Consider the following 171949-nt stretch of genomic DNA (forward strand, 5'->3'; position numbering starts at 1 on the left):
ACCGGGCGCCACGGCGCATTCTACCGCGGGTTGTCCAACCCCCGGGCGTTTAAACTCACAAAGGGCGTGTTTATCTGCGGGTGGCGGCGCGCCACGTTTTTATAGACGTGCGGCGCTGCAGTCTTTTCTTCGCCTTTGTCATGTTCTATGTCTGCCGCCGAGCGCGGGGGCGCGTCTTGTCAACAGCAAAACCATCCGGTACGCCCCCCTCATGACAGTTACCGTCCGTTTCGCCCCGTCACCGACCGGCCGCATCCATATCGGCAATGCGCGCACCGCTTTGTTCAATTGGCTGTTCGCCATCAAGAACAAAGGCCGCTTCATCCAGCGCTTCGACGACACCGACGTTGCCCGTTCGACGCAGGAGTTTTCCGACGCTATCCTGTATGACCTGCATTGGCTGGGCATCTTCCCCGACGCCACGGAGTACCAGTCGCGGCGCGTGGAAATCTACGATTCCGCACTGGAGAGGCTGAAGGAGGCGCGCCTCGTCTATGCTTGCTATGAGACGCCCGAAGAGCTCGACCTGAGGCGCAAGGTGCGCCGCACGCGTGGCCTGCCGCCAGTCTATGGCCGCGAGGCGTTGACGCTGACAGCTGAGCAGGTGGCGGAATATGAGGCCGATGGGCGGCGGCCGCACTGGCGCTTTCTGCTGCCCAACTTCACCGGTGATCCGCTGCAGCCGGAGCGCACCGAAATCCACTGGAACGACCTGGTGCGCGGCGAAGAAACCGTCGACCTCGCCTCGCTTTCAGACCCGGTTCTGCGGCGTGAGGACGGCACCTACCTCTATACATTGCCTTCGGTTGTCGACGACATCGACATGGGCGTCAGCCATGTCATTCGCGGCGACGACCACGTCACCAATACCGGCGTTCAGATAGCCCTGTTCCGAGCGCTTGGCGCGGAGCCGCCGGCGTTCGGCCACCACAATCTCCTGACAACGGCATCAGGCGAGGGACTTTCGAAGCGCACCGGCGCGCTGTCCATCCAGAGCCTGCGTGAGAGCGGCATCGAGCCGATGGCGGTGGCTTCGCTGGCGGTGCTCGTCGGTACCTCGGAAAACGTCATAGCGGTGCCGGCGATGGCCGAGCTGGCCGAGCGCTTCGATCCGGCTGCAACATCGAAATCCGCCGCCAAATTCGACCCGGACGAGCTCTTCGTGCTTAACCGCACGCTGCTGCACCACATGCCGTTTTCAGAGGCACGCGACCGGCTGATCGTGCTCGGCATCTCCGGCGAACAGGCCGAGCCTTTCTGGCTGGCGGTGCGCGGCAATCTCGACAGGCTGGCCGATGCGGCGATCTGGTGGCGTACGCTTCGAGACGGTCCAGAGGAGCCGGCGGAGTTTTCCGACGAGGACCGCGACTTTCTTCGCCAGGCATTCGAGCTGCTGCCGGAAGAGCCTTGGAACGGCACTGTCTGGAAGGACTGGACGGGCAAGATCCGAGCGGCGAGCGGCCGCAAGGGCAAGGCCCTGTTCATGCCGCTCAGGCTGGCGCTTACGGGACAGTCTTCCGGTCCGGAGCTTGCAGATCTGTTGCCGCTGCTGGGTCGGGAAGGAACGTTGGCCCGACGACCCTGACCTTGCGCTGCTCCGGCGGCGGCAGCGACGTCGGCGAGGGCACAGGTTTGGCGGCAAGCCGTCTGATCGCCTCACGGTTGAGGCCGCCTTGCGAATTGGCCAAGGTCTCCGGGTCGGCGCCCGGATCAGGCTTGGCAACCGGCAGCGGAATGAACGGGGTGGTCTCCACGCTCGCCTTGGATTGTGCCGGGGTTGGCGGGTTGCCGGCGATGATCTGGAAATTCTGCACGGCATTGCAGCCGCAGGTCGGCGGCCGGGGCGTGTCGGATTGCTTGTAAAGGTAGGCCGTCGACAGTTCGATATAAGGCCTGCCGGTCACTGAAGACGTCATCGACGCCGAATCGTCGTTCATGCCGCGCGTGTAGAAAACCTGCATCTCGGTGCCGGGGCAGCTCGATTCGCAGTTCTTCTGGTCGCGCTCGAAATCGCCCAGCGAGGCAGCATTCGACATCGGGAAGAAATAGCCGTCGCAGGTCCGCACGCACATGGTGCGGAATTCGCGTCGCGGCTGGCCCAACTCGTCGGCGTTGTTGAGGATGCTGCGGATGTTGCGCGGCTGACTTAGCTCTTCAGCCTGGTCGAGCTCTTCGGGCTGGTCGGGCGCACCAGGTTCACTGCCCAGAAGCTGGTCGAGCAGGCTTCGGTTGCCGTTTTCACGGCTGGCTTCGCGGTCAGGTGTGGGCGTCGACGCCGCATCATCGCGGCAGCCATTGGCGTCAAGCGAGGCCAATATGCGCGCGCGATCGCGTCGCGAACCACCGCCGGCAAGCTCACTGCGCTTGGCCTGCAAGGCGTCGAGATTGGCAGCCATGCGATCGATGGTGGCGTCGAGTGCCGCGCATGCGTTGGCGTTGCGGCGAGACAGCGAGAAGCCGCAGCCGGCGCTGCTGGACTGGCTGACGGCTTTTGAAATCTGCTGGCGCTGCCGGACGATCGCGTCGTCGTATTTCCTGAGCAGGCCCGGCTTGCCGCCGCCACCACGAGAAGCGGCGCCAAGATCGGCTTCAAGCTGGCGGCAGAGGCGCGAAGCGGCCTGCGACTGAGTGACGGCAATGCCGCACAGTAGCAGGACGCCGAGCAGCGCGGCTGCCCGCGTCAGCTTGCAATGTGCGCCCGTCATCCCTCCGGACCTCCACCTGCCTGTCATTCAGAACTACCGCGCTCGCGGTTAACCGTTCGTTTAGCATACCGCCGATTCCGGCTTCGGCTCAAATCGGCGATGGCTTGCGCCTGTGCGCGATCACGACGAGGGCTGTCATGCCGACCACCCCCCACGGCCTTTTCGGACAGAGCCAGTACCGCGACATCCTGGCGTTGCACGAAAAAGGCGTATTCGCCGAGAAGAATGCCTGGATTCAGTAATGCCCGGAGGCTTGGGATGACCTCGATTACCCGTCGAGCCGCGGTGCAATTTGGTCTTTTATGCCTGGCGATGCCGGTCGCCATGGCGCAGGAAAAGCTCGTCACGCCGGATTGGGGCACCAGATTGGTCGAAGCCGCTCGTGAGCAGATCGGCGTCACCACGCTCTACGATCCGACCTATACGCGCCTGGCCTATCCGGGCGGGGACGTTGAGCCAGAGCGGGGTGTGTGCACGGATGTCGTGATCCGTGCCTATCGCCGCGCCTTCGATCTCGACCTGCAAGAATTGGTGCATGAGGATATGCGGGTCAATTTCGCCGCCTATCCGAAGGCTTGGGGCTTGAAGGCGCCCGACCGCAACATCGACCACCGCCGTGTGCCTAATCTTGCGGTCTATTTCGAGCGGCGCGGTGCTGCCTTGCCCGTCAGCCAAGACCCCGCCGATTATCGGCCTGGGGATCTCGTCGCCCAGATGCTGCCCAGCAATCTGTCGCATATTGCCATCGTGTCGTCCAATCACTCCACTGTGGTGCCGACAAGAAGGCTGGTTATTCACAACATCGGCGGCGGCGCCAGAGAAGAGGACACTTTGTTTGCCTTCAGGCAGACAGGGCATTTCCGGTTCAAGCCAGTCTGAGAAGGCCCATCGCTAGCCCAGATCGACGATGGCTTGCGCCTTATGCGCGGCTTCGACCACTGCCAGTGCCGTCATGTTGACGACGCCGCGCGAGGTGACCGACGGTGTCAATATGTGCGCTGGGCTGTCGGTGCCGAGCAGGATCGGGCCGACATGCAGCGCGTCCATCATCGTGCGCAGCGCGGTCAGCGTGATGTTCGCCGAATCGAGATTGGGAAACACCAGCAGATTGGCTTCGCCCTTCAGCCGCGAATGCGGATAGACGCGTTGGCGCAGCTGCTCCGATAGTGCCGAGTCGGCATGCATCTCGCCGTCGCATTGCAGGTCGGGCGCGATGCGCGCCAGGATCGCCGCCGCCTGCCGCATCTTCATGGCGCTTGGCGAATCGCGGGAGCCGAAATCAGAATGCGACAGCAGCGCTGCCTTGGGCTCAATGCCGAAACGCTGAATTTCCTCGGCCGCCAAAACGGTCATTTCCGCAATTTCTTCGGCGGTCGGATCGACGGAGACATGGGTGTCGGTGAGGAAAATGATGCCGCGCTGCGAGATCAGCATGGACAGCGTCGACAGGTCGCGATCCCTAATGCCGGGGCGCGGCCCGATGATCAGCGTTACGTTGCGCAAATGGCGCTCGAAACGGCCTTCGAGCCCGCAGACCATGGCGTCGGCGTCGCCGCGCTTCAGGGCAAGGGCCGCGATCACCGTATTGTCGGTGCGCACCATGGTGCGCGCGGCTTCCGTCGTCACCCCACGCCGGCCGGCAAGCTCGATCAAAAGGTCGACATAGTGGCGGTAACGCGGATCGTCTTCCGGGTTGATCAAGCCGAAATCGACGCCCGGCTTGATGCGCAGCCCGTATCGTTTCAACCGCACCTCGATGACATGCGGGCGGCCGATCAGGATCGGTTCGGCAATGCCTTCCTCGAGCACGACCTGGGCGGCGCGAAGCACGCGCTCGTCCTCGCCGTCGGCATAGATGACGCGTTTGGCGCTCGACGTCTTGGCCATCGAGAACACCGGCTTCATGACCAGGCCGGAGCGGAAGACGAAGCGGTTCAGCTTGTCGATATAAGCGGCGAAATCGGTGATCGGCCGGGTCGCGACGCCGGTCTCGCAAGCTGCCTTGGCGACAGCAGGGGCAATGCGCAGGATCAGCCGCGGATCGAAAGGCGAGGGGATCAGGAACTCCGGACCAAAGATCGGCGTCTCGCCGGAATAGGCACGCGCGGCAACGTCGGACGGCTCTTCGCGGGCGAGCGCTGCAATCGCTCGCACAGCAGCCATCTTCATCTCTTCGTTGATGGCGCTTGCGCCGCAATCCAGCGCGCCACGGAAGATGTAAGGAAAACAGAGTACGTTATTGACTTGATTGGGGAAATCGGAGCGGCCGGTGCAGATCATCGCGTCGGGCCGCGCCGCCCGTGCTGCTTCCGGCATGATTTCGGGATTGGGATTGGCCAGCGCCAGGATCAGCGGCTTTGGCGCCATGTGGTGGAGTAATTCCGGCTTCAGCACGCCGGCGGCAGACAGGCCGAGAAACACGTCGGCGCCGGGCAGAACGTCGGCCAGCGTACGCGCCTCGGTGTCCTTCACATAAGGGTCTTTCCAGCGGTCCATCTCCTCGACGCGGCCCTTATGGGCGACGCCGAACCGGTCCGTGACCCAGATGTTTTCGACCCGCGCGCCGAGCGAGACCAGCAGGTTGAGGCAGGCAAGCGCCGCAGCACCAGCGCCCGACGTGACGATCTTGATGTCCGAGATGGACTTGCCGGCGAATTCCAGCCCGTTGAGCACGGCGGCGGCGACGATGATGGCGGTGCCGTGCTGGTCGTCATGGAAGACTGGTATGCCCATGCGGGCTTTCAACTGCTCCTCGACTTCGAAGCATTCGGGCGCCTTGATGTCTTCCAGGTTGATGCCGCCGAAGGTTGGTTCCAGCGCCGAGATCGTTTCGACCATGCGCTCGATGCCCGGTGCGTCGATCTCGATGTCGAAGACATCGATGCCGGCGAACTTCTTGAACAGCACCGCCTTGCCTTCCATCACCGGCTTGGAGGCGAGCGGACCGATATTCCCGAGGCCCAGCACCGCCGAACCGTTGGTGACAACTCCGACCAGATTGGCGCGGGCTGTATAGTCGGCGGCGGTTGCCGGGTCGTCGCGGATTTCAAGGCAGGGGGCGGCGACGCCCGGCGAATAGGCAAGCGCCAGGTCGCGCTGATTGCCCAGCGGCTTCGTCGCCTGGATTTCAAGCTTTCCGGGACGGGGGTGCTTATGGAAATAGAGCGCCGCTTCGTCGAGGTCGGATCGGGCCGCCTTCTTGCTTTCGCCTGTCATGACGGCCGCCTCCTCAGTTCAGTCCGTTTGGTGTTTTGAGTCTCTTAGCATGCAGCCGAGGCTTTTCGAGAGGTGATATGTCGCAAGCGCGAGCTTGCGGCTTGCACCCTGCCCTCCTGTGCGGTCTGCCATTGAGATGTTGGGGCGATAGGCGGGGTGCTGCGGCGAGGTACGCCGCCCAGTTCGAATGTCTTGTGGCGCTCGTCGCTCACAGAGGCCCCGCGGCGAAACAAGTCGACATTGCAGTTCTCCAAAATCCGTGAGATTCTTCGAAAAGTCGCACGAAATAGCGTGCGAACAACAAAGCGCCCCGACGTTTTCGGCGGACATCCAAACGCATCACAGATCGTGCCCCTGATTGTCGGTCGGACTGCTTAACCTGCCAAGGGAGGACGACAATGACTGTACGGCCAGACCCGACTTTCCACGCGACTGCCAAGCTCGCAATGCAGGCGCCAGTCGAAAATTTTGCCTACACTTTGATGTTGAGTCCCGACTTCTCTCAGCCAGATGGACTAGCCATAATTGACGTAAACCCGAAGTCGAAGGACTACGGCAAGGTCGTCAATAGCGTGACAATGCCGAACAAGGGCGACGAGTTTCACCATTTCGGCTGGAACGCGTGCTCTTCGGCCCTTTCGCCGCTGAATGGTCACCCGTTTCTCGAGCGCCGCTTTCTGATCATTCCCGGTATTCGATCTTCGCGCATTTACGTCATAGACACCAAGGGCGGACCGACCAAGGCCAAGATCCACAAGGTCATCGAGCCAGAAGAAGTGTTTGCCAAGACGGGCTATTCCAGGCCTCATACGATTCACTGCGGTCCGGAAGGTATTTATGTCTCGACGCTTGGGGGCGGTGGCCCTGACGGCACCGACGGACCTCCCGGCATCTTCGTCATGGATTGCCAGACGTTCGACGTCATCGGGCGCTACGAGATCGATCGCGGGCCGCAGGACAAGCAGTATGATTTCTGGTGGAACCTGCCACGCGACTACATGGTGTCGAGCGAGTGGGCCCTTCCGCCCCAGTTCGAGCAGGGCATCGTGCCTGAAGACCTCTTGTCGAACAAATATGGACACCGGGTGCATTTCTGGAATTTGCGCGAACGCAGGAACGTGCAGACCATCGATCTGGGCGCCAACCACCAGATGGCGCTGGAAGTCCGCCCCGCCCATGACCCGGTCAAGGAATACGGTTTCCTTGGAGTGGTCGTCGACACGACAAACCTCGAGGGATCGATCTGGACCTGGTGGCGCGAGGGCGGCAAATTCCACTGCGAAAAGACGGCGACCATCCCGCCCGAGGCAGCCGCCAAGGATGACCTGCCGCCATTGCTTCAGGGCTTCGAGGCGGTGCCGCCGCTAGTAACGGACATCGACCTGTCGCTCGATGACCGATTCCTGTACGTATCCTGCTGGGGCACCGGCGAGATGCGCCAATACGATGTGACCGATCCGATGAAGCCTAAGCTTGCAGGGTCCATCCATATTGGCGGCATCACGCGCAAGACCAAGCATCCCGGCGGCGGCGACTACAGGGGCGGACCGCAAATGGTCGAGATCAGCCGCGACGGCAAACGCGTTTACTGGACCAACTCCCTGTATTCGACTTGGGACGACCAGTTCTATCGCGATGGTATTCCGGCAGCCATGGTCAAGGCCAATGTCGGCGAGAACGGTGGAATCACCCTGGACAAGGACTTTTATGTCGAGTTCCCCGAGGGGTATCGCTCGCACCAGATTCGTCTGGAAGGCGGCGATTGCTCGACGGATTCGTTCTGCTATCCGTCGGTGTAACCGACTGCCCGGGTCAATGAAGCGATGAGCGAGTGGACGACGGCCGGTCTCTGGCTGGCCGTCGTCGCCAGCGGCATTTATCACGGCATCAATCCTGGCATGGGCTGGCCGTTGGCCGTTTCGGCCGGCCTTTTGGACAGACGTGCCGGCGAATTGTTTCGGGCGCTCGGCCTTTTGGCAATAGGCCACTTTGTGGCGATGATCGGTATCCTGCTGCCCTTCGGCGCGATGCTGACGCTCATCGTCTGGGAACGACAGATTCGCATCGCGGCGGGGTTGATTGTGATCGCAGCCGGGATCTATCTCCTGATCAACCGGCGCCACCCGCGTGTTCTTGCCCGTATCCCGCCGGCGCAATTGGCCTTGTGGTCCTTCGCGGCCGCCACCGCGCATGGCGCCGGACTGATGCTGGTGCCGATTTATCTCGGCCTGTGCCAGGCAGGCGATCTCGATGTTGGACACCAGGCGGCTACCACGCTCATGGCCGGTAATCTGATCACCGCCACCGCCGTCTCCGTGGTCCATACGGCCGCGATGATTGTAAGTGGCGGTGTTATCGCCATTGCCGTCTATCGATGGCTCGGACCCAAGTTCATCTCACAAAGCTGGTTCAATCTCGACACTGTGTGGGCCGTGAGCCTGATCCTGGTGGGCGGAATTGGGATCGCGAGTATCGGATTCGCTCGCTAGGTTGCATCCATTGGCAAAGGAATTCTCCCTTCTGCGAATGTCAGGAAAGGTCAGATCGCATCATGCGGCGCTCGCACCCAACAACCGCAAAGGGTCGTTCTTCCGCCGTCCAGAGGGTAACCAAGCGTTTGGATTTCTACCACTAGAACGCGCTGACGTAGAGGCCGCCGTCGACCGGTATGTTCTGCCCGGTCAGGTAGCCGGCATGGACCGAGCACAGGAAGGCGCAGATCTGGCCGAACTCCTCCGGCGTGCCGAGCCGTTTGGCCGGAACATTGGCTGCTGCTTGCGCCTTGCGCGCGGCAGCGGCCGCCGGATCCTCGACACTGCCGGGTTCATGCGGGCCGCGCAGCCGGTCGGTGTCTAGTTTTCCCGGCAGCATGTTGTTGATCGTCACATTGCGGTCGATCACCGTCCGCGCGACGCCGGCGAGGAACGAGGTGAGGCCGGCGCGGGCGCCGGACGACAGGTCGAGGCCGGGGATAGGCACATAGACGGACAGTGAGGTGATGTTGACGATGCGGCCGAAGCCGCGCGCCGCCATGCCGTCGATCACGGCCTGAACCAGTTCGACAGGGGTTACCATGTTCTGGGTGACGCCCTCGAGGATCTTTTCGCGGTCGAGCGCACGGAAATCGCGAAACGGCAGACCGCCATTGTTGTTGACGAGGATGTCGGGATCGGGGCAGGCGGCAAGCAGCGCCTGCTGGACATCGGGCTTGGATATGTCGCCGACGATCTCGGTCACCTTGACGCCGAATTTCTCCCGCAGTTCAGCGGCGGTTTTGGCCAGCACGTCGGCGCTGCGGCCATTGACGACCAGATCGCAGCCTGCCTCCGCCAGTGCCATGGCGCAGCCCCGTCCCAAGCCTTTGCTCGAAGCACAGACGATGGCCTTCTTGCCGCGAATGCCGAGATCCATGGTGATTTTCTCCTCTGATTGCCGCGGTAACCTATCCGGATGGCTGGACCAATCGCAACCGTCATACGGTTGTTGCATGAATCGGGGCATAGCCTCACGCGAAAGCAACGGTGACAAATGATGTCCGGCGCAGAGCCCCGCACTTTCCGCAGCATGTTCATCTCCGACGTCCATCTCGGATCGAAAGCGGCGAAGGCCGAGTTCCTGATCGATTTCCTGCGCCGTCACGATGCCGATATCATCTATCTCGTCGGCGACATCGTCGACGGCTGGCGCTTGAGACGAAGCTGGCATTGGCCGCAGAGCCACAATGACGTCGTCCAGAAATTGCTGCGCAAGGCGCGCAAGGGCGCCAGCATCACCTACATCGCCGGCAATCACGACGAGTTCGCGCGCCAGTTCCAGGGCGTGCATTTCGGCGGCATTGTCGTCGCCGACCGCGCCATCCACGAGACTGCCGATGGCAAACGCCTTCTTGTCATTCATGGCGACCAGTTCGACACCGTCGTCCACAATGCGCGCTGGCTCGCCTATCTCGGCGATTACGCCTATGACGCGGCGATGCTGGTCAACCGCGTCATCACGCGCCTGCGCCAGGTGCTCGGCCTGCCTTACTGGTCGTTCTCGTCCTGGGCCAAGGTCAAGGTCAAGAAGGCGGTGAATTTCATCGGCTCGTTCCAGACCGTGCTGACCGAGGAGGCGCGCCGCTCGCACGTCGACGGCGTCATCTGCGGGCACATCCACCACGCCGCGATCGAAAGCTACGAGGACGTGCAGTACATCAACACCGGCGACTGGGTGGAGAGCTGCACGGCGGTGGTCGAGCATTTTGACGGCCGGATGGAGATCCTGCACTGGGCGCATGTCCTGCCGGAGACTCCGGTCGGCGGCGAGGTGCTCGTGCCGATCGACATCAAGGGCAGGGCAGTCCAGGCGGCTTGACCAAAACCCGGCCCCCCTCGCTTCAATCGGTTAGTCCAGCGGTTTCATCGACTTTTTCGCCGTGTTATGCAGCGGCAGGTGTGGTGGGCCGACCCGGCTGAATGCCGTGCCGACGGATCGCCTGTCAATGTCCTCGCTGCCGCCGCTTTCGCCCGAACAGCTCGTCAAGCCACGCCATTTCGAACTGCGCATGAGCTTGATCTTCTTCACGCTCTTCGTGCCGCTCGGAACGCATGTGCCGTATTTTCCCCTGTGGCTGCAGGCCAAGGGGTTCCACGCCGAGCAGATAGCCGTGATCCTCGCCGCGCCGATGTTCCTGCGTGTGGCAACGACGCCTTTTCTTACCGCGCTGGCAGACAAAGCGAGCGATCGCGCCAATGTCTATGTTGCGCTGGTCGCCGCATCGCTGATCCTGTCCGCCGGCTACCTCCTGCCGCCGACCTACGCAATGGTACTTGCCGTATCCCTGGCGCTGACGGTCGTTTGGACGCCGCATTCGCCGATTGCCGATTCACTCGCCCTTTCTGGTGTTCGCCGCTTCGGCTCGAACTACGCCGGCATGCGCAAATGGGGCTCGATCTCCTATCTCTGTGCCAATCTCGCCGGCGGTTTCATCTTGTCGGCGAGCGGTGCTCAGGCTGTCCCGGTGATCATCTTCGTGTCGTTATGCGCCGCGCTAGCCGCCGGGCTGATTGCGCCGCGCCTCGGCCGCCCGCGCCGCGCCTCGCCGCTTTCGGCTGCCGACATCCAGCAATCGGCATCAAAACTCCTCAACCCGTATTTTCTTTATTTTTCGACCGGGGTCGGCGTCATCACCGCCAGCCACGCGTTTCTCTACGGCTTCGTGTCGATCTACTGGAAGTCGATCGGCATCAGCGATTCGGTTGTTGGGCTGCTCTGGGGGTGGGGCGTCGTCGCCGAGATATGCATGTTCGTCGTCTTCACTCGGGCTTTCGCCTCCTTCTCGATCGTGTCGATCATGCTGATTGCCGGGACAGGCGCTATCGTGCGCTGGATCGCCTTCCCTTTGATCTGGCCGCTTGGACTTGGCGTTGGCGGGTTTTTCGCGATCCAGACGCTGCACGCGGTTTCGGTGGCGCTGGTGCTGATCGGCCTGCAAAAGATGATCGGTGAGACGGTCGTGGAAGAACGCACCGGGGCGGCGCAAGGCATCGCCTATTTTTCCAACGGCTTCTTCATGGCGGTGGCGACGCTCATTTCCGGTCCTCTTTACGACCGCTTCGGCGCGAACGGCTTCTTTGCCATGATCCCGATCACCCTGACGGGCCTGGCGCTGATCGGACTTGCGGCGCGTTCAGCCCCACAGCGCCGGCTCGGGCGGTGACACCAGCGACCCTTGATAGACGAGACCGGGAATGCGGTCGCGGGCTAGCAGCAACGGACCGTCGAGATCGACGAAATCGGCATCCTGCGCCAACAGAACGGCCGGCGCCATCGCAAGCGATGTGCCGACCATGCAGCCGACCATAACGCCAAGACCCAGTTCGCGGGCGCGGTCGCGAAGCACGAGTGCTGCGGTCAGGCCGCCGGATTTGTCGAGCTTGATGTTGATGGCGTCGTAGAGGCCGACAAGCGCTCCAATATCCTTCGCCTCGTGCACGCTTTCGTCGGCGCAGATCGGCACCGGATGCGCGATGTGGCGAAGAATACCGTCATGTCCCGCCGGCAGCGGCTGTTCGATCAAGGCGATACCTTGCGCAGCGGCAAAGGCGAGGTTTTCTACGATGTTGTCGTTCGTCCAGCCTTCGTTGGCATCAAGAATGATTCGGCTGTCGGGTGCCGCCGCCGTCACTGCGCGGATGCGGGCGATGTCGTTGTCGCCGCCGATCTTGACCTTGAGCAGCGGGCGCTGGGCGTTGGCGCGGGCCTGCGCCGCCACCGCTTCCGGCTCGGCGAGCGACAATGTGTACGCCGTCTCAAGCGGTCGTAACGGAACGGTTCGTATCGTATGCGCCACCGGTGTTCCGCTGATCTTCGCTTCCAGGTCCCAGAGCGCGCAGTCGATGGCGTTGCGTGCCGCGCCGGCAGGCATGGCACCGAGCAGGGCGATGCGGCTGATGCCGTGCGCGATCTCACTGCGCATCGCCTCTATCGCGCCACGCACACCCTCCATGGTCTCGCCATAGCGCTTGTAAGGAACGCATTCGCCGCGTCCTGTACGGCCGTTTTCGGTGATGGCGCAGGAAATCACCTCCGCTTCGGTCTTCGAGCCGCGCGAAATGGTAAAGGTTCCGGCTATCGGAAAGCGCTCGGCCTCGACCGAAATGACACGCGCCATATTTTTCTGCTCCGGCTGTGCACAAGGAGGATGTCGGCAAATCGACAGCTCGGCCCCGTCAGGCTAAACAGGACGCCATGTTGACCATCCGCAAACGCGACGCAAGCGGCCCTGCCAAGGAGCCCGACCACCAGCCGCGCATCGCGATCGGCGAGGAGGGCGGCGTTCTCGGCTGCGCTTTCTCGGGAAGCTGGACGACACGCACCGTGGCGTTGGTCGATGCCGAGATGCGCAAGATCGAGAAGCGCGGCGGCTTCAAGACGCTGGCGCTCGATCTGTCGCAGATCGAGAAGATGGACACTGCCGGCGCCTGGCTGATCGATCGCCTGGTGAGCAGCTTCGAAAAGAAGGGCGTCGAGATCAAGATGCAGGGGCAAAGCGAGATTGCCTCGATCCTGCTTGGCGCCGTCGGCGATGCGGTTCGACGCGAGCCCGGATCCGGTCTGGCAAAGCCGCCCAACTTCATCATTCGGGGGCTCGAGGCGGTAGGCCGTCGCGTCTATGAGATGCGCGACGATTTCCTGGCCGCAATGAACATCCTCGGCGCTACGATACGCGGCTCTCAGATGAAGCTTGGCCGTGGCCATGCCGTCAATATGGCGGCGATCTTCAACCAGATCGATCGCATGGGCGTCGGCGCCATACCGGTGGTGGTGCTGATGTCGGCCATCGTCGGTGCGATCGTTGCCCAGCAAGGCGCCTATCAGCTCAGTTATTTCGGCGCCGACATCTTCGTCGTCGACCTGGTCGGCGTGCTGATCCTGCGCGAGCTCGGCGTTTTGATGACGGCGATCATGATCGCCGGCCGCTCCGGTAGCGCGATCACCGCCGAGATCGGCTCGATGAAGATGCGCGAGGAGGTCGATGCGCTGAAGGTGATCGGTCTTAATCCAATCGGCGTGCTGGTGTTTCCGCGGCTGGTCGCGCTGGTCGTCGCGCTGCCTTGCCTGACGATCATCGCCAACTTTGCAGCACTGGGCGGCGGCATTTTGGCTGCGTGGCTCTACTCTGATATTGCACCGGCAGCGTTCATCGACCGGCTGCGTGTCGCAATCGACCTCAGCACCATCTTTGCGGGCCTGATCAAGGCGCCGTTCATGGCCATGATCATCGGCATAATCGCCTCGGTCGAGGGCATGAAGGTTGGCGGCAGCGCCGAATCGCTCGGCCAGCATGTGACCGCCTCAGTGGTGAAGTCGATCTTCGTGGTCATTATCCTCGACGGGCTTTTCGCCATGTTCTATGCAGCGATCGAGTTCTGAGATGGCGCTGCCGGGCACAAACACGACCAAGGTGGCGACGAAGGTCAAAGAAGACGAGATCGTGCTGTCGGCACACGACATCACCGTATCGTTCGCCGACCAGGTCGTTCTCGACAAATTGTCGCTCGATATCTGGCGCGGGGAGATTCTCGGCTTTGTTGGTGCCTCCGGTGCGGGCAAATCTGTTCTCTTGCGCACCATCCTTGGCTTGACGCGCAAGCAATCGGGCACAATCAAACTGTTCGGCGTCGACGTCGAGAAGGCAACCGAAAGGGAGCGCCTTCGAATCGACATGCGGCTTGGCGTGCTGTTCCAGCATGGCGCCCTTTTTTCGGCGCTGACGGTCCTCGAAAACGTCCAGGTGCCGATGCGTGAATATCTCGATTTGCCGAAGAAGCTGATGGACGAACTTGCCATGCTCAAGGTCGAGTTGGTCGGACTGCCGCCGGAGGCGGCGCAGAAATTCCCCTCCGAGCTCTCCGGCGGTATGATCAAGCGTGCCGCCTTGGCGCGCGCCCTGGCGCTCGATCCGGACATCGTTTTCCTCGACGAGCCGACGTCCGGCCTCGATCCAATTAGTGCGGCTGAATTCGACGAATTGGTCGTCAAGCTGCGCGATACGATGGATTTGACCGTGTATATGGTCACGCATGATCTCGACACGCTGTTTACCGCGTGCGATCGCGTGGCGGTGCTTGGCAACAAGAAGGTGCTGGTCGAGGGCACGATCGACGACATGCTCAGGAGCGAGGAACCCTGGGTAAAATCCTATTTCCGCGGAAAACGCGCCCGGCAACTTGATCTTGCGGCGCGCGCATAGCCATAAGTGAGCAATGGAAACCAGGGCCAACTACGTCATTGTCGGCATTTTCACGCTGGCCGCGATCCTCGCGGCTTTCGCTTTCGTCTATTGGACGGCGGCTATCGGCGAAAGGGGCGAGACGGCGGTGCTGCGCGTGCGCATTCCAGGCTCCGCTTCGGGGCTCGGCCGTGGCAGTTTCGTGCTGTTCAATGGCGTCAAAGTCGGCGACGTGCGCCGTGTCTATATTGACGTCGACAATCCGACTGCTGCTATCGCCGACACCGAAATAGACCGGAATACGCCTATCACCAAGTCGACGCAGGCCGATATCGGGCTTGCCGGCCTCACCGGCCAGGCCAACATCGAGCTCAAGGGCGCCGACCCCAAGGAGCCAAAACTCCTCGACGAGGCGGAAAAGGAAGGCCGCGTCGCCGAGATCGTTGCCAACCCGTCGGCCGTCACCAACCTGTTGCAGACGGCGCAGAACATCTTCACCCGGGCCGACAAGGTCCTTTCGGAGCTCGAAGGCTTCACCAAGGATGTTCGCGGGCCGCTGACGCAGACCGTCAACAATGTCCAGACCTTCTCCGATGCACTGGCCAGGAATGCGGACGGCGTCGACAAGTTCCTGGCCAGCGTCAGCTCGCTGGCGGACGAATTAAAAGGTGTTTCGGGCAAGCTCGACGGCACCCTGAAGGCGGCGGAAGGGCTACTCAACGCCGTCAACAAGGACCAGATCAAGAGCATCGTCGCCAATGTCGACACGGTCACCGCCAATCTCAAGGAAACCAGCAAGCAGTTCGACACGGTCATCAAGAACGTCGACACCGCGGTCGGCTCGATCAACGACTTCGCCCAGAAGACGCAAGGCACGCTGGCCAAGGTCGACGGCGTTCTCGACGGCATCGATCCGGCTGAGGTGCGCACCGCGCTGGCCAATATCCAGAAGGCCAGCGAAAACGCCAACGAGGCTGCCGCCGACATCGCCAAGGTGACCAACAAGTTCGCCAACCGAGCCGATGACATCGATGAAACCATCAAAGACGCGCATCAACTCGCAGGACGCCTCAACGATGCCTCGGTGCGAGTCGACGGTATCCTTGCCAAGGTCGACAAACTGCTTGGCTCCGGCCAGGCCGACGGCGTCATGGCCGACGCCAGAGCGACGCTGAAATCGTTCAAGCAGGTCGCCGACACGCTGAACGCCCGTCTCGGTACCATTACCGACAATTTGGCGCGGTTCTCGGGACAAGGGCTGCAAAACGTCGAAGCGCTGGTCCAGGACAGCCGCCGTTCGATCAACCGCATCGAAGAGGCGGTAACCGATCTCAGCCGCAACCCACAAAGGATCTTGTCCGGCGGCGAGGGCGAGGTCCGACAGTTCGACGGCAGGGTGCGCCGTTGACTTCGATCCCCGACCACCGCAAGAACATAGCTGGCAGATGCGCATTGTTTCCACGATCCGGGGGGGATCGCGTTTGAAGTCGATCAGTTCAGGCAGCATCACATCGGGCGGGTCTAAGGTCGGGGCGATGTTGCTGGCGCTTTCGCTTGCAAGCTGCGCAGCCTTGCCGGGCGGCAGACCGGCGCCGCTGGATACGTTCGAGCTTTCGGCGCCGTCGCTGCAAGCGCGTGCCCGCAGCCGGCGCCAGATACTCATCGCCCAGCCTTCGGCGCTCAAGGCGCTGGATAGCCAGAACATCGTCATCAAGCCATCACCGCGATCGATCCAGTATCTCAAGGGCGCGCAATGGGCCGACCGGCTGCCGATGATCGTACAGGCGCGGCTGGCAGAGACGTTCCAGCGCTCGGGCAGCTTCACCGGCGTCGGCAAGCCAGGCGAGGGGCTGGCGATCGACTATCAGGTGATCGTCGAGATCCGCTCGTTCGAGGTGCGTGTCGATGGCGGCGAACATGCCGAGGTCGAGCTGTTCGTGCGCCTGTTGAACGACCGCAACGGTGAAGTGCGCGCTTCGAAGACGTTTAGCGCCATCGCGCCCGTTTCGGGCAATGGCAACCAGGCCTATGTCGGCGCGCTCGATGCCGCGTTCGGCGATGCGGCCGGGCAAATCGTCCGCTGGACCGACACTGTGATCTGACGCGGCCGGAACTGCTGGCACGGCACTCTACAGCGCCAATGGAATTCAGTACGGCATGAAAAAGGCGGGAAATCCCGCCTTTTCGTTTATTCTCTATCGCCCGCTCTAGTGAAGGCGGCCGCTGGCGTGTGCCAGCATCGTGTAGACCTTGCCGGTATCCGAGGTCAGGTAGGTCTGTGCCATGATGTTGTCGCGGTCGTTGCGCGACACGTCCTTGAGCAGCTTTTCGAAATCGTCGCAGTAACGATCGACAGCAGCTCGGAACTCCGCCTCCGACTGATATTTGCGGCGGATCTCGTCGAACGTCTGCTGGCCCTTCAGCGTGTAAAGTCGGCGCGTGAAGACGTCGCGCTCGCCGCGCCGGTAGCGGTTCCACAGCTCGATCGAGGCATCGTGATCGATGGCGCGCGCGATATCGACCGAGAGTGAGTTCAGCGATTCCACGACATGAAGCGGCGAACGCGCAGCGGGAGCAGGGCGCGGCGCTTCGGCGGGCGCCGCCGGCTTGGCGTCGTCTTCGCGCGATGCACCGGTCAGGAGGTCGCGCACCCAGCCGCCTTGCGGCGTGCGGCCGTTGGGGTCGCGCTGGCGTGGCGCTTGGTCTGCGGGACGTTCGAGGTCGAGCGTGCCGCGCAGCGCCGCCTCGCCCGAAGGCGCCTGCGGGGGACGGCGCTGTTCTGGAGCCGGAGCCGGGCGACGTGGCGGCTCAGCGGCGCGTGCGGCAGGCGCTTGCGGCGCCGGACGCAGGTTGCGCTGTTCCGAACTGTCGGCGCTACGGCCAGATTTCGCAACGATTTCAGAAAGTTCCTTCAGCGCGTTGATCTGCTCTGAAACGGCACGGCGGATAGCCGTGGTCGATTCCTTTGCTTCTTCCGGCATCTCGATGACGCCTTTCTTGAGCTCGGCGCGGGTGAGGTCGAGCTCGCTCTTGATCGAGCCGGCGGTACGCCGCATCTCTTCGGTCGCATCGGCAAAGCGCTTGGTGGCCGAATCGACCACTTCGGAAATCGCGGTACGGATCTTGTCGGCGGATTCCAGCGTCTTGCCTTCGGCGTTCTGCAGCGTTTGGCCGACCAGATTCTCGAACGAGCGCATGACCCTTTCGAGATCTTCCGATTTCTTGACAAGGCCGACGGCGAGGTCCTCCAGCGACGATTGCCTTTCGAGCGTGTGCTCGAGATTGCTCTGGGCCGAGCTCAACAGGTCCGAGGCACTGGAAAGCAACCGGCTGTGCTCGTCGAACTTGGTGGCGATAGAAGCAACCTCGCGCAAGGTCGAGGACGACAGCTCGGTGAGCCGCGTCGTGTTCGAATCGACCAGGCGCGCCGAACTGGCGAAGGTCTGCGCGGTCTTTTCCGTGGTCGCTGCGAAGCTTTGCGTGCTCCCGGTCAGGCGTTCTTCAACCTGGCCGAGATTGCCCGCCGCCTGCTCGATCAATTGACCGAGCTGCGAGCTGGAGGTGGTCATGCGGCCGATGAGGTCGGCAACGCTGTCGGCAAGCGTCGAGCGCGCGCCTTCGACGGCCGACAGGGTTTCGGCCGTGCGGCTGGCGAGGGCGTCGACGAGGGCGGCGTTTTGAGTGCGCAGCTTCTCGGTCGCACGTTCTGTGACCTCTTCCATGCTCTTTTGCAGCTCGGAGCCGCCCTGGGCAAAGCGCTCGACCAGAGGCCGTGCCGTCTCGTCCAGGATTTTCGATATTTCAGCCGAACGTGCCGCAAGCATCGTATTGAGCTCGCGAGTATTGGCACCGATGGTCTTTGCAGCGTCATTGGTGCTCTGGCCGATATGCTGGCCGACCGCGGTGAAGGTTTCGGCGATCGTGTTGGCACGCGAGACCAACTGCGCCTCGGCGTTCGCAACCTGCTCGTTGAGCTTTTGGCCCATTGTCTCGGCGGAGTAGGCGAGGCGGTTCTCGACGCCGGCGACCTGCTCCTCGACGCGGGCCGCTGTGGCAGCCGCACTCGATGCCAGGCGTTGGTCGGCGCCGGCAAGCACCTGCTCGATTTCACGCGCATGGACGGCGAGTTCCTGGCCAGTCTGCCTGGCGCGCTCGGCAACCCGCTGCTCGGTGCTGGTGAAGGCGCCGACAATGGTGTCGGCATGTTCGCCGATGGCGGTGCTGCTGTCGGCGATACGGGATACCAGGCGATGATCCGCCTCCTCGAAGATGCGGCCGATCTCAGCCGCACGGGCCGAAAGTGCTTCGGAGCCTTCGGCAATGCGCGAAATAAGTTGCTGGTCGGCGGCATCGAAAATGCGACCCAGATCCGACGCGCGTGCCGCGAGCGCTTCGGCGGATTCGCCGATGCGCACGCCCAGCCGCTCGTCGGCCGTTTCGAAATTGCGCAGGATGTCGCCGGCACGTGCCGCCAGCGACTGGGCCGTTTCGATGGCGCGAGAGACCAGCCTGTGGTCCGCCGCGTCGAAGGTGCCGGCAATCTCACTTGCTCTGGCTGCCAGCTGATCGGCCGTTTCCTGGGCGCGCGCGAGCAGGGTGTTCGACGTGTCGTCGACGCGGGCAATCAGTGCGCTCGACGTATCCTCGGCGCGCGCGGCAAGGCGACGATCCGCCTCTTCAAAGGTGCGGGCGATGTCCTCCGCCCTGGCGAGCAGGGCAGCGGAGGTCTGCTCGGCGCGCTCAGCGATCTTGCGGTCGGCATCGCTGAATGCCGCGCCCGCCTGCTCATGCAGCGCGCTCGTGACTTCCAGGACCTTCTCACGCAGCGCCCCGGCGACGAAGACCGCGCTTTTTTCGAGCACACTGCGAACGTTGTCGACACCCGTCGACAGCGCCCGCTCCATGGTGCTGGCGCGCTCCTCGATGATGCCTGTCTGCCGGCTGAACGCCTGCTCGATCTTTTCTACGTCGGCAGCGATTGCATCGGAGATGTCGGTGCTCCTGGCAGCGATCTGGTCGATATGGCCGGACAGCGAACGGTCGACATCCTTGCGCGTTTCGGCGAGCCTGGAGAGATCGTCCTGCAATGCGCGGGTCAGCATGTCGCGGCCCTCGCTCAGCTTGCCGACATGACCGGCGACGATCTCGTCGACCTCGCTGCGGCTCATTGCAAGCCTCTCCAGGTCGGCTTCCAACGCTCGCCTGAGGATGTCGCGGCCTTCCGCCAGTTTCTCGACCTGGCCGGCAACCAGCCCATCGATGCTCGAACGGCTTTCGGCCAGCTTGGCGAGATCGTCCTCGAGCGCCTTCGACAGGGTCGAGCGGTCCTGGACGAGCTTCTCTGCGTGGGTTGCGACAAGGCTGTTGACGTTGCCGAGATCGGCTTCCAACGCACGCGAAAACTGCGCGCGATTATCGGTCAATAGCTGCGACTGATCGGCGATGGCGCCCCTGATCGTGTTGAGATCGGCCTCCAAGGCGCGCTTGAGGATATCGCGGCCTTCGGCCAGTTTCTCGACCTGGCCGGAAACCAGTCCGTCGATGCTCGAGCGGCTTTCGGCCAGCTTGGCAAGATCGTCTTCCAAGGCGCGCTTGAGGATGTCGCGACCCTCGGCCAGCTTCTCGACCTGGCCGGCGACCAGCCCGTCGATGCTCGAACGGCTCTCTGCCAGCCTGGCAAGATCGTCCTCGAGCGCTTTCGAGAGGGCCGAACGCTCTTCGGTAAGCTTGTTCATATGTTCGGAGACGACGCCCCGCACGGTCTCGAGATCGGTCTCCAGTGCCCGCGACAGCTGACCACGGTCTTCCGCCAGCTTTTCGGACTGGCTGGCGATGACGCCCTTGACAGTGCTCAGATCGGCTTCGAGCGCTCGCTTGAGGATGTCGCGGCCCTCCGCCAGTTTCTCGACCTGGCCGGCAACCATCACATCGATGCTCGAGCGGCTTTCGGCCAACTTGGCGAGATCGTCCTCGAGCGCCTTCGAAAGCGTCGAACGGTCTTCGGCAAGCTTGTTCATGTGATCGGAGACAACGCCCCGCACAGCCTCCAGGTCGCTCTCCAGCGCCCGTGACAACTGGCCACGGTCTTCCGCCAGCTTTTCAGACTGGCTGGCGATGACGCCCTTGATAGCGTTCAGGTCCGATTCAAGCGCGCGCTTGAGGATATCGCGGCCTTCCGCCAGCTTCTCGACCTGGCCGGCAACCAGCCCATCGATGCTCGACCGGCTTTCGGCCAGCTTGGCAAGATCGTCCTCAAGCGTCTTCGAAAGCAGGCTGCGGTCATCGGCGAGCCTGCCGGAATGATCAGCGATCAGACTCCTGATGTCGGAGAGGTCGTTATCGAGTGACTGGGAAAGACCGCTGCGGTCTTGCGCCAATTTCGCCGAATGCGCCTCGATGAGGCCATTGATGCCGGCGATGTCGGCTTCCAGCGCACTGGCGAGTATGGCGCGACCCTCGGCGATCTTTTCGACCTGACCGGCGACGAGGCCGTCGATGGCGGCGCGGCTCTCTGCCAACTTGCCGAGGTCGGCCTCGAGCGCGCGCGAAAGGATGCTGCGGCCTTCGGCGAGCTTGCCGACGTGCCCGGCAACCATTTCATCAATTATCGTACGAGCTTGCACGAGTTTTCCGGAGTCTTCGTTCAGGGCCTGGGCCAGCCTGTTGCGACCCTCTTCAAGGCTTTCGAGATGGCTGCCCAGTGAAGCGTCGATCGCTGCGCGCGATTCGTTGACCTTGCGCAGATCCTCCTCAAGGGCGCGCGAGATAAGGCTGCGGCCTTCGGCAAGCTTCTGCACCTGGTTGGCCACCGCTGCGTCGATTTCGGCGCGACCCTCGGCGAACTTCGCCAAATCGGCCTGCATTGCCGCCGCCATCCGGTCGCGGCTTTCGGAAAGCTTGCGGCTATGGTTTTCGACGGCTTCCTCTATGCCGGCGCGAGCATCGGCAAGCCGCTCGATGTCCGTGTCGAACGAACGCGATACGACATGGCGTGCCGCTTCCATGCGCCCGGCGAAATCGCCGGCGCGGGCTTCAAGCATGGTCGAGGTCGATGAAATGATGTCGGCCATGTCGGCACCGATCTGGGTCTTGCCCTGATCGATCATTGCCGACAGCGTCTCCTTGCTATCCTGGAAGGTGTGGGCGATTTCGCGCGCGCGCTCGACCAGCGTCTCGTTGATCTGGCGTGCGCGAGCCTCCAGCGCGGCGTTGAGCTTCTGCGTGCCGGTGTCGAGCGCCTCGGCGCGGGTCTGGAACTCGCTGATCAGCGCCTGGCCACGTTCGGCAAGCGTCCGCTCGATGCCGTTGAGGCTGGCTTCGAATTCCGAATTGAGTGTGCGGGCGGCGCCGCCGAGCAGCGACACCATGCCGCTCGTGCGGTCGTCGAGCAGGTCGGTCAGCGACCGCGTCAGGCCATCGGTGGTGTCCGTCAGCTTGGCGATGCGGGTGTCGAGCAGGCTGGCGAAGGCCTCGCCCGACGTCGACAGGCGATCGGTGATCGATTCGAGCCGGCCTTCCACCGAATCGAAGATCGACATCGAGCTTCCGTTGATCCTGTCGATCAGCGTGTCGCCGGATTCGTTGATCGTCATCGACAGCTTGGTCGAGGCGTTGAGAATGCTGTCGCGAATGATATCGCTGGCGGCGTTGATCTCGTCTTTCAGTGTCTCGTGGGCGCCGGTGATCGAGGCGCGCACGCGCTCGGCATGGGTGACGACTGCTTCGCGCTCGCTGCCCAGCCCATCGACCAGCGAGCGGATGCGGGACTCGTTCTCTGAATAGGAGCGCTCGATCTGGTTCACCTCGCTGTGAACCAGCGTTTCGAGCTCGACGGCACGCGCAAGCGTGCGTTCGATGCCTTCGCCCATGGCTGCCACCTCGCGGCGAACCGCTTGGCCGATCATCATGACGCGATCCTGGGCAAGATTTTCCGGCTCGGCCAGACGGAAGGCCACCTCGGTCATCGACTGCGCGGCAAGGCGCATCTCCTGAGCGCGGCGGATCATCACTGCGAATGCCCAGAACAGGATGACAGGCACGATTGCCGCGACCGCCAGGCCGATCAGCTCGGGACGGGCGAAAAACTGATCGAAGGTGCGGATGTTCCAGATGCCAGGTCCGAACAACAGGTTCGCAAGGCCGCCAGCGCCGGCGATCCAGGCCAGCGAAACGAAAGCCACGACCCAATAGATCGTGTTCGAGGCGCGCCGATTGAGGGTGTGCAGGAGCGTTTTATAGTCTTTTTGACGATCGTCGTTGGCCGGCGAGAAAGCTGCCGGCTGCGAGCCATTGCGCGTTGCGACAGGACGCAACTCAGCCGGCTTGGCCTTTGGCGCGGAATTTGCGTTCTGGCTTTGATTGGCGGCTTGTGCCGCGCTCTGGGTCTGGTCCGGGGCAGGCGGTTCGTTCTGGCTGCGACCTTCGCGCGCCAGCTCGTCGGCGGCTTGCGATATTTGCGCTTCCAGATCTTCCATGGATGCCGCCATGTCGAAGTCGCCGCCGGCATCGCCGCTCAGGTCGATATCGAGTGCCTTTTCGAGTTCTCTGGCTACGTCGCTGTCGAGCGTTCTTGTCGTCGTTGGTTTCTTCGCCATGCCTTCGCTACCCTGTACAAGCTGCGGCGGGACTTATGGTTCTGCTTATTGATTCTGCCTAGCGTGTCCCGCGCAGGAGGCTGAAAATGGACCCTGTCGTATCGTAATGACACAGCCGGGTAAAGAAAACATGCATTCCGCCCGATACGTAAAACTTTAAATATAAGGTTAACACAGCCGTGATTCCGGCGCCGTTATCGCGACATTTTTCGGGGCCAATCATTAACCCGTTGTCCACCGGATACGCCTAGTTTTTGCGGCGGTCGAAGAACGGAGTCTCAAAGTGATACGTGGCGAAAACGGCATTGCCTTCTCGATGCCCGGCGGCGATGTGTCGGGGACAGCCGGGGCGCGGCCGATCGACCTGGCGCATCTTGCGCGCCAGACGATGGGCGATCGGAGCCTCGAGCAGGAGGTGCTGGCTCTGTTCGTGCAGCAGGCGCTGTCGGTGCGCGACAAGATCGTCGATGCGGATGTCGGGCAGCGGCTGCTATTGGCACACGGGCTCAAAGGCTCGGCGCGCGGGGTCGGCGCCTTCGCCATCGCCGATTGCGCCAGTGCGATCGAATGCCGGCCCGAAGACGCCGGCACGCTGAAGCGGCTTGGCTCGCTGATCGAAGAAGTGCGCGACTTCGTCGCCGCCATCAGCCGATAGCACTTATTCCCGAAACGCCACACAGCGGCGCTTTGGCGCCGCAGTTGACTTGTCCGGCAGAGTGATTATGTCGGCTCAGACTCCCTTCAGGTGACAAATGACCAAGCTGACCTTCATCGCCCATGACGGCACGCGTTTTGACGTGGATGCCGAAAACGGCTCGACCGTCATGGAAAATGCGATCCGCAATGCGGTGCCGGGAATAGAAGCGGAATGCGGCGGCGCCTGCGCCTGCGCGACCTGCCATGTTTATGTCGACGAAGCCTGGACGGCGGAGGTCGGCGAGCCGGAAGCCATGGAAGAGGACATGCTGGATTTCGCCTACGACGTCCAGCCGAATTCGCGGCTGTCATGCCAGATCAAGGTGCGCGACGCCCTCGACGGGCTGGTCGTGCGCGTGCCGGCCCGCCAGGGCTGAAGCCGATTTTTGCCGCTGCCGCTTGGCAGCGGACCAATGGTCATGCAGTGTCGCGCCGTTTCCCATAAAGGCGCATGCTTCATGACCGCTATCATCAAGACAGACGTACTCATTGTCGGGGCAGGGCCTGTCGGTCTGTTTGCGGTATTCGAGCTCGGCCTCTTCGACATGAAGTGCCATCTGATCGACATACTCGACCGGCCCGGCGGGCAGTGCGCCGAACTCTACCCGGAAAAGCCGATCTACGACATTCCGGGCTGGCCCTCAATCTCGGCGCAAGGTCTGGTCGACAAGCTGCTTGAGCAGATCGCGCCGTTCAAGCCCGAATTCACCTATAACCGCATGGTTTCGGGCCTGGAAAGACTGGAGGACGGCAGCTTCCGCGTCACTACCGACGAAAACGAGGTGTTCGAAGCCAAAATCGTCGTGATCGCCGCTGGCGGCGGCTCTTTCCAGCCGAAGCGGCCGCCGATCCCGGGCATCGAACCCTATGAAGGCAAGAGCGTGTTCTACTCGGTGCGCCGGATGGAGGACTTTCGCGGCCATGACCTCGTCATCGTCGGCGGCGGCGATTCGGCGCTCGACTGGACGCTGAATCTGCAGCCGGTGGCCAAGAGCGTGACACTGGTGCACCGGCGGCCCGAATTCCGTGCAGCGCCCGACAGCGTCAACAAGATGTATGCCATGCAGGAGATGAAGCAGCTGGAATTCCAGGTTGGACAGGTGACTGGCCTGACCGGCGCCGACGGCCAGCTCGCCTCCGCCATCATCAAGGGACCGGAGGGCGATATCGAAGTACCGTGTACGCGGATGCTGCCATTCTTCGGCCTGACGATGAAGCTCGGCCCAATCGCCGAATGGGGCCTCAATCTCCACGAGAACCTGATCCCGGTCGACACCGAAAAATTCCAGACGTCGGTGCCTGGCATCTTCGCCGTAGGCGACATCAACTGGTATCCCGGCAAGTTGAAGCTGATCCTGTCAGGCTTCCATGAGGTCGCTTTGATGGCGCAAGCAGCCAAGCGCATCGTCAGCCCCGGCGAGCGCATTGTGTTCCAGTATACGACCTCGTCGACCAGCTTGCAGAAGAAGCTCGGCGTGGTCGACTGAACCTCGCTGTATTTTCGTGGGGCCGGTCTACTCCGCCAACGCTGGGGCCACAGCCTCGGCGTGGCCGCGAAGCGTTTTTTCCGGCATCAACCAGAGCGTGATGAACGACAACAGCAAGGTTGCGGCCGCTGCAAGAAAGATCATCACGAACGGCATGGCCGAGGCAACATGGCCGGCCGGCTGCGTGCCTTCGCTGGCCAGCGGCAGGCCGTAGCCAAGGGCGACGGCACCAAGCATGGCGACGCCAAGCGCACTGCCCAGCGAGCGGAGGAAGGTGAGAACGCCGGTCGCCACGCCAAGGTGCATACGATCGACGGCGTTCTGGACCGAGACAGTGGCAACCGGAAAGGTCGTGCCTGTGCCCAGGCCTACGCAGGTCGTCAACACCTCGACGAGCAACAGTGAGGCATGCCCGGCGACCAGGCTGAGCACGCCGAGGCACAGGATCGAGAAAACCGTTCCGATCATGGCAATGCGTTTATAGTGGAAAAAGCGCGGGATCATTCGCGCGCTGAAGGTCGCACCGGCCACCGTGCCGAGCATCAGCCCAAGCAACGCGGTGCCCGATTCGCTGACCGACAGGCCGACGACCGATTGCAGGTAGACCGGCAGATAGACCGACAAGCCGACATTGGCGGCCTGCAGCAGGAACATCGACAGCGTCCCGGCGAGAACGATCGGATTGCCGAGCACTTCGAGCGAGATCAGCGGTTCGGCCGCACGCAGCAGCCTCAGCGCGAACGCGCTCCAGAACACCGCTGAGCAGAAGAGCAGTCCAAGGATTTCAGGCGACAGCCAGGGATACTCGCTGCCGCCCCAGTTCAAGGCAAGCAGCAGCAGCGAGGTGGCCGCGACCAGAAGCAGCGCGCCGAGGCCGTCGATGCGGTGATGTTTTGCGGCGATCGGCAGCTTCTTGAGCGGGTTGTTGATGATCGCCATCGCCAGCAGGCCGAGCGGAATGTTGATCCAGAAGATCAGCGACCAATGCAGATGTTCGGCGAAGGTGCCGCCGAGCAGCGGCCCGGCGATGCTGGCGACGGCCCAGGTGCCCGAGATCCAGGCGGCGTAGCGAGCCCGCTCGCGCGGCGGCACGAGGTCGCCGATCACGGTCTGCGTCAGGGCGAACAGCCCGCCGCCGCCGGCGCCCTGGATCGCCCGGCCGACAACCAGGACCAGCATGTTGGGGGCGGTGGCGCTGACCAGCGAGCCGGCGAGAAAGATCAGGATTGCAGCATAGACGGTCGGCCGGCGACCATAAATGTCGGAGATCTTGCCGTAGAGCGGCGCCACGGCGGTCGCGGTCAGAAGATAGCCGGTCACGATCCACGGCAGATACTCGGCATGCCCGAGCAGACGTGCCATCGTCGGCATCGCCGGCGCGACGATGGTCTGGTCGAGCGCTGCCAGCAGCATCGACAAAAGCACGCCGCCGATGATGGCGTTTTTCTCGGTTTCGGTCAGCGGCGTGCTGGTTTCCACCATCGCTTGCTTGTCGATAGCCTGGTCCATATCCATTCATCCCATTACGCTTGGGTGCACGTCCGCGAGGCGCTGGACTGCGTCGAGTGTACAGATTGGCCGTGTTCTCGTGCCTTTGAGATGAGCCCTGCGAACTCGATATATGTCGTTCGCTATAGGCCGATTTCGACAGCGGCTCGAAAGTTTTTCGAAGCTGGCACCATGTTTCGGCAAAATTGGCTTTGTCCGACGACGCGGAGTTCAGCCGGGAGCGAGTCGGCCGTTCTCAATGCGCTCGATGCGGTAATTCAAGAGCCGCAGGATGCGGCTTTGGAAATTGACGCTTTCCACACGATCGAAGCGCATCTGCTCCTGGTCGTGCTTGGCGAGCATGGCCGCCGTTATTTTTGCGGCCTTGGCCTTGGCCAGTTCGCAGGTCTTTTCCGGGTAGCTCGCCTTCAAGGCGTCTTCGAGTTCGCGGCCATGGTTCTTGGCAATCTCGACGTGGCGTTCCTCATGGCGCTTGATGTCGGCGGACAACGTATCCCAGAACAGCCTGACGCCTGCATCGGCTTTGCGCGGGCGGCGCCACTGCGGAAGGATCACCTTGACCTTGACGGTGACGACAGCGTCGGCAATCCAGCACGAGCCCGGCTTTTGCGCATAGCTGACGCGGGTGGTGAACGCCATCTGGGTAGCGCCTGGATGCCGCGACCCGGTGCTTTTCACCTGAGGCCCGAGTTTCGACAGCTGGGTCTCGATGTCGTCGAGCGTCCTGCCGCCGATCGGGAAATAACTATATGTCTTGACGAGAGTTGCAGCGCTGGCCGGGAATGCGGTCAGGGCGAGCATCAGGGCGCAAAGGAAGGATCGTTTCATCGTGTTGCCTCTTTGCCCACCTTGCTTTACCGCCGTCTCCGGCGCAACGGAATTGATCCCCGGCCACGCCGCGGGATCGGACATGGTTGATGGGCAATGATGACAGGGCGATGGCAGTTAGCCCACGGACGCCATCTCGACATTGGTGGCAAGGCCGTGGTCGTCGGCATCCTCAACATCACGCCGGACAGTTTTTCCGACGGCGGCCTGTTCGATGCGCCTGAAAGAGCAGTTGACCAGGCGCGCCGCATGGTCGGGGAGGGGGCCTCCGTCATCGACATCGGCGGAGAATCGACACGTCCCGGGGCGTCTGCGATCTCCGCAAAGGAAGAGCAGGCTCGCATATTGCCGGTCATCGAGGCGCTCGCGACGTCTGGCGGAACGCTGATCTCGGTCGATACCTATCGCGAGGATACGGCCCGGCTCGCCGTCCAGGCCGGCGCACATATCGTCAATGACGTCTGGGGCCTGCAGCGCGAACCGGGCATTGCCCGCGTCGCGGCCGAAACCGGCGCCGGGCTTGTCATCATGCACACGGGACGGGATCGACAGAAACTGCCCGACGTGATTGCCGATCAGCTCTTCTTCCTCAGGAAGTCGCTGGAAGTTGCGCGACGGAGCGGTGTTGCCGACGACCATATCGTGCTCGACCCGGGCTTCGGCTTCGCCAAGGAGACGGCCGCCGAAAATCTTGACCTGATGGCACGGTTTTCCGAGCTTCGTGCGCTGGGTTTTCCACTGATGGCCGGCACATCGCGAAAGCGCTTTATCGGCACCGTCATCGGCCGCGATGCAGCCGCAAGGGGCGCCGGAACCGCGGCCACCAGCGTCATCCTGAGGCTCAAAGGCGCGCATCTTTTTCGCGTCCACGATGTCGCAATCAACGTGGATGTGTTGGCCATTGCCGATGCTATGCTGGCGCGTGAGATCGGGGAAAGCTGAGCCATGTATGTCATCCGCATGAAAAACTGCGCCTTCTTCGCTCGGCACGGTGTGCTGGACGAAGAAGAGACGCTCGGCCAGCGCTTTTATGTCGATGCGGCACTCACGGTGGATCCCGGGCGGGCGCTGGTCGAGGATTCCATCGAGGACACCGTCAATTACGGCATCGCTTTTGCGGTCATCGAGAAGATCATTACAGGCGAGCGGCGCTTTCTGATCGAAGCGCTGGCGCTCGAAGTGGCGAGGGCGCTGACGGCGCGGTTTCCGCAGATAAAAAAGGCCGAGATCACCGTGCGCAAGCCGAATGCCCCGGTGCCGGGTGTGCTCGATCATGTCGAGGTGACCGTTGTCTGGCCAGAATAATACCGTCTATCTCAGTCTCGGCGGCAATCTCGGTGACCCGGCGAGGTCGATGGCTGCGGCACTGGGCATTCTGGATGCCGACGAGAGCACGCGCGTCGTTGCCGTTTCGTCGCTCTACCGCACGCCGCCCTGGGGCAAGCTCGATCAGCCGGATTTCCTCAATGCGGCGGCCGAAATCTCGACCGCGCTCGCACCGCGAGAGTTGCTGGACCTCTGCCTTGATGCCGAGCGAAAACTGAAGCGAGTGCGCGAGGAGCGCTGGGGGCCGCGCCTGATCGATATCGACATTCTGGTGTTCGGCGACCGCGTTATCCACGAGACCGGGCTGGAGGTGCCGCATCCGCGCATGCTGGAGCGCGCCTTCGTGCTGGCACCGCTGGCAGAAATTGCGCCGGAGCTCGTGGTCGACAGCAAGAGCGTGTCGGAGCGGCTGGCCGCCGTCGACACATCGGGCATTGAACGGCTGCCGTCAGGCCGGGATTGGTGGAAGGCCTGAGGCTGCCGCCACCGGTGCCCGAAATCAGCCGGAAAACCCACCTCCGTCTAGGAACATTTGTTCGTCCGGTGTCGTCTCGCGGCCAAGCATCCTGTTTCGGTGCGGAAAACGGCCGAAGCGCTGGATGATGTCGCGATGCTCGATCGCATATTTCAGGTAGGACGGAGCCTTGGCGGCGGTAAGCTCCACCGATTTGAGCTGATCGGCGAGGTCCTCCGAATGCTCATAGGGCAGATAGAGAAAAACGCGGAGCTCTTCGTCGAGCGCCAGGTCATGGCCGGCAGCGATCGCCTTCCCGGCGAAATGCCGCGCCAGCGGGTCCGTGGCGTACATGTGGCCGGTGCCGCGAAAGCAGTTTCGCGGAAACTGGTCGAGGAGGATCATCAGTGCCAGAGACCCTTCGGCGTGTTCGGACCAGCCGTCGCATTCGCGGCCGGCGGCGGCGAAGTGCAGATCGAAAAACCGGGTGCGGAAGTCGGCATCAAAGGCGTCGTTTTTCTCGAACCATGCCTCCTCCCCGGCGTCGCGCCAGAATCTGGTGACGGAGAGAGCGCGCTCGTCCAGTTCGTTCATCATTCGCGTCATTCCAAGGTTTAATCGGCCGGTTCGGATTTCTGCAGCACGCCGGCGGTCTCTTCGTTGAGCGCCTGGCCCGCGCGCCGTGGCGTGCTGAGCGGCGTCGGAATGGGGGTGCCAATATTGCCTTTGAGAAAGCGTCGCCCGGCGCGGATGCCTTCGGCCAGCTGAAGTTCGAAACGGGCAGCGTCGCGGCGACGGACATCCTCGATGACCTCGGCGACCTCTTCTGGGTCGACGCCAAGGGCTTCCAGTGTCGAGCCGCCGAAGACAAGCGCCGATTCGAAGGTCTCGCGGAGCTGATAGTCGACGCCGGCACGAATGAGCTGCAACGCCGTACCGCGGTCGAAAGCCCGTGCCAGCACCGTCAGCAAGGGAAACTCCGCCTTGATCAGTTCGGCGATGCGCACGGCGGCATCGGGCTTGTCGACGCAGATCAGCACTGCGCGTGCCCGCCCGGCTCCCGCGGCACGCAGGATGTCCAGCCGCGTGCCGTCGCCATAATAGACCTTGAAGCCGAAATCGGCTGCCGCCTGGATCATTTCGACCTCATTGTCGATGATCGATACGTCGATGCCGCGCAACAAAAGCGGCTGGCTGGCGATCTGGCCGAACCGGCCAAAGCCGATGATCAGCACGCTGCCGGTCAGGCCGTTGGCGACATCGACGCCTTCAAGCGACTGCTCGTCGCGCGGCGTCAGATACCGCAGGGCTATGATTGCCAATGGCGTCAGCACCATGGAAATGATGACGATAGCCGTCAGCATCGCATTGGCCTGGCTATCGATGATCCCGACTGCCGCCGCTGCGGAATAGAGGACGAAGGCGAATTCGCCGCCTTGCGCCATGAAGACCGCGCGCTCGAGCGCTTCCCGGTGGCCGGTTTTTAGAATGCGGGCGACGATATAGATGCCGATCGCCTTCATCATCATGTAGGCGGCGACATAGATGGCAATGAGCTGCCAGTTGACGACGACCACATGCAGGTCAAGTGACATGCCGACGGCGAGGAAGAACAGCCCGAGCAGAATGCCGCGGAACGGTTCGATATCGGCCTCCAGCTGGTGGCGGAAGGTCGATTCCGACAAGAGTACGCCGGCCAGGAAGGCGCCCATCGCCATCGACAGGCCGGAAAGCTGCATGGCGAGCGCCGATCCGAGAACGACCAGAAGGGCGGCTGCGGTCATCACCTCGCGGGCGCGCGCATCCGCCAGGATACGGAAGAACGGATTGAGCAGATAGCGTCCTGCAAGCACCAGCCCGACGATCGCGGCAAGGCCGATACCGACCTCCGTCAACCGATCCGACAGGCTCATATCGGCGCCGCCCGGCGCGAGGAAGGCGATCAGCGCCAGCAGCGGCACGATGGCCAGGTCTTCCAAAAGCAGGACCGAAACGATGCGCTGGCCCTTTGGCGTGGCCAGTTCGCCGCGTTCTTCCAGCAATTGCATGACGATGGCCGTCGAGGTGAGCACGAAACCGGCGCCGGCGACGAAGGATTGCGCGATCGGAAAACCTCCCGCCAGCCCGACGCCGGTCAGCAGGACCGCGCAGACGCCGACCTGCAGCGCGCCAAGCCCGAAGATCTCGCGGCGCAGGCCCCACAGGCGTGACGGCTGCATCTCCAGTCCGATGATGAACAGGAACATGACGACGCCGAGTTCGGCGACATGAAGAATGGCTTCCGATTCGGAAAAGATGCGCAGCCCAAACGGGCCGATCACGACGCCGGCCGTCAAATAGCCGAGGATGGAGCCAAGTCCCATGCGCCTGAAGATCGGCACCGCAACGACGCCGGCGGCAAGCAGCGCCACCACCTGGATCAGATCGCTGTTCGATGCCTCTGCCGCCATGCCTGCCGTTCCGCTCTCTTGCAACAAGCGGCCAAGATAGGGGCTTCGGGGCGGATCGAACAGTGCGAATCCGGTGCGTCGTGGAAGCGATATTGCACTGCACAGGATAATGGGCCTCCGGGCGTTGCTTGTTCCAGCGATCCGGCTAAGGACGCCCGGCTTCGGCCAGTGGAGGGTGAGCGACGATCACGTCGCGGCCCTTTTTGAGGAGATGACTGACATGAAGACGTTTTTGCTGGTTGCCGTTGGTATCGCGGCACTTGCCGGCTCCGCCTGTTCCAAGGCACCGGAGTGCACGACCGAGATGCTGACCAAGAAGGCTCAGGACATGACTGCAGCGCTTCAGGCTGCGATTACCAAGGATCCGGCCAAGGCTGCCGATCTCACAGCCAAGGTCCAGGCGGTCACAACCAAGTATCCGGGTGGCACAACAGCGGCTGACGCCTGCAAGGCTTATGACGAGCTGACTGCGGCGATCAAAGGCTGAGCGCCCATTGCATGTCAAAGAGGGCGGCGCCGTTTGGCTGCCGCCTTTTTCATGCCCGAGACTCAGTTCGGAGCGATGGAGCCAACTTCTACCCCATCGACCCGCTTCAACTTCATCCCGATGACCGGGACTAGTTGCTGGTCGACGCGCACGGCAACGGTCACCGTCATCGAATTGTCGTCTGGGACAAGCGCCTGCATTACGCCGCGCAACTGATTGCGATTGATGGTGAAAACCACCTTGTGCGCATCGACGACATTGCCACCGATAATGTCGAGGCCGGACCCGGCGGCGCCGCCCATGAAGCTGCCCTTGTAGCCCTGGCGGCCCTTGTGCTCGATCGTTGCCGACATCTGCTGTGTGAACATGCCGACCCGGCAGCCGCCGTCGAGCGACATGCCGACTTTGCCGTCAGGCGTCGAGCCGGTGAAGCTGCAGGTGAATTTCGTGCCCTTGTATTTGCCGGCGACGATTTCTCCGGGGCCGACCCATTTGCCTTCGACCGATCGAAAGAACTGCTTGTCCGGTTCCGCCCCCGTAGCCTTTCCGGCAATGCCGACGGTTGCGACAAGCGCGAGCGCCACGGGTAGCCCGCTGGACAGAATAACGCTTTTCATCGACGACACCCGGCAACAAAGAGACTGGTTTGGACGCTTCCGACCATGAACAAGATTGGTTAATGCTTTGTCACCCCAAGGCAATAGTCACGTTCGGGAAACGGATGTTTCTTTTTCTTTTTTTGCTGCAAAGGACGTCAGCGCGGAGAGGAAATCGCCTAATCCAGGCCGCCTGACCGCGTAAAAGGGCAGGGGCCTTGCGGTTTCCATCGCTGCAATGCCGATGCGCGCCGTCATCATGCCGTTGACGACGCCTTCGCCGAGCTTTGCCGACAGCCGGGCCGCAAGGCCGTGGCCGACGATCTGTTGGACGAAACTGTCGCCGACGGCGATCGACCCGGTGACCGCGAGATGGGCGAGAACGCTGCGCGCCAGGCGAAAGAAGCCGAGCGTGCCCGGGCGGCCGCCATAGAGCTCCGACAGCCGCCGAATCAGCCGGCCGGCTTCGAATACGACATAGGCGACGTCGACCAGCGCGCGCGGGCTGACCGCGGTCACCAGGGACACACGCTTTGCCGCCTCGAGGATCATCACCTTCGCGCGGGCGTCGAGCGGGCCGAGGATCTCGGTCTCGGCCAGGCGCACCAGATTGCCGCCGTCAATGATCTCGCCGCGCAATTCGGCCAGCGAGCGCCTGCCGGCCGCGGTTTCGGGTTTGGCCGAGACAAAGACCGACAACTCGTCGACCACGGCTCGGGCGGTCTTCGGATCGTCACGGGCAATCGCATCGAGCGCCCGCTTCTGCAACTTTTCGACCTCGGCAAGCCGGGCAATCGCCATGAACTCGCGCACGAGGATGATCAGAAGCGCCAGGATGGCGATCGCGGCCATGCCGGCGGCCAGCCAGCCCAGCCACTCGGCGCGCTCGAACAGGTCGCGAATCAGCTGGTCGGTCCAGAGGCCGACGGCGAGCGAAACCAGAACGCCCAGCGCGCCGAAGAACAGGCTGCCAAGCAGCGAACGTTTTCGCGGCGCAATCGCCGGCGGCGGCTCGGCAGCGACGATATCAGGCTCGTCGAAGACGTCGATCTCCGCCGGTGTGACCACGGCCAGATCCGCCCTGACGGTACGCGGCTTTCGCGCCGGCGCGGCCTCGGACCCAGCATGGCGAGCCGTGGAATCTTCCTTCTGCTGGGGCTCCGGCTCGATGCGAAAGGCCGCCGGTCTGCGGGGCGCACTCATGCGAGATGATCTCCGATCAGGAACTGCAGCGCGCGGTCGAGCCGGATATGTGGCAGCGACAGCGTGACGCCCTCGGCGGTGCGCTCGAGTTTCGGCGGGCGAAAGCGCACGAAGCGGATCGTGGGGTCGTCATTGTTCTGCCGGCGGATCGATTCGGAAACGTCGAACAACGCATCAATTTTCTCCGGCAAGTCACCGGGAAATATGGCTGTTTCGGTCTTTCCGTCAAAGGTTTCGCCGTTGATTTTTTCGCCACGCAATGGCATGCCGATAATGACCGGCAAAGTCTCGCGGCCCTGCTTGACCGTGCCTTCACGGGTCGCGCGCATGGCCGCCATGGCGACGACGTCGACGTCGGCGCCGGTGAAATTCGCCCGCGCCACGGCGCGGTCGGCTAGCCGCCGCACGATGGCCTGCAGGCGGTCGTGGCTTTCGTGGTGCAGGTGGTCGGCCTTGGTCGCGGCCACCAATATGCGGTCGATGCGCCTCGAAAACAGGTCGGTCAGGAAGTTGCCCCGGCCGGGCCGGAAACAGGACAGGATTTCGGTGACCGCGCGTTCCAGATCGGCCATCGCGCCGGGGCCGGCATTCAATGCCTGCAATGCGTCGATGAGCACGATCTGGCGGTCGAGACGCGTGATGTGTTCGCGAAAGAACGGTTTAACGACATGCGTCTTGTAAGCCTCGTAGCGCCGTTCCATCATAGCCTGCAGCGATCCCGAGCGGGAGCGCCGGCCGCCCAGATTCGGCAGCGGCGCGAAGGTGAGAGCGGGCGAGCCTTCAAGATCGCCGGGCATCAGAAAGCGGCCGGGCGGCAAGGTCGAAAGCGCCCGCTCGTCGAGCTTGCAGGCCTTGAGATAGGCGGCGAAGCTCTCGGCGAGACGGCGCGCCGTCATCTCGTCGGCGTCGGCGTTGGGGTCGACCGGATTGGAGAGCGCCCGCCATTCCCGCGAAAGATCGACACGCACCGGCAACACGGCCATCTCGAAGGCCTCACGCGAAAAATCGGCGTAGGACTTGCCGAGCAGCGGCAGGTCGAGCAGCCATTCGCCGGGATAATCGACGATGTCGACCGACAATTTGCCGGCGGAAAACATGCGGCTCCAGCCAGAGGCCGATTCGTATTCGATGGTGAGCCTCAGTTCGGAAATCGCACGCGTCGAATCCGGCCAGACGCGCTCGTCGACAAGAGCCGCGATGTGATCCTCGTACTGGAAGCGTGGTACGGCGTCGTCCGGCTGCTCTTCGAGAAAAGCCCGGGCGATGCGCCCCGATTTTTGTGCCTCAAACAGCGGCAAGCGTCCACCATGGACCAGATTGTGTACAAGGGCCGAGATGAACACCGTCTTGCCGGCGCGGGACAGCCCGGTCACGCCAAGCCGCAGCGACGGAGCGAAAAGCCCGGCAGCGCGGCCTGACAACGTATCCAAGGCAATCTTGGCCTCGTCGGTAAAAGTCGTCAGCGATGATGCCAAATCTGTTCTCGCGGGCCGGTCAGGCTCCGATATAGGCTTTGATGCGCGGCTTTGAAATGGCCTCAGATATCCGCAGGCGTCAGGAAGGCTTCGAGATAGCCGGTGCCTGGCGCAGCCTCGGCAAGTCCGCCGTTGAACCGGACCACGGCAAGTGCGGAGGTCGGGAAGCCGTGGTTCAGCATGGCCCGCGCGGTCTCGTTGCCGTCGCCCGACAGCGCCATGGCGAGATCCTCAATCATCGGATTGTGGCCGATGGCGAGCAAGGCATCCAGCCCGCCATTCTGCCGGATGGCAGTGAGGTATGCGGCGGCATCGTCGCTGTAGAGGGTGTCACAGAACAGCACCCGGCCCGTGTCGGTATGGCCAGCCAAGCTTTCCAGCGTCTGACGGGCGCGCTTGGCGCTTGAGCACAGGGTGAGGGCCGGTGCGTATTTGCGGGAACGCATCAGCACGCCCATCGCTTCGGCATCGGCGAAGCCGGATGCATCGAGCGGGCGGTCGAAGTCAGTCACGCCAGGCAGCGCCCAGCCGGCCTTCGCATGCCTCAGCAGGTAAAGTCTGGTCACGGAACCCCCGATATGTCGGGTACCGACCGGTCAAATGCGGCCGCAGGAATTAGCCATCAGAAGCGCTTCGCGCGCAATGCCGATGCCCCCTCAAGCATAATGAATCATGCGCGAATTCGGGCGTGCCGTTCATGCGAATGATGTCGCCAATGTCGGTTTGTCCCACATAAACAAATGCGTGAAACTGTCGTCGATTGCGCTTGTGCAGTTTTCGGTCCGCGAATATATAGGCGCCAAATTTGGGGTTTGTTGGGTGAGTCGAATGAACGACATCGTTACCGCCGATTACGTACCCTCCGAAGACGAGCCGTTCATGAACGAGCGGCAGAAATCCTACTTTCGCATGAAGCTCGTCACCTGGAAGAACGACATCTTGCGCGAAGCGCGCGAAACTCTCGAAATCCTGCAGCAGGAAAACGCTAACCACCCCGACCTCGCCGATCGCGCCTCCTCCGAAACCGACCGCGCCATCGAACTTCGCGCCCGCGATCGCCAGCGAAAACTGATCTCCAAGATCGATTCCGCCCTCCAGCGCCTTGACGAAGGCACTTACGGTTATTGCGAGGAGACGGGCGAGCCGATCGCGCTGAAGCGGCTCGACGCGCGCCCGATCGCCACCTTGTCGATCGAGGCACAGGAGCGCCACGAGCGGCGCGAGAAGGTCTACCGCGACGACTGAGCCGGCGGGAAAAACACGGCATCGGTAAAGCGTTCGAAATGGCCGGTTTCCGGCCATTTTCATTGGCCGTTCGCTATCGCCCTATCTTTTCTGATTGGACAACTCGCCGAGGAGCTTCGTCATCTCGTCGTCGAGAGAGGGCGATACCTTCGCCACCGGCTTGCTCGCCGTTTGGCTGAAGCGTGGCTCGTCGAGGGAAACCTCCAGCTCCTTCATTAGCGCATCGTCGATCGACTCATGCTGTGCCGGCGGCTCGTATCTTGCCGGGGAGTCCTGTCTTGCCGGCTGCGGCGCATGCCGCGAGGCATTGGCATTGACGGATCCATAACTTGGCAACGGTGTGACGTTCGATGCCGGTTTCGGCGCCGGCATAGGCGCCGGCATTGTTGCTGGCATCGTCGCCGTCTGGCGAGCTCGGACAGGGGGTGCGGCCGCGCTTGCCGGCTGCGGCGGCGCTTGCCTCGCGGGCGCGGCTGTGGTCTGAGCTGGCCTTGCTGCCGGCTGGTGGCTGCTGTCTCCGGTCAAGGCCGGGCGGCGCAGCGCCGAGAGTCTGATGTCGCGCTCGACGACGACGTCGGTCGGACCACCGATCAAGAGCAGGTGCTCGATATCGTCGCGGCGCACCAGCACCAGCCGCCGGTGACTGTCGACCGCTGTGGCATCCATGACAGCCAGCCGCGTCTTGCGGTTCCTGCCGCCGGCGACGAATGTTCCGAATGTCAGGCTGCGGACCAGCCTGATGATAAGAAGAATGATGAGCAGCAGGACAAGTACTGCAAACGTCCATAGGATTGCTGCGGCATAACCAGGACCCGCCACGCCATCCAGCCATTGCAGCATTGGTTCCCCCAAAATCAGCTTTCGAAGAGAGGCGACACTAGACTGTTGCGGCAGGCCACCGCAAGTTGCCTTTCACGCTTCGTGAACAGCTCGAAACCGGGAGCCTTTTTAGCGGACATCTGCCGCCGGGCCTTTTCCCGACCCTGAGAATATGATTCAACCGACACCGGAATTCACGAGCAGGGGGCACATGGCCAAGGAAGCGCGCGGCGATTTCTATCCGGTACCTATCGTCGACCAGAACACGCGACCGGGCGCGGTCACCCGGCTCATCGTTTTCATCGTCGTCCTGACAGGGGCAGCGATCGTCTTCGGCCTTTTCCGAGAGCGACTTGGCGATCCATTCCTCCTCGGCATGCTTGGCGTGCTGGCGATGATCGGCGTCGGCTTTCTATTCGCCACTGCGATCGGCTTCGTGCATATCACGCCGCGCTCGACAAGTGACGAACTGTCGAAAGCTTTCGTCGATTCGATGTCACAAGGTCTCCTGGTCACCGACACCAAAGGCCGTATCATCTACGCCAACCGGACCTATGCCGATATGACGGGTGCCGAGTCGGCCGCCGACATCAAGACGGTCGAAGGTTTGCTTTCAGACGTTCCCGAGGCCTCGGTGACCATATACCGGCTGGCGTCGGGCCTGCGCGACGGCCAGCCGGGCGACGGCGAGTTTCGGCTTGCGCAGTCCATTCGGCCAGGCGCCGAACCGGGCGCGCGCTGGTACCGCGTCCGGGCCCGCGCGTTCAGCGTTCCAGGCCAGCGGCTGCCGATGCTTGCCTGGCAGCTTGCCGATATCTCGCAGGAACGGGCCGAGCAGGAGCGGTTCTTTCTCGACCTGCAAAAGGCGATCGATCACCTCGATCACGCGCCGGCCGGTTTCTTTTCGGCCGACCAGGAAGGCCGCGTCACCTATATCAACGCGACCCTTGCGGAGTGGCTGGGCATCGACCTGGCCAGCTTCACTCCCGGCGCCATCACGCTGCCGGAGATCGTCGCCGGCGACGGCATGGCGCTGGTCCGTTCGGTCAAGGCCGACGCTGGTACCACGCGCAATGCCGTTATCGACCTCGATCTGACGACGATGACCGGCGAGGCGCTGCCGGTGCGCTTCATGCATCGTGTCTCGGCCAGCCGAGAGGGGCTCAACGGCCCGACTCGCACCATCGTGCTCAACCGGACGCAAGGCGAGGACGCTTCGGCCGACCTCCGTGCATCGGAAATACGCTTCACGCGGTTCTTCAACTCGACGCCGATGGCGATAGCCGGCGTCGACCATGCCGGCCGCATCCTGCGCACCAATGCGCCGTTCCTGTCGCTGTTTTCCTCGGTCGTCGACCGCGACGCGGTCGATCGGCGTGTGCGGCTGGATACGGTGATCCACGAGCGCGACCGGCCGGCTTTCGCCGCGGCCTTTGAAAAGGCACGCCAGCAACAGGCTGACATCGAGCCGATCGATACGGTGCTGCCCGGCAATGAGGAGCGCCACATACGCTTCTACGTCAATGCGGTCGCTGACGGCACCGGCGGCGAGGGCGCCGAGGAATCGGCCATCGTCTATGCCGTCGAGACCACCGAGCAAAAGGCCCTCGAGGGCCAGATGGCGCAGAGCCAGAAAATGCAGGCGGTCGGCCAACTCGCCGGCGGCATCGCGCATGACTTCAACAATGTGCTGACCGCCATCATCATGGCCTCGGACCTGCTGCTGACCAACCACCGGCCGTCCGATCCGTCATTCCCGGACATCATGAACATCAAGCAGAACGCCAACCGGGCGGCCTCGCTGGTGCGGCAGTTGCTGGCCTTCTCGCGCAAGCAGACGCTGCGGCCGGAGGTGCTCAACCTGACCGACGTGCTCGCCGATCTAAGGATGCTGCTTGCCCGGCTGGTCGGCAACGACATCAAGCTCAAGATCGACCATGGCCGCGACCTGTGGCCGGTCAGGGTCGATATCGGGCAATTCGAGCAAGTGGTGGTCAATCTGGCGGTCAATGCACGCGACGCGATGCCGGCCGGCGGCGAACTCACCGTACGTACCCGCAACGTCAGCGCCGGGGAATGCAAGACCTTTTCCTATCGCGAACTTACTCCGGCCGACTATGTGCTGGTCGAGGTCGAGGACAGCGGCAGCGGCATCGCGCCTGATGTGCTGAAAAAGATCTTCGAGCCCTTCTTCACGACAAAGGAGGTTGGCAAGGGAACTGGCCTCGGCCTGTCCATGGTCTATGGCATCATCAAGCAGACAGGCGGCTTCATCTTCTGCGATTCCGAAGTCGGCAAGGGATCCGTGTTCCGCATCTTCCTGCCGCGGCACATTGCGGAGGCAAGGAAGGCGGGCGAGCCTGGAGAGGCGCCGGCCGCACCTGCCAAGATCGCCGACTCAGCCAAGGACCTGTCGGGCTCGGCCACGGTGCTGCTGGTTGAGGACGAGGACGCCGTGCGCATGGGCGGCATGCGGGCGCTGAAATCGCGCGGCTACACTGTCCACGAGGCGTCGTCCGGCGTCGAGGCGCTTGAGGTCTATGAAGCGCTCGGCGGCAAGGTCGACGTCGTGGTGTCGGACGTGGTGATGCCGGAAATGGACGGCCCGACGCTGCTTGGCGAATTGCGCAAACGGCAGCCCGACATCAAGTTCATCTTCGTGTCCGGCTATGCCGAAGACGCGTTCGCCAAGAACTTGCCGGCCGACGCGCATTTCGGCTTCTTGCCGAAGCCGTTTTCGCTCAAGCAATTGGCCACGATCGTAAAGGACATGCTGGAATCCTGACCCTTCCAACGCTCCGCTTGCGCAATGTCGTGAGACTGCCATGATTGCAGGCGAAACGGGCGACGGGTTTTGGAAAGCATGCCGTGACGCCACACAACGAAGCTAGCAAAGGCGACTACGCAAGCACGGTGCTGCTGCCGGGCGACCCGCAGCGCGCTGAATGGATGGCGGAGACCTTTCTGGAAGCGCCGCATTGCGTCAACCGCCGCCGCGGCGCGCTTGGCTTTACCGGGCTGTTTCGCGGCAAACCTGTCAGCATCCAATCCACCGGCATCGGCGTCTCTTCGTTCCTGGTCTATGTGTATGAGCTGCTGGACTTCTATGGTGCGAAAACACTGATCCGCACTGGTACCTGCGGTGGCCTGACCGCCGAGATGGCGCTGCGCAGCCTGGTGATCGCGCAATCGGTGCGTGGCGAAAATGCGGAGAGCGGCCAGGTTTTTGGGCTCTATCGTGCCGATGCCGGCCCCGATCCGGCATTGTTGACCCAGGCATTGGCCCGAGCTTCAGAACTCGGCATCGACCATCGGGCCGGGCTGACCATTTGCAGCGATATTTTCTATCATCCGCTGGGGCGCGAACGCTTTGCCGAAGCACAGGCACAGGGCGCGCTCGCCGTGGACATGGAAACCAGCGCACTCTACCGCATTGCGGCCGATTTCGGCGCTCGGGCGCTGTCGATCCTGACCGTCGTCGACAACGTGGCAACCGGCGAGCAGACCGACTATTCCGAACGCCAGGGGCTTTTCACCGATATGACCCGGCTGGCGCTCGATCTGGCGGCGGAGAGCTAGGCGGCTTTTGTGCTTCGGAGTACGGAACCTCGCCAGATTCCGTACTTTTTTCAACGCTTCGTGCAGGTCGAGGCGGTAAAGGCGCCGTCTGGCTGCTTCATGATGATGTCGAAGGACGGGGTGGTTCCGCTTTCCAGCGTCGCCTGCGTAAGCGAGATCGAGTTGCCGCCACTGGTATAGCCACCCAGCGGACCTAGCCAGGTGATCACGCCGTCTGCATCCATCTGGTAATTGTAGCTCTGCGGCGCGATGCCGAAGCTCACAGGACCGCTATAGACGTTTCCCTTGATGGTGATGTCGCCGAGGCTGAGGAACATGCCAAGCAGATAAACTTCGCAATGATAGGAGCCGTCCGGCAGCTTCCCGTCGCTGAAGCCGGCGCGCGCTACGGTCGTCGCCGCCAGCAGAAGCATGGCGGTGAAAATGCAAGAAGCTCTGAAAGCCATTTGATCGCTCGTTAAGGGGGTTCAAACTTGCCCATTTCGCTGCGGCGCTGCAATCCTCGCCAGCGCTCAGATGATGCTGCTCAAAATTCAGGCATTGGCCTATATGTGAGTAAAACTTAGGCTGATATGGGTGATCCTTTCTCGTTTCGAACATAGCAGGCGAGGTTCATCTCCTGCAGCTAATACATTAACCGACTGACAGAGCTGGGAAATCTCAAATCCTCCGACCTTGCTCCGGTGATTGGCACAGCCGTTGCATGGTCTGTTCCGATGCAGTTAACCAGCTTGGGAGTTCAAAAGTATGAGGGGCAGTTTCTCGACAATAGCAAAAATGTTTTCGGCCGGCGTGGTCACCGCCGGCCTGCTGATGAGCGTTCCCGCCAAGGCGGCCGACGACACCATCAAGGTCGGCATCCTCCATTCGCTGTCGGGAACCATGGCGATCTCGGAGACAACGCTGAAGGACGCCATGCTGATGCTCATCGAAGAGCAGAATGCCAAGGGCGGCCTGCTCGGCAAGAAGCTCGAGGCGGTGGTCGTCGATCCGGCTTCCAACTGGCCGCTGTTCGCCGAAAAGGCGCGCGAGCTGATCTCGAAGGACAAGGTCGCCGCGGTGTTCGGCTGCTGGACCTCGGTGTCGCGCAAATCGGTGCTGCCGGTGTTCAGCGAGCTCGACAACATCCTGTTCTACCCGGTCCAGTATGAGGGTGAGGAAAGCGAGCGCAACGTGTTCTACACCGGTGCGGCGCCGAACCAGCAGGCCATTCCGGCCGTCGATTATCTGATGAGCGAGGATGGCGGTTCGGTGAAGCGCTGGGTGCTCGAAGGCACCGACTACGTCTACCCGCGCACCACCAACAAGATCCTCGAGGCCTATCTGAAGGCGAAGGGCGTTGCCGCCGAAGACATCATGGTCAACTACACGCCGTTCGGCTTCTCCGACTGGCAGACCGAAGTTTCGGCGATCAAGAAGTTCGGCTCGGCCGGCAAGAAGACCGCCGTCGTCTCGACCGTCAATGGCGACGCCAACGTGCCGTTCTACAAGGAGCTCGGCAACCAGGGCATCAAGGCCGAGGACATCCCGGTCATGGCCTTCTCGGTTGGCGAGGAAGAGCTTGCCGGTCTGGACACTGCGCCGCTGGTCGGCCATCTCGCCGCCTGGAACTATTTCGAAAGCGTCGATACGCCCGAGAACGCGAAGTTCATCGCCGACTGGCACAAGTTCATCAAGAACGACAAGCGCACCACCAACGATCCGATGGAAGCCCACTATATCGGCTTCAACATGTGGGTGAAGGCGGTCGAGAAGGCCGGCACCACCGATCCGGACAAGGTCATCGACGCCATGGTCGGCGTCTCGGTGCCGAACCTGACCGGCGGTTATTCAACCATGATGCCGAACCATCACATCACCAAGCCGGTGCTGATCGGCGAAATCCAGGCCGACGGCCAGTTCGAAACCGTCTCGCAGACGCCGGGCCTGGTGATGGGCGACGAGTGGTCTGACTACCTGCCTGACTCCAAGGACCTGATCTCCGATTGGCGCGCGCCTCTGTCCTGCGGCAACTTCAATGTCGCCACAGGCAAATGCGGCGGCAAGGGAACCAACTGATCCTCCCGGTCTGTCCTCCCAGACCGCAAAAGCCTCCGGGCGGGCTCGTCCTCCAGCCTGCCCGGAGGCGACATTCAACCTCCAAGAGCCACCAGAAACCAATGATCCTGATCCGCGCGATTGGCCTGATGCTGCTCCTCCTTCTGGGAATGCTGCTGCCGTCGAACGCTAGCGAATCCGATCTGCGCGCGGTCGTCGCCAAACTCGCCACCGCCTCCAATTTTTCAGCGATCGAAGCCGTCGTGCGCGAGCTTGCGGCAACCGGCGACACAGCCGTCGAACGGCCGCTTGCCGCGCTTGCGGAGGGCAGCCTTTACGTCCGCAAGGCCGATTCAGTAGTCTTTGTCGGCAAGGAGAGCGGCGACAGTATCGAACTGCTCGATGCGCTCACCGGCGAAAAGTCTGGCGAAGCAGCCAAGGCCGACATCACAAAGATCAAGGTCAACAACACGCTGCGCCGCGTCATCCGCGACGCGCTGGGCACGCTGACGCTGGGCTCCAAGGAACCGACGGTGCGCATTGCCGCCGCCGACACCATGTTCAAGACGCCGGACGCGGCAAACATCGAGCCGCTCGACACCGCGATCGCCAATGAGAGCGCGGCAGGCGTCAAGGCGCTGCTCGAACAGGCCCGTGCCGCATCGGTTCTCGTTTCCGACAGGCCGGAGGCCGACAAACTGGCGGCGATAGCGCTCATCGGTGCGCGCGGCGACCGGGATGCGGTGTCGCTGCTCACGTCGGTGGAGACCAGTTCCGAAGGTGCTGTGAAGGACGCGGCGACGGCGGCGATATCCAACATCAATTCGACGCTGGCGCTGTGGGATGCCGGCCAGAATATCTGGTACGGCATATCGCTCGGATCGGTGCTGCTGCTGGCGGCGATCGGCCTTGCCATCACTTTCGGCGTCATGGGCGTCATCAACATGGCGCATGGCGAGATGGTCATGCTGGGCGCCTACACGACCTTCGTCGTGCAGGCGGTTATCCGCAATTCCTTTCCCGGCCTGTTCGACTGGTCGCTGGTCATCGCACTGCCGCTGGCCTTCCTGGTGGCGGCGCTCGTCGGCCTTGTCATCGAGCGCGGGCTGATCCGCTTCCTCTATGGCCGGCCGCTGGAGACCCTGCTGGCGACATGGGGTGTCTCGCTGATCCTGCAGCAGGCGGTGCGCACCATCTTCGGGCCGACCAACCAGGAGGTCGGCAACCCATCCTGGATGTCAGGTTCGTTCGCGATCGGCCAGCTTTCGGTCACCTGGAACCGGCTCTGGATCCTGGCTTTTGCGCTCGGCGTCTTCGCTGTGCTGCTTTACGTGATGAAACGCACGCCCTGGGGGCTGCAGATGCGTGCCGTCACCGCCAATCGCCGCATGGCCGCCTCTATGGGCATCAGGACGCCGTGGGTCGATGCCCTGACCTTTGCATTGGGGTCCGGCATTGCCGGCATCGCCGGTGTCGCGCTCAGCCAGATCGACAATGTCTCGCCCAATCTCGGCCGCGGCTACATCATCGACAGCTTCATGGTCGTCGTCTTCGGCGGCGTCGGCAATCTCTGGGGCACGCTGGTCGGCGCCTTCTCGCTCGGCATTGTCAACAAATTCCTCGAACCCTATGCCGGAGCGGTGCTCGGCAAGATCGTCGTCCTGGTGCTGATCATCCTGTTCATCCAGAAACGCCCGCGCGGTCTGTTCGCGCTCAAGGGCAGGTCGGTGGAAGCATGATCACGCGACGCTTCTTTGCCGCCGGCGCCGACCGCCGCGTCGCCATCACCATCTTCATCCTGCTGGCGGTTGCAATCGTCGTGCCGCTGCTCAATCTTGCGGTCTCCCCGACAAGTGCGTTTTACGTGCCGTCCTATATCGTCGCGCTCACCGGCAAATATCTCTGCTATGCACTGCTCGCCTTGGCCCTCGATCTCGTCTGGGGCTATTGCGGCATCCTCTCGCTCGGCCACGGCGCCTTCTTCGCGCTCGGCGGCTATGCGATGGGCATGTATCTGATGCGCCAGATCGGCTCACGCGGCGTCTACGGCAATCCGCTGCTGCCGGACTTCATGGTGTTCCTGAACTACAAGGAACTGCCGTGGTTCTGGTACGGTTTCGACCATTTCTGGTTTGCCGCGATCATGGTGCTTGCGGTACCCGGCCTGCTCGCCTTCGTCTTCGGCTGGTTTGCCTTCCGCAGCCGCGTCACCGGCGTCTACCTGTCGATCATCACCCAGGCGATGACCTATGCGCTGCTGCTTGCCTTTTTCCGAAACGACATGGGTTTCGGCGGCAATAACGGCCTGACCGACTTCAAGGATATTCTAGGCGTCAACGTGCAGGCCGACATGACACGCTCGGCGCTGTTCGCGGCTAGCGCCGTCATGCTGGCGCTCGCCGTCTTCGTCACCTGGGCAATCGTCGGTTCCAAATACGGCAAGCTTTTGATGGCGGTGCGCGACGCCGAAAGCCGCACGCGGTTTCTCGGCTGGCGGGCGGAGAACGTCAAACTGTTTGCCTTTACCGTGTCGGCGGTGATGGCCGGCATCGCCGGTGCGCTCTACGTACCGCAGGTCGGCATCATCAACCCTGGCGAATTCGAGCCGTCCAATTCGATCGAGGTGGTGGTGTGGGCGGCCGTCGGCGGGCGCGGCACCATCGTCGGGCCGATCATCGGCGCGCTTTTGGTCAATGCCGGTAAATCCTGGTTCACCGGCGTGCTGCCGGAATTCTGGTTGTTTGCGCTGGGCGGACTGTTTGTCGCCGTCACGCTGTTCCTGCCCAAGGGCATCATCGGCATGTGGGACTCCTGGCGCGGCAACGCCAAGGCGTTGCGGGCGGCCTCGGTTGCCGAGGAAGCCGGGATCGATCCCGATGCGCCGATGCCGCCGAAAACCGACCGTTCGGCGGCGAGAAGGCCGGGCGACTGGTCGGCCTCCAGCGCCGAACCGCAGCCGGCGGAGTGATGGTCTGATGTCGAAGAGCAACACCATCCTCTATCTCGACGGCGTCTCGGTTTCCTTTGATGGGTTTCGCGCCATCAACAACCTTTCGCTGGTGCTCGACAAAGGCGAGATGCGGGCGATCATCGGCCCCAACGGCGCCGGAAAGACGACGATGATGGACATCGTCACCGGCAAGACGCGGCCCGATGCGGGCGAGGTTTTCTTCAACGGTGAGGTCGACCTGACCAAACACGACGAGGCCGAAATCGCCATGATGGGCATCGGCCGTAAATTCCAGAAGCCGACCGTCTTCGAAAGCCACACGATCGAGGACAATCTGATGCTGGCGCTGAAAGGCCCGCGCTCGATCTTCCCGGCACTGTTCCATCGTCGCTCGGCCGCGGAAGTGCGGCAGATCGACGACATCCTCGGCATCATCCGGCTTGGCGACAAGCGCGACGAACTCGCCGCCAATCTGAGCCACGGCCAAAAGCAATGGCTCGAGATCGGCATGCTTCTGGCGCAGGATCCGCTGCTGCTGCTGGTCGACGAACCGGTTGCCGGCATGACCGACGCCGAGACCGAGGAAACCGCGCGGCTGCTCAGGGATATCGCGCGCGACCATTCGGTCATCGTCGTCGAGCACGACATGCATTTCGTGCGCGAGCTCGGCGTCAAGGTTACCTGCCTGCACGAAGGCTCGGTGCTTTCCGAGGGCAGCCTCGACTTCGTTTCGGCCGACGAGCGCGTCGTCGAAGTCTACCTGGGGAGATGATCATGGTCTGGCGCGTTCCGTTCCATCATTTCGACCTTTCGTTCTTCACGCGTTGGAGAAAGCGCTGACCATGCTCGAAGTCTCCAATGCCACGCTGCATTACGGCGCCGCTCAGGCGCTGCGCGGTGTCTCGCTGACAGCCGCCGCCGGCAAGATCACCTGCGTGCTCGGCCGCAACGGCGTCGGCAAGACCAGTTTGATGAGATCGATCGTCGGCCATCACCGGCTGACGAGCGGAAGCGTTGCCTTCGAGGGGAAGGCGCTCGACCGGAGCGCGGCGTATGATCGCGCCCGGTCGGGCATCGCATTCGTGCCGCAGGGCAGGGAGATATTTCCGCTGCTTACGGTGCGGGAAAACCTCGAATCGGGTTTTGCGCCGTTGAAGCGCGCCGATCGCAACATTCCCGGTCACGTCTTCGAATTGTTTCCGGTGCTGAAGCAGATGCTCGCGCGCCGAGGCGGTGATCTTTCCGGTGGCCAGCAGCAGCAGCTTGCCATCGGTAGGGCACTGGTGATGCGGCCTAAACTGCTGGTGCTCGACGAGCCGACCGAAGGCATCCAGCCGTCGATCATCAAGGACATCGGCCGCGCCATTCGCTATCTGCGCGACCAGGCCGGCATCGCCGTGCTCCTGGTCGAACAGTATCTCGATTTCTGCCGGGAATTGGCCGACGAGGTCAACATCATGGACCGTGGCCAGATCGTTCATACTGGCCCGGCCGAGGATCTCGACCGGGCGGACGTCCGCAAATTCCTGACCGTCTGAATTCTTATTGATTCTATTACTTTGCAACTCTGGCGCGCTGCAGATTGCGTGCTAGATTTTGCTTGGCCTTGGTGAGTCGGCCGCTTTCCGTACCAGTTTCAACTTGGCAGATCAGGGGAAGGCGCGGATGCGTCGGCACGCTTGCGCGCAAGCCCTTCCCTTCGAGCGATCTGTTGTCGTCCAACATTTCGGGTGCTTGGGAGCCAGGGCCAGTCAATGGAGTGCTATGTCGAGGACTACCAGAAACGACGGCTCACGAGCGCGTCGACATCCTGACAGCCATCAACATTCTGAAATCGCAGGGGTATGACCACGACGAACTCATCGCGGAGATCACCAAGGTCTTCTATGTCGATCTCGATGCCTTTAACGAGATCGTCAGGGTTGATCGGCGTCCGGACGAACGCGCCGCATAGCCGGTAGTTTAGGACCAAGCCACGCGGACCACCGACAGCGGGGCGTCAGCCTGCGACCCGCTTCATCAGCGCGATGGCGCCGAATGGAGCGCGGACCTTGCCCTCTGTGATGAAGTAGACGAACACATCGCGTGGCTTGACCGGCGCGTCGGTTGAAGGATCGGCACGCGACAGGTCGGCCGGCACCTTGCCTTCCGCCCAGGTTTTTGCGCGCGCCGCCCATTCGTCGAGCGCCTTTGGCGTGTAGCAATCGGGATTGTCGTCGCTGCCGGTCTGCAGCCGCGCATAGATGAAATCGCCGGTAACGTCGGCAATCCCAGGATATTTGGCGTGGTCGGCATAGACGATGGCGGCCTTGTGCTTTCGCGCCAAGGCGGCGAACTCCGGCACGACGAAGCTGTCGTTACGCACCTCGACCGCGTGGCGCAGCGCAACGCCGTCCTGCTTTTCCGGCAACAGCTTGAGGAAGGCCTCGAAATCGTCCGGGTCGAATTTCTTGGTCGGCGCGAACTGCCACAGGATCGGCCCGAGCTTGTCGCCAAGTGCCGCGACGCCCGACCCGAGGAAGCGCATGATCGATTCCCCGGCCTCGCCGAGCACGCGGCGGTTGGTGACGAAGCGGTTGCCCTTCAGCGAATAGACGAAACCATCCGGCGCCTCGTTGGCCCATTTGACGAAGGTCGGCTCCTTGAAGCTCGAATAATAGGTGCCGTTGACCTCTATAGTGGGCACCTGCCGGCTGGCATAATGCAGTTGCTTGGCCTTCGACAATTTGTCCGGGTAGAAGGACGTGTCCCACGGCTCGAAGGTCCAGCCGCCCATGCCGGCGCGGATTGTTCCTGATTGAGTCATGGTCGTCCTCCCGGTTTGCAGAAAAGGATCACGCGATGGCGGTCGTCTCGACGGCTTTCGCCATGTCGACGACCGTCCATCCTGGCCGATATGGATTGGGCCGGCGACCCGTTTCGCGAAAGCCGTAGGCCTTATACAACGAAACGTTCCGTTCCATTCTGGCATTGGTGTAGAGTCGGATCTCAGGCAAGCTCCACAAGCGCGTCTGTTGCTCGGCCCAGTCGAGCAGCCCGATGCCGAAACCCTTGCCCTGAAAGGCTGGCGCAACGGCAACGCTGAAGATCATTGTATGGTCCGCATGTCGTTCGAGAACGATCAAGCCGGCCGGCTGTCCGTTCTGCTCCAAAAGCCAGACCTCGCCGCGTTGGATGCGCGGCGCATAGTCCTCGGTGACTGGGATCGGCGGCGCTCCGAACAGGGCAGTGTAGGGCGCGTAGGCGTCGGTGGTGAGCGAAATCACCGTGGGGAGATCATCGGCCCGAGCGGCTCTCATCATCAAAACTGGCCCGCGCCGGCAGCGGCCGCAATCACCTTGTCCATGCCGTCGGCGATCGCAGCGACGGCATTGCGACTGGCGTCGCCCAAGCCGTGGCGCTCAGCGAGCCAGTGCGCGTCATTGTAGGAGAGCCAGACCTCGCCTTGCTCGTCCTCCCAAGCCAGTGCCTTGACCGGCAGATCGATGCCGGCAAGCTGCCGGTCCTGCATCAGTGGCGTACCGCCTTTCGGATTGCCGAAAATCAGGAGCTGGGTTGGACGCAGTGATGTTTCGACGCTGCGCGCACCAGCGGCGTGATCAATGCGGGCGAAGACCAGCAATCCTGCACGTTCGACAGTTTCGACCAGGCGATCGATGGTTTCGGTCACGCCGAAGCGGCTTTGGACCGTGATGAGACCGTTCTTTGCCATCACTCCGCCGCTTCGCGCTTGCCTCCGGGGCGCCGCTCCAGCAATTCCCTCAGGAACTGCCCGGTATAGCTGCGTTTTTCGCGGACGATGTCCTCCGGCGTGCCGGACGCCACCAGCTCGCCGCCGCCGTCACCACCTTCGGGGCCAAGATCGAGAACCCAGTCAGCGGTCTTGATCACCTCTAGATTGTGCTCGATGACGACGACCGTGTTGCCCTGGTCGACCAGCTCGTGCAGCACTTCAAGCAACTTGGCGACGTCGTGGAAATGCAGGCCGGTGGTTGGCTCATCGAGAATGTAGAGCGTCTTGCCGGTCGCCTTGCGCGACAGTTCCTTGGCAAGCTTGATGCGCTGCGCCTCGCCGCCCGACAAGGTCGTTGCCTGCTGGCCAACATGGATGTAGCCGAGGCCGACCCGTTTCAGCGTCTCCAGCTTGTCGCGCACGCCTGGCACGGCGGCGAAGAAATCGACGCCTTCCTCGACCGTCATGTCGAGAACGTCGGCGATCGACTTGCCCTTGAAAAGGACGTCCAGTGTTTCGCGGTTGTAACGCTTGCCGTGGCAGACGTCGCAGGTGACGTAGACGTCGGGCAGGAAGTGCATCTCGATTTTGATGACGCCGTCGCCCTGGCAGGCCTCGCAGCGGCCGCCCTTGACGTTGAACGAGAAGCGGCCCGGCTGGTAGCCGCGCGCCTTGGCCTCCGGCAAGCCGGCGAACCAGTCGCGGATCGGCGTGAAGGCGCCGGTATAGGTGGCGGGGTTGGAGCGCGGGGTGCGCCCGATCGGCGACTGGTCGATGTCGATGACCTTGTCGAGGAATTCCAGCCCCTCGATGCGGTCGTGCTCGGCCGGATGCTCGCGCGAGCCCATGATGCGGCGCGACGCCGCCTTGAACAGGGTCTCGATCAGGAAGGTCGACTTGCCGCCGCCGGACACGCCGGTGACGGCGGTAAACGTGCCGAGCGGGATTTCGGCGGTGACGTTCTTCAGATTGTTGCCGCGCGCGCCGACGACCTTCAGCCGGCGGTTCTTCTTGGCCTCGCGCCGCACTGCCGGCGTCGCCACTTCGAGCTCGCCCGACAGATATTTGCCGGTGATCGAAGCGGGCGTCGCCATGATCTGCTGCGGCGTGCCCTGAGCGATGATGTGGCCGCCATGAATGCCGGCGGCCGGGCCGATATCGACGACATAGTCGGCGTGCAGGATGGCGTCCTCGTCATGCTCGACGACAATCACTGTGTTGCCGATGTCGCGCAGATGCTTCAGCGTATCGAGCAGGCGGGCATTGTCGCGCTGGTGCAGACCGATCGACGGCTCGTCCAGCACGTAAAGTACGCCGGTCAGGCCGGAGCCGATCTGCGAGGCAAGACGGATGCGCTGGCTCTCGCCGCCTGACAGCGTGCCGGAGTTGCGCGACAGCGTCAGATAATCGAGCCCGACATCGTTGAGGAAGCGCAGCCGCTCGCGGATTTCCTTGAGCACGCGCACCGCAATCTCGTTCTGCTTGTCGTTGAGCGAAGCGGGCAGATCGGTGAACCACTGGTCGGCCTTGCGGATCGACAGCTCGGTGACCTCGCCAATGTGCTTGCCGGCGATCTTGACCGCGAGCGCCTCGGGCTTCAGCCGATAGCCGCGGCAGGCCGGGCAGGGCGTGGCCGACATGAAGCGCTCGATCTCCTCGCGCATCCAGGCGGATTCGGTTTCCTTCCAGCGGCGCTCGAGGTTGGGGATGACGCCCTCGAAGGTCTTGGTCGTCTTGTAGGAGCGCAGGCCGTCATCGTAGTGGAAGGTGATTTCGCGCTCGCCGGTGCCGTGCAGGATGGCTTGCTTTGCCTCTTCGCTCAGATCCTTGAACTTGTCGCCGAGCTTGAAGCCGTAGGCAACGCCCAGCGCTTCCAGCGTTTGCGCATAATAGGGCGACGTCGATTTCGCCCAAGGGCTGACGGCGCCGGCGCGCAGCGAGACATTCTCGTCGGGCACGACCAGGCTGGCATCGATCGCGCGTTGGCTGCCGAGCCCATCGCAGGTCGGGCAGGCGCCGAACGGATTATTGAAGGAGAACAGCCTGGGCTCGATCTCGGGAATGGTGAAACCGGATACCGGGCAGGCGAACTTTTCCGAGAACAGCATGCGTTCATGCGTCTCGTTCTTCGATTTGTTGACCGAATCCTCGCCGGTCTGGCTGGCATCGAGCGGCCTGTCGGCAAATTCCGCTACCGCCAGTCCGTCTGCAAGTTTCAGCGCGGTCTCGATGGAATCGGCGAGCCGCGTCGCCAGATCGCCGCGCACGACGATGCGGTCGACGACAACGTCGATGTCATGCTTGTACTTCTTGTCCAGCGCCGGCACGTCGGCGATCTCGTAGAAGACGCCATCGACCTTGACGCGCTGAAAACCCTTCTTCTGCAGCTCCAGCAGTTCCTTGCGGTACTCGCCTTTGCGGCCGCGCACCATCGGCGCCAGGATGAACAGCCGGGTGCCTTCCTCGACTGCAAGCACCCGGTCGACCATCTGCGAGACCGTCTGGCTCTCGATCGGCAGGCCGGTGGCCGGCGAATAAGGTACACCGACGCGGGCGAACAAAAGCCGCATATAATCGTAGATCTCGGTGACGGTGCCGACAGTCGAACGTGGGTTCTTCGAGGTGGTCTTCTGCTCGATGGAGATGGCTGGCGACAGGCCGTCGATCTGGTCGACGTCCGGCTTCTGCATCATTTCGAGGAATTGTCGTGCATAGGCCGAAAGGCTCTCGACATAGCGGCGCTGGCCCTCGGCATAGATCGTGTCGAAGGCAAGCGACGACTTGCCTGACCCCGACAGCCCGGTCATGACGATCAGGCTGTCACGCGGCAGGTCGAGATCGACATTCTTCAGATTGTGTTCGCGTGCCCCGCGAATGGAGAGATATTTATGGTCGGCCATCGCCGGTCGCCGCCTCAGAATCTGGAATTCGTGGGATGGGCGGGTTTTCCCGACCATCCCCTATGTAGGTAATTTCGCCGCCTTTTCGAGAGACGCCACAACTCTCGACCAAAGCGTTTAACCGCCTTTCGCGCGAACGGGCAAGCGGAAAGAACAAAGGCCGAACACGCTCCTGACAAAAGCTGCCCGTGCGGCTGGGTTCACCCGGGGTTCACAAAGCGTCTCGCGATCACATTTTTCGGTAATCGGCCATTCAAGGTTGACGTCCATCTGTCACGGGGGCAGACTCCAAACGTCAACGAAGCCGGCCGTCTTTCGATGGCCTCGCGGCCTGGGGCTAGCCTGCGAGACGCCGCGGGTTATGCGATGAGCGCTTCGACGACAGTCGCAACGAACAGAAGGAGAGCAGAGGCATGACTCCACCGGACAGTTCCTTGAGGCTCCACGTGTCGCTGGAGCCGCGGCAGGTATAAGTGGCTAGGCCAGGCGTTTTGCGCTACCTGCCAACGTTGACCTGCCGATCCCCACAACAATCAGAGACTGCTAGTCGGATCGTCGGCTGAACGCCGCGAAGCATCCGAAATAAAAAGCCGGCAGTACACTCCCGGCAATTTGGATTTTAGATCCAAGAAGCCCCGTCAATTGCACAAGCAATGACGGGGCTGTTCGTTTGAAGCGCACATTGTGGTGCATACCAGGCGAACTTACCGGCTGGGGGGTCTGATTCCGCCGGTAGCGACATCGATGGTTATGCTGCCGGAAATCCGAACGTCGGTATCGCCGATCTTGAACGTGCCGTTGCCGCTGCTTGGAACCGCGTCGTCGGGCTCAGGCTGCGGCCCTGGCTCGGCGATGCGATAGTCGCTGGTCACGCCGGGCAGGGCGCCCTTTTGCGAAGACGTCGAATTATCTTGGGCAAATGCCATGTCCACCAGCATGTTCGTGCCGGCCACAGTAGCGATAGCAAGGCACAACAGGCTGGATGAACGGCTGGCGGTCATCGCCGCACTATAGTGCATAGTGCCGTGATGGCGGCAAGACCAGATCGATGGCGCTGAAATTGCGGGCGCTCAACCGCCTCGGTTGCGTCCGCCGGCCCGGCTCGTTCATGCGGCCTGCTTGCGAGTGTCGAAAACATGGTCGACGAGTCCCCAATCCTTGGCCTCCTGGGCGGTCATGAAAAAGTCGCGGTCGAGCGTGCGTTCCACTTCTTCGTAGGTGCGGCCGCAATGGTGGGCGTAGAGATCGGTCATGCGCCGCTTGGTGCGAAGGATGCCCTCGGCATGGCGCTGGATATCGGAGGCTTGGCCCTGGAAACCGCCGAGAGGCTGATGCAGCACGATGCTGGTGTTGGGTAGCGCGATACGCCGCCCTGGCGTGCCCGCCATCAGGAGAAACGAGGCCATCGAGGCGGCGAAGCCCATACAAACGGTGGAGACCGGGCAGCTGATATACTGCATCGTATCGTAGATGGCGAAACCGCTGGTCACCACGCCACCCGGCGAGTTGATGTAGAGCGAGACCTCCTTGTCGGGATTGTCGGATTCCAGCGACAGAAGCTGGGCGCAGACCAGCGCCGAGGTGCCGTCGTCGATCGGCCCGTTGATGAAGACGATGCGCTCGCGCAGCAGCCGCGAAAATATGTCGAAGGCACGTTCGCCGCGGCTCGACTGCTCGATCACCATCGGCACCAAATTGGCAAGGCCGCTCATCGTTATCTCCTTTGACTGTCGTCGTTCAGGCCGCGCGCATAAAGAGGCGCGGGGTGTTTGCGGCGTTCTGCTTGTACTTGGGAGTGCGCGCTTCAAACGAAAGTCGGCAACCGGCGCCTGCGATCGCGATCTCCGGCACTGCTGCCCGAGCAAAACCATCATGGACGATGCGCAGATGCGTGCCGCCGGAAACGGTGCGGTCGAGCGTAAAGGTGACGATGCTGTCCACTGGGCTATCGTTCATTGGGCTGCCCACCGGGCTGTCGGGCGGCACCTGCGTATCGCCGGGCGCCGGCCGCTCCCGCCAGGAATAGCGCAGCAGCCGTCCGGGATCCGCGTCGAGGATTTCGCACTCGATCGGCGCAGCCGGCGCTTTAAAGGCAAAGCGGTTGCCGACCTTTGGTTCAATGTCGTTTGGCATCATCCAGGCCGCGAGCAGGTCCGGCACTGTCAGCGCCCGCCACACTTTTTCCGGCGGCTCGGCCAACTCGCACTCGAACTCGATCTTGTCTGCCGCCATTTCCGCGCGTTCTTTGCCTCGGCTGGTCATTGGTCCATGTCCTTCAAAACCGTCTTGAGCCTTTCGATGCGCTCTGGCCAGAACGCGCGGTAGCGTTCGATCCAGCCGAGCAGCGGCGCAAGCCCGTTCGGATCGGCGCGATAATAGGCATTGCGGCCGGCCCGGCGTTCGACCACGAGGCCGGCACCTCGCAGCACCGCGAGATGCTGCGATACCGCCGGCTGCGAAACCGGCATGCCATTACGGAGTTCCGATACCGTCATCTCGCCGTCGGCGAGCCGCTCATAGACGGCGCGACGCGTTGGATCGGCCAGTGCCCGAAAAATCTCTGCTTCGATCATTCCAAAAGCATAAGTCGATACTTATCGGTTTGGCAAGTCGCGTTTTTAAGACAGGCAGTGTTTTTTGCGACGAGCGAGATTTTACAAACGCGTCGGAAGCCAGCGTCTCACCATGTCTGGAGATCCGTTAAACGTTGCCTCAAAAACTGGTGACGCGAGCACGGCATGAATATGAAGCAGTTCGGAGCCGACGTTTCGGAAGCCATGTTGCCTGTGCGCGGCAACAACAAGCGACTGTCCGGCAGTCAAGACGAGATGCTCGTCATCGATCCACATCTCGGCCCTGCCGGCGATGACGGTAAGCACTTCCTCGACCGGGTGCCAATGTGTCGGGGCGCCAACCGCAGGTTCGACCCATTGTTCAAATATGCAAAGTTGAGTTGCGCCGTTGCAGGCCGAGACATGCATGCGGGTCTTTACTCCCGTCCGCCATTCTTCTTGCGGCTGATCGTCATGCTCGACCATCTTCATTGAGTTCGCCTCGATCTCCGGGTTCGTGGAAGTTCGACGCCAAGACACTACCTGTTACTGACATCTATTGACAGTGCAGGACCTTTAACCTAGAACGAAAAGAGAACAAAAAACCTTGTGGGAAAAGGCAGCCACAGCAGGCAGGGATTATCCATAGTCTGTAAGGTGCAGCGACAGAAAATCTGGTTTCGGATGAGCGCGGAGAAGTATCATGGCGGGTAGCGTCAACAAGGTCATTCTGGTGGGCAACCTCGGTGCGGACCCTGAAATCCGCCGCCTGAATTCGGGTGACCCGGTCGTCAATATCCGCATCGCGACGTCGGAAAGCTGGCGCGACAAAACATCTGGAGAGCGCAAGGAAAAGACCGAGTGGCACAATGTCGTGATTTTCAACGACCAGATCGCCAAGGTGGCCGAGCAGTATCTGAAGAAAGGCATGAAGGTCTATGTCGAGGGCCAGCTGCAGACGCGCAAATGGCAGGACCAGACCGGCAATGACCGCTATACGACTGAGGTTGTGTTGCAGAAATTCCGCGGCGAGCTGCAGATGCTCGACGCACGGGGCGAGGGCGGCGGCCAGGTCGGCAACTATGCCGGTGGTGGTGCGAGCCGCGGTTCCGATTTCGGCCAGTCAGGCCCGGGCGAAAGTTTCAATCGCGGTGGCGCCAACAAGGGCGGCGGCGGCGGTTCATCGCGCGAGCTGGACGACGAAATCCCGTTCTGATTTCTCGGGGCGGACTGCCCTTGCGGCGAAAAGCGCCAGCACCTTGGCCACGAAATGGCGTCCCGAAAATCGGTCTTGGATTTTCGGGACGTTATGCGTTTGAGCGGTGAAAGGACGTATCAAGTGAAAGCAAGGGTCAAATGGGTGGAGGAGCGCACTTTTGTTGGCGAGTCCGCCAGTGGGCACAAGCTGGTGCTAGGCACGGCGTTCGGGCCGGAGGGCAAGACGCCGGGGCCGAGCCCAATGGAACTGGTGCTGATCGGCACCGGAGGCTGCTCGGCCTATGACGTGGTCCATATCCTCGAAAAGGGGCGCGAGGCGGTCGAAGATTGCGTGGTCGAACTCGATGCCGACCGTGCAGAAGCCGATCCCAGGGTGTTCACCCGCATTCACATGCATTTTGTCGTCAAGGGCCGGGCGCTGTCACACGACAAGGTGAAGCGGGCGATCGGGCTTTCGATCGAGAAATACTGCTCGGCCTCGGCAATGATGGCCAAGACTGCCGAGATTACCCATGACTTCGAAGTCATTGAAACGACAGCGAAGTAGGGCAGTTCCTAGGTCGCCATCAGCGCCTTGATGCCGTCGGCGACGAACTGTATGGCGAGCGCCGCCAGGATGACGCCGAGCAGCCGTGTCAGGATCGAACGGCCGGTTTGGCCGAGAATACGGTCGATGCGCTCTGACAGCACGAACACCAGGTAGGTGATGACGAGGCAGATGGCGATGATGCCGACAAGGGCTGTCTGCGCGCCAAAACCCTGAAACGAGCTTGAGAGCAGGACGGTCGCCGAAATCGCGCCGGGACCCGCAATCAGCGGGATCGCCAGCGGAAAGGCGGCGATGTTGTGGATCATGTCCCTGGTGATGGCGACGTCGCCGATCTTCTCCTTACGGTCCTGCCGGCGCTCGAACACCATTTCGAAGGCGATGAAGAACAGCAGAAAGCCGCCGGCGACGCGGAAGGCCGGCAGGGTGATGCCGAAGACCGACAGGATCGACGCGCCGGCGATTGCGAACAATGCCATCACCAGGAAAGCGATGATCGAGGCGCGCACGGAGACCTGGTTGCGCTCCTCGCGGTTCATGCCGCGGGTCACGGCAAGGAAGAGCGGCGCGAGGCCGGGCGGATCGATCGTCACCAGTATGGTGACGAAGGCGTTGAACAGGCTGTCGAAGCTCGGCATGCTGACCCTCCCCGCCGGCAACGCCGGTTAGCGGGATTGGTAGAGCAAAGCGAAGCCAGTGGAAACCGTGCGGATCAGGGGCTGGCGGTGCGGCGCGCCAGAAACTCGACTTCGAGACGCCAGGTGGCGCCGTCGTCATACGAACGCTCGCCCAGCCAGCGGAAGGAATCTCCGGTGATCCGGGAAAAGCTCCAGCGTACCGAAGGGCCGGTGCCGTCTGCGCCTAATTGGACGATCGTGTCGCCTTCGACGCGGCCCAGCTGGCGGCTGTAATACTGGTTGCGCGGGTCGCTCCAGAAGATGTGCCAGGCGTCGACGCCTGGGTCATAGACGCGCAACGTCGTGCCATAGAAGGTCCATTTGCCGAGCGAAGGGGAGGAACCAGCGTCACGAGCTGGCAGGATCCATACGTCCTGGATCGCGCGGCCTTCAAGCACCCAGCCGAAATGCACCTCGCCGCGCCCGGTCAGCACCTGACCGTCTTCGAGATGGCGCGTGGCGTCGAACGTCCAGGCGCCGACGAAGCGGCCGTAAAGGTTCAGTTTCTCGGCAAGGGCCGGTGTGGGCCCATCGCTGTGCAGGGCCTTGGCAAAGGAATTGGACATGGCTTCGCTCTCATCTTGTCAGGAGACCGACAAGCATAGAGGCCGGCAGGGGTTCTGCGCTTGGGAAAAATTGCTATGTTTGGGCGATGACGACGAGCGCGCATAGGCTGGCGTCGGGCCGAGGCTGGCAGGTGTCGGATGTCATCTGCACCGCCAGCGCCGCTGACAGGCCATTCGAGGAGGAGCATCGGGATTTCTGCGTTGCTGCCGTAACCAGCGGCACCTTCCGCTATCGTGCCCGCCAGGGCACGGCGATGCTGGCGCCGGGCGCGCTCCTGCTCGGCAATCCCGGCACATGCTACGAGTGCGGGCACGAGCATGGCGCCGGCGACCGCTGCCTCTCCTTCCATTTCGGACCGGCCTGCATGGAGCGGATCGTCGCCGACGTGCCGGGCGCCAAGACGTTCGATTTCAGCACGCCGCACCTGCCGCCCTTGCCGGCGCTGGTGCCGCTGCTCGCCGAAGCGGAGGCGGCGCGCGAGATGGCCGACACCGGCGCGTTCGAGGAACTCGCCCTGCGCATTGCCGGTGCCGCGGTAACAGCGGCTTGCAGCGCAACGGATCGGGGACGGACGCCGAGCCGCCGTGACCAGAAGCGTGTTGCCGAAGCGGTGCGGCGCATTGAAGTCGATGCCGACCGGCCGATCTCGCTTGCCGAACTCGCCGACGAGACCGCCACAAGCCCTTACCATTTCCTGCGCACCTTCCGGCACGTTGCCGGTATGACGCCCTACCAATTCCTGCTGAGAACGCGGCTGCACAGGGCAGCCGTGCGGCTGCGGACGTCAGATAACACAATTTCGGCGATCGCCTTTGCGGCGGGATTCAACGATCTATCAACCTTCAACCGCCGTTTCCGGCGGCTGATGGGCGAGGCGCCGGGTACTTATCGCGCCCGCCGGCGACGCCGGTGAACGGGTGCCACGGCCATATCGTCGCAATTGGTGTATCCTTTTGAATTTGCCGCTAAAAACCACATTGGAAAACTGCCGCGATTGTTGGAGTTTCGGGCCGGCTTCCTATATAAGCACCAAGTGATTCCTGATTAGATTGTGATCCGATTTGACTGACCAAAAGACACCGCGCGGCGCCGACGGCGGCCCCACCGGCATCGAGCCGATATCCATCATCGAGGAGATGCAGCGCTCTTATCTCGATTACGCCATGAGCGTGATCGTCAGTCGCGCGCTGCCGGACGTGCGCGACGGCCTCAAGCCGGTGCATCGCCGCATCCTCTACGCCGCCTATGAGAGCGGCTATCACTGGAATCGTAAATATGTGAAATCGGCACGCCCGGTCGCCGACGTGATGGGTAAATACCATCCGCACGGCGACGCCTCTATCTACGACGCTTTGGTGCGCATGGCGCAGGACTGGTCGCTGCGCGTGCCGCTGATTGACGGGCAGGGCAATTTCGGCTCGATCGACGGCGATCCGCCCGCGGCGATGCGCTACACGGAATCGCGGCTGACCAAGGTCGCGCATGAGTTGCTGGAAGACATCGACAAGGACACCGTCGATTTCCAGGACACTTACGATGCGTCGGGCAGCGAACCGAAAGTCCTGCCGGCGCGCTTTCCGAACCTGCTGGTCAACGGCTCCGGCGGCATCGCCGTCGGCATGGCCACCAACATCCCGCCGCACAATCTGGGCGAGGTCTGCAACGGCGCCATTGCCCTCATCGACAATCCAGCGATCGACCTTCCGGCGCTGATGGAGATCATTCCGGGACCGGATTTCCCGACCGGCGGCATCGTGCTTGGCCGTTCCGGCATCTACAGCGCCTATTCGACCGGCCGCGGCTCCATCGTCATGCGCGGCCGCGTCAACGTCGAGGCGCGCGGCAACGACCGTGAATCGATCGTCATCACCGAGGTTCCCTATCAGGTGAACAAAGCGTCGATGATCGAGAAGATGGCCGAACTGGTGCGCGACAAGCGCATCGAGGGCATTTCCGACATTCGCGACGAGAGCGACCGCCAGGGTTACCGCGTCGTCATCGAACTGAAGCGCGACGCCGTCGCCGACGTCATCCTCAACCAGCTTTACCGCTTCACTCCGCTGCAGACGTCCTTCGGTGCCAATATGGTGGCGCTGAACGGCGGCAAGCCGGAATTGCTGACGCTGACCGATATGCTGAAGGCGTTCGTCGCCTTCCGCGAGGAGGTGATCAGCCGGCGCACGAAATTCCTGCTGCGCAAGGCGCGCGACCGCGCCCATGTGCTGGTCGGCCTTGCCATCGCTGTTGCCAATATCGATGAAGTCATCAAGCTGATCCGCAGCGCTCCGGACCCGCAGACGGCGCGCGAGCAGTTGATGGAGCGGCGCTGGCCTTCGGGCGACGTGGAATCGCTGATTCTTCTGATCGACGACCCGCGCCATCGCATCAACGAGGACGGTACCTACAATCTCTCCGAGGAGCAGGCGCGCGCCATCCTCGAACTGCGCCTGCAGCGCCTGACCGCGCTCGGCCGCGACGAGATCGCCGACGAGCTGAACACGATCGGCGACGAGATCAAGGACTACCTGGACATCCTGTCGTCCCGCGCCCGCGTCCAGCAGATCGTCAAGGACGAGCTCATCGCCGTGCGCGACGAGTTCGGCACGCCGCGCCGCACCGAGCTCGCCGAGGGCGGGGCGGACATGGAAGACGAGGACCTGATCCAGCGCGAGGACATGGTCGTCACGGTCAGCCATTCCGGCTATATCAAGCGCGTGCCGCTGTCGCTCTACCGGGCGCAGCGCCGCGGCGGCAAGGGCCGCTCCGGCATGTCGACCAAGGAAGAGGATTTCGTCACCCGGCTGTTCGTCGCCAACACGCACACGCCGGTGCTGTTCTTCTCTTCGCGTGGCATCGTCTACAAGGAAAAGGTCTGGCGCCTGCCGATCGGCAACCCGCAATCGCGCGGCAAGGCGCTGATCAATATGCTGCCGCTCGAACAGGGCGAGCGCATCACCACGATCATGCCGCTGCCGGAGGATGAGACGAGTTGGGGCGAGCTCGACGTCATGTTTGCCACCACGCGTGGCACCGTGCGTCGCAACAAGCTGTCGGACTTCGTCCAGGTCAACCGCAACGGCAAGATCGCCATGAAGCTGGACGAGGAAGGCGACGAGATCCTCGGCGTCGAGACCTGCACCGATAATGACGACGTGCTTTTGACGGCAAGTTCCGGCCAGTGCATCCGCTTCCCGGTCAGCGACGTACGCGTCTTCCAGAGCCGCAATTCGGTGGGCGTGCGCGGCATCGCCATGGCCGATGGCGACCGGGTGATCTCGATGGCGGTGATCGAGCACGTCGATGCGCCTCCGGCGGAGCGTGCCGCCTATCTCAAGCGGGTGGTGGCTGAACGCCGGCTCGCCGCCGACATCGCCGCCGGTGAGGAGGAAGAAATCCAGCTTACCAACGAAGAGGTCGGCGAAGAGGCGGAGCTTTCGGACGAGCGCTACGAATTCCTCAAGGCACACGAGCAGTTCGTGCTGACGGTGACGGAATATGGCTACGGCAAGCGTTCGTCGTCGTACGATTTCCGCCTGACCGGTCGCGGCGGCAAGGGTATCCGCGCCACCGACGTTTCGAAAACGGCCGAAATCGGCCGTCTGGTGGCGACCTTCCCGGTCGGCAATGATGATCAGATCATGCTGGTTTCGGATGGCGGCACCGTCATCCGCGTCCCGGTCAACGGCATTCGCTTCGCCAGCCGCGCCACCAAAGGCGTTACGATCTTTAATACCGCAGAGGGCGAGAAGGTCGTTTCGGTGGAGCGGATTTCGGAGCCGCAGGCGGACGAAGAGATCGAAGAGGGTGTCGAGGCTGAAAGCGGCGCTGCTACCGAAGGTGGGGAGCCTGACAACAACAACGTCGAGTGAGTTGCCACGACGCCGCCAGCCCGATAGGTCGGTCCGGTGTTGTCAACAAACACTCTAGAAATGCCGATAAGGCCTACGGATGCCGAAGCCTTCGAACTGCTTGGTATTGGCCTTGGCGCGGACGCGCTGTGCTTCCTGATGTAACCCGAATACGGTAGCGATCAGCATGGCGACGGTCATTGCGGTGGCAAGCATGTAGATCAGCATGTGCGTGTTCTCCTGCGCCTAACAACGATCAGGTGGGTGTTTGGTTTCATCTTTTGCAGCTGCAACTTAGTGAACACTGCGTGAAGCCGTTGTGAGCGGCACATTCATCTGTCGTTCACGTCGGCCAAAAGGTTCATGGGGCGGGCCTGTCGATCGGATTTGCCTTTAGGGGAGAGGCTCGCTAGAAGCACCTGCCATGACCGAACGCATCGCCCTTTATGCCGGCTCTTTCGACCCGCTGACCAACGGCCATCTCGACGTGCTGAAGGCATCGCTGGCCGTGGCGGATACAATCTTTGCGGCGATCGGCACCCATCCCGGCAAGAAGCCGTTGTTTTCCTTCGAGGAACGGGTTGGCCTGATCGAAACGGCCGCGAAGGCGGAATTCGGCAGCGACGGTGCGCGTATCAAAGTGGTCGCCTTCGACGGACTGGTCATCGATGCGGCCAGGAAGCATGGCGCCTCGATCATGATCCGCGGCCTGCGCGACGGCACCGATCTTGACTATGAGATGCAGATGGCCGGCATGAACGAGACCATGGCGCCGGAGCTGCAGACGGTGTTCCTGCCCGCCAGCCCCTCGGTGCGCACCATTACCGCCACACTTGTGCGCCAGATAGCTTCGATGGGAGGCGACATCCGCCCCTTCGTGCCGGCGGCCGTGGCCGGCGCGCTCGCCGCCAAATTCGCGAAATAAATGCATGTCACCCAAAAGTGGAACCCGGCTTTGGGTAACGACATGCATGAACGAAGATATTCGGAGAAAGATCCCATGCAGCTGAAAAAGCTTGCCTTCTTGCTTGCCGTGTTTGCCGGTCTTGTGACCGCATCCGTGTCGGCCTTTGCCGCTGATCCGGAAAACACCATGATCGTAACGCTGAAAGACGGCGAGGTGACCATCGCGCTGAGGCCCGACCTTGCGCCGAAACACGTCGCGCAGATCAAAAAGCTGGTGCGCCAGGGCGCCTACGACAACGTCGCCTTTCACCGCGTCATCGACGGCTTCATGGCGCAGACCGGCGACGTCAAGTTCGGCAACATGAAGAGCGGCTTCAATGCCGACGCTGTCGGCACCGGCGGCTCCGATCTTCCTGACCTGCCGGCCGAATTCTCCAGTACCGAGCACTACCAGCGCGGCGTGGTCGGCATGGCCCGCTCCGATGATCCGAATTCCGCCAATTCGCAATTCTTCATCATGTTCGCGCCGGCACCGCCGCTCGATGGCCAGTACACCATCGTTGGCAATGTCGTCAGCGGCATGGAGCTGGTGGACCACATCAAGAAAGGCGACGAGGCGCAGAACGGGACGGTGACCGATCCCGATCGCATGATCAAGGTGCGCATCGCCGCCGACGGCAAGTAAACCCAAGTTTCAAAAGGATATTTCTGACATGGCCGAAATCAAGGACCGCGAGAACGCGCTTATCATGGACACGACCAAGGGCAAGGTCGTCATCGAATTGTTTCCAGATCTGGCGCCCGGCCATGTCGGCCGTATCAAGGAGCTAGCACGCGAAGGCGCCTATGACGGCGTGGTCTTCCACCGCGTCATCGACGGCTTCATGGCGCAGACCGGCGACGTGAAGTTCGGCAATTCCAACAAGCCGTCTTTCGCGCCGTCGCGCGCCGGCACTGGCGGTTCCGACAAGCCCGATCTGAAGGCCGAGTTCTCCAACGCCAACCATGGCCGCGGCACCTGTTCGATGGCGCGCTCGCAAAACCCGAACTCGGCCAATTCGCAGTTCTTCATCTGCTTCGACGACGCCGCCTTCCTCAACCGCCAGTACACTGTATGGGGCCAGGTCATCGAAGGCATGGACAATGTCGACAAGATCAAGCGCGGCGAACCGGTGCAGGACCCCGACAAGATCGTATCGCTCAAGGTTGCGGCCGACGTAAAATGACCGGCCGGGCTGTCGCGGCCATCGCATTTGTGCTCGTCGCGGCGGCCACTCCGGCGCTGGCGACGGAATCGATCGTCTGCAGCGCCGACGGCGGCGCGGCATCGATTGATGTTTTGATGGGACACACGGCCGTCATTGCGGTGGCGCGTGTGTGGCTGGATGCCGGCGGCAAGACATGGACCACGGACGGACAGCCAGGCTCAACGAAAGTCATCGTTGGACAGGCATTCGAAGACGACGAGCGCATGCTGATCGATCTCACTGATGAGGGCCTCAGCTCGATCGTCGCCAAATTGCGGCTGGTCAAGGCCAGTGAGCAGTCCAGTTTCGCGATGGGCGGCACGCTGAGCATTGACGGTGTCGGTGCCTGGGCGGTGACCTGCCCGGAACCTTGAGGCGGGGTTTTCTTGCGCGTCGACCTTTTCGACTTCGATCTGCCGGAAGAACGCATCGCGCTTCGCCCAGCCGAGCCGCGCGACAGCGCCAGGATGCTGGTGGTCAGGCCGGGTGAGGGGCTCGAAGACCTGACGGTGCGCGACCTGCCGGCCCTGCTCAAGGCCGGTGATGTGCTGGTCTTCAACGACACCAAGGTCATTCCGGCACAATTGAAGGGCATCAGGCGGCGCGGCGAAGCAGCAGCGCAGGTCGAAGCCACGCTGCATATGCGGACGGCGCCCGACCGCTGGCTCGCCTTCATGCGTCCGGGCAAGCGCATTGCAGCCGGCGACCGCATCCATTTCGGTCATGATGCCAATTCCTGCTTTCTCGGCCAACTCGATGCAACCGTGATCGAGAAGGGGGAAGGCGGCGAGGTGCTGCTCAGCTTCGACCTGTCAGGGCCGTTCCTCGACGAAGCGCTGCACGCTGTCGGCCACATCCCGCTGCCGCCCTACATCGCCTCCAAGCGTGACGACGACGAACGCGACCGAAGCGATTACCAGACCATTTATGCCAGGGAGGAGGGCGCGGTCGCCGCGCCGACGGCAGGGCTGCATTTCACGCCGGAGCTGTTTGCGACGCTCGATGCCAAGGGCATAGAGCGCCGTTTCGTCACGCTGCATGTCGGCGCCGGTACGTTCCTGCCGGTGAAGGCGGACGACACCGCCGACCACAAGATGCACGCCGAGACCGGTTCGGTCAGCGCGGAAACCGCCGAGGCGCTGAATGCGGCGAAAGCAAAAGGAGGGCGCATTATCGGTGTCGGCACGACATCGCTGCGGTTGCTGGAGAGCGCGGCTGGCGAGGAGGGCAGGCTGGCCGCATGGTCAGGCCCGACCGACATCTTCATCACCCCCGGCTATCGCTTCAAGACCGCCGACATGCTGATGACCAATTTCCATCTGCCGCGTTCGACGCTGTTCATGCTGGTCTCGGCCTTCTGCGGTTTGCAGACGATGCGGGCGGCCTATGCGCATGCCATCGAGAATCGCTACAGGTTTTATTCCTATGGAGACGCAAGTCTTCTGTTCAGGGAGGATAGTAATGGACGATGACCTGGAAACCTTCGACCGCGAAGCATTGATCGGCGAGGTCAGGAAATTACGCGCCGGCATCCGCCAACACCGCGACGCCACCGGCCATGATCTGTGCTGGCATCATCCCGACCTGTGGTCGCTTTTGCCCGAAAAGACCGAGCCGGCGATTGCCGTGCCGCCGTGGCCGAAATTCATGCGCGGCTGCATCCGCTACCGTCAATCGCTCGATAAGCAAGCTCCGGACGCGCTGGTATTCGACAAGGAGTTCGATGGCTAGGGAATTCAATGACTGACGCATTCACCTTCAAGGTGCTGGCGACCGACGGCAGGGCGCGGCGTGGTGCAATCACCATGCCGCGCGGGGAAATCCGCACGCCTGCCTTCATGCCGGTCGGTACCGGCGGCACGGTGAAGGCCATGTATATGGATCAGGTGCGCGGCGTCGGCTCGGACATCATCCTTGGTAATACCTACCACCTGATGCTGAGACCTGGCGCCGAGCGCGTGGCGCGGCTCGGCGGCCTGCATGAGTTCGCCCGCTGGCCGCATCCGATCCTGACCGACAGCGGCGGCTTCCAGGTGATGTCGCTATCGAAGCTGAGGAAACTGACCGAGAACGGCGTGACCTTCCGTTCGCATATCGACGGCGGCGCCTTCGAGATGTCGCCGGAGCGTTCGATTGAGATCCAGGGGCTGCTCGATTCTGACATCCAGATGCAGCTCGACGAATGCACGGCTCTGCCGGCCAAGCAGAACGAGATCGAGCGTGCCATGGAGTTGTCGTTGCGCTGGGCCGAGCGTTGCAAGACGGCATTCGGCGAGCAGCCCGGCAAGGCGATGTTCGGCATTGTGCAAGGCGGCGACGTGCCGGATCTGCGGCTGCGCTCGGCGCAGGCGCTGAAGGCAATGGAGCTGAAGGGCTACGCGATCGGCGGGCTGGCTGTCGGCGAGCCGCAAGGGGTGATGCTGGAGATGCTCGACATCACTTGCCCGGAGCTGCCGGCTGACCGGCCGCGCTACCTGATGGGCGTCGGCACCCCGGACGACATTTTGAAGTCGGTGGCGCGCGGCATCGACATGTTCGACTGCGTGATGCCGACGCGGGCAGGGCGCCACGGCCTTGCATATACACGGCGCGGCAAGGTCAATCTGCGCAACGCCCGCCATGCCGACGATCCGCGTCCGCTCGATGAGGAAAGCGACTGCCCGGCCGCACGCGACTATTCGCGCGCCTATCTGCACCATCTGGTGCGCTCGCAAGAGGCGCTTGGGGCGATGCTCCTGACCTGGAACAATCTGTCCTATTACCAGCAGCTGATGCGCGACATTCGTGAAGCGATCGAAGCTGGCAGGTTGGAAGCACGCTCAGCTGAGATTTCCGAAGGCTGGAGGCGGGGCGATCTCCCAGTGAGGTGATCGAAGGCTCAAGTGCTGAGCGACACGGACGCGCGCAGGCTGCAGCCGGTGATCCGAAAGCTGCCGTCGGGCTGCTGCTCGAGCGTATAGACCGCTTCATAGTCCTTGCCGTCCGGTCCGACGATCAGCACCTGCTGGATGATCGAGGTCGGGCTCGTCTCACGAACCTTGCCGAAAGAGTAGGTCTGCGGCTGGCGCACCGGCGGATAGCCGTTGGTCACCATGTTCATGAAGGTATCGACGGTCGGAAAGAGGCGCTTCACATTCGGTGCGGCAAAGCTGTAGGCCGTCATTCCGTCATTGGCGATGAAGGCCCTCAACTGACCATCGATGACCGTCTGCGCCGCTTTGACTTCGGCGTCGCCAGCAAAGGCCTGGGATGCGAAAATGAATGGAACGACTGCGAATGCGAAAAACGCGCGGCGCATGGCCTGTCTCCGTTGTCCCCGAGAAATCGCTGCCTGAAGGTACATGATACCATACGCTTTGCCATGCTTCAGGGTTTCAGCCGAGCGTAAACATTCGGCGTAGCAGTGCGCGTCCGAGCCGAGAAAGCATTGTCGAGGCGAGACAGCCTGAGCGATTGGCGATGCTTGAAAGCCGGGCGGCAGTCTGCCACAAGGGCCGCTCGATTAGAGCGTGCGATGTTGGACAGGACCAGGCAATGAAGGCATTTTTCGTGCAGATAAAGTGCGATCTGGGCAAGGCCTACGACGTTGCCAGCGCCCTGGCCGATGCCGAGATTGCTTCGGAAATCTACTCGACAGCCGGCAACTACGACCTGCTCGCCAAATTCTATGTCGACGACGAGGAAGACATCGGCCACTTCGTCAACGAGAAAGTGCAGATTCTCCCGGGCATCAAGGATACGTTTACGGTCGTCACCTTTCGCGCGTTTTGATCTCCATCCGACATTTGCCCGGACACCAGGCAAAGCCTGATCAAGGCCCTATTGGTGCTGCCTTAATTTTAGGCAACCGCGATATACTGATCGCCGGCGCCCGCCAAATCGCCGATTGCGCTTGATTTTCTCCAGCGAGGCCAGTGAAATGGCGTCACAGGGGAGTATGCGATTGGCAGCGTTCGACGAAATGCTTCCGGAAGTTTCCGGGCTGAGAAAACCGTATTCGGCTTACGATCGCTGGCTGAAGGAACAGGACCCGGCCAGACTTACCGAGAAGATGCAGGACGCCGAACGCGTCTTTCGCAAGACAGGCATCACTTTCGCCGTCTATGGCGAGCAGGAAGCATCGGAGCGGCTGATACCCTTCGACATCGTTCCGCGCATCATTTCGGGCAATGAATGGCGACGGCTGACGCAAGGCATCGAGCAGCGCGTCCAGGCGCTGAACGCCTTTCTCGACGACATCTACCATCGCCAGGAGATCTTGCGCGCCGGCCGGGTGCCGAAGGAGTTGATCGCCAGGAACGAGGCGTTCCTGCCCGAGATGATCGGGGTGCGGCCGCCGGCCGGCGTCTATACCCACATCATCGGCGTCGACATCGTACGCATTAGCGAGAACGAGTTCTACGTACTGGAGGACAATGCGCGCACGCCGTCCGGCGTCTCCTACATGCTGGAGAACCGCGAGACGATGATGCAGCTGTTTCCCGAGTTGTTCCAGCAGATCAAGGTGCGGCCGGTGGAGAATTATCCGCAGCTCCTGCGCCAGTCGCTGGCGGCGGTACGGCCGCAAAGCACCAAGGGCACGCCGACGATTGCCGTGCTGACGCCGGGCAGCTTCAACTCGGCCTATTTCGAACATGCCTTCCTTGCCGACCAGATGGGCGTGCAACTCGTCGAAGGGCAGGATCTGCGCGTCGTCGATGGCCATGTCGCGATGCGCACGACCGAGGGGTACAAGCAGATCGACGTGCTTTACCGGCGTGTCGACGACTCGTTCCTCGATCCGATGACCTTCCGCCCCGACTCGGCACTTGGCGTGCCGGGCATTATGGACGTCTACCGCGCCGGCAATATCACGATCGCCAATGCGCCGGGAACCGGCATCGCTGACGACAAGGCGATCTATTCGTACATGCCCGAGATCGTCGAATTCTACACCGGCCGCAAGGCGATGCTCGGCAACATCCCGACCTGGCGCTGCTCGGAGCCGGACAGCCTGAAATACGTGCTCGAGCACATCGATGAACTGGTCATCAAGGAGGTCCACGGGTCCGGCGGCTACGGCATGCTGGTCGGTCCGGCGGCGACCAAGAAGGAATGCGAGGATTTTTCGAAAAAGCTCGCGGCAAAACCATCGAACTACATTGCTCAGCCGACGCTGGCGCTGTCGACCTGTCCGATCCTGACGGACAAGGGGCTGTCGCCGCGCCATGTCGATCTGCGCCCCTATGTGCTGGTTTCCGACCGTATCCAGATCGTGCCCGGCGGGCTGACCCGAGTAGCGCTCAAGGAAGGCTCGCTGGTCGTCAATTCCTCGCAAGGCGGGGGCACAAAGGATACGTGGGTGTTGGATGATTAGAGTGGAAGTAGTGAGTAGTGAATAGTGAATAGATAAGGATATATGTTGTTGATGTTGGTGAAATGCCCTGAAGTGAAGCACGCGGCATCGTGGCTTAGGTTCTGGATAGTCACCATTCACCGTCCACCGTCCACCGTTCGCCACAGGACCGCCTGACATGCTTCTCGGCCGCACCGCCAACGGGCTCTATTGGATGAACCGCTATATCGAGCGGGCGGAAAACATGGCGCGGCTGGTGGACGCCGGCTTGCGCATGGCGCTAACCCGTACTCAGAACGCTTCGGAGGAGTGGAATTCGGTGCTGCTCAGCGCCGGTTCGGACGCCAGCTTCACGCAGAAATATTCCGACTACACCGCCGCCAATGTCGCCGACTATCTGCTGCGCGACACATCGAACCCGTCGAGCACGATGTCGTCTATCGAAACGGCCCGTAACAATGCCCGCATGGTGCGTACCGCGTTGACGCGTGAAACCTGGGAAAGCATCAACGAAGCCTGGATGTCGCTGAAGCGGATGCTGGCCAAGCCGATCGACGAGCGCGACCTGCCCAACGCGCTCGACGCAATCAAACGCGAGACGGCGCTGATCCGCGGCTCGTTCTACGGCACGATGCTGCGCAATGAGATTTTCGATTTTTCGCAGCTCGGCACTTATGTCGAACGCGCCGACAACACCGCGCGCATCCTGGATGTGAAATACTACGTGCTGTTGCCGTCGATTTCCTGGGTCGGCTCGACGCTCGACAACTACCAGTGGGAATCGATCCTGCGCTCTGTATCGGCGCACCGCTCCTACCGCTGGGTTTATGACGCCGACTACAAGCCGAGCAACATCGCCGACTATCTGATCCTCAACGTCCGCATGCCGCGCTCGCTGACCTTTTGCTACCGCTTCCTGACGGAGCATCTCAAATTCCTGGGTGACGACTATGGTGAGCGCCACGCCTGCCATGCGACGGCTGCCAAGACCCAGGCCATGCTGACGGCCGGCTCGATCAAGGATATTTTCGACGCCGGTCTGCATGAATTCCTGGCCAATTTCATCCGCGACAACACCAGGCTCGGCGACGAGATCGCGCAGGATTACAGGTTCTATTGAGCATGACCCCAAAAAGCGGAGACCGGTTTTCGGAAAAGCTCATGCTCCAGGGACGAGTGCGATGCGGCTGAAGATCACCCACCGGACCGAATACCGCTACGATGCGCCGGTGCATTATTTGTTGCAGCGTTTGCGGCTGCTCCCGGTGAACGGGCGGACCCAGACGGTACTGTCCTGGGCGCTGAAGATCGAAGGCGCACGCGAGGAAGTGCGCTTCACCGACCATTTCGGCAATGATACCCGGCTGTTGAGCGTCGAGGGTGAGCGCGACTTCATCACCGTCGAAGCAGCCGGCGAAGTGGTGACGCGCGACACCGCCGGCGTCTGCGGGCCGCACCAGGGTTTCGTGCCGCTCTGGCTGTTCGGCCACGAAACGCCGCTGACGACGATCGGCAGCGGCATTCGCGAGCTTGCTGCCTCGGTCGGCAAGGGCACCGACATCGAAAGGCTGCACCGGTTGATGGCGATGATCGGCGAGCGCGTCGCTCATACGCCGGGCACCACCAACGCGACGACGCCGGCCGAAGAGGCCCTGGCGCTCAAGACCGGCGTTTGCCAGGACCACAGCCACATCTTCGTTGCGGCGGCGCGCGCCATGGATTTTCCGGCGCGCTATGTCAGTGGCTACCTGATGATGAATGCAGCGATCGAGCAGGCGGCAAGCCACGCCTGGGCCGAGGCGCATGTCTCGGGCCTCGGCTGGGTCGCCTTCGACGTCGCCAACGGCATTTCTCCCGACGAGCGTTATGTAAAGGTGGCGACTGGCCGCGATTATCGCGACGCCACACCGGTGTCGGGAATTCGGCTGGGACAGGCGGAAGAACAGCTTGCCGTCACCGTCACCGTGGAGCAGTAATCTCCGCCAAGATTGTTGCCAAAGAGATTCGATGACCTATTGCGTCGGCCTGAAGATCGATCGCGGGCTCGTGTTCATGTCGGACACGCGCACCAACGCCGGCATGGATTCGATCTCGACCTTCAGGAAGATGCATGTCTGGGAAGAGCCGGGCGAGCGCGTCATCGTTTTGATGTCGGCCGGCAATCTGGCGACGACGCAGGCCGTAGTCAGCCTGCTCGACGAACGCACCAAGGCAGTGGCGGAGCGCCGTGCCACGCTGCTCGAAACGCCTTCCATGTACCAGACAGTGCGGCTGGTCGGAGACACCGTCAAGGAGGTCATCGCCAGTTCGTCGCCGGCGGGCGAAAAGGCGGATTCCTATTTCAACGCCTCCTTCATCCTCGGCGGTCAGATCAAGGGCAGCGCGCCGCGCCTGTTCATGATCTATCCGGAAGGCAATTTCATCGAATCCACCGACGACACGCCGTTCTTCCAGATCGGTGAGACCAAATACGGCAAGCCGATCATCATCCGCGCTTATGAAAGGACGATGAGTTTCGCCGAGACGGTGAAGTTGCTGCTCGTGTCGTTCGACTCGACGCTGAAGTCGAACCTGTCGGTCGGCCTGCCGCTCGACCTGCTGTTCTATGAAAAGGACACCTTCAAGGTCGGCCTCAAAAAGCGAATAACCCAGGATGATCAATATTATCGCACGATCTCGGATAGCTGGTCGAACGCGCTGAAGACTGCCTTTGCCAGCTTGCCTGATTTTCCCGAATGAAAACCTTCGTTTTTCGTGCTCTTTGATGGCGGCTCGACGAGGCGCTACGGAGGCGAAGATGAATAGCAACGAATTCCGCGAATGGTCGCTGCGAGCGGCCGAATGGGGCGCCGACTACAGAGACAGCCTTCGCGAAAGACCGGTGCGGCCGTTTGTCGAGCTGGGCGAAATCTTCAGAAGCATCGATGTCGCGCCGCCGGAAAACGGCGAAACGATGCAGGCAATCTTCGCCGATTTCGAGCAAAAGATTCTGCCGGGCATGACGCATTGGCAGCATCCGCGTTTCTTCGCCTATTTCCCGGCCAATGCGGCACCGGCCTCGGTCGTGGCCGAGTATCTGGTTTCCGCCATGGCTGCGCAATGCATGCTTTGGCAGACCTCGCCGGCGGCAACCGAACTCGAGACGCGTGTCGTCGACTGGATGCGGCAGGCGCTTGGTCTGCCGGAGGGATTTTCCGGCGTCATGCAGGATTCGGCTTCATCGGCGACGCTTGCCGCCGTGCTGACCATGCGCGAGCGCGCGCTCGACTGGCAAGGTAACAAGAACGGCTTGCAAGGCCAGCCGGTCGTGCGGGTCTATTCTTCCGGCCAAGTCCATACTTCCATCGACCGGGCGATCTGGGTGTCGGGCATCGGCGAGGCGAACCTCGTGCGCATTCCGGTCGCCGGACGCTTCCGCGCCATGCAGACGGCGGCTCTGGAAGCCGCGATCGTCACCGACCGCGAAAACGGCATGCTGCCGGCGGGGATCATCGCCAGCGTCGGTGGCACAAGTACCGGCGGCACCGACGATGTGGCGGCTGTTGCCGCGGTGGCTAAGCGGCACGGGCTCTACCTGCATGTCGATGCCGCATGGGCTGGCTCCGCCATGATCTGCCCCGAGTTCCGGCATTTCTGGGCAGGCGCCGAACATGCGGATTCCATTGTCTTCAACCCGCATAAATGGCTGGGCGCACAGTTCGATTGCTCGATGCAGTTCATCCGTCAGCCGGAAGACCTCGTGCGCACGCTGGCGATCCAGCCCGAATTCCTCAAGACGCATGGCCGCGACGGAGTCATCAACTACTCCGAATGGTCGGTGCCGCTTGGCCGGAGGTTCCGCGCGCTGAAACTTTGGTTCCTGTTGCGTGCACATGGCTTGGAAAATCTGCGGACCATGGTCCGCAACCATGTCGCCTGGAGCGAGAGCCTCGCCGCAAGGCTGGCAAGGGAACCGGATTTCGAGATCGTCACGGAACCGATGCTGTCGCTGTTCTCGTTCCGGCATCTCGCGGCTGCGGGCGCCGACTCTGACGAGCACAATTTGCGGTTGGTCAGCGCGATCAACGATGACGGCCGCATCTACCTGACGCAAACCCGGGTGGACGGGAAGGTGGCGATCCGCTTTCAGGTCGGGCAGTTCGAAACGACAGCGGCGGATGTCGATACTGCTTTCGAGGTCATTACTGAAATTGCGCGTGGCCTGGGTTGACCGGCATCATCGAGGTTGCGCCGGGGCTTTCTTGCAGCCACCTGATCTTCCTGTTCATGGCTTTCGTTTTCCGTTATAGACAAGTAAAACGAAAACGAGAGGTTGCTAGATGTATCTGTCGCCGCGTCATTCCGAAATCATCCAGATGGCCAAGGACCATGGCCGCGTACTGGTCGAGGAGTTGGCGACGCATTTCAACGTGACGCCGCAGACGATCCGCAAGGATCTCAACGATCTCTGCGACCAGCGGCTTTTGTCTCGCATTCATGGCGGGGCATTGTTCCCGTCCGGCATCGAGAACATGGAGTATGAGGCTCGGCGCAAGATCGCCGCCGAGGAGAAGGAGGCGATCGGCCGCGCAGCAGCCCGGCTGATCCCCGACAACGCGTCTCTTTTCATCAATATCGGAACAACGACGGAAGCTGTCAGCAAGTCGCTGCTCGATCACAGCGGCTTGATGGTCATCACCAATAACATCAATGTTGCCAATAGGATGCGCGTTTATCCTTCGATCGAGGTGGTGATCGCCGGCGGTGTCGTACGCGGTTCCGACGGCGGTGTGGTCGGCGAGGCAGCGGTCGATTTCATCCGGCAGTTCAAGGTCGATTTTGCGGTGATCGGCGCCTCGGCCATCGATCACGACGGCGCACTGCTCGACTTCGATTTTCGCGAGGTGAAAGTCGCGCAGGCGATCATCGCCAACGCGCGGCATGTGATCCTCGTGTCGGACCAGACCAAGTTCGAGCGCACCGCGCCCGTCCGCATCGGCCATCTGTCGCAGGTCAACACCTTTATCACCGATCGTTGCGACATCCCATCGGTGCGTAAGATCTGCCAGGAGGCAGAAGTTCAGCTGATCGAAACGTCGCTCTCCTAGAGATGCCGTTGCGGCATCCTGTCGCCAATCATATTTCGTTTGACATTCGTTATCATTTCGAAATAATTCCCGTACGGTTTCGCAAGAACCCAAAAATGCTGCAATGCGAAATCGAGGGAGGACTGTTTGGGCGCATCACCGATCCATGACATTTTCGTCATCGGTGGCGGCATCAATGGCTGCGGCATCGCCCGCGATGCCGTGGGGCGTGGGTTTTCGGTATTTCTTGCCGAGATGAACGATCTGGCCAGCGGAACCTCTTCGGGCTCGACCAAACTGATCCATGGCGGCTTGCGCTATCTCGAATTCTACGAGTTCCGCCTGGTGCGCGAAGCGCTGATGGAACGCGAGGTCCTGTGGAGGAACGCGCCGCATATCATCTGGCCGATGCGCTTCGTGCTGCCATACGCCAAGGGGCTGCGTCCGGCCTGGCTGATCCGGCTCGGGCTTTTCCTCTACGATCATATTGGCGGGCGCAAATTGCTGCCGCCGACGAAAACGCTGGACATGGCCAAGGATCCGGCCGGCAAGCCGCTGAAGCCGCTGTTTCGAAAGGCGTTCGAATATTCGGACGGTTGGGTCAACGATGCCCGGCTGGTTGTGTTGAACGCCCGCGACGCTGCCGAGCGCGGCGCAACCATTCGAACCCGAACAAAGGTCGTCAGCGCACGCCGCGAAGGCAATCTCTGGACGGTCAGGCTTGAAAACGTGCGGACCGGCGATACCGAGGAGGTCAAGGCGCGGCTGCTGGTCAATGCCGCCGGCCCGTGGGTCGATCAGGTGCTGTCGGCCACCGTCGGCTTGAACGACGTGCACAATGTCCGCCTCGTGCAAGGCAGCCACATCGTCGTTGGCAAGAAATTCGACGACCCACGCGCCTATTTCTTTCAGAACAAGGACGGGCGCATCATTTTCGCCATCCCCTATGAAGACGAGTTCACGCTCATCGGCACCACCGACCGGGACTATCCCGGCGATCCGCACGACGTCAGGATCAGTGATGCCGAGATCGACTATCTCTGCGCTGCGGCAAGCGAATATTTCGCGCAGCCGGTCAAGCCGTCGGATATCGTCTGGACCTATTCCGCGGTGCGCCCGCTCTACGACGATGGTGCCTCAAAGGCGCAGGAAGCCACCCGCGACTATGTGCTGAAGGCCGATGGAGGCGAGGGTGCCGCCCCGATCGTCAATGCCTTTGGCGGCAAGATCACCACCTACCGCCGATTGTCGGAATCGATGCTCGAGAAGATCGAGGGTTTTCTCGGCAAGCGCGGCAAGCCATGGACGGCAAGCGCGCCGCTGCCCGGCGGTGACTTTCCTGTTACCGGCTTCGATGCCGAAGTGGCGAAACTGAAAACGGCGTACCCGTTCCTCGACGCGCGGCTGGCCCGCCGGTTGACCCGGCTCTACGGCACCCGCGCAAGGAAGCTGCTGGGCCTCGCCAAATCGAACGTCGATCTTGGCCGCAACTTCGGCGCCGATCTCTACGAAGCCGAGGTGCGCTACCTCGCCGAAAACGAATGGGCGATGACTGCCGAGGATGTATTGTGGCGCCGGACCAAGCGCGGCCTGCGTCTCAGCCGTGAGCAGGCGGCAGTGCTCGACGAGTTCATGCGCGGAATAAGCCGGCAGCACGTAGCGGCTGCCGAATAGGGACGGCCGACTGATGCAGAAAGCCTGGGAGGAGGCATCATGCTTGAACTGAGAAACGTGACGAAGACGGTGGGTGCGGCGGAACATATCCGCGATGTCTCGCTGACGCTTCAGCACGGCTCGCTCAACGTCCTGCTCGGGCCGACGCTCTCCGGCAAGACCAGCCTGATGCGGTTGATGGCGGGCCTCGACGTGCCGACCTCGGGCTCGGTCTGGTTCGATGGCAAGGATGTCACCGGCATGCCGGTGCAAAAGCGCAACGTCGCCATGGTCTACCAGCAATTCATCAATTATCCGGCGATGACGGTCTACGAAAACATCGCCTCACCGCTGCGGGTAGCTGGCACGGATCAGGCAACCATCGACAGGGAGGTGCGCAATGCCGCCGCCCTTCTCAAGCTCACGCCCTATCTCGACCGGACGCCTCTCAGTCTGTCGGGCGGCCAGCAGCAGCGCACCGCGCTGGCCCGCGCCATCGTCAAGAATGCCAGCCTCGTGCTGCTCGACGAGCCGCTCGCCAATCTCGACTACAAGCTGCGTGAAGAATTACGCGCGGAACTGCCGAAAGTCTTCGCGGCCGCCGGCACAATCTTTGTTTATGCCACGACCGAGCCGCACGAGGCCTTGCTGCTCGGCGGCAACACGGCAACGCTTTCCGAGGGCAGCATCACCCAGTTCGGGCCGACCATCGAAGTGTTCCGCAAACCGGTCGATCTGGTGACGGCGAGGACCTTCGCCGATCCGCCGCTCAACACCATTGTGCTTGCCAAGAAGGGCCTGGATTTCCTGCTCGAGGGCGGTGTGAAATTGCCAGTGCCGGCCGAACTCTTCAGCATTGCCGATGCGATCTATACGATCGGCTTCCAGCCGCATCATCTGTCCCTCGATCGGCCCAACGCCGCCGCAGTGCCGGTGCGCGCAAAGGTGACGATCACTGAGATCACCGGATCGGAAAGCTTCATCCATCTCGATTTTGCCGATGCGCGCTGGGTCATGCTGACCCACGGCATTCGCGACTTCGAGCCGGACGAGGAGGTCGAGGTGTTTATCGACCCGCGCCACATCATGGTCTTCGACGAGCACGGCCGCGCCGTGGCCGCGCCGAAGCTGGCGGCTTAGGAGGAAGCGATGGCGCGCATCGATGTCAATCATATCCGCCACTCCTATCTGCAGAACCCGCGCACGGATGCCGATTTCGCGTTGAAGGAAGTGCAACACACCTTCGAGGATGGCGGCGCTTATGCGCTGCTCGGCCCGTCCGGCTGCGGTAAGACTACGCTGCTCAACATCATTTCGGGATTGCTGCATCCCTCACACGGCCAGTTGCTGTTCAACGGCAGGAACGTGACCAACCTGTCGACCCAAGAGCGCAACATCGCCCAGGTCTTCCAGTTCCCGGTGATCTACGACACGATGACGGTCTACGACAATCTGGCGTTCCCGCTGCGCAATCGCGGCGTGCCGGAGGCCGACGTCGACCGTAAGGTGCGCGAAACGCTGGAGATGACCGGGCTGGCCGATATGGCCAAACGAAAGGCCCGCGGACTGACAGCCGATCAGAAGCAGAAGATCTCGCTCGGGCGCGGGCTGGTGCGCTCCGACGTAAATGCCATCCTGTTCGACGAGCCTTTGACCGTCATCGACCCGCATATGAAATGGGTGCTGCGCTCCCAGTTGAAGCAGCTTCACCGCCGCTTCGGCTACACCATGGTCTATGTCACGCACGACCAGACCGAGGCCTTGACCTTCGCCGACAGGGTGGTCGTCATGTATGACGGCGAAATCGTGCAGATCGGCACACCGGCAGAGCTGTTCGAGCGCCCGCGCCACACCTTTGTCGGCTATTTCATCGGCTCGCCCGGCATGAACGTCATGCCGGTGGCGATCGACGGCAAGACTGCGCGGCTGGGCTCGCAGCAGATCGAACTGCCGGGCGTGCCTAAGGCCGGTGGCGGCGCCATCGAGCTCGGCATCCGTCCCGAATATGTGCGCCTGGGCAGCCAGGGCATGGCCGTCCGGATCAGCAAGGTCGAGGACGTCGGCCGCCACAAGGTGGTCCGTGCCAATCTCGAAGGGCGCGAGATCGCCGCCGTCATCGGCGAGGACGAGACAGTTCCGGCTGATCCGAAGGTGCGGTTCGACCCAGCCGGCATCAACATCTATGCCGATTCCTGGCGCGTCGAGATGGGGGCCTGAAGTGGAAAAGACCTGGAACAACAGAGCCTGGTTCCTGGTGCTGCCGGTGTTGCTGCTGGTGGCGTTCTCGGCGGTCATACCGCTGATGACGGTCGTCAATTATTCGGTGCAGGACACTTTCGGCAATAACGTCTTCTTCTGGGCCGGCACGGAATGGTTCGAGGAACTGCTTTCCTCGAGCCGCTTCTGGCAGGCGATGATCCGCAACCTTGTCTTCTCCTTTATCATCCTGGCGATCGAAGTGCCGCTCGGCATCTTCATTGCGCTCAATATGCCGAAGAAGGGTTGGGGCGTGCCTGTGTGCCTTGTTTTGATGGCGTTGCCGCTGCTGATCCCGTGGAACGTCGTCGGCACCATCTGGCAGGTGTTCGGGCGCAACGACATTGGCCTGCTCGGCTATTACGTCAACGCGCTCGGCATCGACTATAATTATGTGCAAGACCCATATGACGCCTGGGTCACGGTCATCATCATGGACGTCTGGCATTGGACCAGCCTCGTCGTCCTGCTCTGCTATGCCGGCCTGGTCTCGATCCCGGATGCCTTTTATCAGGCAGCCAAGATCGACGGTGCCTCGCGCTGGGCGGTGTTCCGCTACATCCAGCTGCCGAAGATGAACCGCGTGCTGCTGATCGCCGTGCTGCTGCGCTTCATGGATAGCTTCATGATCTACACGGAGCCGTTCGTGGTCACCGGTGGCGGCCCCGGCAACTCGACGACCTTTCTTTCGATTGATCTCGTCAAGACCGCGCTCGGCCAGTTCGACCTCGGCCCGGCGGCGGCGATGTCGCTGGTCTACTTCCTTATCGTCCTGCTGTTGTCGTGGGTGTTCTACACCGTGATGACCAATTACGACGCGGAGCGTTGAGATGAGCCGCACCGAAGAGAGAGCCGATAGGGTGAGCGAGACGACAGCTTCGGAAGGGCTCGCCAGCACGCTACGACAGGACGAGATCGCACGGCTGATGCGCCGTCGCGGCGAGGAGTCGCGCTGGTGGTGGATCGTGCCGACGCTCTACATCGTCGTTCTGCTTTTGCCGATCTACTGGCTCATCAATATGAGCTTCAAGACCAATGGCGAGATCGTCTCGTCGCTGACTCTCTACCCGCACGCGCCGACATTGGCGAATTACCGCACCATCTTCACCGACGCGTCCTGGTATTCGGGCTACATCAACTCGATCACCTATGTGGTTATGAACATGGTGATTTCGGTGGCTGCGGCACTGCCTGCTGCCTATGCTTTTTCGCGCTATCGCTTCCTCGGCGACAAGCATCTGTTCTTCTGGCTGCTGACCAACCGCATGGCGCCGCCGGCGGTGTTCGCGCTGCCATTCTTCCAGCTTTATTCGGCCTTCGGCCTTATCGACACCCATATCGCCGTGGCTCTGGCGCATTGCCTGTTCAACGTGCCGCTGGCGGTGTGGATCCTCGAAGGCTTCATGTCGGGCGTGCCCAAGGAGATCGACGAGACCGCCTATATCGACGGCTATTCGTTCCCGCGCTTCTTCATCAAGATCTTCATGCCGCTGATTGCGAGCGGCATCGGCGTGGCGTGCTTCTTCTGCTTCATGTTCTCGTGGGTGGAGCTCTTGATCGCCCGCACGCTGACGACCACGGATGCCAAGCCGATCGCCGCGACCATGACCCGCACCGTTTCGGCCGCCGGTATGGATTGGGGGTTGCTTGCCGCCGCCGGCGTGCTGACGCTGATTCCCGGCGCGCTCGTCATCTGGTTTGTGCGCAACTACATCGCCAAGGGCTTTGCCCTGGGGAGGGTATGATGGAGCAGGTCGACAGAAGCCCATGGTGGTGGGCCGTGCTGTTTCTCGCCCTGGTCGTAGTGGCCTGGGTGGCACTTCAAATCGATTTCGTGGCAATAACGGTAGGCTTCAGCGATCCGGCCAATATCCGCCTGTGGGGATTTAACCTCTCGTCCAACCTCGACTTTTCGTGGATGGCCTGGACGTGGCCGACCGCGGCCTTCTTTGGAACCATCTTTCTGCTGCTTTGCGGCATGGCGGTGTGGGAATACGTCTCGCCGGGCGGCAATCCGCGCGTCGGCGTGCTGCGCTTCGAAACGACGCGCGGCGACCGCCTGTTCCTGTCGCTGCTGGGCAGCGCCTTTATCCATCTCGCTTGGCTGGGTCTAGTCGGACCCAATCTGTGGTGGGCTCTCGCTCTCTCCGTGGTCTTCGCCGTCGGCGTGTTCCGCTACGTATAGAGGGGGAAACTGTTGGAACGGCGGCGTGCCGGCCGCCGATCCAGATCGCACTTTGAACTTTAACAGTGGAGGAAATACATGCGACGGCAATTCTTGACATCAACAACTGCGCTTGTCCTGTTGCTCGGGGCAAGCAATGCCTATGCCGGAATGGACGAGGCCAAGGCCTTCCTGGACAAGGAAATCGGCGACCTCTCGACGCTCGACCGCGCCGGCCAGGAAGCCGAAATGCAATGGTTCATCGATGCCGCGAAACCTTTCGCCGGCATGGATATCAAGGTGGTTTCCGAAACCATCGCCACGCATCAGTATGAATCGCAGGTGCTGGCGCCGGCCTTTACCGCCATCACCGGCATCAAGGTCACGCATGACGTCATCCAGGAAGGCGACGTCGTCGAGAAGATCCAGACCCAGATGCAGACCGGCCAGAACCTCTATGACGGCTGGGTCAACGATTCCGATCTGATCGGCACGCACTGGCGCTACCAGCAGGTGCGCAACCTGACCGACTGGATGGCAGGCGACGGCAAGGATGTCACCAACCCGAATCTCGACCTGAAGGATTTCATCGGCACCTCGTTCACCACCGCGCCCGACAAGAAGCTCTACCAGCTTCCCGACCAGCAGTTCGCGAACCTCTACTGGTTCCGTTACGACTGGTTCAATGACGAGAAGAACAAGGCGGACTTCAAGGCCAAATACGGCTACGACCTCGGCGTGCCGGTCAATTGGTCGGCCTATGAGGACATCGCCGAGTTCTTCACCGGCCGCGAGATCGACGGCAAGAAGGTCTACGGCCATATGGACTATGGCAAGAAGGACCCGTCGCTCGGCTGGCGGTTCACCGACGCATGGCTGTCGATGGCCGGCAATGGCGACAAGGGCATTCCGAACGGTCTGCCCGTCGACGAATGGGGCATCAAGGTCGACGAGAATTCGCGACCGGTCGGTTCCTGCACGGCGCGCGGCGGCGACACCAATGGTCCGGCTTCCGTCTATGCCATCCAGAAGTACCTCGATTGGCTGAAGGCCTATGCACCGGCGGAAGCCCAGGGCATGACCTTCTCCGAGTCAGGGCCGGTGCCGGCGCAGGGCGCGGTTGCCCAGCAGATCTTCTGGTATACCGCGTTCACCGCCAGCATGGTCGACGCCAGCGCCAAGGCGGTGCTGAACGACGACGGCACGCCGAAGTGGCGCATGGCGCCGTCGCCGCATGGCGTCTACTGGAAGGACGGCATGAAGCTTGGCTATCAGGACGTCGGTTCCTGGACGCTGATGAAGTCGACGCCGACCGACCGCGCCAAGGCCGCCTGGCTCTACGCGCAGTTCGTCACCTCGAAGACGGTCGACGTGAAGAAGAGCCATGTCGGCCTGACCTTCATCCGCGAGAGCACGATCCACGACAAGAGCTTCACCGAGCGTGCTCCGAAGCTCGGCGGCTTGATCGAGTTCTACCGCTCGCCGGCACGCGTCCAATGGTCGCCGACCGGCACCAACGTGCCGGATTATCCGAAGCTGGCACAACTTTGGTGGCAAGCTATCGGCGACGCTTCATCGGGCGCCAAGAGCGCGCAGGAAGCGATGGACTCGCTCTGCGCCGAGCAGGAAAAGGTGATGAGCCGCATCGAGAAGTCGGGCGTCCAGGGCGATATCGGCCCGAAGATGGCCGAAGAGCATGACCTCGCCTATTGGAACGCCGACGCGGTCAAGAAGGGCAATCTCGCTCCTCAGCTCAAGATCGAGAACGAGAAGGAAAAACCGGTCACCATCAACTATGACGAGCTGGTGAAGAGCTGGCAGCAATAGGGCCGTTTGATGCGGGCGTTCGCGCCCGCATCGCGATACTCAGGGGAGGCGGCATGTTGCCGTCTCCCCTGTTTGCGTGAACGGCTCCGCGCCATCTGGCGCCGAGACATCGCAGCACCTTGAATTCGCTTCGACGGGAGAGAGAATGACCGGATACATCCTTGCAATCGACCAAGGCACGACATCGAGCCGGGCGATCCTGTTCGACGACAAGATGAAGGTCGTCGGCAGCGGGCAAAAGGAATTCACCCAATATTATCCGGCCTCCGGCTGGGTCGAGCACGATCCCGAGGAAATCTGGTCGAGCGTCGTGGAAACGGTGAGGGCCGCGCTGAAGACAGCCGGCCGCAACGCAGCGGACGTCGCCGCGATCGGTATCACCAACCAGCGCGAAACCGTCGTCATCTGGGACAAGGAGACCGGCGAGCCGATCCACAACGCGATTGTCTGGCAGGACCGCCGCACCGCGCCGCTATGCCAGAAACTGAAGAAGCTGGGGCTGGAGAAGAAATTCACGAAAAAGACCGGCCTGCTGCTCGATCCCTATTTCTCCGGCACCAAGATCGCCTGGATGCTGGACAAGGTGAAGGGCGCCAGAAAACGCGCCGAGAAGGGCGAACTGCTGGCCGGCACTATCGACAGTTTTCTGATTTGGCGCCTGACTGGCGGCAAGGTCCACGCCACTGACGCCACCAATGCCTCGCGCACGCTGGTCTACAACATCGAACAAAACGCCTGGGATGACGAGTTGCTGGCCATTCTTGGTATACCTGCAAGAATGATGCCGCAGGTGAAAGACTGTGCCGATGATTTTGGAATAACCGACAAAAGCCTGTTTGGTGCAGAGATCAGAATCCTCGGTGTGGCCGGCGACCAGCATGCGGCGGCGATCGGCCAGGCCTGTTTCGAGCCGGGCATGATGAAATCCACCTACGGAACCGGTTGCTTCGCGTTGCTCAACACCGGCAGCGATCTGGTGCGTTCGAAGAACCGGCTTTTGACCACCATCGCCTACAGGCTGAACGGCAACACCACCTATGCCTTGGAGGGCTCTATCTTTATCGCCGGCGCTGCCGTGCAGTGGCTGCGGGACGGCATCAAGGTGATCGGCAAGGCCGAGCAGAGCGGCAAATTGGCGGCGGAGGCCGATCCGACGCAGAACGTCTATCTGGTGCCGGCTTTCGTCGGGCTCGGCGCACCGCACTGGGATGCCGAGGCGCGCGGCGCCATCTTCGGGCTGACCCGCAATTCCGGGCCGGCGGAATTTGCCCGCGCGGCACTGGAATCCGTTGCGTTCCAAACGCGCGACCTGCTTGACGCTATGCGCAAGGACTGGAAGGGCGCCTCGGCCAAGACCGTGCTCAGGGTCGATGGCGGCATGGTGGCGTCGGACTGGACCATGCAGCGGCTGGCCGACATTCTCGATGCGCCGGTCGACCGGCCGACAATTCTCGAGACGACCGCGCTTGGTGCGGCATGGCTGGCCGGCTCGAAGGCCGGTGTCTGGCCGAAGGCGCGGGAATTCGCCAGGAGTTGGGCGCTCGAGCGCCGGTTCAAGCCGGAGATGGATGCTTCGACACGTGCCGCCAAGCTGGCAGGTTGGCGCCACGCTGTGCGCAGGACGCTAAGCGTGCAATAAGCAGGGATGGCACCGGCTTCGCACCCATGAAAAACCCGCGCCGTTGCGGGCGCGGGCTTACAGTCTCTAATCACGACTCAGTAAGGCGATCGGCACTGCCGGCGCGGACCGTAATTGGGCTGGTAGGTGTTGTCAGAGGCACGATAGCTCCGATAATGGTCATAGCACCACTGCACATGGGCATCGCCGCGATAGACACGATTCTGGTTGTTGATGATAGCGCCGGTAATCAGCGCACCGGTGGCGAAAGCGGCCAGCGGGAACCAGTAGTCGCCATGGCGGCGATAGCCGCGACGATATTCGCGATAGCCGCGATGGCCACGCCAATACATGCCGTCGTCACGCGCAAAACTGCGCCGGGAGAAATCGCGACGCGAGAAATCGCGATTGAAATTCCGGTGCCTCCGCCACGGCTCGTACTGGACGGTCTGGACATTCGAGGTGAGCCCTTGGGCAGGGGGCGCATAGCTGGGCTGAGCGTTGACTGGCACGATCTCCGCGGCAGCGAATGAGATCGAAAGGGTGGTCGCCAGCAGGCTCGACATGATCCTATTCATGATCTTCTCCTTGAAACGCGTGTCCCTTGTCGCGGAAAAACGGGCAGGCTGCGCAAATTGTTCCGCTAAGAATCCCAAGTTGCTGATCTGCAAAGGTTCTCTCGATTCGCTGCTTGCGCTTGTCCCGCCAAGCGCGAGCTTCGCCCTTGCGCGAGACGGAGGCAATTCCGTCAACGCCGAAGCGCACCGCACGGCATGATGACGCGGCAGGAAGGTCCGGTCTGGGAGCCGTCTTTTTCCGGTTGACCGGCAGAGGCACTCTCCCTATGTTCCGCGCAATTTCGAGGGCGGCCTTTCTGAGCCCGCGGGAGCGCGTAGCTCAGCCGGTAGAGCAACTGACTTTTAATCAGTAGGTCATGGGTTCGAATCCCATCGCGCTCACCAAATCCAGAGTTTTTCAACAGGTTGCGAGAGGTGAGGGCGGGTTTTTGTGTCCGCGGAAGTTGGTGTCCGCACTATGTCCGAACAGATGCGCCAAATGAAAGGCCAGACTATGACGCCCATCAACATTGCCTTGAATGACATAGCGCTAAATCAACTGACCGCTCGACACCGCGAGGTCATGTTGGATGTCATCCTGGTCTGGGCCAAGTTAGACGGCGCAATGGGCCTGATGGTCGCGAAGATACTCAATATGCACCCGGTGGACGGTGCCGACTTTGTTCAGCAGCTCTCTACACCAAAGCGGTTTAATGAGATTTATCGAAAGCTAAGATCACAACCAGGCGGCGAGGCCGCGGCGCGTAGCATGAAGAAACACAAGCGGCAGTATGAATTGCGGTCAAAGGTGCGAAATCGAATCGCTCATTCGAATTGTGCAGGTCACCTTAACAGCAGACCGAACTGGATTGTGTTTCTGCGCTACGAAAGGGAAGGTGACGGCTTGGCCGTTGAAGTCACCTCGATCGAGGAAATGCAAGACGCTATCCGCTGGGGAAGGGCAATGACAGACTTGGCCCTCAAAGTGTCGGAAGTCAGTTCAGAGCCCGTTGTGTAAACGGGTGAGCAAACAGGCTAAGTCAGAAGCCCGCCACCGTGAGGCAGCGGGCCAAATTCGCCAAATCGGGGCAGTAGAGAGGAGGAAACGGACGAAGCTTGCAGTCTGAGTCTATATTAGCAAAATCTTGATTAAGGCACCGGCCGCCCCAGACTCCCGTACATGGCGCGGGGCATTGGCATCGGTGACGTGGTTGCGATCACGGCCACGGTACGCAGGCGGGTCACCGACGACCGTATCAGCGTCTCAATCCCCTCCTACAACTTCCCGCATTCGATCGTGGACAGCAAATCCAAGGTCAAGCGGGGTCAGCAGATCGAGCTGATGGGCGAGGTCACGCGCATAGACGAGGAAGGCGGCAAGGTGACAATCGACCTGGGACCGCTGGTGACGGTCGATCTCGGGAAGGTCAAGCCGGTCGAGAAGTACAGGCCGCCCAAGCGCAAAAAGCCGTTGCGTGACATGGTGGATTAAGGTCACTGCACTGGCCGGCGAGCTTGCGTTTTCCTCAACAAGGGACAAAGCTCGCGCGCTCAATGCGGGGAGATTTGAGATGTGCCGGCTAACGCTTCTACTTTCGGGAATAATCCTGATGATGACCGCTTTGCCAGCCGGAAGCGGCCTCATGGATGAAGGCACGTGTAAACGAGGCGCGACGATGTACGGCTTCGATCTCGCCGATCACATCAATGCCGTAAGCGAGCGCTTGGTGGCCTGCGTCAACTTTATCAACGACCGGGAGGTCGAGAACCACAACAATCAGCAGAAATTGCTCCGGGAACTGGCGCAGCAAATCGCTTCGCTGGAGGCCAGAGTTAGTGAACTGGAACGGCGGTAGACAATGACCGAACTCGATGACCAATTTGCCGACGTGCTGGAAAAAATCCCCCTTATGACAGACACGGAATTAGTTTCGACATACGGCGGCCTTGCGAAGAAATTCCCGGTTCTTTTGGATCCCCCTAATTCTTGGGCTGATAGGGTCCTAGAGACATACCGAGAAGAAATTCGTCGGCGAGGGTTGAATACTCGCTGACCTTGCGTCCTTCTAGAGGTGCTTCGCTTCCTCACGGGCCGCGCCGCACTTCCAGTCAGGGAAAGAGCCGATCGTGTATCGACGAGCGAGTCCGGTAGTTCAGGATGAAGGCACGGGCACCGGCCTTGCTGACGCGGATGCCAAAGCCCTTCACGTCGTCATCATAGGTGATTTTGTGTACGGCCCGGAGACATGGGTAACAGTTTGTACCTACGACATGGGTGACAGCCTCGTGCCGAACGCATGCAGTGGCGTTAGCCGCCCGCGCCATCGTCCATCATCGTGCCGGTGAGCGCCTCATAGGCTCTGCTGCACACCTGAGAACTCGGACAATCCTTCACGATAAGCACTGGCGCCACGGTAAGAACCGCCGCGGCAAGGATTTGCAGGAAAAGACCGACGGCGCTTACTTTCCTGCCGAACGCGCCGGCCAGGAAAAAGTAGAGACCCTGGGCCATGCAGGCTGCCGTCAGAATGCCCAGAAGCGTGCTGGTCGCTCTTGCGAAGGGCGTTATGTAGCCGTCGGGAAAACCCGACATGCCGAGATCCATCGACCATTGCAGCGCCAGCATGACACTCAGAGCTGACCAGACAAGGGCCGTCATACGAGTGAACAGCATCTGCTTTGGTTTGTTGCTCGGATCGGCCATCGGATCACGTCGGAATTGCTTGCCGGGACATGCGCAAGTTCTGGGTCAAATCAGTGAGACGTTGCCTCCGGCATGGCGTTCGAGCCGGGCGGCGAGGTCGAGCTCCAGCAGCACCATGAACACTTGGGCGGGATGCAGGCCGGTGTGGCGGATGATCTCGTCCACTGATACCGGCGTCGGGCCGAGCGCTTCGACGACGCGGTCGCGATCGTCTTCGCGCGGCGGCGGTGTTGCCGAAAAGTCGGGCGGCTCTTCAAGCGGCGATGTCCTTGGCGACCAGCCGCCGACCAGCGGCGCTATCGCACCGGTGATATCGGCGGCCTCGGTCACAAGGGTGGCGCCGTCCTTGAGCAGGCCATTGGCGCCGGCGGCGCGCGGATCGAGCGGTGAACCGGGAACGGCGAAAACCAGCCGCCCCATCTCGCCGGCGAGGCGGGCGCTGATCAGCGAGCCGGAGCGCTGTGCGGCCTCGACCACCACCAATCCCAATGCAGCACCGGCGACGAGACGGTTGCGGCGCGGAAAGTCCTGTGCGCGCGGCTGCCAGCCAAACGGCATTTCGGAAATGATGGCGCCGCCATGCTCGGCGATCTCGTCGCACAGGTCGGCATTTTCGGGCGGGTAGGGCAAATCGAGGCCGCCGGCGAGCACGCCGATCGTGCCGGTCGAAAGGCTGCCCTGGTGCGCGGCCGTATCGATGCCGCGCGCCAGGCCGGAAACAATGCCATAGCCGTCGCGGCCGAGATCCGCCGCCAGCATCCGCGCCATCTTGATGCCTGCCAGCGATGCGTTGCGAGCGCCGACGATAGCGACCGCTGGCAAGCGGAACACCGCGCTGTTGCCCCTGACCGCGAGCAGCGGCGGCGGATGATCCATGCTTTTCATCAGCGGCGGATAATCCGCCTCGCCGATGCCGACGAAGCGGGCCCCGGCCCGCCGGGCCGTCTCCAGCTCCGCCTCGACCTCGGCAATGGACGGGATGCGGACGATTTTTTTGGCGCCACCCGAAATCATCAGCTCGGGCAGCATCGATAATGCTGCTTCGGCCGAACCGAACCGGTTGATCAGGTCGCGAAAGGAAGCCGGGCCGACATTCGGCGTGCGGATCAGACGAAGCCAGCTCAGCCGCTGCCGGTCGCTGAGGCGCGGCCCGGCGTCGGGCTCGCTCACTCCTTGGCCCCGATCTTACCCTCGGTGCCGGCAAGCAGCCGCGCAATGTTGGCGCGGTGCTTTACGATGACGATGAGGCTCATCGCCGCGAAAAGCCCGGCAATCTGCTGGGTGCTCAGGAAATACAGGGCAACGGGCACGACGACCGCTGCCGTCAGTGCCGCAAGCGAGGAGAAGCGGAACAGGAAGGCCACCGCCAGCCAGACGACGGCGAAGATCAGCGCCACTTGCCAGGCAAGGCCGATCAGCACGCCGAGGTAAGTGGCGACACCCTTGCCCCCCTTGAAGCCGAGCCAGACCGGAAAAAGATGACCTGAAAACGCGCCGAATCCGGCCCAAAGTCCGAGTTCGGGCGCAAAGCGGCCTGCGATCAACACCGCCGCGGTGCCCTTCAGCGCATCGAGCAGCAGCGTGGCCGCGGCCAAGCCCTTGTTGCCGGTGCGCAGCACATTGGTGGCGCCGATGTTGCCGGAGCCGATGTTGCGCACGTCGCCGAGGCCGGCGGCACGGGTGATCAGCAGGCCAAACGGGATCGAGCCGAGAAGATAGCCGAACACCAATGCCAAGACGGGACTGTAAACCATTGTTCCCCCGAACTTTCCTTGGCTGAGCGAATTTGAAGACGTGACACCCGCTTCGTCCTAGGCCGAAAACACTGTGCGGCCCGCCACCATCGTTTGCAAGACCTTGCCTTGCAGTCGCGCGCCTTCGAAACAGGTGTTTTTCGAGCGTGAGCGGATGCCGCTCTCGCTAACGACCCATGGCTCGTCCAGATCGACGAGCGCAAGGTCGGCCAATGCCCCCGGTTTCAGCGTGCCGCCGGGCAGGCTGAACAACCTTGCCGGCGCGGTCGATAGTGTCTCGATCAGCCGCAGCAGCATCACGTCGCCATTGTGATAGAGCCGCAGCGCTGCGCCTAACAGCGTTTCCAGCCCGATGGCGCCGGCCGCAGCATCGGCAAAGGGCAGGCGCTTGGTGTCGACGTCCTGCGGGTCGTGCGAGGAGACGATGAGGTCGATGGTGCCGTCCTTGATCGCTTCGATCATCGCCAGCCGGTCTTCCTCGGCGCGCAGCGGCGGCGTCAGCCGGAAGAAGGTGCGGTACTCGCCGACATCGTTCTCGTTGAGCGATAGATTGTGGATCGACACGCCTGATGTGACATTGGCGCCGTCGGCCTTGGCTCGCGTCACAGCAGCCGCCGCCATCGCCGTCGAGATCTTGGCCGCGTGATAGGCGCCGCCGGTCAGCCGCGCCAGCGCCAGATCGCGCTCCAGGGGGATGGATTCGGCCTCGCGCGGAATACCGGCAAGGCCGAGCCAACTTGCATATAGGCCTTCATTCATCACGCCTGACGAGGCGAGATCGGCATCCTGGGTTTCGTGGGCGATCACGCCACCGAAATCGCGCGCATAGGTCAGCGCCCGGCGCATCACCAGCGCGCTGGCAATAGAATGCCTGCCGTCGGTGAAGGCGACCGCGCCGGCCTCGCGCAGCAGGCCGAATTCGGTCATCTCGCGGCCTTCCAGCCCCTTGGTGATCGCCGCTGCCGGAAAGATGTTGACGATGGCTGTATCCTTGGCGGTGCGCAGCACGAATTCGACCAGCGCCACATTGTCGATCACCGGGTCGGTATCGGGCATCATCACAATCGAGGTTACGCCGCCGGCCGCTGCCGCCACGCTGGCCGAGGCGATGGTCTCCCGGTGTTCGCCGCCCGGTTCGCCGATGAAGACACGCGCATCGATCAGGCCGGGGATGATCGCCTTGCCGGCGCACTCGATGATCGTGGCGGCTTCGGGCGCGCCCTGGTTCAAGGCCGCCTTGCCAGCGGCAACAATTTTGCGCCCTTCGACGATGACGGTGCCGATCTCGTCGATGCCGCGCGATGGGTCGACGATGCGGGCGCGGCTGAAGACCGTTATGCTCATCGGCCCCGACCCTCGTCGTTTCGACGCGGGTCGAGCAGCGCTTCCATCACCGCCATGCGTACGGCGACGCCCATCTCAACCTGTTCCTGGATGACGCTTTGCGGGCCGTCGGCGATCTCCGAGGCGATCTCGACGCCGCGGTTCATCGGGCCGGGATGCATAACCAGCGCACCGTCCTTGGCCGCCTTCAGCTTCTCGGCGTCGAGGCCGAAATAGCGGAAATATTCGCGTACCGACGGTACGAAGGCGCCTTCCATGCGTTCGCGCTGCAGGCGCAGCATCATTACCACGTCGGCGTCCTTCAGACCCTCGGCCATGGAACGGGTGACGATGACGCCCATCTTCTCGATGCCGGCGGGCAAAAGCGTCGAAGGGGCGACGACCCTCACCTGGGCACCAAGCGCGTTGAGCAGGATGATATTGGAGCGGGCCACGCGCGAATGCAGGATGTCGCCGCAGATCGCCACGATCAGCTTCGACAGCGGACCCTTGGCGCGGCGGATGGTCAGTGCGTCGAGCAGCGCCTGGGTAGGGTGCTCATGGGCGCCGTCGCCGGCATTGACCACCGAGCAGCCGACTTTTTGGGCAAGAAGTGCTGCCGCGCCGGCCGATTGATGGCGGATGATCAATATGTCGGGACGCATGGCATTCAGCGTCATCGCAGTATCGATCAGCGTCTCGCCCTTTTTCACCGAAGAGCTCGCTACGGACATGTTCATGACGTCGGCGCCGAGCCGTTTGCCGGCCAGCTCGAACGACGATTGCGTACGGGTCGAGGCTTCGTAGAACAGATTGATCTGGGTGCGGCCGCGCAGCGTCGATGTCTTCTTGTCCGATTGCCGCGAGATGGCAACGGCCCGGTCCGCCCGGTCGAGCAGAAGCTCTATGTCGGCGGGGGAAAGATCGCGGATGCCCAGAAGATGGCGGTGGGGATAAAGTGGCAGGGACGATGCGTCGGTCATCTCAAGTCGCTGCTATAGGGGGGAGGCTCCGCGGCTGCAAGCATCGGCTTGGGATTGGATCGGTTCTCCCCGGTATTTTCGTCGCGCGCCGCTGGCCATAGGCTATAAACCGCCTTGGCTTTGGATTCGCAGCCTTCAGGTGATAAGGACGAAGCGTGACTGACGACGTGACCAACCAGCCGCCGCCGCTGGCCGGCGGCAACGCCTGGCGGGGCGATCCGTTGCTGATCCAGCTTGCCGAGCGCTTTTCCGATCCGGTGCGTAAGGACCTCGACGGGCTTGGCCGTTTCGTTCTGACACATGAGGCGCAGGAGCTGGCTCGTCTTGCCAATGTCGAGACGCCGAAGCTCAGGACCCATGATCGCCAGGGCCGGCGCATCGACCAGGTCGAGTTCCATCCCGCCTATCACGCGCTCATGCGCCGCTCTGTTGCCAACGGGCTGCATTCGTCGGTCTGGGAGAATGGCGACGCCGAGATCGGCCGTCGCCACCAGGTGCGTGCCGCGCGCTTTTATCTCACGGCTGAGCTCGAGACCGGGCATCTCTGCCCGATCACCATGACCAGCGCTTCGCTGGCAGCGCTGATGGCCAGCCCGAAGCTGTTTCGCGAATGGGCGCCGCGGGTGACGACGCGCAAGTACGATCAAAGCCAAAAGCCGCCGGTCGAAAAAGCAGGGCTGACACTCGGCATGGGCATGACCGAGAAGCAAGGCGGCACCGATGTCCGCGCCAACGTCACCAGGGCCGAGCGCGCCGGCAGCGGGTTTTATCGCCTGACCGGCCACAAATGGTTCATGTCGGCGCCGATGTCGGATGCCTTCCTGGTGCTCGGACAAGTGCCGGAGGGACTGTCGTGCTTTCTCGTGCCCCGCTTGCTCGGCGACGGATCCGGTAACGGCTTCCGTTTTCAACGGCTGAAGGACAAGCTCGGCAACCGCTCCAATGCCTCGTCGGAGGTGGAATTCGTCAGTGCCATCGGCGAGATGGTCGGCGAGCCCGGCGCCGGCGTGAAGACGATCATGGATATGGTGACCCTGACGCGGCTCGACTGCGCTGTCGCCTCGTCGGCGATCATGCGGGCCGGACTGGCCGAGGCTGTCCACCACACGCGCCACCGCAAGGTGTTTGGAACCAATCTGATCGAGCAGCCGCTGATGCAGCGTGTGCTGGGCGATATGGCGCTCGACGTTGCCGCCGCTACCGCGCTGTCGTTCCGGCTGGCGCGCTCCTTCGACGAGGCGGCCGGCGACCGCGGCGAGGCGGCCTTCGCCCGCGCCATGACGCCTGTCGTCAAATACTGGGTTTGCAAGATTGCGCCGCCGCTGCTCTATGAAGCGATGGAGTGCCTCGGCGGCAATGGCTATGTCGAGGAGGGGCCGCTCGCCCGCTACTATCGCGAAGCTCCGGTCAACGCGATCTGGGAAGGTTCAGGCAACGTCATGGCGCTCGACGTGTTGCGCGTGCTCGGCCGCGCGCCAGGCCTGTTCGACGACGTGCTGGCCGGCATCGACCGCGATCTAGGCGCCGGCGGACGCGGCACCGTCGGCGTGCTCAAGGCGGCAATGCAGGTCGCAGCAACCGACGAGGGCTCGGCGCGGCTCTTGACCGAGCAATTGGCATTGTCGGCGGCGGCGGCAGAGCTTCGCAGGCTGGGGGCAGGGCGGATCGCCGACGCCTTCGTCGAAACGCGCCTCGCCGGCCAGTGGCGCAATACCTATGGCATGATCGATTCGCGCCATGATGCCCGCATGATCATCGATACGCTCTACCCGCCGATCAACTAGGTGCCGTCGCCAAATTCGCTGCCGCTCTCGCGCCCCTGTGGATGGCCGTTAACCTTAACGAATGGTTTCCATTGCGGCGGCCGGTGGCAAAGCCCAATGTTATGGTTAAGGCAAGGACTGTTCAGCTTGAGCGGCTTTGCCCTGCGAAGCGGGAGCGTCATGCGGCATATTCTGAGCTCTTTTCTGGCATTGCATTGGGCGGCCGTTTTCGCCCTGCTGGCGTTCATCTGCATCGACGGGAATCGAGGCGTGGCGACGGCCCTTGGCGTACTGGGCGTTCCCGTCCAGAACACTCGATTTGCCGATCTCGAAAACGCCGTCGTCGTGGCACCGCTCGCCGTGGCACTGCTTGTCGTCGCGGTGTTGTTCTGCTGGGCTTTTGTTGAAGCACTGACCAGCCACGCGACCAACCCGGATCCTGCCGACAGCGTCGTGCGGATCGCCTTCATCTCCGCCTTGGGCGTGCTGTCGCTGATAGTCATCGGCGGCGCCGCGCAAGGCATCAATGGGCTGTTCATGGTTGTCGCGGTGCAATTGGCGGCACTTCTGGCGTCCTATGTCGCGATGCTCGCCGAGAGGCGGTCGGCCGTTGCCGCTGCAGTTCCAGGGACCGGCGACATCCGAGCGGCCGCGCATGTCATGGCCAAGGCAGCGGCGCATAATTCCTCGCTTGCCCGCATTTCCGGCCGGCTGGATTCGAGGGACGACCGCTGATGCGCACCTTGTTCGCGCTTTGGGCGGCTCCGCTCCTCTTGTTTTGGGGCTGGTTCTTTCTGTCGCTCAACGACATCAATTTCGGCTACGTCATGCTGAGCCGTCAATTGCACGATCTCGTCTTCCAGCTCTATGGACAGATGCTCGGCGTCGATCCGGCACTCATTCCGGGCATGGTGGCGAAAGCTTGCGTGTTCGATGGGCTGCTGCTGACGGGGTTCTGGGCATTTCGCCGCCGCAAGGCGATTGGTGGCTGGATCACGGCGATGCGCAACCGCTATTTCGACCAGGCATCGACGCCGAGCACCTGAAGCCGGTCGAGAACGCCTTGGAGGATAAAAGCGGCCGCCGCAGAATCGATCTTGCCGGCGCGTTTCTTGCGGGAAAAATCCATCTCGATCAGTGTCCGCTCGGCCGCCACCGTCGACAGTCTTTCGTCCCAAAAGACGAAGGGCAGATCGGTCAATCCAGCCATATTGCGTACGAAAGCGCGGGATTTTTGGGCGCGCGGGCCTTCCGAGCCGTCCATGTTGATGGGGAGGCCGATCACCACGGCGCCGGCGTTTTCCTTCTGTAGCAGAGCGAGCAGCACTGCGGCATCGAGCGAGAATTTCCTGCGCATGATGACAGCGCGCGGGTGGGCGAAGGACAAGCCGCGATCGGAAACCGCCACGCCGATCGTCTTGTCGCCGAGGTCGAGACCGGCCAGGGTCTTGCCGCCGCCGAGCCGGGCCGGCAACTCCTCGATGCTGATGATGCCCAACGGCTTTTCCTTTGACCGCGACGCCGCACGTCTTATACGCGCAAGCGTGCGTCGTACTTTAATTTCGCCGTCGGCGTTCTATCCTCTACCGAAGCAAAAATCGAGGAAAGCATTGATGAAACTGACCTGGTACGGACATTCGGCATTCCGAATCGAAATCGAAGGCGCGAAAATCCTCATCGACCCCTATCTGGTCGGTAATCCGTCGTGGACGGGTGGGTGGGAAGGGCCGGCCGAAGGGGTCACGCACGTGTTGCTCACCCATGGCCACAGCGACCACATCAGCGGCGCCATCGAAGTGCTCAAGAAGAGCGCTGCGATGCTGGTCGCCAATTTCGAGATTTGCATGTACCTGGTCGGCAAGGGCGTCGGTAACAAGCAGATCAATCCCGGCAACATCGGCGGTACGGTCGATTGCGGCGGCTTCACCACCACCTTCGTTCAGGCTCTGCATTCATCGTCGTTTCCGGGCGAGGGCGGCCAGAATACCTATCTCGGCAATCCGGGCGGGCTGGTCCTGCACTTCCCCGAAGACAAGACGCTGTACCATATGGGCGACACCGACATCTTTTCCGACATGGCGCTGATCAACGAGTTGCATGAACCGAAGATCGGCATCGTGCCGATCGGCGACCGCTTCACCATGGGTGGCGCGGTGGCAGCCCTTGCCTGCCAGCGTTTCTTCAAGTTCGAGACGGTCGTTCCCGCTCACTTCGGCACATTTCCGATGATAGATCAGACCGCCGACAAATTCGTGGCCGGACTGGACGGATCGGGTGTGAAAGTGGCGTTGCCGAAGATCGGCGAGACGATTACGCGGTAGAGAAAGCCGATCGGCACGATACGATGCGCTTGAGAAACTCTCTTTGCATTTCCATGCTGGTTGCCGCGTCGCCGGCGCTGGCCGCCGAGGATTTCATCAACGGGGTCTATCTGCAATCGGAGGATCTCTGCGCGCAGGCCAAAAAGGATACGCTGCAGACGGTGATCGAGGGCGGCAATATCGTGCTGCCGGCAAATGGCCTGGAAAGCATCGAATATAATTGTGAATTCCTGCAGATCACCAAAGCGACACGCTCACCAAGCTGGGCGGTGACCGCTATATGCCAGGAGCCGGGCTACGTCTTTCCCGATGTTCTCTCACTGACACAGATGAGCCCGAAGCAGATCGACCTGGTATCGGTTCGGCCTGCCGCCGACGAAGGCGAGCAGAGCGGTAACGGCGGCAGTTATTTCCTCTGCGACGGCGTCACGATGCCATAGGGCCGTTGTCGGCACGATGCATGTTGCGCGGCACGCGCTGCGCCGCTATAGCGCTGGTTTTCCCCGAGGCACAAACATGTCCGTTGATATAAAAAACGTGAAGCGCGTCGCGCACCTTGCCCGTATTGCGGTGAGCGAGGAGGATGCAGAGCGTATGACCGGCGAATTGAACGCCATTTTGGGCTTTGTCGAGCAGTTGAACGAAGTCGACGTTTCCGGCGTCGAGCCGATGACCTCGGTCACGCCGATGGCGATGAAAAAGCGCCAGGACCTCGTCACCGACGGCGGCAAGGCAGCTGACATCGTCGCCAACGCGCCAGCGACCGAAGAGAATTTCTTCCTTGTGCCGAAGGTCGTGGAGTAGCAGGCCGATGGCAATCGACATCGCCGCTGAGACGCCGCTGCAGGACGATGTGCGTGGGCTGGTCGAGGAGCTGAACGCCACATTGCTGGAGCTGACGCCGCCGGAGCATTGCTATCATTTGACCGTCGAGCAGATGGCGGATCGCGACACGACCGTTTTCATCGCCCGCGATAACGGCCTTGCCATCGCTTGCGGCGCACTGAAGCGCCACGATGCTGTGGTCGGCGAGGTCAAGCGAATGTATACGCGACCTTCGCATCGCGGCCGCAAGATCGGCGCGAAGATTGTCGAGCGTATCGAGGCGCTGGCGCGCCAAGAAGGGCTTAAGCAGCTGGTGCTGGAGACGGGGGACCGTCATCCCGCCGCCTGGACCGTCTACGAACGCGCCGGTTTTTCCCGCTGCGGCCCGGTGCTGAATTATCCCGATTCCGAGTGGTCGGTATTTTACGAAAAGAGCCTTGCCTGATGACCGACCTGACCCAACTGACGATTTCGCAGGCCCGCGCCAAATTGCGTTCCAGGGAGATCACCGCCACCGAAGTCACCGAGGCCTATCTATCGGCGATCGAGCGAGCCAATCCGGCGCTCAATGCCTATGTCGTGGTCACCGACGACAAGGCCCGCGACATGGCCAAGGCCTCCGACGCGAAATTAGCCAAGGGCGAGGGCGGGTCGCTCGAGGGTATCCCGCTCGGCATCAAGGATTTGTTCGGCACCGAAGGCGTCCACACCCAGGCCTGCAGCCATGTGCTGGACGGCTTCATGCCGCGCTACGAATCGACGGTCACGGCCAATCTGTGGGCGGATGGCGCCGTCATGCTCGGCAAGCTCAACATGGACGAGTTCGCCATGGGCTCGTCCAACGAGACCTCGTATTATGGGCCGGTCATCAACCCGTGGCGGCGTTCGCGCCTCGACACGGTGGTGATGCCGACGACACATCAGGGCGAGGGTGGCTTCGTTTCGGCGGGCCGCACCAGGACCGCGCGCACGTTGGACAATGCCCAACTGGTGCCGGGCGGTTCGTCCGGTGGATCGGCATCAGCCGTCTCGGCCTTCCTGTGCGCAGGCGCCACCGCCACCGACACCGGCGGCTCGATCCGCCAGCCCGCCGCCTTCACTGGCACAGTCGGCATCAAGCCGACCTATGGCCGCTGCTCGCGCTGGGGGATCGTAGCTTTTGCCTCGTCGCTCGACCAGGCCGGGCCGATCGCGCGCGACGTCCGCGATGCCGCGATCCTGTTGAAGTCGATGGCTTCGGTCGACCCGAAGGACACGACGTCCGTCGACCTGCCGGTGCCGGACTACGAGGCGGCGATCGGCCGCCCGATCAAGGGCATGAAGGTCGGCATCCCCAAGGAATATAGAGTCGACGGCATGCCCGCGGAGATCGAGGCGCTGTGGCAGAAAGGCATTGCCTGGCTGCGGGATGCCGGCGCCGAGATCGTCGATATCTCGCTGCCGCACACCAAATACGCGCTGCCGGCCTATTACATCGTGGCGCCTGCCGAAGCCTCGTCCAACCTCGCCCGTTACGACGGGGTCCGCTATGGGTTGCGCGTGCCCGGCAAGGACATTGTCGACATGTATGAAAAGACCCGCGCCGCCGGCTTCGGGCGCGAGGTCAAGCGCCGCATCATGATCGGCACCTATGTGCTTTCCGCCGGCTACTACGATGCCTACTATCTACAGGCGCAGAAGGTTCGAACCCTGATCAAGCGCGACTTCGAAAATGTGTTCGCCGCAGGCGTCGACGTCATCCTGACGCCGGCAACGCCTTCCGCCGCCTTCGGCATCGCCGACGAGGACATGGCCGCCGACCCGGTCAAGATGTATCTCAACGACATTTTTACGGTGACGGTGAACATGGCCGGCCTGCCCGGCATAGCGGTTCCGGCTGGGCTCGACGCCAAGGGGCTGCCGCTCGGCCTGCAGCTGATCGGCCGGCCCTTCGACGAGGAAACGCTGTTCCAGACTGCCCATGTCATCGAACAGGCGGCCGGCACATTTCAGCCGGAAAAATGGTGGTAGGATCGTTTCTCATCTGAGGGGGTGAGGGATGTTCTTCTATGTCTCCAAGATTCTCTGGTTCTTCGTTCAGCCGTTGAATCTCGCGATCTTCCTGCTGCTGGCGGGGCTGGTCGCGGCGATGTTCGGCCGGCGGCGATTGGCGGCCGTCGGCAGCACTCTTGCCTTCCTCATCCTTGTTGTTGCGACATGGAGCCCGCTCGGCCCCATGATGCTAAATCCGCTGGAGGAGCGCTTCCCCAGGCCGCCGCTGCCGGAAAAGGTTGACGGTATCATAGTGCTTGGCGGCAGTCTGGATGGCGCCGTCAATCTGGTGCGTGGCGGCTATGAAATGAACTCCAGTGGCGACCGGATGGTCGAGGCGGCCGTGCTGGCGCGGCGGTTTCCGACAGCGAAAGTCGTTATCTCCGGTGGCAGCATCGAAACCTTCCGCGGCGGCGAAGGCGATGCAGATACCGCACCGCGTCTTTTTGCCGCTTTCGGCGTGGCGGCCGATCGGTTGATCCTCGAGAACAAATCCCGCAACACCTACGAGAATGCTGTCTTTACCAGGGAACTGGTGATGCCGAAACCAGGCGAGACCTGGTTGCTGGTGACCTCGGCCTTCCACATGCCACGCGCCAAGGCGCTGTTCGACAAAGCCGGCTTTTCGACCATTCCGTGGCCAGTCGACTATCGCACCTCCGGTAGGGAAGGCATCGCCACCTTCCCCTATCCCGGCGACTGGCTGGAGGTCACCACTGTTGCGATCCGCGAATGGATAGGGCTCACCGCCTACTGGCTGTCGGGCCGCATCGATCGGCCTTTTCCCGGGCCGGGCGGCTGACCGAGCACCGCCTGCCGCGCCGCCGAGAAAAATTGGCGGCGCACCAGCACCGCCAGCAGCAGCAGCGTCGATAGCACGAAAACGGTGGGATCGACGAACCAGCCAAGATAGCCAATCGAGAAGAACACGCCGCGTAGGCCCGAATTGAAATGCTTCCCGGCCAGCATGTTCATGCGCGCCGCACGCCAGACTGCCGTTTCGGTGACCGGATTGCGCGACGCCTCGCCATGCGGGATCGGCACGGCGCCGATCAGGATCGAGCAATAGTTGAACAGCCGGTAAGCCCAGCCGAACTTGAAAAAGGAAAAGGCCAGGATCAGCACCAGGCCGAACACCTTCGTCTGGAACGCCGCGCGTGAGGGCGTAGCGCCAAACGGCAGGTCACCCAGCACGGTCAGAACCTGGTCGGAGGCGCCGAGCAAAGCAAAACAGCCGCCGATCGCAATCAGCGAACTCGAGGCAAAGAAGGCGGTTCCCTGCTGCAGGCCGCTCATGATGGCGGTGTCGACGATGCGGATCTCGCGCTCGGCCATGGTCCGCATCCAGGCCTCGCGCTGCGCGTTCATCGCCCTCGTCAGCGACATGCGGCTGACCAGCATTCCGTCGGCGGCGAGCGTATGCAGCACCCACGCGGCAAGGAAGAACCCCAGCGCCGCAAGGTCGGCCATCGATAGATGAAAGGAATCGCTCATGCGGTGCTTTTACCACAGGCGGAGGGGACGCTTCGATGGCCGAAGCTGGAATGTCGCTGCCGGAGCAAACAAGGTCGGCAGGCGCAGCGCCGCAATCGTCAAAACAGCGGAAAACACCATGGGAATTCCTATATGTAGACCTCAACAAGGTCCCAGGAGAAAACGCCCACGTGTTCCTTTCGGTTTTCGACCTGTTCAAGATCGGCATCGGCCCATCGAGTTCGCACACGATGGGGCCGATGACGGCTGCGCGGCGGTTTCTCGACGAGATTGCGGGAGACGACTGGCCGCGCCCGGCCGGCGCCAAGGTCGACCGGATCGCGGCCAGCCTGCATGGCTCGCTCGCCTATACCGGCATCGGCCATGGCTCCGATCGTGCCGTGGTGCTCGGCCTCGCCGGCCAGACGCCGCAGACGGTGGATCCCGACCAGGCGGACGGCATCGTCGCTCGCATCGCCGCCGAGAAGCGGATCTCGCCGCCCGGCCATCCGTCCTATCGTTTCGACCCGGCAATGGATCTGGTGCTGGATCGCAAGACGCCGCTGCCGGGTCACGCCAATGGCATGGCCTTCTCTGCCTATGATGCCGGCGACCGGTTGCTGCTGAGGCGCGTCTATTATTCGATCGGCGGCGGCTTCGTAATGTCCGAGGAGGAACTGCAGCGGATGAAAGCAAGGGGCTCGGCGACAACCGAAGGCAAGAAGGTTCCGTATCCGTTCAAGAACGCCGTCGAAATGCTGTCCATGGCAGCGAAAAGCGGGCTTTCCATTGCCGAGATGAAGCGCGTCAATGAGGAGACGCAGATGTCGCGCGAGGAGCTCGACGCCGGCCTCGACGGCATCTGGAGCGCCATGAAGGGCTGCATCGAGCGCGGCCTGTCGCAAGACGGCATCATGCCGGGCGGACTCAAGGTGCGCCGCCGTGCCCGGATGCTGCACGACAAGCTGCAGGAGCAATGGCAGCAGAACCGGCCCAACCCGCTGCTCGCCAACGACTGGCTGTCGATCTATGCGATGGCGGTCAATGAGGAGAACGCCGCCGGCGGCCGTGTCGTCACCGCGCCAACCAATGGGGCGGCCGGCACTCTGCCCGCAGTGCTGCGCTACTGGTTGCATTTCCATCCAGAAGCCGACCAGCCCAGCATACGCGATTTCCTGCTGACGGCGGCGGCCGTCGGCGGCATCATCAAAACCAATGCTTCGATCTCGGGGGCGGAAGTCGGCTGCCAGGGCGAGGTCGGTTCGGCTTCGGCAATGGCTGCGGCGGGATTGTGCGCCGTCATGGGCGGCACGCCCGAGCAGGTCGAGAACGCTGCCGAGATCGCGTTGGAACATCATCTCGGCATGACCTGCGATCCAGTCGGCGGGCTGGTGCAGGTGCCGTGTATCGAGCGCAACGCGCTTGGTGCCGTCAAGGCGGTGACCGCCGCTTCGCTGGCCATCAAGGGCGACGGCGTTCATTTCGTGCCGCTCGATGCCGCGATCGAGACGATGCGCCAGACCGGCCTCGACATGAACGAAAAGTACAAGGAAACCAGCCTCGGCGGATTGGCAGTCAATGTCGTGGAGTGCTGACCGCCAATCTGGTGGCCTGGACCACCACTGTGGAGAAGTCGATCAGGCCGTTGACGCGTTCGCGTGCTGGACTAAACCTTAAACGATGTCTCTCAATCTCATAAAGCTTTGCGTCGGCTGTGACAGCGTCGAGGATCTGGAAGAGTGGATTGCTTTCCGTCTCGACGAGCGGCGCCGCGCCGGCGAACCGGCCGAGCACTACCACACCACCCGCATGGTGCCGACACGCGGCGTCGAGATTACCGACGGCGGCTCGCTCTACTGGGTGATCAAGGGCAATGTCCAATGCCGCCAGCTGATCACCGAAATCCGCCCCTTCACCGATGACGAGGGCATCGGCCGTTGCCATCTGATCCTCGATCCCGAGGTCGTGCGCACTGTCTGGCAACCGCGCCGTGCATTCCAGGGATGGCGCTACTTGAAGCAGGCGGACGCGCCGGCCGATCTCGGAAAGGGCAAGGCCGGGCTGATCGAGATGCCGCCAAAGCTCAGGCGAGAGCTTGCCGATCTCGGCCTGCTCTGACGCCGAGAAGGTCGCCTCATCTGGGCTTGCAAGCCGGGGAACAACGCCACATCTTGAATGTCATGAGCGACAAGAAGCAGCCCGTGCCTGCAAGGGCCAATCCTGCACCGGTCGAGTCTCAATCGAGCACCGGCGAGATCGACGCGTTTCTCCGTCAGGCAAGGACGCTCGCTGCATCCGCCACCGGTTCAGGCAGGCTGATCCTGTCCCTCGACGCGACGATGAGCCGCCAGCCGACCTGGGATCTCGCCTGTGCGCTGCAGGCCGAGATGTTCGACGCCGTCGGCAAGGCCGGGGCGCTCAAGGTTCAACTTGTCTATTTTCGCGGCCTTGGCGAGTGCCGCTCCTCCGCATTCGTCACCGATACCGAAGCTCTGAAGCAGCTGATGACGCGCATCGACTGCCGCAGCGGCCATACCCAGATCGGCAAGGTGCTCGCCCATGCCCTGAAACAGACGGCGGCGGCCAAGGTCAACGCGCTGGTCTATATCGGCGACGCGATGGAAGAAAACATAGATGATCTGGCCGAAAAGGCCGGCAGCCTCGGTCTGCACGGCGTTCCTGTCTTCGTCTTTCAGGAGGGCCATGATGCCGCCGCGGAAAAGGCGTTCAAGGAGATTGCGCGGCTGTCGAAAGGGGCCTGGTTCCGCTTCGATCGGCGGGCTGCCGCAACCTTGGCCGGCCTGCTTTCGTCCGTCGCCGTGTTTGCGACCGGCGGGCTGAAAGCACTAGAGGCCCGGGGCAGACCGGAAGACCGGCTGATGATCGAGCATATGCGGGGCGGCGGAAACTGATGAGCGCAATTATCGCTTTTGTAGCGTTGCTTCTAGTGCTTCTCGGCATGCTCACCATCTTCCTGCGCGCCGATGCGGCGAAGCTTGCAGGCGGCATGAGAACGCTTGGACCTGTACTGCTCGGGCTGGTCGGCGTCGCCGTGCTGCTGGTCGGGCGCGAGGGCATCGGCGGCTTGATCCTGTCGGTTGCGCTCGCCTGGTACGGCTCCATGCGCATGAATCGGCCGGCGGCAAAACTGGCACAAGGCAAGCGTTCGACAGTTCGTACCGCGGCGCTTGAAATGGAACTCGATCACGATACCGGCGGCCTCGAAGGCCTCGTGCTGGCCGGGCGCCATGAAGGCAAGATGCTTGGCTCGATGGGGCGTGCCGAGTTGCAGCAACTCTATCGCGAACTCTCCGGCGATCCGGAGAGCCGCCAATTGCTAGAGACGTATCTTGACGGCAGATTTCCCATCTGGCGCAAAGACGCTGATGCGAATGACGGCGAAGGGCTGGGTGTTGCGCCAGGTTCTGGCGCCATGACTAAGGAGGAGGCCTACAAGATCCTTGGTCTTGAAGCGGGGGCTGCCGCGGCGGATGTCCGCAAGGCGCACCGCCGCCTGATGCAGCGCCTGCACCCCGATATCGGTGGCACGTCTTTCCTGGCGGCGCGGATCAATGAAGCCAAGGACGTCTTGCTCTCCAATCACAACTAGTCTCCTTCGACGCAGAACTTTCGGGAAAGATATCGTTTCGCGCGCCGCTTACTGCTGGACGGCGTAGCACTCGATCTTCTTCTTTTTCAAAGCGTTGCAGGCCTTCCAGGCAGCGGTCTTCGAACCGAAACCACCGAACCGGGCGCGGTAGTAGGTGACGCCGTCCTTGTCGAAGGCGACGGTGAAACCGGAGGCATCGGCCAGAACGGAGGGTGCCTGCTTCGTCGCCTTGTCGAGGTAAGCCTTCGCTTCGGCCTGTTTTGGCGAAGAGGCGACCTGGATTGCCCAGCCGGATGGCACCGATGCCGTGCTGACCGGATCGACCTCTGCCGCCGGTTCGGCATAGGCTGCGGCGACCCGGGCTGTCGCCACGTCGTCCACCGTCGCCACGGCCGTCGTCTTGACCCTCTTGGCCTGAACGACCGGAGTGGTTTCTTCAACGACGGGCGCATTTTCCTCGACAAGGGAGGCAACGGCATCGTCGTTCGGCTTACTGTCCGGTGTCGGCGCGTCATGCTTCGGTAGAAATACCTTGGCCAAGGCTGAAATCGGATTGCCACCGCCAGCCTTGGCAATCAGCACGCCGCCGCCGCTCGACGACGCTTTCGGCATGTAGGCATTGATCAACCCGGCCATCTGGCTGTCGCGGCTGCCGCCGGATCTGCCGCCCATGACCACCGCTACGATCCGCCGATCGCCATCCGAGACCGAGGACACCAGATTGTAACCGGAGGCGCGGGTGTACCCGGTCTTAATGCCGTCGACGCCCTTGATGCGTCCGAGCAGACGGTTGTGGCCGTTGATGCGCTGCCGCCCATAAAGAAAGGAGCGCTGCGAGAAATAGCCGTAATATTGCGGAAAATGCTCTCTCAGGGCGATGCCGAGCATCGCCATGTCGCGCGCGGTTGTGAACTGGCCGGGATCAGGCAAGCCGTTGGCGTTGCGGAAAACGGTTCCCCTCATTCCCAGCGCCCGCGCCTTGGCGGTCATCATGCGGGCGAAATTGGCTTCATTGCCGCCGAGCATCTCGCCAAGCGCTGTTGCGGAATCGTTTGCCGATTTGGTCACCATCGACAGGATCGCGGTCTCGACCGTGACCGAGCCGCCCCGCTTGACGGCGAGCTTCGTCGGCGGCTCGGCAGCGGCATTGGCCGAGAACACGACCGGGGAATTCTTGCTGATCCTGCCCTTCGCCAATGCCTCGAACGTCAGATAAAGCGTCATCATCTTGGTAAGCGAGGCCGGATAGCGCCGGCCATCGGCATCGGACGAATAAAGTACCTTGCCGGTCTTGGCATCGATGACGATGGCCGCCGACTTGGCCGCCATGGATGAAGCCGCGTCCGCGACGACGAAGCTCATCGCCATAGCGAGGATCATGATCGTTTTGAGGGGGGACGCGGATTTGGAAACGAAGCCCGACAACGCCTTACGCACTGATAGTTCCTTTGAATTTCCGTTGCCTTGGAGGCGGCAAAGGGGTCCTGCCTCACCTTCGGCCACGCTAACGCGGGCAGCGTTACCAATCCGTTTATGGTAACCGCCGCGTTCACCATTTTCTGCGGGATTGAGCTTCTCTTTATTCGAATCTTAGCGATTGCCGGCAGCTCACGATGCGCATTGCCGCGGGAATCTTGACTTTTTGTGCACTGCACAATATATTTACACGCATTGCACAACGCGGCCCGGACAAGGCGCGTCTATCGTCCAAGGCAACCGTTCAAGGGAAAGCGTGAAATGACCCAGACCTATGAAGATTTCAGCAAATACGGCAAGGAATTTGCGGACACCGGATTGAAGAGCTTCGCCTCGCTGTCCAAGGGTGCACAGGCTATCGCCGCCGAGGCGGGCGAGTACACCAAGAAAAGCTTCGAAGCCGGTAGCGCCGTCGTCGAAAAGCTCTTTTCCGCCAAGTCGCTGGACAAGGCGATTGAGATCCAGTCCGACTATGCCAAGCAGTCCTATGAGAGCTTCGTCACCGAGGCCACCAAGCTTGGCGATCTCTATGTCGAACTCGCCAAGGAAGCTTACAAGCCGTTCGAATCGATCGTCGCCAAGGCGAAGTAAATTCGACGAACATTCCGAGCCGGCCCCTGGGCTTGCAAAGACAGACCCGGTCGCGAACGCGCGGCCGGGTTTTTTAATGCCAGCTCGAAATCGGGGGCCTACGGTCTTCACGATTTGAAAAATCGGTCAAGTTTGGCCACCTAGCCATATTGTCAGCTAAACAGAAGGGCTTAAAATCGTCCATCGAACACCTACATGTCGAGCATGCATGAGGATTCGAAAGAGGCAGGACTACGTGACTACAGGTTTGACTGCCACGAGCTACGTGGTGCGAATGCAGAACGGCAGCAACGGCAATGAGGCCGGTCGCGGCACGGCCGTCATCACGCGCACAAAAACCAAGACCAAGAAGCCCAGTCTGTATCGGGTCCTCATTCTTAACGACGACTACACACCCATGGAATTCGTGGTCCACGTGCTGGAGCGCTTTTTCCAGAAGGACCGCGAAGCCGCCACACGCATAATGCTTCATGTTCACAATCATGGGGTGGGCGAGTGCGGGGTCTATACATTCGAGGTGGCCGAGACCAAAGTGTCTCAGGTCATGGATTTCGCCCGACAGAATCAGCATCCGCTGCAATGCGTGATGGAGAAGAAGTGAGGTAACATGCCGGCTTTCTCCCAAGGCCTGGAAAAGGCGCTTCACCAAGCGCTGACGCTCGCCAATGAGCGGCACCATGAATATGCAACCCTTGAACATTTGCTGCTCGCCCTGATCGACGACACCGAGGCGGCGGCCGTCATGCGTGCCTGCAACGTCGATCTCGACGAGTTGAAGCATACGGTTCTCACCTATATCGACACCGAGCTCGACAATCTCGTCACCGGCTACGATGAAGATTCCAAGCCGACTGCCGGTTTCCAGCGCGTCATCCAGCGCGCGGTGATCCATGTGCAGTCGTCAGGCCGCGAGGAAGTATCCGGCGCCAACGTGCTCGTCGCCATCTTCGCTGAGCGTGAAAGCCACGCCGCTTACTTCCTGCAGGAACAGCAGATGACCCGCTACGACGCGGTCAACTACATCTCGCATGGCATCGCCAAGCGCCCCGGCGCTTCCGAGACGCGTACCCCGCGCGGCGCCGACGACGAGCAAGGCAGCCAGAGCGGAGCCGAGCCGCAAGACGAAGGCGGCAAGAAGAAGCAGCAGCAGGACGCGCTGACTGCCTATTGCGTCAACCTGAACAACAAGGCCAAGGCCGGCAAGATCGATCCATTGATCGGTCGCGAGAGCGAGATCAACCGGACCATCCAGGTGCTGTGCCGCCGCTCCAAGAACAACCCCCTCTATGTCGGTGATCCCGGCGTCGGCAAGACGGCCATCGCCGAAGGCCTCGCCAAGCGCATCGTCGAGGGCGACGTTCCCGAAGTGCTGCACAATGCCACCATCTTCGCGCTCGACATGGGCACGCTGTTGGCCGGCACCCGCTATCGCGGCGATTTCGAGGAGCGGCTGAAGCAGGTCGTCAAGGAGCTCGAGGATTATCCCGGCGCCGTGCTGTTCATCGATGAAATCCACACCGTGATCGGGGCAGGGGCCACCTCCGGCGGCGCCATGGATGCATCGAACCTGTTAAAACCCGCACTGTCGTCCGGCGCCATCCGCTGCATCGGCTCGACCACCTACAAGGAGTTCCGCCAGTTCTTCGAGAAGGACCGCGCGCTGGTGCGGCGCTTCCAGAAGATCGACGTCAACGAGCCGACGGTCGAGGACGCCATCGAGATCATGAAGGGCCTCAAGCCTTATTTCGAGGAGTTCCACAAGGTCCGCTACACGAGCGAGGCGATCAAGGCTTCGGTCGAACTCTCGGCGCGTTACATCAACGACCGCAAGCTGCCGGACAAGGCGATCGACGTGATCGACGAGACAGGTGCCTCGCAAATGCTGGTGCCGGAAGCCAAGCGCAAGAAGACCATCGGCATCAAGGAGATCGAAGCGACGATCGCCACCATGGCGCGCATCCCGCCGAAGACGGTTTCCGCCGACGACGAGAAGGTGCTGCAAGGCCTCGACATCGAGTTGAAGCGCGTCGTTTACGGCCAGGACACCGCGATCACAGCGCTGACCTCGGCCATCAAGCTGGCGCGGGCCGGCCTGCGGGAACCGGAAAAGCCGATCGGCTCGTACCTGTTCTCGGGCCCGACCGGTGTCGGCAAGACGGAAGTGGCCAAGCAGCTCGCCGCCTCGCTCGGCGTGGAGCTGATCCGCTTCGACATGTCGGAATATATGGAACGCCACACCGTTTCGCGGTTGATCGGCGCGCCTCCCGGCTATGTCGGCTTCGACCAGGGCGGCCTTCTGACCGACGGCGTCGACCAGCATCCGCATTGCGTGCTGTTGCTGGACGAAGTCGAGAAGGCGCATCCGGACCTGTTCAACATCCTGTTGCAGGTCATGGACCACGGCAAGCTGACCGACCATAACGGCAAGCAGATCGACTTCCGCAATGTCATCCTGATCATGACCACCAATGCGGGCGCATCCGATGCGCAGCGCGCGGCGATCGGTTTCGGTTCGACCAAGCGCGAAGGCGACGATGTCGAGGCGATCAACCGGCTGTTCACGCCGGAGTTCCGCAATCGTCTCGATGCGATCATTCCGTTCGGCTCGCTGCCGGTGCCGGTCATCCATCAGGTGGTGCAAAAGTTCGTCATGCAGCTGGAAGCGCAGCTTTCCGAGCGTGGCGTGACCTTCGATTTGTCGCAGGATGCAATCGCATGGCTGGCCGACAAGGGCTATGACGAGCGCATGGGCGCCCGGCCGCTTGGCCGTGTCATCCAGGAGCACATCAAGAAGCCGCTGGCCGACGAGGTGCTGTTCGGCAAGCTCAAGAAGGGCGGCACGGTGCGTGTCACCGTCGAGAAGAAGGAAACCGGCGAGACCGGCCTGAAGCTCGAATCGCTCGCCGACGAGGCGCCGGTGAAGCCGAAGAAGGAAGAGCCGGACGACGTGCCGAAGGCCAAGAAGGCGGTGGCAAAGAAGCCCGCCGCGAAAAAGGCGGTGGCGCAGAAGCCGGAGCCCAAAGGTAAGGACGGCGGCAAGCGCAGTCTCGTGCCGCAACTGCCGCGTAAGAACTGACGAACCAGCCAGTAAAAAAGCCCCGGAAACGGGGCTTTTTTTGTGACACCCTCCGGTTAAGCACCCGGCGCCCGCCGGAGCGGTTTGCGCCGGTTCAGCTTGCCAGCGCCATCCGTATCTTGCCGGCGTTCTGGGCCAGGACTTCAGGCTTTTCCATCTGTCCGCTGTGCGGTTTCAGGGGAATGCCCTCGAAGCGCGGAATGACATGGACGTGAAGGTGAAAGACAGTCTGCCCCGAAGCTGGTTCGTTGAACTGCATAACCGTGACGCCATCTGCATCGAAGGCCTTCTTTACGGCCCGCGCAACTTTCTGGACGTGAGCGAAGAGCGGGCCAAGCACCGCCGGATCCGCGTCAAGCAGGTTGCGCGACGGCGCTTTCGGCACCACCAGCGTGTGACCCTGTCCTTGCGGCATCACATCCATGAAGGCAATGACCGCTTCATCCTCGTAGACGCGGTGCGAGGGGATTTCTCCGCGCAGGATTTTGGCGAAGATGTTGCTGCTGTCGTAGGTTGCTTCGGCCATGGCGCGCGCTCCGGTTCTTGGCTCGCTGTCTCGTGTAGCGAAGCTGTTCCGGGCGGGCAAGACGATCGATCGACATCGGCCATGCGGGCCCGCGCGGCTGAGCGATTGGGGCCCGCTACCCTACTCCGCCATGTCCTTGCGGAACGGGGTGTGCTCTTCCAGATATTCGCTCATCCGCTCGACTTCGCGCCGCTCGCGCTGGAGGTAGTCGGCCACTGCATTGCGCAGACCTGGATGGGCGATATAGTGCGCCGAATGCATCGTCACGGGCCGGTAGCCGCGCGCCAGCTTGTGCTCGCCCTGAGCACCGGCTTCAACCACCTTCAGCTTGCGCGAGATGGCGAAATCGATTGCCTGATGGTAGCAGACTTCGAAATGCAGGAATGGGTGGTCCTCGATGCAGCCCCAGTTGCGGCCGTAGAGCGCGTCTGAGCCGATGAAGTTGATGGCGCCCGCTATGTAGCGTCCGTTGCGTTTGGCCATGACCAGCAGGATGTCGTCGGCCATGCGCTCGCCGATTAGAGAGAAGAAATCGCGGTTGAGGTAGGGCCGGCCCCACTTCCTGCTGCCGGTATCCATGTAGAACGCGAAAAAGTCGTCCCAGGCCTTTTCGGTCAGATCCTTGCCGGTCAGCCAGTCGATCGAGATGCCGTCGGCGAGCGCCTCGCGCCGCTCTTTCTTCATTGCCTTGCGCTTGCGCGACGCTAACGTCGCGAGAAAATCGTCATAGCTCGAAAAACCTTCGTTGAAGAAGTGAAACTGCTGGTCGGTGCGATGCAGGAAACCGGCCGCCGCCAATATCTGGACATCGTCCTCCGGCGCGAAGGTGACATGGGCGGAAGACACGCCGAGCTTATCCGTCACCGCCTTCAGGCCGGCCGCAAGACCGGCCTTGACGGTGGGACTGTCCTCGCCCTTGCCGACCAGCAGGCGAGGGCCGGTGACGGGCGTGAACGGCACCGCGCATTGCAGCTTCGGGTAGTAGCGCCCGCCGGCACGTTCGAATGCGTCCGACCAGCCATGGTCGAATACATATTCGCCCTGGCTGTGCGACTTCAGATAGCAGGGGACCGCCCCGAGCAGCTTGCCTCGGGCGGTTTCCAGCCTCAGGTGATGGCCTTGCCAGCCGGTACGCCGAACAGCGCAGCCGGAATCTTCCAGCGCGCTCAAAAAAGCTAATGAAACAAGGGGGTTGTAGCCGTTTTCGGCATCGCCGCGCGTAGTGCCGCCGAGGTTGTCCCATTCAGCGCTGGTAAAGGCCCCGATGCCCGCCGCGATGCGGATCGACAGCTCCGCGTTCGCCGTTTGTCTTTCGCAGTCGTCCCCTTGATCCATGGGGCTTACTTAAGCTCGCTGCTGACCCATACAAGCCCGCTCAAGCAAGCCGTACCAGATCTGGCTCGAATCCTTCGAACGTCATCTGGTCGGCATATTTGAAGGTCAGCTCGACGGCAGGCTGGTCGTGCACGGTCCAGGTGATCACCGGCATACCGAGTTTTTCTCGCACGAAGGAGACGAACCGGTTCGGCAGGTCGCCGGCGGCGTAGGAGGTGAAGGCGATGTCATGCGCCAGCATGGCGAAATGCGCCTCGATCAGGTGGTTGTCGTTGCCGTAGGCGGTCAACCCGCCGGGTATGCCGGGGGCATATTTCGGGAACTCACGGATCAGCCAATGGTCGAACGACATGATCGCAGTCTTGCCCTTGTATTGCTTGAGCATCTTGCCGACGCTTTCGACCAGGCCTTCGTCGTGCCCGGCAGCTCCTTTCAGTTCGACAACCATCGGCACACGGCCGTCGACCAGATCAAGCGCCTGCTGCAGCGTCGGCAAATGGTCAGCGGTGCCGCCGACCTTCAGCGCGGTGATCTCGGCAGCCGTACGCTGCCAGACGAAGCCGTTTTCGCCGGTTAGCCGCCGCAGATCGCCATCGTGGATGATGACGGGGACGCCGTCGGATGACAGGTGCACGTCGCATTCGATCGCGTAGCCGCGCTCGGCCGCCGCGGCGAAGGCGGAAAGGGTGTTCTCCCAGCGCGTCTTGTTCATGTCGTGGAGGCCGCGATGGGCGACGGGCCGGGCGGTCAGCCAGGAAAGATCGGTCATGGTTGCAGTCCCGGTCATTCGATTTCGAAGATCGCTTCGATTTCCACTGCGGCATTAAGCGGCAGGGAGGCGGTGCCGACGGCGGAGCGAGCGTGCTTGCCGCGATCGCCGAGCACCGCGGCGAGAAAATCCGAGGCACCGTTGGCAACCAGATGCTGTTCGACAAAATCCGGTGCCGAGGCGACGAAGACGGTGATCTTCACCAAGCGACGGATTTTCTCGAGATCGCCAAGTGCTGCCTGGGCCTGCGCCAATATGTTGATCGCACAGTATTTTGCGGCTTCCTTGCCGGTCGCGGTGTCGACATCGCGGCCAAGTAGTCCGCTCGCCTGGAGCTTGCCGTCCTTGAGCGGCAACTGCCCGGCGGTGAACAGCAGATTGCCGGTCCTGCAATACGGCACATAATTGGCGGCGGGCGCGGCGGCGGCCGGTAGCGTCACGCCGAGACCGCTTAGCCGCTTTTCGATTGTTTCGCTCATGCTATTTCCCTAATTGCTTGAAGGTGCCGCGCAGGCCGGGCCGAAATTGCTATTTTTGCCTCGCTTCCGCCACGACTTTTTTTAAGCTGGACCATCTTTCCATGCGGCCTGCCATTAGCCGCGATGATCGGAGCACCCCATGCGCGCAACGCGCCTCGTATTCAACGCCGTTCTCTTGACAGCGGCTTCCTGGGCGGCTCCCGCTTTTGCGGTGCCGGCGCTGCAGGCGCATCGCGCGGTTTACGACATTTCACTCGACAAAGCCTCCGACCGCTCCGGCATCACCGGCATCACCGGCCGCATGGTCTACGAGTTCAACGGCTCGCCTTGCGAGGGCTATACGGTAAAGTTCCGTTTGGTGACCCAGATCGTAACCAGCGACAACACCAGGCTGACCGACCAGCAGATGACCACCTTCGAGGACGCCGAGGGCAAGACCTTCTCCTTCGTGAACAAATCCTTTGTCGACCAGAACCTCGACAAGGAGGTCAAGGGTACCGCAACGAAGGAGGCCAACGGTCTCAAGGTCGATATCGACAAGCCCGAGAAGAACAGCCTGGAACTCGCGCCGACCCAGTTCCCGACCCAGCAAATGGTCGAAATGATCGGCAAGGCGGAAAAGGGTGAGCGCTTCTACGAAACCAACCTGTTCGACGGCTCTGAGGATGCCAACAAGGTGGTGACCACCACCGTCGTCGTCGGCAAGCAAGCCGATGCCGACAACGCCGATCCGGAAGCGCCGGCGCTGGCCAAGCTCGCCACCGACAAATACTGGCCGGTCGACATCGCCTATTTCGATGATGCCGACAAAGGCGGCGAGGAGGTGCCGGAATACCGGATCAGCTTCAAGCTGCACAAGAACGGCATCACGCGCGATCTCGTCATGGACTATGGCGAGTTCTCGATGACCGGCAAACTGGTCAATCTGTCGCTGTTCGATCAGCCAAAGACCTGCCCGTCGAAATAGGCTGGAACCAACGACAAGCCGCCGGCCGCTATCCGGGATAGTAGCGCTTGATCTTGCGGGCGTGTCGTATCGACTTGAGCATGCCGCAATTGCCCATCATCGTCTAACGACGGTAAGCGCCGTGGGGGAGCAGGTTGAGCAGGATCGACGTTTTTGTGGCGCCGCGGCCCAATGCGACGCTGATCAAGGCCATGACGTTCGTCAACCGAATTGTCATGCTGCACGGCATTCCAGGCTTTCGCGACCTGTTGCCGTTCAACTGTCTGGCCGGTTTGCGCGGCGTCGCCAATGTCCGCCACATCTATTTTCCAGAGGATGACCGGCAAAGGCTGAAGGCTTGTTGCGGTGCGGGCAAGGCGACGTTCATCACGCCCAACCATCCCGAATTCTTTACCGACTGGATGATCGACAAGGAGGTCGTCTCGCGGGTAAGCCCGCTGACGGCATCCTGGGCCACGCACGGCGTCGTCAACGGGCTTGGCCGGCTGATGCAGAAATTCTGGTTGGCCAACAATCTGATCGCGCAAATCCCGGGCAACAGCGCGGCCGCCAAGGAACATTCGGTGGCCTGGGCGCTGAAGGGGCACGGCGTGCTCCTGCATCCCGAAGGCGGTGTCGGCTGGCATGCCAACATCGTTGCCCCGCTGCTGCCAGGCGCGGTCGAGATGGGATACGAGGCGCTGAAGCGCGGCCGCCTGACGGATCCGGATTTCAAGGTTTGGATCGCGCCCGTGGTCTGGAAGCTTGCTTTCACGGGGAATGTCGAGGCAGCGCTGACAAAGGAATGCGCCTATGTCGAGAACAGCCTGAAGATCGAACGCCGTGCCGCCGATTCGCTGCCGGAGCGCATCCATCATATCTATGCGACGTTGCTGTCGCGCGATGAGGCTGCATATGGCCTGCGGTCCGATGAGCGGGTTTCGTATGACGCACGTCAAAAGGACCTGCTCGCGGAACTCGGCCGTCGCCTTGCTGAACTTGTCTCGGTCGACGCCGACACGCTCGACACTGCCGAGCTTTTGCGGCGCTCGCGGCGCTGGCTGCGGGAGAACATGGACGGCACCGAAAACCAGACGCAGGTCCGAATGCTGGCAGATACGATCCAGCGCCTGCAGCGTGTCGGGCCGTGGGCCTCAGCCAATCCGCGCATCACGCAGGAGGAGATCGCCGAACATTTGAAGCGGATCCGCAACGACTATTGCAAGGGTACGCTGCGCGATACGATCAACCGTTTCGTGCCGCAGCCGGCAGGCCCACGCCGCGCCTATGTCCGGGTACCGGAGCCGCTAGGGTTGCACGCTTATCAAGGTTCCGTCGAGGAGGCACGCGCCGAACTGCACGACCGGATGCAGGAGACCGTCACCAGGACGATGACGCAACTCGAGGCCGGCGGCGCCTTCATTTTCTATGCCAATCCCTTCTATCATCGTTAGCGGCGTGTGGTCGGCGCAAGATGAAGGAGTGCGGCAAACCTCATGGCGGTCTATGTCGATGCGGCGATCTGGAAATGGGTCGGCCACCGCTGGTGTCATCTGCTGGCAGACGATACCGACGAGCTGCATCGCTTCGCCGCGCAGCTCGGCATCAAGCACTCGTCCTATCAAGGGCCGCCCAAGACATCGGCGCCGCATTATGACATAACCGGGTTGGAGCGCGACCGCGCGGTGCGGCTCGGCGCCATCGAATGCACCCGCGAGGAGATCGTCGCTGTTTTCCGGCGGGTGCGGGTGCCGAAGGGGAAGATGGGACAATGACACCGGTGCGCTGATCGCCGCACGCTGAGCCGCAAGACGCCACAGCGCTTGCGTTTGTCGCGCTTCCCCTCTATATGCGCGCTCATTCCACACACGGACTTTGGTGTCTGCCCGGGAGAAATCCGGCTGAAACCTCCGGTGGCGTTCGAGGACAAAGTCCAAAAATGCCTGTGTCCGTGGAGGCTAACCGGAAAGGAAATAAGAATGGCTCTGCCTGATTTCAGCATGCGCCAGCTATTGGAAGCTGGCATTCACTTCGGCCACCAGACCCACCGCTGGAACCCGAAAATGGCGCCCTATATCTACGGCGCCCGCAACAACATCCACATCATCGACCTCTCGCAGACGGTGCCCCTGCTGCACCAGGCGCTGAAGCAGGTTTCCGACACTGTTGCCAAGGGCGGCCGCGTGCTGTTCGTCGGCACCAAGCGCCAGGCCTCCGACATTGTCGCCGATGCCGCGCAGCGCTCGGCCCAGTACTATGTCAATTCGCGCTGGCTCGGCGGCATGCTGACCAACTGGAAGACGATCTCGAATTCCATCCAGCGCCTGCGCAAGCTCGACGAGATGCTGGCCGGCGAGGCACAGGGCCTAACCAAGAAGGAGCGCCTCAACCTCGATCGCGAGCGTGAAAAGCTCGACAAGGCGCTGGGCGGCATCAAGGATATGGGTTCGACGCCCGATTTGATGTTCGTGATCGACACCAACAAGGAAGCGATCGCCATTCTCGAGGCCAAGCGTCTCGGCATCCCGGTCGTTGCCATCATCGATTCCAACTGCGACCCGGACAAGATCGACTTCCCGATCCCCGGCAATGACGACGCGGCCCGCGCCATCCAGCTGTATTGCGATCTGATCGCCAAGGCAGCTATCGACGGCATCGCCCGTCAGCAGGGCGCGCTCGGTGTCGATATCGGCGCATCGGTCGAGGCTCCGGTCGAGCCGGCGCTCGAGCAGACCCCGGCCGCCGAGAGCCCGGCAGCCCAGACCCCGGAAGCATAGTAGCGAAGGCCGGCTGCGGCCTTCATCTTTCCAATATGTTGGCGCGGTAAGCGCTACCGGCACCAGGCGCATCATCGAAGATCGATGGTGCGTCAGTGCATTTAGACAAAGAGGCGACAATGAGCATTTCGGCTGCACAGGTCAAAGAACTCCGCGACTTGACCGGCGCGGGCATGATGGACTGCAAGGCGGCGTTGAACGAGACCAACGGCAATATGGAAGAAGCCATCGACTGGCTGCGCAAGAAGGGCATTTCCAAGGCCGACAAGAAGGCTGGCCGTACCGCTGCCGAAGGCCTGATCGGCGTCGATTCCGGCGTCCGCGAGGCAGCGATCGTCGAGGTCAATTCCGAGACGGACTTCGTTGCCCGCAATGCTGCGTTCCAGGAGATCGTCGCCAATGCCGCGAAGGTCGCGCTTGCCTATGGCGGCAAGACCGAGGCCGTTGCCGCTGCTCCCTATCCGGGCTCGGGCAAGTCGGTCGCCGAGACCATCAAGGACGCCGTCGGCACCATCGGCGAGAATCTGGGCTTCCGCCGCTCGGCCAAGCTCACCGTCGAGCACGGCGCTGTCGCAACCTACGTTCACAATGCGGTCGCCGACGGCCTCGGCAAGCTCGGCGTGCTGGTGGCCATCGAGACGACAGGCAACGCGCATGCCGCGAACGCCTTCGCCCGTCAGGTTGCCATGCATGTCGCTGCCACCAATCCGATGGCCTTGACCACTGAAGAGCTCGATCCGGCCGCGGTGGAGCGCGAGAAGGCGATCTTCGCCGACCAGGCACGCCAGTCCGGCAAGCCAGAAGCGATTATCGAGAAGATGGTCGAGGGCCGTTTGCGCAAGTTCTACGAAGAGGTCGTGCTGCTCAAGCAGGCTTTCGTGCTCAATCCCGACATCACCGTCGAGAAGGCGCTGAAGGATGCCGAAAGCGAGATCGGCGCGCCAGCCAAAATCGCTGCCTATCTGCGCTTCGCGCTCGGTGAGGGCATCGAGAAGGAAGAGACCGATTTCGCGGCGGAAGTCGCGGCAGCGGTCAAGAAGTAAACTATTCGTTTAAAAGGCTTTTTCGGCCGGGTGTCCGCGAGGATGCCCGGCCGATTTCTTGCGCGGTGTAGGATCAACTCAAGGACGACCTCGGCGCGCTCGATTTCGACATTGCGCAGGACGTTCGGGCACGGCTCGATGCGGTGAGCCGGTCATTCACACCCTTTTTCGTATTCGTTCTTCGGCTCGGAAATACAGGGTGGCCTTACCGGAGGTCAGACAGTCGGTGACGAGCCGGCTGGCTACATGCCGAACCTGTTCATGCAAGGTGCTTTTGCCGTGTAAGCTGAGCTGGAAGAGAGTTTTCCGGCTCGGGCGCCGCGTGACATCGTGGCGCCCTTCGTGTATCGGAACGCCCAGTGTTTCGGGGCGCACCGAAACGCGTCACACGCACGATGACGAGGACCAGATGACGGTGAAGCCCCTCTACCGACGTGTCTTGCTGAAAGCATCGGGCGAAGCGTTGATGGGCGAGCAGCATTTCGGCATCGACGTATCGGTGGTCGACCGCATCGCCGCCGACATCGCCGAGGCCCGCGCATTGGGCATCGAAGTCGGTGTCGTCATAGGGGGCGGCAACATCTTCCGTGGCGTCGCAGTCGCGTCAAAAGGCGGAGACCGCGTCACCGGCGACCATATGGGCATGCTTGCCACCGTCATCAATTCGCTGGCGCTGCGCACCTCGCTCAACAAGATCGGCGTCGACGCCGTGGTGCTGTCGGCGATCGCCATGCCCGAGCTTTGCGAAAGTTTTTCGCAGCGTCAGGCGACCGCCTACATGAACCAGGGCAAGGTCGTTATCTTCGCCGGCGGCACCGGCAATCCGTTCTTCACCACCGATTCGGCTGCAGCCCTTCGCGCCGCCGAGATCGGAGCCGATGCTCTGTTCAAGGGCACCCAGGTCGATGGTGTCTATTCGGCTGATCCTAAGAAGGACCCGCACGCGACACGTTTCGAGCGGATCAGCCATGACGAAGTCATCAAACGCGGGCTTTCGATCATGGATACGGCGGCGATTGCACTTGCGCGCGAAAACAACATTCCGATAATCGTCTATTCGATCCACGAGAAGGGTGGTTTCGGCGATATCCTGAGGGGTGGCGGCCGTTGCACGGTCGTCGCAGACGATTGACCGGACCATGAACCCGAAAGGGATCGGTTGCGGATGAGGCTCGAACAGGGCTTACCCTAAGCAGTGAACCCGGGTTAACGGGTCGAGGAGACGATGATGAGTGGCGAATACGACGATCTCAAACGGCGCATGGACGGGGCGATCGCCGCGTTCAAGCATGATCTGGCTTCGCTGCGCACCGGCCGCGCGTCGAGCAACCTGCTCGATGCCGTCCAGGTGCAGGCCTATGGCACCACCATGCCGATCAACCAGGTGGCAACAGTGTCGGTTCCGGAACCTCGCATGATTTCGGTTTCGGTGTGGGACAAGTCGATGGTCAGCGCGGTCGACCGTGCCATCCGTGAAGCCAATCTCGGGTTCAATCCTATCGTCGACGGTACCAATCTCAGGATTCCGCTGCCCGAGCTCAACGAACAGCGCCGCAAGGAGCTGGTCAAGATCTCGCACGGTTATGCCGAGAATGCCCGCGTCGCCGCACGACACGTTCGCCGGGACGGCATGGACTTTCTGAAAAAGGCGGAAAAGGACGGCGACATCAGTGAGGACGACCATCGCAAACGGGCCGACCAGGTTCAGAAACTGACCGACGAGACAATCAGCACCATCGACCACCTGCTTTCCGACAAGGAAGCGGAAATCATGCAGGTCTAGGGTCTGGCCACGGCTGGCCCGGAAGTGAGAACATGGCAACGCCCGCGCATGTCGCGATCATCATGGACGGAAACGGACGCTGGGCCAAGGCGCGCGGCTTGCCTCGGCTGGCTGGTCACCGCGCCGGCGTCGAGGCGCTGCGCAAGACAGTGCGCGCCGCCCCCGGCCTCGGCATCTCCTTCCTGACCGTCTACGCTTTTTCGTCGGAAAACTGGTCACGACCGAAATCCGAAGTCAGCGACCTCATGGGCCTGCTGAAGCTTTTCATCCGACGTGACCTCGCCGAGCTGCACCAGAGTGGGGTGCGGATCAGGGTCATCGGTGACAGGGCAGGGCTGCAGCCCGACATAAGGGGGCTGCTCGAGGAAGCCGAAACGCTCACCCTTAGCAACGAGGCGCTGACGCTGGTCATTGCCTTCAATTACGGCGGCCGCGACGAGATCGTGCGCACGGCGCGCAAGCTCGCCACAGCGGTGGCGCGCGGTGAGATCGACAGCGAGGCGATCACGGCCGAGTCCTTTGCCAGCTCGCTCGATACAGAGGGCATTCCGGATCCGGAACTGGTCATCCGCACCAGCGGCGAGCTTCGGTTGTCGAATTTCCTGTTATGGCAGGCTGCCTATAGTGAACTCGTTTTTCTGCCTTGCTACTGGCCCGACTTCAGTCGCGAGCACCTGTCCGATGCACTGCGCGATTTCGCCGGCCGCGAGCGCCGTTTCGGCGGACTTGCCGCCCAAGATGTCGCCTCAGGCTGAGGAATGAGCAACCTCCAGCTCCGGGTCATTTCGGCCGTCGTGCTTGCCATCGTCACGCTTGGCCTGACCTGGCTCGGCGGACTGCCCTTCCGGTTGCTTTGCGCTGCCATGGCGGCGGTGATCTTCTACGAGTGGACGCGGATGAGCCGCCCCGTTGCCCCGGCAGGTGCTGGTGCTATGGCAGGTCTCGGCTTTCTGCCCGAGGCGCTGATCGTGGTCTTTATTGGTGCCCTCGTCGCCGGCCTGCCTGCGTCTTTGCTGCTGCCGCTCGTCGCTGCTCTGGTTGCTGTCACTGCCATCGCGGCGACGATGCGCAAGGCAGGACCGTGGGAAGCATGCGGCCTTGCCTATGCGGCCGTGTCGGGCTTGTCGCTGGCCTTCTTGCGTGATGGCGACCATTCAGGGCTGCTGGCCATTCTGTTCCTATTCGCCGTGGTTTGGGCGACCGATATTTTTGCTTATTTCGTCGGCCGCTCCGTCGGTGGCCCAAGGCTGGCGCCGTCGATCTCGCCCGGCAAGACGCGGAGCGGGGCGCTCGGTGGGGTGGTCGGCGGCGTAGTGGCCGGTCTGCTTCTGGCCGCAGTAGCCGGAACGGGCAACCTCGCCGTGCTTGGCGTGGTCGCACTGGTGCTTTCGATCGTCGCGCAGGCCGGCGACCTGTTCGAATCATGGGTCAAACGACGCCACGGCCGTAAAGATTCCGGCACGCTGATACCCGGCCATGGCGGCATCATGGATCGGGTCGATGGGCTTGTCGCGGCGGCTTTCGCCCTATACGTCATCGGCTGGATTTCCGCGACCGCCGACCATCCGGCACAGGGGCTGTTTCCGGTTTGAACGGCATCGTCGGTGAGCCGGCGCGGGGCTGCGTCATGGATTCGCCTGGATTGATGTCACAGTCGCGGCGTGATCTGCGCCGTGGATGAATTTGAGGGCATGAATTGAACGAGATTCTTCACGCGGTTTTCAGCACGGACGGCCTTGTCCTCGGCACGCTGGTGCCTTTTCTGTTCGTGCTGACCGTGGTCGTGTTCGTCCACGAAATGGGCCATTACCTCGTCGGCCGCTGGTGCGGTATCGGCGCAAAAGCCTTTTCGATCGGTTTCGGCCCTGAGATCATCGGCTTCAACGACAGCCGCGGCACGCGCTGGAAGCTTTGCGCCATACCGCTCGGCGGCTACGTCAAGTTCGTCGGCGATATGAACGCGACGTCGAGCCAGCCCAGCTCGGAGGAGGTCGAGGCGCTGAGCGACGACGAACGCAAGGTTGCCTTCCACACGCAGCCGATCTGGAAGCGGGCGGCGACCGTCGTGGCGGGGCCGCTGTTCAACTTCCTGCTGACGATCGCCGTCTTTGCCGTGCTGTTTTCCATATATGGTCGGCCGGTTTACGAGCCGATGGTGGCTGAAGTCACCGCAGGCAGTCCGGCAGCGGCGGCCGGCATCATGTCCGGTGACCGATTCGTCAGCGTCGACGGCAGCAAGGTCGAGACCTTTGCCGACGTCCAGCGTCTGGTTTCGGGCCGCGCCGGCGACAGCATCACCTTCGTTATGTTACGCGGCGGCAAGGAAATCACCGTCACGGCGACGCCGCGCTTGATGGAACAACAAGACGCATTGGGCAACAAAGCCCAGGTGGCCGTGATCGGCGTCGTCAACAACAAGGAACTCGGCCAGCCGCGGCTGATCACCTACAGCCCGGCCGGGGCAGTCGGGGCGGCCGTCCAGGAAACCGGACACGTCATCCAGCGCACCGGCCAGTTCCTGCAGCGTTTCGTTGTTGGCCGCGAGGACAAGTGCCAGCTGGGCGGGCCTATCAAGATCGCCAAGATGTCGGGCCAGGCGGCAAAGCTCGGCTTCGAATTGCTCGTCCAGCTTGTTGCATATCTGTCAGTCGGGATAGGAATTCTCAATCTTCTGCCGATTCCCCCCCTCGACGGAGGGCATCTTCTGTTCTACGGCGTGGAAGCTGTCATCCGACGGCCGGTGTCCGAACGGATGATGGAAATGGCTTATCGGAGCGGCCTCATCCTGGTGCTCGGCTTCATGGGTTTTGTTTTCTGGAACGATCTGTTTGGGTGCTGAAATCATGAAGAAATTTGGCTTCAGCGCGACCAATGTTGAGACGCCGTTTACCATGCGTGGGGATATGCGTGACGCGAAAGCCACGCCACAGGGTTAAGTAAATACAAATTAACCAGAAGCCTTGCGTGTAGGGAAAATCCGGTTAATACGGTAGGGGAAATTACCGCACGTCCGGTTTTCTCGCCGTGGGGACTTCGAGAAAAGGTACAAAAGCCCGATGAAGGCAGCATCCAAGTTTCTGAGCGCCGCGTCCGCGGTGGCTATGTCCGCTGCTCTGGTTGTACCAGGCGCGCTCGCAGTGCAGTTCGTTGCCACATCGGCCGCCGAGGCGGCTGTCGTCTCCAGAGTCGAAGTCACCGGCAATCAGCGTGTCGACGCGGACACCATCCGCAATTACGTGACAATCAAGCCCGGCAAGGCGTTTTCCAGCTCCGACATCGACGATGCGGTCAAGGCGCTGTTTGGCACCGGGCTGTTTTCGGACGTGCAGATCAACCAGGTCGGATCGACGCTGGTCATCAAGGTTTCCGAATACCAGGTCGTCAACCAGGTGCTGTTCCAGGGCAACAAGAAGCTCAAGGACAACGCGCTTGCAGCCGCGGTGCAATTGAAGCCGCGCGGCACCTTCTCGCAACAACAGCTCGACGCCGATGTCGAGGCGGTCAAGGCCGCCTACCGGCGTATCGGCCGCGACGATGCCGCCGTGACCACCCAGATCATGGATCTCGGCGACAACCGGGTAAACGTGGTCTTCAACATCAACGAAGGCGGCCGCACCCAGATTGCGGCGATCAATTTCGTCGGCAACAGCGCCTATTCGAGCCGCCGTCTGTCGGACATCATCTCCACCAAGCGCTCGTCCTTCCTGTCGTTCGTGCTGCGCGACGATGTTTATGACGAGGACAAGCTGCGCGCCGACCAGGAGCTGCTGCGCCGCTTCTATTATAATCACGGCTATGCCGACTTCCAGGTCGTCTCGGCTGTCGGCGAACTCGACGACACAACCAACAAATACACCGTTACCATCACGGTGCAGGAGGGCGAGCGGTATACGTTTGGGGACGTCAGCGTCGAAAGCACGATCCCCGAGGTCGACAGCAAGTCGCTTGAATCGGTGGTCGAGACCCACAAGGGCGATGTCTATAACGCCAAGGATGTCGAGGACACGATCATCGCGCTGACCGAAAAGGTCGCCGGTTCTGGTTATGCCTTTGCCCAGGTGACGCCGCGCGGTGACCGCAACTTCGAAAACCACACCATCTCTGTCGTTTATACGATCGACCAGGGCACCAAGGCCTATATCGAGCGCATCGAGATCCGCGGCAACGATCGGACGCGCGACTACGTCATTCGCCGCGAGTTCGATGTCAGCGAAGGCGACGCTTTCAATCAGGTTCTCATCCAGCGCGCGAAGAGGCGGCTGGAAGCGCTTGATTATTTCGAGAAAGTCGAGATTTCCACCGTTCCGGGCTCTGAGCCTGATCAAGTCGTACTGGTGGTCGACGTGGTCGAGAAATCGACCGGTGAGTTCTCGGTCGGTGCCGGTTATTCGACTGGTGGCGAGACGGCTGGTCCGTCCGTCGAAGGTTCAATCAGTGAGCGCAACTTCCTCGGCCGCGGCCAATTCATCAAGGTGGCGGCTGGCGGCGGCAAGAACTCGCGCGACTACAGCTTCTCGTTTACCGAACCGTACTTCCTTGGTCGCCGTATCGCTGCCGGATTCGACATCTACAAGCAGACTCGAAACTATGACCATTACGATAGCGACACGACGGGCGCGACAGTGCGCTTCGGTCTGCCGATTACCGACAACATCTCGACTCAGCTCGCGTATAATATCGCTCAGGAGAAGTATGAGTTCGACGAGAACTGCGACCCTGCCACCTGCGATGTCTCCCAGGCGATTATAAACGGTGTCGAAGAGAGTCCGTGGCTCAAATCGTCGGTTAGTCTCGGCCTAGTTTACAATACTATTGACGACATGAAGAATCCCCATGAAGGCATTTTTGCCAACGTCGGCACGGAAGTGGCTGGCGTGGGCGGCGACGCCAAGTTCATCAAGGTGACAGCGCGCGGCAGCATTTATCAGACGTTGTCCGAACAATTGGATCTGGTAGGCCTCATTTCTGGCGGTGCCGGCCATGTCCAGGGATATGGCAGCGGCGACCTGCGTGTCTTCGACCATTTCCAGAGCAGCGATCGCATGATCCGCGGTTTCGAATATGGCGGCATCGGTCCGGTTGCCTCGGACAACAGCAATGACCATCTCGGCGGCACCACTTACTTCAATGCCTCGGCGGAAGCGCAGTTCCCGCTGCCGGTCATCCCGGAAAGCTTCGGTTTGCGCGGCGCGGTATTCGCCGATGCGGCAACGCTCTACGGCAGCAAGATTGCCTCCAACCTCGTCAATCAGTCGACGACCGGCATGGAATGGCGCGCTTCTGTCGGCGTCGGCTTGATGTGGGCATCGCCTTTCGGCCCGATTCGCATCGACTATGCGATCCCGGTCAAGAAGGAAAAGACCGACGACGTGCAGGAATTCAACTTCGGCATATCGACCCGCTTCTGATGTGCGGGTAACGATGCTTCCGGCTCGTTTGGATCGGGATGTCAGTGATCCGACACTACAGCGCAGTGCGTCCTATCGGACGCTCAAAGAACGTTGTAGCAACTTGATTTGCGCATGATCCTTTCCGAGGATCGATTTCCGATTTCGGGGTCATGCGCTAGCTGGATATTGCTTCTGGAATGACCGATCCGGTGTTCTTCGCGCCCTCACGCCGGTATACGGCCGGCGAAGTCGCGAATCTGACCGGCTCGATGCTTGTCGATTCCGCTCTCTCCGATGTTTCGATCGACGCTCTGGCTCCCGCCAACGAAGGCGGCGAGAACGCCCTTGTCTTCGTCGATGGCAGGCGCAATTTCGCCCTGATGCAGTCACTGCGGGCGGCAGCGGTTCTCTGCCCTGCCGAATTTGCCGCCAAGGCGCCGGCGGGCATCGCGGTTCTGGTGCATCCGCGCCCGCAGCAGGCTTTCGCAATGGTCGGGCGCCTGCTTTTCCCGGCGGCTGCAACGCCTGGGCCGATGACCGGCGAAACCGGTATCTCGCCGCACGCCCATATCGATGCGACCGCCCATGTCGAGCCCGGTGCGATCATCGAAGCGGGCGCGGTCATCGGACCGCGCGCTGCCATCGGCAGCGGAACCGTCATTGCCCCTCATGCGGTTATCGGTCCTTCCTCCCAGATTGGCCGCGACGGCTATGTCGGTCCAGGCGCCAGCGTGCAATATGCATTGATCGGCAATCGCGTCATCATTCATGGCGGCGCCAGGATCGGCCAGGATGGCTTCGGCTTCGTGGCCGGCGCCAAGGGTCCGGAGCGGGTTCCGCAGATCGGCCGCGTCATCATCCAGGACGACGTCGAGATCGGGTCGAATACGACCGTCGATCGCGGCGCCATGTCCGACACGATCATCGGCCAGGGTACCAAGATCGACAATCTGGTGCAGATCGCGCACAACGTTCGCATCGGCCGCAATTGCATAATAGCCGGGCTTTCGGGTATTTCCGGTTCTGTGACGGTAGGCGACAACGTCACCATGGGTGGCGGCGTCGGCCTTGCGGATCATTTGACCATAGGGTCCGGCGCCAAGCTTGCGGCAAGAAGCGGGTTTATGAGCAATGTGCCTGCCGGTGAGATTTGGGGAGGATATCCGGCGCAGCCGATGGCGGAAGCTATGCGCGAGATAGCGGCCTTGCGCAGACTTGCACGGACGCGCAAACAGGGTGAGGGGGGAAATGGCTGACATCGCAGCGGCGACGCTCGAAGCGGTTGACATAATGCGGCTGATGAAGCTCCTGCCGCACCGCTATCCGTTCTTGATGATCGACCGTATTGTCGACATAGATGGCGACGAATCCGCAATCGGCATCAAGAACGTCACCATAAACGAGCCGCATTTCCAAGGTCATTTCCCCGACCAGCCGGTCATGCCCGGCGTACTGATCATCGAGGCGATGGCGCAGACGGCCGGCGCCATCTGCATCCGCAGCCTTGGTACGGAAAAGCCGTCGCTGGTTTATTTCCTGACCATCGACAATGCCAAGTTCCGCAAGCCGGTCGTTCCAGGTGACCAGCTGAAAATTCATGTGAAGAAAATCAAGAAACGCGGCAATCTTCTCAAATTCGCTTGCGAGGCCCTCGTCGATGGCGCCAAGGCGGCGGAAGCCGAGATCTCGGCGATGATGGTCGCAAGCGGCTGACAAACGAATGCTAATGAAAATCCAGACAGTCATCCATCCATCGTCGGTCATCGAGGCAGGCGCCCAAATCGGCGAAGGCGCCCGCATCGGGCCCTTCTGTCACGTCGGCCCTGATGCCGTGATCGGCGACCGCGTCGAACTGGTCAGCCATGTCTCGGTGATTGGCGCGACCACCATCGGTGCATCGACCAAGGTTTATCCGATGGCGATACTGGGCGGACCACCGCAGAACACCAAGCACAAGGGCGGCCGTACCACGCTGGTGATCGGCGAGAACTGCACGATCCGCGAAGGCGTCACCATGCATGTCGGCACCGATTCCAGCCGCGGCGAAACGACGATCGGCGACAACGGCAATTTCCTTGCCTATGCCCACATTGCCCATGACTGCGTGGTCGGCAAGAACGCCACCTTCGCCAATCAAGCGACGTTAGGCGGGCATTGCGAAGTCGGTGACAATGTCTACATCGGCGGCCTTACCGCGGTTCATCAGTTTGTCCGCATCGGCGATAACGCCTTTCTCGGCGGCTGCTCGGCGATCGTCGGCGACGTCATTCCCTACGCCATCGCCGTTGGCAACCGTGCCAGCCTTCGCGGCCTCAACATCATTGGGCTGAAGCGCGCCGGCCTGCCACGTTCGGAGATCCATTTGCTGCGCAAAGCCTATAAGACGATCTTCGATCGCTCCCGGACCGTCGGCGAAAACATCGAATTCGCCAAGGCGGAGTTCGCCTCGTCGCCGACTGCCATGAAGATCGTCGATTTCATCGCCGGTCGCGGCAAGCGGCACTATGCCGTGCCGTCGCTCAAGGGTGGCGACGGCGACGATACCGATGATGAAGACTGAGAGCAGATGACGAAGATTGAGGCTGCCGGAAAGGGCCTTGATCTCGCGCCAGATGCCAAGGTCGGCATCATCGCCGGCGGCGGCAGCCTCCCGGTCGAAATTGCCCGAGCGCTCGCCCGGCAAGGCAAATTGCCCTTCATCGTGATGGCGGCGGGCGAGGTCGATCGCATAGCCGATTTCGAGGCCTATGAGCAGGCAACCTTGAGGCTGGAAGACGTCGGCTCGCTGTTGCCGATCCTCAAGCGGCATCACGTTACGCATCTGGTGACCGCGGGTCATATCACGCGCCGCCCCAGGCTGAGCGCCATGCGCCTCAATTTGGGCCTGCTCGCCTGGCTGCCCAGCCTCTTCGTCGGTGTAACTCGGGGAGATGATACGGTGCTGAAATTGTTCGTGCGCAGGATCGAGCGCAGCGGCATCAAAGTCGTCGGCGCTCACGAGATCGTGCCGGAGCTGGTCGCCGCCGAAGGACTGCTGACCAAGGCGGCGCCACGCAAAGCCGACTGGCGCGACATCGAGGCGGCGCACGCGGCGGCAAAAGCCATCGGCGCGCTGGATATCGGCCAAGCGGCTGTTGCGGTCGGCGGCCGCGCCATTGCGCTGGAAGGCGTCGAAGGGACTGACGGGCTGCTCGAGCGGACAAGGGAGTTGCGCGGGCACGGCAGGCTGGCGGGCAGGACGCGCGGTGTCCTGGTCAAATGCGCTAAGCCCGGTCAGGAACTGCGTGCCGACCTGCCCTCCATTGGCCCGCTGACCGTCGAGGCGGCGCATGCCGCCGGACTGGCCGGCATTGCCGTAGAAGCCGGCCGCTCGCTGGTGCTCGAAGGTCCCGCCACCATCGGGCGTGCCAATGCGCTCGGCCTGTTCGTGATCGGGCTGCCTGCTGCGGAGCCGGCGCATGGCGAATGAGCGGCCGTTGAAGATAGCCATCGTCGCCGGCGAGGAGTCCGGTGACCTGCTTGGCGCCGATCTTGTGCAGGCGTTAAAGCGCATGACCGGGCGCGACGTTCGGCTTGTCGGCATCGGCGGCCGCCATTTGCAGGCGCTCGGCCTGGCGCCATTGTTCGACGGCAGCGAGATCGCGCTGATGGGACTTAGCGCCATCCTGCGCGACCTGCCGCGCCTGATGCGGCGGATCGGCCAGACGGCAAACGCGATTTCCGGTGAAAAGCCCGATTGCCTTATCACCATCGACAGTCCGGATTTCTCGCTGCGCGTCGCCAAAAAGGTGCGTGCCGCCGATCCGACTATCCCGATCGTCCACTATGTCTGCCCGAGCGTGTGGGCTTGGCGGCCGGGCAGGGCGGCGGCGATGAAACCGTATGTCGATCACATTCTTTGCATTCTGCCGTTCGAGGTGAAGGAACTCGCTCGCCTGGGCGGGCCGCCCGGGACCTATGTCGGGCATCGCCTTGCACACGATCCGGGCATAATCAGTGCCACCAGGGCGCAGGCGCAGCCGCGTGACCTGTCCGCAGATCACGTCAAAACGTTGCTTATATTGCCCGGTTCGCGTCGCGGCGAGGTGCGACGCCTGGTCGGGCCGTTCGGCGAGACAGTGTCGATCCTGCGGGTGCGGGGGCACCGCTTGCGCCTGCTGTTGCCGACGGTCCCGCACGTCGCCGACCTCGTCAGGACCTCGGTTGCGAGCTGGGACGAGAAGCCGGAGATCATCCTTGATGCCGAACGCAAATGGCAGGCCTTCGGCAAGGCGGATGCGGCGCTGATCGCGTCGGGGACGGTATCGCTGGAACTTGCACTGGCAGGTGTGCCGATGATCTCCTGCTACCGGCTCGATCCGGTCATGCGCATGGCGCAGCCGCTGATCAAAGTATGGAGCGCAGCCTTGCCCAATCTCATTGCCGACCGGCCGGTTGTGCCGGAACACTACAATCAATATGTGCGGCCGCATTATCTGGCGCGGCAACTGGAAGCGCTGTTCTCCGATACCGCCTACCGCACTTGGCAGAAGCAGGGTTTTGCCGACATTGCCGGGCGTATGGCAACCGCCAAGCCGTCAGGCGAGATTGCTGCGGAGGTGGTGATGGGTATGGTGAGGAATGGGTGAATAATGAATAGCGAGTAGGAAATGGTGCTGGCGGTAACGGCCAGCTGCTTCAGCTATTACTCGCTACTCGCTACCTTCACCGCTTCGCGATCGGCACGTAATCCCGTTCCGGCGCGCCGGTATAGAGCTGGCGCGGGCGACCGATCTTCTGGTGCGGATCCTCGATCATCTCCTTCCACTGCGCGATCCAGCCGACGGTGCGGGCGACCGCGAACAGTACGGTGAACATGGTGGTGGGGAAGCCCAGCGCCTTAAGAGTGATGCCGGAATAAAAATCGACGTTGGGGTAGAGCTTCTTCTCGATGAAATAGGAATCGGTCAGCGCGATCTTTTCCAACTCCATGGCGATGTCGAGCAGCGGATCGTCCTTGATGCCGAGCTCGCCCAGGACTTCGTGCGCGGTTTTCTGCATGATCTTGGCGCGCGGATCGTAGTTCTTGTAAACGCGGTGGCCAAAGCCCATCAATCGGAACGGATCGTTCTTATCCTTGGCGCGCGCAATGAATTCCGGGATGTGATCGACATGGCCGATCTCGCCCAGCATGTTCAGGGCTGCCTCGTTGGCGCCGCCATGTGCAGGACCCCACAGGCAGGCGATGCCGGCAGCGATACAGGCAAAGGGATTGGCGCCCGACGAGCCGGCCAGGCGGACGGTCGAAGTCGAGGCGTTCTGTTCGTGATCGGCGTGCAGGATGAAGATGCGCTCCATCGCGCGCGCCAGCACCGGATTGATCTTGTATTCCTCGCAAGGCACGGCGAAGCACATATGCAGGAAGTTGGCTGCGAAATTCAGCTCGTTCTTCGGATAAATGAACGGCTGGCCGATGTGGTATTTGTACGCCATCGCCGCGATTGTCGGCATCTTGGCGATCAGCCGCATTGAGGCGACCATGCGTTGATACGGATCCGAGATGTCAGTGGAATCGTGATAGAAGGCCGACAGCGCGCCGACCACGCCGCACATCACCGCCATCGGATGCGCATCACGGCGGAAGCCGGTGAAAAAGCGCGACATCTGCTCATGCACCATGGTGTGGCGCGTCACCCGGTAGTCGAAATCGTCCTTCTGCGCCTTGGTCGGCAGTTCACCATAGAGCAAGAGATAGCAGACTTCGAGGAAGTCGCCGTGCTCGGCCAATTGGTCGATCGGGTAGCCGCGGTGCAAAAGAATGCCGGCATCGCCATCGATGAAGGTGATTTCCGATTCGCAGCTCGCCGTCGACGTAAAGCCGGGATCGTAGGTAAAGACGCCGGCGGTGTTGTAGAGCGAACCGATGTCGATGACGTCAGGTCCTACCGAACCACTTCGGATCTTGAATTCATGGGTTTTGCCGCCGAGCTCCAGCTTTGCCGTCGATGCCTGGGTTTTGCCGCCAAATTCCATTTTCGTCGCAGGTTCGGTCATAGCAAACTCCTTTTTGTTTCCTCAGGCCGGCAAAGGCAAAATATCTGAACCCAACACGTCAAAAGCATCGGACTATGCACATTTTGCGCCCGCAATTGTATCTGCGCGCCAGATTAGGCCAAGGCCCAATGTTGCACTGCGAAACACACCTTTCAATGCCAATCTTCTTGGGCCAGTTCGCTAATCGATTTGATCAGCGATCCGCGCCAGGCTTTCCTCGCGGCCCAGCACGGCAAGCACATCAAAGACACCTGGCGAGGTACTTTTGCCGGTGAGCGCGGCGCGCAAAGGTTGGGCCACAGCGCCGAGTTTATGGCCGCCGGCCTGCGCGTAGTCGCGGATCGCGGCTTCAGCCGAGGCGGCAGACCAGTCCGAAACCGTGGCCAGTGCGGCATGAGCGCCCCGCAGGATCGCGCGCGCCTCACCGCTGAGCAGCGCCGCCGCCTTCTCGTCGACCGGCAGCGGCCGCTCGACGAACAGGAATGCAGCCCCTTCAACAAGTTCGACCAGCGTCTTGGCGCGCTCCTTCAGGCCGGGCAAAGCGGCCAGCAGTTGCGCCTTGCGTCTGTCGTCGAGGCGGGCGGCGATTGCCGGGCCGCCTTCGAGATAGGGCAGAGTGGCGATGAAGATGTCGAGCAGCGCCGCGTCGTTCATCCGGCGCATATGCACGCCGTTGAGCGCCTCGAGTTTGGCGAAGTCGAAACGGGCGGCGCCCTTGTTGACATCGCCAATGTCGAACCATGCGATCATGTCGGCGATCGACATGATCTCATCGTCGCCGTGGCTCCAGCCAAGCCTCGCCAGATAGTTGAGCAGCGCCTCCGGCAGGTAGCCCATGGCGCGATAGGCCTCGACGCCAAGCGCGCCGTGCCGCTTCGACAGCTTGGCGCCGTCGGCACCGTGGATCAGCGGGATATGCGACATCGACGGCACCTCCCAGTCCATGGCCTGGTAGATTACGGTCTGGCGTGCGGCGTTGGTCAAATGATCGTCGCCGCGGATGATGTGGGTGATGCCCATGTCGTGATCGTCGACAACGACGGCATGCATGTAGGTCGGATTGCCGTCCGAGCGCAGAATAATGAAATCGTCGAGATCCTTGTTGGGAAAACGCACGTCGCCCTGGACGCGGTCATGCACCACCGTCTCGCCGTCTGTCGGCGCCTTGATGCGGATCGCCCCCTTGGCGCCGGGCGGCGCCTCCGACGGGTCGCGGTCGCGCCAGCGTCCGTCATAGCGGGGAGGCAGCCCCTTGGCCCGTGCGTTCTCGCGCATTGCTTCCAGCTCGGCAGGCGTCGCATAACAATAATAGGCCTTGCCCATGCGAACGAGCTCCTCGGCCACCTCGCGATGGCGCGGCGCACGCTCGAACTGCGACACCGGCTCGCCGTCCCATGTCAGGCCAAGCCAGGAAAGCCCGTCGAGAATGGCCGCGGTTGCCGCATCGGTGGAGCGCTCGCGGTCGGTGTCTTCGATGCGCAGCAGCATCGTGCCGCCTGTGTGCTTGGCATACAGCCAGTTGAACAGCGCCGTGCGCGCGCCGCCAATATGCAGATAACCGGTGGGCGAGGGGGCAAAACGGGTGACGACCTTATCGGGCATGGAACTCTCAGGCGGGCCAAGGAAGTGGGTTTGCGGACTTTCGCGCGTTGCGCGTTCATGTAGCATAGGAGGTCGAGGGCGCAAGGGGCAGACCCGATGGCTGTGCGAGGCCGTGGTGCGGGCGAGGGCGAGGACGCTGGCAGCGGCGTCAGCGAACGCTTGCTGTTCGCCGCTCCCCTGCCTGTCCTGCCGGCACCGGCATTGCTGCCCGCTCCGCGCTTCGATGCTCCGTCGCTGCCGGCCAGCGACCTAGCAACGGTTCCGGTGCCTGCGTCCGAGCCCATCGTGCGCCTACGCCGGCGTTTCCGCCTCCCGTCACCGTCCCGCATCCGCAACAGCGTAACCTCGGCAGCCGGCCTGGAACTCGACCGTGGCGTCGCCTTCCTGCTGGTGCCGGTGTTCCTCGCATGCGGGGTGGTCGTATATTTCGCGCTGTCGGCGGAGCCAGCCTTTCCGCAGCCGATCGCAATCGTGCTCCTCGCGGCCCTTTGTGCCGTCATGTCGCGGTCATGGCCCAGAACCCGCCTGTGCTTCATGGTGGCGCTGCTCTGCGCGCTTGGCGTGCTTGCCGCCAAGTTCGAGACCTGGCGTGTCGGGACGCATGTGCTCGGTTCTGAAATCTCGACGCGGCTGACGGGTCGCGTCGTATCGTACGAACCCATGGCTAGCGGCCGCATCAGGCTGACGATCGATGTGATCTCAACCGCCAGGCCGACGCTGCGCTACATGCCGGAACGGGTCCGCATTTCGGCGATGAAGATACCGGCTGAGCTGGCCGCTGGTTCCGAGATCGCCGGCTATGTGCGGTTGCTGCCGCCGACCGGCCCGGTGCGGCCCGACAGCTATGATTTCTCCTTCGACAGCTATTTCGCGGGCATCGGCGGCAGCGGCTTCTTTCTCGGGAATCCGAAAGTCGTGGCGTCGGGCAGCATGCCGCTTGCCGCGCGGCTTTCTTCCGCGATCGAAGACGCGCGCGAATCCATCGCCGACCATATCCGCAGCCGCATCGGCGGCGCCGAGGGCGAGATTGCTGCTGCGCTGATCGTTGGCGTGCGCGCCGGCATTCCCGAGGAGATCAACGAAGCGATGCGGCGTACAGGCATCTACCACATCATCTCCATCTCGGGGCTGCATATGGCGTTGGTCGCCGGCACCATCATGGCGCTGCTGCGCGGTGCCTTTGCGCTGTTTCCCGACTTCTCATCGCGACGGCCGGTCAAAAAATATGCCGCCGCCGCCGCGCTTTTTTCGATTGCGGCGTACCTCGTCTTTTCCGGCATTGTGGTGGCGGCCGAACGCAGCTTCATCATGCTGGCGGTGATGCTCATCGCCGTGCTGTTCGACCGGGCCGCGCTCACCATGCGCAATCTGGCGATCTCGGCCATCGCGGTCATCGTAGTGTCGCCGCACGAGGTGGTCGGTCCGAGCTTCCAGATGTCCTTCGCCGCGACGGCGGCCCTTGTCGGCGCCTATGCCGGCTGGTCCGATTACCGCACCGGCAGGGCCACCACGCCGCCGCCCCGGCGATCGCCGCTACGCTTGGCCACTCGAAAGGTCCTGCTGGGCATGGGCGGCCTGGCGATGACCTCGATCATTGCAGGGAGCGCCACGGCGCTTTTCGCCATATGGCATTTCCAGCGCGTAGCGCCGCTCAGCCTGTTCGCCAATCTGGCCATCATGCCTATCGTCTCACTGGTCGTCATGCCCTTTGCCGTGCTCAGCGCGCTGGCGATGCCGTTCGGCGCGGATGGGCCTTTCCTCTACGTGATGGGCAACGGGCTGACGGCGATGATCGCCCTGTCCGGGTGGATCTCCGAGCGCTCGCCGATCGATGCGGTCGGACTGATTTCGCTGAGATCTGTCCTTTTGGTGACGATCGCCCTCGTCATTGCCAGCATGGCGACGACCTGGTTGCGGCTCGCGGCAATTCCTTTTGCGCTCGCTGGCTTGCTAACGACAACGCAGACGCGCGTACCCGACGTATTGATCTCGGAGGACGCACGGCTGGTCGCGCTGCCGATCGGCAGCGGTGAGCTCGCGGTCAACCGGGCACGCCCGAATGAGTTCACCATCGACAACTGGAAACGCGCGCTCACATCAGAGGCTATCGTCGCGCCGGAAACACCTGGAAAGAACGATCCGCAATTCGACATTGCCGATCCGGCCGACCTACCGCCGGGCATGCCGTTCATTTGCACGGACGGTCTCTGCCTCGCCAGGCATCCATCCGGCGCGATCATTGCGCAAGCCAAGGACCGCGATACCGCACGGCCAGCCTGCGCCTTCGCCAGCTTGATCGTCATCGACGACGCCACCGCCCATAATCCCTGCTACTACGACCGGCTGGTCCTCGTCGTCACCAAACGGCAACTGGCGCGCGCGGGAAGTGCGGCCGTCTATTTCGATCCACAAGCGGCAACACGCGCCGAAATCCGCTTCGCCGTCGAAAAATCATACCGGCCCTGGCACGTGCAGCGGAAATTTTCACGCGCGGCGCGCGGCCTGCCGCCATACCGCAGGGCCGACAATCCAAAAGCCGGCACCAAGGGCGCAACTCAGTAGCGGCGGATCAGCCCAACGAGCTTGCCCTGCACCTTGACCCTGTCTGGTCCGAAGATGCGCGTCTCGTAGGCCGGATTGGCGGCCTCCAGGGCGATCGAGGCGCCCTTGCGGCGGAACCGCTTCAGCGTCGCTTCCTCCTCGTCGACCAAGGCCACCACGATCTCACCGGGGCTCGCCGTATCGGCGTTGCGGATGATCACCGTGTCGCCGTCGAAAATGCCAGCCTCGATCATCGAATCGCCTTTGACCTCGAGCGCATAATGCTCGCCGCCCATGATCATATCCGGCGGCACCGAAATCGAATGCGTCTGGTGCTGGATAGCATCGATCGGCACACCAGCGGCGATGCGGCCCATTACCGGGATCGAAACGGCGGCGACGACATCATCGTCATTGCCGGCTGCAGGGACGCGCGACGATGTCGGCTTGCCCTGCCGAGGGGCACCTTGCCCAAGACTGCCCTGGATGACACTCGGCGAGAACTTGCGTGCCGCATTGAGGCCGGGGGCGATCGAGTCAGGCAGGCGTAGTACCTCCAGCGCACGGGCCCGGTTGGGCAAACGGCGAATGAAGCCGCGCTCCTCCAGCGCCGTAATCAGTCGGTGGATTCCGGATTTGGAAGCCAGGTCGAGCGCTTCCTTCATCTCGTCGAAGGAAGGTGGGATACCGCTTTCCTTCAACCTTTCGTGGATGAACATAAGCAGTTCGTGTTGTTTGCGTGTCAGCATAGCGACCCCCAACAGAATCAGAAAACAAACCCAGAACAGACACTATCTGTTCCAGTTGTGTTCCGCAACTGTTTAAAGTTTAATGAATACGTTAAGGCTCGGGAAACAAACGACGTCCCCTACCGGCGTACCGTATTTTCGCCGCCGCGAGCCTCATCGCCTTGATTCTGCTTTCGTTTGCGCCCTTCTGGCGTCCCGGAAGGGCGCATTGGCATCGGCCGTCCGCCGGCAAAGGGCACGGAAGTGAACCCCTATCGAATGTGCGGTTTGGTCAATGCACCGTGAACGAAACGAACTCAAAGCGCCAACCTCGGGGTTAAGTCCCGGTTTCCACCGCCTGCTGCTTCTCGCCGGTGGAGCCTTGCTACGCGCTACCCGGTAATGGAAGAACAGTTGATGCGTGTCCGGCGTTGCGTTGGATTTTGGGGGAGCAGGCAAATCATGACGGGAATTCCCGATCTCGTGGCCGTAAAGGCGATGGATGCCGCGGATCCGCTGGGCGCGATACGTGACCGCTTTGTGCTGCCGCAAGGAGTGATCTATCTCGACGGCAATTCGCTAGGAGCTGCTTCACGTGCCGCTTTCGATGAACTGTACAAGGCCGCGACCGAAGAATGGTCGCATGATCTCATCCGCGCATGGAACACGGCCGGCTGGTTCAACATGCCGCTTGAACTTGGCGACCAGCTCGGGCGCCTGATCGGCGCCGCGGCCGGCCAGACGGTGGTCTGCGACACGACGTCGGTCAACATCTACAAGCTGTTGCACGCAGCCATGGCCATGCGACCGGAGCGGCAGGCCATCGTCGCCGAGGGCGATAGTTTTCCGACAGACCTCTACATGGCGGAGGGTGTGGTTTCGACGCGAAAAGATGCGCTGCTGCACCTCTCGGGGGTCGACGCGCCGACCATTGAGGAGCTGATCGACGAACGCACCGCCGTGGTGCTGGTCAACCACGTCAACTACAAATCGGGCGAACTGCGCGACATGCCGGCGCTGACGCGCAGGGCCCAGGAAGCCGGGGCGATGATCGTCTGGGATCTCTGCCACACCGCCGGCGCGATGCCAGTCGAACTCGACAAAGCCAACGCCGATTTTGCCGTTGGCTGCACCTATAAATATCTGAATGGCGGCCCGGGCGCGCCTGCCTTCATCTATGCGGCTGAGCGGCATCTTTCCGATATCCAGCAGCCGCTCACCGGCTGGTGGGGCCATGCACGGCCCTTCGCCTTCGAGCCAGGCTATGCGGCCGGCACCGGCATCCGCCGGTTTCTGTGCGGCACCCAGCCGATCCTTTCGATGCGCACGCTGAAGGGCGCGCTCGACGTCTGGGACGATGTCGACATGACTGCGGTGCGCAAGAAGAGCATCGCACTGGCCGATCTGTTCATCGAGCTTGTCGAGGCAAAGTGCGGCGCTTACGGGCTAACGCTCGAAAGCACGCGCGACGGGGAAAAACGCGGCAGCCAGATTTCATTCATGCATGAGCATGGCTACCAGATCATGCGCGCGCTGATCGAACGTGGTGTGATCGGCGATTTTCGCGCGCCATCGACCATGCGCTTCGGCTTCACCCCGCTCTATGTCGGCTATGCCGATGTCTGGCAGGCCGTCGAAGTGCTTGAGGACATCCTGCGCACCGGTGCGTGGAAGGATGCGCGCTTCGCCATCAAGGCGGCTGTCACTTGAGATTCATGCGAGAGCTGGAATCGTGAGGCTGGCGACGACGCGCCGCGCGATGCTCGCGGCTAGGTTGCAAGGCCATATTGCAAGGGAGGGCGCCGGGTGTTCGAACGTCACATTGCCGATTGGGACAACGCCTATGCCAACGGCGCCAACATAGCCGGCAGCGATCGCTGGCCGGCGGCCTGGGTCGAGCCCGCGCAGGTTTTCCGCGAGGCGCTTTCGACCGAGGGCAGGGCGCGGCTCGACCTGGCCTATGGCGATAACCCACGCAACCGGTTCGATCTTTTCCTGCCGGCCACCAAGCCGAAGGGGGTCGTGGTGTTCGTCCATGGCGGCTACTGGATGGCATTCGACAAGAGTTTCTGGTCACATCTTGCCGCGGGCGCTGTTGATCGCGGCTATGCAGTTGCCATGCCGTCCTACACGCTCTGTCCGCAGATACGCATTGGCAGCATCGTCAAGGAAGTCGGCGCGGCGATAGGCAAGGCGGCGGCGATGGTCGCAGGGCCGCTGATGCTGACCGGGCACTCGGCCGGCGGCCATCTTGTTAGCCGGATGGTTACCAGGACGACGCCGCTGGCGCCCGAAGTGGTCCGGCGCGTTCGTCACGTGGTGTCGATCTCGGGGGTGCATGATTTGCGCCCGATCATGCGCACCGGCATGAACGAGACGCTGGCGATCGATGAGGCCGAGGCGCAGGCCGAAAGTCCGGTGCTGCTGCGCCCGATGGAAAAGGCCCGCCTGACCTGCTGGGCCGGCGGCGGCGAGCGCGCCGAATTCCTGCGCCAGAGCGCGTTGCTGGCCAACATCTGGATCGGCCTGGGTGCCGCGACCAGCTCCGTAGTCGAGCCCGACCGGCATCATTTCAACATCATCGACGGTTTGGCCGATCCAGACCATCCGCTGACCCGGACCTTGATTTCGGAGTGAGGCAGGTTCAGCGTAGCATCAGCACGTCGCAGGGGGAGCCCGCCGCCGCAGCAGGCGCGAACGGCGCGCGGACGATCAGCCCGTTGGCATCGGCCAGCATTTTCAGCATCGAGGAGTCCTGGATGCCGAACGGCGTCGCCACGAGCGCACCAGCGTCGTCTGTGACAACAGCCCGCACATAATCTTGCCTGAGATCGTTGGCCGGCATGGCAGCACCGAGCCGTGCCCGACGGATATCCTGCTGAAAGGCGCGGCCGCCGAGCCGTGCCAGCAGCGGCTTCAGGAAGAGCTGAGCGCAGACCAGGCTCGCCACGGGGTTGCCGGGCAGGCCGATGCAGCGAACGTCGCCCAGCCGCCCGAACATCAGCGGCTTGCCCGGTCGCATGGCGATCTTCCAGAAATCGAGCGTCATGCCTTGCCCGGTCAGCACGTCATGGACGAAGTCGTGGTCGCCGACCGAGGCACCGCCCAGCGTGACGATGACGTTCGCGCCAGCCTTCACGGCCTTTTCAACCAATGCCGCGATCGCCTCCCTGCGGTCCGGCGCGATACCGAGGTCGAGCGCCCGCGCATCGACCGACTGTGCGGCGGCAGCGACACCATAGGCGTTAGAGGAGATGATCTGGTCGGGGCCAAGCTCGCTGCCCGGCGGCAGCAATTCGTCGCCGGTGGCGATGATGGCGACCAGCGGCCGTTTGACCACGCCGACCTCGGGGTGATTGGCCGATGCCGCCAGCGACAAGGCGGCCGAATCGAGCAGGCGGCCTTTGGGCAGCAGGACATCGCCCTTGGCGAAATCGAGCCCAAGGCGGCGGATGTTGCGCCCCTGCACCGTCGGCTCTGTCACTTCGACGCTGCCGCCGCCGAGGTCGCGGACGTTCTCCTGGATGACGATAGTGTCGGTGCCTTCGGGAAGCGGCGCGCCGGTAAAGATGCGCACGGCCTGCCGCTGCTGCACCGTTCCGGCAAAGCCGCGTCCGGCCGGCGCTATGCCGATCACCGAAAGCCTTGCGGGTAGGGACGCGATGTCAGCCGCCCGCACGGCATAGCCGTCCATGGCGGAGGCGTTGAACGGCGGCTGGGTGCGGAGCGCCACAACCGGCTCCGCCAGCACGCGGTCGGCGGCATCCAGCAGCGCGACACGTTCGCCCGGCAGCGCAACTGCTCCGTCCAGCAGGCGCTCGAGCGCCTCGGCAACTGGGACCAGCGCCATTAGCGGCCTGCCTCGGTGGCCCCGGTGATCTTGTAGTCGCCGGATTTACCGCCGGTCTTTTCAACCAGCCTGATGCCGGAGATGACCATGGCGCGGTCGACCGCCTTGGCCATGTCGTAGATGGTCAGGCAAGCGACCGAGACGGCACTCAAGGCCTCCATTTCAACGCCGGTCTTGCCAGTGACGCGGGTCAATGCCGTCACCTTCAGGCCGGGCAGTGCGACGTCCGGCTCGATATCGACAGATATCCTGGTCAGCAGCAGCGGATGGCAAAGCGGGATCAGCTCATGCGTCTTCTTGGCCGCCATGATGCCGGCAATGCGCGCGGTGCCCAGCACGTCGCCCTTCTTGGCGTCGCCGGCGAGGATCACGTCCAGCGTCTCGGGCCGCATCGCGACAAAACCTTCCGCGACTGCCGTGCGCACCGTCTCAGCCTTGTCGCCGACATCGACCATGTTGGCTTCGCCCTGCGCGCCAAGATGGGTGAGGGCGGGCGCCATCTCAGACCGCCTCTGCCGGCGCCTTGCCCGTCAACAGCAGGCGCGTTGCCGCAGCCACGTCCTGCTGACGCATCAGGCTCTCGCCGACCAGAAAAGTGGCGATGCCGCTCCGCTCCAGCCGGAGGCAATCGTCATGCGAAAAGATACCGCTCTCGCTGACCAGAAGGCGGTCGGCCGGCACAATCGCTGCCAGCCGTTCCGAGGTCTCCAGGGTAGTTTCGAAGGTCCGGAGATTGCGGTTGTTGATACCGATCAGCCGCGACGACAGCTGCAGCGCGCGTTCCATTTCAGCCTCGTCATGCACTTCGACCAGCGCGTCCATGCCGAGCCCGAAAGCTGTCGCTTCGAGTTCTCTTGCCAACGCGTCGTCGACGCTGGCCATAATGATCAGGATGGCATCGGCGCCCCATGCCCTGGCCTCGTAGACCTGATAGGGGTCGAACAGGAAATCCTTGCGTAAGGTAGGCAACTCGACGGCAGCGCGCGCAGCGGTGAGGAATTCGGGCGCGCCTTGGAAAGAGGGTGTGTCGGTCAGCACCGAAAGGCAGGCGGCACCGGCTTTCGCATAGGCCCTGGCCAGCGCCGGCGGATCGAAATCGGCGCGGATCAGGCCTTTGGATGGGCTAGCTTTCTTGATTTCGGCAATCAGCGCAAACCCGCCGGATTTGCGCGTTGCTTCAAGGGCGGAAAGAAATCCGCGCGGCGCGTCGGCATCCGTCGCCCGTGCCTTGATCTCGACCAATGGCACGCGTGCCTTGGCCGCCGCGATCTCGTCGCGCTTGTAAGCCTCGATCTTGCGCAGGATGTCGGACATGGTTTTAACCGTTCGAAATCTCGACCAGCCTGTCGAGCACTTTCAGCGCGCGGCCGCTGTCGATGGCCTGCGCCGCCGTTACCATGCCGTCGGCAAGCGTCGTCGCCTTGCCGGCTACCACCAGCCCGGCGCCGGCATTCATCAGCACCGTATCGCGAAAGGCGCCAGCGGCGCCGCCCAGCATGTCGCGCAGTGCCTGGGCGTTGTGGGCGGCGTCGCCGCCGCGCAACTCGTGCTTGGTGTGACGCGTCAGCCCGACTGCTTCCGGGGTCAGCACAAAGCTGCGTATCTCGCCGCCGGCCAATTCGGCGACCTGCGTTTCGCCGGTGGTGGTGATCTCGTCATAGCCGTCGCCATGGACGACCCAGGCGTGGTCGGCGCCAAGCTCCTTCAACGTTTCTGCCACCGGCATGATCCATTCGGGCAGGAACACGCCGATCATCTGCCGTCTGACACTGGCCGGATTGGAAAGCGGGCCCAGCAGGTTGAAGATGGTGCGGGTGCCGAGCTCGACCCGGGTCGGGCCGACATGCTTCATCGCCGGGTGATGCGCCGGAGCGAACATGAAGCCAACGCCGGCCTCGTGAATACAGCGGCCGACCGTCTCCGGAGGGATGTCGATCTTGACGCCCAATGCGATCAGCACATCGGCGGCGCCGGTCAGCGAGGACAGTCCGCGATTGCCGTGCTTGGCGACGGGCACGCCGCTGCCGGCGATGACGAAGGCGGATGCGGTCGAAATGTTGACGCTGTGCGAATTGTCGCCGCCGGTGCCGACAATGTCGATGGCGCCCTCGGGGGCTTCGACGCGCAGCATCTTGGCGCGCATGGTGGCGACAGCGCCGGCGATCTCGCTGACGGTCTCGCCGCGCACGCGCAATGCCATCAGGAAGCCGCCTATCTGGCCCGGAGTAGCATCGCCCGACATGATAATGTCGAAGGCCTCGCGCGCCTCCTCGAAAGAAAGAGCGCTGCCGGCGGCGACCTTGGCGATGTGGATCTTCAGTGCGCTCATCTGGCCAGGGCTTGGGTTACGGCAGTCTGATCAATGCGGACGTCATATTGCGTCTGCAACTGCGCTACTAACTGGTCGAGCAGGTCGTCGGACATGCCGGATGTGAAGGATTTCTGTGCGTCCTGGGGTACTGAGCTGGCGTCGGCCCCGGCGGGCTCGAATACCTCGGCAACCTTGAACAGGATCTGTCCGTCGCCGGTGGGCGAGGGGATCAGCCCGGTGCCGCCTTCGCCGACGCCGAACATCGCGGCGGCCCCTTCCTTGCCGAAATCGACGTCGTCAGCATCGCGCTTGACGCCGCGTTTGGTCTGTTTTTCGAGCTTGAGCTCACCGGCGATCACCTCGAGCGTGGCGCCGGCCTTGAGACGCTTCTCGAGCTCTTGTGCTTTTGCGGTGAGCCGTTTGGTGGTCTCCGCCGCGGTCCAGTCGGCCACGACCTTCTGGCGGACTTCGTCCAACGTGCGGTCACGGGCCGGCGTGATCGCGCTCACGTCGTAGAAGACGAAGCCGTTATCGGCGGTGGTGAGACCTTCATTGTCGGTTCCGGGTTCGGATTCGAACACCGCCTTGATGAGCGCCGGCGATTCCGGCAGGTCTTTGACGATGCTTCCATCCGGCCGTTGGCCGGTGCGGTCGATGGCGTCGATGGTGACGACCTTCAGCTTCAATTTGGCGGCTGCCTCGGCGAGCGAACTGCCCGAGGCGCGCGTATCCTCGTAATTGTCGTGCACGTCCAGCAAGATGCGGCTTGCCTCGCCCAGTGCCAGGTCCTTGCGGATCTGCTCGGATACTTCGGCCAGCGGCTTCACCACTTCCGGCTTGATCTCGGTGACGCGCAGCAGAACGGGACCAAATGCGCCTTGTACGACCGGGCTGACCTCATTGACGTTGAGCTTGAAGGCAGCGTCGGCGACCGCCTTGTCAGCGATCTTGTCCTTGGCCAGCGTGCCGAGCAGCGTGTCGGCCGGGGTCTTGCCCTCGGCGGCGACGATCTTGTCGAAGGTCGCGCCGGTCCTGAGCGAATCGAGCGCCGCCTTTGCGGCATCAGGCGTCTTGAATACAAGCTGCTCGATGGTGCGCATCTCCGGCGTGGTGTAGCGCGCCTTGTTCTTGTTGTAGTCGTCGCTGACCTGTTGGTCGGTCACCGCGCTCAAATCCATGATGTCTTCCGGCTCGAGCCTGACATAGGAGAACTTGCGGTATTCGGGAGCGGCGTAGGTTTTCTTGTTTTCCTCGAAATAGGCCGAAAGCACGCTGTCGGACGGCGCTTCTATCGGCTCGACAAGCGATTTCGGCAAGGTCAGGTAGTCGATGGTGCGATCTTCGCCGCGATAGAGCGCGACCGCCTTGAAGAATGTATCAGGGGCCTTGAGGCCGTCCGAAACCGCCTCGACGATCTGCTGGCGGACCGCGACCTGGGCGCGGTTCTTCAAATAGTCTTCCGGCCGCATGCCGATCTGCCGAAGCAGGTACTCGAACGTTCTCCTGTCGAAGGTTCCGGCAGGCCCTTTGAACGCCGGGTCTTCACGCGTCAGTTCGGCGAGCCGGTCCTTGGACAGGCCGAGGCCGAGCTTGCGGGCCTGCTCGTCGAGGACGGCACCCGATACGAGTTGCGCCAGCACCTGGTTGTCGATGCCGAGCGCCGTCGCCTGCTCACGGCTGATGCGCTGGCCGAATTGCTGCGACATGACGCTGAGCTGGCGATCGTAGGCGAGGCGGTATTCGTTGATAGAGACCTTGGTGCCTCCGGCCGTGATCACGGCGTCATGGCCGGCAAGACCGCCCATCAGCCGTCCCGAGATACCCCAGACGGCGAAGCTCAACACCAACAATGACAGCAGCAGTTTCGCGACCCAGGTCCCCGCCGCACTTCTCAACATACCAAGCATGAGTACTTCCGATTTTTGCGCATTTCGCATGCGCCGAGTCTGAAACAAGCGCAATAGCGCCCTTCCTGCTCACTGTCGATTGCTTTGTGGCCTGATTTTGATAGTGAGGGCCAGCTGGAAATTGCCCGGAGAAACAATCCCATGACGCCTGGAATCCGCCCGCTCGTCGCCGGCAACTGGAAAATGAACGGTACCAGCGCCTCGCTCAACGAGCTCAGGATGATCGGCAACGGCTTCATGAGCGGGCTCGACGCCGAGACCGAAGCGGTGCTCTGCGTGCCGGCGACCTTACTTGCGCACGCCGCCGAGATTCTGTCGCGCACACCGGTGCGGGCCGGCGGAGAGGATTGCCACACCGAGGAAAGCGGCGCCTATACCGGCTGCATTTCGGCCGAGATGCTGAAGGATGCTGGAGCCAGCCATGTCATTGTCGGCCATTCCGAATGCCGCGCCGATCGCAAGGAGGACGATGCCTTAGTGCAGGCCAAGGCCTCCGCCGCATGGCGTGCCGGGCTGGTGGCCATCATCTGCATTGGTGAGACAAGAGCCGAACGCGAAGCAGGAGCCACGCTCGACGTGCTGTCGCGCCAGGTCGCTGGCTCGGTCCCGCCAAACGCCACGGCTTCCAACACCGTCATTGCCTATGAGCCGGTATGGGCGATCGGCACCGGCTTGACCCCGACCGCCGCCGACGTCGCCGAGGCACATGCGCATATCCGCGAAGAACTGGCCCGGAAGCTCGGCAATACGGCGGCCAAGATGCGCATTCTCTACGGCGGCTCGGTCAAGCCGTCCAACGCCGTCGAGTTGCTAGGCGTCAGGAATGTCGATGGCGCGCTGGTCGGCGGCGCCAGCCTAAAGGCGGCGGACTTCCTCGGCATCGCGGAAGCCTATCGAAACATCGCTTGATACAAGGCTGCTTGCTGCATTTGAGCGGACGGCCGGCGCCGAAATCGTTGCAAAGGACGCATTGCTTCCCATATTCCGGCCACGGGCTTGGAAATGCCGTCAAAGCATTGTATTGAGCCGCCTCCAAATCAGCGGCCGCACCAGGCCTTGCCAGGATAAATTATGGAAACCGTACTGATCGTCGTCCACCTCATGGTCGTGCTCGCGCTTGTCGGCGTGGTGCTGCTGCAGCGCTCCGAAGGCGGCGGCCTCGGCATCGGCGGCGGATCGGGCTTCATGACCGCGCGTGGCGCCGCCAATGCGCTGACGCGGGCGACGGCGATCCTGGCCGCAGCTTTCTTCGTCACTTCGCTGACACTGTCGATCGTAGCGCGCTATGGCGAGAAGCCGATCGACATTCTCGATCGCGTGCCGGCGACCTCGGACGGGGCAGGCAAGGGCGTACTCAACCAATTGCCCGGAACCACGACGCCGACGCCGCCTTCGGGCACCACGGCGCCGACCCCGCCGTCCGGCAATGGCGCGGCAACGACGCCGCCGGCAACCGCTCCGGCGACGCCGCCAGCGACAAACGGCGCCACCGCGCCGGCCACGCCGCAGGTCCCCAACCAGTAATCGGGCATCTTATGCCGCGATCTGTTGTCGTTTGAACACAGTCGCGGCAAATGCCGCACGATCACGAAGATTCGACCGCACCGCGCGCTTGAGGCGCTTCCGGCTAATCGATTATAGGTTGCACGCGGCATTCTCGGCGTCCTTGGGGGGCGCCGGGCGATGCCGTGGGCAACAAGCATTGAACGATCGGATCTTCCCCATGCAGCTTCGCAGCTTCATTTTTGCCGGCCTTTGTGCCGTGCTCAGCCTAGGTGCGCCCGCTTACGCGGCCATGCCGACGGCAAACTCGGCCCATAAAGCCGCAGCAACAACCGACGTCGTCAACGTCGCTGCCAAAAGCGATGCGGCGCAATTGAAGCTTCTCAAGAAGAAGAAAGATCCGACGCCGGACGACCTTGCGCAGATCCGCAAGATCGAAGCCAAGATCGCAGCCGACAAGGAAGCCGCTCGCGCCAAAGCACTCGAAGCCAGGAAGCTGGCGATGCGGGAGGCGGCGAAAGCCAAAGCCGATGCGGAACGGCAGGCATTCCTTGCCAAGAAGAGCCAGCCGCTCGCGGCGGCGAAGGTGGCTGACGCTACGCCAGCCAAGAAGAAGAAGACCCTCAACATCATCGAACCGATTGCGCCGATCCAGTCGGCCGAGCCGATCCCGGCCGAGGCCATGAACGTTGCCCTGACCGGCAACAATGGCGAGTTGCGCAGCGAACCGGTGGGGCAGAAGCCGCAGAGCGTCGGGCTGTTCGCGGGACTGTTCGGCGGCACAACTTCGTCGTCAATGTCGCTGCTTCCGGAAACACGCGCGCTCGACGCCGCACTCGAAAGGAAGCAGGCCAAGCGGCAGTTCAAGGTCAAGCCGGAATTCGTGCCGCAGGAGGTCGAATTCACTGGCTACAACCCGGGCACCATCGTCATCGATACCAGCGCTCGCCGTCTCTACCTCGTCGAATCATCGTCAACCGCCCGCCGTTATGCCATCGCGGTCGGCCGGGAAGGCCTGCAGTTCAAGGGTACGGTTGCCGTCGGCGACAAGCAGGAATGGCCGCGCTGGATTCCGACGCTGGATATGCAAAAGCGCGAACCCAAGCACTATGGCCAATACAAGGACGGTATGCCCGGCGGCGGCGACAATCCGCTCGGTGCGCGCGCCATCTATCTTTACGACGGCAAGAAGGATACCCACCTGCGCATTCACGGCACCATCGCGCCGCAGTCGATCGGAACCAGCGCCTCCAATGGCTGCTTCCGCATGATCAACGAGCACGTCATGGACCTTTACCGCCGGGTGAAAGTAGGCACCAAAGTCGTCATCATCTGACGCTTTGACAGATCGTGCCAAAAGGGCCGGCCTCGCCGGCCCTTTTGTTTTGATACGCCAACGACCAGAGCGCCTTCTTGGGAAAAAGCCTTCGCGGCGGTTTTTTCTCTGGCGGAATCAATTCGGCCGCGTTAAGCGATGACTCCCATGGCGCGATATGTATTCATCACAGGCGGCGTGGTTTCCTCACTTGGAAAAGGCATTGCTGCGGCGGCCCTTGGGGCTCTCTTGCAGGCGCGGGGCTATCGCGCACGCATCAAAAAGCTCGATCCCTATCTCAATGTCGATCCCGGCACGATGTCGCCCTATCAGCACGGCGAAGTCTTCGTGACCGATGACGGGGCCGAGACCGATCTCGATCTTGGCCATTATGAGCGCTTCACCGGCCGCTCGGCCAACCAGCAAGACAACATCACCACCGGCCGGATCTATAAGAACATCATCGAGCGCGAGCGGCGCGGCGACTATCTCGGCGCCACCGTGCAGGTCATTCCGCACGTCACCGACGAGATCAAGAACTTCATCCTCAACGGCAATGACGATTACGATTTCGTGCTGTGCGAGATCGGCGGCACCGTCGGCGACATCGAAGCGATGCCGTTCCTGGAGGCGATCCGCCAGCTCGGCAACGACCTGCCGCGCAACAACGCCGTCTACGTCCACCTGACCTTAATGCCTTACATTCCGACGGCAGGCGAACTGAAGACCAAGCCGACGCAGCATTCGGTCAAGGAGTTGCGCGGCATCGGCATTGCACCCGACATACTGCTGGTCCGCGCCGACCGGCCGATCCCCAAGGAAGAGCGCAGAAAGCTGTCGCTGTTCTGCAATGTCCGCGAAAGCGCCGTCATCCAGGCGCTCGACGTCCCGCACATCTACGACGTGCCGATGGCCTATCACAATGAAGGGCTGGATTCGGAAGTGCTGGCCGCCTTCGGCATCGATCCGGCGCCGAAGCCGCGCATGGAACGGTGGCAAGCGGTGTCCAACCGCATCCACAATCCGGAAGGCGAAGTGACCATTGCCGTCGTCGGCAAATATACGGGCCTCAAGGACGCCTACAAATCGCTGATCGAGGCGCTGTCGCATGGCGGCCTTGCCAACCGGGTGAAGGTCAAGCTCGACTGGATCGAAAGCGAGATATTCGAGAAGGAAGACCCGGCGCCGTGGCTGGAGAAGGTCCATGGCATTCTCGTCCCCGGCGGTTTTGGCGAGCGCGGCTCGGAGGGCAAGATCCTGGCGGCGAAGTTCGCGCGCGAGCGCAAGGTGCCGTATTTCGGCATCTGCTTCGGCATGCAGATGGCCTGCATCGAGGCGGCGCGTTCGCTGGCCGGCGTCGAGCACGCATCATCGACCGAGTTCGGCCCGACCGAGGAGCCGGTCGTCGGCTTGATGACCGAATGGCTGAAGGGCAACATGCTGGAAAAGCGCAGGGAAACCGGCGACCTTGGCGGTACCATGCGGCTCGGTGCCTACCAGGCCGACCTCGCCAAGGGATCGAAGATCGCTGAGATCTATGGCGATACCCAGATTTCCGAACGCCATCGTCACCGCTACGAGGTCAATGTCGACTACAAGGAGCGGCTCGAGAATTGCGGCCTGGTGTTTGCCGGCATGTCGCCGGACGGCGTGCTGCCGGAAACGGTCGAATATCCAGACCACCCCTGGTTCATCGGCGTGCAGTACCATCCCGAGCTGAAAAGCCGGCCGCTCGATCCACACCCGCTGTTTGCCAGCTTCATCGAGGCGGCGGTAGAGCAGTCGCGGCTGGTCTAGACTAGCCGCCCATGCAAACTTACGTCGCGCTGCTCTACAGCATTGTCCTGGGCGAGGGGCGGCGGGTTGTCATGTCCGATCTGAAGGCGATGGCCGAAGGCCTGGGCCTGAATAACCCGCGCACGCTGGTGGCGACTGGCAATCTTGTTTTCGAGGCGCAAGAAACAGAACTTGCGGCGTTGGAGCAGCGGCTGGAGGCGGCGTTCGCAAAGACTTTCGGCCGCCACGTCGACATCGTCGTGCGCCGCGCCGACGGCTGGCTGAAGCTGGCGGCCGGCAATCCGTTCCCAGCCGAATCGGCTGAGGCCGCGGACCAGGTGGCGGTGCGCGTGATGCGGGCGCCCGTTCGCGACGAGGCCGCCGCGGCGCTTGAGGCCTATGCCGGCGAGGGCGAGAAGCTGCGGATTGTCGGCGGCGACATCTGGATCGTCTTTTCGCGCGAGACGCCGAGTTCGCGGCTGCTTGCAGCGGTCAGTCAGAAACGCCTGGGCATCGGCACCTCGCGCAACTGGAACACCGTACGCCGCCTGGCCGAGATGGTCGCAGAATGAACGGGGCGGCTTGCGCCGCCCCGAATCGCTCAAGCCTTGGCTATCCTGGCTCCGGCACCGAGTGCCATCGTGCGCAGCACGTAATAGATGACGCCGGCAATTGCCACGCCGAAGAACCAGCCATAGACGCCCCACCATGACGGCAGCAGACTGGTGAAGTTGGGCAGGATCGAGGAGAAGACCGCGCCGATGCCGGCGGCGATGAAGGCATTGACATGCCAGCCGCCCTGGAAGCGGAATTCGCCATTCTCCCTGTAGAGCGCCTCGACATCGACCTCGCCCTTCCGGATCAGGTAATAGTCGACCATCATCACGCCGAAGATCGGCCCCATCGTCGCGCCGATGATGTTGACGAACGAGGCAGCACTGCCTTCCCAGGGCGCGAAAGGATAAAGCACAAGCGCTATCAACGCCGCGATGTAACCGCCCTTCTTGAAGTCGATCTGGCGTGGAAAAACGTTGGAGAAGTCAAAGGCCGGCGACACGAAGTTCGCCACCACATTGATGCCGAGCGTCGCCACCGCAAAAGTCAGCGCTGCGAGCGCCGCCAGGAACCAGCTGTCGAACTTCGCCGAGATCTGGTCGGGATGCAGCAGCACTTCGCCATAAACGTCGAAGGCAGCGATCGTGGTGACGCCGGCGACAAGCGAGAACAGGATGAGATTGACCGGCAGGCCCCAGATGTTGCCCTTGCGCAGCGATGCCTTGTCCGGCGCATAGCGGGCGAAATCGCAGAAGTTGAGATAGAGCGCGGAGAAATAGGTCACCCAGATAGCCGCCACCGCAAACAGTGAGGTCCAGGAGCCCGGCGTGCCCGGCACGCCCGCGTCCTTCGTCTTTTCCAGCAGCACATCCATCGGTATGTCGCTGGTGAAGGCGAAGGTGCCTGCCTTGATGCAAAGATAGATGGCCAGGATCAACATCATCACCCACACCGCCGGTCCGGCCCAATCCTGGAAGCGGCGCACCGTTTCCATGCCCTTCTGGATGATCAGGAGCTGCAGCGCCCAGATGACGGCGAAGCAGATCACCTCGAGCCCGGAGTGGCCGAGGAAATGTGTGCTCTGGTTGAAGTCGGCGAACCATTGCGAGCGGATCAGCAGAGCTACGATCGCGCCTGAGGCCGCCGCCGTCTGCGCGCCGTACCAAAAGCAGGCGACTATGGCGCGCACCAGCGCCGGTATGTTGGCGCCCCAGATGCCGAAGGAGGCACGCGCCAGGACAGGGTAGGGCACCCCGGTCTTCACGCCGGCATAGCCGACCATGTTCATCAACGCATAGATGATCAGCGAACCGATACCGATGGCGATGATGAAGTTGACGAAGCCGCCGCAAAACAGGAACAGGCTGGCCGCCAGATAGTAGCCCCACAGGCTGTGGACATCCGACGTCCAGACGTTGAAGATCGAGAACGGTCCCCAGTTTCGAACCTTCGCCGGGGCGAGATCCTCATTGTACAGGTCCGGTGATGCGCCTTGTATGGTCATTGCTATGTCCTCCCCTTGCAACCGCACGCGCCTCCACACATGGCACGCAGGTTAAGCCTGACGCAGGGGAACCGGCAAGCAGACGATTTGCCGGCTTTGGCCTTAAAGACATTCAATGAGAAACGCGCTTATCGACCGGACGATGCCGTGGCTGCGACGTTGATCTTCGCCCTTGATTCGGTCTCTGCCTGCTTGTCGGCCGGTCGAGTACCGGAGACCGCCGACGTCTCGAAACTGGCCTTGAGCCAGGCTATTGCGCCGGTCACATCGTCGAGGGCATAGTTTGCGGCCGTCGGCCCGTTCGGCTTCACGCGGATGGAGATGCCGCCAATTTCATTGATCGCCTCGAAACCGTGTTCGTCCGATGTATCGTCTCCGAGGAATATCGGCCGCCGGCCGACAAAGGGCGGAATGGCCATGAAACGCCGGATGGCAGCACCTTTGACGGCTTCCAAAGGCATGAGCTCGACGCCGGCGTTTCCCGGAAGCACCCGATAACCCTTCGGAAGCCGGGCCAATGCCTGTTCGACGAGCTGGATTGCGGGTGCAAGCAGTTGCGGTGCTGCTCTTGTATGAACGGCAAGGACCGGCCCCTTGCGCTCGACATAGACCTTGCCGCTGCCCAGTTCGGCCTCGATCTCGTCGGCAAGGGCGGCGATGTCGGCCGGCGTGTCGGCGGCATCGATGGGACCCGTCGGAGTCAGCCGGTGCTCTAGCCCATACAGTCCGGCGATCCGCAGCTTCAGCGGATGGAACAGCTTGTCCACGGCGGGAATCGATCGGCCGGTGATGAAAGCGACCGCACCATCCAGCCGCCGCTCGATGCGTCCAAGCAGATTGCGCAATTCCTCGCCGACGAACACCGCGTCGGGATGGGCAGCGTGTTCCAGCAAGGTTCCGTCGATGTCGAGGAAGAGCGCCCATTGCCCTTCCGACAGGTTCAACGCCGGCGGTTGTTCAAAGCTTTTCACGATGCTGCCTTCCGTGCCCGCTCGAACATCGAGATGACGTTGTTGGTGTTCGATGGCGGGCGCTCGCCGGTTCCGGTCACCCTGTCGAGATCGCCGCGTTTGCGCAGGCGCGCGGCGTCCAGCAGCATGCTGCCGGCCCAGCGGTAGACATTGTTGTCGCGGACCATCTCACGCATCGGCCGCAAACGTTCGCGCTGCTCTTCCGGCGTCATCGTCAGCGCCTGCAACAGCGCCTCGCTCATCATGGCCGCATCGTAGGGGTTAACGATCAGTGCTTCCAGCAGTTCGCGCGAGGCACCGGCGAAGGTGCTGAGCAAAAGCACGCCCTGTTCGTCGTCGCGCGCTGCAACGAATTCCTTGGCGACAAGGTTCATGCCGTCATGCAGGCTGGTGACCATGCAGATGTCGGCGGCGCGATAGACCTCGTAGACCTGCTCCTGCCGATGATGTTCGGCAACCATCAGGATAGGACTGTATGTCTCGCTGCCATAGCGTCGGTTGAGCTCGTCGGCATAGCGGCGGCATTCGTCGTGGAGTTGCTGGTAGGCGGGCAATGTCCCCCGGCTCGGCGCCGCGATCTGCAGGAAAACCACCTTGCCTATCCATTCGGGATATTTCGTGAACAATTCGTCCAAGGCATGGAAGCGATCGAGAATGCCTTTCGTGTAGTCGAGGCGCTCGACTCCGATGCACAGTTTGGTATCCGCTGACAGGCCGAATCTGTCGCGGACACGGGCGCGGCACTCCTCGACAGACGGCAAACTTGCCAGCAATTGGGCCGGCCATTCTATGGAAATGGGATAGGCGTGGACCAAGGTCGTCTGTCCGCCATAGGAGATTGCCGCGTCTGCCCGTTCTATCCGGCTCTCCAGAAAGCGATCGACACTTTCGGTGAAGTTGTTGGCATGGAATTGGGTATGAAAGCCGATGATCGAACTGCCGAGCAGTCCCTCCAGGATCCGCTCACGCCACGGACAGATGCTGAACACTTCCGAATTGGGCCAGGGAATATGCCAGAAGGTGATGACTATCGCGTCCGGCAGGCGCTGGCGAATCATGCGCGGCAGCAGCGCAAAATGGTAGTCCTGCACCAGCACGATCGGCCGTTCGTTGCGGGCTTCGGCAACCACCGTATCGGCGAACTTGCGGTTGACGGCCTCGTAGGCGTCCCAGTCCGCGGCGCGAAACACGGGGCGGGTGAAGGCGATATGGCAAAGCGGCCATAGCCCCTCATTGGCGAAACCCAGATAATAGCCCTGATATTCCTCCTCCGTCAGCCAAACCCTGCGCAGCGTGTAGGACGGATTGCCTGGCGGCACCTGCACCCGGTCGTCCTTGTCGACGGTGAGGCGGTCTGCCGTGCCGCCGCCATAGGCGATCCAGGTGCCGGCACAGGCGCGGGTGATGGGCTCGAGTGCCGAAACCAGCCCGCTGGCCGGCACTAAAAGTTGCACGCCGTCATCCTTGATGTTGTGGATGTAGGGTTCGCGGTTGGACACCACGATGACCTGTGCGTCCGGCAGGTCGTCGGCCAGGATCTTGCGCAAGGTGTCGGGCGACCATGTGACCAGTGCCGCATCGGCCGATTGGCCATTCTTTTCGAACTCGCGCAGCACCTTGCGTGCCGCTTCCGACGCGACATCCTCGCTCGGCGTGTATGCGGCCGCCGTTGCGCGGCCGCGGCGCTGGCGGGATATCGATAGGAGAATGGCAAAAGCGGAAAAGCCAAAACTTGCAATCAGCAAAACCCAGAGCAGGTTTACAGTATAATCTGACATGGAATGTGATCTCGCCTCCGGCCGGCCGATAGCCGTTTCTATTTTTTTCTGGTTCGCTGCCGTGTGCCGACGACAGCATCCCCCGCTGCCCATTTTTGCAACGCACAAAGAGGCTATCGGTTCCGGACGATTGTAATGCCGGGCGTCATTTCGATGCGCCGCAGCGCGGCGGGTATCAAGTGCGCACGATGAGCGGCACCATCCCCTCATACCGATCGGCGAGAAAGGCGACGACCCGGTCGCCGACACGCTGGAATGTGAGGTCGACCACCGTCGAGCCGACACCCAGATGCCGCAATGTCAGCGTGTCGATGCCGATCGGCAGCCTTGGGCGGGTGACCCGGATTTCGCTCTTCCAGCCGTCGATTTCGAGGCCAAGGCAGGCCTGCATCAGCATGAAGGCCGATCCCGCCGACCAGGCCTGCGGCAGGCACGCGACGGGATAGGCGATCGGCGCTTCGCCCGGCGACCGGGTAAAGCCGCAGAACAGTTCCGGCAGCCGCATGTTGAAATGGACAGCCGATTCGAACGTGCCGCTCATCAGCCGGACCACGCTGTCGCGCACGCCGTAACGTGCCAGGCCGGCACCGCACATGGCGGTGTCGTGCGGCCAGATCGAACCATTGTGGTAGGACATGGGATTGAAGAATATCGCATCGTCGGCCAGCGTCCTCACTCCCCAACCAGAGTGGAACGACGCGGAGAGCAGCTGATCGGCGACCATCTGCGCCCGTTCCGGCTCGGGCAGCCCGACATAGAGAAGATGGCCGGCATTCGACGTCCGTACCTTGCAGAGCTCGCCTGCACCATCGATCGCTAGTGCATAGAAATTGAGATCGTCCATCCAGAAATGGCGTTCCACCGCGGCGCGCATGGTTTCGGCGCGTTCCTCCCAATGATCGGCCTTGTCGTCCTCGCCGCGGCGGCGGGCGAGCGCTGCCAGCCCACGGAACGCAGCAAAGACGTAGCCTTGCACCTCGACCAGGGCGATCGGCCCCTTGGGCATGCGGCCATCGGCATGGAAGACGGAATCGAAACTGTCCTTCCAGCCCTGGTTGGCGAGGCCGGTCTCGGCGCCGCGCTGGTAGGTAACGAAGCCGGTCGCGCGGCTTGTCTCCTCCGTCCATTCGGCCGCTGCACAGAGCGATGGCCACAGGCTGTCGACGAACGCCATGTCGCCGGTACGATCCGCATAGGCGCAAGCGAGATGAATGTAGAGCGGCGTGGTATCGACACCGCCGTAATAGCGGCCGAACGGGAGCTCCCGCAGCGCCGCCATCTCGCCCTTGCGGGTCTCGTGCATGATCTTGCCCGGTTGCGAATCGCTGAACGGCGACGTTTCGGTTGCCTGATGCTGGGCGAGAAAGGCGAGTACGCCGCGCGCCAGCCCAGGATTCAACCACAGCATCTGCAGTGCGGAGATCACCCCGTCACGGCCAAACGCCGTCGAGAACCAGGGTATGCCGGCATAGGGGTAAGGTCCGGTCGCAAGCTCGGTGGTCAGCAACGCCACGTCCGCGCGCGCGCGTTCGATCCAGTCGTTGAAGACGCGGCCGGAGCTGTGCACCGTCGCACCGTGGCGGCGTTTGGCGCGCATGCCGAAGCGAGCGCGGGCGGCGGCAGCCCGAAAACGGTCGCGGTCGGGTGTCTCCGCCACCTCCGGGCCGACCTCGATATAGAGGACCTCGCTGCTGCGCTTCGTCACCGCAACCAAGAAATCCGCACGGCTGGCGGTCAAATTGTCCGGCGCCTGCGAGAACGAGATCGCCGACAGGCGTACGAGCTGGTCCAGCCCGTCATATCGAAGCACCACGGATGTCGGACTGGTCTCGGCGGCGTGGGCTATTCCGCGCTTGAGCCGGGTCGAACCGCGCACCTCGAACATGTCGCGGAAATCTGCTGCGAAATGCAAGGAAACCCGAATGGCCGACGATTCCTGGCTGTAGTTCGAAAGGGTGATGCGCTCGAATAGCCGGTCCTGCCAAAGCAGCCTGACGCGTTCTATGTGGATCGCCCCCTGCGGAATGTCGCGGCCACCGACACTCTGGATCGGCAGATTGGTCAGGTTCGAGGTGAAAAGCACATTGTCCTGGCTGAGCGATGCGCCCAGCAGCGACATTTGCCGGCCACCGATCGTCAGCCGGAATTCCGAAAGCACACGCGTGTCGTCTCGGAAAAAGCCGTCGCCGGCGCCGCGGATGTCGCCATAAGCGTCGGCCACCGCGAAGCAGTCGCCTTGCTTGAGGGCGAACAGTCGGTGCGGCTCCCGGGGCGCAACCTCGTCGAGCGAGGCAAGGGCTACAGCGGGATCAAGCTTACGCTCGTCGAGTTGATTCATACGTCACAAGCTCTGTCGTTTCGTTTCCAACGTCCACAATGACGCCGATCAGGACGCTCTCGCTTCACCGGGAGTGCCGATCAGGCGCGCATAGGCAGTCACATAGTCGTGGGCCATTCTCGTGGCAGAAAAACGGTTTTCGAATACGGCTCTCACCTGTCGCCTGTCGAGGCGCAGCAATTCCGGTATCGAGGCGACAGCAGCATCGACTGAATCGACAAGGAAACCGGTGACGCCGTGGTCGATGATCTCCGGCAGGGCACCGCATTTCCAGGCGATCACCGGCGTGCCGCAGGCCATAGCCTCTATCGCGGCAAGACCGAACGGCTCCGGCCAATCGATCGGAAACAGCAGGCCGGCCGCCTTGCCGAGGAATTCCGCTTTTCTGTCCTCTTCGATCTCGCCGATGTAGTCGACACGGTCGCCGTCGATCAGCGGCTCGACCGTGCCGTGGAAAAAAGCGCGGTCGTCGTCGCCGATCTTTGCCGCAACCTTCAGTTTCAACCCGGAGCGCAAGGCGATCTCAATGGCACGGTCCGGGCGCTTGTCGCGCGACAGCCGGCCCAGAAAGGCCAGATACGGCTCGTCCGCATCCGTCTCGAAAGTCGGCTCGTAGATATTGATCGGCAGCCCGTGATGGATGGTCGCCAGCCAATTGGCCATGGGTAGCCCGGTTCTCTGGCTGCGCGAAATCGAGATCATCGGAAAGCGCGGAAAACGTTCGTAGGCCGGGGCCAGGTCGACATAGTCGAGCCTGCCATGCGGTGTCGTCACCGTCCGGTCAGGCATGTGTTCGAAGAAAGGAAAATGCAGGAAGTGGCTGAGATGGAAATGGATGATGTCGAACTGTTGCGCCCGGTTCCTCACCTCGGCGAGCATCGCGAGATGCGCCGCGGTTTCGGATTTGTGCGGGCGCGGATCGAGACGGAGCGCGCGCTCGCGACACGCCACCAATTTTGCCGAGGTCTTGGTATCGCCGCTGGCGAACAGGGTCACGTCATGGCCAAGCTCGACCAATCCTTCGGTCAGATAGGAGACGATGCGCTCCGTCCCTCCATAGAACCGGGGTGGCACGGATTCATGGAGCGGCGCCACATGGGCTATTCTCATGTCTTGGCATTTCCCTCAAAAAAGACTGCTCGTGGCATCGAAATGCATCAGCCGCGCTAACGTTCCCGTACCATAGCAAGATGTCATCCAATTGGGGCAAGATGTCATCCGATAGGGGCTGCGGGGCGTTTCCACCGCTGCTCGTCTGGTCCGCCAACATTTTCCAAGCCAAGCCCTCTTTGCCGGGAACCAAAGCCCGGTTCGCGAGTTTAGTGGGGTTCGATCGCACGCATCCGGTCGACGGGGAGGAAATGATGGACCGCTTGCAATTCTTTTCACCCGTGCGGATTTTGCGCGGACAGGGACAGCCCGTGGAGGAGATCGACAGCGTTGCCGAAGCAATGGCATTCTTGCGAAAATGGCCGGCCGGGCGGCGCGGGCCGGTTTACCAGTGCGCCGTGAATTGCTGCGCTGCGGCCATGGCCGGCCGGATGTCGGCCGAGGAAGCGCGAAAGGCTTTTACCGGCTTCGCACGGATCACCCGCCTGCTCGAGGGCGATCGGCCGTTGCCGATGAGCGGCGAGGATCGGCATCGCGATCACGCGTTGAGGCGATAGGCGCCAACTGCCGCTGATCGTCAGAGCACGGCATTCAGCCGGAGCGCTCGATCGGCGACCGATGCGCTTTGCGAACAGACGCGTTCATGGCCTGCAAATGCACAGGCCAGCTTCTGTCGACGAGCATCGCGACAGCCAGCGCAAGACCAAGCAATCCTGCGAGGCCGGTGAGGGGCGCGGTCGCCGATTTCGGTTGGAGCGTCAAGCTACTACTCCCGTTGTTATGAGGGATTGATTGCCGTTGGCGGCCGCCAGGTCGCCGGCATGGTCAAGTAGAGTGGCCACCGCCGCTGGTACCGCCTGTTCCGCTGGTTGCGGTTGTCGTGGCCGCCACCGCCATGATCGAGAACCGGAGTAAATTCCGAAAATTTTGCATAGATATCTCGCTTTCTGACGCCTCGCTTCTCGGGCTAGCGCCCAAAGCTTCCCCGCTGTCGAGTGGGTGTTTGCAACAGGGCCGCATACGGAGCGCTTACGCCTCAGCGGTCGTGCTCAGGGGCGGCATAGAAAGTTGGACGAAGGGCAGACAATGGTGCCGCATTGCGGTATTTCGACCGGAAAAGGCCAGAGATGCACTTTTGGGGGAATGGATAATGTCGAAACGGCTTAGATTGGTCCTGGGGACTGCCGGCGCAATCGCCGTCGCCATCGTCTGGGGGATCGTCGCGACGTTGATGGGGGTGCCATCGATTCTGATCACCGTAGGAGCGGTCGCTATCGGCGCAGGCATCTACAGCTATCAAAGCCGGAGCTGATCCGGTATCCGGCGACGGCAGCTTAGCCGAAAAATCGCACAGTCGCGGACTGCCTGCGGCAATGTTCAGTGTACGAATATTACCAACGGCAGCGTTCTGTGGAACGAGTGGCCTCTCGAAGCTATTGTGTGACGGTCCGAGACCCCCGCCTCGGGCTATCGGGTCACCCAGCCGAGTGGTCCGCTGCTACCCAATGGCAGCGGACCTTTCACCCGGAAGACGGACATTGTGCCGAATCGAGGGAGAACGATGGTCGTTGACGAGATTGCAGCGCGGCGCCTGAAAATTCTGATCGAGCAATATATCGAGACCAGGAAGAGGCGCCACGATGAGGTTTCCACCGCAGCGGCTGAGATGGCGATCACGGCTGTCATGCCGAATTGCCCGGTCTCCGGAAAAGCCCTGGACGACATGATTGCGGCATGTGCGTTCGAGCATGGGCTGGGGGTGCTGTTCGATCGACCTGACGCATGAAGGCCTGAATGCCATGAATCCCGATGTCAAAATCGTACAGTGCTGTCCTGTACGAATCCAACGCTGTTTCTGAGACCGCTCGCGACGACATAACCAACCAGCCGGAGCAGGCATGCGAGATATTTTTTCATTTCCGAAACAATGACGGCCGTTTGACGGAAAATTTCGAAGGGAGTTGGATGGCCTGTCTGCCGCCCAGGACAACGCCATGGCTTCGGCCAAGGAAATCCTGGTCGAGGGTCTGCTCAGCGGCAGCCCAGTCCTGACAGGCCTTTCCTTCGAAATCTGCGACGAGAACCGGAAGCTGCTTTTCCGATTTCCCTTCTCGGAAGCTGCCGAAAAGGCTGGCGCTCGACCTTAATTGGCCAAAAAGCCCGGCAATGCGGGCGAGCTTTGATCGAGCCTGGCTGAAAAACCGCATCTCGCGGCAAGACGGTCGTTGGTGCAAATCAGCACCATAGGCAAATTAGTAGCATAGCTGCCGGCACAAAGCAAGAACAAACATGGCTTGCCTTGCCGAAAGGGCGTACGTTTCAGGAACTCGAGGGCAGGGCCCGGGTAGGGGGCGCCAAGCGACATTGCGGTTTCCAACCGATGTGTCGATCTGTCGGGCTGGTGTTCGTCAACTTCCCGAAACGTCTTCGCAGGATGCTGTGATCGGGAGTTCCTTTCTCCCGCGGTTACGTTTACAGGACGTTCTGGACAGTGTCGTTTGCGCGCCAGCAACTGGTCCGGGGCCAAGGCCCAGCGCACAGTCGTCCTCCGTCAAGGAAACCAGTCCGGCGCCGCTTTTGGAGAACAATGATTTGTGGTGGTCAAATAAGCAAAAGAGATTCAAGGGAACGTGGGACGACCGACTGGACGGCCTGTTCTCAGCAGAGGTCGACTACGCCGGGAAGTCCATTCTCGATGTTGGCTGCAACATGGGTGTTGTCGCCTATGAGATATCCAAGCTAGGACCGACTTCGATCCATGGGATCGACATTCTCAAGCCGCATATCGAGACGGCCAGGATGATCTTCCTGGGTTGTCCGGTTCAAAGCCGGTTCGATTGTCTCGATCTTGGCAGCCGGAAGCTGCAAAATGTTCTCCAACCGCAGTATGACATCGTCATGCTGCTGGCGGTCTACCATCACATGCAGTGGAGCCTCGGCGCGGACAAGGCGCGACGCGTGCTGTGCGATATCGCCAGGCGTGCTCAAACGATCGTTGCCCGCGTTCCTCCTGGCAAGGATAGAGAGATGATCGCGGTGCTTTCGGATGTGGGCTTTTCAATCAAAAGCAATCACACCTCGCCTCTTGGAAGCCATCTCATGGTCCTCGCGAAACACTGACCGGGCAGAGCGCGGCCGACGGCGAATGGCGCAAGAGCCGCGTGGCTGGGTCCGCTATGCTCGTATGCAAGGAACCGACGGTCGTAAGCCGATGACGTGCAAGGATCCGGTTCGGCATTGACTGCGGTCGGGAACGAAGCCACAGACAGGTGATCGAAACCGTTTCGCGCTTCAAGACAACACAAAGACCGGACGGGATCGCAACGGGCGGCGACGAGATGATTGCAAAGAAACGAGTGTCAACGGGCCCAGCATATCCGCTGATCAAGCGTCTGATTGGCGAAAATCTGCCGCCGCACAAGATGCTGTATGTGACAGGTTTGCTGTGCTCGATCGCTGCTGCTGCGGCGACCGGGGCAGCGGCCTGGATCATGAAAGTCATGATCAACACCATCTATGTCGAGCGAGACGCTGCCGCTGTATCGGGTATCAGCGTCGTCATCATCGGCATTTTCCTGGTCAAGGGCATAGCTGCCTACTGCCAGACCATCACCACGGGGAAGATTCGCCGGGCTATCGTTTCAGACCTTCAAAACCGTCAATTTTCCCGAATGCTGTATTTCGAGATCAGCCGTTTCGCGAACCAGCATCCGGCAAAATTTGTCTCCAAGATCATGTTCAACGCGCGCGCCGGGGCGACCGTTATTCTCACCCTCACGAGCAGCGCCGTCTCTGATCTGCTGACCCTGATTGCCTTGGCCAGCGTCATGGTCAAGCAGGACCCGGTAATGTCGCTGATATCCGTGGCGGTTCTGCCGATGCTGTTCCTGTCGGTCGGCGCGATAACCAGGAAGCTCAAGGCGCTGGCGAGGGGCGAGACGGAATTGGCCGCACAGGTCCAGTCGATCGGCACGGAAGCCGTCGAAGGCATCCGCACCATCAAATCCTTCCAGCTCGAGGACAAGGCGGTTGCCAGCTTTGCAAAGGCCGTCCGCAAGATGGAAAGACGTGGCATCCAGATCAACCGGACGTCAGCATTGATGAGCCCATTGATGGAGACCGGCGGCGGCGTGATCATCGGGCTTTTCGTTATGTACGCCAGCTGGCAGACCCTCGGCAACGGCAAGACGCCCGGCGAATTCATGGCCTTCATTACCGCGTTCCTGCTTGCCTATGAGCCTGCCAAGCGGTTGGCCCGGGTCAATGTCGACATCCAGAAGCAAATGGTCGCCGTCGAGCAGATGTATGATTTGATCGACACGCCCGAGCAGCGGCGCCTCGCAATCGCGGGCGAGCGCCTGGCCGACGTCGATGGTGGTATCCGGTTTGAAGATGTGGCCTTTTCCTATGACGGCAACAGCCCCGCGCTCGAGGGTGTTTCCTTCGACGTGCGACCTCGTGAGAAGCTGGCGATCGTCGGCCGCTCCGGCGCCGGCAAGACCACCATCGTCAATCTGATCCTGCGCCTGATGGAGCCGGACAAGGGCAGGATCCTGATCGACGGAAAGGACATTTCGAAGATCAGCCTGGCCGACGTTCGCGACAATATCGCACTGGTGTCACAGGACGTCTTCCTGTTCGAAGGCTCGATCCGCGACAACATTCGCGACGGCCGCCCGAACGCCACGGATCAGGAAATCGAGTCCGCTGCGAACCTCGCTCGGGTCACCAGCTTTGCTTCGGCGCTCGAAAACGGGCTCGACACGCTTGTCGGGCCGAGCGGCACCAATCTGTCGGGCGGGCAGAAACAGCGCGTCGCCATCGCACGCGCCCTGCTCAAGAACGCTGCGGTAATCGTCTATGATGAAGCGACATCGGCGCTTGACGGTGAAAACGAACGGGCAGTCATGGAGGCAGCCTTCGACAACACATTTCAGCGCACAGTGATCTGCATTGCCCACAGGCTGTCTACAATCAAGGCGGCCGATCGTATTCTCGTGTTTGACGCCGGACAGCTTGTCGATGCTGGAACGCATGACCAGCTTGCCAAGCACAGCGAGATATATCGTTCGATATTCCACCTGGAGACGCCCGATCCGATGGTCGAAAGCGGCAAAAAGCTGCGGCAGAGCGTATTGCGCTGAAGGCCGATGACCAGCTTTTATCACGGTTCCTATGTCCGGTATGTGATTGGTGGACTGGGCCTTCAGGTGCGCCGGTACAAAAAGGCGGTGCGCAGGTTGTTTTCGGGTCCCAAGCAGCCGCAGTCCATTCTTGAGCTGCAAGCCAAGGTTGAGGCCCTGATCGTTCGCAGGGACTGGAAAGGCCTTGAAGCCGGTACCAATGAGATAGCTGTCGCGGCCGATCATAATCGCGACCCGGAGCTGATGCAGAAGGCGGGCCAGGCATTCGAACGGCTTGGCAACTTTGCGCGGGCAGCTGAGCTTCGGCTTTCCGCTCGCCGGCTGCGGAAAGGGAAAAGCGCGAACGAGTGGACCGGCGAGAATCTCGGATCGGATACACTGCTGATCGACCTTGTGGAGGATGACCCGCGCAGCCTTGGCCGGGTTATCCGCCACGCGCGACTGGCCGGCGCTGCCGCTGCCTATGCGCAAAGCGCAACAATCCGGGTCGAGCCGCGCCTGGTACCAATTCTGCAGCGAACGTTCCCGAAGACGACCGTGGTCCCGGCGCAGCGGGATGTGGTCGCCAACAAACGTGCGACTTTCGAAGATCTCGCCTGGGTGTTCGGACGCGATGCCGAAAAGCTTGCTGCCGACTTTGTGCCGCTGCGGGCAGATCCTGAACACGTCGAGACATTCCGTAAGCGCTATCGCTCGATGACGGATCTGCCGCTGGTCGGCCTCTCCTGGGGCAGCAAATCCCACACCAAGGACGTGCCTGATTTTCCTGAATGGGCACGGTTCATCGCCCAGACACAAGCGACCTTCGTTTCGCTCCAGTACGGACAGATCAAGCCGGCGTTGCGGCGCCTTCGCAACGGCAATGACGCGCGTCTGATCTTTGACGACGGCGTCGACCAGATGGTCGACATGGACGGTTTCGCGGCACAGGTCGCCGCACTCGATGCTGTCGTGACGATCAGCAATACGGCAGCCCATCTTGCCGGAGCCCTTGGCGTGCCGACTGTTTTCCTGATCGACGATAATTTTCAGACGGCATGGCCGGTGACCGGCGACCGGACACCCTGGTATCCGAAGGGCATTGTCATTCGCAAGGAGGGGCGCCCTTGGTCGCTGGTGCTCGACGAGGCCGGCCGGCGGCTCTCATCGATCCTGACGACGCTTTCCGACGCTCCCCGAGGACGATAGAACATCGCCGTGCAGAACAGACGAACCATCCTTCAGAAAGCAAAAACCGCCGATCTGCGCCCGCAGGGCGCCGTCGGCAAGCGGCTGCAGAAGGTTCTCGAGCGGGCAAAGGAACTTCTTAGACGTCCCTCGCGCCACGCCGACGAAAGTGCCGAAAGGCATATGAGGCTGATGGAGGAAAGCGTGCAGCGTGGTGACTGGCAAACTGCTCGCGACCATGCACTGGCGCTTGGCGCGCTTGGTGAGCAGCTTGGCGATCTCGGCCTGATCAAGAAAGCGGGGCGCGGACTGAGGCGTCTCGACGGAGGAAATCGCATCTGGCAGTTGATGGCGGCGAGCAAGCAGCGCGGCAGACCCGATTGGGATGGCAGTGATCTTGCGGGTCGCACGCTTCTCGTCGATCGTCGCGAAGGCGACCTGGCAATCTTTTTCCAGTTCGCGTCGCTGCTTGGTCCAGTCGTCGCGGCTGCCGGTCGATGCATCGTCTTCGTCGAGCCGCGACTGGCACCGCTTTATCGCAGAACATATCCTGCGCTCGATGTCAGGATTGAAGGGGAAGAGGACATGGCGGCGGTGGACGACGACGTCGTTGCCGGTTTCGAGACACTCGCAAAGCATTTCTGGCCGGACGACCCGGCGGCACGCGCGCCCTTCGTTCCGCTGGAGCCGGACCGCCGACTGGTTGCCGAGCTGCGCGGCACCTATCTCGATGGCGGCCCAGGTCCCCTGATCGGATTTGCCTGGGGAAGCCTCAACAAGAGCAAGGATCTGCCGGCCCTGGACGACTGGCGGACGCTGTTCGCCAGCCTGCCGGGGCGCCTCGTCAGCTTGCAATATGGCGATGTCGGGCCGGCCCTCTCCGAGTTCGAGCGCCAGGCGCCGGGCCGCATCATCCATGACGCTTCCGTCGATCAGTTGACGGACATGGACCGCTTTGCCGCCCAAATCGCGGCGCTCGACGCAGTGGTGACGATCAGCAATACCGGTGCCAACCTGGCGGGAGCGCTCGGCGTGCCGACGATTGTCATGCTCGACGACGGGTTTCGACTGTCCTGGCCTGCCTTCGGCGAGACCGTCGCCGCATATCCGAGCGTTCGACTGGTCCGAAAAGGCGGCCGAGCCTGGGCGTCGGCAGTGCAGGAAGCAGGCGGACGCGTCATGCAGATCATCGGCGGAGCTGGCGATGGAAGGTAGCCTACTTCTCGGCCGGTTGCGCCGCGCTGTCGCGCTTGCAGGCTACAAATACAAGGTCTGGTTCCGACGTCACCGGCGGCAGCTCTTCCTTCGCTGGCGTGACGGCGACATTGCCGATCAGATGGCGGATTATCGGCGAAGCGTCGAGTCCCGCGATTGGCCGGCGGCACTGCCGAAAGCCCTGGCTCTTGGATCCATTGCGAAGTCGAGGGGCGAGGTCCACCTGATCGACGAGCTCAGCAAGGCGCTGATGCGGATGGGCGCCTATGGCGCAGCCGCCGAACTCAGGATTGCACGACGCCACATCGTCAACGGCCGCGTCGATGGCGAGTGGCTGGGCCAGGATATTTCTGGCCAGACACTGCTGATCGATCTGATGGAAACCGAAAAGCAGGGTCTGGCCACCGCGATCCATCATGCGAGCTCCGTCGGCTGTGCCCTGGCGCGCGCCGCCCGTTCGATCGTCCTCGTCGAGCGCCGCCTGGTACCGCTCTTTCAGCGCACTTTTCCGACTGCCGATGTGCGGCCGGTCGGCGCTGGCGGCAAGGCCGTCTATGCCGAGGCGCAGGCCTTCGCCGGCGTCCAGCATCTGACTGCCGTTTTCGAAACCGACGAGGCGACGATCCGCGAGCATTTCGTGCCCCTTAAGCCGGATCCGGCCCGGGTCGCTGAACTTCGCGCCCGCTACCGGAAGGAAGGACGACCGCTGGTCGGTATCGCATGGGGCAGCTCCAATCCCGGCAAGGACCTGCCGCCGTTGTCCGCCTGGTGTAACCTGATCGGCCGACCGGACCTCCGGTTCGTCTCGCTGCAATACGGTCAGATCGACACCGACCTGAAAGTTCTGACCAACGGTGAGCCGGAGCGCATTCTTCATGACAGATCGGTGGATCAGCTCGTCGACATGGACCTTTTCGCCGCGCAGGTTGCCGCGATGGACGCCGTGGTGACCATCAGCAATACCGGAGCGCATCTGGCCGGCGCGCTCGGCATCCCCTCGGTTTTCATTCTGGGCGACGGCTTCAAGCGGTCCTGGCCGGTCGAGGGCGACCGCACGCCCTACTATCCATCGGCCGTGCTGGTCTCGAAACGGGAACGCCCCTGGTCCGTGGTGATGAGCGAGGCCGAGGCCATCCTGGCGCCATGGATCACAAAAGTGAGTGGCTAGTGCATGTCGTCCGAAAGCGCGTCACTGAATACGCATCGACGCGATCCGCATTAAGCGTTCGGCCGACGGATCGCTGAATGGAGCGCCCGTGTCGAACACTCGTCGCAACAGGCCAAAAAACATAAGGCATTCCGAACCGGGATATAGTAAAGGCCAATTCGCCCCGCAGAGGATCGCAATTCTTGCCGGCATTTCTGCCTTGTGTTCGAATCAGCCGTAGGCTTAGGCGCCCAGTAATGGGGTTGGTCTGGCCGGCAGCGGTTCGGGCGCCAGCTCTGATAATCTAAAGGAGGTCTCCCCCATGTCCTTTCTAAAATTTTTCCAGGCCAAAGCGCCGGCTCTTCCTCTTATCGTATCCTTTCCAAAATCAGGGCGCACGTGGCTGCGTGTCATGCTGGACGATCTCGGGGTTGAAGTTCAATACATTCACGACGGAACCGACCACAAGTTACTTCGACCAAAATCGAGCCTCAAGGAGAATAAATCTCGATACAAGAAGAGAAGAACAATAATGCTTGTTCGCGACCCAAGAGATACGGTGGTCTCAGGGTACTTTCAGGTTCAGAAGCGCCACATGCTTCCAGCCGGATCGTTCAGTGATTTTATCAGAAGCGACAATCATGGGATTGAAAAGATCATCAGGTTCAATCTGCAATGGTTCGCAGCCATGCCCCGGATGCGCGAAATCCGGTATCTTCAATATGAAGATATGCATCGGGATACGGCCGGTGTCCTTCGCGCGATCCTTAGATTCCTGAACCAGCAGGCTGACGATCAGACGCTTGTCGACGTGGCGAACAACCGAACCTTCGACAAGATGAAAGTGAGTGAATCGACCGGTGATCTGTCCGATCGATACGGCAAGATATTACAGCCGCGCGATGCGAATGATCCCGAAAGCTTCAAGGTGCGCAAAGGTAAGATAGGCGGTTACGGCGAATATCTTTCCGAGAACGACGTGGCCTATTGTAACGAGCAGTTGGCCAAGTTCGAATATTGGGAGAAGCTGGACAAGGTCTTTAGCACGAACGGCTTGTGCTATGCTCGCGTCGATAACCGCGCCCGGGTCGCCTTGGGTTAGGGGGCATTGCCGACATGGTGATGCGGACCGGATTCATTTGCGGCTGCGGCCATAGCGGGACGACGTTGATTGCAACGATCCTTGCGTCGCATCCTGACGTCTACCTGCCGCTCCAGGAAACCAACATTTTCTTCAAGTGGACGCCACTGGCCGTGTTCCGCTTCTGGAAACTGAAGCGGGCGGCGCGCGAGGCTGGAAAGAACGTGCTGCTTGAAAAGACACCGCGGCATATCCGCCGTGTGGCCCGCATCCGCCGGCTCGTACCCGGCGCGCGTTTCATCATGCCGGTGCGAGATGGGCGCGACGTCGTGGCGTCGCTGACCAAACGACTTGACGACCCAAAGGAGGCTCTCGACCGCTGGATCAACGATAATGCGCTGGTTCTCGCGGAACAGGGAAAGCCGGATGTGCTGATCTATCGCTATGAGGATCTGGTCGAGAATCCGGCCAAAGTCGTCGAGCAGATATGCGGCTTTCTTGATGTGACCTTCAGCCCGGATCTCCTCGACTACCACAAGAACCCGCAGCAATGGTTCAAGCCGACCGACGCCAGCGTCGAGACGCCACACGAGGTGCTCCGGAACCAACAGGTCAATCAGCCAATCTATGACGGGAGCGGGAGATGGCGCTCCGAACTTGGAAACGCCGAGTTACAGGACCTGGTACAAGGACGAGGTGCCCAGCTCATGAAAGCGTTCGGTTATGCATGATGTTGGTTCGGCATCTGCTGGAGTGCCGTCTACCAATCAATTTTGTCGATCAAACCCGTTTGGAATAGGCTGTGAGCGCCTTCGTACAGCATTGACTGTTCGCTCATCGCGCTGAGAGCGGCTTTACTGCTCGATACCTCATGATACTGGCGATATTTGGAAGCGCCGTTCCAATACTGACCTTCCGCCACCGCGACCTGCGCCTTGTCGTTGAAATCGGCGAAGAACTTGAAATGAAGCAGGCCGGCCAATCCCTTTATATAGTTTCGCCAGTAGGGCAGCGGTGCGTGAATCGACGTAAAAATCGTCTGGCGATCAACATATATCAGAGGAAACTTGGTCAACTTGTGCTGCCTGGCGAAAAGCCGGGTCCTCGGGCCGCCTGTGATCTTGAGATGCCGAGGGCTCCTCGTCACCTCATAGCCGCTGCCGTCGAAATGGTCCGCAACCTGCCATGGCGGCACGATGGGATCGAAGGGTACGTCCCAGATGTTTCCGCTCGGATACATGTCGATCATCGGCGCCAGCAGGCGTGTCATTCCGCGCCGCTTGAGCCAGGCGGCCATCGCGCCGAGCGGATTCTGATCCATGCCGTCATAGACAAGATATTCGTCCGCATCGACGGTCAGATACCAGCGAGGCTGACCATAAATCTGCACAAGACGCTGCCGCCAAAGGTTTCCCAGGTCCGACTGAGAATAGGTGAGCGGCGAGCTGAATAGATCGACATCTGGCTGCTCGGCCAGAAGCTCAGCTGTTCCGTCGGTCGAGCGATCATCGAGGACGGCGAATCTAGTGACGCCGAGCTCGCGATAGTGCTTCAGGAACGGGCGTAGCCTGTCCGCCTCGTTGCGGATGACGAGGATCAAAGGCAGGTCATTCACTTTGAGGGGCGTTATCGGCCGCAGCGATGACACTTCTGCCCGCCTTCCGAAGGTGCGTCTCAGCCGATATATGGCGGTGTCGGTAATCGTCCGGCGGACAATGGCGGGCCAGGTTGCTTTGCTCAAGCCGTCGATTCCCCCTCATAGCGGTCACTACCCGGCTGGAGCTGGCGCTGATCCGCTGTTTGCAGTTAATTTCTACATGCAGCACCGTCAGGCAAATCGCAAGCAGTCGCGGACAATGGACACAGGCCTGTTCTGAGTTCCGCGAGTGAGCTTTCCAACTGTTGCCGATGCGCGCTGGCCTCTATAGACATCGTCAGATGGCAACAAGGCCGGAGCCCTGACCCAATGCATGCCGGCATTCGTGGCATCGAAAATCAATTCGACAGGCCGATCCTGTTCGTGCGCCAGCGTTATGCGCCCTTTGGCGGCGGCGAGATCATGCTGGAACACATCATGGCTGCATTTGCCGCGCGTCAGCGGTCGGTGGCCGTGCTCTCCGGCGACTGGCCGCGCTATCAAGGCATAGAATTCATCCATTGCGCCGGCCGCCGCTTTCCGCGTTCGCTGCGGGCGGCGTCCTTTGCTCAAGCCGCCTGCCGCAAGATCGCCGAGATGCCACCGGCGCTGGTGCAGAGCAACGATCGCCTCCCGTGCTGCGATGTTTTCCGGGCCGGGGAGGGCGTTCATGCCGCCTATCTTGCCGAACGGCGGCGTTTCGAGACGCGGCTTGGCAGGGCGGCAATGGCGCTGAGCCCCTTTCACCGCCAGACGCTGCGCCTCGAGCGCGCAACCTATGCCAGCCCACGGCTCAAAGCTGTCATAGCGATTTCGAAGATGGTCGCCGAGGACATTGTCCGTCACTATGATTATCCGGCCGAAAATGTGCACCATATTCCCAACGGGGTGGATCTCGACCGCTTCAATCCGCAACTGCGCCAACAGCATCGGGCCGCGATCCGCGCGCAGCTCGATGTCGACGAAAACAGGCCGGTCGTCCTGTTTGTCGGCTCGGGCTTTGCGCGAAAAGGACTGCTTGCACTGATGAAGGCTGTCGCCAGGCTCGATGGCGAGCCGGAATTGTGGGTCATCGGCCACGATTCGCGCGCCAACGCCTTCAGGCAGGCCGGTAACAAGCTCGGTCTCGGCGCACGGCTCAAGATGCTGGGGCCGCAGAAAGACATGCTGCCGTGGTACGGCGCGGCCGATATTGCCGTGCTGCCTTCCATCTATGATCCTTTCGGCACAGTGGTCATCGAAGCGATGGCGAGTGGCTTACCCGTCGTGGTAAGCATCGGCTGCGGAGCGCGCGAGCTTGTCGAGCGGTTCGAGCCGACGCTCGTTTGCGATGCGGCCAGCGAAAGTGACCTCGCAGCAGCGCTCGCCCACGCGCTGCAGTTGGCGTCACGACCTGAAACCGGAGCCCGGGTGAGAGCGGCGGCCGAACACTATGATTTCAATGTCATGATCAAGCGAATGATGGCGCTGTATGAAAGCCTTGATCTGAAATGATTTTCGACTTTGTTGAATTAGGTTAGCAGCCCCAATATGCTAACGGGCCGGGAGCCGATGCTGCAGATGCATTCGAATGACAGTGGCAGCTTTGATGCCGGAACCTTCTGACCGTGCCGGCGCTCTCGGTCATTATCATCACCCGCAACGAGGAGGCGTCCATCGCGCGCTGCCTTCGCTCGGTGGATTTTGCGGACGAAATCATCGTTCTCGACAATGACAGCAGCGACAGCACCAGGGAGATTGCCGGTGACTTGGGGGCCAAGGTTTTGATGACCCTTGATTGGCCCGGTTTCGGCGCGCAAAAAAACCGTGCGCTGACCGCGGCAACGGGGGATTGGATCCTCTCGCTGGATGCCGATGAGTGGGTGGAGGCGCCGCTCGGCACGGAAATCAGGGCCGCAATCGCCGACCCAAAAGCCTATGACGGCTTCGAAATACCGAGAAGATCGCGCTTTTGCGGGCACATTGTCCGTCATAGTGGCTGGTCGCCCGATCTGGTGCTCAGGCTCTTCCGTCGCAGCTCCGGGCGCTTCAGCGACGACACCGTGCACGAGAAAGTGGTGTTGAACGGAAAGGTCGGGCGATTGTCCCAGCCGATCGAGCACGACTCGATCACCGACCTGGCAGATGCCCACGACAAGATCGGCCGGTACGCAGAAGCATCCGCCGCGCAGCTGCTTGCCGAGGGCAAAAAAAGCTCGATAGGCAAGGCAGTTTTGCGTTCCGTCTGGGCCTATGTGCGCAGCTATATTTTCCGGCTGGGATTTCTGGACGGTTCCATTGGTGCGATGGTGGCCGCGTATTCGGCCAGCTACACCTATCAGAAATGGGCGCGTGTCGCATTGGAAATGCGAGGTCAGGTCCACCCAAAAAAGCAAGGCTGAGGCCAGGACAAATCTGTGAGAAACCGGCTCGGTTGATCGCAATTGTTGCCGAGCCATCGCCAACTAGTTAGTGTACGACCGTTAAAATCGAAAGCCAGGGTAGTGAATATGACTGATGCGTTTAGGGTATTTATCGGATGGGACAGCCGTGAGCCGATCGCGTACGACGTCGCGCGACACTCGCTGCTCAAACATGCGTCGGCGCCTGTCTCCGTCATTCCGATCAAACAAGACGAGATGCGTGCCCGCAGGCTGTATTGGCGGGAAAAAGATCCACTCGCCTCGACGGAGTTCACCTACACGCGCTTCCTCACGCCTTTTCTCGCCGACTACACGGGTTGGGCCCTGTTTTGTGATTGCGATTTCCTGTGGCTTGGTGACGTCGCAGGCCTGCTGAAATATACGGACTCGGACAAGGCGGTCTATTGCGTCCAGCATGACTATACGCCGAAGGCCACAACCAAGATGGATGGCGTGGTCCAGACATCCTATCCTCGGAAAAACTGGTCGTCGTTGATGCTGTTCAATTGCGCGCATCCTTCGGTCAGATCGCTCACGCCAGAGGTCGTGAATCAGGAAAGTGGCGCCTATCTTCACCGAATGCAGTGGGTTGCCGACAAAGATTTGGGTTCATTGCCGGTAGAGTGGAATTGGCTCGAGGGCTGGAACGAAAAGCCTGCTGTCGGCACACCTAAGGCGGTCCACTATACGAGTGGCGGCCCGTGGTTTGCCGAGTGGCAGAATGTCGACTATGCCGACTTGTGGATAGCAGAACGCGACGAGTTCCTGGCTTCCGATCAGGCAGAATCTTCTCAGAGCGCAGTTCGATAAGAGCATCGTGTTTGGCAGGTGACCTGGGCGCTTCCGAAGTGGCATCGGCGTCGGCAACAACGCGTGGTGCCGCCTCGGGACGGGACCGGGGCAGATTGCGCCTAGGAATCTGGCGGTTCCGGCTGGGGAAGCATGACGCGCTGAGATAAGGATCAGCTCGCGGCAATATGATCGGTTGGGGTCCGTCAGCTCTTTCATCGGCCTAGCCGGCACGCGAAAGTCGACCATGTCGTCACTGCGAAGACGCTTCGATCGTTTCCTGGAAAACCGCGGGCCTAAAATACCGCGGCTACAGCTGAACCATGTCGAGCGCCTGGCGCTGGTCCGTCGCCATGGTGATTTTTCCCTTGCCTATTCGACCGCCGTGCAGAAGGGGCTTCACTACTTTGGCGATGCCCAGGGCTACATCGCTTACGGAACCAAAACGCGACATCACTTCGCGCTCGGTGATCCAATGGCTGCCCCGGCCGATCGGCGCGACTATATCGAACGTTTCATCGAGGTTGCCGGCAGCCCGTGGTTCGTGCAGATCGGCGGACAGACGGCGCACGTGCTTGCCGGACTTGGCTATCAGGTCAACCGCCTCGGCGTCGACACCAGGCTTGTCCTGCCCGGCCACGACTTTTCCGGAAAGCGTAATGAGACAGTGCGTTATTCCGAACGCTGGCTCTTGAGGAAGGGGTTTTCCTTCGCGGAGGACAATGGGACCGTCTTCCTCGACGAGATTGCCAGGCTCTCCCAGAATTGGCGGGCCGACCGCATCGTCAAGCGCTGGGAGATGAGGTTTCTCAACAGGCCTTTTGCCGATCACCTTGGCGTCGATATGCGCCGTTTCGTCCTGCACGGTCCGGATGGAGAACTCGTGGCCTTGCTGGATTTCGATCCGCTGTTCAGCGACGGCAAGGTCATCGGCTACACCACCTCGTTCAAGCGCAAGCACATCGATGCCTCGGCGCATGCCGAGATCGGCCTGACCAAATTCGCGGTCGACCGCTTTCGCGACGAAGGTGTTTCCGTGGTCACCCTCGGCCTGTCGCCGCTTGTCGAAATCGGACCTAGCGGGTTTGCCGAAAGCGATTTCTGGCGGCGCGCCTTCCAGCGTGCCTATGACTCGCCGTGGGTCAATCGCACCCGCTTCAACCTGCAGGGGCAGGCGGCCTTCAAGCGCCGGTTCCATGGTGTCGAAGAACCGACCTATCTCGCCTTTCGCAAAGGGACCTTTTTCGAAGCGCTTTCTTTGCTCCGGCTGATCAGGGCCGTCTAGAGCGCCGGACGCTCAGATTGAATCAAGAGGGATTCCAGTGAGACCGCGTTCGTGATTCACTTTCCGGTAGGAGGTGATTTGCGATGCCCAAGCCCTATTCGATCGATCTACGTGAACGCGTTGTCGGTTATGTCGAAGCCGGCCATTCGCGGCGTGCGGCGGCGGCACATTTTGGGGTGTCGGTTTCGTTCGTCGTGATCCTGATGAGGAACTATCGAAAGACCGAGAGCCTGGTGCCCAAGC

General features: G+C 61.9%; 165 protein-coding genes, 1 tRNA gene and 1 pseudogene. 112 read left to right on the forward strand and 55 right to left on the reverse strand.

Annotation, left to right across the window (positions count from 1 at the left end; all coding sequences use genetic code 11):
- Nucleotides 1-211: 211 nt before the first annotated feature.
- Nucleotides 212-1585, forward strand: a complete 1374-nt coding sequence (gene gltX, locus NKH17_RS20060; RefSeq protein WP_352806928.1) for a glutamate--tRNA ligase — start codon at nucleotides 212-214, stop codon at nucleotides 1583-1585.
- On the opposite strand, the gene NKH17_RS20065 is transcribed toward gltX (NKH17_RS20060), so the two are convergent.
- Nucleotides 1503-2705: a DUF2865 domain-containing protein gene (locus tag NKH17_RS20065; RefSeq protein ID WP_352806931.1), complete on the reverse strand. Its 1203-nt coding sequence runs from the start codon at nucleotides 2703-2705 to the stop codon at nucleotides 1503-1505. The genes gltX (NKH17_RS20060) and NKH17_RS20065 overlap by 83 nt on opposite strands.
- A 258-nt stretch (nucleotides 2706-2963) precedes the next feature.
- Between NKH17_RS20065 and NKH17_RS20070 the strand changes: the two genes are divergently transcribed.
- On the forward strand, nucleotides 2964-3584 hold the full coding sequence (locus NKH17_RS20070) for a DUF1287 domain-containing protein (protein WP_352806933.1): 621 nt from the start codon (nucleotides 2964-2966) through the stop codon (nucleotides 3582-3584).
- Nucleotides 3585-3596: 12 nt separating this feature from the next.
- On the opposite strand, the gene NKH17_RS20075 is transcribed toward NKH17_RS20070, so the two are convergent.
- Complete coding sequence (locus NKH17_RS20075; protein WP_254820171.1) at nucleotides 3597-5921, reverse strand: NADP-dependent malic enzyme; 2325 nt, start codon at nucleotides 5919-5921, stop codon at nucleotides 3597-3599.
- A gap of 398 nt (nucleotides 5922-6319) precedes the next feature.
- On the opposite strand from NKH17_RS20075, the gene NKH17_RS20080 reads away from it, so the two are divergent.
- Both NKH17_RS20080 and NKH17_RS20085 read left to right on the forward strand, forming a co-directional pair.
- Nucleotides 6320-7720 carry a selenium-binding protein SBP56-related protein gene (locus tag NKH17_RS20080; protein ID WP_352806937.1) on the forward strand — a complete coding sequence of 467 codons (1401 nt, stop codon included), beginning with the start codon at nucleotides 6320-6322 and terminating at the stop codon, nucleotides 7718-7720.
- 24 nt (nucleotides 7721-7744) lie between these two features.
- Nucleotides 7745-8410 (forward strand): hypothetical protein, encoded by a 666-nt coding sequence (locus tag NKH17_RS20085; protein ID WP_352806940.1) that lies wholly within the window; start codon nucleotides 7745-7747, stop codon nucleotides 8408-8410.
- A gap of 142 nt (nucleotides 8411-8552) precedes the next feature.
- On the opposite strand, the gene NKH17_RS20090 is transcribed toward NKH17_RS20085, so the two are convergent.
- Nucleotides 8553-9332 (reverse strand): SDR family oxidoreductase, encoded by a 780-nt coding sequence (locus tag NKH17_RS20090; protein ID WP_352899050.1) that lies wholly within the window; start codon nucleotides 9330-9332, stop codon nucleotides 8553-8555.
- 120 nt (nucleotides 9333-9452) lie between these two features.
- Between NKH17_RS20090 and NKH17_RS20095 the strand changes: the two genes are divergently transcribed.
- Nucleotides 9453-10274: a UDP-2,3-diacylglucosamine diphosphatase gene (locus tag NKH17_RS20095; RefSeq protein ID WP_352899049.1), complete on the forward strand. Its 822-nt coding sequence runs from the start codon at nucleotides 9453-9455 to the stop codon at nucleotides 10272-10274.
- Between the two features lie 127 nt (nucleotides 10275-10401).
- Nucleotides 10402-11619 carry an MFS transporter gene (locus NKH17_RS20100; protein WP_352806946.1) on the forward strand — a complete coding sequence of 406 codons (1218 nt, stop codon included), beginning with the start codon at nucleotides 10402-10404 and terminating at the stop codon, nucleotides 11617-11619.
- Here NKH17_RS20100 and dgcA read toward each other — a convergent pair.
- Nucleotides 11590-12573 (reverse strand): N-acetyl-D-Glu racemase DgcA, encoded by a 984-nt coding sequence (dgcA, locus tag NKH17_RS20105; RefSeq protein ID WP_352972110.1) that lies wholly within the window; start codon nucleotides 12571-12573, stop codon nucleotides 11590-11592. The genes NKH17_RS20100 and dgcA overlap by 30 nt on opposite strands.
- Before the next feature lie 77 nt (nucleotides 12574-12650).
- On the opposite strand from dgcA, the gene NKH17_RS20110 reads away from it, so the two are divergent.
- The 4 genes from NKH17_RS20110 (at nucleotide 12651) to NKH17_RS20125 (ending at nucleotide 16736) form a co-directional block, all read left to right on the forward strand.
- Nucleotides 12651-13835, forward strand: a complete 1185-nt coding sequence (locus tag NKH17_RS20110) for an ABC transporter permease (protein ID WP_352806949.1) — start codon at nucleotides 12651-12653, stop codon at nucleotides 13833-13835.
- Nucleotide 13836: 1 nt separating this feature from the next.
- On the forward strand, nucleotides 13837-14655 hold the full coding sequence (locus NKH17_RS20115; RefSeq protein WP_254820179.1) for an ABC transporter ATP-binding protein: 819 nt from the start codon (nucleotides 13837-13839) through the stop codon (nucleotides 14653-14655).
- Nucleotides 14656-14668: 13 nt separating this feature from the next.
- Entirely contained in the window at nucleotides 14669-16042 is a 1374-nt protein-coding gene (locus NKH17_RS20120; protein WP_352899047.1) for an MlaD family protein, read from the forward strand.
- 127 nt (nucleotides 16043-16169) lie between these two features.
- Nucleotides 16170-16736 (forward strand): ABC-type transport auxiliary lipoprotein family protein, encoded by a 567-nt coding sequence (locus NKH17_RS20125; RefSeq protein ID WP_352807093.1) that lies wholly within the window; start codon nucleotides 16170-16172, stop codon nucleotides 16734-16736.
- Nucleotides 16737-16841: 105 nt separating this feature from the next.
- Here the strand turns inward: NKH17_RS20125 and NKH17_RS20130 are convergent, their stop codons facing one another.
- Nucleotides 16842-23228: an apolipoprotein A-IV repeat region-like domain-containing protein gene (locus tag NKH17_RS20130; protein WP_352806956.1), complete on the reverse strand. Its 6387-nt coding sequence runs from the start codon at nucleotides 23226-23228 to the stop codon at nucleotides 16842-16844.
- A gap of 286 nt (nucleotides 23229-23514) precedes the next feature.
- Between NKH17_RS20130 and NKH17_RS20135 the strand changes: the two genes are divergently transcribed.
- The 3 genes from NKH17_RS20135 (at nucleotide 23515) to NKH17_RS20145 (ending at nucleotide 25411) form a co-directional block, all read left to right on the forward strand.
- The gene (locus NKH17_RS20135; protein WP_352507889.1) at nucleotides 23515-23883 is read left to right on the forward strand and encodes an Hpt domain-containing protein; all 369 of its coding nucleotides are present in this window, start codon (nucleotides 23515-23517) and stop codon (nucleotides 23881-23883) included.
- A gap of 97 nt (nucleotides 23884-23980) precedes the next feature.
- Complete coding sequence (locus NKH17_RS20140) at nucleotides 23981-24301, forward strand: 2Fe-2S iron-sulfur cluster-binding protein (RefSeq protein ID WP_254817397.1); 321 nt, start codon at nucleotides 23981-23983, stop codon at nucleotides 24299-24301.
- A gap of 81 nt (nucleotides 24302-24382) precedes the next feature.
- Nucleotides 24383-25411, forward strand: a complete 1029-nt coding sequence (locus tag NKH17_RS20145; RefSeq protein ID WP_254817396.1) for an NAD(P)/FAD-dependent oxidoreductase — start codon at nucleotides 24383-24385, stop codon at nucleotides 25409-25411.
- A gap of 27 nt (nucleotides 25412-25438) precedes the next feature.
- Here the strand turns inward: NKH17_RS20145 and NKH17_RS20150 are convergent, their stop codons facing one another.
- Both NKH17_RS20150 and NKH17_RS20155 read right to left on the reverse strand, forming a co-directional pair.
- Complete coding sequence (locus NKH17_RS20150) at nucleotides 25439-26920, reverse strand: MDR family MFS transporter (protein ID WP_352507856.1); 1482 nt, start codon at nucleotides 26918-26920, stop codon at nucleotides 25439-25441.
- Nucleotides 26921-27130: 210 nt separating this feature from the next.
- Nucleotides 27131-27748, reverse strand: a complete 618-nt coding sequence (locus NKH17_RS20155; RefSeq protein WP_352645545.1) for a DUF922 domain-containing Zn-dependent protease — start codon at nucleotides 27746-27748, stop codon at nucleotides 27131-27133.
- Nucleotides 27749-27844: 96 nt separating this feature from the next.
- Between NKH17_RS20155 and folP the strand changes: the two genes are divergently transcribed.
- The 3 genes from folP to folK are packed head-to-tail and all read left to right on the forward strand — an operon-like array spanning nucleotide 27845 to nucleotide 29549.
- A complete protein-coding gene (gene folP, locus NKH17_RS20160) occupies nucleotides 27845-28690 on the forward strand; it encodes a dihydropteroate synthase (protein ID WP_352972115.1) in 846 nt (281 codons plus the stop codon).
- Nucleotides 28691-28693: 3 nt separating this feature from the next.
- Nucleotides 28694-29053, forward strand: a complete 360-nt coding sequence (gene folB / locus NKH17_RS20165) for a dihydroneopterin aldolase (protein WP_023674838.1) — start codon at nucleotides 28694-28696, stop codon at nucleotides 29051-29053.
- The gene (folK, locus tag NKH17_RS20170; protein WP_352899042.1) at nucleotides 29037-29549 is read left to right on the forward strand and encodes a 2-amino-4-hydroxy-6-hydroxymethyldihydropteridine diphosphokinase; all 513 of its coding nucleotides are present in this window, start codon (nucleotides 29037-29039) and stop codon (nucleotides 29547-29549) included. Before folB ends, folK begins: the two co-directional genes overlap by 17 nt.
- A gap of 24 nt (nucleotides 29550-29573) precedes the next feature.
- On the opposite strand, the gene NKH17_RS20175 is transcribed toward folK, so the two are convergent.
- Together NKH17_RS20175 and NKH17_RS20180 are read right to left on the reverse strand one after the other, a co-directional pair.
- Complete coding sequence (locus NKH17_RS20175) at nucleotides 29574-30125, reverse strand: DUF924 family protein (RefSeq protein ID WP_502901872.1); 552 nt, start codon at nucleotides 30123-30125, stop codon at nucleotides 29574-29576.
- 17 nt (nucleotides 30126-30142) lie between these two features.
- Nucleotides 30143-31978: a monovalent cation:proton antiporter-2 (CPA2) family protein gene (locus tag NKH17_RS20180; RefSeq protein WP_352899039.1), complete on the reverse strand. Its 1836-nt coding sequence runs from the start codon at nucleotides 31976-31978 to the stop codon at nucleotides 30143-30145.
- A gap of 220 nt (nucleotides 31979-32198) precedes the next feature.
- Here NKH17_RS20180 and NKH17_RS20185 point away from each other — a divergent pair, with 220 nt between their 5' ends.
- A complete protein-coding gene (locus tag NKH17_RS20185; protein WP_352478988.1) occupies nucleotides 32199-32465 on the forward strand; it encodes a hypothetical protein in 267 nt (88 codons plus the stop codon).
- Between the two features lie 62 nt (nucleotides 32466-32527).
- On the opposite strand, the gene NKH17_RS20190 is transcribed toward NKH17_RS20185, so the two are convergent.
- The 4 genes from NKH17_RS20190 to NKH17_RS20205 form a co-directional block, all read right to left on the reverse strand.
- The gene (locus tag NKH17_RS20190) at nucleotides 32528-33082 is read right to left on the reverse strand and encodes a hypothetical protein (RefSeq protein WP_352899038.1); all 555 of its coding nucleotides are present in this window, start codon (nucleotides 33080-33082) and stop codon (nucleotides 32528-32530) included.
- 87 nt (nucleotides 33083-33169) lie between these two features.
- On the reverse strand, nucleotides 33170-34264 hold the full coding sequence (locus NKH17_RS20195) for a YcjF family protein (RefSeq protein WP_352478986.1): 1095 nt from the start codon (nucleotides 34262-34264) through the stop codon (nucleotides 33170-33172).
- Complete coding sequence (locus NKH17_RS20200) at nucleotides 34261-35739, reverse strand: YcjX family GTP-binding protein (RefSeq protein ID WP_352899036.1); 1479 nt, start codon at nucleotides 35737-35739, stop codon at nucleotides 34261-34263. Before NKH17_RS20200 ends, NKH17_RS20195 begins: the two co-directional genes overlap by 4 nt.
- 62 nt (nucleotides 35740-35801) lie before the next feature.
- Complete coding sequence (locus NKH17_RS20205; RefSeq protein WP_352899034.1) at nucleotides 35802-36305, reverse strand: SixA phosphatase family protein; 504 nt, start codon at nucleotides 36303-36305, stop codon at nucleotides 35802-35804.
- Between the two features lie 262 nt (nucleotides 36306-36567).
- Here NKH17_RS20205 and dksA point away from each other — a divergent pair, with 262 nt between their 5' ends.
- On the forward strand, nucleotides 36568-36984 hold the full coding sequence (gene dksA / locus NKH17_RS20210; protein ID WP_023674847.1) for an RNA polymerase-binding protein DksA: 417 nt from the start codon (nucleotides 36568-36570) through the stop codon (nucleotides 36982-36984).
- Between the two features lie 81 nt (nucleotides 36985-37065).
- On the opposite strand, the gene NKH17_RS20215 is transcribed toward dksA, so the two are convergent.
- Nucleotides 37066-37824 carry a hypothetical protein gene (locus NKH17_RS20215; RefSeq protein ID WP_352899031.1) on the reverse strand — a complete coding sequence of 253 codons (759 nt, stop codon included), beginning with the start codon at nucleotides 37822-37824 and terminating at the stop codon, nucleotides 37066-37068.
- A gap of 190 nt (nucleotides 37825-38014) precedes the next feature.
- On the opposite strand from NKH17_RS20215, the gene cckA reads away from it, so the two are divergent.
- A complete protein-coding gene (gene cckA / locus NKH17_RS20220) occupies nucleotides 38015-40588 on the forward strand; it encodes a cell cycle histidine kinase CckA (protein WP_352899028.1) in 2574 nt (857 codons plus the stop codon).
- Between the two features lie 83 nt (nucleotides 40589-40671).
- Nucleotides 40672-41382, forward strand: coding sequence for a purine-nucleoside phosphorylase (locus NKH17_RS20225; protein WP_352899025.1), 711 nt, complete (start codon nucleotides 40672-40674; stop codon nucleotides 41380-41382).
- Nucleotides 41383-41432: 50 nt separating this feature from the next.
- Here NKH17_RS20225 and NKH17_RS20230 read toward each other — a convergent pair whose 3' ends face one another.
- Nucleotides 41433-41828 carry a hypothetical protein gene (locus NKH17_RS20230; RefSeq protein WP_023674851.1) on the reverse strand — a complete coding sequence of 132 codons (396 nt, stop codon included), beginning with the start codon at nucleotides 41826-41828 and terminating at the stop codon, nucleotides 41433-41435.
- 301 nt (nucleotides 41829-42129) lie between these two features.
- Here NKH17_RS20230 and urtA point away from each other — a divergent pair, with 301 nt between their 5' ends.
- The 6 genes and pseudogenes from urtA to NKH17_RS20260 all read left to right on the forward strand — a co-directional run bounded on the left by urtA (nucleotide 42130) and on the right by NKH17_RS20260 (nucleotide 48323).
- On the forward strand, nucleotides 42130-43440 hold the full coding sequence (urtA, locus tag NKH17_RS20235) for an urea ABC transporter substrate-binding protein (protein ID WP_502894309.1): 1311 nt from the start codon (nucleotides 42130-42132) through the stop codon (nucleotides 43438-43440).
- 101 nt (nucleotides 43441-43541) lie between these two features.
- Entirely contained in the window at nucleotides 43542-45158 is a 1617-nt protein-coding gene (gene urtB, locus NKH17_RS20240; protein WP_352899022.1) for an urea ABC transporter permease subunit UrtB, read from the forward strand.
- Nucleotides 45155-46387, forward strand: coding sequence for an urea ABC transporter permease subunit UrtC (gene urtC, locus NKH17_RS20245; RefSeq protein WP_352899019.1), 1233 nt, complete (start codon nucleotides 45155-45157; stop codon nucleotides 46385-46387). Before urtB ends, urtC begins: the two co-directional genes overlap by 4 nt.
- A 7-nt stretch (nucleotides 46388-46394) precedes the next feature.
- Nucleotides 46395-47141, forward strand: a complete 747-nt coding sequence (gene urtD / locus NKH17_RS20250) for an urea ABC transporter ATP-binding protein UrtD (RefSeq protein ID WP_352478979.1) — start codon at nucleotides 46395-46397, stop codon at nucleotides 47139-47141.
- Nucleotides 47142-47211: 70 nt separating this feature from the next.
- A complete protein-coding gene (urtE, locus tag NKH17_RS20255; RefSeq protein WP_352899016.1) occupies nucleotides 47212-47907 on the forward strand; it encodes an urea ABC transporter ATP-binding subunit UrtE in 696 nt (231 codons plus the stop codon).
- A 216-nt stretch (nucleotides 47908-48123) separates the two neighbouring features.
- Nucleotides 48124-48323 (forward strand): annotated as a pseudogene (locus tag NKH17_RS20260) (hypothetical protein).
- A gap of 45 nt (nucleotides 48324-48368) precedes the next feature.
- Here NKH17_RS20260 and NKH17_RS20265 read toward each other — a convergent pair.
- From NKH17_RS20265 to NKH17_RS20305, 9 genes are all read right to left on the reverse strand, one after another.
- A complete protein-coding gene (locus NKH17_RS20265; protein ID WP_352478977.1) occupies nucleotides 48369-49175 on the reverse strand; it encodes a DUF72 domain-containing protein in 807 nt (268 codons plus the stop codon).
- A gap of 28 nt (nucleotides 49176-49203) precedes the next feature.
- The gene (locus tag NKH17_RS20270) at nucleotides 49204-49674 is read right to left on the reverse strand and encodes a GNAT family N-acetyltransferase (RefSeq protein WP_352645580.1); all 471 of its coding nucleotides are present in this window, start codon (nucleotides 49672-49674) and stop codon (nucleotides 49204-49206) included.
- Nucleotides 49671-50081, reverse strand: coding sequence for a DUF302 domain-containing protein (locus NKH17_RS20275; RefSeq protein ID WP_352645582.1), 411 nt, complete (start codon nucleotides 50079-50081; stop codon nucleotides 49671-49673). The genes NKH17_RS20270 and NKH17_RS20275 overlap by 4 nt, the downstream gene beginning before the upstream one ends.
- Nucleotides 50081-53002 carry an excinuclease ABC subunit UvrA gene (gene uvrA, locus NKH17_RS20280; protein WP_352645584.1) on the reverse strand — a complete coding sequence of 974 codons (2922 nt, stop codon included), beginning with the start codon at nucleotides 53000-53002 and terminating at the stop codon, nucleotides 50081-50083. Before uvrA ends, NKH17_RS20275 begins: the two co-directional genes overlap by 1 nt.
- A gap of 704 nt (nucleotides 53003-53706) precedes the next feature.
- Nucleotides 53707-54003 (reverse strand): hypothetical protein, encoded by a 297-nt coding sequence (locus NKH17_RS20285; RefSeq protein WP_352479042.1) that lies wholly within the window; start codon nucleotides 54001-54003, stop codon nucleotides 53707-53709.
- Nucleotides 54004-54108: 105 nt separating this feature from the next.
- On the reverse strand, nucleotides 54109-54714 hold the full coding sequence (locus tag NKH17_RS20290) for an ATP-dependent Clp protease proteolytic subunit (protein ID WP_254817374.1): 606 nt from the start codon (nucleotides 54712-54714) through the stop codon (nucleotides 54109-54111).
- A 25-nt stretch (nucleotides 54715-54739) separates the two neighbouring features.
- Nucleotides 54740-55264 carry an SRPBCC family protein gene (locus tag NKH17_RS20295; RefSeq protein WP_352478974.1) on the reverse strand — a complete coding sequence of 175 codons (525 nt, stop codon included), beginning with the start codon at nucleotides 55262-55264 and terminating at the stop codon, nucleotides 54740-54742.
- Complete coding sequence (locus NKH17_RS20300; RefSeq protein ID WP_352478973.1) at nucleotides 55261-55575, reverse strand: ArsR/SmtB family transcription factor; 315 nt, start codon at nucleotides 55573-55575, stop codon at nucleotides 55261-55263. Before NKH17_RS20300 ends, NKH17_RS20295 begins: the two co-directional genes overlap by 4 nt.
- A gap of 81 nt (nucleotides 55576-55656) precedes the next feature.
- Entirely contained in the window at nucleotides 55657-56046 is a 390-nt protein-coding gene (locus tag NKH17_RS20305; protein WP_352478972.1) for a cupin domain-containing protein, read from the reverse strand.
- Nucleotides 56047-56257: 211 nt separating this feature from the next.
- On the opposite strand from NKH17_RS20305, the gene NKH17_RS20310 reads away from it, so the two are divergent.
- Together NKH17_RS20310 and NKH17_RS20315 are read left to right on the forward strand one after the other, a co-directional pair.
- Nucleotides 56258-56770, forward strand: coding sequence for a single-stranded DNA-binding protein (locus NKH17_RS20310; protein WP_023674867.1), 513 nt, complete (start codon nucleotides 56258-56260; stop codon nucleotides 56768-56770).
- Nucleotides 56771-56893: 123 nt separating this feature from the next.
- On the forward strand, nucleotides 56894-57319 hold the full coding sequence (locus tag NKH17_RS20315) for an OsmC family protein (RefSeq protein ID WP_352455706.1): 426 nt from the start codon (nucleotides 56894-56896) through the stop codon (nucleotides 57317-57319).
- 8 nt (nucleotides 57320-57327) lie between these two features.
- On the opposite strand, the gene NKH17_RS20320 is transcribed toward NKH17_RS20315, so the two are convergent.
- Complete coding sequence (locus NKH17_RS20320; RefSeq protein WP_254817370.1) at nucleotides 57328-57957, reverse strand: MarC family protein; 630 nt, start codon at nucleotides 57955-57957, stop codon at nucleotides 57328-57330.
- Nucleotides 57958-58031: 74 nt separating this feature from the next.
- Nucleotides 58032-58562, reverse strand: coding sequence for a hypothetical protein (locus NKH17_RS20325; protein ID WP_352478971.1), 531 nt, complete (start codon nucleotides 58560-58562; stop codon nucleotides 58032-58034).
- An 86-nt stretch (nucleotides 58563-58648) separates the two neighbouring features.
- On the opposite strand from NKH17_RS20325, the gene NKH17_RS20330 reads away from it, so the two are divergent.
- Nucleotides 58649-59476 (forward strand): helix-turn-helix transcriptional regulator, encoded by an 828-nt coding sequence (locus NKH17_RS20330; protein WP_352478970.1) that lies wholly within the window; start codon nucleotides 58649-58651, stop codon nucleotides 59474-59476.
- A 148-nt stretch (nucleotides 59477-59624) separates the two neighbouring features.
- On the forward strand, nucleotides 59625-62432 hold the full coding sequence (gene gyrA, locus NKH17_RS20335) for a DNA gyrase subunit A (protein WP_352806995.1): 2808 nt from the start codon (nucleotides 59625-59627) through the stop codon (nucleotides 62430-62432).
- A 54-nt stretch (nucleotides 62433-62486) separates the two neighbouring features.
- Here gyrA and NKH17_RS20340 read toward each other — a convergent pair whose 3' ends face one another.
- The gene (locus NKH17_RS20340; protein ID WP_352478968.1) at nucleotides 62487-62639 is read right to left on the reverse strand and encodes a hypothetical protein; all 153 of its coding nucleotides are present in this window, start codon (nucleotides 62637-62639) and stop codon (nucleotides 62487-62489) included.
- Between the two features lie 196 nt (nucleotides 62640-62835).
- Between NKH17_RS20340 and coaD the strand changes: the two genes are divergently transcribed.
- The 7 genes from coaD (at nucleotide 62836) to tgt (ending at nucleotide 67434) form a co-directional block, all read left to right on the forward strand.
- Nucleotides 62836-63336, forward strand: a complete 501-nt coding sequence (coaD, locus tag NKH17_RS20345; RefSeq protein ID WP_352478967.1) for a pantetheine-phosphate adenylyltransferase — start codon at nucleotides 62836-62838, stop codon at nucleotides 63334-63336.
- Between the two features lie 75 nt (nucleotides 63337-63411).
- Nucleotides 63412-64002, forward strand: a complete 591-nt coding sequence (locus NKH17_RS20350; protein WP_352478966.1) for a peptidylprolyl isomerase — start codon at nucleotides 63412-63414, stop codon at nucleotides 64000-64002.
- Between the two features lie 28 nt (nucleotides 64003-64030).
- Entirely contained in the window at nucleotides 64031-64543 is a 513-nt protein-coding gene (locus NKH17_RS20355; RefSeq protein WP_254817363.1) for a peptidylprolyl isomerase, read from the forward strand.
- Nucleotides 64540-64938 (forward strand): hypothetical protein, encoded by a 399-nt coding sequence (locus tag NKH17_RS20360; RefSeq protein ID WP_352899008.1) that lies wholly within the window; start codon nucleotides 64540-64542, stop codon nucleotides 64936-64938. Before NKH17_RS20355 ends, NKH17_RS20360 begins: the two co-directional genes overlap by 4 nt.
- Before the next feature lie 12 nt (nucleotides 64939-64950).
- Nucleotides 64951-66036, forward strand: coding sequence for a tRNA preQ1(34) S-adenosylmethionine ribosyltransferase-isomerase QueA (queA, locus tag NKH17_RS20365; protein WP_352478964.1), 1086 nt, complete (start codon nucleotides 64951-64953; stop codon nucleotides 66034-66036).
- Nucleotides 66026-66295, forward strand: coding sequence for a hypothetical protein (locus NKH17_RS20370; protein WP_352478963.1), 270 nt, complete (start codon nucleotides 66026-66028; stop codon nucleotides 66293-66295). The genes queA and NKH17_RS20370 overlap by 11 nt, the downstream gene beginning before the upstream one ends.
- Before the next feature lie 8 nt (nucleotides 66296-66303).
- Nucleotides 66304-67434, forward strand: a complete 1131-nt coding sequence (gene tgt / locus NKH17_RS20375; protein WP_352899004.1) for a tRNA guanosine(34) transglycosylase Tgt — start codon at nucleotides 66304-66306, stop codon at nucleotides 67432-67434.
- Between the two features lie 8 nt (nucleotides 67435-67442).
- Here the strand turns inward: tgt and NKH17_RS20380 are convergent, their stop codons facing one another.
- A complete protein-coding gene (locus tag NKH17_RS20380) occupies nucleotides 67443-67862 on the reverse strand; it encodes a DUF4864 domain-containing protein (protein WP_352736588.1) in 420 nt (139 codons plus the stop codon).
- A 236-nt stretch (nucleotides 67863-68098) separates the two neighbouring features.
- Between NKH17_RS20380 and NKH17_RS20385 the strand changes: the two genes are divergently transcribed.
- From NKH17_RS20385 to glpK, 15 genes are all read left to right on the forward strand, one after another.
- Complete coding sequence (locus NKH17_RS20385) at nucleotides 68099-68335, forward strand: Lrp/AsnC ligand binding domain-containing protein (protein ID WP_023674883.1); 237 nt, start codon at nucleotides 68099-68101, stop codon at nucleotides 68333-68335.
- Nucleotides 68336-68507: 172 nt separating this feature from the next.
- Nucleotides 68508-69920, forward strand: a complete 1413-nt coding sequence (locus tag NKH17_RS20390) for a circularly permuted type 2 ATP-grasp protein (RefSeq protein ID WP_352899001.1) — start codon at nucleotides 68508-68510, stop codon at nucleotides 69918-69920.
- Nucleotides 69921-70077: 157 nt separating this feature from the next.
- Nucleotides 70078-71019: an alpha-E domain-containing protein gene (locus tag NKH17_RS20395; protein ID WP_023674885.1), complete on the forward strand. Its 942-nt coding sequence runs from the start codon at nucleotides 70078-70080 to the stop codon at nucleotides 71017-71019.
- Between the two features lie 61 nt (nucleotides 71020-71080).
- On the forward strand, nucleotides 71081-71875 hold the full coding sequence (locus NKH17_RS20400) for a transglutaminase family protein (RefSeq protein WP_352898998.1): 795 nt from the start codon (nucleotides 71081-71083) through the stop codon (nucleotides 71873-71875).
- Nucleotides 71876-71906: 31 nt separating this feature from the next.
- Nucleotides 71907-72638 carry a proteasome-type protease gene (locus NKH17_RS20405; protein WP_254817354.1) on the forward strand — a complete coding sequence of 244 codons (732 nt, stop codon included), beginning with the start codon at nucleotides 71907-71909 and terminating at the stop codon, nucleotides 72636-72638.
- A gap of 58 nt (nucleotides 72639-72696) precedes the next feature.
- Nucleotides 72697-74109: a pyridoxal phosphate-dependent decarboxylase family protein gene (locus NKH17_RS20410; RefSeq protein ID WP_352898995.1), complete on the forward strand. Its 1413-nt coding sequence runs from the start codon at nucleotides 72697-72699 to the stop codon at nucleotides 74107-74109.
- A gap of 109 nt (nucleotides 74110-74218) precedes the next feature.
- The gene (locus NKH17_RS20415) at nucleotides 74219-74986 is read left to right on the forward strand and encodes a DeoR/GlpR family DNA-binding transcription regulator (RefSeq protein ID WP_254817352.1); all 768 of its coding nucleotides are present in this window, start codon (nucleotides 74219-74221) and stop codon (nucleotides 74984-74986) included.
- 126 nt (nucleotides 74987-75112) lie between these two features.
- Entirely contained in the window at nucleotides 75113-76639 is a 1527-nt protein-coding gene (gene glpD, locus NKH17_RS20420) for a glycerol-3-phosphate dehydrogenase (protein ID WP_352898992.1), read from the forward strand.
- Nucleotides 76640-76678: 39 nt separating this feature from the next.
- Complete coding sequence (locus NKH17_RS20425; RefSeq protein WP_352898989.1) at nucleotides 76679-77758, forward strand: ABC transporter ATP-binding protein; 1080 nt, start codon at nucleotides 76679-76681, stop codon at nucleotides 77756-77758.
- Nucleotides 77759-77767: 9 nt separating this feature from the next.
- Nucleotides 77768-78835 (forward strand): ABC transporter ATP-binding protein, encoded by a 1068-nt coding sequence (locus NKH17_RS20430; protein WP_352898986.1) that lies wholly within the window; start codon nucleotides 77768-77770, stop codon nucleotides 78833-78835.
- A 1-nt stretch (nucleotide 78836) separates the two neighbouring features.
- Nucleotides 78837-79703: a carbohydrate ABC transporter permease gene (locus NKH17_RS20435; protein WP_023674893.1), complete on the forward strand. Its 867-nt coding sequence runs from the start codon at nucleotides 78837-78839 to the stop codon at nucleotides 79701-79703.
- A gap of 1 nt (nucleotide 79704) precedes the next feature.
- The gene (locus tag NKH17_RS20440) at nucleotides 79705-80619 is read left to right on the forward strand and encodes a carbohydrate ABC transporter permease (protein WP_352478954.1); all 915 of its coding nucleotides are present in this window, start codon (nucleotides 79705-79707) and stop codon (nucleotides 80617-80619) included.
- Between the two features lie 173 nt (nucleotides 80620-80792).
- Nucleotides 80793-81059 (forward strand): DUF2160 domain-containing protein, encoded by a 267-nt coding sequence (locus tag NKH17_RS20445; protein ID WP_352508493.1) that lies wholly within the window; start codon nucleotides 80793-80795, stop codon nucleotides 81057-81059.
- A 78-nt stretch (nucleotides 81060-81137) separates the two neighbouring features.
- Entirely contained in the window at nucleotides 81138-82865 is a 1728-nt protein-coding gene (locus NKH17_RS20450) for an ABC transporter substrate-binding protein (RefSeq protein ID WP_254817346.1), read from the forward strand.
- A gap of 145 nt (nucleotides 82866-83010) precedes the next feature.
- The gene (gene glpK / locus NKH17_RS20455; RefSeq protein ID WP_352898982.1) at nucleotides 83011-84504 is read left to right on the forward strand and encodes a glycerol kinase GlpK; all 1494 of its coding nucleotides are present in this window, start codon (nucleotides 83011-83013) and stop codon (nucleotides 84502-84504) included.
- A gap of 77 nt (nucleotides 84505-84581) precedes the next feature.
- Here the strand turns inward: glpK and NKH17_RS20460 are convergent, their stop codons facing one another.
- The gene (locus tag NKH17_RS20460) at nucleotides 84582-85061 is read right to left on the reverse strand and encodes a BA14K family protein (protein WP_352736578.1); all 480 of its coding nucleotides are present in this window, start codon (nucleotides 85059-85061) and stop codon (nucleotides 84582-84584) included.
- Nucleotides 85062-85369: 308 nt separating this feature from the next.
- On the opposite strand from NKH17_RS20460, the gene NKH17_RS20465 reads away from it, so the two are divergent.
- From NKH17_RS20465 to NKH17_RS20480, 4 genes are all read left to right on the forward strand, one after another.
- Nucleotides 85370-85445 (forward strand) — tRNA-Lys (locus tag NKH17_RS20465).
- Nucleotides 85446-85518: 73 nt separating this feature from the next.
- Complete coding sequence (locus NKH17_RS20470; RefSeq protein ID WP_352898979.1) at nucleotides 85519-86058, forward strand: hypothetical protein; 540 nt, start codon at nucleotides 85519-85521, stop codon at nucleotides 86056-86058.
- Between the two features lie 162 nt (nucleotides 86059-86220).
- A complete protein-coding gene (locus NKH17_RS20475; protein ID WP_352508453.1) occupies nucleotides 86221-86532 on the forward strand; it encodes a hypothetical protein in 312 nt (103 codons plus the stop codon).
- A 118-nt stretch (nucleotides 86533-86650) separates the two neighbouring features.
- Nucleotides 86651-86896, forward strand: a complete 246-nt coding sequence (locus NKH17_RS20480; RefSeq protein WP_352508454.1) for a hypothetical protein — start codon at nucleotides 86651-86653, stop codon at nucleotides 86894-86896.
- A 452-nt stretch (nucleotides 86897-87348) separates the two neighbouring features.
- Here NKH17_RS20480 and NKH17_RS20485 read toward each other — a convergent pair whose 3' ends face one another.
- Genes NKH17_RS20485 through NKH17_RS20505 form a run of 5 tightly spaced genes read right to left on the reverse strand, consistent with a single transcriptional unit; the run spans nucleotide 87349 to nucleotide 91804 of the window.
- Nucleotides 87349-87744, reverse strand: coding sequence for a hypothetical protein (locus NKH17_RS20485; RefSeq protein WP_352898975.1), 396 nt, complete (start codon nucleotides 87742-87744; stop codon nucleotides 87349-87351).
- Between the two features lie 45 nt (nucleotides 87745-87789).
- The gene (gene dprA / locus NKH17_RS20490; protein WP_352898973.1) at nucleotides 87790-88914 is read right to left on the reverse strand and encodes a DNA-processing protein DprA; all 1125 of its coding nucleotides are present in this window, start codon (nucleotides 88912-88914) and stop codon (nucleotides 87790-87792) included.
- Nucleotides 88911-89498, reverse strand: coding sequence for a glycerol-3-phosphate 1-O-acyltransferase PlsY (gene plsY / locus NKH17_RS20495; protein WP_254817341.1), 588 nt, complete (start codon nucleotides 89496-89498; stop codon nucleotides 88911-88913). The genes dprA and plsY overlap by 4 nt, the downstream gene beginning before the upstream one ends.
- Nucleotides 89499-89555: 57 nt before the next feature.
- A complete protein-coding gene (locus NKH17_RS20500; RefSeq protein ID WP_352876648.1) occupies nucleotides 89556-90842 on the reverse strand; it encodes a dihydroorotase in 1287 nt (428 codons plus the stop codon).
- Complete coding sequence (locus tag NKH17_RS20505; protein ID WP_352508460.1) at nucleotides 90839-91804, reverse strand: aspartate carbamoyltransferase catalytic subunit; 966 nt, start codon at nucleotides 91802-91804, stop codon at nucleotides 90839-90841. The genes NKH17_RS20500 and NKH17_RS20505 overlap by 4 nt, the downstream gene beginning before the upstream one ends.
- A gap of 155 nt (nucleotides 91805-91959) precedes the next feature.
- Here NKH17_RS20505 and NKH17_RS20510 point away from each other — a divergent pair, with 155 nt between their 5' ends.
- The 3 genes from NKH17_RS20510 (at nucleotide 91960) to NKH17_RS20520 (ending at nucleotide 94613) form a co-directional block, all read left to right on the forward strand.
- A complete protein-coding gene (locus NKH17_RS20510) occupies nucleotides 91960-93588 on the forward strand; it encodes a DNA alkylation response protein (protein ID WP_352898968.1) in 1629 nt (542 codons plus the stop codon).
- Between the two features lie 159 nt (nucleotides 93589-93747).
- Entirely contained in the window at nucleotides 93748-94302 is a 555-nt protein-coding gene (locus NKH17_RS20515; RefSeq protein ID WP_254817337.1) for a hypothetical protein, read from the forward strand.
- The gene (locus tag NKH17_RS20520; protein ID WP_352478942.1) at nucleotides 94302-94613 is read left to right on the forward strand and encodes a DUF6105 family protein; all 312 of its coding nucleotides are present in this window, start codon (nucleotides 94302-94304) and stop codon (nucleotides 94611-94613) included. Before NKH17_RS20515 ends, NKH17_RS20520 begins: the two co-directional genes overlap by 1 nt.
- Here the strand turns inward: NKH17_RS20520 and ruvX are convergent.
- Nucleotides 94580-95065, reverse strand: a complete 486-nt coding sequence (gene ruvX, locus NKH17_RS20525; RefSeq protein ID WP_352898965.1) for a Holliday junction resolvase RuvX — start codon at nucleotides 95063-95065, stop codon at nucleotides 94580-94582. The two genes, NKH17_RS20520 and ruvX, sit on opposite strands and share 34 nt — an antisense overlap.
- Before the next feature lie 115 nt (nucleotides 95066-95180).
- Between ruvX and NKH17_RS20530 the strand changes: the two genes are divergently transcribed.
- The 6 genes from NKH17_RS20530 to NKH17_RS20555 all read left to right on the forward strand — a co-directional run bounded on the left by NKH17_RS20530 (nucleotide 95181) and on the right by NKH17_RS20555 (nucleotide 99546).
- Entirely contained in the window at nucleotides 95181-95888 is a 708-nt protein-coding gene (locus NKH17_RS20530) for a metal-dependent hydrolase (protein ID WP_352898963.1), read from the forward strand.
- A 23-nt stretch (nucleotides 95889-95911) separates the two neighbouring features.
- Entirely contained in the window at nucleotides 95912-96328 is a 417-nt protein-coding gene (locus tag NKH17_RS20535) for a hypothetical protein (RefSeq protein ID WP_352898961.1), read from the forward strand.
- Nucleotides 96329-96404: 76 nt separating this feature from the next.
- A complete protein-coding gene (gene gatC, locus NKH17_RS20540) occupies nucleotides 96405-96692 on the forward strand; it encodes an Asp-tRNA(Asn)/Glu-tRNA(Gln) amidotransferase subunit GatC (protein ID WP_352898959.1) in 288 nt (95 codons plus the stop codon).
- Between the two features lie 7 nt (nucleotides 96693-96699).
- The gene (locus tag NKH17_RS20545; protein WP_352898956.1) at nucleotides 96700-97158 is read left to right on the forward strand and encodes a GNAT family N-acetyltransferase; all 459 of its coding nucleotides are present in this window, start codon (nucleotides 96700-96702) and stop codon (nucleotides 97156-97158) included.
- Nucleotides 97158-98723 carry an amidase gene (locus NKH17_RS20550; protein ID WP_352898954.1) on the forward strand — a complete coding sequence of 522 codons (1566 nt, stop codon included), beginning with the start codon at nucleotides 97158-97160 and terminating at the stop codon, nucleotides 98721-98723. Before NKH17_RS20545 ends, NKH17_RS20550 begins: the two co-directional genes overlap by 1 nt.
- Nucleotides 98724-98751: 28 nt before the next feature.
- A complete protein-coding gene (locus NKH17_RS20555) occupies nucleotides 98752-99546 on the forward strand; it encodes a YdcF family protein (protein ID WP_254817330.1) in 795 nt (264 codons plus the stop codon).
- On the opposite strand, the gene NKH17_RS20560 is transcribed toward NKH17_RS20555, so the two are convergent.
- The gene (locus NKH17_RS20560; protein ID WP_352645631.1) at nucleotides 99495-100238 is read right to left on the reverse strand and encodes a DUF599 domain-containing protein; all 744 of its coding nucleotides are present in this window, start codon (nucleotides 100236-100238) and stop codon (nucleotides 99495-99497) included. The genes NKH17_RS20555 and NKH17_RS20560 overlap by 52 nt on opposite strands.
- Nucleotides 100239-100408: 170 nt before the next feature.
- On the opposite strand from NKH17_RS20560, the gene NKH17_RS20565 reads away from it, so the two are divergent.
- The 4 genes from NKH17_RS20565 to NKH17_RS20580 all read left to right on the forward strand — a co-directional run bounded on the left by NKH17_RS20565 (nucleotide 100409) and on the right by NKH17_RS20580 (nucleotide 103827).
- Nucleotides 100409-101812 carry an L-serine ammonia-lyase gene (locus NKH17_RS20565; RefSeq protein ID WP_254817328.1) on the forward strand — a complete coding sequence of 468 codons (1404 nt, stop codon included), beginning with the start codon at nucleotides 100409-100411 and terminating at the stop codon, nucleotides 101810-101812.
- 85 nt (nucleotides 101813-101897) lie between these two features.
- The gene (locus NKH17_RS20570) at nucleotides 101898-102335 is read left to right on the forward strand and encodes a DUF1489 family protein (protein ID WP_254817327.1); all 438 of its coding nucleotides are present in this window, start codon (nucleotides 101898-101900) and stop codon (nucleotides 102333-102335) included.
- A 62-nt stretch (nucleotides 102336-102397) separates the two neighbouring features.
- A complete protein-coding gene (locus NKH17_RS20575; protein ID WP_023674917.1) occupies nucleotides 102398-103129 on the forward strand; it encodes a vWA domain-containing protein in 732 nt (243 codons plus the stop codon).
- Nucleotides 103129-103827 carry a DnaJ domain-containing protein gene (locus NKH17_RS20580; RefSeq protein WP_254817325.1) on the forward strand — a complete coding sequence of 233 codons (699 nt, stop codon included), beginning with the start codon at nucleotides 103129-103131 and terminating at the stop codon, nucleotides 103825-103827. Before NKH17_RS20575 ends, NKH17_RS20580 begins: the two co-directional genes overlap by 1 nt.
- A gap of 48 nt (nucleotides 103828-103875) precedes the next feature.
- Here the strand turns inward: NKH17_RS20580 and NKH17_RS20585 are convergent, their stop codons facing one another.
- Nucleotides 103876-105264, reverse strand: a complete 1389-nt coding sequence (locus tag NKH17_RS20585) for an SPOR domain-containing protein (RefSeq protein WP_352898950.1) — start codon at nucleotides 105262-105264, stop codon at nucleotides 103876-103878.
- A 300-nt stretch (nucleotides 105265-105564) separates the two neighbouring features.
- Here NKH17_RS20585 and NKH17_RS20590 point away from each other — a divergent pair, with 300 nt between their 5' ends.
- From NKH17_RS20590 to clpA, 3 genes are all read left to right on the forward strand, one after another.
- Entirely contained in the window at nucleotides 105565-105894 is a 330-nt protein-coding gene (locus tag NKH17_RS20590; protein WP_352898947.1) for a phasin family protein, read from the forward strand.
- A 274-nt stretch (nucleotides 105895-106168) separates the two neighbouring features.
- Nucleotides 106169-106495 carry an ATP-dependent Clp protease adapter ClpS gene (clpS, locus tag NKH17_RS20595; protein WP_023717744.1) on the forward strand — a complete coding sequence of 109 codons (327 nt, stop codon included), beginning with the start codon at nucleotides 106169-106171 and terminating at the stop codon, nucleotides 106493-106495.
- A 6-nt stretch (nucleotides 106496-106501) separates the two neighbouring features.
- Complete coding sequence (gene clpA / locus NKH17_RS20600) at nucleotides 106502-108970, forward strand: ATP-dependent Clp protease ATP-binding subunit ClpA (RefSeq protein WP_352801709.1); 2469 nt, start codon at nucleotides 106502-106504, stop codon at nucleotides 108968-108970.
- Nucleotides 108971-109064: 94 nt separating this feature from the next.
- On the opposite strand, the gene NKH17_RS20605 is transcribed toward clpA, so the two are convergent.
- From NKH17_RS20605 to NKH17_RS20620, 4 genes are all read right to left on the reverse strand, one after another.
- Nucleotides 109065-109496, reverse strand: coding sequence for an HIT family protein (locus NKH17_RS20605; RefSeq protein WP_352898945.1), 432 nt, complete (start codon nucleotides 109494-109496; stop codon nucleotides 109065-109067).
- 120 nt (nucleotides 109497-109616) lie between these two features.
- Complete coding sequence (locus NKH17_RS20610) at nucleotides 109617-110831, reverse strand: GNAT family N-acetyltransferase (protein ID WP_352898942.1); 1215 nt, start codon at nucleotides 110829-110831, stop codon at nucleotides 109617-109619.
- Between the two features lie 40 nt (nucleotides 110832-110871).
- Nucleotides 110872-111600 carry a glycerophosphodiester phosphodiesterase gene (locus tag NKH17_RS20615; protein ID WP_352898941.1) on the reverse strand — a complete coding sequence of 243 codons (729 nt, stop codon included), beginning with the start codon at nucleotides 111598-111600 and terminating at the stop codon, nucleotides 110872-110874.
- Nucleotides 111601-111614: 14 nt separating this feature from the next.
- A complete protein-coding gene (locus NKH17_RS20620; RefSeq protein ID WP_352898938.1) occupies nucleotides 111615-112079 on the reverse strand; it encodes a RidA family protein in 465 nt (154 codons plus the stop codon).
- A gap of 139 nt (nucleotides 112080-112218) precedes the next feature.
- On the opposite strand from NKH17_RS20620, the gene NKH17_RS20625 reads away from it, so the two are divergent.
- The 16 genes from NKH17_RS20625 to lpxB all read left to right on the forward strand — a co-directional run bounded on the left by NKH17_RS20625 (nucleotide 112219) and on the right by lpxB (nucleotide 128646).
- Nucleotides 112219-113046: a cell envelope integrity EipB family protein gene (locus tag NKH17_RS20625; protein ID WP_352807070.1), complete on the forward strand. Its 828-nt coding sequence runs from the start codon at nucleotides 112219-112221 to the stop codon at nucleotides 113044-113046.
- 134 nt (nucleotides 113047-113180) lie between these two features.
- Nucleotides 113181-114479: a lysophospholipid acyltransferase family protein gene (locus NKH17_RS20630; protein WP_352898935.1), complete on the forward strand. Its 1299-nt coding sequence runs from the start codon at nucleotides 113181-113183 to the stop codon at nucleotides 114477-114479.
- A gap of 42 nt (nucleotides 114480-114521) precedes the next feature.
- Nucleotides 114522-114800, forward strand: a complete 279-nt coding sequence (locus NKH17_RS20635; RefSeq protein WP_352645641.1) for a DUF4031 domain-containing protein — start codon at nucleotides 114522-114524, stop codon at nucleotides 114798-114800.
- A 204-nt stretch (nucleotides 114801-115004) separates the two neighbouring features.
- Entirely contained in the window at nucleotides 115005-115802 is a 798-nt protein-coding gene (gene rpsB / locus NKH17_RS20640) for a 30S ribosomal protein S2 (protein WP_254817316.1), read from the forward strand.
- Between the two features lie 119 nt (nucleotides 115803-115921).
- A complete protein-coding gene (tsf, locus tag NKH17_RS20645) occupies nucleotides 115922-116845 on the forward strand; it encodes a translation elongation factor Ts (protein WP_352645643.1) in 924 nt (307 codons plus the stop codon).
- A 409-nt stretch (nucleotides 116846-117254) separates the two neighbouring features.
- Nucleotides 117255-117977 (forward strand): UMP kinase, encoded by a 723-nt coding sequence (gene pyrH, locus NKH17_RS20650; RefSeq protein WP_023674934.1) that lies wholly within the window; start codon nucleotides 117255-117257, stop codon nucleotides 117975-117977.
- 96 nt (nucleotides 117978-118073) lie between these two features.
- Nucleotides 118074-118628: a ribosome recycling factor gene (gene frr / locus NKH17_RS20655; RefSeq protein ID WP_084640965.1), complete on the forward strand. Its 555-nt coding sequence runs from the start codon at nucleotides 118074-118076 to the stop codon at nucleotides 118626-118628.
- 32 nt (nucleotides 118629-118660) lie between these two features.
- A complete protein-coding gene (locus tag NKH17_RS20660; protein ID WP_352478920.1) occupies nucleotides 118661-119383 on the forward strand; it encodes an isoprenyl transferase in 723 nt (240 codons plus the stop codon).
- Nucleotides 119384-119386: 3 nt separating this feature from the next.
- A complete protein-coding gene (locus NKH17_RS20665) occupies nucleotides 119387-120220 on the forward strand; it encodes a phosphatidate cytidylyltransferase (RefSeq protein ID WP_352898930.1) in 834 nt (277 codons plus the stop codon).
- Nucleotides 120221-120324: 104 nt separating this feature from the next.
- The gene (gene rseP, locus NKH17_RS20670) at nucleotides 120325-121467 is read left to right on the forward strand and encodes an RIP metalloprotease RseP (protein ID WP_352478918.1); all 1143 of its coding nucleotides are present in this window, start codon (nucleotides 120325-120327) and stop codon (nucleotides 121465-121467) included.
- A gap of 217 nt (nucleotides 121468-121684) precedes the next feature.
- On the forward strand, nucleotides 121685-124036 hold the full coding sequence (bamA, locus tag NKH17_RS20675; RefSeq protein WP_352478917.1) for an outer membrane protein assembly factor BamA: 2352 nt from the start codon (nucleotides 121685-121687) through the stop codon (nucleotides 124034-124036).
- 179 nt (nucleotides 124037-124215) lie between these two features.
- On the forward strand, nucleotides 124216-125274 hold the full coding sequence (lpxD, locus tag NKH17_RS20680; RefSeq protein ID WP_352478916.1) for a UDP-3-O-(3-hydroxymyristoyl)glucosamine N-acyltransferase: 1059 nt from the start codon (nucleotides 124216-124218) through the stop codon (nucleotides 125272-125274).
- Nucleotides 125267-125731, forward strand: coding sequence for a 3-hydroxyacyl-ACP dehydratase FabZ (fabZ, locus tag NKH17_RS20685; protein WP_023674942.1), 465 nt, complete (start codon nucleotides 125267-125269; stop codon nucleotides 125729-125731). Before lpxD ends, fabZ begins: the two co-directional genes overlap by 8 nt.
- A gap of 13 nt (nucleotides 125732-125744) precedes the next feature.
- Nucleotides 125745-126578, forward strand: coding sequence for an acyl-ACP--UDP-N-acetylglucosamine O-acyltransferase (lpxA, locus tag NKH17_RS20690; RefSeq protein ID WP_352478915.1), 834 nt, complete (start codon nucleotides 125745-125747; stop codon nucleotides 126576-126578).
- Nucleotides 126579-126584: 6 nt separating this feature from the next.
- A complete protein-coding gene (locus NKH17_RS20695) occupies nucleotides 126585-127487 on the forward strand; it encodes an LpxI family protein (protein WP_502901866.1) in 903 nt (300 codons plus the stop codon).
- Entirely contained in the window at nucleotides 127477-128646 is a 1170-nt protein-coding gene (gene lpxB / locus NKH17_RS20700) for a lipid-A-disaccharide synthase (RefSeq protein WP_352972151.1), read from the forward strand. Before NKH17_RS20695 ends, lpxB begins: the two co-directional genes overlap by 11 nt.
- Before the next feature lie 76 nt (nucleotides 128647-128722).
- Here lpxB and gltA read toward each other — a convergent pair whose 3' ends face one another.
- Together gltA and gltX (NKH17_RS20710) are read right to left on the reverse strand one after the other, a co-directional pair.
- Complete coding sequence (gltA, locus tag NKH17_RS20705; protein ID WP_254817305.1) at nucleotides 128723-130051, reverse strand: citrate synthase; 1329 nt, start codon at nucleotides 130049-130051, stop codon at nucleotides 128723-128725.
- A gap of 180 nt (nucleotides 130052-130231) precedes the next feature.
- On the reverse strand, nucleotides 130232-131653 hold the full coding sequence (gene gltX, locus NKH17_RS20710; protein ID WP_352478911.1) for a glutamate--tRNA ligase: 1422 nt from the start codon (nucleotides 131651-131653) through the stop codon (nucleotides 130232-130234).
- Between the two features lie 96 nt (nucleotides 131654-131749).
- Between gltX (NKH17_RS20710) and NKH17_RS20715 the strand changes: the two genes are divergently transcribed.
- The gene (locus NKH17_RS20715) at nucleotides 131750-134215 is read left to right on the forward strand and encodes a ComEC/Rec2 family competence protein (protein WP_352806649.1); all 2466 of its coding nucleotides are present in this window, start codon (nucleotides 131750-131752) and stop codon (nucleotides 134213-134215) included.
- Here NKH17_RS20715 and lexA read toward each other — a convergent pair.
- The gene (lexA, locus tag NKH17_RS20720; RefSeq protein ID WP_023674949.1) at nucleotides 134209-134943 is read right to left on the reverse strand and encodes a transcriptional repressor LexA; all 735 of its coding nucleotides are present in this window, start codon (nucleotides 134941-134943) and stop codon (nucleotides 134209-134211) included. The two genes, NKH17_RS20715 and lexA, sit on opposite strands and share 7 nt — an antisense overlap.
- A 441-nt stretch (nucleotides 134944-135384) precedes the next feature.
- Here lexA and kynU point away from each other — a divergent pair, with 441 nt between their 5' ends.
- Entirely contained in the window at nucleotides 135385-136632 is a 1248-nt protein-coding gene (gene kynU / locus NKH17_RS20725) for a kynureninase (RefSeq protein WP_352806652.1), read from the forward strand.
- Between the two features lie 96 nt (nucleotides 136633-136728).
- Nucleotides 136729-137559: a hormone-sensitive lipase gene (locus NKH17_RS20730; protein ID WP_352806655.1), complete on the forward strand. Its 831-nt coding sequence runs from the start codon at nucleotides 136729-136731 to the stop codon at nucleotides 137557-137559.
- Between the two features lie 7 nt (nucleotides 137560-137566).
- Here the strand turns inward: NKH17_RS20730 and NKH17_RS20735 are convergent, their stop codons facing one another.
- From NKH17_RS20735 to NKH17_RS20755, 5 genes are read right to left on the reverse strand one after another with little or no spacing between them, the layout of a single operon-like run.
- The gene (locus NKH17_RS20735; protein WP_352806658.1) at nucleotides 137567-138772 is read right to left on the reverse strand and encodes a molybdopterin molybdotransferase MoeA; all 1206 of its coding nucleotides are present in this window, start codon (nucleotides 138770-138772) and stop codon (nucleotides 137567-137569) included.
- The gene (moaC, locus tag NKH17_RS20740) at nucleotides 138772-139272 is read right to left on the reverse strand and encodes a cyclic pyranopterin monophosphate synthase MoaC (RefSeq protein ID WP_352806661.1); all 501 of its coding nucleotides are present in this window, start codon (nucleotides 139270-139272) and stop codon (nucleotides 138772-138774) included. The genes NKH17_RS20735 and moaC overlap by 1 nt, the downstream gene beginning before the upstream one ends.
- Nucleotide 139273: 1 nt before the next feature.
- Nucleotides 139274-140086 carry an indole-3-glycerol phosphate synthase TrpC gene (gene trpC, locus NKH17_RS20745; RefSeq protein ID WP_352806664.1) on the reverse strand — a complete coding sequence of 271 codons (813 nt, stop codon included), beginning with the start codon at nucleotides 140084-140086 and terminating at the stop codon, nucleotides 139274-139276.
- A 4-nt stretch (nucleotides 140087-140090) separates the two neighbouring features.
- On the reverse strand, nucleotides 140091-141101 hold the full coding sequence (trpD, locus tag NKH17_RS20750; protein ID WP_352902265.1) for an anthranilate phosphoribosyltransferase: 1011 nt from the start codon (nucleotides 141099-141101) through the stop codon (nucleotides 140091-140093).
- Nucleotides 141098-142990, reverse strand: a complete 1893-nt coding sequence (locus NKH17_RS20755) for a SurA N-terminal domain-containing protein (RefSeq protein ID WP_254817296.1) — start codon at nucleotides 142988-142990, stop codon at nucleotides 141098-141100. Before NKH17_RS20755 ends, trpD begins: the two co-directional genes overlap by 4 nt.
- A gap of 141 nt (nucleotides 142991-143131) precedes the next feature.
- On the opposite strand from NKH17_RS20755, the gene tpiA reads away from it, so the two are divergent.
- The 5 genes from tpiA to NKH17_RS20780 all read left to right on the forward strand — a co-directional run bounded on the left by tpiA (nucleotide 143132) and on the right by NKH17_RS20780 (nucleotide 148156).
- Nucleotides 143132-143899, forward strand: a complete 768-nt coding sequence (tpiA, locus tag NKH17_RS20760; RefSeq protein WP_352507308.1) for a triose-phosphate isomerase — start codon at nucleotides 143132-143134, stop codon at nucleotides 143897-143899.
- Between the two features lie 162 nt (nucleotides 143900-144061).
- Nucleotides 144062-144514 carry a preprotein translocase subunit SecG gene (gene secG / locus NKH17_RS20765; RefSeq protein ID WP_254817294.1) on the forward strand — a complete coding sequence of 151 codons (453 nt, stop codon included), beginning with the start codon at nucleotides 144062-144064 and terminating at the stop codon, nucleotides 144512-144514.
- Nucleotides 144515-144713: 199 nt separating this feature from the next.
- Nucleotides 144714-145829 (forward strand): L,D-transpeptidase, encoded by a 1116-nt coding sequence (locus tag NKH17_RS20770; protein ID WP_352507307.1) that lies wholly within the window; start codon nucleotides 144714-144716, stop codon nucleotides 145827-145829.
- 147 nt (nucleotides 145830-145976) lie between these two features.
- A complete protein-coding gene (pyrG, locus tag NKH17_RS20775) occupies nucleotides 145977-147605 on the forward strand; it encodes a CTP synthase (RefSeq protein WP_352806671.1) in 1629 nt (542 codons plus the stop codon).
- An 11-nt stretch (nucleotides 147606-147616) separates the two neighbouring features.
- Complete coding sequence (locus NKH17_RS20780) at nucleotides 147617-148156, forward strand: DUF1697 domain-containing protein (protein WP_352806674.1); 540 nt, start codon at nucleotides 147617-147619, stop codon at nucleotides 148154-148156.
- Between the two features lie 29 nt (nucleotides 148157-148185).
- Here NKH17_RS20780 and NKH17_RS20785 read toward each other — a convergent pair whose 3' ends face one another.
- From NKH17_RS20785 to NKH17_RS20805, 5 genes are all read right to left on the reverse strand, one after another.
- Nucleotides 148186-149643, reverse strand: coding sequence for an NCS1 family nucleobase:cation symporter-1 (locus NKH17_RS20785; RefSeq protein WP_352474257.1), 1458 nt, complete (start codon nucleotides 149641-149643; stop codon nucleotides 148186-148188).
- A gap of 128 nt (nucleotides 149644-149771) precedes the next feature.
- Nucleotides 149772-150614 (reverse strand): trehalose-phosphatase, encoded by an 843-nt coding sequence (otsB, locus tag NKH17_RS20790; RefSeq protein ID WP_352806677.1) that lies wholly within the window; start codon nucleotides 150612-150614, stop codon nucleotides 149772-149774.
- Nucleotides 150611-152392, reverse strand: a complete 1782-nt coding sequence (locus NKH17_RS20795) for an alpha,alpha-trehalose-phosphate synthase (UDP-forming) (RefSeq protein ID WP_352806680.1) — start codon at nucleotides 152390-152392, stop codon at nucleotides 150611-150613. Before NKH17_RS20795 ends, otsB begins: the two co-directional genes overlap by 4 nt.
- Before the next feature lie 175 nt (nucleotides 152393-152567).
- The gene (locus tag NKH17_RS20800) at nucleotides 152568-154730 is read right to left on the reverse strand and encodes an amylo-alpha-1,6-glucosidase (protein ID WP_352478897.1); all 2163 of its coding nucleotides are present in this window, start codon (nucleotides 154728-154730) and stop codon (nucleotides 152568-152570) included.
- A 48-nt stretch (nucleotides 154731-154778) separates the two neighbouring features.
- Complete coding sequence (locus NKH17_RS20805; protein WP_352801665.1) at nucleotides 154779-155840, reverse strand: glycosyltransferase family 4 protein; 1062 nt, start codon at nucleotides 155838-155840, stop codon at nucleotides 154779-154781.
- A 179-nt stretch (nucleotides 155841-156019) separates the two neighbouring features.
- On the opposite strand from NKH17_RS20805, the gene NKH17_RS20810 reads away from it, so the two are divergent.
- The 11 genes from NKH17_RS20810 (at nucleotide 156020) to NKH17_RS20860 (ending at nucleotide 166325) form a co-directional block, all read left to right on the forward strand.
- Entirely contained in the window at nucleotides 156020-156397 is a 378-nt protein-coding gene (locus NKH17_RS20810; RefSeq protein WP_502895588.1) for a DUF982 domain-containing protein, read from the forward strand.
- Nucleotides 156398-156990: 593 nt separating this feature from the next.
- A complete protein-coding gene (locus tag NKH17_RS20815; protein ID WP_352507299.1) occupies nucleotides 156991-157152 on the forward strand; it encodes a hypothetical protein in 162 nt (53 codons plus the stop codon).
- 249 nt (nucleotides 157153-157401) lie between these two features.
- Nucleotides 157402-157626, forward strand: a complete 225-nt coding sequence (locus tag NKH17_RS20820; protein ID WP_352736519.1) for a hypothetical protein — start codon at nucleotides 157402-157404, stop codon at nucleotides 157624-157626.
- Nucleotides 157627-157801: 175 nt separating this feature from the next.
- Nucleotides 157802-157987: a DUF6894 family protein gene (locus NKH17_RS20825; RefSeq protein ID WP_502895589.1), complete on the forward strand. Its 186-nt coding sequence runs from the start codon at nucleotides 157802-157804 to the stop codon at nucleotides 157985-157987.
- A 430-nt stretch (nucleotides 157988-158417) separates the two neighbouring features.
- Nucleotides 158418-158960, forward strand: coding sequence for a class I SAM-dependent methyltransferase (locus NKH17_RS20830; RefSeq protein WP_352806687.1), 543 nt, complete (start codon nucleotides 158418-158420; stop codon nucleotides 158958-158960).
- Nucleotides 158961-159271: 311 nt separating this feature from the next.
- Entirely contained in the window at nucleotides 159272-160984 is a 1713-nt protein-coding gene (locus tag NKH17_RS20835) for an ABC transporter ATP-binding protein (RefSeq protein WP_352806690.1), read from the forward strand.
- 6 nt (nucleotides 160985-160990) lie between these two features.
- On the forward strand, nucleotides 160991-162172 hold the full coding sequence (locus NKH17_RS20840) for a glycosyltransferase family 9 protein (protein WP_352806693.1): 1182 nt from the start codon (nucleotides 160991-160993) through the stop codon (nucleotides 162170-162172).
- Nucleotides 162173-162181: 9 nt separating this feature from the next.
- Nucleotides 162182-163366: a glycosyltransferase family 9 protein gene (locus NKH17_RS20845; RefSeq protein ID WP_352902280.1), complete on the forward strand. Its 1185-nt coding sequence runs from the start codon at nucleotides 162182-162184 to the stop codon at nucleotides 163364-163366.
- Nucleotides 163356-164534, forward strand: coding sequence for a glycosyltransferase family 9 protein (locus tag NKH17_RS20850; protein ID WP_352478893.1), 1179 nt, complete (start codon nucleotides 163356-163358; stop codon nucleotides 164532-164534). The genes NKH17_RS20845 and NKH17_RS20850 overlap by 11 nt, the downstream gene beginning before the upstream one ends.
- 301 nt (nucleotides 164535-164835) lie before the next feature.
- Nucleotides 164836-165615 carry a sulfotransferase domain-containing protein gene (locus NKH17_RS20855; protein WP_352806701.1) on the forward strand — a complete coding sequence of 260 codons (780 nt, stop codon included), beginning with the start codon at nucleotides 164836-164838 and terminating at the stop codon, nucleotides 165613-165615.
- A 14-nt stretch (nucleotides 165616-165629) separates the two neighbouring features.
- Complete coding sequence (locus NKH17_RS20860; RefSeq protein ID WP_352806704.1) at nucleotides 165630-166325, forward strand: sulfotransferase family protein; 696 nt, start codon at nucleotides 165630-165632, stop codon at nucleotides 166323-166325.
- A 29-nt stretch (nucleotides 166326-166354) separates the two neighbouring features.
- On the opposite strand, the gene NKH17_RS20865 is transcribed toward NKH17_RS20860, so the two are convergent.
- Nucleotides 166355-167335 (reverse strand): glycosyltransferase family 2 protein, encoded by a 981-nt coding sequence (locus tag NKH17_RS20865; RefSeq protein ID WP_352806707.1) that lies wholly within the window; start codon nucleotides 167333-167335, stop codon nucleotides 166355-166357.
- A gap of 225 nt (nucleotides 167336-167560) precedes the next feature.
- Here NKH17_RS20865 and NKH17_RS20870 point away from each other — a divergent pair, with 225 nt between their 5' ends.
- The 5 genes from NKH17_RS20870 to NKH17_RS20890 form a co-directional block, all read left to right on the forward strand.
- Nucleotides 167561-168724, forward strand: coding sequence for a glycosyltransferase family 4 protein (locus NKH17_RS20870; RefSeq protein WP_352806710.1), 1164 nt, complete (start codon nucleotides 167561-167563; stop codon nucleotides 168722-168724).
- A gap of 113 nt (nucleotides 168725-168837) precedes the next feature.
- Nucleotides 168838-169611 carry a glycosyltransferase family 2 protein gene (locus NKH17_RS20875; protein WP_352806713.1) on the forward strand — a complete coding sequence of 258 codons (774 nt, stop codon included), beginning with the start codon at nucleotides 168838-168840 and terminating at the stop codon, nucleotides 169609-169611.
- A 108-nt stretch (nucleotides 169612-169719) separates the two neighbouring features.
- Nucleotides 169720-170442, forward strand: a complete 723-nt coding sequence (locus tag NKH17_RS20880) for a glycosyltransferase (RefSeq protein WP_352801645.1) — start codon at nucleotides 169720-169722, stop codon at nucleotides 170440-170442.
- 226 nt (nucleotides 170443-170668) lie between these two features.
- Complete coding sequence (locus NKH17_RS20885) at nucleotides 170669-171706, forward strand: phosphatidylglycerol lysyltransferase domain-containing protein (protein WP_352801643.1); 1038 nt, start codon at nucleotides 170669-170671, stop codon at nucleotides 171704-171706.
- 83 nt (nucleotides 171707-171789) lie between these two features.
- The coding region (locus NKH17_RS20890; protein ID WP_352972167.1) for a helix-turn-helix domain-containing protein at nucleotides 171790-171949 on the forward strand (160 nt) is incomplete at its 3' end.

It is taken from the genome of Mesorhizobium sp. M1334 (assembly GCF_040317995.1).
Lineage (GTDB): Bacteria > Pseudomonadota > Alphaproteobacteria > Rhizobiales > Rhizobiaceae > Mesorhizobium.

Excerpts from the sequence above, each read along its gene's own strand:
- gltX (WP_352806928.1), top strand. The coding sequence starts at position 212 with ATGACAGTTACCGTCCGTTTCGCCCCGTCACCGACCGGCCGCATCCAT.
- NKH17_RS20065 (WP_352806931.1), bottom strand. The coding sequence starts at position 2,705 with ATGACGGGCGCACATTGCAAGCTGACGCGGGCAGCCGCGCTGCTCGGC.
- NKH17_RS20070 (WP_352806933.1), top strand. The coding sequence starts at position 2,964 with ATGACCTCGATTACCCGTCGAGCCGCGGTGCAATTTGGTCTTTTATGC.
- NKH17_RS20075 (WP_254820171.1), bottom strand. The coding sequence starts at position 5,921 with ATGACAGGCGAAAGCAAGAAGGCGGCCCGATCCGACCTCGACGAAGCG.
- NKH17_RS20080 (WP_352806937.1), top strand. The coding sequence starts at position 6,320 with ATGACTGTACGGCCAGACCCGACTTTCCACGCGACTGCCAAGCTCGCA.
- NKH17_RS20085 (WP_352806940.1), top strand. The coding sequence starts at position 7,745 with ATGAGCGAGTGGACGACGGCCGGTCTCTGGCTGGCCGTCGTCGCCAGC.
- NKH17_RS20090 (WP_352899050.1), bottom strand. The coding sequence starts at position 9,332 with ATGGATCTCGGCATTCGCGGCAAGAAGGCCATCGTCTGTGCTTCGAGC.
- NKH17_RS20095 (WP_352899049.1), top strand. The coding sequence starts at position 9,453 with ATGTCCGGCGCAGAGCCCCGCACTTTCCGCAGCATGTTCATCTCCGAC.
- NKH17_RS20100 (WP_352806946.1), top strand. The coding sequence starts at position 10,402 with ATGTCCTCGCTGCCGCCGCTTTCGCCCGAACAGCTCGTCAAGCCACGC.
- dgcA (WP_352972110.1), bottom strand. The coding sequence starts at position 12,573 with ATGGCGCGTGTCATTTCGGTCGAGGCCGAGCGCTTTCCGATAGCCGGA.
- NKH17_RS20110 (WP_352806949.1), top strand. The coding sequence starts at position 12,651 with ATGTTGACCATCCGCAAACGCGACGCAAGCGGCCCTGCCAAGGAGCCC.
- NKH17_RS20115 (WP_254820179.1), top strand. The coding sequence starts at position 13,837 with ATGGCGCTGCCGGGCACAAACACGACCAAGGTGGCGACGAAGGTCAAA.
- NKH17_RS20120 (WP_352899047.1), top strand. The coding sequence starts at position 14,669 with ATGGAAACCAGGGCCAACTACGTCATTGTCGGCATTTTCACGCTGGCC.
- NKH17_RS20125 (WP_352807093.1), top strand. The coding sequence starts at position 16,170 with ATGTTGCTGGCGCTTTCGCTTGCAAGCTGCGCAGCCTTGCCGGGCGGC.
- NKH17_RS20130 (WP_352806956.1), bottom strand. The coding sequence starts at position 23,228 with ATGGCGAAGAAACCAACGACGACAAGAACGCTCGACAGCGACGTAGCC.
- NKH17_RS20140 (WP_254817397.1), top strand. The coding sequence starts at position 23,981 with ATGACCAAGCTGACCTTCATCGCCCATGACGGCACGCGTTTTGACGTG.
- NKH17_RS20145 (WP_254817396.1), top strand. The coding sequence starts at position 24,383 with ATGACCGCTATCATCAAGACAGACGTACTCATTGTCGGGGCAGGGCCT.
- NKH17_RS20150 (WP_352507856.1), bottom strand. The coding sequence starts at position 26,920 with ATGGACCAGGCTATCGACAAGCAAGCGATGGTGGAAACCAGCACGCCG.
- NKH17_RS20155 (WP_352645545.1), bottom strand. The coding sequence starts at position 27,748 with ATGAAACGATCCTTCCTTTGCGCCCTGATGCTCGCCCTGACCGCATTC.
- folP (WP_352972115.1), top strand. The coding sequence starts at position 27,845 with ATGATGACAGGGCGATGGCAGTTAGCCCACGGACGCCATCTCGACATT.
- folB (WP_023674838.1), top strand. The coding sequence starts at position 28,694 with ATGTATGTCATCCGCATGAAAAACTGCGCCTTCTTCGCTCGGCACGGT.
- NKH17_RS20175 (WP_502901872.1), bottom strand. The coding sequence starts at position 30,125 with ATGATGAACGAACTGGACGAGCGCGCTCTCTCCGTCACCAGATTCTGG.
- NKH17_RS20180 (WP_352899039.1), bottom strand. The coding sequence starts at position 31,978 with ATGGCGGCAGAGGCATCGAACAGCGATCTGATCCAGGTGGTGGCGCTG.
- NKH17_RS20185 (WP_352478988.1), top strand. The coding sequence starts at position 32,199 with ATGAAGACGTTTTTGCTGGTTGCCGTTGGTATCGCGGCACTTGCCGGC.
- NKH17_RS20190 (WP_352899038.1), bottom strand. The coding sequence starts at position 33,082 with ATGAAAAGCGTTATTCTGTCCAGCGGGCTACCCGTGGCGCTCGCGCTT.
- NKH17_RS20195 (WP_352478986.1), bottom strand. The coding sequence starts at position 34,264 with ATGAGTGCGCCCCGCAGACCGGCGGCCTTTCGCATCGAGCCGGAGCCC.
- dksA (WP_023674847.1), top strand. The coding sequence starts at position 36,568 with ATGAACGACATCGTTACCGCCGATTACGTACCCTCCGAAGACGAGCCG.
- NKH17_RS20215 (WP_352899031.1), bottom strand. The coding sequence starts at position 37,824 with ATGCTGCAATGGCTGGATGGCGTGGCGGGTCCTGGTTATGCCGCAGCA.
- cckA (WP_352899028.1), top strand. The coding sequence starts at position 38,015 with ATGGCCAAGGAAGCGCGCGGCGATTTCTATCCGGTACCTATCGTCGAC.
- NKH17_RS20230 (WP_023674851.1), bottom strand. The coding sequence starts at position 41,828 with ATGGCTTTCAGAGCTTCTTGCATTTTCACCGCCATGCTTCTGCTGGCG.
- urtA (WP_502894309.1), top strand. The coding sequence starts at position 42,130 with ATGAGGGGCAGTTTCTCGACAATAGCAAAAATGTTTTCGGCCGGCGTG.
- urtB (WP_352899022.1), top strand. The coding sequence starts at position 43,542 with ATGATCCTGATCCGCGCGATTGGCCTGATGCTGCTCCTCCTTCTGGGA.
- urtC (WP_352899019.1), top strand. The coding sequence starts at position 45,155 with ATGATCACGCGACGCTTCTTTGCCGCCGGCGCCGACCGCCGCGTCGCC.
- urtD (WP_352478979.1), top strand. The coding sequence starts at position 46,395 with ATGTCGAAGAGCAACACCATCCTCTATCTCGACGGCGTCTCGGTTTCC.
- urtE (WP_352899016.1), top strand. The coding sequence starts at position 47,212 with ATGCTCGAAGTCTCCAATGCCACGCTGCATTACGGCGCCGCTCAGGCG.
- NKH17_RS20265 (WP_352478977.1), bottom strand. The coding sequence starts at position 49,175 with ATGACTCAATCAGGAACAATCCGCGCCGGCATGGGCGGCTGGACCTTC.
- NKH17_RS20275 (WP_352645582.1), bottom strand. The coding sequence starts at position 50,081 with ATGGCAAAGAACGGTCTCATCACGGTCCAAAGCCGCTTCGGCGTGACC.
- uvrA (WP_352645584.1), bottom strand. The coding sequence starts at position 53,002 with ATGGCCGACCATAAATATCTCTCCATTCGCGGGGCACGCGAACACAAT.
- NKH17_RS20285 (WP_352479042.1), bottom strand. The coding sequence starts at position 54,003 with ATGACCGCCAGCCGTTCATCCAGCCTGTTGTGCCTTGCTATCGCTACT.
- NKH17_RS20290 (WP_254817374.1), bottom strand. The coding sequence starts at position 54,714 with ATGAGCGGCCTTGCCAATTTGGTGCCGATGGTGATCGAGCAGTCGAGC.
- NKH17_RS20295 (WP_352478974.1), bottom strand. The coding sequence starts at position 55,264 with ATGACCAGCCGAGGCAAAGAACGCGCGGAAATGGCGGCAGACAAGATC.
- NKH17_RS20300 (WP_352478973.1), bottom strand. The coding sequence starts at position 55,575 with ATGATCGAAGCAGAGATTTTTCGGGCACTGGCCGATCCAACGCGTCGC.
- NKH17_RS20305 (WP_352478972.1), bottom strand. The coding sequence starts at position 56,046 with ATGAAGATGGTCGAGCATGACGATCAGCCGCAAGAAGAATGGCGGACG.
- NKH17_RS20310 (WP_023674867.1), top strand. The coding sequence starts at position 56,258 with ATGGCGGGTAGCGTCAACAAGGTCATTCTGGTGGGCAACCTCGGTGCG.
- NKH17_RS20320 (WP_254817370.1), bottom strand. The coding sequence starts at position 57,957 with ATGCCGAGCTTCGACAGCCTGTTCAACGCCTTCGTCACCATACTGGTG.
- NKH17_RS20325 (WP_352478971.1), bottom strand. The coding sequence starts at position 58,562 with ATGTCCAATTCCTTTGCCAAGGCCCTGCACAGCGATGGGCCCACACCG.
- NKH17_RS20330 (WP_352478970.1), top strand. The coding sequence starts at position 58,649 with ATGACGACGAGCGCGCATAGGCTGGCGTCGGGCCGAGGCTGGCAGGTG.
- NKH17_RS20340 (WP_352478968.1), bottom strand. The coding sequence starts at position 62,639 with ATGCTGATCTACATGCTTGCCACCGCAATGACCGTCGCCATGCTGATC.
- coaD (WP_352478967.1), top strand. The coding sequence starts at position 62,836 with ATGACCGAACGCATCGCCCTTTATGCCGGCTCTTTCGACCCGCTGACC.
- NKH17_RS20350 (WP_352478966.1), top strand. The coding sequence starts at position 63,412 with ATGCAGCTGAAAAAGCTTGCCTTCTTGCTTGCCGTGTTTGCCGGTCTT.
- NKH17_RS20355 (WP_254817363.1), top strand. The coding sequence starts at position 64,031 with ATGGCCGAAATCAAGGACCGCGAGAACGCGCTTATCATGGACACGACC.
- NKH17_RS20360 (WP_352899008.1), top strand. The coding sequence starts at position 64,540 with ATGACCGGCCGGGCTGTCGCGGCCATCGCATTTGTGCTCGTCGCGGCG.
- NKH17_RS20370 (WP_352478963.1), top strand. The coding sequence starts at position 66,026 with ATGGACGATGACCTGGAAACCTTCGACCGCGAAGCATTGATCGGCGAG.
- tgt (WP_352899004.1), top strand. The coding sequence starts at position 66,304 with ATGACTGACGCATTCACCTTCAAGGTGCTGGCGACCGACGGCAGGGCG.
- NKH17_RS20380 (WP_352736588.1), bottom strand. The coding sequence starts at position 67,862 with ATGCGCCGCGCGTTTTTCGCATTCGCAGTCGTTCCATTCATTTTCGCA.
- NKH17_RS20385 (WP_023674883.1), top strand. The coding sequence starts at position 68,099 with ATGAAGGCATTTTTCGTGCAGATAAAGTGCGATCTGGGCAAGGCCTAC.
- NKH17_RS20395 (WP_023674885.1), top strand. The coding sequence starts at position 70,078 with ATGCTTCTCGGCCGCACCGCCAACGGGCTCTATTGGATGAACCGCTAT.
- NKH17_RS20400 (WP_352898998.1), top strand. The coding sequence starts at position 71,081 with ATGCGGCTGAAGATCACCCACCGGACCGAATACCGCTACGATGCGCCG.
- NKH17_RS20405 (WP_254817354.1), top strand. The coding sequence starts at position 71,907 with ATGACCTATTGCGTCGGCCTGAAGATCGATCGCGGGCTCGTGTTCATG.
- NKH17_RS20410 (WP_352898995.1), top strand. The coding sequence starts at position 72,697 with ATGAATAGCAACGAATTCCGCGAATGGTCGCTGCGAGCGGCCGAATGG.
- NKH17_RS20415 (WP_254817352.1), top strand. The coding sequence starts at position 74,219 with ATGTATCTGTCGCCGCGTCATTCCGAAATCATCCAGATGGCCAAGGAC.
- NKH17_RS20425 (WP_352898989.1), top strand. The coding sequence starts at position 76,679 with ATGCTTGAACTGAGAAACGTGACGAAGACGGTGGGTGCGGCGGAACAT.
- NKH17_RS20430 (WP_352898986.1), top strand. The coding sequence starts at position 77,768 with ATGGCGCGCATCGATGTCAATCATATCCGCCACTCCTATCTGCAGAAC.
- NKH17_RS20440 (WP_352478954.1), top strand. The coding sequence starts at position 79,705 with ATGAGCCGCACCGAAGAGAGAGCCGATAGGGTGAGCGAGACGACAGCT.
- NKH17_RS20445 (WP_352508493.1), top strand. The coding sequence starts at position 80,793 with ATGGCCTGGACGTGGCCGACCGCGGCCTTCTTTGGAACCATCTTTCTG.
- NKH17_RS20450 (WP_254817346.1), top strand. The coding sequence starts at position 81,138 with ATGCGACGGCAATTCTTGACATCAACAACTGCGCTTGTCCTGTTGCTC.
- glpK (WP_352898982.1), top strand. The coding sequence starts at position 83,011 with ATGACCGGATACATCCTTGCAATCGACCAAGGCACGACATCGAGCCGG.
- NKH17_RS20460 (WP_352736578.1), bottom strand. The coding sequence starts at position 85,061 with ATGAATAGGATCATGTCGAGCCTGCTGGCGACCACCCTTTCGATCTCA.
- NKH17_RS20470 (WP_352898979.1), top strand. The coding sequence starts at position 85,519 with ATGTCCGAACAGATGCGCCAAATGAAAGGCCAGACTATGACGCCCATC.
- NKH17_RS20475 (WP_352508453.1), top strand. The coding sequence starts at position 86,221 with ATGGCGCGGGGCATTGGCATCGGTGACGTGGTTGCGATCACGGCCACG.
- NKH17_RS20480 (WP_352508454.1), top strand. The coding sequence starts at position 86,651 with ATGATGACCGCTTTGCCAGCCGGAAGCGGCCTCATGGATGAAGGCACG.
- NKH17_RS20485 (WP_352898975.1), bottom strand. The coding sequence starts at position 87,744 with ATGGCCGATCCGAGCAACAAACCAAAGCAGATGCTGTTCACTCGTATG.
- plsY (WP_254817341.1), bottom strand. The coding sequence starts at position 89,498 with ATGGTTTACAGTCCCGTCTTGGCATTGGTGTTCGGCTATCTTCTCGGC.
- NKH17_RS20500 (WP_352876648.1), bottom strand. The coding sequence starts at position 90,842 with ATGAGCATAACGGTCTTCAGCCGCGCCCGCATCGTCGACCCATCGCGC.
- NKH17_RS20505 (WP_352508460.1), bottom strand. The coding sequence starts at position 91,804 with ATGACCGACGCATCGTCCCTGCCACTTTATCCCCACCGCCATCTTCTG.
- NKH17_RS20515 (WP_254817337.1), top strand. The coding sequence starts at position 93,748 with ATGCGGCATATTCTGAGCTCTTTTCTGGCATTGCATTGGGCGGCCGTT.
- NKH17_RS20520 (WP_352478942.1), top strand. The coding sequence starts at position 94,302 with ATGCGCACCTTGTTCGCGCTTTGGGCGGCTCCGCTCCTCTTGTTTTGG.
- NKH17_RS20530 (WP_352898963.1), top strand. The coding sequence starts at position 95,181 with ATGAAACTGACCTGGTACGGACATTCGGCATTCCGAATCGAAATCGAA.
- NKH17_RS20535 (WP_352898961.1), top strand. The coding sequence starts at position 95,912 with ATGCGCTTGAGAAACTCTCTTTGCATTTCCATGCTGGTTGCCGCGTCG.
- gatC (WP_352898959.1), top strand. The coding sequence starts at position 96,405 with ATGTCCGTTGATATAAAAAACGTGAAGCGCGTCGCGCACCTTGCCCGT.
- NKH17_RS20545 (WP_352898956.1), top strand. The coding sequence starts at position 96,700 with ATGGCAATCGACATCGCCGCTGAGACGCCGCTGCAGGACGATGTGCGT.
- NKH17_RS20550 (WP_352898954.1), top strand. The coding sequence starts at position 97,158 with ATGACCGACCTGACCCAACTGACGATTTCGCAGGCCCGCGCCAAATTG.
- NKH17_RS20555 (WP_254817330.1), top strand. The coding sequence starts at position 98,752 with ATGTTCTTCTATGTCTCCAAGATTCTCTGGTTCTTCGTTCAGCCGTTG.
- NKH17_RS20560 (WP_352645631.1), bottom strand. The coding sequence starts at position 100,238 with ATGAGCGATTCCTTTCATCTATCGATGGCCGACCTTGCGGCGCTGGGG.
- NKH17_RS20570 (WP_254817327.1), top strand. The coding sequence starts at position 101,898 with ATGTCTCTCAATCTCATAAAGCTTTGCGTCGGCTGTGACAGCGTCGAG.
- NKH17_RS20575 (WP_023674917.1), top strand. The coding sequence starts at position 102,398 with ATGAGCGACAAGAAGCAGCCCGTGCCTGCAAGGGCCAATCCTGCACCG.
- NKH17_RS20580 (WP_254817325.1), top strand. The coding sequence starts at position 103,129 with ATGAGCGCAATTATCGCTTTTGTAGCGTTGCTTCTAGTGCTTCTCGGC.
- NKH17_RS20590 (WP_352898947.1), top strand. The coding sequence starts at position 105,565 with ATGACCCAGACCTATGAAGATTTCAGCAAATACGGCAAGGAATTTGCG.
- clpS (WP_023717744.1), top strand. The coding sequence starts at position 106,169 with ATGCAGAACGGCAGCAACGGCAATGAGGCCGGTCGCGGCACGGCCGTC.
- clpA (WP_352801709.1), top strand. The coding sequence starts at position 106,502 with ATGCCGGCTTTCTCCCAAGGCCTGGAAAAGGCGCTTCACCAAGCGCTG.
- NKH17_RS20605 (WP_352898945.1), bottom strand. The coding sequence starts at position 109,496 with ATGGCCGAAGCAACCTACGACAGCAGCAACATCTTCGCCAAAATCCTG.
- NKH17_RS20610 (WP_352898942.1), bottom strand. The coding sequence starts at position 110,831 with ATGGATCAAGGGGACGACTGCGAAAGACAAACGGCGAACGCGGAGCTG.
- NKH17_RS20615 (WP_352898941.1), bottom strand. The coding sequence starts at position 111,600 with ATGACCGATCTTTCCTGGCTGACCGCCCGGCCCGTCGCCCATCGCGGC.
- NKH17_RS20620 (WP_352898938.1), bottom strand. The coding sequence starts at position 112,079 with ATGAGCGAAACAATCGAAAAGCGGCTAAGCGGTCTCGGCGTGACGCTA.
- NKH17_RS20625 (WP_352807070.1), top strand. The coding sequence starts at position 112,219 with ATGCGCGCAACGCGCCTCGTATTCAACGCCGTTCTCTTGACAGCGGCT.
- NKH17_RS20635 (WP_352645641.1), top strand. The coding sequence starts at position 114,522 with ATGGCGGTCTATGTCGATGCGGCGATCTGGAAATGGGTCGGCCACCGC.
- rpsB (WP_254817316.1), top strand. The coding sequence starts at position 115,005 with ATGGCTCTGCCTGATTTCAGCATGCGCCAGCTATTGGAAGCTGGCATT.
- tsf (WP_352645643.1), top strand. The coding sequence starts at position 115,922 with ATGAGCATTTCGGCTGCACAGGTCAAAGAACTCCGCGACTTGACCGGC.
- pyrH (WP_023674934.1), top strand. The coding sequence starts at position 117,255 with ATGACGGTGAAGCCCCTCTACCGACGTGTCTTGCTGAAAGCATCGGGC.
- frr (WP_084640965.1), top strand. The coding sequence starts at position 118,074 with ATGAGTGGCGAATACGACGATCTCAAACGGCGCATGGACGGGGCGATC.
- NKH17_RS20660 (WP_352478920.1), top strand. The coding sequence starts at position 118,661 with ATGGCAACGCCCGCGCATGTCGCGATCATCATGGACGGAAACGGACGC.
- NKH17_RS20665 (WP_352898930.1), top strand. The coding sequence starts at position 119,387 with ATGAGCAACCTCCAGCTCCGGGTCATTTCGGCCGTCGTGCTTGCCATC.
- bamA (WP_352478917.1), top strand. The coding sequence starts at position 121,685 with ATGAAGGCAGCATCCAAGTTTCTGAGCGCCGCGTCCGCGGTGGCTATG.
- lpxD (WP_352478916.1), top strand. The coding sequence starts at position 124,216 with ATGACCGATCCGGTGTTCTTCGCGCCCTCACGCCGGTATACGGCCGGC.
- fabZ (WP_023674942.1), top strand. The coding sequence starts at position 125,267 with ATGGCTGACATCGCAGCGGCGACGCTCGAAGCGGTTGACATAATGCGG.
- lpxA (WP_352478915.1), top strand. The coding sequence starts at position 125,745 with ATGAAAATCCAGACAGTCATCCATCCATCGTCGGTCATCGAGGCAGGC.
- NKH17_RS20695 (WP_502901866.1), top strand. The coding sequence starts at position 126,585 with ATGACGAAGATTGAGGCTGCCGGAAAGGGCCTTGATCTCGCGCCAGAT.
- lpxB (WP_352972151.1), top strand. The coding sequence starts at position 127,477 with ATGGCGAATGAGCGGCCGTTGAAGATAGCCATCGTCGCCGGCGAGGAG.
- gltA (WP_254817305.1), bottom strand. The coding sequence starts at position 130,051 with ATGACCGAACCTGCGACGAAAATGGAATTTGGCGGCAAAACCCAGGCA.
- gltX (WP_352478911.1), bottom strand. The coding sequence starts at position 131,653 with ATGCCCGATAAGGTCGTCACCCGTTTTGCCCCCTCGCCCACCGGTTAT.
- NKH17_RS20715 (WP_352806649.1), top strand. The coding sequence starts at position 131,750 with ATGGCTGTGCGAGGCCGTGGTGCGGGCGAGGGCGAGGACGCTGGCAGC.
- lexA (WP_023674949.1), bottom strand. The coding sequence starts at position 134,943 with ATGCTGACACGCAAACAACACGAACTGCTTATGTTCATCCACGAAAGG.
- kynU (WP_352806652.1), top strand. The coding sequence starts at position 135,385 with ATGACGGGAATTCCCGATCTCGTGGCCGTAAAGGCGATGGATGCCGCG.
- NKH17_RS20735 (WP_352806658.1), bottom strand. The coding sequence starts at position 138,772 with ATGGCGCTGGTCCCAGTTGCCGAGGCGCTCGAGCGCCTGCTGGACGGA.
- moaC (WP_352806661.1), bottom strand. The coding sequence starts at position 139,272 with ATGGCGCCCGCCCTCACCCATCTTGGCGCGCAGGGCGAAGCCAACATG.
- trpC (WP_352806664.1), bottom strand. The coding sequence starts at position 140,086 with ATGTCCGACATCCTGCGCAAGATCGAGGCTTACAAGCGCGACGAGATC.
- trpD (WP_352902265.1), bottom strand. The coding sequence starts at position 141,101 with ATGAGCGCACTGAAGATCCACATCGCCAAGGTCGCCGCCGGCAGCGCT.
- NKH17_RS20755 (WP_254817296.1), bottom strand. The coding sequence starts at position 142,990 with ATGCTTGGTATGTTGAGAAGTGCGGCGGGGACCTGGGTCGCGAAACTG.
- tpiA (WP_352507308.1), top strand. The coding sequence starts at position 143,132 with ATGACGCCTGGAATCCGCCCGCTCGTCGCCGGCAACTGGAAAATGAAC.
- secG (WP_254817294.1), top strand. The coding sequence starts at position 144,062 with ATGGAAACCGTACTGATCGTCGTCCACCTCATGGTCGTGCTCGCGCTT.
- NKH17_RS20770 (WP_352507307.1), top strand. The coding sequence starts at position 144,714 with ATGCAGCTTCGCAGCTTCATTTTTGCCGGCCTTTGTGCCGTGCTCAGC.
- pyrG (WP_352806671.1), top strand. The coding sequence starts at position 145,977 with ATGGCGCGATATGTATTCATCACAGGCGGCGTGGTTTCCTCACTTGGA.
- NKH17_RS20780 (WP_352806674.1), top strand. The coding sequence starts at position 147,617 with ATGCAAACTTACGTCGCGCTGCTCTACAGCATTGTCCTGGGCGAGGGG.
- NKH17_RS20785 (WP_352474257.1), bottom strand. The coding sequence starts at position 149,643 with ATGACCATACAAGGCGCATCACCGGACCTGTACAATGAGGATCTCGCC.
- NKH17_RS20795 (WP_352806680.1), bottom strand. The coding sequence starts at position 152,392 with ATGTCAGATTATACTGTAAACCTGCTCTGGGTTTTGCTGATTGCAAGT.
- NKH17_RS20800 (WP_352478897.1), bottom strand. The coding sequence starts at position 154,730 with ATGAATCAACTCGACGAGCGTAAGCTTGATCCCGCTGTAGCCCTTGCC.
- NKH17_RS20805 (WP_352801665.1), bottom strand. The coding sequence starts at position 155,840 with ATGAGAATAGCCCATGTGGCGCCGCTCCATGAATCCGTGCCACCCCGG.
- NKH17_RS20815 (WP_352507299.1), top strand. The coding sequence starts at position 156,991 with ATGTCGAAACGGCTTAGATTGGTCCTGGGGACTGCCGGCGCAATCGCC.
- NKH17_RS20820 (WP_352736519.1), top strand. The coding sequence starts at position 157,402 with ATGGTCGTTGACGAGATTGCAGCGCGGCGCCTGAAAATTCTGATCGAG.
- NKH17_RS20840 (WP_352806693.1), top strand. The coding sequence starts at position 160,991 with ATGACCAGCTTTTATCACGGTTCCTATGTCCGGTATGTGATTGGTGGA.
- NKH17_RS20850 (WP_352478893.1), top strand. The coding sequence starts at position 163,356 with ATGGAAGGTAGCCTACTTCTCGGCCGGTTGCGCCGCGCTGTCGCGCTT.
- NKH17_RS20855 (WP_352806701.1), top strand. The coding sequence starts at position 164,836 with ATGTCCTTTCTAAAATTTTTCCAGGCCAAAGCGCCGGCTCTTCCTCTT.
- NKH17_RS20860 (WP_352806704.1), top strand. The coding sequence starts at position 165,630 with ATGGTGATGCGGACCGGATTCATTTGCGGCTGCGGCCATAGCGGGACG.
- NKH17_RS20870 (WP_352806710.1), top strand. The coding sequence starts at position 167,561 with ATGCATGCCGGCATTCGTGGCATCGAAAATCAATTCGACAGGCCGATC.
- NKH17_RS20880 (WP_352801645.1), top strand. The coding sequence starts at position 169,720 with ATGACTGATGCGTTTAGGGTATTTATCGGATGGGACAGCCGTGAGCCG.
- NKH17_RS20885 (WP_352801643.1), top strand. The coding sequence starts at position 170,669 with ATGTCGTCACTGCGAAGACGCTTCGATCGTTTCCTGGAAAACCGCGGG.